Source organism: Halomonas citrativorans, assembly GCF_014898005.1.
Classification (GTDB): domain Bacteria; phylum Pseudomonadota; class Gammaproteobacteria; order Pseudomonadales; family Halomonadaceae; genus Vreelandella; species Vreelandella citrativorans.
Map to the genome: position 1 here is coordinate 57672 of NZ_JABUYX010000003.1, position 227377 is coordinate 285048.

General features: G+C 55.4%; 217 protein-coding genes, 5 tRNA genes, 1 rRNA gene, 1 pseudogene, 1 CRISPR repeat array and 1 riboswitch (1 of these 226 running past the window's edge). Of the genes and pseudogenes, 91 read left to right on the top strand and 133 right to left on the bottom strand.

All coding sequences use genetic code 11. The annotated features are described in order from the left end of the window. The 7 genes from INT20_RS05315 to INT20_RS05345 all read right to left on the bottom strand — a co-directional run. Positions 1 to 1098, bottom strand: partial view of an FUSC family protein gene (locus INT20_RS05315; RefSeq protein ID WP_193056533.1) — the 5' portion only. 807 nt of this gene lie to the left of the window's left edge; 1098 of the gene's 1905 nt are visible here — the first part of the coding sequence; its start codon is at positions 1096 to 1098; the stop codon falls past the left edge of the window. After that, the gene (mdtN, locus tag INT20_RS05320) at positions 1088 to 2137 is read right to left on the bottom strand and encodes a multidrug transporter subunit MdtN (RefSeq protein WP_193056534.1); all 1050 of its coding nucleotides are present in this window, start codon (positions 2135 to 2137) and stop codon (positions 1088 to 1090) included. Before mdtN ends, INT20_RS05315 begins: the two co-directional genes overlap by 11 nt. A 3-nt stretch (positions 2138 to 2140) precedes the next feature. Then, entirely contained in the window at positions 2141 to 2437 is a 297-nt protein-coding gene (locus tag INT20_RS18040; protein ID WP_319643844.1) for a YtcA family lipoprotein, read from the bottom strand. A 240-nt stretch (positions 2438 to 2677) separates the two neighbouring features. Then, positions 2678 to 4597: an alkaline phosphatase D family protein gene (locus INT20_RS05330; protein ID WP_193056535.1), complete on the bottom strand. Its 1920-nt coding sequence runs from the start codon at positions 4595 to 4597 to the stop codon at positions 2678 to 2680. Between the two features lie 15 nt (positions 4598 to 4612). Further along, complete coding sequence (locus tag INT20_RS05335) at positions 4613 to 5980, bottom strand: sensor histidine kinase (protein WP_193056536.1); 1368 nt, start codon at positions 5978 to 5980, stop codon at positions 4613 to 4615. Then, positions 5977 to 6651: a response regulator transcription factor gene (locus tag INT20_RS05340; protein ID WP_193056537.1), complete on the bottom strand. Its 675-nt coding sequence runs from the start codon at positions 6649 to 6651 to the stop codon at positions 5977 to 5979. Before INT20_RS05340 ends, INT20_RS05335 begins: the two co-directional genes overlap by 4 nt. Further along, complete coding sequence (locus tag INT20_RS05345) at positions 6648 to 6968, bottom strand: PepSY domain-containing protein (protein ID WP_407647885.1); 321 nt, start codon at positions 6966 to 6968, stop codon at positions 6648 to 6650. The genes INT20_RS05340 and INT20_RS05345 overlap by 4 nt, the downstream gene beginning before the upstream one ends. Positions 6969 to 7196: 228 nt before the next feature. Between INT20_RS05345 and INT20_RS05350 the strand changes: the two genes are divergently transcribed. Both INT20_RS05350 and INT20_RS05355 read left to right on the top strand, forming a co-directional pair. After that, positions 7197 to 7673: a PepSY domain-containing protein gene (locus tag INT20_RS05350; RefSeq protein ID WP_193056539.1), complete on the top strand. Its 477-nt coding sequence runs from the start codon at positions 7197 to 7199 to the stop codon at positions 7671 to 7673. 171 nt (positions 7674 to 7844) lie between these two features. Continuing rightward, positions 7845 to 8801: a DUF1853 family protein gene (locus INT20_RS05355; protein ID WP_172117796.1), complete on the top strand. Its 957-nt coding sequence runs from the start codon at positions 7845 to 7847 to the stop codon at positions 8799 to 8801. 89 nt (positions 8802 to 8890) lie between these two features. On the opposite strand, the gene proB is transcribed toward INT20_RS05355, so the two are convergent. From proB to rplU, 4 genes are all read right to left on the bottom strand, one after another. Next, positions 8891 to 10030: a glutamate 5-kinase gene (gene proB / locus INT20_RS05360; RefSeq protein ID WP_193056540.1), complete on the bottom strand. Its 1140-nt coding sequence runs from the start codon at positions 10028 to 10030 to the stop codon at positions 8891 to 8893. 125 nt (positions 10031 to 10155) lie between these two features. Next, positions 10156 to 11349: an Obg family GTPase CgtA gene (cgtA, locus tag INT20_RS05365; protein WP_193056541.1), complete on the bottom strand. Its 1194-nt coding sequence runs from the start codon at positions 11347 to 11349 to the stop codon at positions 10156 to 10158. A gap of 140 nt (positions 11350 to 11489) precedes the next feature. Further along, positions 11490 to 11747 (bottom strand): 50S ribosomal protein L27, encoded by a 258-nt coding sequence (rpmA, locus tag INT20_RS05370; protein ID WP_018917617.1) that lies wholly within the window; start codon positions 11745 to 11747, stop codon positions 11490 to 11492. Between the two features lie 31 nt (positions 11748 to 11778). Next, positions 11779 to 12090, bottom strand: coding sequence for a 50S ribosomal protein L21 (gene rplU / locus INT20_RS05375; RefSeq protein ID WP_087108812.1), 312 nt, complete (start codon positions 12088 to 12090; stop codon positions 11779 to 11781). Between the two features lie 307 nt (positions 12091 to 12397). On the opposite strand from rplU, the gene ispB reads away from it, so the two are divergent. Next, positions 12398 to 13402, top strand: a complete 1005-nt coding sequence (gene ispB / locus INT20_RS05380; RefSeq protein WP_193056542.1) for an octaprenyl diphosphate synthase — start codon at positions 12398 to 12400, stop codon at positions 13400 to 13402. An 86-nt stretch (positions 13403 to 13488) separates the two neighbouring features. Then, positions 13489 to 13565, top strand: a tRNA-Pro gene (locus INT20_RS05385). Between the two features lie 76 nt (positions 13566 to 13641). Here INT20_RS05385 and INT20_RS05390 read toward each other — a convergent pair. Next, complete coding sequence (locus INT20_RS05390) at positions 13642 to 14295, bottom strand: YajG family lipoprotein (RefSeq protein ID WP_193056543.1); 654 nt, start codon at positions 14293 to 14295, stop codon at positions 13642 to 13644. A gap of 258 nt (positions 14296 to 14553) precedes the next feature. Here INT20_RS05390 and INT20_RS05395 point away from each other — a divergent pair, with 258 nt between their 5' ends. The 21 genes from INT20_RS05395 (at position 14554) to INT20_RS05495 (ending at position 33159) form a co-directional block, all read left to right on the top strand. Continuing rightward, on the top strand, positions 14554 to 15222 hold the full coding sequence (locus INT20_RS05395; protein ID WP_319022682.1) for a beta-ketoacyl synthase chain length factor: 669 nt from the start codon (positions 14554 to 14556) through the stop codon (positions 15220 to 15222). Then, positions 15219 to 16013, top strand: a complete 795-nt coding sequence (locus INT20_RS05400; RefSeq protein ID WP_193056544.1) for a lysophospholipid acyltransferase family protein — start codon at positions 15219 to 15221, stop codon at positions 16011 to 16013. The genes INT20_RS05395 and INT20_RS05400 overlap by 4 nt, the downstream gene beginning before the upstream one ends. Continuing rightward, positions 15979 to 16254: a phosphopantetheine-binding protein gene (locus tag INT20_RS05405; protein WP_193056545.1), complete on the top strand. Its 276-nt coding sequence runs from the start codon at positions 15979 to 15981 to the stop codon at positions 16252 to 16254. Before INT20_RS05400 ends, INT20_RS05405 begins: the two co-directional genes overlap by 35 nt. Beyond that, the gene (locus INT20_RS05410; protein ID WP_193056546.1) at positions 16244 to 16510 is read left to right on the top strand and encodes an acyl carrier protein; all 267 of its coding nucleotides are present in this window, start codon (positions 16244 to 16246) and stop codon (positions 16508 to 16510) included. Before INT20_RS05405 ends, INT20_RS05410 begins: the two co-directional genes overlap by 11 nt. A gap of 2 nt (positions 16511 to 16512) precedes the next feature. Beyond that, on the top strand, positions 16513 to 17037 hold the full coding sequence (locus INT20_RS05415; RefSeq protein ID WP_226912058.1) for a COG4648 family protein: 525 nt from the start codon (positions 16513 to 16515) through the stop codon (positions 17035 to 17037). After that, the gene (locus INT20_RS05420) at positions 17034 to 18731 is read left to right on the top strand and encodes an AMP-binding protein (protein WP_193056547.1); all 1698 of its coding nucleotides are present in this window, start codon (positions 17034 to 17036) and stop codon (positions 18729 to 18731) included. Before INT20_RS05415 ends, INT20_RS05420 begins: the two co-directional genes overlap by 4 nt. Further along, entirely contained in the window at positions 18724 to 19479 is a 756-nt protein-coding gene (locus tag INT20_RS05425; RefSeq protein ID WP_193056548.1) for a glycosyltransferase family 2 protein, read from the top strand. Before INT20_RS05420 ends, INT20_RS05425 begins: the two co-directional genes overlap by 8 nt. Then, complete coding sequence (locus INT20_RS05430) at positions 19476 to 20417, top strand: LpxL/LpxP family acyltransferase (RefSeq protein WP_193056549.1); 942 nt, start codon at positions 19476 to 19478, stop codon at positions 20415 to 20417. The genes INT20_RS05425 and INT20_RS05430 overlap by 4 nt, the downstream gene beginning before the upstream one ends. After that, positions 20401 to 21972 carry an HAL/PAL/TAL family ammonia-lyase gene (locus tag INT20_RS05435; protein WP_226912059.1) on the top strand — a complete coding sequence of 524 codons (1572 nt, stop codon included), beginning with the start codon at positions 20401 to 20403 and terminating at the stop codon, positions 21970 to 21972. Before INT20_RS05430 ends, INT20_RS05435 begins: the two co-directional genes overlap by 17 nt. Then, positions 21962 to 22402, top strand: coding sequence for an acyl-CoA thioesterase (locus INT20_RS05440; protein WP_193056550.1), 441 nt, complete (start codon positions 21962 to 21964; stop codon positions 22400 to 22402). The genes INT20_RS05435 and INT20_RS05440 overlap by 11 nt, the downstream gene beginning before the upstream one ends. Further along, positions 22399 to 22968 carry a LolA family protein gene (locus INT20_RS05445; RefSeq protein ID WP_193056551.1) on the top strand — a complete coding sequence of 190 codons (570 nt, stop codon included), beginning with the start codon at positions 22399 to 22401 and terminating at the stop codon, positions 22966 to 22968. Before INT20_RS05440 ends, INT20_RS05445 begins: the two co-directional genes overlap by 4 nt. Beyond that, complete coding sequence (locus INT20_RS05450) at positions 22965 to 25262, top strand: MMPL family transporter (RefSeq protein ID WP_193056552.1); 2298 nt, start codon at positions 22965 to 22967, stop codon at positions 25260 to 25262. The genes INT20_RS05445 and INT20_RS05450 overlap by 4 nt, the downstream gene beginning before the upstream one ends. A 23-nt stretch (positions 25263 to 25285) precedes the next feature. After that, positions 25286 to 26548, top strand: coding sequence for an NAD(P)/FAD-dependent oxidoreductase (locus INT20_RS05455; RefSeq protein ID WP_193056553.1), 1263 nt, complete (start codon positions 25286 to 25288; stop codon positions 26546 to 26548). Continuing rightward, positions 26545 to 27114, top strand: coding sequence for a DUF3261 domain-containing protein (locus INT20_RS05460; protein WP_193056554.1), 570 nt, complete (start codon positions 26545 to 26547; stop codon positions 27112 to 27114). Before INT20_RS05455 ends, INT20_RS05460 begins: the two co-directional genes overlap by 4 nt. 11 nt (positions 27115 to 27125) lie before the next feature. Beyond that, positions 27126 to 28292 carry a beta-ketoacyl-ACP synthase gene (locus INT20_RS05465; RefSeq protein WP_193056555.1) on the top strand — a complete coding sequence of 389 codons (1167 nt, stop codon included), beginning with the start codon at positions 27126 to 27128 and terminating at the stop codon, positions 28290 to 28292. After that, positions 28285 to 28779: an ApeP family dehydratase gene (locus INT20_RS05470; RefSeq protein ID WP_193056556.1), complete on the top strand. Its 495-nt coding sequence runs from the start codon at positions 28285 to 28287 to the stop codon at positions 28777 to 28779. Before INT20_RS05465 ends, INT20_RS05470 begins: the two co-directional genes overlap by 8 nt. Continuing rightward, entirely contained in the window at positions 28776 to 29501 is a 726-nt protein-coding gene (gene fabG, locus INT20_RS05475) for a 3-oxoacyl-ACP reductase FabG (RefSeq protein WP_193056557.1), read from the top strand. Before INT20_RS05470 ends, fabG begins: the two co-directional genes overlap by 4 nt. Next, a complete protein-coding gene (locus INT20_RS05480; RefSeq protein ID WP_193056558.1) occupies positions 29501 to 30760 on the top strand; it encodes a beta-ketoacyl-ACP synthase in 1260 nt (419 codons plus the stop codon). Before fabG ends, INT20_RS05480 begins: the two co-directional genes overlap by 1 nt. Positions 30761 to 30832: 72 nt before the next feature. Next, on the top strand, positions 30833 to 31279 hold the full coding sequence (locus INT20_RS05485; RefSeq protein WP_226912060.1) for an excinuclease ATPase subunit: 447 nt from the start codon (positions 30833 to 30835) through the stop codon (positions 31277 to 31279). Further along, the gene (locus INT20_RS05490) at positions 31279 to 31869 is read left to right on the top strand and encodes a 4'-phosphopantetheinyl transferase superfamily protein (RefSeq protein WP_193056559.1); all 591 of its coding nucleotides are present in this window, start codon (positions 31279 to 31281) and stop codon (positions 31867 to 31869) included. The genes INT20_RS05485 and INT20_RS05490 overlap by 1 nt, the downstream gene beginning before the upstream one ends. A 150-nt stretch (positions 31870 to 32019) precedes the next feature. Continuing rightward, a complete protein-coding gene (locus INT20_RS05495; RefSeq protein WP_226912069.1) occupies positions 32020 to 33159 on the top strand; it encodes an MFS transporter in 1140 nt (379 codons plus the stop codon). A gap of 32 nt (positions 33160 to 33191) precedes the next feature. Here the strand turns inward: INT20_RS05495 and INT20_RS05500 are convergent, their stop codons facing one another. The 9 genes from INT20_RS05500 to INT20_RS05540 form a co-directional block, all read right to left on the bottom strand. Next, entirely contained in the window at positions 33192 to 33971 is a 780-nt protein-coding gene (locus tag INT20_RS05500) for a sulfite exporter TauE/SafE family protein (protein WP_193053597.1), read from the bottom strand. A 31-nt stretch (positions 33972 to 34002) separates the two neighbouring features. After that, complete coding sequence (locus INT20_RS05505) at positions 34003 to 36315, bottom strand: ATP-dependent DNA helicase (RefSeq protein ID WP_193053598.1); 2313 nt, start codon at positions 36313 to 36315, stop codon at positions 34003 to 34005. Continuing rightward, positions 36312 to 38006, bottom strand: a complete 1695-nt coding sequence (locus INT20_RS05510; protein ID WP_193053599.1) for a VRR-NUC domain-containing protein — start codon at positions 38004 to 38006, stop codon at positions 36312 to 36314. The genes INT20_RS05505 and INT20_RS05510 overlap by 4 nt, the downstream gene beginning before the upstream one ends. Positions 38007 to 38050: 44 nt before the next feature. Beyond that, a complete protein-coding gene (locus INT20_RS05515) occupies positions 38051 to 38416 on the bottom strand; it encodes a hypothetical protein (RefSeq protein ID WP_193053600.1) in 366 nt (121 codons plus the stop codon). A gap of 57 nt (positions 38417 to 38473) precedes the next feature. Continuing rightward, positions 38474 to 39517: a histone deacetylase family protein gene (locus INT20_RS05520; protein ID WP_193053601.1), complete on the bottom strand. Its 1044-nt coding sequence runs from the start codon at positions 39515 to 39517 to the stop codon at positions 38474 to 38476. A 69-nt stretch (positions 39518 to 39586) separates the two neighbouring features. Continuing rightward, the gene (locus tag INT20_RS05525; protein WP_087108829.1) at positions 39587 to 39865 is read right to left on the bottom strand and encodes a GIY-YIG nuclease family protein; all 279 of its coding nucleotides are present in this window, start codon (positions 39863 to 39865) and stop codon (positions 39587 to 39589) included. A 9-nt stretch (positions 39866 to 39874) separates the two neighbouring features. Continuing rightward, complete coding sequence (locus INT20_RS18045; RefSeq protein WP_226912061.1) at positions 39875 to 43846, bottom strand: EAL domain-containing protein; 3972 nt, start codon at positions 43844 to 43846, stop codon at positions 39875 to 39877. Positions 43847 to 43883: 37 nt separating this feature from the next. Beyond that, positions 43884 to 44876, bottom strand: coding sequence for a tripartite tricarboxylate transporter substrate binding protein (locus INT20_RS05535; RefSeq protein ID WP_193053602.1), 993 nt, complete (start codon positions 44874 to 44876; stop codon positions 43884 to 43886). 36 nt (positions 44877 to 44912) lie between these two features. Beyond that, entirely contained in the window at positions 44913 to 45386 is a 474-nt protein-coding gene (locus tag INT20_RS05540) for a YchJ family protein (protein ID WP_193053603.1), read from the bottom strand. A gap of 184 nt (positions 45387 to 45570) precedes the next feature. Here INT20_RS05540 and INT20_RS05545 point away from each other — a divergent pair, with 184 nt between their 5' ends. After that, positions 45571 to 45882 carry a hypothetical protein gene (locus INT20_RS05545; RefSeq protein WP_193053604.1) on the top strand — a complete coding sequence of 104 codons (312 nt, stop codon included), beginning with the start codon at positions 45571 to 45573 and terminating at the stop codon, positions 45880 to 45882. Positions 45883 to 45943: 61 nt separating this feature from the next. On the opposite strand, the gene INT20_RS05550 is transcribed toward INT20_RS05545, so the two are convergent. Further along, on the bottom strand, positions 45944 to 46846 hold the full coding sequence (locus INT20_RS05550; RefSeq protein ID WP_193053605.1) for a LysR family transcriptional regulator: 903 nt from the start codon (positions 46844 to 46846) through the stop codon (positions 45944 to 45946). Positions 46847 to 46949: 103 nt separating this feature from the next. Here INT20_RS05550 and INT20_RS05555 point away from each other — a divergent pair, with 103 nt between their 5' ends. The 4 genes from INT20_RS05555 (at position 46950) to INT20_RS05570 (ending at position 50716) form a co-directional block, all read left to right on the top strand. Then, entirely contained in the window at positions 46950 to 47588 is a 639-nt protein-coding gene (locus tag INT20_RS05555; protein WP_193053606.1) for a 4-carboxy-4-hydroxy-2-oxoadipate aldolase/oxaloacetate decarboxylase, read from the top strand. Between the two features lie 101 nt (positions 47589 to 47689). Further along, a complete protein-coding gene (locus tag INT20_RS05560) occupies positions 47690 to 48655 on the top strand; it encodes a tripartite tricarboxylate transporter substrate binding protein (RefSeq protein WP_193053607.1) in 966 nt (321 codons plus the stop codon). A gap of 84 nt (positions 48656 to 48739) precedes the next feature. Next, positions 48740 to 49189 (top strand): tripartite tricarboxylate transporter TctB family protein, encoded by a 450-nt coding sequence (locus tag INT20_RS05565; RefSeq protein ID WP_193053608.1) that lies wholly within the window; start codon positions 48740 to 48742, stop codon positions 49187 to 49189. Positions 49190 to 49201: 12 nt separating this feature from the next. After that, positions 49202 to 50716 (top strand): tripartite tricarboxylate transporter permease, encoded by a 1515-nt coding sequence (locus tag INT20_RS05570; protein WP_193053609.1) that lies wholly within the window; start codon positions 49202 to 49204, stop codon positions 50714 to 50716. A 30-nt stretch (positions 50717 to 50746) separates the two neighbouring features. Here the strand turns inward: INT20_RS05570 and argE are convergent, their stop codons facing one another. Further along, positions 50747 to 51913 (bottom strand): acetylornithine deacetylase, encoded by a 1167-nt coding sequence (gene argE, locus INT20_RS05575; RefSeq protein ID WP_193056560.1) that lies wholly within the window; start codon positions 51911 to 51913, stop codon positions 50747 to 50749. A 219-nt stretch (positions 51914 to 52132) separates the two neighbouring features. Between argE and ugpB the strand changes: the two genes are divergently transcribed. Continuing rightward, positions 52133 to 53461, top strand: a complete 1329-nt coding sequence (ugpB, locus tag INT20_RS05580) for a sn-glycerol-3-phosphate ABC transporter substrate-binding protein UgpB (protein WP_193056561.1) — start codon at positions 52133 to 52135, stop codon at positions 53459 to 53461. A gap of 34 nt (positions 53462 to 53495) precedes the next feature. Here ugpB and INT20_RS18215 read toward each other — a convergent pair whose 3' ends face one another. Next, on the bottom strand, positions 53496 to 53624 hold the full coding sequence (locus tag INT20_RS18215; RefSeq protein WP_254908609.1) for a hypothetical protein: 129 nt from the start codon (positions 53622 to 53624) through the stop codon (positions 53496 to 53498). Here INT20_RS18215 and ugpA point away from each other — a divergent pair. The 7 genes from ugpA to INT20_RS05615 all read left to right on the top strand — a co-directional run bounded on the left by ugpA (position 53623) and on the right by INT20_RS05615 (position 59468). Beyond that, positions 53623 to 54507 (top strand): sn-glycerol-3-phosphate ABC transporter permease UgpA, encoded by an 885-nt coding sequence (gene ugpA / locus INT20_RS05585; protein WP_193053612.1) that lies wholly within the window; start codon positions 53623 to 53625, stop codon positions 54505 to 54507. The genes INT20_RS18215 and ugpA overlap by 2 nt on opposite strands. A gap of 18 nt (positions 54508 to 54525) precedes the next feature. After that, positions 54526 to 55374, top strand: coding sequence for a sn-glycerol-3-phosphate ABC transporter permease UgpE (gene ugpE / locus INT20_RS05590; RefSeq protein ID WP_193053613.1), 849 nt, complete (start codon positions 54526 to 54528; stop codon positions 55372 to 55374). Position 55375: 1 nt separating this feature from the next. Further along, positions 55376 to 56431, top strand: coding sequence for a sn-glycerol-3-phosphate import ATP-binding protein UgpC (locus tag INT20_RS05595; RefSeq protein WP_193056562.1), 1056 nt, complete (start codon positions 55376 to 55378; stop codon positions 56429 to 56431). 132 nt (positions 56432 to 56563) lie between these two features. Next, positions 56564 to 57781, top strand: coding sequence for an RNA polymerase sigma factor (locus tag INT20_RS05600; RefSeq protein ID WP_193056563.1), 1218 nt, complete (start codon positions 56564 to 56566; stop codon positions 57779 to 57781). Positions 57782 to 57886: 105 nt separating this feature from the next. Then, the gene (locus INT20_RS05605; protein WP_193056564.1) at positions 57887 to 58729 is read left to right on the top strand and encodes a YciI family protein; all 843 of its coding nucleotides are present in this window, start codon (positions 57887 to 57889) and stop codon (positions 58727 to 58729) included. After that, positions 58726 to 59103 (top strand): YciI family protein, encoded by a 378-nt coding sequence (locus tag INT20_RS05610; protein WP_193056565.1) that lies wholly within the window; start codon positions 58726 to 58728, stop codon positions 59101 to 59103. The genes INT20_RS05605 and INT20_RS05610 overlap by 4 nt, the downstream gene beginning before the upstream one ends. Further along, a complete protein-coding gene (locus INT20_RS05615; RefSeq protein ID WP_193053616.1) occupies positions 59100 to 59468 on the top strand; it encodes a DUF1428 domain-containing protein in 369 nt (122 codons plus the stop codon). Before INT20_RS05610 ends, INT20_RS05615 begins: the two co-directional genes overlap by 4 nt. Before the next feature lie 77 nt (positions 59469 to 59545). Here INT20_RS05615 and INT20_RS05620 read toward each other — a convergent pair whose 3' ends face one another. Further along, complete coding sequence (locus INT20_RS05620; protein ID WP_193056566.1) at positions 59546 to 61192, bottom strand: bifunctional metallophosphatase/5'-nucleotidase; 1647 nt, start codon at positions 61190 to 61192, stop codon at positions 59546 to 59548. A gap of 337 nt (positions 61193 to 61529) precedes the next feature. Between INT20_RS05620 and phnD the strand changes: the two genes are divergently transcribed. The 5 genes from phnD to INT20_RS05645 all read left to right on the top strand — a co-directional run bounded on the left by phnD (position 61530) and on the right by INT20_RS05645 (position 67887). After that, positions 61530 to 62411, top strand: a complete 882-nt coding sequence (gene phnD, locus INT20_RS05625) for a phosphate/phosphite/phosphonate ABC transporter substrate-binding protein (protein WP_193056567.1) — start codon at positions 61530 to 61532, stop codon at positions 62409 to 62411. A 99-nt stretch (positions 62412 to 62510) separates the two neighbouring features. Beyond that, positions 62511 to 63314, top strand: a complete 804-nt coding sequence (gene phnC / locus INT20_RS05630) for a phosphonate ABC transporter ATP-binding protein (protein ID WP_193056568.1) — start codon at positions 62511 to 62513, stop codon at positions 63312 to 63314. A 16-nt stretch (positions 63315 to 63330) separates the two neighbouring features. Further along, positions 63331 to 64134, top strand: coding sequence for a phosphonate ABC transporter, permease protein PhnE (gene phnE / locus INT20_RS05635; protein ID WP_193056569.1), 804 nt, complete (start codon positions 63331 to 63333; stop codon positions 64132 to 64134). Positions 64135 to 64387: 253 nt separating this feature from the next. After that, positions 64388 to 67354, top strand: coding sequence for a formate dehydrogenase subunit alpha (fdhF, locus tag INT20_RS05640; protein ID WP_193056570.1), 2967 nt, complete (start codon positions 64388 to 64390; stop codon positions 67352 to 67354). After that, positions 67354 to 67887, top strand: coding sequence for a DUF1641 domain-containing protein (locus INT20_RS05645; protein ID WP_193053622.1), 534 nt, complete (start codon positions 67354 to 67356; stop codon positions 67885 to 67887). Before fdhF ends, INT20_RS05645 begins: the two co-directional genes overlap by 1 nt. Positions 67888 to 67932: 45 nt before the next feature. Here INT20_RS05645 and INT20_RS05650 read toward each other — a convergent pair whose 3' ends face one another. Then, positions 67933 to 68931 carry a mechanosensitive ion channel family protein gene (locus INT20_RS05650; RefSeq protein ID WP_193053623.1) on the bottom strand — a complete coding sequence of 333 codons (999 nt, stop codon included), beginning with the start codon at positions 68929 to 68931 and terminating at the stop codon, positions 67933 to 67935. A 291-nt stretch (positions 68932 to 69222) separates the two neighbouring features. Further along, positions 69223 to 70248 carry an IS481 family transposase gene (locus INT20_RS05655; RefSeq protein ID WP_193056571.1) on the bottom strand — a complete coding sequence of 342 codons (1026 nt, stop codon included), beginning with the start codon at positions 70246 to 70248 and terminating at the stop codon, positions 69223 to 69225. Positions 70249 to 70497: 249 nt separating this feature from the next. Here INT20_RS05655 and INT20_RS05660 point away from each other — a divergent pair, with 249 nt between their 5' ends. The 5 genes from INT20_RS05660 (at position 70498) to INT20_RS05680 (ending at position 75399) form a co-directional block, all read left to right on the top strand. Continuing rightward, the gene (locus INT20_RS05660; protein WP_193056572.1) at positions 70498 to 71661 is read left to right on the top strand and encodes a glycosyltransferase family 4 protein; all 1164 of its coding nucleotides are present in this window, start codon (positions 70498 to 70500) and stop codon (positions 71659 to 71661) included. Next, positions 71624 to 72163 carry a phosphatase PAP2 family protein gene (locus INT20_RS05665; protein ID WP_172117678.1) on the top strand — a complete coding sequence of 180 codons (540 nt, stop codon included), beginning with the start codon at positions 71624 to 71626 and terminating at the stop codon, positions 72161 to 72163. Before INT20_RS05660 ends, INT20_RS05665 begins: the two co-directional genes overlap by 38 nt. A gap of 114 nt (positions 72164 to 72277) precedes the next feature. Beyond that, entirely contained in the window at positions 72278 to 73723 is a 1446-nt protein-coding gene (locus tag INT20_RS05670) for a sodium/glutamate symporter (RefSeq protein WP_193053625.1), read from the top strand. A 1002-nt stretch (positions 73724 to 74725) separates the two neighbouring features. Continuing rightward, entirely contained in the window at positions 74726 to 74857 is a 132-nt protein-coding gene (locus tag INT20_RS05675) for an entericidin A/B family lipoprotein (RefSeq protein WP_087108872.1), read from the top strand. A 5-nt stretch (positions 74858 to 74862) separates the two neighbouring features. Then, entirely contained in the window at positions 74863 to 75399 is a 537-nt protein-coding gene (locus INT20_RS05680) for a YqiA/YcfP family alpha/beta fold hydrolase (RefSeq protein WP_172117680.1), read from the top strand. Between the two features lie 17 nt (positions 75400 to 75416). Here the strand turns inward: INT20_RS05680 and ntrC are convergent, their stop codons facing one another. The 4 genes from ntrC to INT20_RS05700 form a co-directional block, all read right to left on the bottom strand. Next, entirely contained in the window at positions 75417 to 76844 is a 1428-nt protein-coding gene (gene ntrC, locus INT20_RS05685; RefSeq protein WP_193053626.1) for a nitrogen regulation protein NR(I), read from the bottom strand. Further along, positions 76841 to 77899: a nitrogen regulation protein NR(II) gene (glnL, locus tag INT20_RS05690; RefSeq protein WP_193053704.1), complete on the bottom strand. Its 1059-nt coding sequence runs from the start codon at positions 77897 to 77899 to the stop codon at positions 76841 to 76843. Before glnL ends, ntrC begins: the two co-directional genes overlap by 4 nt. A 270-nt stretch (positions 77900 to 78169) precedes the next feature. After that, complete coding sequence (gene glnA, locus INT20_RS05695) at positions 78170 to 79576, bottom strand: glutamate--ammonia ligase (RefSeq protein ID WP_172117682.1); 1407 nt, start codon at positions 79574 to 79576, stop codon at positions 78170 to 78172. A gap of 488 nt (positions 79577 to 80064) precedes the next feature. Next, entirely contained in the window at positions 80065 to 81093 is a 1029-nt protein-coding gene (locus INT20_RS05700) for an acyltransferase family protein (RefSeq protein ID WP_193053627.1), read from the bottom strand. A gap of 165 nt (positions 81094 to 81258) precedes the next feature. Between INT20_RS05700 and INT20_RS05705 the strand changes: the two genes are divergently transcribed. Together INT20_RS05705 and INT20_RS05710 are read left to right on the top strand one after the other, a co-directional pair. Continuing rightward, on the top strand, positions 81259 to 82134 hold the full coding sequence (locus tag INT20_RS05705) for an alpha/beta hydrolase (protein ID WP_226912071.1): 876 nt from the start codon (positions 81259 to 81261) through the stop codon (positions 82132 to 82134). Between the two features lie 61 nt (positions 82135 to 82195). Then, the gene (locus tag INT20_RS05710) at positions 82196 to 82504 is read left to right on the top strand and encodes a hypothetical protein (protein WP_407647881.1); all 309 of its coding nucleotides are present in this window, start codon (positions 82196 to 82198) and stop codon (positions 82502 to 82504) included. Positions 82505 to 82612: 108 nt separating this feature from the next. Next, positions 82613 to 94113: a CRISPR direct-repeat array (repeat unit 28 nt; unit sequence TTTCTGAGCTGCCTGGGCGGCAGCGAAC). A 129-nt stretch (positions 94114 to 94242) separates the two neighbouring features. On the opposite strand, the gene cas6f is transcribed toward INT20_RS05710, so the two are convergent. Genes cas6f through cas1f form a run of 6 tightly spaced genes read right to left on the bottom strand, consistent with a single transcriptional unit; the run spans position 94243 to position 102521 of the window. Beyond that, positions 94243 to 94812 (bottom strand): type I-F CRISPR-associated endoribonuclease Cas6/Csy4, encoded by a 570-nt coding sequence (gene cas6f, locus INT20_RS05715; protein WP_193056573.1) that lies wholly within the window; start codon positions 94810 to 94812, stop codon positions 94243 to 94245. 3 nt (positions 94813 to 94815) lie between these two features. After that, positions 94816 to 95850, bottom strand: a complete 1035-nt coding sequence (gene csy3 / locus INT20_RS05720) for a type I-F CRISPR-associated protein Csy3 (RefSeq protein WP_193056574.1) — start codon at positions 95848 to 95850, stop codon at positions 94816 to 94818. A 27-nt stretch (positions 95851 to 95877) separates the two neighbouring features. Next, positions 95878 to 96849: a type I-F CRISPR-associated protein Csy2 gene (gene csy2, locus INT20_RS05725; RefSeq protein WP_193056575.1), complete on the bottom strand. Its 972-nt coding sequence runs from the start codon at positions 96847 to 96849 to the stop codon at positions 95878 to 95880. Further along, positions 96846 to 98192: a type I-F CRISPR-associated protein Csy1 gene (csy1, locus tag INT20_RS05730; RefSeq protein WP_193056576.1), complete on the bottom strand. Its 1347-nt coding sequence runs from the start codon at positions 98190 to 98192 to the stop codon at positions 96846 to 96848. Before csy1 ends, csy2 begins: the two co-directional genes overlap by 4 nt. 31 nt (positions 98193 to 98223) lie before the next feature. Further along, positions 98224 to 101550 carry a type I-F CRISPR-associated helicase Cas3f gene (cas3f, locus tag INT20_RS05735; RefSeq protein ID WP_193056577.1) on the bottom strand — a complete coding sequence of 1109 codons (3327 nt, stop codon included), beginning with the start codon at positions 101548 to 101550 and terminating at the stop codon, positions 98224 to 98226. After that, the gene (gene cas1f / locus INT20_RS05740; RefSeq protein ID WP_193056578.1) at positions 101547 to 102521 is read right to left on the bottom strand and encodes a type I-F CRISPR-associated endonuclease Cas1f; all 975 of its coding nucleotides are present in this window, start codon (positions 102519 to 102521) and stop codon (positions 101547 to 101549) included. The genes cas3f and cas1f overlap by 4 nt, the downstream gene beginning before the upstream one ends. Before the next feature lie 153 nt (positions 102522 to 102674). On the opposite strand from cas1f, the gene INT20_RS05745 reads away from it, so the two are divergent. The 4 genes from INT20_RS05745 to INT20_RS05760 all read left to right on the top strand — a co-directional run bounded on the left by INT20_RS05745 (position 102675) and on the right by INT20_RS05760 (position 106322). Next, positions 102675 to 103328 carry a type 1 glutamine amidotransferase family protein gene (locus tag INT20_RS05745; protein WP_172117691.1) on the top strand — a complete coding sequence of 218 codons (654 nt, stop codon included), beginning with the start codon at positions 102675 to 102677 and terminating at the stop codon, positions 103326 to 103328. 293 nt (positions 103329 to 103621) lie between these two features. After that, entirely contained in the window at positions 103622 to 104356 is a 735-nt protein-coding gene (locus INT20_RS05750) for a metal ABC transporter ATP-binding protein (protein ID WP_193056579.1), read from the top strand. After that, entirely contained in the window at positions 104340 to 105230 is an 891-nt protein-coding gene (locus INT20_RS05755; RefSeq protein WP_193056580.1) for a metal ABC transporter permease, read from the top strand. The genes INT20_RS05750 and INT20_RS05755 overlap by 17 nt, the downstream gene beginning before the upstream one ends. 21 nt (positions 105231 to 105251) lie before the next feature. Then, positions 105252 to 106322: a metal ABC transporter substrate-binding protein gene (locus INT20_RS05760; protein WP_193056581.1), complete on the top strand. Its 1071-nt coding sequence runs from the start codon at positions 105252 to 105254 to the stop codon at positions 106320 to 106322. On the opposite strand, the gene INT20_RS05765 is transcribed toward INT20_RS05760, so the two are convergent. Beyond that, on the bottom strand, positions 106319 to 107191 hold the full coding sequence (locus INT20_RS05765; protein WP_319643845.1) for a LysR family transcriptional regulator: 873 nt from the start codon (positions 107189 to 107191) through the stop codon (positions 106319 to 106321). The genes INT20_RS05760 and INT20_RS05765 overlap by 4 nt on opposite strands. Positions 107192 to 107338: 147 nt before the next feature. Here INT20_RS05765 and ampC point away from each other — a divergent pair, with 147 nt between their 5' ends. After that, a complete protein-coding gene (gene ampC, locus INT20_RS05770) occupies positions 107339 to 108502 on the top strand; it encodes a class C beta-lactamase (protein WP_407647886.1) in 1164 nt (387 codons plus the stop codon). A gap of 131 nt (positions 108503 to 108633) precedes the next feature. After that, positions 108634 to 109299 (top strand): cupin domain-containing protein, encoded by a 666-nt coding sequence (locus INT20_RS05775; protein WP_193056584.1) that lies wholly within the window; start codon positions 108634 to 108636, stop codon positions 109297 to 109299. Here the strand turns inward: INT20_RS05775 and INT20_RS05780 are convergent. Then, entirely contained in the window at positions 109296 to 109661 is a 366-nt protein-coding gene (locus INT20_RS05780) for a DUF6164 family protein (RefSeq protein WP_087108910.1), read from the bottom strand. The genes INT20_RS05775 and INT20_RS05780 overlap by 4 nt on opposite strands. A gap of 1 nt (position 109662) precedes the next feature. Further along, complete coding sequence (gene gloA / locus INT20_RS05785; protein ID WP_087108912.1) at positions 109663 to 110196, bottom strand: lactoylglutathione lyase; 534 nt, start codon at positions 110194 to 110196, stop codon at positions 109663 to 109665. Between the two features lie 229 nt (positions 110197 to 110425). After that, positions 110426 to 110521: riboswitch (TPP riboswitch) on the top strand. Between the two features lie 24 nt (positions 110522 to 110545). On the opposite strand from gloA, the gene thiM reads away from it, so the two are divergent. The 5 genes from thiM (at position 110546) to INT20_RS05810 (ending at position 114221) form a co-directional block, all read left to right on the top strand. Continuing rightward, positions 110546 to 111346, top strand: coding sequence for a hydroxyethylthiazole kinase (gene thiM / locus INT20_RS05790; protein ID WP_193056585.1), 801 nt, complete (start codon positions 110546 to 110548; stop codon positions 111344 to 111346). After that, positions 111346 to 111960: a thiamine phosphate synthase gene (thiE, locus tag INT20_RS05795; RefSeq protein WP_193056586.1), complete on the top strand. Its 615-nt coding sequence runs from the start codon at positions 111346 to 111348 to the stop codon at positions 111958 to 111960. The genes thiM and thiE overlap by 1 nt, the downstream gene beginning before the upstream one ends. After that, entirely contained in the window at positions 111957 to 112877 is a 921-nt protein-coding gene (locus INT20_RS05800; protein WP_193056587.1) for a LysR family transcriptional regulator, read from the top strand. The genes thiE and INT20_RS05800 overlap by 4 nt, the downstream gene beginning before the upstream one ends. Before the next feature lie 86 nt (positions 112878 to 112963). Next, on the top strand, positions 112964 to 113380 hold the full coding sequence (locus tag INT20_RS05805) for a DoxX family protein (protein WP_193053638.1): 417 nt from the start codon (positions 112964 to 112966) through the stop codon (positions 113378 to 113380). 103 nt (positions 113381 to 113483) lie between these two features. Further along, a complete protein-coding gene (locus tag INT20_RS05810) occupies positions 113484 to 114221 on the top strand; it encodes a DODA-type extradiol aromatic ring-opening family dioxygenase (protein ID WP_193053639.1) in 738 nt (245 codons plus the stop codon). 123 nt (positions 114222 to 114344) lie between these two features. Here the strand turns inward: INT20_RS05810 and INT20_RS05815 are convergent, their stop codons facing one another. From INT20_RS05815 to INT20_RS06045, 47 genes are all read right to left on the bottom strand, one after another. Beyond that, positions 114345 to 115703 (bottom strand): D-alanyl-D-alanine carboxypeptidase family protein, encoded by a 1359-nt coding sequence (locus INT20_RS05815; protein WP_407647882.1) that lies wholly within the window; start codon positions 115701 to 115703, stop codon positions 114345 to 114347. A gap of 274 nt (positions 115704 to 115977) precedes the next feature. After that, positions 115978 to 116364: a 50S ribosomal protein L17 gene (gene rplQ, locus INT20_RS05820; protein ID WP_018917717.1), complete on the bottom strand. Its 387-nt coding sequence runs from the start codon at positions 116362 to 116364 to the stop codon at positions 115978 to 115980. A gap of 39 nt (positions 116365 to 116403) precedes the next feature. Further along, positions 116404 to 117399, bottom strand: coding sequence for a DNA-directed RNA polymerase subunit alpha (locus INT20_RS05825; protein ID WP_172117703.1), 996 nt, complete (start codon positions 117397 to 117399; stop codon positions 116404 to 116406). A 120-nt stretch (positions 117400 to 117519) separates the two neighbouring features. Beyond that, positions 117520 to 118140 carry a 30S ribosomal protein S4 gene (gene rpsD, locus INT20_RS05830; RefSeq protein WP_087108925.1) on the bottom strand — a complete coding sequence of 207 codons (621 nt, stop codon included), beginning with the start codon at positions 118138 to 118140 and terminating at the stop codon, positions 117520 to 117522. A gap of 12 nt (positions 118141 to 118152) precedes the next feature. After that, positions 118153 to 118539 (bottom strand): 30S ribosomal protein S11, encoded by a 387-nt coding sequence (gene rpsK, locus INT20_RS05835; protein WP_009099028.1) that lies wholly within the window; start codon positions 118537 to 118539, stop codon positions 118153 to 118155. Positions 118540 to 118578: 39 nt separating this feature from the next. Continuing rightward, the gene (gene rpsM, locus INT20_RS05840; RefSeq protein ID WP_192536496.1) at positions 118579 to 118935 is read right to left on the bottom strand and encodes a 30S ribosomal protein S13; all 357 of its coding nucleotides are present in this window, start codon (positions 118933 to 118935) and stop codon (positions 118579 to 118581) included. A 123-nt stretch (positions 118936 to 119058) separates the two neighbouring features. Further along, positions 119059 to 119172: a 50S ribosomal protein L36 gene (rpmJ, locus tag INT20_RS05845; RefSeq protein WP_009099023.1), complete on the bottom strand. Its 114-nt coding sequence runs from the start codon at positions 119170 to 119172 to the stop codon at positions 119059 to 119061. Positions 119173 to 119222: 50 nt separating this feature from the next. Then, on the bottom strand, positions 119223 to 120554 hold the full coding sequence (gene secY / locus INT20_RS05850) for a preprotein translocase subunit SecY (RefSeq protein WP_087108929.1): 1332 nt from the start codon (positions 120552 to 120554) through the stop codon (positions 119223 to 119225). Beyond that, complete coding sequence (gene rplO / locus INT20_RS05855; RefSeq protein WP_193053640.1) at positions 120555 to 120989, bottom strand: 50S ribosomal protein L15; 435 nt, start codon at positions 120987 to 120989, stop codon at positions 120555 to 120557. It abuts the gene before it with no gap. Between the two features lie 3 nt (positions 120990 to 120992). Then, positions 120993 to 121175 (bottom strand): 50S ribosomal protein L30, encoded by a 183-nt coding sequence (gene rpmD, locus INT20_RS05860; RefSeq protein ID WP_087108933.1) that lies wholly within the window; start codon positions 121173 to 121175, stop codon positions 120993 to 120995. A 6-nt stretch (positions 121176 to 121181) separates the two neighbouring features. Continuing rightward, on the bottom strand, positions 121182 to 121682 hold the full coding sequence (gene rpsE, locus INT20_RS05865) for a 30S ribosomal protein S5 (RefSeq protein WP_172117708.1): 501 nt from the start codon (positions 121680 to 121682) through the stop codon (positions 121182 to 121184). Positions 121683 to 121693: 11 nt separating this feature from the next. Continuing rightward, positions 121694 to 122044 (bottom strand): 50S ribosomal protein L18, encoded by a 351-nt coding sequence (rplR, locus tag INT20_RS05870; protein WP_008959159.1) that lies wholly within the window; start codon positions 122042 to 122044, stop codon positions 121694 to 121696. Between the two features lie 9 nt (positions 122045 to 122053). Beyond that, positions 122054 to 122584: a 50S ribosomal protein L6 gene (gene rplF / locus INT20_RS05875; RefSeq protein WP_193053641.1), complete on the bottom strand. Its 531-nt coding sequence runs from the start codon at positions 122582 to 122584 to the stop codon at positions 122054 to 122056. 9 nt (positions 122585 to 122593) lie between these two features. Beyond that, positions 122594 to 122986, bottom strand: coding sequence for a 30S ribosomal protein S8 (gene rpsH, locus INT20_RS05880; protein WP_172117710.1), 393 nt, complete (start codon positions 122984 to 122986; stop codon positions 122594 to 122596). A gap of 32 nt (positions 122987 to 123018) precedes the next feature. Then, on the bottom strand, positions 123019 to 123324 hold the full coding sequence (gene rpsN / locus INT20_RS05885; protein WP_172117711.1) for a 30S ribosomal protein S14: 306 nt from the start codon (positions 123322 to 123324) through the stop codon (positions 123019 to 123021). A gap of 10 nt (positions 123325 to 123334) precedes the next feature. Continuing rightward, on the bottom strand, positions 123335 to 123874 hold the full coding sequence (gene rplE / locus INT20_RS05890) for a 50S ribosomal protein L5 (protein WP_193053642.1): 540 nt from the start codon (positions 123872 to 123874) through the stop codon (positions 123335 to 123337). Positions 123875 to 123892: 18 nt separating this feature from the next. Then, positions 123893 to 124207: a 50S ribosomal protein L24 gene (gene rplX / locus INT20_RS05895; protein ID WP_009723895.1), complete on the bottom strand. Its 315-nt coding sequence runs from the start codon at positions 124205 to 124207 to the stop codon at positions 123893 to 123895. A gap of 14 nt (positions 124208 to 124221) precedes the next feature. Then, positions 124222 to 124593, bottom strand: coding sequence for a 50S ribosomal protein L14 (rplN, locus tag INT20_RS05900; RefSeq protein ID WP_172117712.1), 372 nt, complete (start codon positions 124591 to 124593; stop codon positions 124222 to 124224). 51 nt (positions 124594 to 124644) lie between these two features. Then, positions 124645 to 124905, bottom strand: coding sequence for a 30S ribosomal protein S17 (gene rpsQ, locus INT20_RS05905; protein ID WP_009723897.1), 261 nt, complete (start codon positions 124903 to 124905; stop codon positions 124645 to 124647). 1 nt (position 124906) lies between these two features. Continuing rightward, the gene (gene rpmC, locus INT20_RS05910; RefSeq protein ID WP_027337514.1) at positions 124907 to 125098 is read right to left on the bottom strand and encodes a 50S ribosomal protein L29; all 192 of its coding nucleotides are present in this window, start codon (positions 125096 to 125098) and stop codon (positions 124907 to 124909) included. Then, entirely contained in the window at positions 125098 to 125511 is a 414-nt protein-coding gene (gene rplP, locus INT20_RS05915; RefSeq protein ID WP_007112000.1) for a 50S ribosomal protein L16, read from the bottom strand. Before rplP ends, rpmC begins: the two co-directional genes overlap by 1 nt. 15 nt (positions 125512 to 125526) lie before the next feature. Beyond that, positions 125527 to 126231 carry a 30S ribosomal protein S3 gene (rpsC, locus tag INT20_RS05920; protein WP_193053643.1) on the bottom strand — a complete coding sequence of 235 codons (705 nt, stop codon included), beginning with the start codon at positions 126229 to 126231 and terminating at the stop codon, positions 125527 to 125529. Between the two features lie 11 nt (positions 126232 to 126242). Then, complete coding sequence (gene rplV / locus INT20_RS05925; protein ID WP_009723900.1) at positions 126243 to 126575, bottom strand: 50S ribosomal protein L22; 333 nt, start codon at positions 126573 to 126575, stop codon at positions 126243 to 126245. Positions 126576 to 126593: 18 nt separating this feature from the next. Continuing rightward, a complete protein-coding gene (gene rpsS / locus INT20_RS05930) occupies positions 126594 to 126869 on the bottom strand; it encodes a 30S ribosomal protein S19 (RefSeq protein WP_027337511.1) in 276 nt (91 codons plus the stop codon). Between the two features lie 33 nt (positions 126870 to 126902). Next, a complete protein-coding gene (gene rplB / locus INT20_RS05935) occupies positions 126903 to 127733 on the bottom strand; it encodes a 50S ribosomal protein L2 (RefSeq protein WP_193053644.1) in 831 nt (276 codons plus the stop codon). 17 nt (positions 127734 to 127750) lie between these two features. Next, the gene (rplW, locus tag INT20_RS05940) at positions 127751 to 128047 is read right to left on the bottom strand and encodes a 50S ribosomal protein L23 (RefSeq protein ID WP_087108950.1); all 297 of its coding nucleotides are present in this window, start codon (positions 128045 to 128047) and stop codon (positions 127751 to 127753) included. Next, positions 128044 to 128649, bottom strand: coding sequence for a 50S ribosomal protein L4 (gene rplD / locus INT20_RS05945; protein ID WP_193053645.1), 606 nt, complete (start codon positions 128647 to 128649; stop codon positions 128044 to 128046). Before rplD ends, rplW begins: the two co-directional genes overlap by 4 nt. Positions 128650 to 128664: 15 nt before the next feature. Then, a complete protein-coding gene (rplC, locus tag INT20_RS05950) occupies positions 128665 to 129303 on the bottom strand; it encodes a 50S ribosomal protein L3 (RefSeq protein WP_193053646.1) in 639 nt (212 codons plus the stop codon). A 149-nt stretch (positions 129304 to 129452) separates the two neighbouring features. Then, positions 129453 to 129764, bottom strand: coding sequence for a 30S ribosomal protein S10 (gene rpsJ / locus INT20_RS05955; protein WP_087108956.1), 312 nt, complete (start codon positions 129762 to 129764; stop codon positions 129453 to 129455). Between the two features lie 159 nt (positions 129765 to 129923). Continuing rightward, positions 129924 to 131117 carry an elongation factor Tu gene (tuf, locus tag INT20_RS05960; RefSeq protein ID WP_172117716.1) on the bottom strand — a complete coding sequence of 398 codons (1194 nt, stop codon included), beginning with the start codon at positions 131115 to 131117 and terminating at the stop codon, positions 129924 to 129926. A 29-nt stretch (positions 131118 to 131146) separates the two neighbouring features. Beyond that, entirely contained in the window at positions 131147 to 133270 is a 2124-nt protein-coding gene (gene fusA / locus INT20_RS05965) for an elongation factor G (RefSeq protein WP_172117717.1), read from the bottom strand. 232 nt (positions 133271 to 133502) lie between these two features. Next, positions 133503 to 133973, bottom strand: a complete 471-nt coding sequence (rpsG, locus tag INT20_RS05970) for a 30S ribosomal protein S7 (RefSeq protein ID WP_018917738.1) — start codon at positions 133971 to 133973, stop codon at positions 133503 to 133505. A 155-nt stretch (positions 133974 to 134128) separates the two neighbouring features. Then, on the bottom strand, positions 134129 to 134503 hold the full coding sequence (rpsL, locus tag INT20_RS05975; RefSeq protein ID WP_009098973.1) for a 30S ribosomal protein S12: 375 nt from the start codon (positions 134501 to 134503) through the stop codon (positions 134129 to 134131). Between the two features lie 188 nt (positions 134504 to 134691). Then, a complete protein-coding gene (gene rpoC / locus INT20_RS05980; protein WP_193053649.1) occupies positions 134692 to 138906 on the bottom strand; it encodes a DNA-directed RNA polymerase subunit beta' in 4215 nt (1404 codons plus the stop codon). A 10-nt stretch (positions 138907 to 138916) separates the two neighbouring features. Beyond that, positions 138917 to 142993 carry a DNA-directed RNA polymerase subunit beta gene (rpoB, locus tag INT20_RS05985; RefSeq protein ID WP_172117719.1) on the bottom strand — a complete coding sequence of 1359 codons (4077 nt, stop codon included), beginning with the start codon at positions 142991 to 142993 and terminating at the stop codon, positions 138917 to 138919. A gap of 257 nt (positions 142994 to 143250) precedes the next feature. Continuing rightward, positions 143251 to 143622, bottom strand: coding sequence for a 50S ribosomal protein L7/L12 (gene rplL / locus INT20_RS05990; RefSeq protein WP_087108966.1), 372 nt, complete (start codon positions 143620 to 143622; stop codon positions 143251 to 143253). Between the two features lie 111 nt (positions 143623 to 143733). Beyond that, on the bottom strand, positions 143734 to 144237 hold the full coding sequence (gene rplJ / locus INT20_RS05995; RefSeq protein WP_018917742.1) for a 50S ribosomal protein L10: 504 nt from the start codon (positions 144235 to 144237) through the stop codon (positions 143734 to 143736). A 302-nt stretch (positions 144238 to 144539) separates the two neighbouring features. After that, on the bottom strand, positions 144540 to 145232 hold the full coding sequence (gene rplA, locus INT20_RS06000) for a 50S ribosomal protein L1 (protein WP_193053650.1): 693 nt from the start codon (positions 145230 to 145232) through the stop codon (positions 144540 to 144542). A gap of 2 nt (positions 145233 to 145234) precedes the next feature. Beyond that, a complete protein-coding gene (gene rplK / locus INT20_RS06005) occupies positions 145235 to 145666 on the bottom strand; it encodes a 50S ribosomal protein L11 (protein ID WP_172117721.1) in 432 nt (143 codons plus the stop codon). A 104-nt stretch (positions 145667 to 145770) separates the two neighbouring features. Then, positions 145771 to 146304, bottom strand: coding sequence for a transcription termination/antitermination protein NusG (nusG, locus tag INT20_RS06010; RefSeq protein ID WP_193053651.1), 534 nt, complete (start codon positions 146302 to 146304; stop codon positions 145771 to 145773). An 8-nt stretch (positions 146305 to 146312) separates the two neighbouring features. Continuing rightward, positions 146313 to 146696: a preprotein translocase subunit SecE gene (secE, locus tag INT20_RS06015; protein WP_193053652.1), complete on the bottom strand. Its 384-nt coding sequence runs from the start codon at positions 146694 to 146696 to the stop codon at positions 146313 to 146315. Between the two features lie 69 nt (positions 146697 to 146765). Then, positions 146766 to 146841 (bottom strand) — tRNA-Trp (locus INT20_RS06020). Positions 146842 to 147013: 172 nt separating this feature from the next. Beyond that, a tRNA-Thr gene (locus INT20_RS06025) sits at positions 147014 to 147088 on the bottom strand. A gap of 14 nt (positions 147089 to 147102) precedes the next feature. Further along, positions 147103 to 147176, bottom strand: a tRNA-Gly gene (locus INT20_RS06030). A 104-nt stretch (positions 147177 to 147280) separates the two neighbouring features. Further along, a tRNA-Tyr gene (locus tag INT20_RS06035) sits at positions 147281 to 147364 on the bottom strand. 119 nt (positions 147365 to 147483) lie between these two features. Then, positions 147484 to 148323 (bottom strand): type III pantothenate kinase, encoded by an 840-nt coding sequence (locus tag INT20_RS06040; RefSeq protein WP_193053653.1) that lies wholly within the window; start codon positions 148321 to 148323, stop codon positions 147484 to 147486. Further along, positions 148320 to 149303 (bottom strand): biotin--[acetyl-CoA-carboxylase] ligase, encoded by a 984-nt coding sequence (locus tag INT20_RS06045; protein WP_172117725.1) that lies wholly within the window; start codon positions 149301 to 149303, stop codon positions 148320 to 148322. Before INT20_RS06045 ends, INT20_RS06040 begins: the two co-directional genes overlap by 4 nt. Before the next feature lie 163 nt (positions 149304 to 149466). On the opposite strand from INT20_RS06045, the gene typA reads away from it, so the two are divergent. The 4 genes and pseudogenes from typA to INT20_RS06065 all read left to right on the top strand — a co-directional run. Next, positions 149467 to 151293: a translational GTPase TypA gene (typA, locus tag INT20_RS06050; protein WP_193053654.1), complete on the top strand. Its 1827-nt coding sequence runs from the start codon at positions 149467 to 149469 to the stop codon at positions 151291 to 151293. Between the two features lie 316 nt (positions 151294 to 151609). After that, positions 151610 to 153043 carry a sodium-dependent transporter gene (locus tag INT20_RS06055; protein ID WP_193053655.1) on the top strand — a complete coding sequence of 478 codons (1434 nt, stop codon included), beginning with the start codon at positions 151610 to 151612 and terminating at the stop codon, positions 153041 to 153043. Between the two features lie 113 nt (positions 153044 to 153156). Next, complete coding sequence (locus tag INT20_RS06060; RefSeq protein ID WP_287077452.1) at positions 153157 to 153873, top strand: ABC transporter ATP-binding protein; 717 nt, start codon at positions 153157 to 153159, stop codon at positions 153871 to 153873. A 62-nt stretch (positions 153874 to 153935) separates the two neighbouring features. Then, positions 153936 to 154355 (top strand): annotated as a pseudogene (locus INT20_RS06065) (ATP-binding cassette domain-containing protein); the annotation flags it as partial. A 264-nt stretch (positions 154356 to 154619) separates the two neighbouring features. Here INT20_RS06065 and INT20_RS06070 read toward each other — a convergent pair. Beyond that, positions 154620 to 154856, bottom strand: a complete 237-nt coding sequence (locus tag INT20_RS06070; protein WP_193053656.1) for a hypothetical protein — start codon at positions 154854 to 154856, stop codon at positions 154620 to 154622. Positions 154857 to 154923: 67 nt separating this feature from the next. On the opposite strand from INT20_RS06070, the gene INT20_RS06075 reads away from it, so the two are divergent. Continuing rightward, entirely contained in the window at positions 154924 to 155727 is an 804-nt protein-coding gene (locus INT20_RS06075; RefSeq protein ID WP_172117734.1) for a TlpA disulfide reductase family protein, read from the top strand. A gap of 115 nt (positions 155728 to 155842) precedes the next feature. Then, positions 155843 to 158788 carry an RNA polymerase-associated protein RapA gene (rapA, locus tag INT20_RS06080; protein ID WP_193053657.1) on the top strand — a complete coding sequence of 982 codons (2946 nt, stop codon included), beginning with the start codon at positions 155843 to 155845 and terminating at the stop codon, positions 158786 to 158788. Positions 158789 to 158792: 4 nt separating this feature from the next. On the opposite strand, the gene INT20_RS06085 is transcribed toward rapA, so the two are convergent. Continuing rightward, the gene (locus INT20_RS06085; RefSeq protein ID WP_193053658.1) at positions 158793 to 159704 is read right to left on the bottom strand and encodes a TIGR01777 family oxidoreductase; all 912 of its coding nucleotides are present in this window, start codon (positions 159702 to 159704) and stop codon (positions 158793 to 158795) included. A gap of 475 nt (positions 159705 to 160179) precedes the next feature. Between INT20_RS06085 and INT20_RS06090 the strand changes: the two genes are divergently transcribed. Both INT20_RS06090 and phrB read left to right on the top strand, forming a co-directional pair. Beyond that, entirely contained in the window at positions 160180 to 161100 is a 921-nt protein-coding gene (locus tag INT20_RS06090) for a MerR family transcriptional regulator (protein WP_193053659.1), read from the top strand. A gap of 102 nt (positions 161101 to 161202) precedes the next feature. Beyond that, on the top strand, positions 161203 to 162627 hold the full coding sequence (phrB, locus tag INT20_RS06095; RefSeq protein WP_193053660.1) for a deoxyribodipyrimidine photo-lyase: 1425 nt from the start codon (positions 161203 to 161205) through the stop codon (positions 162625 to 162627). Here the strand turns inward: phrB and INT20_RS06100 are convergent. Further along, a complete protein-coding gene (locus INT20_RS06100) occupies positions 162624 to 164462 on the bottom strand; it encodes a putative bifunctional diguanylate cyclase/phosphodiesterase (protein WP_193053661.1) in 1839 nt (612 codons plus the stop codon). The two genes, phrB and INT20_RS06100, sit on opposite strands and share 4 nt — an antisense overlap. Before the next feature lie 374 nt (positions 164463 to 164836). Here INT20_RS06100 and fabA point away from each other — a divergent pair, with 374 nt between their 5' ends. Then, the gene (gene fabA / locus INT20_RS06105; RefSeq protein WP_172117740.1) at positions 164837 to 165352 is read left to right on the top strand and encodes a 3-hydroxyacyl-[acyl-carrier-protein] dehydratase FabA; all 516 of its coding nucleotides are present in this window, start codon (positions 164837 to 164839) and stop codon (positions 165350 to 165352) included. A gap of 12 nt (positions 165353 to 165364) precedes the next feature. Continuing rightward, positions 165365 to 166582 carry a beta-ketoacyl-ACP synthase I gene (gene fabB, locus INT20_RS06110; RefSeq protein WP_193053662.1) on the top strand — a complete coding sequence of 406 codons (1218 nt, stop codon included), beginning with the start codon at positions 165365 to 165367 and terminating at the stop codon, positions 166580 to 166582. Positions 166583 to 166698: 116 nt separating this feature from the next. Here the strand turns inward: fabB and INT20_RS06115 are convergent, their stop codons facing one another. The 4 genes from INT20_RS06115 to INT20_RS06130 form a co-directional block, all read right to left on the bottom strand. Beyond that, positions 166699 to 167442 carry a lysophospholipid acyltransferase family protein gene (locus tag INT20_RS06115; RefSeq protein ID WP_172117742.1) on the bottom strand — a complete coding sequence of 248 codons (744 nt, stop codon included), beginning with the start codon at positions 167440 to 167442 and terminating at the stop codon, positions 166699 to 166701. Then, complete coding sequence (locus tag INT20_RS06120) at positions 167439 to 168329, bottom strand: sugar nucleotide-binding protein (RefSeq protein ID WP_193053663.1); 891 nt, start codon at positions 168327 to 168329, stop codon at positions 167439 to 167441. Before INT20_RS06120 ends, INT20_RS06115 begins: the two co-directional genes overlap by 4 nt. Positions 168330 to 168380: 51 nt before the next feature. Then, positions 168381 to 169061, bottom strand: a complete 681-nt coding sequence (locus INT20_RS06125) for a single-stranded DNA-binding protein (RefSeq protein ID WP_193056588.1) — start codon at positions 169059 to 169061, stop codon at positions 168381 to 168383. A gap of 102 nt (positions 169062 to 169163) precedes the next feature. After that, the gene (locus INT20_RS06130) at positions 169164 to 170540 is read right to left on the bottom strand and encodes an MFS transporter (protein ID WP_172117745.1); all 1377 of its coding nucleotides are present in this window, start codon (positions 170538 to 170540) and stop codon (positions 169164 to 169166) included. Between the two features lie 169 nt (positions 170541 to 170709). On the opposite strand from INT20_RS06130, the gene uvrA reads away from it, so the two are divergent. The 3 genes from uvrA to INT20_RS06145 all read left to right on the top strand — a co-directional run bounded on the left by uvrA (position 170710) and on the right by INT20_RS06145 (position 175145). After that, positions 170710 to 173553, top strand: a complete 2844-nt coding sequence (gene uvrA, locus INT20_RS06135) for an excinuclease ABC subunit UvrA (RefSeq protein ID WP_193053665.1) — start codon at positions 170710 to 170712, stop codon at positions 173551 to 173553. A 171-nt stretch (positions 173554 to 173724) separates the two neighbouring features. Next, on the top strand, positions 173725 to 174468 hold the full coding sequence (locus INT20_RS06140; RefSeq protein ID WP_193053666.1) for a Crp/Fnr family transcriptional regulator: 744 nt from the start codon (positions 173725 to 173727) through the stop codon (positions 174466 to 174468). 131 nt (positions 174469 to 174599) lie between these two features. Then, the gene (locus INT20_RS06145; RefSeq protein WP_193053667.1) at positions 174600 to 175145 is read left to right on the top strand and encodes a hypothetical protein; all 546 of its coding nucleotides are present in this window, start codon (positions 174600 to 174602) and stop codon (positions 175143 to 175145) included. On the opposite strand, the gene INT20_RS06150 is transcribed toward INT20_RS06145, so the two are convergent. The 26 genes from INT20_RS06150 to fliS form a co-directional block, all read right to left on the bottom strand. Continuing rightward, positions 175122 to 175313 (bottom strand): hypothetical protein, encoded by a 192-nt coding sequence (locus tag INT20_RS06150; RefSeq protein ID WP_193053668.1) that lies wholly within the window; start codon positions 175311 to 175313, stop codon positions 175122 to 175124. The two genes, INT20_RS06145 and INT20_RS06150, sit on opposite strands and share 24 nt — an antisense overlap. A gap of 23 nt (positions 175314 to 175336) precedes the next feature. Beyond that, complete coding sequence (locus INT20_RS06155; protein ID WP_193053669.1) at positions 175337 to 176008, bottom strand: OmpA/MotB family protein; 672 nt, start codon at positions 176006 to 176008, stop codon at positions 175337 to 175339. A 4-nt stretch (positions 176009 to 176012) separates the two neighbouring features. After that, positions 176013 to 176831 (bottom strand): motility protein A, encoded by an 819-nt coding sequence (locus INT20_RS06160; RefSeq protein WP_087109028.1) that lies wholly within the window; start codon positions 176829 to 176831, stop codon positions 176013 to 176015. 43 nt (positions 176832 to 176874) lie between these two features. Further along, positions 176875 to 177576 (bottom strand): RNA polymerase sigma factor FliA, encoded by a 702-nt coding sequence (locus INT20_RS06165; protein WP_087109031.1) that lies wholly within the window; start codon positions 177574 to 177576, stop codon positions 176875 to 176877. A 26-nt stretch (positions 177577 to 177602) separates the two neighbouring features. Beyond that, positions 177603 to 178004: a flagellar protein FlhE gene (locus INT20_RS06170; RefSeq protein WP_193053670.1), complete on the bottom strand. Its 402-nt coding sequence runs from the start codon at positions 178002 to 178004 to the stop codon at positions 177603 to 177605. A gap of 16 nt (positions 178005 to 178020) precedes the next feature. Next, on the bottom strand, positions 178021 to 178599 hold the full coding sequence (locus INT20_RS06175; RefSeq protein WP_193053671.1) for a hypothetical protein: 579 nt from the start codon (positions 178597 to 178599) through the stop codon (positions 178021 to 178023). Next, a complete protein-coding gene (gene flhF, locus INT20_RS06180) occupies positions 178596 to 180773 on the bottom strand; it encodes a flagellar biosynthesis protein FlhF (RefSeq protein ID WP_193053672.1) in 2178 nt (725 codons plus the stop codon). The genes INT20_RS06175 and flhF overlap by 4 nt, the downstream gene beginning before the upstream one ends. A gap of 54 nt (positions 180774 to 180827) precedes the next feature. Continuing rightward, positions 180828 to 182909, bottom strand: a complete 2082-nt coding sequence (flhA, locus tag INT20_RS06185; RefSeq protein ID WP_193053673.1) for a flagellar biosynthesis protein FlhA — start codon at positions 182907 to 182909, stop codon at positions 180828 to 180830. After that, entirely contained in the window at positions 182906 to 184072 is a 1167-nt protein-coding gene (gene flhB, locus INT20_RS06190; RefSeq protein ID WP_193053674.1) for a flagellar biosynthesis protein FlhB, read from the bottom strand. The genes flhA and flhB overlap by 4 nt, the downstream gene beginning before the upstream one ends. A gap of 116 nt (positions 184073 to 184188) precedes the next feature. After that, positions 184189 to 184884, bottom strand: a complete 696-nt coding sequence (cheZ, locus tag INT20_RS06195; protein ID WP_193053675.1) for a protein phosphatase CheZ — start codon at positions 184882 to 184884, stop codon at positions 184189 to 184191. 42 nt (positions 184885 to 184926) lie between these two features. Next, positions 184927 to 185316: a chemotaxis response regulator CheY gene (gene cheY, locus INT20_RS06200; RefSeq protein ID WP_172117759.1), complete on the bottom strand. Its 390-nt coding sequence runs from the start codon at positions 185314 to 185316 to the stop codon at positions 184927 to 184929. A 51-nt stretch (positions 185317 to 185367) separates the two neighbouring features. Continuing rightward, on the bottom strand, positions 185368 to 187065 hold the full coding sequence (locus tag INT20_RS06205) for a methyl-accepting chemotaxis protein (RefSeq protein ID WP_193056589.1): 1698 nt from the start codon (positions 187063 to 187065) through the stop codon (positions 185368 to 185370). Between the two features lie 41 nt (positions 187066 to 187106). Continuing rightward, positions 187107 to 188168, bottom strand: a complete 1062-nt coding sequence (locus tag INT20_RS06210) for a protein-glutamate methylesterase/protein-glutamine glutaminase (protein WP_193053677.1) — start codon at positions 188166 to 188168, stop codon at positions 187107 to 187109. Positions 188169 to 188261: 93 nt separating this feature from the next. Next, on the bottom strand, positions 188262 to 189128 hold the full coding sequence (locus INT20_RS06215; protein ID WP_193053678.1) for a CheR family methyltransferase: 867 nt from the start codon (positions 189126 to 189128) through the stop codon (positions 188262 to 188264). Next, positions 189125 to 191293: a methyl-accepting chemotaxis protein gene (locus INT20_RS06220; RefSeq protein ID WP_193056590.1), complete on the bottom strand. Its 2169-nt coding sequence runs from the start codon at positions 191291 to 191293 to the stop codon at positions 189125 to 189127. Before INT20_RS06220 ends, INT20_RS06215 begins: the two co-directional genes overlap by 4 nt. 53 nt (positions 191294 to 191346) lie before the next feature. Next, positions 191347 to 192636 carry a methyl-accepting chemotaxis protein gene (locus INT20_RS06225; RefSeq protein WP_226912073.1) on the bottom strand — a complete coding sequence of 430 codons (1290 nt, stop codon included), beginning with the start codon at positions 192634 to 192636 and terminating at the stop codon, positions 191347 to 191349. A 130-nt stretch (positions 192637 to 192766) separates the two neighbouring features. Continuing rightward, positions 192767 to 193267, bottom strand: a complete 501-nt coding sequence (cheW, locus tag INT20_RS06230) for a chemotaxis protein CheW (protein WP_193053680.1) — start codon at positions 193265 to 193267, stop codon at positions 192767 to 192769. After that, positions 193264 to 195345, bottom strand: coding sequence for a chemotaxis protein CheA (gene cheA, locus INT20_RS06235; RefSeq protein WP_193056591.1), 2082 nt, complete (start codon positions 195343 to 195345; stop codon positions 193264 to 193266). Before cheA ends, cheW begins: the two co-directional genes overlap by 4 nt. Positions 195346 to 195388: 43 nt before the next feature. Further along, complete coding sequence (gene motB, locus INT20_RS06240) at positions 195389 to 196312, bottom strand: flagellar motor protein MotB (protein WP_087109056.1); 924 nt, start codon at positions 196310 to 196312, stop codon at positions 195389 to 195391. Beyond that, a complete protein-coding gene (motA, locus tag INT20_RS06245; RefSeq protein WP_193056592.1) occupies positions 196309 to 197178 on the bottom strand; it encodes a flagellar motor stator protein MotA in 870 nt (289 codons plus the stop codon). Before motA ends, motB begins: the two co-directional genes overlap by 4 nt. 191 nt (positions 197179 to 197369) lie before the next feature. After that, positions 197370 to 197927 (bottom strand): flagellar transcriptional regulator FlhC, encoded by a 558-nt coding sequence (gene flhC / locus INT20_RS06250; RefSeq protein WP_193056593.1) that lies wholly within the window; start codon positions 197925 to 197927, stop codon positions 197370 to 197372. After that, a complete protein-coding gene (gene flhD / locus INT20_RS06255) occupies positions 197924 to 198253 on the bottom strand; it encodes a flagellar transcriptional regulator FlhD (protein ID WP_193056594.1) in 330 nt (109 codons plus the stop codon). The genes flhC and flhD overlap by 4 nt, the downstream gene beginning before the upstream one ends. Before the next feature lie 112 nt (positions 198254 to 198365). Continuing rightward, a complete protein-coding gene (locus tag INT20_RS06260) occupies positions 198366 to 198650 on the bottom strand; it encodes an EscU/YscU/HrcU family type III secretion system export apparatus switch protein (protein WP_193056595.1) in 285 nt (94 codons plus the stop codon). Then, positions 198634 to 199914, bottom strand: a complete 1281-nt coding sequence (locus INT20_RS06265; protein ID WP_193056596.1) for a flagellar hook-length control protein FliK — start codon at positions 199912 to 199914, stop codon at positions 198634 to 198636. Before INT20_RS06265 ends, INT20_RS06260 begins: the two co-directional genes overlap by 17 nt. Beyond that, complete coding sequence (gene fliT / locus INT20_RS06270; protein ID WP_193056597.1) at positions 199911 to 200315, bottom strand: flagellar protein FliT; 405 nt, start codon at positions 200313 to 200315, stop codon at positions 199911 to 199913. Before fliT ends, INT20_RS06265 begins: the two co-directional genes overlap by 4 nt. A 7-nt stretch (positions 200316 to 200322) precedes the next feature. Beyond that, a complete protein-coding gene (gene fliS / locus INT20_RS06275; protein WP_087109068.1) occupies positions 200323 to 200739 on the bottom strand; it encodes a flagellar export chaperone FliS in 417 nt (138 codons plus the stop codon). A 328-nt stretch (positions 200740 to 201067) separates the two neighbouring features. Between fliS and INT20_RS06280 the strand changes: the two genes are divergently transcribed. Further along, on the top strand, positions 201068 to 201448 hold the full coding sequence (locus INT20_RS06280) for a flagellar protein FlaG (RefSeq protein WP_193056598.1): 381 nt from the start codon (positions 201068 to 201070) through the stop codon (positions 201446 to 201448). 88 nt (positions 201449 to 201536) lie between these two features. Here INT20_RS06280 and fliE read toward each other — a convergent pair whose 3' ends face one another. After that, positions 201537 to 201866: a flagellar hook-basal body complex protein FliE gene (gene fliE / locus INT20_RS06285; protein WP_087109075.1), complete on the bottom strand. Its 330-nt coding sequence runs from the start codon at positions 201864 to 201866 to the stop codon at positions 201537 to 201539. 255 nt (positions 201867 to 202121) lie between these two features. Here fliE and fliF point away from each other — a divergent pair, with 255 nt between their 5' ends. The 13 genes from fliF to fliR all read left to right on the top strand — a co-directional run bounded on the left by fliF (position 202122) and on the right by fliR (position 213539). After that, entirely contained in the window at positions 202122 to 203894 is a 1773-nt protein-coding gene (gene fliF, locus INT20_RS06290; RefSeq protein WP_193056599.1) for a flagellar basal-body MS-ring/collar protein FliF, read from the top strand. Further along, positions 203887 to 204894, top strand: a complete 1008-nt coding sequence (gene fliG, locus INT20_RS06295; protein WP_087109079.1) for a flagellar motor switch protein FliG — start codon at positions 203887 to 203889, stop codon at positions 204892 to 204894. The genes fliF and fliG overlap by 8 nt, the downstream gene beginning before the upstream one ends. Beyond that, positions 204887 to 205645 carry a flagellar assembly protein FliH gene (gene fliH, locus INT20_RS06300; RefSeq protein WP_193053690.1) on the top strand — a complete coding sequence of 253 codons (759 nt, stop codon included), beginning with the start codon at positions 204887 to 204889 and terminating at the stop codon, positions 205643 to 205645. The genes fliG and fliH overlap by 8 nt, the downstream gene beginning before the upstream one ends. Before the next feature lie 11 nt (positions 205646 to 205656). Then, a complete protein-coding gene (gene fliI, locus INT20_RS06305) occupies positions 205657 to 207051 on the top strand; it encodes a flagellar protein export ATPase FliI (RefSeq protein ID WP_193056600.1) in 1395 nt (464 codons plus the stop codon). Then, positions 207048 to 207500, top strand: a complete 453-nt coding sequence (gene fliJ, locus INT20_RS06310; RefSeq protein WP_192527266.1) for a flagellar export protein FliJ — start codon at positions 207048 to 207050, stop codon at positions 207498 to 207500. The genes fliI and fliJ overlap by 4 nt, the downstream gene beginning before the upstream one ends. Positions 207501 to 207519: 19 nt before the next feature. Then, positions 207520 to 208947: a flagellar hook-length control protein FliK gene (locus INT20_RS06315; protein WP_193056601.1), complete on the top strand. Its 1428-nt coding sequence runs from the start codon at positions 207520 to 207522 to the stop codon at positions 208945 to 208947. Between the two features lie 152 nt (positions 208948 to 209099). After that, positions 209100 to 209576, top strand: a complete 477-nt coding sequence (fliL, locus tag INT20_RS06320; RefSeq protein WP_087109089.1) for a flagellar basal body-associated protein FliL — start codon at positions 209100 to 209102, stop codon at positions 209574 to 209576. Between the two features lie 20 nt (positions 209577 to 209596). Next, positions 209597 to 210652, top strand: a complete 1056-nt coding sequence (gene fliM, locus INT20_RS06325; RefSeq protein ID WP_087109091.1) for a flagellar motor switch protein FliM — start codon at positions 209597 to 209599, stop codon at positions 210650 to 210652. Beyond that, positions 210649 to 211236 (top strand): flagellar motor switch protein FliN, encoded by a 588-nt coding sequence (gene fliN / locus INT20_RS06330; protein WP_193056602.1) that lies wholly within the window; start codon positions 210649 to 210651, stop codon positions 211234 to 211236. The genes fliM and fliN overlap by 4 nt, the downstream gene beginning before the upstream one ends. Beyond that, complete coding sequence (gene fliO / locus INT20_RS06335) at positions 211233 to 211670, top strand: flagellar biosynthetic protein FliO (protein WP_193056603.1); 438 nt, start codon at positions 211233 to 211235, stop codon at positions 211668 to 211670. The genes fliN and fliO overlap by 4 nt, the downstream gene beginning before the upstream one ends. A gap of 8 nt (positions 211671 to 211678) precedes the next feature. Continuing rightward, positions 211679 to 212446 (top strand): flagellar type III secretion system pore protein FliP, encoded by a 768-nt coding sequence (gene fliP / locus INT20_RS06340; RefSeq protein WP_140398986.1) that lies wholly within the window; start codon positions 211679 to 211681, stop codon positions 212444 to 212446. Between the two features lie 27 nt (positions 212447 to 212473). Then, positions 212474 to 212743 (top strand): flagellar biosynthesis protein FliQ, encoded by a 270-nt coding sequence (gene fliQ, locus INT20_RS06345; protein WP_087109097.1) that lies wholly within the window; start codon positions 212474 to 212476, stop codon positions 212741 to 212743. Positions 212744 to 212747: 4 nt separating this feature from the next. Next, complete coding sequence (gene fliR, locus INT20_RS06350) at positions 212748 to 213539, top strand: flagellar biosynthetic protein FliR (protein WP_087109099.1); 792 nt, start codon at positions 212748 to 212750, stop codon at positions 213537 to 213539. Between the two features lie 57 nt (positions 213540 to 213596). Here fliR and flgL read toward each other — a convergent pair whose 3' ends face one another. The 11 genes from flgL to flgB form a co-directional block, all read right to left on the bottom strand. After that, a complete protein-coding gene (gene flgL / locus INT20_RS06355; protein ID WP_193056604.1) occupies positions 213597 to 214844 on the bottom strand; it encodes a flagellar hook-associated protein FlgL in 1248 nt (415 codons plus the stop codon). Between the two features lie 16 nt (positions 214845 to 214860). Further along, complete coding sequence (flgK, locus tag INT20_RS06360) at positions 214861 to 216780, bottom strand: flagellar hook-associated protein FlgK (RefSeq protein WP_193056605.1); 1920 nt, start codon at positions 216778 to 216780, stop codon at positions 214861 to 214863. Positions 216781 to 216842: 62 nt separating this feature from the next. Further along, on the bottom strand, positions 216843 to 217862 hold the full coding sequence (flgJ, locus tag INT20_RS06365) for a flagellar assembly peptidoglycan hydrolase FlgJ (protein WP_193056606.1): 1020 nt from the start codon (positions 217860 to 217862) through the stop codon (positions 216843 to 216845). Continuing rightward, positions 217862 to 218992 (bottom strand): flagellar basal body P-ring protein FlgI, encoded by a 1131-nt coding sequence (locus INT20_RS06370; RefSeq protein WP_193056607.1) that lies wholly within the window; start codon positions 218990 to 218992, stop codon positions 217862 to 217864. The genes flgJ and INT20_RS06370 overlap by 1 nt, the downstream gene beginning before the upstream one ends. A 46-nt stretch (positions 218993 to 219038) precedes the next feature. Beyond that, the gene (locus INT20_RS06375) at positions 219039 to 219728 is read right to left on the bottom strand and encodes a flagellar basal body L-ring protein FlgH (RefSeq protein WP_087109109.1); all 690 of its coding nucleotides are present in this window, start codon (positions 219726 to 219728) and stop codon (positions 219039 to 219041) included. A 25-nt stretch (positions 219729 to 219753) separates the two neighbouring features. Further along, complete coding sequence (gene flgG / locus INT20_RS06380; protein WP_087109111.1) at positions 219754 to 220536, bottom strand: flagellar basal-body rod protein FlgG; 783 nt, start codon at positions 220534 to 220536, stop codon at positions 219754 to 219756. A gap of 33 nt (positions 220537 to 220569) precedes the next feature. After that, the gene (gene flgF / locus INT20_RS06385) at positions 220570 to 221328 is read right to left on the bottom strand and encodes a flagellar basal-body rod protein FlgF (RefSeq protein WP_087109113.1); all 759 of its coding nucleotides are present in this window, start codon (positions 221326 to 221328) and stop codon (positions 220570 to 220572) included. Positions 221329 to 221359: 31 nt separating this feature from the next. After that, a complete protein-coding gene (locus INT20_RS06390) occupies positions 221360 to 223456 on the bottom strand; it encodes a flagellar hook-basal body complex protein (RefSeq protein WP_193056608.1) in 2097 nt (698 codons plus the stop codon). Positions 223457 to 223492: 36 nt separating this feature from the next. Next, the gene (locus tag INT20_RS06395) at positions 223493 to 224188 is read right to left on the bottom strand and encodes a flagellar hook assembly protein FlgD (RefSeq protein ID WP_193056609.1); all 696 of its coding nucleotides are present in this window, start codon (positions 224186 to 224188) and stop codon (positions 223493 to 223495) included. Between the two features lie 2 nt (positions 224189 to 224190). Beyond that, positions 224191 to 224601, bottom strand: a complete 411-nt coding sequence (gene flgC / locus INT20_RS06400) for a flagellar basal body rod protein FlgC (RefSeq protein ID WP_087109119.1) — start codon at positions 224599 to 224601, stop codon at positions 224191 to 224193. Between the two features lie 27 nt (positions 224602 to 224628). Beyond that, entirely contained in the window at positions 224629 to 225060 is a 432-nt protein-coding gene (gene flgB, locus INT20_RS06405) for a flagellar basal body rod protein FlgB (protein ID WP_087109121.1), read from the bottom strand. 252 nt (positions 225061 to 225312) lie between these two features. Here flgB and flgA point away from each other — a divergent pair, with 252 nt between their 5' ends. The 3 genes from flgA (at position 225313) to INT20_RS06420 (ending at position 226773) form a co-directional block, all read left to right on the top strand. After that, a complete protein-coding gene (flgA, locus tag INT20_RS06410) occupies positions 225313 to 225960 on the top strand; it encodes a flagellar basal body P-ring formation chaperone FlgA (protein WP_319643846.1) in 648 nt (215 codons plus the stop codon). An 85-nt stretch (positions 225961 to 226045) separates the two neighbouring features. Further along, complete coding sequence (gene flgM / locus INT20_RS06415; protein ID WP_192527248.1) at positions 226046 to 226312, top strand: flagellar biosynthesis anti-sigma factor FlgM; 267 nt, start codon at positions 226046 to 226048, stop codon at positions 226310 to 226312. A gap of 11 nt (positions 226313 to 226323) precedes the next feature. Then, the gene (locus tag INT20_RS06420) at positions 226324 to 226773 is read left to right on the top strand and encodes a flagella synthesis protein FlgN (protein WP_193056611.1); all 450 of its coding nucleotides are present in this window, start codon (positions 226324 to 226326) and stop codon (positions 226771 to 226773) included. A 352-nt stretch (positions 226774 to 227125) separates the two neighbouring features. On the opposite strand, the gene rrf is transcribed toward INT20_RS06420, so the two are convergent. Continuing rightward, positions 227126 to 227241: ribosomal RNA gene (gene rrf, locus INT20_RS06425) — 5S ribosomal RNA — on the bottom strand. Positions 227242 to 227377 lie beyond the last annotated feature (136 nt).

Here is a 227377-nt window from a genome sequence, read left to right on the forward strand (position 1 = left end):
GGTGATCATCGCCGTATGAATGCCATCCCACTGCATGCCGGTGTAAATCAAATAACAGAGCACCGCCGCAGCTGATGTCTTTAGCGCATAGCGCTGATGTATCGGATTGGAAAACGCATCGGCAGCCAGCAAAGGTATTTTTCTCGGACGCGGCGGTTGTGCAGCGCCTCCATCCTGCTGGGACAAACCCTGTAAGGCGACATAAAGCGGCTGTAAGCCGGCTTCTGCCGCCTCCGGCGCCGCCTGTAGCACTGGGCACGTATCATTGGCGATAGCATCCGCCGCTTGGCGTAACTCAACCGCCAAGTCACTCCTTGCTGCACGACTCAGGCTTTCAGGCAGGGCCTCAGCGATAATCAGGATGCGATAACTTGTCTCAGTGGCTCCGCTGAGCCAGCGAGAGCGTGCCGTCGATATCAGGTGCAGTAGCTTGACGAGCTGCATTTGCTGCAACGAGTCATCATTACCTTCGCTCACCAGGGTGTTAAAAGCCGTTGATGCTTGCTGTGTCTCGATGCGGTCTGCCGCACAGCGCAGTCTTTCGACAATCCGGTTACGCACCAGTGTTTGCGAAGGGGTGCCGAACAGCAGGTTAAAAAGGATCATCAAAAACATCGGCATGCAGGCCATTTTCCATGCCATCAGCAAGCCTTTGTCAGCGACCTCTCCAACCGGCACCATGGTCACCAGCGTCATGATAAAGGCGATCACCAAGCCAACAATGGCCGCCTGCTCGCCCAGCGGAGTCGCTGAGCTGAGGAACAGGAAAATATACGAGGCGAAAAACATGACCGCTAGGCGCATGGCAGGGCTGTCGATGCTAACGTTGATGATCGGAATCATCAGCACCACCACGGTAGACGCCATCAAAATGACGCCCAAAGCCATAATGCAGTTCTTGACGGCATCCTGCTTGGACAGAAAAATGATCAGATAGCAGCTAATCGCGGCCTCAGGTATTTTCAGCATCATGGCCGTTGCAGACACCAGAGCACACAGTAGCGCCACGCGCCAAGTCAGGCCCATCCTTCCGGGAAAGGGCTGGATATCCGCCCACGCCTGGCGGGCGATTTTCCCCCACGGAGATTCAGCAGCCATCGTGGTGGTGAACCGTTGCCACCGCCGATGCGCCGACACGCATCAATTCTGCTGGCGGGTCATCCAGCCGAATGCGGACGGGAAAGCGCTGCTGAACTCTCACCCAATCAAGAGATTTCGGCACAATCGGCAGCGATAACGGCAGGTCGATCAGGTCTTTCGAGGCCACGCCCCAGCCTACTCCCACCACCGTGCCTTTAATGGCACGGTCGCGGTTAGCCAGCGCATATACCGTGGCGCAGTCACCGACAGCGATATTACCCAGCATGGTTTCGGTGAAGTTGGCCGAAGCATACCAAGTCTCCGTCTTGACCAGATTGAACTGGGACTGGGCAGGCAGCGCGTAGTCACCCACAGAAACGGTCACTCCGACAACCCGACCGTCGGCAGGCGCATAGACCCGAGTGCCGTCCAGCTCATGCTGGGCAATGTCCTGAGCGGCCCGGCGCGCTTCAATCAACGCCAGGGTTGCTTCATCATTACCCACCAGCGCCTCAGCGGCTTGACGCTGCTGAATCGCTTCCTGCAAGCTGATTTCGGCATTGCGTTTAACAGTGCGCGCGTCGTGGATCTGCTGCTGAGAAACATACCCCTTGGACTCCATCGGCAGCAGGCGGTCAAGGGTCTGGTTCGCCAGCGTCAGGTTTGCCGTGGCTCGATTGATTTGGGCCTCGGCAATTTCTGCATTGGCCTGCTCCACGCGGATAGTGCGAGACTGATCACCACTGGCCGCCGTTGCCATGGCCAGGTCGGCCTGTGTCTGTTTCAGGGCCAGCCGATAGGCAGTGTCATCAATTTCCAGCAACAGATCGCCCTTGCGGACAAAGTCATTTTCCTCAACATGCAAGGCCACGATGCGGCCCGCGACCGATGGAGCAATGTGGACAATATCGGCCCTCAGAGTGGCATCATCTGACAGCGGATTGGCGCGCGCATTCTCGTAGCTGTGGTAGGCCAGAACAGCAGAGCCCGCAATGATGGCAATGGCGATCACGGCTCCGACAATGGATGCTACCCGCTTGGAAGCATGACCTTTCATGATTCAGCGTCCAAAAAAAAGATGAGAAGATAACAGCGTCATGGCCAGCGTCAGCGACAGATATACCAGGACACGCCACGGAATGATGTCATCAAGCTTCGTCACCACGAAAATGACACGGATAAAAATCGTTGCCACCACACCGATAAACAGCGAGATTAGCCAGTAAGGAAAGAAGCTACCAAACATGCCGACAGCCGGAGCGGCTGACAAGGCCGGAGTGGCTGCCATCAACAAAAGGATCGCCAGAAAGGTTCTTTTCAGCAGCCGTTCTTTCCTGGCGGCGCCTGCTCTCAGCACCAGAGCCTCCTATTCATTGCAGTCTGCCCCTATCAAATCTGCCCCTATCAAAATAGTGCCCAACAGGGCCTTTTACTTTTGTTCGATCTTGATGAGGCGATGCACCTGGTGCATGCCGTCCCCTAAGCATGCTTACTATGGCATGCGTGGTTCGCGGCTGTCTATGCCGCCGCCCGCGCTACACGCTATTCCAGCGAACAGCCCTGTTGTTTGCCATGCACTGACGTCAGATACATGTCATCAGATAAAGGGAAGGTCAGCGGGCGGGGGAAAGACAACGTCATTGCCGTTGGCGTCCAACTGGCGAATATCCACCGGGCGGCCCTCGATATCCAGCGTTACAAGGCCAATACCGCTGGCGTTCCAAAGCCGCTCGCCCGCGCTTGCCCCGCTGGGGTCACGCGGGTGGATACTCAGCTTGCGACGTTTGGTAAACCAGTTAAGCGGCGACCAGGGCGCGTAGAGCCACCGATTAAGCCGGTCAAAGGTATTTAGCAACTGCACGGGGAAAGTGTTCTTGATGCCGCTGGAGGTCACCTGCCATAAATGTGGCGCACGCTTTTGGCGACGCACAATAATGTCGTAAGCAAACGAGTAGTGCACATCGCCAGAGAGAATCACGTAATTGCCCGGCGTTTTGGAATGACGCCAGATTTGCAGCAATGTATTGGCGGCGCCACGGTGGGCCATCCAGTTCTCGGCATCCACCACCAGCGGCTTGCCCGCCCAAGTGAACATCTTCTGAACGCCTTCAATCAGCTTTACCCCAAACATGGGGGCTGGCGAGACGATGACAGCGCTTTTGCAACCCAATAGCGCCTGCTGCATTTCCATCAGCGCTTCCCAATCCATTAATCCGGATGGCTGTTGGGGGCTACGCTCGCTACGCCAGCGGCGGGTGCGGGTATCCAAAACAATCAGCGCAGGCGTACCGGGCACCTGAAACTCCCACCCTTGAAAACGCAGTAGCCGTTCGATCAATGCATCCTGCCTGGCGCACACAAGCGGCCCTGGCTCACGGAACAATTCGGCCGCCTGTTCGACCAGCGGGTTAAGCTTATCCGGTGCATTGCCCCACCCCTGGCAGAGCAAATAGGCCACCAGCGCATTGCCAATAATGCGCTTTGAGAACGGGTGGCCATACGCACAGCGCTCCCAATCGGCGGTCAGGTTCCAGTCGTCGGTAACATCGTGGTCGTCAAAGATCATCAAGCTGGGCAAATGCGCCATTAACCGAGCGCACTGCGGTAACCCGGCCACAAAATCATCTAAAGCCGCCTGCTCCTCGCGATAACGCTGGGCTGCTTTATCGTTAAGGGCAGGCATCTCTGGGGAAATCATTTGCCAAGCAACCGGCGACCACACTAAACAATACATGGCGAGCATTTCCGCCAGTGTCATTAGATGATTGGAGGCGTTCGCCGAGGTAAACACCGGCTTTTTAACGCCGCCGAAAAATCGCTCGCGCAGCGCCACGTTGCTGGTGACATCAGGCAGCAGCGACTCACGCTGGTAATAGCTCTCAGGCGAGGCATAAAGCGCTTGGCTATCCTCCACCGTGGCGCCCTCCAGCCGCTCATCGACTAGCCCCAGGCGTTCAATAAGTGCATGCACCGCACGCAGCATGGGGCCTGCGACATCATCCACATACACCTGGTCGCCGGTCATTAACAACCATGCTGGCCACTCTTTCGGCGCTTGCTGCTTGTCCGCCAGCCAGCTGTCGGCGCGCACTAACCCATCGGCACTCGCATGGTGAGGTTTACGGCACGAACCGTGCATCAACCGGTGATGGCGTGAGGCAATGACAAAGGCAGGATAAGCAGCGCCTTCATGGCACAGCCAGGGCGCCCACTCGGGCAGCGCCTGCCACTCCCCCGTCGCCGCTTGAAGTCGCAGGTCGTATTCGATGCGTTCATCAGTGGGTAGCGCGTGCGGCAAGCGCAGGTCAATCAAGTGAATAAACGCGTGCCGACCGATAGGCAGGCACTGGTGATGATCATTTAAGTGGAAGCGCTGCTCATTGCTGCCGCCCGGGAAAAGCACCAGCGACATATCAAGCGGGCACGTTGCCACTAACCACAACACCAAGCGTGTGGGGCTAATGCGGCGCAGTAGCGGGCCGACCAATACATCCGGCAACGCATCATCCATTGTCATTGCATTTGTTCTCCCTTAGCCATGCGCCACCACCGGCAGTTCAACAGTGACCTCAAGCCCCCCAGCCTCTGCGCGCTGAAGGCGCATTTGGCCATGATAGAGCGTGACCAGGTCCGCTACGATGGCAAGACCCAAGCCACTTTGGGAGCGCTGTTCATCTAAGCGCTTGCCGCGCTCAAGTGCCTCCTGGCTCTCTTGCTGCGTCATTCCAGGGCCATCATCACCGACGCTCAACCAAAGTGTCTGGTCGACGACCCACACCCTGAATGTCACCTCGTGGTTTGCCCAGCGCAGCGCATTATCCAGCACGTTGCCGATAAGCTCCTGAATATCCTGGGCATCCAAGTGCACACGCGGGTGATTTTCCCACATTTGATGCAGGGTAAGCGTGCGACGTTGAGCCAGCCGACCCAGCCCGCTTAGCAGCGGCGATAGCGTATCGTGCAGCGAAATCGGTGCAAAGCGGCCACCGTCACCTGCGGCAGATGCCCGTGCCAAGTGATGGCGAACGGCACTGTCCATTCGGGTTAACTCGGCTTCCCAGGCGGCGCGGTGCGCGTCAGGCAGTTGGTGGACCAGCAAGCGCATAACGCTTAAGGGGGTTTTCAGGGCATGGGCCAAATTACCTGCCGTGTGACGGCCACGCTCAATCAGGCGCTGGTCGCGGGCCAGTACGGCATTCATGGAAGCCGCAAGCGTAGCAAGCTCATTAGGCAGGTCTGTTGTCATCGCTGCTGCGCGCCCCTGCTCAACGTCTTTTAAGTTGGCCTGCATACGTCGCAGCGGCGCAAGCCCCCAGCGCACCTGTAGGCCCAGCACGCCTAACAGCAATACTCCAAGACTGATCAGGCCCAGCCAGAGCAAGCGCTGGAACTCGCGTATATCGGCCTTCAGCTCATCATCGCGGGCCGCTACGCTAATATGCAAAGGGGCTTCTAAAGGGGCCAGGTAAATATCTCGCTCGACGGTACGCAGTGATTGCCCACGTGGGCCGGGCAACGAGCGCGCGCTCACCTCTTCATTATTGGTGACCGGCAGGCGTTGATCCCACAGCGAGCGCGAGGTGATCGTGTGCGTTTGTTGATCGGTAATTTGCCAGTACCAGCCCGAGAAGACCTGGTCAAAAAGTGGGTCCCCAAGAGCGCGGTCATAGCGCAACTGCTCACTTAGCGGGTCAACGGAAACGCCCGCAATAATCACGTTCAGCGTTGCTTCAAGGCGTTCATCAAACGACTCGGTCGCCGCGTTTCGGTAATGATGCGAGAGCAGCATTCCAGCGAGCGGCAAGGCCACCCCGATCATGACTAAAACGGCCAGCAGCAAGCGAAGGCTAATCGAGCGGCCTGCCCAGCGCGTTCGCCAAGTGGGCGTTACCTTGCTCATTCGCCGCCGGGCACTTCTGCCAAGAGCCGGTAACCCTGCCCACGCAGGGTGGCAAACCGCCAGGCCCCCAGCTTGCGACGTAGTCGGCTGATTTGCACATCAATCACGTTTGAGTCGGGCTCATGGTCGCGGTCGTAAACGTGTTCAGAAAGCTCGCTTCGGCTGACGACCCGGGGAGCGGCATGCATTAGGTAGCTAAGCAAGCGTGTCTCCTGGGCAGTCAAGCTTACCGGGCGGCCCGCCAGGCTAACGTGCTGCGTATGAGTATCCAGGCTGAGTTCACCTACTTTGAGTACCGGATGAGCATGGCCGTGGGTACGCCGCACCAGTGCCCGCAGTCGAAACAACACCTCACCCGGCTCGAAAGGCTTGGTAACGTAGTCATCAGCACCTGCGGTAAAGCCCGCCGCTTTATCCGCCCAACGCTCTCGAGCGGTCAGAATCAGCACAGGCAGATCAATGCCGTCTTCACGCCAGGCAGCCAGCCAACGCGTGCCGTCACCGTCGGGCAAACCTACATCAAGTATTACCGTATCGTAGGTTTCGGTACGTACCAGAAAGTCGGCCTCCTGGCCATTTTCGGCATGCTCAACGACCCAGTCACCGTCACGCAGCGCTTGGCTCAGCTCGCGGGCAATCGCCTGATCATCCTCTACCAGCAAACACTTCATGGCGTCATACCTTGTGGGCGGCGCATCTCATTGATACGCACACCCTCTATTTTCATTAACTGACCATTGTGACCATCAAATTCAAACTCAACCACTTGACCTTGTGGGCCCAGCAGCTTGATTTCATACTCTACCAGACCCTGCTCGCGCTCTACCTCCACTTCCAGCACATCTCCCAGATAGTTCGCTTCCAGCCAGTCTAAAATGGTTTCCAAGGACACCACCTCCCCACGGCGCACTTCACTGTGCAGTGTTTCCCAGTGCTGGTCACCTACAGCGCTGCCTATCAATATGGCAGCCAGCAGCGCCCCGCCCATCCACTTGGCAGAGGAGAGGAAGCAGTAAAAGAGTCGGTGCTTGAATCGATGGCGGAGTGACTTCATTGAACTAGAATGCCAGAAGCAACATGAACGCTAGATGAATGGATTGTTCAGCTTGGGGAAATAAGCGAAGTGCTATAAATCCTCTGTCGCATTCGCTGAGTGATCTGTATCAGACCACATTCATCAGGCAATGCCATTCATTAAGCAAAGAAGGAATTTGATATGAACGTCATGCAAAAAATGCTGTTGATCCCCGCCTCTGCTCTGCTACTTACCGCCGCCGCAAGCAGCGCTCAAGCAGACGCGCTGTCCATGGACCGGGTTGACGAGGTGCTGGTACCTGCCGTCGACTATGGATTCACCCATTATGAAGAGATCAGCATTAAAAGCCGTGGACGCGCCGAGGTAGAAGGCTGGCTGGATGATGAGTGGTACGCCGACGTTGAATTTTCTCTGGATAACGGCGAAACCCTGAAAGAAGAGCGTAAACGCTTAATTACCGGTGCGTGGGGAATGAGCGAAGAGGACGTACGCCAGGCGCTGGAAGCGGCACGAAAAGAGGGCATGAGCGAGTTTGAGGATATCGACATTGATAAGGGCGGCATTATTGATATCGAAGGCCGGGATGAGAATGGCCGCGAGCTGGAAATAAGCCTGCGTCAAGGCTCTTACGAGATTACTGAAATTGACCGTGATTAATGGCTGCTAGCGGTAGCACCCTATCGCTGGCTAAGTGTTACCACACGGTGCGGGCCCTACGGGGCCCGCTTGTGTTTTTACCACTACCTAGCGACAGTTTTGTCAAGGGGAGAACATCGTGGAACTGATAACGTGGAAGTAAGAAGGCATCGTGCTGAGAAAAGCGAAGAGATGATAGCGCCGGGGGTGTCTCAAATAGCGCATGATTTGGCGTGGTTGATAACAGCGCCCGACCTGGTCACGCTCCCGCCGCCCATGCCAAACGGTGGCCGCCCGACGTGTCAGGAGTTGGGCCTGGCCGCAGGCACTGCTGACTGGCTACAGCAAATAACGCCGCTACTCGCAGGTGTTAACCGCCAACAGACAGGCCGCATGGGGCACTACCACGAGCGGCTGTGGCATCTCCTGCTGGATAACGCGCCTAACACGCGGCTACTCGCCAAAAATGTGCGCATCTTTAAAAAGCGTACAACGCTTGGCGAGCTGGATATGCTTTACCGCACCCGCGATAACCCGGCGCCCGTGCATCTGGAAGTGGCGATCAAGTTTTATTTGGGCCTGCCTGAAGGCCCCGGCCCGGCCGACAGCCCAAGCCGCTGGATCGGTCCTGGTGGGCTGGATAGCCTGGCGCTAAAATGCGCTCATTTATGCCAGCACCAGTTGCCGCGCTCCATAACGCCCGGGGCACTGGCCACGCTTGCTCACTGGCTAACCCCCCGCGACATCGCCACCTGCTCGTCCACGGTAGGAGAGCTTCTTACTCATCGCCTCGCCATGCCGGGCGTCTTGTTTTACCCGTGGCATACGGCGCTGCCTTCCCCCCAACATGCTACGCCGGACCATCACCGCGGCAGGTGGTGTTTTTTGCGTGACTGGCCTGCGCTGCGCGATAGCCTGGGTGCGTCGTTACGCATAGTCTGGTTACGAAAACCGCACTGGCTAGCGCCGCCCAGAGCGGAAGATTTTCAACCAGTGGCCGCCGTGATACCTGGCATTGAGCGACTCATCGAACAGTACGGGCCCCAGCAAATAATGCTCTACCTGCCCCACCAGCAGCGCATTGAGCGGGTATTTATTGTGCCCAACGACTGGCCCCGCCAAGTGCCCATCGCCCCCAAGGCAAAGTAGCGCACACATAAAAAAGCCGCTTACTGATCACAGCAAACGGCGTTTTGATGATGTTCTATTTCAACCAATACCCGGGCAAAAACCAAGCGCTAGATCACGACCAGGTTATCGCGGTGAATCAGTTCATGGGCTTCTACGTAGCCCAAAATAGCCTCAATTTGGTGACTCGGCTGCCCCGCCAACTGACGCGCTTCATCCACGCCGTAATTGACCAGCCCTTTGGCAACCGGCATGCCCTGCTCATCGACACACACCACCATATCGCCCCGCTTGAACGTGCCTTTTACACCCCGCACCCCTACCGGCAACAGGCTGGAGCCTTTTTCGCGCAGGACTTTTACCGCCCCGGCATCCAGCGTCAGCGTGCCACGCACTTGAAGTTGCCCCGCCAGCCAGCGCTTACGCGCCGCCATCGGTGCCTGCTCCGGATGCAGTAGCGTTCCCAACGCCTCACCACTCATAAGCCGGGTAATGACATCTGGCTGGCGACCACTGGCAATCACTGTAACGGCGCCTGAACGCGCGGCAAGCTTGGCAGCACGTACCTTGGTGCTCATGCCACCCCGCCCCAGCGCCCCGCCGCTGCCCGCCACCGCTGCCAAGCGCGGGTCATCTGCGCGCCCTTCGGCGATCATCTGGGCATTGGGGTTATGGCGTGGGTCGGCATCGAACAGGCCTTCCTGGTCGGTCAGCAGCAGTAACGCGTCCGCTTCCAGCAGGTTGGCTACCAACGCACCCAGCGTATCGTTATCGCCAAAGCGTATTTCGTCGGTCACCACCGTATCGTTTTCGTTGATGACCGGCACCACGCGCATCTCCACCAGCGTGCGCAGGGCCGATAACGCATTGAGGTAGCGTTTGCGGTTGGAAAGGTCGTCATGAGTAAGCAGAATCTGCGCAGTGAGCATTTCGTGGCGAGCAAAATGTTGCTCATAGCACTGGGTAAGGCCGTTCTGGCCCACGGCGGCGGCGGCCTGCAGCTCATGCACCGCACTCGGGCGTGCTTGCCAGCCTAACCGCACCATGCCTGCTGCCACGGCGCCGGAGGAGACCAGCACCACTTCAACACCCTGTTGATGAAGCTCGGCAATCTGGTCAACCCAGCCGCCAATAGCGGCTTCATCCAGGCCACGGCCGTCGTTGGTCAGCAGTGCGCTGCCGATTTTCACTACCACGCGGCGCGCACAGCTTAGCGCTTCGCGGCCCATCCCCTGCTCATGACTCTCCATCCGTCTCTACCTTATCAGGCACATTGTTAACGCTATTCAGCAACGATATTCAGCGATGGTATTCGACAACAATATTCAACGTCGGCCATTACTGGCAGGCTGAGCAAGCCTGCCGGTTTCGGCCGTTAGGGCGCGTACTCGACCTCAACGTCGTAATCATCATCATCGAAGTCATCGTCGTCGGCTTCTTCAGCAGGTCGCTTGCGGCGACGCCCCAGACGCTCTTCGATACGAGCGACCGACTCATCTTCCATGCGGCGGCGCATTTCCTGCTCGCGGGCCAGCGCCTCTTCGTCTTCGTTCTCAAGGCGACGCTGCTCGGTCAGCCAGCGGTACGCGGACTGAACCAGCTTGTCCGTGCCTTCATTGCTAATCGCCGAGATACGGAACACCGGGCCTTCCCAGCCAAGCGCGTCAATGATCGCTTGGGCGCGCTCTTCGCGCTCCTCTTCCGGCAGCAGATCAAACTTGTTCAACACCAGCCAGCGCGGGCGCTCGGAAAGCGCCGGAGAGAACTGACCAAGCTCATGCACAATCGCTTGAGCGGCTTCCACCGGGTCAGACTCATCAAAGGGCGCTATATCGACCACATGAAACAGCAGCCGCGTGCGGGTCAGGTGCTTAAGAAAGCGCTGCCCCAGGCCCGCACCATCAGAGGCACCTTCGATCAACCCCGGCACGTCCGCCATCACAAAGTGCTCGTGCATCCCTAGCTTCACCACCCCCAGGTTAGGCACCAGCGTGGTAAACGGGTAGTTGGCGACTTTAGGTTTGGCCGCCGATACCGAGCGAATCAGGGTGGATTTGCCAGCATTGGGCATGCCCAACAGGCCAACATCCGCCATCACCTTCATTTCCAGACGCAAATTGCGTCGGTCGCCTTCGGTACCTGGCGTGGTGCGCCGCGGTGCACGGTTAGTGGACGACTTGAAGTGGATGTTACCCAAACCACGCCGACCACCTTCCGCGACCAGTACCACCTGGCCAATTTCGGTAATATCCGCGATGACTTCCAGCGTATCAACGTCCACAACGGTGGTGCCTACCGGCACCTTAACGTGCAGGTCTTCACCGGCTTTACCGCTCATCTGGCGGCCCATGCCGCCCTGGCCGTTCTCAGCCTTGTAAAAACGCTGAAACTTGAAGTCGACCAGCGTATTGAGCGCATCGTCACCAATCAGGTAAACGCTGCCGCCGTGCCCACCGTCACCACCATCGGGGCCACCCTTGGGCACATATTTTTCGCGGCGAAAGCTCAGACAGCCATTGCCGCCATTTCCCGCCTCAACAATAATCGAGGCTTCATCGACGAACTGCATAGTTTCTCCCGGCCGCTTCCGCCGCCCTATATGCAACGCTCCTGCCTCCATTCATTGGGCAAGAGGGTTTAAACAGACAAAAAAGCCCCGCCATAGCGGGGCTTTTCTTCATTAACTACGTTCTACGCAACCAGAGTTGCTTATTCAGAAACGATGCTAACGAATTTGCGGTTTTTCGGGCCTTTGGTCTCAAACTTCACAAAGCCTTCGTTCAGTGCGAACAAAGTGTGATCACGACCTAGACCAACGCCAGTACCCGCGTGGAAACGCGTGCCGCGCTGACGAACGATGATGCTACCAGCGTTCGCTGCTTGGCCACCGAAAAGCTTAACACCGAGGCGTTTGGATTCGGAATCGCGACCGTTACGCGTGGAGCCGGCTGCCTTTTTATGTGCCATTGCAAAATTCTCCTTTCAGGGAATGAACCGCTTACGCGGAAATTCCGGTAATTTTGACTTCAGTGAACCACTGACGGTGGCCCTGACGCTTCATGCTGTGCTTACGGCGACGGAATTTAATGATCGTCACCTTGTCACCGCGGCCGTGGGAAACGATTTCAGCGGAAACCTTGGCGCCACTCAACAGCGGAGCACCAATGTTTACGTCGTCGCCGTCTGCAACCAGCAGCACTTCATCAAACTCAATCGTTTCGCCGGTAGCGACTTCGATTTTCTCGAGTTTAAGGGTCTGACCTTCTTGAACGCGGTACTGCTTGCCACCGCTTTTGATAATTGCGTACATGTCGCTCTCCGGACTTGTCGGTAATGCCGTTATGCGTTGCATAACCAGCGCTCATCGCCTGACGCTCTTATTGACCTGCTGCGAGTGGCGCCCCTTTTGGAGCCATCTGACAGGGAGCATGATGAGTGGGTCGCGGATTATAACGACAATCGCCTTCTACCACAAGACTGTAGGCCGTTGTCAATTGATGATTATTGTCGCACGTCGAATGGATACCCTGCACGCGCCTTGACGCTTTCCCGGTAGCCCCATAGCATGACCTCAATTCAGGGGCGTACCCCTCCACCTGCCGCGATGAACGGAACCCATGACCGCCAACGTCTCCCCAACCCCGACTGCCAGCCCTACGCCCTCACCGCTGCACGCCGTGGTGGCAGATGACTTTGAAGCCGTCAACCGGACGATTGTTGAGCAGCTCACCTCGAAAGTCCCGCTCGTCGAGACCATTAGCCAATACATTATTGAAAGCGGCGGCAAGCGTTTGCGGCCCATGCTGGTACTGCTGGCAGCCCGTTCACTGGACTACCAGGGCGACAAGCACATTACGCTGGCCACGCTGATCGAATTCATGCACACATCCACACTTCTGCACGACGATGTGGTGGATGAGTCTCACATGCGGCGGGGCAAAAAAACCGCCAACGATGCCTGGGGTAACGCGCCATCGGTGTTAGTCGGCGACTTCCTCTATTCGCGCTCATTTCAGCTCATGGTCGATGTTGGGTCGATGCAGATCATGGAGATTCTCTCCAGCGCCACCTGCACCATCGCCGAAGGCGAAGTGCTACAGCTGACCAATATTGGCAACCCCAGCGTCTCTGAAGCGGACTACTTTGAAACCATTCAAGGTAAAACCGCCATGCTGTTTGAAGCTGCCAGCCACAGCGGTGCCGTACTTGCTGATGCCACACCAGAGCAAGCCCAGGCGCTACAGTTATATGGCCGTTACCTGGGCCTTGCCTTCCAGTTGATTGATGACCTGTTGGATTACCAGGGCGATGCCGACGCCATGGGTAAAAATGTCGGCGATGACCTGGCCGAAGGCAAGCCCACCCTGCCGCTGATTCACGCCATGGAGCAGGGCACGCCTGAGCAGGCCAAGCTGATTCGCCAAGTGATCCGCAAAGGCGGCCTTGAGCAGTTGGATGACGTACTCGCCATTGTTCACGCCACGGGCGCACTTGAGTACACCCGTAAGCGCGCCGATGAAATGGCCGATAAAGCGCTGGCGCAATTAGAGGTACTCTCGCCCAGCCCGTATCGCGACAGCATGGCGCAACTCGCCCGCTTGGCCGTTGACAGGCAAGCATAAATTCGCACAACAGCGGCGCTGAGGCTTGATAAAAAGCGTCTACTTGTGTAAGATACGCCCCGTTGTCGAGCACCGCTCACAACCTTCGGAATATAGCTCAGCTTGGTAGAGCGCTGCCTTCGGGAGGCAGAGGTCGTAGGTTCGAATCCTGCTATTCCGACCAAGAACATATAAAAAACGGCCACTTAGCTAATATAGCAAGTGGCCGTTTTTTTAATCTACACTTCCCTTCCGCTAGCCTATTCTTCGAGCAGGTCAGGCGCGACGCTGATAACCTCGTTTCTATAGTCATTCAGCGCTTTTTCAATAATTTCGATCCAAGCGCCATCCGTTGCGAGATGCCGGTGCTCAAGGGCATGAACAGAAATGCGCTCCTGTTCCTCATTAGATCGTAGTTCCAGAACAGTTGCGATGCGGGTGTTCAGCGTGCCAGACCATCCCGGATTGAGCCATGCCCAAAACTCATCGATGTAAACATCTATAATAGGGGTATTTGCGGCGACGCCAGTTGAATGAGCGAGAACATTATAGCCAGTTTCACGCAGGGCGAGAGTCAAATTGCTGCGCACGACTTCATCAACGGTCTGTCCATTTTCTAAAAGAACATCCCCCATCGCCATACCGTAGGTGTTTCTTTTCCGACCAACCGCTCTTGCCTTGGTCTCATCGGACGCTTTACTTGCTCCTCCTTTCCCAAGCGAAGGAGTACTGGGCTCTCTTGGCGCCTCTTCGAAAACTCGACGATCGATAACCTCGCCTATTACTACTTCTTGTCCAGCACTTATGTGTTGATCCGAATTTCCTTCTGGCACTGTCAACGCTATTTCGCTGCGGCTGGTGGCGCACCCAGACAGCAATACTAGACTAAAGACTGCCACTACCCCTGAATACATGTTAAGTCTCAAGGCCTTATCCCCTTTGGTTAATTTGGCAACATGCTTTTCATCTAATAAAGTTATTTACTAGGAGTTCAAGCTTCCTCCCTGGAGAGGACTATGTCAACTTAGACAAAGTCAGCATTATTGCCTCAAGCCTTGAACGATCTGCCTATTGAGATCACCTCACCGTTTCGCATCATTTGAGCCACATTCCTTTTCCACACCCTATAATTAAGTTAAAGTAGCCGCCTTTTTTGAGCAGGCTGCTAAGTGGTGTCCTTTTCTCTATTTATCGAAGACTGGCGGGGCTGGCTTCCTGAAGAGGCAATGGCAACCGTTAAGCCAAATCGTCTTATTTCGGCCCAGCTGAGTAGCGAACTGCCTGCTATGCTGCGGCGACGGCTTGATGATACGGGCCGCGCCACTTGCGATATTCTGCGAGAACTCGACCCACAGGCTAACGCCCCCTTGGTGCATGCCTCACGACATGGCGATACGACGCATACGCTCGCGATGCTGGAAAGTCTGCAGCGGGGCGACCCGATCTCCCCTACCCGCTTCTCAATGTCAGTGCATAACGCTATTCTGGGCGTTCACTCTATTGCGCAATCGCATCACCGTCCCTTGCAGGCGTTAGGCGCTTGTGGTGATGAGTTTGATGCGCTTCTTCACGAGTCGTATGGGTATTTGCAAGCGGGCTACCCCGCCGTAGTTGCCGCATTTTCAGAAAGCTGTCTTCCTGCGGCCTATCAGGGCGAAACACAGCATCCAGGCACAGCCTGTGTTATTGGCATGCGCTTAACTCTGCAACGAGGTCGCGCCATCACGGCATCTACATCAGCCCACAGCGCTTCTCCGACACCGGTCAATGTGCTGCAGTGGCTTAGTGGGGAGACCGCTTTCCTAAACGGTCGACAGCGCTGGCATCTGGAGCAGGAATGAGTATCAACCAACTGTATCGCGGCTTGGGTACGGCTATTTCCTTCACAGTCTTCGGGATCGGTGGCCTTTTCATTGGCTTGGTGATTGCGCCACTGTTGAACCTCTGCGTGCGTAATACTGAGCGGCGCCGCTACCTGGCGCGCCGCCTTATCCGCGTCTGCTTTCTCGGATTCATCAATTTGATGAAAGGCCTTGGCGTGCTTGATTACCGCGTTGACAACCCTGAGCGCCTCAAACGCCCTGGATTGCTTGTGATTGCCAATCACCCCTCGCTCATCGACGTTATTTTTTTAATCGCTTACACGTCTCATGCCAACTGCATCGTAAAGGGGCGGCTGACCCGCAATTTTATTACCCGCGGCCCTATTCGTGCTGCGGGCTATATCACCAACGATGACCCCGAGTCAGTGCTGGAGGCTGCCCGTCAGAGCCTGCAACGGGGTGACTCACTGATTCTATTTCCTGAAGGCACCCGCACTAGCCCGAAACGCCCGATCAAATTTCGTCGCGGGGGAGCAAATATCGCCCTGCGCACCGGTACAGCGCTCACCCCTGTCCTGATACGCTGCACGCCGACCACACTGACAAAACACGAACCCTGGTACCACATCCCCGCTACCAGGGTTTTAATGGAGCTTAGCGTGCTTGACGACCTGCACGTTGATTCCGCTAGCCAACAACCAACCGGCCAGCTCGCTAGACAACTAACTCAATGGCTGAGCGACCACTTCAACAGAGAACTGGAACACTTCCATCATGATAGAAACCTGCAATCAGGCGCTGGAACTTGAACTCAAGCGTCTCATCATTGACGCGCTAGAGCTTGAAGATATTACGCCTGCCGATATTGACCCAAGCGCTCCCCTGTTTGTCGAAGGGCTAGGGCTTGACTCTATCGATGCGCTTGAACTCGGGCTGGCACTGCAAAAGCAGTACGGTATCAAGCTTGATTCCGAAGCCGATGAGACGCGTCGCCATTTCGAAAGCCTAGCGGCGCTGCAAGCACTCGTGGAGGCCCGCCGTGTCAATTGAAACCGCTGATCACCAGCGCGCAGAAATACTCGCCCATATTCGCAAGACACTGGTTGATCTGTTTGACCTCAATGCCAGCGAAATAGAGCCCGACGCCCGCCTCTATGAGGACCTGGATATCGATAGCATCGACGCGGTGGACCTTGTCGTCGAGCTAAAGCAATTCACTGGGCGACGCATCAAGCCTGAGGATTTCAAATCAGTGCGCACGATCAGCGATGTTGTCACTGCCGTCGAACACTTGATGCAGCAGTAATCATGTCCAAATACGCAAGCATGGCGTGCGCGTTGATGTGGCCACTACTGGTACTGCTTTTGCACGATGATATCGGCAGCTGGCCATTACTGGTCATCGGTGCGGCACTACTCGCCTGGAGAATGCCTCAAGCGCGCTATCTGGCAGCCGCTGCGGCGGTCCTGTTGGTCGCCTTGGGCGGGCTGGGGCACGCGGAACTCGGCATGCGCGCATACCCCGTGGCCGTAAACGCGGTCATGCTGGCTATTTTTCTCTCCAGCCTGTGGCGAGGAGTGCCGGTCATCGAACGTTTGGCGCGCCTGCGCGAGCCTGAGCTGCCCGCCGCCGGCATACGCTATACCCGAAATGTCACTTGGGCATGGTGTGGCTTTTTCATACTCAACGGTACCATCGCAAGCTGGACAGCACTGTACGCAAGCTTGGCAGCATGGACACTGTACAACGGTGCCATCAGCTATGGCCTAATCGCCGTCATGTTTACCGGTGAATGGTTAGTACGCCATCAGCTGCGGAGCCGCCTGACATGACCTTTATCTCGCTTACCCAGTTACCCTGGCGTAGATCCACTCCCCGTCATGAGTCACTGCCCAGCCACTGGGTGTGTGGCGCTTCGCTTACGGCACATATTGATGCATGGCACCACTGGCTGACGGACAAACCCGCCGGCCGCTGGCTGCTGTGCCAGCAGCAACCGCTAGCGTTCTGCGCCGCACTGATCGCCTTATGGGAAAGCGGCCGGGTCGCCGTGCTACCCGCCGATGATCGCCCCGAAACGCTCTCCCGGCTGGCAAGCGAAGTCGATGGCACCCTGCCCGATATGCCTGAGCCGCGGCTCCCGCAGGGCGCTGAAACACGCCCACGCGTTGCGCCTCTTGACCCGAGCGCTACCGCCGTTGTGCTATCCACCTCAGGCTCCACCGGCAACCCCGTTCAGCTAGCCAAGCGTTTTGATCAATTGGAAGCAGAGTTATCAGCTCACGCCAGGCTTTGGCCACTGGCAGACAGCGGGGTTATTTCCCAGGTCAGCCACCAGCATATTTATGGGCTGCTCACCGGCATACTGCACCCCTTATGTGCGGGCGCGCCGTTCTGCGGTGGTGAAAGCCGCTATCCCGAAACGCTAGTGACCCGCTTGCAGGAGGCCAGTGACGCTGGCCTGTACTCGGTGGTGGTCAGCTCCCCCGCGCAGCTGTCGCGCTTGCCTGAACACCTACCCTGGCACACCGCTACGCCGCCGGTCCGCGTGTTCTCATCGGGTGCGCCCTTGGCGCTGGCACACGCGCAGCTTGCTGAACGCCTGTTACAGGCGCCGGTCATCGAGATTTATGGCAGTACCGAAACGGGCGGCATTGCCCAGCGTCGCCAAACACGCCGTTCCAGCTGGCAGCCGCTGCCCGGCGTGGAGTTATCGTTTCAAAACGGTAGCCTGAGCCTGCGGTCGCCGTTTCTGGAGATGCCTCAGCAGTGGTGGCATCAGCCTGACCAGGCGGCGCCGGCAGATGACGGCTTCACGCTGCTGGGCCGAGCGGATCGTCTGGTCAAGATTGGCGGCAAGCGTGTCTCGCTCGACCATGTCGAGCGCATTCTTACGGCAGTGGAAGCGGTCAGAGAGGTACGCTGTGTCGACCTTGACCGCGCCGACAGCCGCCTGGGGGCGGTGGTCGTGCTGGATAAACCATCGATTCCGCACCAGCGTGATGCTCGGCAGAATTTGATCCAGCGTATGCGCGAAAACCTTTCCGACCACCTGGAGCCTATTGCCGTGCCCCGTTATTGGCGCTTTGTCGAAACGCTGCCGAGCAATGCCCAGGGAAAGCTGGACCGCACGCTAATCAACCGCCTGTTTGCCGACCTGGACGACCCGAAAGTGCCGCGCTGGCTGGGAGAGCACCCTCTTGATGCCAATAGTCGCCTGCTCACCCTGGAAGTTCCGGAGCGGCTGGTGTTTCTGGAAGGCCACTTTGATCAATACCCGCTGGTTCCGGGCGTGGTGATGGTGCAGTGGGCCATCCATTATGCCCACGATATCTTTGGCCACAGAGGCCTGTTTCTGGGTATCGAGCGCTTGAAGTTTACGCGCGCGCTGATGCCCGGCACTCGTTTCACCCTACAGCTGACCCGCCGCGAGGATGGTATCGCGTTTAGCATTGACTCCCAGGAAGGGCGCCACTGCACCGGGCAGGTTCGCCTGCAAACGCCCAAGGGAGGCCAGCATGGCTGAGCCAAGGCCCTGTATCCTTATCCCTGTGTATAACCACCCAGCGACAATCACCCCGCTATGCGAGGAACTGTCAGCGCTGGAGATACCGCTGCTACTGGTCGATGACGGTAGTGACCAACAGTGTGCCGCCGTTTTGGATCGCCTGGCTGAACAGGGCCATCACCTGCTGCGCCTTGAGACTAACCAGGGTAAGGGGGCGGCGGTGCGTGCCGGACTACGCTACGCCGAGCAGTTGGGGTTCAGCCATGCACTTCAGGTCGATGCCGACGGCCAGCACGGGGTCGATGATCTGCCCGCGTTTCTCGCCACGCTAACGGTAGCCCAGCACACGCTGGTAGTAGGTTATCCTCGATATGACGCTAGCGTGCCCCGAGTGCGCTTCTATGGCCGCTACGCCACCCATATCTGGGTGTGGATAAATACCTTATCGCTGGATATTCGCGACTCGATGTGTGGTGTCAGGCTCTACCCGGTGGCACCGCTCAACCGAATGCTGGCCCGCCACCCCTGCGGTAATCGCATGACCTTCGATACCGAAGTGCTGGTGCGCTGGCACTGGGAACAAGGCGCCATGCTGCACCGCCCGGTACGCGTGCACTATCCCCGCGACGGCATCAGCCATTTTGCCGTATGGCGTGATAACCGGCAGATATCGCTGATGCATACGCGCCTGTTTTTCGGCATGTTGTGGCGCCTGCCACGCTTGCTCGCCCGGCGCTTTCAGCCACACCGCGAGGCGAGCCCATGAACCACCACTGGGCGCGGATCGGCGAACGCGGCACGCTGCTGGGGATGACCCTGATGGTGGCTATACAGCGGCGCCTGGGCCGCTGGCCTTTTCGGCTGGCACTATGGCCAGTCATGCTCTGGTATTTTCTCGTCCACACCACGGCGCGACGTGCTTCCCAGGCTTTTCTGCAACGCCTTTACCCCATGCTCAAGCAGCAGCCTGTCGCCCGTTGGTGGCACAGCTATCGCCACTTTCTGGCCTTTGGCGAAACGCTGATGGACAAGGTCGAAGCGTGGAGCGGCCATATTGCCGACGAGCGCCTGGTGGGTAGCGGAGTTGAGCACTTCACTAACGCGATCGCTGGCGGTCAGGGCGGATTGATCCTTGTCGCCCACCACGGCAACCTTGACGTAGTGAATGCGCTGACCGAACGCCATACCAATCTCGACCTGACGGTGATGATGCACACCCGCAATGCACGCAAGTTCAATGCTCTGCTTGAACGCGTCACGGGCAAGCCGCGCCCACAAATTCTCGAAGTCAGCGAAGTCACCCCAGCCACTGCCCAGACGCTGGCCGAGCGTATTAACGCCGGTGGCTATGTGGTCATCGCCGCCGACCGCCTTCCCCTGTCAGGAGAGCGAACCCAGTCGTTTGATTTTCTCGGCGACCAGGCAAGCTTCCCGGAAGGCCCTTTCCGCTTGGCCACCTTGCTGCGTTGCCCCCTCTATACGCTGGCCTGCGTGCGCGATGATGACCACTTCAGAATCGACTTTGAGCTTCTTGGCGACACCCGGGACCTGCCTCGTCGTCAGCGTGAAACGTGGATTACCGATACCATGCAGGCGCATGCCGACCACTTGGCCGAACGCGTTCGGCGGCACCCGCTGCAATGGTTCAATTTTTATCCCTTCTGGATAAATGATACTGGATACCTTCATGACGATACTGCGTGACCCGACGGCGGGGCCTCTTACTAGCGCGCCGCTCATTCTGGATGGATCGATGGTCAGCCTTGAAGACGTGCTGGCCGTTGCCGAAGGTCGCCGTCGCGTCACTCTGTCGACGGCACCCGATTTTCGTAAACGTATTGCCAAAGGCAATGCCTTTCTTGAGCGCCTGCTTAAGGAAGAGGGCGTCGTCTACGGCGTTACCACCGGTTATGGCGACTCCTGCACCCGCGAAGTCTCCGCCTCCGACCTGGAGCAACTACCCCGCCAGCTGTACACCTTTCATGGCTGCGGGCTGGGCGAAGCGCTAACGGTTGAGGCCGCGCGGGCGGTGATCATGGTACGCCTTGTCTCGCTTTGTCGTGGCGTATCCGGCGTCAGCGTCGAGCTGCTTGAGCGCTTGGCATGGTTGCTTGAACATAACGTGATACCGGTGATTCCTGAAGAAGGCTCTGTCGGGGCCAGCGGGGATCTCACGCCGCTATCTTACCTGGCCGCCGTCTTGTGCGGTGAGCGGGACGTATTTCATAACGGCCAGCGGCGGCCTACGGCGGAGGTGTTTACCGAGCATGGGCTTACCCCTTATCGCCTGAAGCCCAAGGAAGGCCTGGCGCTGATGAACGGCACCGCGGTGATGACAGCGCTGAGCGTGTTCGCCTTCGCCCGCACCACTTATCTGGCGCGCCTGACCACCCGCATCACGGCGCTCTCCGTGCATGCGTTGAACGGCAACCCCTACCACTTTGATGCCGAGCTTTTCGCCGCCAAACCGCATCCGGGGCAGAACAAAGTCGCCGAACGCCTGCGCGAGGATCTCCACGCGCCCGACACGCCGCGCAACTCATCGCGCCTTCAGGATCGCTACTCGACGCGCTGCGCCCCGCACGTGATCGGCGTAGTGGAAGATGCCCTGCCCTGGTGGCGCCAGTTTCTCGAAAACGAACTCAACAGTGCCAACGACAATCCATTGATCGACGCCGAACAAGGCAAGGTCATGCACGGCGGCCACTTTTACGGCGGCCATGTCGCCTTCGCCATGGATAGCCTCAAGCAGGCCTGCGCCAACCTCGCGGATCTGCTCGACCGCCAACTGGCGCTGCTGGTGGATGCTCGTTTTAATCATGGTTTGCCCAGCAACTTAAGCGGTGCCGCCCCCGAGCGAGCCAGCCTTAACCATGGCTACAAGGCCGTGCAGATCGGTGCGTCCGCATGGACCGCCGAGGCGCTGAAGCTGACCATGCCCGCCAGCGTTTTCTCGCGCTCCACCGAATGCCACAATCAGGACAAGGTCAGCATGGGCACGATTGCCGCCCGCGATGCGCTGCGTGTGCTTACCCTGGTAGAACAGGTCGCGGCCGCCACGCTGCACGCGGCCTGTCAGGGTGTTGAGCTACGCAGCCAGATAGGCGATGCGCCACCGCTGCCCGGCCGCCTGGCTGAATTTCTGACCGACTGCCGCCAGATCTTTCCGGCACTTGGCGAAGACCGCGCCCTGGAACACGAACTCCGCACTCTGTGTGACGTGATTCGCCAACGCCACTGGAGCCTATATGACGCTTGATGATGGCAAACTGCCCCGTTACGAAACCGAACTGACGATACCGTTTCACGATATCGACATGATGCAGGTGGCCTGGCACGGCCACTATGTGCGCTACCTGGAAATTGCCCGCTGCACGCTGCTCGATGCGCTCGATTACAACTACCCCCAAATGCAGGCCTCAGGATTTGCCTGGCCGGTGATCGATTTACGCCTGCGCTACGCGGCACCGGTGCTATTCGCCCAGCGAATCGCAATCGAAGCGCGCCTGAGCGAGTGGGAGAACCGCCTCAAGATCGACTACACCATTCGCGATGCACACACCCGCAAACGCCTGACGCGCGCCTGGAGCGTACAGGTGGCCGTCGGAATTGAAGACCGCGAAATGCGCCTGGAATCGCCCCCCGTTTTGCGGGAACGTCTGCTCGCCTGGCAGGAGGCCAATCAATGATGCGCGCTATTCACCAAGCGGCTTTTTTTGTCTTTACCCTTCTAGCCATCAGCGCCAGCGCTGCCGCTTGGGCGGCTCCCGACGCTGACGAGCTTGCCGCACGCCTGGCCGACAATGCACCGCAGTGCGGGCGATTCGAGCAGACACGCTGGCTAGCCGATCTCGACAGTCAGCTGGAAAGCCGTGGAACCTTTGAACATCAAGACGCAGGGCTTGTCTGGCAAACGACCTCCCCCATTAATGACCGCGTGGTGATGAGCGCGGACAACGACGAGCTACCGATGGGTTTTCAGGCGGTCGCACCGGTGCTTGGTGGCCTGCTTTCAGGTGACTGGCAGGCGTTGGAGAGATACTTCACCATCGAACTCAGCGGCACCCAGGAAGAGTGGCAGGCCAAGCTGACGCCCAGTGAAGCGAACATCGCCCAACGGCTTGACCAGTTACTGGTTCACGGCAACCAGCAGGTAGAGCGTGTCGAGATCATGTTCACCAATGATGACCGCCTTGAGCTTACCTTGAGCGGTGCGGCTTGCGAGCGTCTTGAAGACGATCAGCATACATCGTGAGTGAAGCAACGCGTCCCGGCCGCCTGGAGCGTCTGGCAGCTATCGGCTGGGCGGGGCTGCTGCTGGGCTGCGCCTTGCTCTTGGCGAGCCTGCTGAGCAGGGGCGCAGCACTGGATACGCGCATTACCACGCTGTTGCCGGACACCCGGCAGGGAGCGCTGCTCGAACACGCCGAACAGCGCCTAACGCAGGCCTTCGAGGACCGCTTCGTGCTGCTGTTGCAGGGCGAATCGCCGACTCAGCTGGTTGCGGATCTCAAGACCCGTCTTAAACAATCGGCTAGCGTCACAGCCTTCGACGATGACCTTCTGCACACCCCCGACAGCGACTTATCAGCGTACCGTTATCGGCTGCTATCGCCCTCGTTGGCCGCTGCCGATAACGACGCTTGGGTGCAACGAGGCCTGCGCCAGCTGTTCACGCCGGGAAGTGGCGCTGACCCACGCCAGGACCCCTTTGGCCTGCTGGATGCCTGGCAGGACCAACGCCTGGCGGGCCCCATTCGCCTGATCGACGGCCTGCCTGCCGTCAGGGATGAGAGCGGTAACTGGTTCATCATCAGCGGTCAACTCACGGCCAGCCCCTATGATATGGCCATGCAGCAACGCCTTGTCACAGCGCTGGCGGAGTTTAGCGATGCTCATCCAGAAGCCGAGCTGTTGCGAAGCGGGCTGGTGTTTCACGCCGCCGCCGGTGCCGAGCAGGCCAAGCGCGAAACCTTGACCATCGGCATTGGCTCGCTGCTGGGTATCACCTTGCTACTCTGGATCACCTTTCGGCGCGGTTCGATACTGGCCAGCCTGTTGCTACCGGTGGCGTGTGGCATTCTGTTTGCACTGCCCTTGACCTGGCTACTTTTTGGTACGCTCAACCTGCTGACGCTGGCTTTTGGCGCTAGCTTGATCGGCATTGCGATAGATTACGCCCTGCATTTTCAATGCGCTCGCCAGCTGGCGCCCGAACAGCCGCTCGCCAGGCTTTGGCCGGGGCTATTACTCGGCCTGATATCCAGCCTGGTCGCCTATCTTGTCCAGCTTGCCACGCCGCTGCCGGGGCTGCGCCAGATGGCCACGTTCGTGGCACTGGGGCTAATTGGCGCCTGGCTAACGGTGCGGCTTTGGCTGCCGTGGTTCACCCCGCGCCCTCATGCCGCCACTACGCGTATTGCCACTCAGTTGAACCGTCTACGTTTACCGCCTCACGCGCCCAGGTATTGGGGGCTACTCGCCCTGCTTGGGGTTCTCGCAGTCGTCATGATCGCCACGCGGCTGTCCGCTGACGATGATCTTCGCCAGCTCAATCCGTCACCGGCCGAGCTGATTAGCGAGCAGCAACGCGTGCAGATACTGCTGGATAGCCCGACCGCCAGCCGCTACCTGCTTGTCACCTCCGAGCAGGAAGGCGAACTATTGGAGCGCCTTGAAGCTCTGGACGCAGCGCTTGCCGATTTAGAGACGCAAGGGCACTTGACCCACTACCGCCACTTGGCCCAAGCAGTGCCCTCTCCAGCGACGCAAGACGCCAACCTTGAGCGCGTACGTCAGGCCTACCGTAACGCCCTGCCCGAGCTGATCGCCCAGGCAGGCCTTCCTTCGACCTTGCTGGAAACCGCGCAGCGCTCGCTTGAAAGCGTGCCGCTGCTGACGATCACGGCGTGGCTCAACACCCCGGCGGGGCAAGCCGATGCCATGCTCTGGCTAGGCGCAACCGCCAATGCCGAGCGTACAGACATGGCGGCGCTAATAACGCTAGGCGATGCCGACAGTACTGCTCAGCAAGCATTTACTCACCTTGCTGCACCGGAATACGTGCTCTACCAGGACCGCGTGGCAACGTTATCCAGCCACCTGTCGCAGCTCCGCGACCAGATCGCCCTGTGCCTGGCCATCGCCGTGGCGGGGCTTGCGGTGATATTTGGCGTTCGCTATCGCAGGCGGGCCTGGCGCGTATTATTGCCCCCGCTGGGCGCACTGCTGTCAACCATCGCGCTGTTGAGCGCCTTTAATATCGGATTGACGCTTTTCCACCTCCTGGGATTGCTGCTGGTACTGGGTATCGGTCTCGACGCGGGTATCTTCAGCACCGAACACCCCAACAGCCCAGCTGCCTGGCTGGCCATTAGCCTGTCGTGTGCCTCAAGCCTATTGGCCTTTGGCCTACTGGCGTTCAGTGCCACCCCGGCGCTTCACTACCTGGGGCTCACTTGCCTTATTGGCCTTGCATCAGCTTGGGCACTTGTGCCGTTTGCCAGGGCGGGCACCAGGCCTTTATCTTCTCGACAGGACACTCCCTGATGGCTATAGAAACAACGCAACACATGAATATCCAAGATACCACCGATGTCGCCATCATCGGCGCCGGGCCTTCCGGAGCGGCTGCAGCGGCCTGGCTTGCCCAGCGGGGTCTGGATGTGCGGGTGATTGAGCGCAGCCGCTTTCCGCGCTTCTCCATCGGCGAAAGTTTACTGCCACAGTGCATGGTCCATCTTGAAGCCTGTGGCCTGCTGGATGCCGCCAAGGCAGGCGGATTTCAAACCAAGAACGGGGCGGCCTTCACTTGGCGGGATCGCTATGCGGCCATCGACTTTCGCGACAAGTTCACGCCAGGCCCAGGCACCACGTGGCAGATCGAACGCGCTGACTTCGACCAGCGCTTAATCGAAGGCGCGCGCCAGCTGGGCGCCCAGGTTGAGTTTGATACCCGCGTTGAAGCCTTTGTCGCCGACCCCGAACGCCCCAGCCTTACGTTGGTCGATGCCAACGGTGAGCAGCGCTCGTTACACGCACGCTTTGTGCTCGACGCCAGTGGTTATGGTCGCGTCCTGGCGCGCCTCACCGGCCTTGCCCGCCCCTCGACGCTTGAATCACGCTGCGCGCTGTTTACCCATATTGACGATCACATTGATTGTTCGCGTTACGACCGCGAGAAGATCCTGATCGGTTTGCACCCTGAGCATCCCGGCATCTGGTACTGGCTGATTCCCTTCACGAATGGGCGGGCATCGGTCGGCGTAGTAGGTGATCGGGCAACGCTGGAAGCTGCAGGTATCAATGATGAGGAGCGCCTCTGGCACTTCATACGTGCCGAACCGAGGCTCGCCGAACTACTGGCCAATGCGAACGCCATTCGCGCGGTTAGCCGCTTAGAGGGTTATTCAGCAGATGTCGAGCAACTGCACGGCCCCGGTTTTGCCCTGCTGGGTAACGCGGGTGAATTTCTTGATCCGGTTTTCTCTTCAGGGGTCACCATCGCCCTGGATTCGGCCCTGCGTGCCGCCCCCTTGGTCGAGCGCCAGCTCGCCGGTGAGCACGTCGATTGGAATAGCCTGTTTGAACAGCCCCTACGACGCGGCGTTGCCACCTTCCGTGAATTCGTGGAGGCCTGGTACGATGGCCGCCTACCGCGCATCATCTTCAATGACCAACAGATACCGCGCATACGCACCATGATCAGCTCAGTGCTCGCCGGCTACGCCTGGGATGAAGAAAACCCGTTCGTTGCCGCCAGCCGTCGGCGGTTAGACAGTCTGGCAGAGGCCTGTACCGATATGCGCTGCGATACCGCAGGGAAGGAAAAATGACCACCACGTTGTTTCGCTTCGCATGTCAGGCAGGACTGCTCAGCGCCCTGCTTCTGCTGTTCGGCTGTGCCGGGCGGCCGGTGGCGACCGTACCCAGCCTCGCGACACTACCGGCGATGGAAACGCAGCGGCAGCGCCTGACGTTTGAACATAATGACCAGCGCCATGAGATGATTGGCGTTCTGCGCCACGACGACAAGACGTTGCGCCTGGTCATACTAAGCCCACAAGGCCAGCGCCTGCTGACTCTGATACACGACGATAGCGGCAGCCGCTTTCTACAGGATGCCGCCTTTGAGCCGCCCTTTACCGCTGAGTGGCTGGCCAGCCGTTTGAGCTGGAACCTGTGGCCCGCACCGGCTATTGAACAAGCCTTTGGGTCCAGCGCCTGGTCAATCCAGGAGGATGAGACGGGCCGCACGATGCGCTACCGGCAGCGTATCGTGGCACGGATCAGCGGTAATTCGGCATGCACGTTCATTGACGACGTTGAGGCAGGCTACCGCCTGTATATCATGCCCCTTAGTGACACCGACCAGACAACCGCCCCATGCTTAACCCCTTGATAGCGTCTCAGATGCCTCCTTGTCGCCTCCTGCCACCGGCCCTGGTCTGTTCGATCGGTGACGATCTGGCCACCATAGCCGACGCCCTGTTTACTGGCCGTCGTGGGCTTGAGTATGACGACGTGTTTACCCCCGGGCGGCCTTTACCGTTAGGCCGAGTCACGACCTCCCTGCCCGATGCCCAGGCGCTACCGCCAGCGCACCGTTCGCGCAATAACCAGCTGCTGGCCGCCGCCCTGGAGCAGTTGGCACCGACGCTTGAGGCTTTTCGCAAGCGGCACCCCCAGCCGCGTATCGGCGTGGTGCTCGGCACCAGTACCTCCGGCATCGGCGAAACCGAAACAGCGCTGGCCGAGCGCCAGAGAGATGGCCACTGGCCCGACGACTTTCATTACCAGCGCCATGAAATTGGCGCGCCAGCCCGCTTTGTTGCCGAGTGGCTCGGCCTGGACGGCCCCGCCTACACGCTCTCTACCGCCTGTACGTCGAGTGCGCGCGCCCTGGCAAGCGCCAAACGCCTGCTGGCGAGCGGCGCGTGCGATGCGGTTATCGCCGGTGGGGCTGACAGTCTTTGCGGGTTGACCGTCAACGGGTTTGCCTCGCTTGAGGCGCTTAGCGACCGTCCTTCTCAGCCCTTCTCAGCCGAGCGCGACGGTATCAACCTTGGAGAAGCCGCCGCACTGTTTCTGGTAACGGCAGAAACCGGCGGCATTCAGCTCAGTGGTTACGGTGAAAGCAGCGACGCTTACCATATTTCCGCTCCACGGCCAGATGGCCAGGGGGCCATTCAAGCGATGCAAGCCGCGCTTGCCATGGCACAGCTGCCCGCCACGGCCATTGATTATCTCAATCTGCACGGTACCGCCACGCGCCAGAACGACAGCATGGAAGCCAAGGCAGTCGCAACGCTTTTCGGCAATACGCTACCGTGCAGTTCAACGAAGGCCCTGACCGGGCACACGCTAGGCGCCTGCGGCGCGCTCGAAGCGGCGTTCTGCTGGCTGACGCTCAATGAGGGGCGCCTGCCGCCCCAGGTTCACGATAGTGACGTCGACCCAGAACTTCCGTTACTGAATTACGCCAAGGCGACGACTCATCACGGCCGTCGCGCGATCAGCAATGCCTTCGCGTTCGGGGGTAATAACATCGCCTTGTTGCTGGAACGTTTCAATGAATGATTCACTTATGCCCGCACGGCTTGACCTGCCCTGCGATATCGCGCCGTACGTGCCACACCGCCTGGGCATGTGCCTTCTGGATACGCTACTGGCCGTGGGTGACGAACACCTGCATGCCCGCGTCGTACCTCAACCCGACGACCTGTTTGCCACACCAGACGGCATTCCCGGCTGGGTCGGGTTAGAGTGGCTTGCCCAGGCCGTTGCCGCGTGGGCGGGTGTGCAGTCCGTGACGTCAGGCGATACGCCGAAAATTGGCTTTCTACTCGGCACGCGCCGTTATCAGTGCCAGCAGCCGTTTTTTAACTTCGACCAGCCGATACGCATCGAAGTAGGGCTCGATTTTCGGGCAGATAATGGCCTGGGCGCGTTTCAGGGGCGCTTGCTAGACGCTCAGCAACAGCTGATCGCTAACGCCACACTCAACGTGTTTCAGCCCGATACGCAACAGGCGCTGGAAATGATGCAACAAGGAAAAACTCAATGACGAATACCATCCTGGTTACCGGTTCAAGCCGCGGTATCGGCCAAGCCATCGCCTTACGCTTGGCGCGGGATGGCTTCGATATCGTCGTACATTGCCGTCAGCGTCAGGCAGAGGCAAAAGCCGTCGCAAACCAGATTCGTGATATGGGCCGCAACGCCCGCGTGCTGTGCTTTGATGTTGCCGACAGGGCCGCGGCGCAGCAGGCGCTGGACGCCGATATCGAAGCGCATGGCGCCTACTACGGTGTTGTTTGCAATGCGGGCATTACCGCCGACGCCGCCTTCCCCGCGCTCTCTGATGAGGATTGGGACAGCGTGATCCACACCAATCTCGACGGTTTCTATAACGTTGTGAAGCCCCTCGTCATGCCGATGATTCGCCGCCGGGCGCCCGGCCGCATCGTCGTGATGTCCTCGGTTTCAGGCATGATGGGCAACCGTGGCCAGGTCAACTACAGCGCTGCCAAGGCCGGGCTGATCGGTGCCATGAAAGCCTTGGCCGTGGAACTGGCGAAACGCCGCATTACGGTCAACTGCGTTGCCCCAGGCTTGATCGACACCGACATGACCGACGACCTGGTTACCGAGGAAGCGCTCAAGTTAATTCCCATGCAACGCACCGGTACCAGCGAAGAAGTCGCAGCCACGGTGGGCTTTTTATGTTCAGCCGATGCTGGCTATATCACTCGGCAAGTATTCGCCGTCAACGGAGGGATGTGCTGATGGCAAGTAATGTACAACGCCAGGGCGGGCTGGGGCGCCGTGTGGTAGTGACCGGCATGGCCGGTTTCTCGCCGATCGGCAACGACTGGCCAAGCATCAAGGCTCGCCTTGAGCGTTTGCAAAACGGCGTTATCCACATGGATGACTGGGAAAGTTATGACGGCCTCAATACGCGCCTTGGGGCGCCCGTGCGCGACGTTACCTTGCCTGCGCATTATCATCGCCGGGCGCTGCGCAGCATGGGCCGCGGCGCGCAGATGGCCACGCGTGCCAGTGAGCTGGCGCTGGAAGATGCAGGCCTGCTGGATACGCCGCTCTTAGGCAGTGGCCAGATGGGGATCGCGTACGGCGCCTCCGCTGGGGAGCCCGACGCCATTGCCGACTTTGGCAACATGTTGATCAATAAGTCGACCGATGGCCTGAACGCCAACTCCTATATTCGCATGATGGCCCACACCGCACCGGTCAATATCGGCGTTTTTCTCGGGGTGCGCGGGCGGATCTATACCACCTCAAGTGCCTGCACGTCTGGCAGCCAAGGCATCGGCTATGCTTACGAAGCCATCCGTTTCGGACGCCAGACCGCCATGATTGCCGGTGGTTGCGAGGAGCTTTCGGCTTCCGAGGCGGCCGTCTTCGATACGCTGTTTGCGACCAGTACGCGCAATGACGCGCCGCACACCTCGCCGCGCCCCTTTGACGCCGAGCGCGACGGTCTGGTGATCGGAGAAGGGGCAGGCACGCTGATCCTTGAGGAACTGGAGCACGCCCAAGCACGGGGAGCCACCATTCACGCAGAGCTTGTGGGCTTTGGTACCAACAGCGATGGCCGCCACGTTACCCAGCCGGATGCCAGCATGATGGAGCAAGCGATTCGCCAGGCACTGGAGGATGCAAATTTGCAGCCCGAGCAGATTGGTTATGTCAGCGCCCACGGCACGGCCACCGAGCGGGGCGATATTGCCGAGAGTCATGCGACACACGCGGTGTTCGGCTCAAACCTGCCCATTAGCGCTTTTAAAAGCTTCACCGGCCACACGCTAGGCGCCTGCGGTGCGCTGGAAGCCTGGGTCGCCATCAAGATGATGCAGGAAGGCTGGTTCCACGGCACCGCCAATCTTGACCGCCTTGATGATGCCTGTGCAGAACTCGACTACTTGAACGGCCCAGGACGGAACATTGACTGTGACTATGTCATGAGCAATAACTTCGCTTTTGGAGGCATCAACACCTCGTTGATCTTCCGCCGCTGGCCCTGATATCGCTTACGACTCAGTGCCACTCACACTACCTGCTCTCAGGTACTTAAACCCAGCAAGAAGGAACGCTAAATGAGCCGAGGAATGATGTTAATGGGGGTGCTACTAGGCGCTCTACTAGTAAGCACGACGAGCCATGCGCGCGACACGACACACATGCTCTCTATTGAGGACGCAATGAACACGCCCGATGCGAGAGCACGGCTTGATTCCAATATTCAATTTATCTTTGGCGACACTCCGCACGGCGAGATTACCGCCGAGCATGGTCCTGCCGTCACAAATAAAAAGACCAATGCCTTCAACAAGTCTGATGTAGAAGCCTGCGAGTGGGTCATGCTCTCGGCGCTTCTTAGCTTGCAAGACCGCGTCAAAGCGGAAGGCGGTAATGCGGTGGTTAACATTGAGAGTTTTTATGACCGTCAGCCGATGTCCTCGACCAGTGAGTATGAGTGCCATGCAGGGGCGCTTATGGCCGGTGTCGCGCTGCGAGGTGACGTTGTCACGCTAGCCGACTAATGACCGCGTATTTAGACATTGTGTTGGCCCAAGCCCCCGCTCACAGCAGCGGGGCTTGTTTATCGGCGCTGGGCAGAGAGCTTCTCTCCAGGCTTGCCGATGCGCGCGGCTACCACTGCCCCGTTAGTGAGTGGTCTCCCAGAGGCAGCGGCGCGCCGTGGCATCCAGCGCTGCCGCTCCCCTGGAAAGCGTGCCTCGCCCACCGCGACAACCGCGTGATTGCCGGTATCGCCACGGTCCCTGTGGGCATTGATATAGAGCATGTTCGCCTGCGACATAAAAAACGCCTACCCGAGCTGGTGGCGTGCCTGCCTGAGGCCGACGTACGCCGCAAGATACATCAGTCCGCTGTACCTCTAGACGCCTTTTACCGCGCATGGACACTCCACGAAGCGCTGTTCAAGCTGGATAGCCTGTCCGGCACTCCTTCAAGCCATGTATTGAGCACCCGTCTTGAGCGGCTAGCCCCTAGGGGCAATGTTCATGCCTGGCAATGGCAGCAGCAAGGCTGGACCATCAGCCTCTGTGCACACGCAAGTTCGCTTGAAATTCGCAGTCTCCCCAACCTCTCTTTTATGCAACTCGACTAACACTCGCCAACGCGGGCCGCCCCCTCCCTTACTTCCTGACGTAAAATAGTAGCTTGCTAACGACAGTGCTATTATCAGTGCCTTTGCCATCTCGATGTTCATCTAGGGAAGCTCACCATCAACCATTTAACCCATACCAAAGCCGTACTGCTGTTTGCCAGCACCATGACGGTGATGTCGGGTGCGATTATTGCGCCTGCTTTGCCGGGTATCAGCCGCCATTTTTCGGATCATCCGCAGGTGTTGATTCAACTGATCCTGACGCTTCCTGCGCTGATGATTACGCTGTTCAGCCCGCTAATGGGCTATCTGGCCGACCGGTTTGGGCGCAAGCCTCTACTCCTGATGATGTTGTCCATTTATGGCCTGGCGGGTGGAGCGGGCTTCTTGATTGATAGCGTGAACCTGTTGTTAGCATCACGGGCGCTGATGGGCATCGCCGTGGCCGGTATTTTAAGTATTAGTACTACGCTAGTTGGCGACTATTTTGATGGCCCCGAGCGAGTGCGTTTTTTGGGTCTGCAAAGTAGCTGCATGGCGCTCGGTGGCGTGGTGTTTATTAATCTGGGTGGGCTACTCTCCGACTGGAGTTGGCGGGGGCCTTTCCTGCTTTACCTAACCGGGGTGTTTCTACTGCCTTATGCCTGGGCGATGCTCAAGGCGCCTAAGCTTCAAAGCAATGCGCAGGCAGGCAGCGTCAACGCGCCAGTCAAGGTCGACTATATGCGCACCGGGATTGCCTATCTGGCGGGCATGCTGAGCATGATGATGTTTTACATGTTTCCGGCGCAACTGCCTTTTTTACTTTCAGAGCAGGGTGAGGTCAGCGGTTTAGCCATCGGCATTGCGCTCTCGACCGCCGCCTTTACCGCCAGCATCGTGTCGTTCTGCTATGGCTACTACAAACCCTTTTTGTCGGTCATGACGATCTATATAGCGGGCTTTGTACTGGCCGCGCTGGGCTTTCTGGTGGTGGGCCTTACGCAGAGTTATGCCATGGCGATTGTCGGCGCGGCCATTTCGGGGCTTGGCCTGGGCGCCTTTATGCCCAACACCACGGCCTGGCTGATGCGTATTACGCCACAGCGAGTGCGTGGCCGCGTGTTTGGTGGCTTTACCGCTACCTTCTTTCTTGGTCAGTTTATCTCGCCCATTGCGGTCGCCCCTGCGGTTACCTGGCTTGAGTCACTGCGCAATGTCTATACCGGCATGGCCGTGCTCTGCTGCGTGTTGGCGGTGATACTGGTGATCCTGAGCAGGACGCTGCTACGCGCCGACAGCACGCTTTAAGCGGTAGCAACGTTTTCATACCAAGCCGATAATCAAGAAGGCGAAAATACCAACCCTATGATGCTGACAAAGATCAGCACCGCGCCCAGCACCCGGAAGAACACGCCTGTATCGGCTTTGATGATATAGCGGTGCGCCCGCTCACCCACCAGGTGCCCGGCATACGCACAGGGCAATAGCCATAGCTGATGGATCAGCTGTAGGTCCACACCGGCAAACACAAACGAGATCATCTTGATCACGACCAGAATGAACCACAGCACGAACATGGTATCGCGCAGCTGCTCCTTGGCGACATGTGAGGCAAACACCGCCACAATCAGCGGCGCACCAATCAGCGACGTACCGCTGACATAGCCGCCCAGGGCCAGCAGCACATAGTCGACGTACCTGTTGTTGCTTTGAAACGGCTTATTGAGCACATAGCCAACAGCGTAGACCAGCACGATGCCGAAAATGATGCTGGTCATGATAGAGGCAGGCAGCGTTAACAGGCCCACCACGCCAACCAGCTTGGGGATGATCATAATTTTCAGGGCCTTGCGTAAATAGGCCCAATCAATATTGCTCTGTGCCGACGCGTTGCCACTCTCTCGCTTTATTTGGCGGTTACCCTGCCAAGCGATCCAGCTGGAGAAGATCAGCAGATGAATGGCGATAATTGGCAGGAAAAGTAGTGGATCGTTAACCACCAAGAGTAGAAACGGCAACGCCAGCACCGCGCCGCCAAACCCCAGGCTGGTTCTGACAAAACCGCTCCAGGCAAAAATCAGCCCGATCAACGCATACTGATACCACAACAAATCCGCCATTCACTTGCGTCCCTGGTTATCACGTTGGTTATCAAAATGATGATCCGCCTACCGCCCACCAGCTGGGTAATAGCGCCTGCACGCGGGTGTGGGCAAAACGATCATCCATTAATACCACAACCCCTTCATCAGAGGGGCTGCGGATCACCCGTCCGGCGGCCTGTACCACCTTGATCATCCCCGGAATGCGGTAGGTGTAGTCATCGCCCTGGCCAAACCGTGCCGTGAGGCGCGCTTTAAGGGCTTCGTTGAAAGCATTAAACGGCGGCAGCCCAAGCGTTGCGATAAACGCACCAATCAGTCGGTCGCCGGGCAGGTCGATACCTTCAGCAAAGGCGCCGCCCAGCACCGCAAAGCCGATGCCCTGCCCACCCGGCGTAAAACGCTGCAAGAACGCTTCGCGCTCGGCTTCACGCATGCCCGGCGTTTGGGCAAATGCAGGGATGTCAGGGTGCTGTTCACAAAACAGCTTAAGCGCGGCATTGAGGTAGGTGAAACTGCTAAAAAATGCTAGATAGTGGCCCGGCGCCTGCTCATACTGCTGGGCCATTTCGGCCACCATCGGCGCAAGCGATGCCTCCCGGTCGCGAAAGCGGGTCGAGATATCCCGGCGAATGCACACTTCAAGCTGGCGGGCCACAAAGGGCGAGCACACTTCGCGCCACACCGTGTGCGCTGGCAGGCCCAGCAAATCACGGTAATAATGGGCAGGCGTTAGGGTGGCTGAGAACAGTACGGCACTATGCGCAGCGTTGAAGCGTGGCGCTAAAAAGTCTGCCGGTATCAGATTACGCAGACCGATTAGCGCCTTCCCTCGGCCTTTTAATGTGAGATCACACAGCGAGTGATCGCCGAAATTCTCCGCCAGGCGGCAAAATGCCAGCGCCTCAAACAGCAGCTCCTGCAGCTCATAAGAGATATCTTCGGGGTGCTCGCCCAGGTGGTTGGTGATCGAGGCGGCAACGTTCTGAAGGGCGCCCACCAGCTTATCGGGTAGCGACTCAAGCAGGTGATAGCCTTCCCGCTCAGCATCATCCGGCTTACTTTCGGCGACATCTTTCACCACGGCCTGCCACTGCCGACCCAGGCTTGCCAATGAGCGGCTCAGGGCTTTCGGGGCGCTACGCTTAACGCGATTAAAACGCTGCTGGTCAAGCTCGGCGCTATACATGCCACGTGCCCGCTCAACCAGGTTGTGCGCTTCATCCACCAATAATCCCACTCGCCAATCATTAGCTTGTGCCAGGCCATGCAGCAGCGCATGGCGATCAAACCAGTGGTTAACGTCGCCCACAATCACATCGGCCCAGCGCGCCAGTTCCTGGCCCAGGTAATAAGGACAAACACTGTGAGTAAGCGCTAACTTGCGCAGCGTTTCGCGGTCCCACCCGCTTTCAGCCACGGCGGCCTGGCGTGCAGCGGGCAGGCGGTCATAGAAGCCCGCCGCTAACGGGCAGGCATCACCATGGCAGGCGGTTCCGGGGTACTCGCAGGCTTTTTCACGGGCAATGAGTTCCAGCACACGCGGCGCGCTGTTATCAGAATGTTCGGCGGATTGTACAGAAGAGCGAAGCTGAGCCAGGGCGTCCAACGCCAAGCGGCGCCCGGGTGTTTTCATGGTCAGAAAAGCAATCCGATCAAGCTGCTGACGAGGCATGGCGGTGAGCATGGGAAACAGCGTGGCCAACGTTTTGCCGATCCCGGTAGGCGCCTGGGCCAGCAGGCAGCGCCCGGTGCTGGCGGCCTTATAAACATCTTCGGCAAGCTCACGCTGGCCGGGGCGAAACGTGGCATAGGGAAAGCTGAGTGTTGTTAACGCTAAATCACGCGCCTTGCGATGCACCGCTTCCTGTTCGGCCCAGGCAATAAAGCGCTCGCACTGGGTGATAAAAAACGCCTCAAGCTCAGATGCTCGCGCTTTCTGGCTAAGCAAAGTCTCTTTTTCAGTGGCGATATCCAGATACACCAACGTCAGCGTAACTTCATCCAGGCCGCGTTCTTTGCATAACAGGGCGCCGTAGATTTTTACCTGCGCCCAGTGCAGCGCGCGCTGGTTGTCGGCCATGCGCTCAAGGCTACCGCGGTAGGTCTTGACCTCCTCCAAACGGTTTTCGGCAGGATCGTACCCATCAGAGCGTCCGGTGACGGCCAGGCTTTTGTAGGTACCGGAAAGCGGCATTTCGGCAATATAGTCATCGCCTCGGCGGCTGGCCACCAGGCGATGCCCGGCCATGCCTTCCTGAGCACTGGGCGAAGGGGTAAAGCGGTGATCCAGGTCACCCTCGCGGGCGGTAAAATCACACAGTGCGCGAACGGCTATCCGATACTCCGCAGCGCTACTCATAACGTACCTAGCGAGTCAGCCAGCCACTGCACGTAACATACTGCAACCGGAATACGATGCTGATGAAAAAATGCCAGCCAGCGGCGCTGGTTATCCTGAAGCCGGTCACCAGGGCCTTTCACTTCAATAAGCCGATAGCGGGGTTCATTCTTCGGTGCGTTGGGTAAAAACTGGATCAAGTCGGGCAACCCTGCCCGGTTAGCTTTAAGGTCTTGTAAAAGCCGTTCAAAACAGGCTTTCAAGTGGGCGGCAGGCAGGCACTCAAGCGCCAGCGCTAAAAGCGTTTCATCCAGCAATGGCCAGTGCACAAAGGGGGACGCCAGGCCGTGTTTTTGCTGCCTGGTTGTGTGAATCGTCTGCCGGTAGCTGCCATCCTCTAGCTGTGCCAGGCACTTATCAAACAAACCACGCCGCCGAGCGACGAAATCTTCACGATAAAGATCCGCAGGCCCGCTATGAAACGGATGAAAAAACGCCCCTGGCAGAGGAGCAAAGATAGCGGGCCAGCAGAGCAGGCCAAACAAGCCGGTGATTAGCATGTTTTCCGCATAGTACACCGGCGCTTCAGGTGTGCCGACGTGCTGCCCAACGGCGCGCTCTACCGGCTGAGGGCCGGGAAGCATTAACTCCCAGCGCGTGTAGGCGGGCTCATGCACCGGCGGCTGCGCCTCCATTTTCAACTTTTTACGCAGCCGAGGCAGCAACCGAGCGAGTGCCTGAGCTTCGGTTTCATTGGGCGTAAGTCGCTGGGCATTCGTTGCCAGCTCAAATGCCTCCTGATACCTCCCCAGCCGCTCCAATACGCGCAGTTGGCGAACGCGGGCTTCGCTGCTACCCGCTTGTGCATAAAGTAAAATGGCCTGCTCGGTTTGGCCACTGCGCTCCGCTTCGCGGCCCATCTGCAACACCACGCGGGCATGCCGAGTCGCTAACCAGGCGTTAGCGGGTTTGGGCGGTAGCTCATGCTGTAGATGTTCAAGTGGCTCGCCCTCTTCAAGACGCTGCCTAAGCCTATGCAAGACGAAGTAAGCATTCACTTCTTCGCGTTTCTGAAAGGCACGCGAGGCGGCGGTGAACGGTACCTTTTCAAACCGCTGAAGCCCAAGCTCCGTCAGCACGAACTCGGCCCAGTCCTGGCGCAGGTTGCCAAAGAACATCAGCCGTAACCGGTCGCACACGTCCATTACGTTAAGGCGCACGATGCTGTCCGACGCTTTTGGCCACCACTCGGTTAACGGTTTTATCTCAGTGAGCTGGGGCGTTAGCGTGGCCTGGAGTACCGCTTTGCCAGCAGACGCGGGCAGCCCCGCATCGCGTATAGGCGTTGCCAAGGCTGAGCGCAGCTCGGCCAAGCGCAGTTGATGAAACAGCTCATTCACACTCAGCGCCGGGGCAGTATCCACCCAACCAAGCGAGGCCAAAGGTGCGAGGGCATCTGCCGTGTCGCCTATTTCCGGGTAGTTGAGTTTGTAAAGCCGGAACAGCTCGCCCTTGCGCATTACCATACGGGTAAGCAACGCCTGGGAAGAGCGCGGCAGCGTATCAAAGCGGCTTATAAAGGTGAGTTCGTCGGTATCTAGAAGGTCAGCGTGGCGCTCACCCACCCACCCCAGCACGAAGCGGAAGTTCGTCAGGTAGTAGAAGGGGTCGTCGAGCGAAGCAGTAACGGAAGTGGCAGAAGCACTGTTCATGCATCCATTGTATCAGCGCGATTTGCCCCGCGTCATGGGCTATTTCAGCCCACGCGGTGCTGCCTTAACACCTCAAGTGCATCATCCACTTCGTCATGGGAAACGCTGGAAGACACGGGGGATTGGCGGGTGGTGCGAGGCTTCGCACTATCACCTACCAGTACGTACCATTCGGCTTCGGTGAGGTAGTGCTGACACCAACGACCCAGGCCGTCGGCGACTACGTCACGGCTCTGCTCGCCACCGCGAAAGCCGTGGGCCAAGTAAAGCAGGTCCTGCCGGGCGGTGCGCGCACGGGCATTGCCGCCATGCACCTTGGAAAGCGGGCAGCGCCGGTCGTAGGCCGCGTTGGTTAACGCATTAAGCCAACGCTCCAATTCATGCCCCTGAATACCGCCGTAAACTGCCACGCCTGCGCTCCCTGCCCGTTAGTGGGGGCGTTAGCCTGCCCTAATAAAGGCCAGCTGTCATCTATCTCGCGAGTTTATCTGCTCAAACCCTTGTAGCACATTGACGACGTTGACACCTATTTCTTCAACCGCATAGCCTCCCTCCATTAAAAAGGTGGTGGGTAGACCGGCTTCTGCCAAACGCTTGCCCAAGGCAATAAAGTCATCGCGCTTGAAAGTGAACGCGCTAATAGGGTCGCCTTCGAAGATATCCACGCCGAGCGATACGATCAACAGCTCACACTCATGGGTTTTGATGGCAATAAGCGCCTGCTCCAGCGTTTGCATCCAGGTGGCTACGCTGGTGCCAGGCGCCATCGGGTAGTTGAGGTTGAAGCCCTGCCCTTCGCCCGTACCGGTTTCATCGGCGTAGCCTAGATAGTAGGGAAAGGTCACATCAGGGTCGCCATGTAGCGAAGCAAATAGAACGTCGTTACGCGCATAGAAAATCTGTTGGGTGCCGTTGCCATGGTGGAAGTCGACATCCAGCACCGCCACGCGGCGTCGGCCTGCATCCAGCGCGTGCTGGGCAGCAATCGCGGCATTGTTAAAAAAGCAGTAGCCACCAAACTGGTCAAATGCAGCGTGGTGCCCCGGCGGGCGGCACAACCCAAAGCTGGGCTCTCCCGTGGCCAAGGTATATTCCTCAGCACCCAACGCGGCGTCCTTACTCGCCATGGCCGCTTCAAAGGTGCCTTCACAGATAGAGGTTTCCGCCGCAAGCGCGTAGTAGCCAAGCTGGCCACTCACCGAGAGCGGAATTTTATCCTGACGCAGGGTGCGCGCTGGCCAGATATTGGGGATCGCCTCACCGCTATGCCCGGCTGCTTGCCATGCCTGCCAGCAGGTTTCAAGGAAGCTGACGTAACTGGCGTCGTGAATCGCACATACCGGCTCAAGGCCATAGGCGTCAGGAGCGCGCACTTCGAAACCGGCCTGGCGCAGTTGTTCGAGCACCAGGTCAACACGCTCGGGGCACTCAAAGGGGCTGACAAGTGCCCCGTCATGAAGCTCCGTTCGCGCCTGGCGCAAACGACTATCCTCAGAGAAAAACGTCAGCATGTTGGCTCCTGAATAACCGGGAAAGGCGGCAGGCTCGTATAAAAACGAGCGCTTTAGCTTTACGTTAGCTTAATCCACTTCTATCGAAAGCGGCCAGCGCGTTGCCCAATGACGTTTTTGAACAGAGGTTTGCTGTTTCAACTGATACTCCGCCCGGCTGGCGGCGGCCCTATCTTCAAACGGCTGGGCGCCCAGCAGAGCAACCGGTGGGTTAGCACGGGTATAACGCGCCCCTTTGCCCGCACAGTGGGCGCGATAGCGTTTAGCGATATTGTTGGTGATGCCCACATAAGTCCCGCGTCGGCACTCTAATAAGTAAACATACCAAGGGGTTGAGGGTAACGACATCCCAGCTCCTTAGGGAGATAAATGGGCAATAAAGGCTTGCAGGGCTTCCACTGGCATCGGCTTGGCCAGTAGATAGCCCTGGAAAATATCACACTGATAGCCCAGCAGGCGCTGATACTGCTCTTCGGTCTCCACTCCTTCAGCCACGACCTTGAGCCCCAAGTGGTGAGCCATGGAGATAATCCCTTGCACAATCGCCGCATCATCGTAGCTATTGGTGAGTTCATTAATAAAGCTGCGGTCAATTTTCACCGTGCTAATAGGCAGGTCCTTAAGATAACTAAGGCTTGAATAGCCCGTACCAAAATCATCAATCGACACGCCAATATGCATACTGCGCAGGGCATGCAGCGTATCGATCGCGCCTTCAGCGTTATCCGTCAAAATACCTTCGGTCAGTTCCAGACTCAGCTGTTCAGCCGGTAGGCCGGTGGTTAGCAGGGTTTGGCGCAGCGTGGCAAGAAAATTGGAGCGCTGGAACTGGAGCGGTGAAAGGTTAACCGCCACACGTATTTTACCCAGCCCTTGTTGCGCCAGTGACTGCATATCCTGGCAAGCACGTTGGAGTGCCCACTCACTGATCGGAATAATTTGCCCGGTGGTTTCTGCCAGCGGAATAAACCGCGCGGGAGAGATAAAGCCTTTTTCCGGATGCTCCCAGCGCAGTAGCGCTTCTACACCGGCAAGCTTTCCTTCCCGATTCATTAACGGCTGGTAATGCAGTGCGAACTCTTCGCGCTCAATGGCTTCCTGGAGATCATTACGCAGCACCATGCGCTCGCTAACCGTATCGGTAAACGCGTGGGTAAACCACTCGTAGGCATTACGCCCTTGCTGCTTGGCCTTGTACATCGCCATATCGGCTTGTTGAATCAGCGTTTTTGGCTGAAGTGTATCTGGCTGGCTCATCGCGATACCGATACTCGCGGTCAGGTAAAGCTCTTGGGATTCAATACGGTAAGGGCGCGCTAACATAGGCAGCAACCGCTCCACCAAATCAACAACGTCAGACTCGTCGTTAATCGCCGTTTGCAGAATAACGAACTCATCCCCGCCCATACGGGCAACCGTATCCTCAGGCCTGACCGCATTGATAAGCCTACGGGCGACTTCGACCAACACCTGATCACCCACTGCATGCCCCAAGTTGTCGTTAATGGGCTTGAAATCATCCAGATCCACAAACAGCACGGCCAGACGCTTTTTATCCTTACCCAGCGTAGAAAACTGCTTTAACAGCATTTCCTCAAAGAATGTACGGTTAGGCAGGCGGGTCAGGTCATCATGTGAAGCATTGTGAGCCAAACGCGCCTCGTACGCTTTATGCTCGGAAATATCTTGCTGCACGCCGACAAAGTGCGTTACCTGATCGTCCTGGTCGCGTACCGGCGCTATATACAGATCATTCCAGAATAGCGTGCCATCTTTGCGGTAATTGCAGATAGTGACGTTGACGTCTTTCTGCTCATTAATACAAGCACGAATGCGTTGGATAACCGCCGGATCGCTGCCAGGCCCCTGAAGCAGGCGACAGTTTTTACCAAGGATTTCCTCCTGGCGATATCCCGTTATTAACGTAAACGCTTTATTGGCATAAACAATGGGCAAATCAGGCTGTCCAGCATCGGCGATCACAATGCCGTTAACGCTGGCTTCCACACTGCGCTCCAGGATACGCAGGCGAGACTCCTGTTGACGGGCAGCTGTCACCTCCTGAGCAATGGCATGCACCCCTTGCACGGTGTTATGCACCACCATCGGCAGATGAATAATATCCAATTGATGCAAACGACCCGCGCGGTCTTTCAGATTGAGTTCATATCGGTCAATCCCCCCTTGCAGGGCCGTTTCAATATAGGCCTCTACGCGCGTCACATCCTGTTCAGCAATAAAGAAGGTGAACGGCTTGCCGAGCATTTCCTCAACGGAGTAACCGGTCAGTGACGCGCAGGTGGCATTGGCCGTTACAAAGCAGCCCGCCTCATCCAGGGTAAATACCGCATCAGGATGATGGGTAAACAATGAGCGATAGCGCTGCTCGCTCTCCTCCAACGAGCTCCGCACCTGAAAACGCTCAACAGCCAGCGCCATCAAGCCAGCCGCTTTTTCAATTCGCACCGTATCGGCACTGCCTGGGGTGCTGGGCTTTGGGTAGTAAACTGCAATAGTGCCTACCAGTTGGCCCTCGCCACCGTAGACAGGGCTCGACCAACAGGAGGCAAGCCCCGCCTGTTTGGAAACGCCATGATAGCCCCGCCAGCGCTCGTCCTCGGCAATATTAGCGCATATCACCGTTGCCCCCTGATAGGCGGCACTACCACAAGCGCCATTATTCGCGCTGATCAAAATGCGTTGTATCGCGCTGCGATAAGCGGCGGGCAGTCGGTCTCCCGCGATGAATTCCAGGTGAGTACCTGTCTCGTTAGCCAACATGACAGAACAGATTGCCGAAGGTAACTCGCGCTCCAACATAAGACACAGACTTTCCAGCGTTTCCTTTAGGGGCTGCTCTTGGGCAATCATGTGCTGAATCGCCTGCTGGTCTTCCAATGACTGACGCGTCTGAACAAGCTCGCGGGCACGAGAAACACTGACGCTCACAACGCCAAGACTAAAAGCCAACAAACCACTAAGCAGCAAGCTGCCTAACGCAACCGCAAACGACAGCAGGTTCAATTGATGCCAGTTGTGCTGGTTACCTGGGTAGACATAAAGCACCAGGTTAATGCCGCCGGGCAAGCCGATATAGCGTGACGCCAGCGCAAGCTCTGGCGTTTCCATGCGGTCGGCAGCAAAACCAGCGGGGTGTAGCTTCATCAGCGGCATGTCATCACGATTCACTCTCACCTGGAAAGGGCCCACCTCTAGGCGCAACTCGTTTTCCAACATGGTGGCCAGGTTAAAACTGGCGAACAGGTAACGATTGTTAGCGGGAACCGGGATAACAAATACCGCTTCGTGGGGTCGGCTGGTATCCGTCATCAACATCCTTGGACGACCGAGCGGAATTTGCATCCAGGCACGTGTTTGCTCTTCCTCCAACTGCTGACGTAGCCATCGTTCCATTTCAACCGTCCGCCCCACTCCCCACTCCCAGGACAACTGCTGCTGATCAACTATCGCAATGGCGCTAATACTGGGGATGTCCCGCAGATAGTGTTGTGCGTCATTATCCAACAGGTTCACATCCCAGTCTGTGCCCATGGCGTTCAGCCGCTCCGCCATTCGTTGCATTAATCGCAAGCGGTCTTGTGTTGCCCGCTCGATATTGAGTTGAACGTTATCCAATAGATAGGCGGCTTGCTGTTGCAGCGACGTTTGTTGATAAGCGTTTAACAATAACCAGATAAAACAACTGATCGTAACGCCCCATAGCGAGGCGACGACGGTCACCCGACCTGGATTTAGACGTTGCGGTTTACCCCGTAAGCCTGCTGCCAGCATGGCGGTACCTAAAAAGCAGGTAATGACCAATGCACTCATGGGCGACGATGAGAACAGAGGAGATGCACCGCTTAGCGTAAGCCATAGTTTTCCAACCACAAAAAGGGCAAGCCCCCACAGGCTTAGCCCACCGGCTATCCATAACCAGCGCCGCCATGCGGTAGAAAGCCCCAACCAAAAGCACACCCCAATCATTAAAAAAAAGCCTGCCGACAAGCTGGTGATACGCGGCCCATTGCTGAGCCATGAGTCGCCTCGACCGCCTTCCAGGCTATTATGTACCAAGGTGTAGGTGACAACCAAAAACAGAGATAAGATACTGATAGTTCTTGTTTTTCTCCACCCCTGAAGCGACGCCAGCAGCGCAATGCCGACCAGCAGAGTGACCAGTGCTCCATCCGGCACTAGCGTTGCAAAAAATGGCCGTGTCGGCACACTGAGACCGACCACCACCCCGACGACTCCCATGCAAACGAGGGTTGCCGATATCATAAGTAGCAGGGTTTCCAACGCCAATTGGCGCGTATTTATCCGCATGGTTCTACGCCCCATCAGGCCTTGGCATTGATATCTTTCACCGTCCCAAGTGTACCCGTTCTGTGAGTGATACCAGCTCATTAAATTGCTCATCCAAATAGTCGCGATAAGTGCTCAGCGACCGATAATCAATTAATGAGCCATACTCATGTGTAATCCGATGACGTAATGGCTCGCTGGCAAGCGCGTAAGCTAACGCATCGTTCAAAACGGCAAGCTCTCCCGGTGGTGTTCCTGCAGGCGCAAACACACCTCGGTCGCTCGTATGGACCAGATCAATTCCCTGCTCACGAAGCGTAAGAACGTCCGGCAACCCAGAGAGTCGCTCACTCCCCGCTACGGCCAGTGGCACCAAGGCACCCGAGACAAAAAGAGTGCCCGCCGAGGGCAGGTTAAGCATGGCGAAATCAATTTCTCTAGCCACCAAAGCTTCTACCTCGGAGGCCGTATCAGGAAAATGAACCAACTGTACATCCGAGAGCGAGATACCGCTTTGTTCAAAAAACTGCAGCCAGAACAAGTGGTCGGTGGAGTTAGCGATAACGCCAAACTTGAGCGGGGTTGAGGAAGTCTGCACTAACGCGCCAATATCGCTGGCTTGTTGAGCCGCATGCCCTGCATACGTGGCGGGAATATTAATCGTGCGAACCAGCAGTGACACCGGCGCAAAGTCTGCATGGGAAAACGAAGCGAGCCCCGCCAGGTACGAAAGATCAATCGTTTGATGACTACCGAGCAACGTATAACCATCGGGCGAGGCATTTTTGACATACTGAGCGCCCCGCATGGCTTCACGACCGGGCATATTAACCACAAGCACTGGCTGGTCTAGATAAATTTGTGCCGTGTCAAAAATATCCCGAAACAACACATCGGTCGCCCCTCCTAAACCAAAGGGAATGACAACGGTAATTTCTCTATCCGGGTACCGATTTTCAGCAAACGTGAACGTCGTTCCCCACAATAACAACCCACTGACAAACCCTAATGTGATGCAATAACGAGCGAGTCCCCTGCCACTATATGCCATGACATCAACCCCTCGTTTTTATTAGTTAACGCATAGCTACTCTTTGCAACATAGCTTTAATTTTCGGCCGCTACCACAAAAGCAGGGATCGTTACGCCGCGGCTTGAGACGCACGACCTCAGGCGTCCCATCCACGTACCACCACCGGCTCTGCTCAAACACGAAACGCGAGTTTTCTTCAAGCATGTGCCAGCGGCCACGCTCTTTGAAATAAGCGCGAAAATGAATATAACCTTTATCAGCATCGGGGGGCGTCTCTTCGGATGCTGCTTTAACAATGATGAGAGCTTTCCACTCGGTGTTAAGGTCCGGTGATAGCGCTTCAGGGCGAGTGCTCACGTGCCAAGTGGCAAGCACGTAGTCGCATAGATTCAGCGCAAAGGCACTGTAGCGAGAGCGCATTAGCGCTTCCGGGGTAGGGGCTGGCGCGCCATCGTGGTAACGGCCACAGCATACGTCAGTCGACAACCCTGTACCGCAAGGGCAACTTTTTTCAATTAGAGACATCATAGAAAGGCTCATATATCACGGTCACTTAAGCCTAACCGATAATCCTTAAAACCGTCCTACACATGGCCTATGTTTTATTCGATTTTGGTCCCATGTTAAGCGTATAGTGGCTGAGCAAGATTTTTTTGGCTTACGGAGTACGAAACACGACCCAATATTCTTTCCAAATGCAGCGGAGGTTCTCATGAAGGTTTATAAACCCGAATGGCAGTGCACGTTTAGCGTAAACGAAGGCGCAGAAGAATCAGCCAACTGGAAAGAGCGAGTCGCCTGGCGGCTGCGGGCGATAGCCGACCGTTTGGACGGTGTTGGTCGGACGCTGAAGGTTAATTGTCATGTTTCTCCTCAGGTCAGCCAGGAGGAAATGGATACCTGCCTGGGCAAAGGGTTTGAAGTCACCCAGCAGCTATTGACCCAACTGGCGCACCAGCAGGCGTGTGAAGATGTAATGCGCAATGCCAAAGCCGAGCTTTTCGAGCATAACCATCAGCACTGAAGTGGTTCGCAAGCAGTCTCGACTTTCCACTCCGCAACGGGGTGGGAAGTTTCTTGTAGGATCACTTTATTGCTTCGTCAGCCTTGCTGATCAACATCCGAATGAACCCCTCCAGCAGCGGATTCGCCTCCCCCTTTCGGCTCACCGCCACCAGCATGGTACTGATGTCAATGTCATTGACAGGTAGAAACACGACATCTCTTCGGTTATTGGTCGTAATCGAACCGCTCACTAACGTGACTCCCAACCCTGCTCCCACCAGAGCCAACGCCGTGTGTATTTCAATCGCGTCATGGATGACCGCTGGGCGCACGCCTCTTTCGTCGAGATACGTCAGCATCTTTTGACCGAAAGGGCTACGTTTATCTTTCGGATAGAGAATGAAGGGTAATTGCTCGAAATCGCGGATGGAAAAGCTGTCGCGCTTGGCCAGCGGATGATCGATGGGCAAGGCGACCCAGAAAGGGTCATTGATGATAACCTCGTACTGCATGTCCGCCTGCCGCTCGAAGGTGCCGATGAATCGCGAGACACCGACATCGATGCGGTGCTGCCTTAATCGCTCTTCCTGATATTCCGACAGTACTTCAACAAGATCCAGATGAACCTCTGGATGCTCCTCACGGTAACTCTTGATCACGCTGGGCAATAATGAAAAAAGCGTTGAGCGGATGAAACCCACTCCCAACCATCCACCGCTCCCATTAGCCACTTGCCTAGCCTCTTGCTCCAACCGTGAAGCCTGAGCCAATAGCTCTTTTGCACGGGGATAGACGAACTTTCCCAGCGAAGTGAGCTTCATCGGCCGCGTTGCGCGATCAAAGAGCTCCCCACCCAAGACTTGTTCCAGCAGCGCGACCTGCGCACTGATAGCAGTCGGCGCCACAAAAAGCCGCTTGGCAGCCGCACTTCCGCCACCGGCATCGACCACTTCGCAGAAATAACGTATCTGTCGTAAATTCATTTTTTTTGGACTTATGTGCGCTATTCGCTGATTGATTAAAGATAATCGATTATAGACAATCAATAGACAATAGTGAAATTGTTGTCAACCTAGGAACACAATAATGATAAATAAGCATCTCGCTTCACAACTCAGTCAGTTCAGTAGCGCCTCTATCTATGAAGCGCAAGGTGCTGTCGGCGCACTCGACAGCGGTATCAAGCCTCTCTGCTCCTCCATGCGCCTTTCTGGGCCCGCGTTCACGGTCGATATACGCCCAAGCGACAATCTCATGCTGCATTACGCCTTACTGCATATTCAGCCGGGTGATGTACTGGTGGTCGATGCCAAGCGCTTCATCGAAGCGGGTCCTTGGGGGGATATTCTCACCGAGCAGGCGATCAGCAAAGGCGTTTCGGGTCTCATCATCAACGGTTCGGTCAGGGATGCCCAAGTGATAAAAACGCTGGGCTTCCCTGTCTTCTGCCGCGGCTTGAGCATCAAAGGCACCGCCAAGAAGCAGCCGGGCAGAATCAATGTTCCTATTTGCATCGGGGACACGGTCATTCACTCAGGGGACTATGTGTTTGGAGACGAGGACGGTGTCGTGGCGGTTCCGCAGCAGAATCTCGCTGCGGTGCTAGAAGCCACTGTAGAGCGCGAAAGCACTGAAGCCTCATACCGAGAAGAGATCAAGAAAGGGCGCAACACAGTCGATCTGCTCGGCCTGAAGGATACCTTGCAGCGCCTCGACCTGGTCTGAAGCCGGCGAAAACTATGTCTTTTCAGACCATGGCCATTAGACGCCAGCCACGCATCCATAACTATAAATCTATACGACAGATATAAAGAAAGAGGTTAAACATGAAAACGATAACAACCATCAGCATACTCTCCTGCCTTTCACTGCCCATGATGTTCGCCGCCCCTGCGGCAGCGGATACCTATCCAGAAAGGCCCATTTCGGCGCTCATATCCTTCGGCGCCGGAGGTAATACGGACGTGGGCGCACGTATCCTGTTTCCGGGCGTCGAGCGCGAGCTTGGCGTACCACTCAATATCATCAACCGTCCAGGCGGCGGTGGCTGGGTAGGTTGGACGCAACTGCTCAATTCACCCAGTGACGGCTACACCCTGGGATACATCAACACACCCAACTTGATCACGGGCTACTTGGACCCCCAATATCGCCGTAATGTCGACCTGGATGACTTCGAGTTCATTGCCAACCATGTCACGGACTACGGTGTTATTTCGATCAATAAAAACGAGACACGCTTCAGCAATATCGACGAGCTGGTGGAGTATGCTCAGTCAAACATATTGACAGCATCCACCACGGGGGCAAATGGTGATGATCATATCGCCATGTTGAAGATGAACCGCCACTACGATACGCAATTCGTGCCTGTACATACCACCGGCACCGCAGAACAACGTGCCGCCATTCAGGGAGGTCACGTCGATGTCAACTTCTCCAATGTGGGCGATACCAACATGGCGCATCGCAACGGTGACCTGAACATCATTGCGATCATGGCGCCGGAACGTTCGGCGTTCATTCCCGACGTTCCCACTCTTGAGGAGCTTGGCTATTCAGGCGTGATCTCTTGGTCGGCACGAGGTATCGCAGCACCAAAAGGGATCGACCCTGCTCAGCGCGAGCTGCTGGAGGCAGCATTCGTTCGCGGCATGCAGGACCCTGAGCACATGGCCAAGATGGAAGAGATGGGCCTGATGGTCGATATCCGCACTGGAGAGGCCTACCGAGAGATGCTGGAGGAAGAGGAGGAGAGCGTTCGCGCACTCGAAGGCCTGCTCGGCTGGTAGTCCGAGTCCCTGGCCGCGGCAGTTTCCCACTTCACGGCCAGCCCCATCTCACGCCGTTCTCTACAAGAATAAATTGGTGGTTTTATGAAAACGCTCCATATGGACGTGGCTATTGGGTTAGCCATGCTGCTGTTCACGATCGTGTTTTATAGTCTCACAGTGATGATGCCCGCTGACCCAGCGGTGTTCCCCAAACTCATTCTTTCCGTTTTAGGCCTGTTTTCGCTACTGATCCTCGCCTCGGGCATCTCCAAGACACGGGGCCCCCTAAAGGCAAACGTCAACTCCGCGCCCATTTTCACCCATGTGCGCGGTCCTGCCGTGACGTTTACCGCCCTGTGTATCTATTTAGCGCTCATCAGCGTACTTGGCTTCTTTACGGCCAGCTCCCTCGCCGCCATTTTTTTCATGTTTTACTTTGGCCTCAAGTCGTATGTCCAAATGTTATTCGTCCTCGTGCTGATGAATACTTTTGTCTATTTACTGTTCGTCTGGCAGCTTCGTATCTCGCTGCCTACCGGACTACTTTTATAGAGGAGAGGGATCATGACTATTGATACGACCCTGCTATTGTCGGTGCTCTCCCAGCTTACCTCTCCAGATGTTCTCCTCATGCTGGTCATTGGGGTCCTGGGGGGCATTTTCCTGGGCGCGCTGCCAGGACTGAGTGCCACCATGGGCATTGCCCTGTTAATTCCAGTAACGTTTGGAATGCAACCCGTAGCGGCGATGGTATTGCTTGCAGCCATTTATGCGTCGGCCGTATACGGGGGATCCATTACGGCGATCCTGATTCATACGCCGGGCACTCCGGCATCAGCCGCGACGGCAGTCGATGGCTATCAAATGACGCTGCATGGCGAAGGGCTCAAGGCACTGGGAACATCCACGCTCTGCTCCGTCATCGGCGGCCTAGTGAGCGTGGTGGCCCTGCTATTACTCGCGCCTCCTTTGGCACAAATTTCGCTGCGTTTCAGCGCACCGGAATATTTTCTAATCGCTATATTCGGCTTGACCATTATTGGTAGCCTCTCGAGCGATGCTCTAGTGAAAGGCCTCTCTGCCGGGCTGCTGGGTCTATTGATCAGTTTAGTAGGGGTCGATGTCATGACCGCCTACCCGCGCTTCACCTTTGGCGTGGCTGAGCTGGAGAGTGGAATTTCGTTGATTCCCGCCATGATCGGCCTCTTCTCTATCTCGCAGGTTATGATTCAGTCGGAGAAGCTGCACAGTACCCACGCCCCTAGCTCCCAAGCCCCCACGTTGAGCGGGCAGCTCTTCCCCAGCCGAGTAGAGTGGAGAAAACTGAGGCGCACGATTTCACGCTCTTCGGTCATTGGCGTAGTGGTGGGCGCCTTACCGGGCGCAGGCGGCGACGTCGCCTCATGGGTGGCGTACAACGAAGCCAAGCGCAATGCCAAACAGCCGGATCGTTTTGGCAAGGGCGAAATCGAGGGGTTGGCAGCAGCGGAAACAGCCAATAACGCCGTGACCGGCGGCGCCATGATTCCCTTACTTACGTTGGGTATCCCAGGCAGCGCGGCGACTGCCGTCATGCTGGGCGGCCTGTACATTCATGGCTTGCAACCCGGGCACGAGCTGTTCAGCGTCAATGCGCATATCGTCTATGCCATTATCGTTGGACTGCTGCTGGCTAATATATTGATGGGTATCGTCGGCTTGGCGTTGGCAAAGCAGGTTGTCAAGGTAGCGACGGTACCTTTTGCTATCCTTGCGCCGATCATCGTGATTCTGTCGGTCGTGGGTTCCTACACCATCAACAACAGCATGTTCGATGTTTATGTCATGGCCGCGTTTGGACTGCTGGGCTACCTGATGAGAAAGACCGGCTTCCCGACCGCCGCCATTGTGCTGGCCATGATTCTAGGTGCGATGGCCGAGATCGGTTTCCGTCAATCGCTGGTCATGTCGAAAGGCAACATGCTGAGCTACTATTTTGATCGGCCATTTTCACTGCTCCTCATGGGGTTGATCCTGCTGGCCCTGATCTCTCCCCTCATCCTGCGCTGGAAGCGGTACAAGGCTCAGCAGGAGGTCTAGCGCGAACCGCTCAACAGCAGCCATGGCGGGTCATCGCCATGGCTGCTCCAGCGCCTTCCCCAAACAGCCCATAAACGCCAGGCACGCCTCAAGTTCGCTTTTCTCAATATATTCATCCGGCTGATGCGCTTGAGCGATACTGCCCGGACCCAGAATAATCGTTTGTAACCCTTGGCCTTGAAATTGCCCCGCCTCGGTGGCGTAGGCCACTGCGTGGTTGCAGCACTCACTTGGCAGGTGATCCTTGGCCAAGCGCAGTACGGCGTGATTATCTCGGTCGGCAAGGCCTGGTACCGTTACATTCAGCGGCTCGGTTACAACCTGTACGTCCTTGCCACGCGCCCTTAGCTCGGCACTTAACGTATCGGCATACGCTTCAAAACGCGCAAACACCTCATCAAACGTCTCGGTGGGCAGGTGGCGTATTTCCCACTCAAACTGGCACTCTCGCGCCATGATATTGATGGCCGTACCGCCCTTGATCTTGCCCACGTGGAGGCTGGTGTGGGGTACGTTGAACGCCTCATCCACTTTGCCCTCCTCCACCAACGCCGCCATGGTGTCTTCGATGAAGGTGACCAGTCGCGCTGCCACATGAATGGCCGAAGTGCCCTGGTTCACCTGACTGCTGTGCGCTTCGCGCCCTACGACGGTGGTGCGCAGATTAGTGGCGCCCTTCTGGGCCACGACGGGCTGCATGCTGGTCGGCTCACCAACAATGACGTGCGCGGTGGTTGAGTAGTGCTCGTAGAACCGTTTGATCAGCGCAGGCGCACCGACACAGCCAACCTCCTCGTCATAGGAAAAACCAAAATAGATCGGCTGCTGCAAAGGCGTTTTCACCCACGTGGGCACCATGGCAAGAGCGCAGGCAATGAAGCCTTTCATATCACAGGTGCCACGGCCGTAAAGCTTACCGTCTTGGCCATCATGCAGGGCGAAAGGATCTGTCGACCAGGGCTGGCCTTCCACCGGCACCACATCGGTATGGCCGGAGAGCATCACCCCACCTGGCGCATCAGGGCCTATACGGGCAATCAAGTTCGCCTTGGTGCCGCAGGGGCTCATCACCCGTTCGGAGGCGACGCCGTACTCTTCAAGATAAGCTTCGACAAATTCGATCAGCGCCAGGTTAGAGCCACGGGAGGTAGTATCGAAAGAGACCAGTTTGGTTAATAGCGCTATTGCGTCACTCATACGACTCTCATTAGTTATGCACATTGTCTCAACCCTATCATCGCCCTCGCAGAGCGCCTACTACCAATGCCCTTGGATAAAACCCAAAGCTTTTATAAAACCTTGGTCCAGTTAGCATTCATCAAAATGTCATCTACACTCATTATTGTTCAGTGCACCCACAAATCTTAAAAAACGCATTGTGCCACCTGGCTCGCGCCAGGCCCAAAAGGAGCTCACATGTCTCGTTTTATGTTACGCGCGTTATCTACTGGCATCACCGCGGCTACGCTGAGTGTTTCCGCCCACGCCGCTACCGAGATCACCTGGTGGCACTCCATGGGCGGCGAGCTGGGCGAGCGCTTGAGCGCGCTTGCCGAAGACTTCAATGCCACCCAGGATGGGTACCGTGTTACGCCCTCCTATCGGGGTGAATACGAACAAACCATGGTTAACACCATTGCCGCTTTCCGCGCAGGCGAGCAGCCCCACATCGTACAAATTTACGAAGTGGGCACCGGCACCATGATGGCCGCCCAGGGCGCTATCTATCCGGTGTTTGAGCTGATGGAAGAGCACGGCAACACCTTTGATCCGGCTGATTATCTGCCCGTGGTAACCGGTTACTACACCGACACCAACGGCAACATGCTCTCCATGCCGTTCAACTCGTCCACACCGATTCTTTACTACAACAAAGCCATTTTTGAAGCGGCTGGCCTCGACCCTGAATCACCGCCTACTACGTGGGCTGAGATGGGCGAGATGGGTCAACAGATTGTCGATGAAGGCGCGGCCTCTTGCGGCTTCACCATGGCCTATGCGGCCAACTGGGTCGGCCTTGAGAACTTCTCAGCGCTGCACAATCAGTCCATCGGCACCCAGGAAAACGGCTTCGGCGGTCTGGACACCGAGTTTGCCTTTAACGGCGACGTACAGGCGCGCTTTTGGGATCAGTTGAAAGAGTGGTCGGATAGCGGCGTCTACAGCTACGCAGGCCCAGCAAATGGCCCGGACGCGGCGCCCTCGTTCTATTCCAGCGACTGCGCGATGTACATGAACTCGTCAGCATCACGCGCCGATGTGTTGGCTAACTCCGACTTCGACGTAGGCTTTGGCATGCTGCCCTACTACGACGACGTAGACGGTGCACCGCAAAACTCAATCATCGGCGGCGCGACTCTGTGGGTGCTTTCCGGCCATGAAGACGACGAGTACACCGGCGTTGCTGAATTCCTTGAGTACCTCTCCTTGCCTGAAATTCAGGCCGAGTGGCACCAGGGCACCGGCTACCTGCCGATTACCACTGCCGCTTACGAGCTGAGCCAAGAGCAGGGTTACTACGACGAAAACCCAGGCGCGGATATCGCCATCGAGCAGATCAACTTAAACGAGCCGACAGAGAACTCCAAAGGCCTGCGCTTTGGCAACTACCCCCAAGTGCGCATGGTTCTGGACGAAGAGTTCCAGGCCGTACTAGCCGGCGACAAGAGCGGTCAGCAAGCGCTGGATGATGCGGCAAGCCGCGGCAATCAGATTCTTCGCGACTTTGAGGCAGCCAATAACTAAGCGCTTCTCGTTACTTGTCAACAAACCCCGGCTTTTATAGCCGGGGTTTGTTATAGGAGCCATCCCATACGCCCAAGTCACCGGGGCCTATGGGATGGCTTACTTCCTGGCAGCTGAGCACAGCGGCCAGCCGCACCAACGCCCGTACGACAGGATGTGTCATGCAGACCAAACGTTCCACCTATCAAAACCGGTGGCTCCCTTTCCTACTGTTAGCGCCGCAGTTGGCGATTACGCTGGTGTTTTTTATCTGGCCGGCAAGCCAGGCGGTTAAATCGAGTTTCGAGCGCACCGATGCGTTCGGCTTTAAAACAACGTTTGTCGGTCTGGAGAACTATGCACGCGTTCTGGCCGACCCCAGCTACCTGAACGCACTGGGGCGCACCGCGATTTTTTCCGTCTCAGTGACGGTACTTTCCATGAGCCTGGCGCTTTTACTGGCCGTTTGCGTCAACCGTGTGCTGAAGAGCGCCAAGTTCTATACCACGCTTCTGGTATGGCCTTACGCTGTTGCTCCGGTAGTAGCGGGTGTGTTGTGGTGGTTTCTGTTCAACCCCACCATCGGTCTTCTGCCGCATCTGCTCGACTGGTTCGGTATCAGCTGGAATCACCGCGTTTCGGGCTCTCAAGCCATGATTTTGATCACCATTGCCGCCGCTTGGAAGCAGATCTCCTATAACTTCCTGTTTTTCCTGGCAGGGCTGCAATCTGTTCCGCAGTCGCTCATGGAGGCAGCGGCCATTGATGGCGCGGGCCCCTTTAAGCGCTTTTGGACCATCGTGCTCCCGCTGCTATCGCCCACCACTTTCTTCCTGCTGATCATCAACATCAACTACGTGATGTTCGACACCTTCGGGGTGATCGATGCCACCACCGCTGGCGGGCCTGGCCAAGCCACCATGACATTGGTCTACAAGGTCTACACCGATGGCGTAGCGGGGCTGAATATAGGCTCCTCATCCGCCCAGTCGGTCATGCTGATGGGCATCGTGATTATCTTGACGTTTATCCAGTTCCGATACGTGGAACGCCGGGTCAACTACTAGTGCGTTAAGGAAGTAAACATGGTTGAAAACAGACCCTTTCTAAATATTCTGACCCACCTGGTGCTCATTGCAGGCGTATTGGTGGTGGCGTTCCCGGTGTATGTGGCCTTTATCGCCTCGACCCACGAATCCAGCGCCTTCGTGCGTGGGGTGTTGCCGCTGCTTCCCGGCGACAACATGTTTGCATCCTACCGGCAGATGCTCAGTTCCGGTTGGCAGGTAGGCGGCACGCCGCCGGTCTGGCTGATGCTGGGTAACTCGCTGATCATGGCACTGACGATTGCGATCGGTAAGATCGCTATTTCGATTCTTTCCGCTTTTGCGATTGTCTATTTCCGCTTTCCGTTTCGCATGCTGGCGTTCTGGATCATTTTTATCACGCTGATGCTGCCGGTCGAAGTGCGCATCATCCCCACCTACGCCGTTGTGGCAGATCTCGGCATGCTGAACTCCTATGCGGGCTTAACCCTGCCACTGATTGCCTCTGCTACCGCGACCTTCCTATTCCGCCAGTTCTTCATGACCGTGCCGGAAGAGCTGATGGAGGCCAGCCGAGTGGATGGCGCCGGGCCGATGAAGTTCTTCAAGGACATATTGCTGCCGGTATCGATCACCAATATCGCCGCTCTCTTTGTGATCATGTTTATTTACGGCTGGGTGCAGTACCTGTGGCCACTGCTGGTCACCACCGACGAAGACTTCTACACCATCGTGCTGGGCATCAAGCGCCTGATGGCCTCGTCCGACCGCGTACCCGCCTGGAACCTCATTATGGCGACCGTCACGCTTGCCATGCTGCCGCCGGTATTAGTGGTGCTGTTTATGCAGAAACTGTTCGTGAAAGGCCTGACCGAGACGGAGAAATAAGATGGCCAGTATTACCTTGGAAGGGCTTAGAAAAACCTACGCAGGCGACGTCCATGCCGTTAAAGGCATTGACCTGGCGATTGAAGACGGTGAGTTTGTGGTGCTGGTAGGCCCTTCAGGCTGCGGTAAATCCACGCTATTACGCATGGTGGCCGGGCTTGAAACGATTACCGACGGCACGCTCAAGATTGGTGATCGGGTGGTCAACAGTCTCGAACCCGCCGAGCGCGATATCGCCATGGTATTCCAAAACTACGCGCTCTATCCGCACATGACGGTGTACAACAACCTCGCTTACGGGTTGAAAAACCGCGGCTTTAAAAAACCCGAGATCGAAGAGCGGGTACGTAAAGCGGCCAAAATGCTTGAAATCGAAGAATTTCTTGCGCGCAAGCCGCGCAAGCTCTCCGGCGGTCAGCGCCAGCGCGTCGCCATGGGCCGGGCATTGGTGCGCGAGCCCGCGGCCTTCTTGTTCGACGAACCGCTCTCTAACCTGGATGCCAAGCTGCGTGTGCAGATGCGGGTGGAGATCAAGCAGCTTCAGCGGCGCTTGAAGACTACCAGCCTCTACGTAACCCACGACCAGTTAGAAGCGATGACGCTGGGCGATCGCTTAGTGGTGCTTAGCGCTGGCAAAATCGAGCAGGTAGGCACGCCCATGGAGATCTACGCGCGCCCTGCGTCGATGTTCGTGGCAGGGTTTATCGGCTCGCCTGCGATGAACATGGTGCCGCTTGAGTACCTGCAAACGCGCGGCACCCATGACCTGCTAGACGATCTTCCCGCCGAGACCGACACAGTCGGCATTCGCCCGGACGATATGCGCCTATCGCCACCCAATGCCCCCCACCTGGTGGTCGACTCCACGCTTGAGCTTTTTGAAGCCGCCGGCGCCGAAAGCCACCTTTACGTGCGGCTCGCCGACAGCGACCAGCCCACTGTGATTCGGGTGAGTGGCCAGCCGCCGGTCAACGAAGGCGAAACGCTACGCTTCTATGTCACCCGCGAAGCGCTGCACCCGTTTAACAGTGTAACCGGCCAGCGCGCGGGGGATTGACTCGCCTTTTACGAAAACAACAGCCAGTAGAAAAAGAGCAAGTAAAAAGGGGCGCTATAGGCTAGGTTTGAGAAAGCATTATTGACTATTATCCACTTTGGCGCCCCTATAGATGCGAATGGGTCTTCTACCATGCGTCCTAAACCCTCCTTACTCGATGCCCTTTACCGTACTCATGCCAGACGTGTTCAGGCCACCCTGATCCGTCTGCTGGGAGACTTCGAGCTTGCCGAGGAAGCCATGCAAGATGCCTTTGTCGCCGCAGCTCAACAGTGGCCTGCCAAAGGCGCCCCCGATAACCCTCAGGCGTGGCTGATCCGCACCGGCTATTACTGCGGAATCGATCAAATTCGTCGACGCAGTACAGCACGACGCCGGGCACATTTGCTATTACCGATGGAAGAAACCTGGGAATTCGACGATGTCGCTATCGCAGATGACTCACTGCGGCTGCTGTTTACCTGCTGCCACCCAAGCTTAAGCATAGAAGCACGCCTTGCGCTAACACTACGAGAGATGTGCGGGCTAACCACCGAACAAGTCGCCCGTGCCCTACTGATGAAACCTTCAACCGTGGCACAGCGCATCGTACGGGCAAAACGCAAGATTCGCGATGCGCATATTCCCTATGCGGTACCTGCGCCGGAGGCATTGCCCGAGCGTTTGCCGGACGTACTCCAGATTATTTACCTGGTTTTCAATGAAGGTTATTCAAGCAGTAGCGGCACGGCGGTGGTCGATATCAGCCTGACCCGCGAGGCGCTACGTCTTGGCGAGGAACTGGCAGCGTTGCTACCCCAGGGTGAAGTGTTTGGGCTACTGGCACTCATGCTGCTTACTAACGCCCGCCGGGATGCCCGCCAGGATCAACAAGGCGGCCTGGTCACACTGGAAGCGCAAAACAGGCGCTTATGGCACCAGAAGGAAATTCACACAGGTATTGAGTGGCTCGAACAGGCACTCGCCCTTACCCCTGTTGGTTTTTATACCCTCCAAGCCTCAATTGCCGCCGTACACGCCCAAGCCCATGACCCTGGGCAAACCGACTGGGCACGGGTTGTCCGGCTGTATGACGCTTTATGCCGCCATTACCCATCGCCTGTCCTGACCTTGAATCGCGCGGTGGCCGTTGCCATGCATGATTCCCCAGCAACCGGATTGAGCCTGCTTGATGAGCTATCTCATCATCCTCAACTCTCTCGCTACTATTTATTGTATGCGGCACAGGCGGATTTGCTACGTCGACAGGGCAACAATGACGCCGCGCGCGATGCCTACCAAAAGGCGCTGACACTAACCACTCAGTATCCAGAAAAACGCTTTTTGCTCGACAGATTGACCGAACTTTAAGCATCGCTATAAAAACATCGTTATAAAAAAATAATCTGCAGGCCTGTCGATTTGCGAACACGCCAGACGTCTAGAGAGTATCCACCACAATAAAAGAGACTCTCAATGAAATTCATGCTGATACGGCGTGCCGATGCGGCCACCGAAAATGGCGTTATGCCATCCCAGGAAATGCTTGCCGCCATGGCTGATTACAACGAGCGCATGATGCAAGCCGGTGTACTCGTAAGCGGCAACGGCTTACATCCAACAAGCGATGGCTGCCTGATCCAGTTCAATAACGGCACTCCCACTATCCTCCCCGGCCCTCTGGCTCCTGCCAGTGAGCGTATCGCTGGTTATAGCGTGCTGGAGACACCTTCACTTGACGTCGCTTTGGAGTGGGCACAACAGTGGCCAACGCTGGATGCCGACGGCAACGTACTCCTTGAGCTAAGGCGCTACTTTACACTTGAGGAGTTTGAGCCCGGCGCAGGCCTGGATAAGCATCACGACCATGCTCGCGTACCGGATGCCATGAATGTGTATGTCGCCTTTCCTGGCACCTGCCGGGAAGCCATGCAGTTCTATGCCGACGTGCTCGGCGGCCACATAGAGTGCTTGCTGACTTACGCAGAAACCCCAGCAGCGGAACATGTCCCCCCTTCACTGCATGACCGCATCATCCACGCCTCGCTGAACCTACGCGGTCGTCGCTTGATGGGCGCCGACATGGCGCCTGAACAGTACATGCCACCACAAGGCGTGCAGATTCAGCTGGAGTATCAGGAGATCGAGCAAGCCTCCCTAACCTTTACACGGCTTGCCGAAGGCGGAGAGGTGATCATGCCTTTTGAACCAACATTCTGGTCTGCAGGGTTTGGCATGGCCACTGACCGCTTTGGCGTGCAGTGGATGATCAATGTGTCGGCGGATAGTTGCCTTTCTACTGAAGGAGAAACGCCATGAAATATGCGGCCTTAGTGTACTACCAGGAACAACTTATTAGTGCCATGAGCGACCAGGCGTGGCATGACCTTAATCAGGAGTGCATCGCGGGGGTAGAGCGATTGAGTGCTCAAGGAAATTACCTAGCCGGTGAAGCGCTGCAGCCAATAGACACTGCTACCACGGTGCGTGTACGCAATGGCGAGACAGTGATTACCGACGGCCCGTTTGCGGAAACCAAAGAACAGCTGGCCGGTTTTTACCTGCTCGAAGCGCGTGATTTAAACGAGGCCCTACAGCTAGCCAGCCGCATTCCACCCGCGAGACTCGGCAGCATTGAAGTACGCCCCATTCGAGAACTCCCGCCCAAAGCCCAGACTGGAGAAGCATCATGAGCACCACCACTCAACGCTATATTGATGGTTTCGTCGCGGCCGTGCCCACGGCTAATAAAGAAATATTCATCGAGCACGCCCGTGTTGCTGCCGAAGTTTTCAAAGAGCATGGCGCGCTGCGGGTAGTCGAGTGCTGGGGCGAGGATGTCCCCGAAGGGGAAATCACCTCTTACTCCATGGCTGTTCAGCGCAAGGATAATGAAACCATTATCTTTTCGTGGATCGAATGGCCATCCCGCGCCGTGCATGATGAGGCGATGCCCAAGGTCATGAAGGACCCGCGCTTACAGCCGGATATCAATCCAATGCCGTTTGATGGCAAGCGGGCGATATTCGGTAGTTTTGCCACGCTTATCGATGAGTGACCAAGCTTCTGCCTGGCTTTCATGACTCTGAATAAGGGCCGCCTCTGCGTAACGTCCGGACGGCCCGTCATCCACGTTTAATGCTGGCGAGCCTGGTCAGTGATGCGCCCTTCGACCTGATAATCCACGCCACCTAACGAAACCATATAGTCACGCAACATTTCCCAGTCGGTATTGCCAACAATGGTGCTGCGCTCATCCTCATAGGCGGCTTCTAACGCGGTATGGCTGTCGCCACCAGCTGCGGTAAAATGGTTGGTGGCGATGGTGTAGGTACTTTCAGGGTCTACCGGCTGCAACATGCCATTCTGCGTCACCTTCAGGCTTACAACGCGCTCACCAACGGGTTGGCGACTGTCATATACCAACTCGGTACCGTTCGACACCTGCAGGAAACCGCCGTTTTCATCCGGGGCATTTGCCAGTCCAATCTCGAACGTTTCCAAAAGCTCCGCGCCCGTCACGCTCACCAGCGCCAGGCGATTGCCAAACGGCTGCACGGCAACCAGCTCACCCACACTCACATCACCCTGGGCGATGGGCTCACGAATACCGCCGCTATTTTGAATGGCCAGCACGGTTCCCGGGTTCACCCGGCGGGCAGCAACAAGCTGACCATCGGCAATCAGATTTCCCAGCGCCGTTTCATCGGCACGCACGCTCTGTTCATCACCCTTGCCGTGGCGGGGGTTAGGCAGGGCTGAAACCACCCGAGCGCCCACCAGCGTATCGCGTACCTCCTCAATTTTCGCGGTATACGGCGCCAAGAGGGCGGCAGCTTCGGCGTCTGGCTCGCGCTCTGCGGTGGCAAGCAGCTCCCCGTTAGCCTCCAGTACGTTGCCATTATCATCGAACGTTACCTGCATGACGCCCAGGTGCTGACCGTACTCGCCTGCCTGACCAATCACGGTGGGCGCTATCGGCTCGCCCCGGTCGTTTTCGGTTAGCATAACAGGGGCTTGCAAGTGAGTATGGCTGTGCCCGCCGATGATCACGTCCACTCCTTCCACATGCTGGGCGAGCAGCAGGTCATTGCCCATACTCGGGTCGCTGTCGTAACCTAGGTGAGTAAGCGCGACGATCTTGTTGACCCCTTGGGCTTCAAACGCTTCCACCATCGCTTCAGCGGCCGCCCTATAATCGCTAATGGTTACCTTACCGGGGCTGGAGACGGTCTCGCTGCCTTGCGTGCTTAGCCCGAAGATGCCGATTCGCTCGCCACCTTGCTCTACCACAATGCCATCGTAAAGGTGGCCAGGCTTAGGCTTATGTTCGAGCCCAGTGCTGATCGAATTGCCTAGTAGATCGGCAAACTCGGGCGAGGTAGAGAAGTCCAGATTCGCGCCCACAATGGGGAAGTCAGCGGCGGTAAAGAAAGCCGCAAGAGCCTGATGGCCCTCTTCCGGATCGCCCAGGTCGAACTCATGGTTACCGGGCACGAACGCGTCATAGCCCATCAGGTTCATGAACTCGACGGCGTCCTGCCCTTGGTATTCGGTGAAATAGAGCGTACCCGAAAAGATATCCCCAGCGTACAGCAGCAAGCCATCGCCGAACCGCTCGCGCGCCTCGTCCAGCGTGGTGATGAGCTGAGGGTAGTGGTCGGTACGTCCGTGCAGGTCATTGGTATGAAAAATGGTCAGCGTATAGGGCGCAGCATACGCCGAGGTAGTCAGCAGCCCCGCCGCTATCCCTAGCGTAATACTGTGAGGAATAAGACGCATCAGTATGGTTCCTTTTATATAAGCGTTATAGCAAAACGATAGCGTGCCCTAAAAGCCTGACAAATTGGTGACGGTCCTTATGCATGTCATTTCAGCGCACTCATTTACCTTAGCTTAAGTGATACAAAAATAGCCTTTTACCTCATTTTGCTCACGGCAACAGGCAGACTAAATAGTCCTCACTGTTCCAACCACCATGTCATGAGATAGAGATAAAACCGTCATCTTCGCTACACCCAAGTGTCATCAACAGCTGCCACTCTATGGAGCCATCACTCCATGCTAGGCAAGCTACAGCTGCGTTGCCTCTGATATCTCCTCTCTTGGGAAGCTCACAATGCACAAGTCACTCCTCGCGCTTGCACTCTCCACCGCCGCAACGCTGGCAACGACCGCCACCACCTACGCCAATGAAGATTTAAGCGACATCTGTCCTAATCCGCTGCGTATGGCCGACACGGGGATTGAAGGCATGGGGCCACTGGCAGAAGCGTTTGGCCCCTTCGCTGAGGCGTTTGAGGAAACGACCGGACTTGAGCTTAAGATGTTTAGCCTAAGCAACCGTACGGCGGCGGGAACAGCGCTTCAATATGACGATGTGGACCTGGTATTTGCCGGTCCTTCGGAATTCGTGCTGTTCGATCGCGAAAGCGATATTGAAATCCTGTTCGCCATCGAGCGCCCACACTATGGCAGCAGCTTCTATGTGCCCGCCGATAGCGATATCGAATCTCTTGAAGATTTAGCAGGCAATCGCGTAGCGCTGAAGGATGTTGGCTCTACCAGTGGACATATTTTCCCAAGCCAAATGCTGGTGGATGCCGGGCTGGATATTAACCGGGACCTGGAAATTATCATGGCTGGCGACGCGCGTATTGCTGCCCTGATCAATGGCGATGTCGATGCCATGGGCGGCGGCAATCGCGACATTGATGAGATTCAGGCAATGGATCCTAACGGCGAATACCGTGTTATCGCCACTAGCGATGTACTGCCTGGCGACCCCGTGGTTATGCGGGGCTCTTTAGATGATGCCTGTAAAACAGCACTGCGTGACACGCTAAATGCCAATGCCGATACGCTGTGGAGTGCATTGATTGCCACAGAGCGCAACGAAGGCAAATTCTTAAACCGAGACTCATCGCTGGGCTTTGACCGCACCAATGAAGATTACGACGTAGTCCGTCAAGCGTACGAAGCCGCGGGCATTCCCCTTTAACGGTTAGTTACTCAACATGCACAAGGACGTGCCGTTTAAAGGTTTCAACATGATGGCCTATAACCTCCCCCTCCTGGCAGTAACGCAGGAGGTTTTTGTATGAATGCGATCACGATTACTGACTTGCATAAATACTACGCAAAGCTTCATGTACTACGCGGCTTAAATCTCAGCGTTACTCAAGGCGAATGCGTTATTTTGCTGGGCGCCAATGGGTGCGGCAAATCGACGTTGATGCGCTGTCTCAACGGATTGGCCCCCCACGACCAAGGCAGTATCCACATCCTGGGTGAGCCGCTAACGCGCCTGTCGACAGCCCAAATGCGCAGGCTGCGCCAGAAAATAGGCGTTGTGTTCCAGCAGTTCAATCTGGTGCAAAACGTGAGTGTTTTTCAAAACGTTTTATACGGTGCACTTGGCCAGCAGCGTTTAGGACTTCTCACCAGCCTTGCCTGTTTCGCCAGTGATGAGCTGCGCGAGCGGGCGATGGCGGCGCTTGAGCGAGTAGGGTTGGCGCATAAAGCACAGGCTGAATGTCGGGCACTTTCAGGCGGCCAACAGCAGCGCGTGGCCATCGCCAGAACACTTATGCAGGATGCCGAAATTATTATTGCCGATGAGCCTGTTGCCAGCCTTGATCCTAAAGCCGGCCGTGAAATCATGGATTTATTGCTGGATGTCGTGACAGAGCGAGGCATGACGGTGCTCTGCACGCTGCATCAGCTAGAGCTCGCCCAGCAATACGGCGACCGTATTGTGGGGATGAAAGCAGGAAGAATTGTCCTGGACTCGCCACGCCAACAGGTCGAATTAGACGATATGCAGCAACTGTATCAAGGCGAGACCCGTGTCGATCAACCACTGCTTTCGACCCCTACTCGTTTAACGCCCGTTCCCCACTAACTGCCGAGAGCAGCCCATGCCTACTAATCGTCCGCTTGCGACGGCGTTGCCGCCCCGATTTAAACGACCGTCACTGTTTACCTGGGGTATTGCGCTGGCGTTTTTAGCCCTGTTTATTCAAGGCACCATGGCGACCAACGTCACGCTTGAGCGCTTGCTGCGCGGGGTCGTGAATCTGAGCCATTTTTTGGGCCGCGCTTTCCCTCCCGATCTCAGCAATCTAGATGTATTGGCATGGTCGATGTTTGAAACGCTAAACATTGCCATTGTGGGCGTGACGATTGGGGTAATACTTAGCCTACCGTTTGCCTTGCTGTCGGCGCGTAATACCACCCCCGCCTCCTGGGTTCGCACCCTAACGCGGTTTATTGTTTCGACGATGCGCACCATTCCAGATTTGATTTGGGCGCTTATTTTCGTGGTGGCCGTTGGCTTGGGCCCCATGGCTGGCGTGCTGGCGATCATCATGGACACCATTGGTTTTGCAGCGCGCTTTTTCTCGGAACGTATCGAAGAAGTCCACCCGGGCCCTTCTGAAGCGCTTAGCGCTACCGGTGCGGGTAAGCTTTCAGTGATCGGCGGCGCAATTTTGCCGGAGACGCTGGCTTCCATGACCGCGACTAGCCTATATAGCGTCGAAAAGGCCCTGCGCTCAGCGGTTACGTTAGGCCTGGTCGGCGCTGGCGGCATCGGTGTTGAGTTAGCTGCTGCCATGCGGCTTTTCAATTTTGATCGCGCACTGACTATTATTCTATTCATTCTGGTGGTCGTGATTGCCTTTGAGCAATTGTCCTCACAAATCCGGAAACGAGTGATTTAGCGCACAATCAAATATAAGCGCTTACTTATCTAAAATCGCCGTTGGCTGTCACTATAAATGCGCTAATACAGAAGGCCGCGGCGTCTCCGGAATACTCATTCAAATTCCCCTTTCACGCTTTAACTTAAGTTCAATCCCGGGCCGCCCGCTTTTACAACCCTCCCCCCTTGACTACCTTTTGACCAATACATCTGCGCATTAAAGAGGACTGATACCAGGATAAAAAACAAGGGATCCATGGAGGAATGCCCACATGAACCGACCGTGCACGATTACGTTTGATGATAAAACATTAACCGGCAACGCCGATGAACCGCTAATCGACTTTCTAAAAGCCCAAGGCATTAACTTACCCAGCGTCTGCTATCACCCCTCCCTGGGGCCTATCGAAACCTGCGATACGTGCTGGGTTAATGTTAACGGCGAGATAAAACGAGGCTGTACGCTGCGTACCGAAGAGGGTCTTAACGTTTCCAGCCAAGACAGAGAGGCCGAAGCCGCTCGCCATGAAGGAATGGATCGCTTGTTAGCCAAGCACGAGCTTTACTGCACCGTATGCGAGAACAACAATGGCGACTGCACGGTGCACAATGCACTGGTAGAAATGCAGATACCCATCCAGCGCTACGAATTCACGCCCAAGCCTCATGAAAAGGATACTTCTAGCCCTTTCTACACCTACGACCCGGACCAGTGCATTCTGTGCGGCCAATGCGTGGAAGCGTGCCAAAACGTCGAAGTTAATGAGACGCTGAGCATCGACTTTTCCAGCGAAAACCCGCGCGTACTCTGGGATGGTGGCGAAAAGATCAACGACTCAAGCTGCGTACATTGCGGCCACTGTGTAACGGTTTGTCCGTGTAATGCGCTGCAGGAAAACAGCATGTACGGCCAGACAGGCCCGCTGACCGCACTGCCCTGGTCGCTTAAACGGCCGATGATTGAAATAGTCAAGGAAGTCGAAAACACCACCAGCGCCATACCCATCACCGGTGTTTCAGAACTGGATGCCGCTTTGCGCGAGCCGGGCATCAAACGTACAAAAACGGTATGCACCTACTGCGGTGTAGGCTGCGCGTTTGAGATGTGGACCCGTGATCGCAACATTCTTAAGGTTCAGCCCACGCCAGATGCCCCGGCTAACGGTATCTCCACCTGCATCAAGGGCAAATTTGCCTGGGACTTTGTAAACAGTGAAAAACGCCTCACGACACCGCTGATTCGGGAAAAGGGTCAGTTCCGTGAAGCCAGTTGGGACGAAGCGCTGGATCTGGTGGCGAGCCAACTGATAAGCGTGCGCGACACCCACGGCCCACAGAGCGTGGGCTTTATTGGCTCCAGTAAAGCCAGCAACGAAGAGGCCTACCTAACGCAGAAAATTGCCCGGCTGATTATTGGTACCAACAGCGTGGATAACTCATCCCGCTACTGCCAAAACCCGGCGACTAAAGGGCTTTTCCGCACTGTGGGTTACGGTGGCGACGCCGGTACCATCAAGGACATAGAGCAGGCTGAAGTAATGGTGCTGGTAGGCAGTAATACCGCCGAAAACCACCCAGTGATTGCCTCGCGCATCAAGTCCTCACAGAAGCTGCATGGCCAAAAGCTGGTGGTGTTCGACCCGCGCAAACATGAAATGGCCGAGCGGGCGAATCTTTTCATGCGCCCCAATGTCAGCACCGATTTAATCTGGGCGTCGGCGCTATCACGCTATATGTTCGATAACGACCTGGCCGACCATGAATTCCTCGGGCGCTGGGTCAATAACGTCGATGAGTATCGTGAATCGCTGACGCCGTTTACGCTTGATTTTGCCGAGCAGAAAACCGGCATTCCCAAACAGCAATTGATTGAGGCCGCTGAATTAATCGGCCGGGCAAAACGTGTCTGCCTGCTATGGGCCATGGGAATTACGCAGCATAGCCACGGTTCGGATACCAGCACCGCGCTCTCCAACCTGCTGTTGGTCACGGGTAACTACGGCAAACCGGGCACCGGTGGCTACCCCATGCGCGGTCATAACAATGTGCAGGGGGCCAGCGACTTTGGCTGCCTGCGCAATATGTATCCAGGCTATGAAAAGGTTACCGACGAAGACGCCCGTAAGCGGTGGGCCAAAGGGTGGGGCGTTAAGCCTGAACAGCTCTCCAGTGAAATCGGTTATGGCAACTTCCTGATGGTGCAAGCCGCCGCCGAGGACAAGCTTAAAGCCATGTACATTATTGGCGAGGAAACGGCCTTCTCCGACTCCAATACCCATAACGTCCATTCCGCGTTTGAAAGTCTCGATTTTATGGTAGTGCAGGATGTCTTCTTGAGCCGTACCGCAGAGTTTGCCGATGTCGTGCTGCCCGCCTGCCCCAGCGTCGAGAAAGACGGCTCCTTTGTTAATACCGAGCGGCGTATTCAGCGCTTCTACCAAGTGCTTGATCCACTGGGCGACAGCCGCCCAGATTGGCGTATTTTAACGGACCTTGCCGCGCAAATGGGCCACGACTGGGGCTATAACCACCCCTCCGAGATCATGGCAGAGTGCGCATCTATATCCCCCATGTTCGCGGGGGTCAGCTACGAGCGCCTGGAAGGCTGGAAGTCGTTGCTCTGGCCGGTTGCCGAGGACGGCACCGATACGCCACTGCTGTATACCGATGGATTTCCGACGGAGGATGGCAAAGCTAGCCTGTTTCCGCTGGAGTGGAAAGAGCCTTCAGAGGCCTCGGATAAAGAGTACGGCCTAATGTTGAACAACGGTCGTCTGTTGGAACAGTTTCAGGGAACCAATCAGACTGGCCGCTCGCCGGGTATTTGTGACCAGGTAGCCCATGGGTTTGTTGAAGTTAGCCCCGAGCTTGCCGCCGAGCGCGGGATCGAAGACGGCACATGGGTCAAGATAGCTTCACGTCGGGATAGCATTGAGTTTCCAGCTATCGTCACCGAGCGTGCCGCAGGAAAAACTCTTTTTATGCCCATTCACTTCGGCAAACTGGGGGTTAACTCGCTGACCGGCGAACATAACGACCCCGATGTGCAAACACCTGCCTATAAGGAAGTTGCCGTAAAGCTTGAAGTGCTCGACAAACACACCGCCCTCCCGCTCCCCAGTAACAACTACCGCTACGGCCACCGTACGCCCAATAAGGGCGTTGCGGTCGAGGTCAAATGGGCAAAGGATGACTACCAGCTTCCGCCTGCCCAGCAAACCAATCCGAGGAAAATGTGATGGCCGAACGAATTTCCTACGACGTGCCGCCGCCTACTATCGGCCCGGATGCTCAGGAGGAACTTGATAGGCTGGTGCAAACGCTCCATGAGCACGGTCTGCTGCGGTTTGCCAATGACATGGTTGCCTCTAATCATGAGCTAATGCGTATTGCGGTAGACGGGTTAAATAAACCCGGCTCGCTTAACACTATTCAGAACTTATCGGTCATCGTGATGACGCTTTCAACGCTACCACCAGATCGGTTTTACCAAGTGATGTTTGCGCTTAAAGAGGGAATTGAGCAGGTTGGCAACCATCGCCATGAGGACAAGGCCAAGCACAAGGAGCAAGCACGAAGCCAGGACAAAGAGAAAGAAGAAAAAGACAGCGCCCCCGGCATCACCGGGGTGTATCACATGCTCAAAGATGACGAGCTGTGGTATGCCCTTAAACCGATTCTGGCAGGCCTGCGGGCTTTTTCCGAGCGGCTGGACCAGCCCATAGATAAACCGGTGACGGATTTCACCAGCAAGCCTACCGAAGGGCCTTAAACATATTGCTTAAGGCTGTGTATGGTTATTAACGGTGGCGTGAGTTTAATCCTTCTCAAGATAGACAGTCCGAGAGGGGAAGGCAAAATCGGCGTCATGACCATGCACGATAGTGATGATATTAAGGTAGATATCTTGCTGGATCGCCAGCCATTCAGCCCATTTCGTGGTCCTGGTAAAACCATAGACCATAATATTTAGTGAGGAATCCGCAAATTCGTTGAAGTAGACGAGGAGAGTCTGCGTGAAATCAATGCCGTCGTGCTTCTGAAGCATCGCGCGAATATCGTTGACGACGGCGGCAACCTTGTCGGCATCCTCGTACCTGAGGCCGACCGTAGTACTGATGCGCCTGTTACGCATCTGCCCCGGATTTTCGACGCTGATCGTTGAGAAAACGGAGTTAGGGACGAAGAGCGGGCGGTTATCGAAGGTGATGATCTTCGTCATTCTCCAACCGATTTCCTCGACGGTACCCTCAATATTACGGTCTGGAGAACGAATCCAGTCGCCAAACTTGAAGGGGCGGTCGAAATAGAGCATCACGCCGGAGAAAACATTGCTTAGAACATCCCGTCCGGCAATACCGATGGCGATACCGCCGAAGCCGCCAAAGGCCAAGAGGCCCGAAAAGCTCAGGCCCAGATGTTCACCGAACAAAAGCAGTAACACCAGCACCATTGCAAGTTTAAGGATGCGAGCGATGCTTGTGGCCGAGGTTTTATCGCTTCCCTTCGTTACCTGATCGGCCGTCAGGCGGTTAATCAGCAGGAAGGTTTGCTGCATGGCGGTCAGACCAATAGCCACCAAGGTCAGGTCGTCAATGATATCCGGCTTTATGGCGGAGACCTTTCTGTCGACCAGTATCTGATTGATGGTCTTGTTCAGAGTCAGCAGGAAACCCGCATTCGCGGCGAACAGAACAACGTGAACGGAGATGCTGTGGGACCAGCTCTTTCTTTTCCGCATGATAAAACCGGAGGCCAGCGCGACCGTCAGAAAAGCTATCAAGAGCCCCGCATTTATCCAGTCGTTGATCATCATGTTTCCGTTCCTTGTTCCAGGCGCCGCCAATTTCGCCCAGCTTCATCGCCATGTAAACCCGTGTTCATTCATAAATACCCATCCGGGCATGGCAAATCTTCTTTATTAAAACGTTATTAGAGCCTAATTAAACATATCACTTCTTAGCAACGCACTACCAATATGCTCAAGCCAAATCACACAACGTAGTGGCATGCGCCCACGACTCTTTTTAGTTGTCCGTGACAACCCTATTGTCCTAATAACACTGCAGCTCACCCAGCGGTAAAAAAATAACCAACGAATCTTTTATTATAAAATTCCTCTTTCAGTCGCTTTTATCAGGTTGTAATTGTCGGGTCCCGCGTGATTGACAACCCGTTTGGTAAATAACTCAGGTCGCTTGGCCTGCCACTCCTTCATCGCCGCGATCGGTGATTGATGATGCAGCGCCTTCTGCGGGATATGGTGATTGTACAGCCAACAGTACCGCTTTAGCGTCTGTTCCAGGTCCTCGCCTGAGGTATACCGTCGAGTGGCCAGCACGTCGCTGATGCGGCCGTTGAACCGTTCTACCATACCGTTCGTCTGCGGCCTTCCCGGCTTGATCAGGCGATGGTCGATACCATGGGCCTGGCACTCCTGGTCGAACGGGTGGCGGCCGCTAGGCTTACGTTCACCGGCCCTTGTGAAGCGATCCGTGAAGGACTTACCGTTGTCGGTCAGCACTGTCTGAATCTTGAAGGGGCTCTTCTCTTCCACTCGCTTCATGAACGCCCGTGCATCCTTCGCGGACTGGCTGTGTCTGACTTCCAGATACACCCAGCGCGTTGCCCGATCGATGGCCACGTACAGGTAGCGTTTCTGCTGCTCGTCAGGCATCTGGGGCAGGTGCTTGATGTCGATATGCACGTACCCGGGCTCGTAGTCCTTGAACGGCTTGTGCCGAGGTCTCGCGTCATCGCCGGCATCCTGCCGTGCCAGGTTCGCCAGCGTTGGCACCTCACGCCGCTTGAGCATGCGGTGCAAGCCGGAGCGTGACAACCGAGGATTCAGGAACTCACGTGCCACGACGAGGAGGTCATCCAGGCCGAGACGAAGGAATTCGCGGGCGGCGATCAGCACGTCTTCCTGCTCGGTAGTGAGCGTGGCCAGCAGGTTGTGGCGTGTATGCGGCCGGTCATGGACATCGTCGCGGTATCGCCAGCGGCGTATGGTCGAGTCGGATACGCCATACTGACGGGCCAACTCGCTATCCGTGATGCTGGCGGGTGCTGCCTGGATCTCGGCACGGATTTTCGGTGTCGTGGTCGCCTGCTTATGCAGCTTGATGTCCATGAACCTGCTCCCGGATGAATTGCTGTAGAAGCTCTCTGGCTGCCAGCAAAGGATAACTCCTATAGCTCATTTGATCATCCGGAACCCAACATGTAATCTCTTAATAATAACGTCGTTAAAAGCAGGCCTATCAATAATTAAATAAACGGCGATTGATATTTGTGTCACTAGTTTTTCACTGTCCTGACTTGGCAATGTCATCGTTACCGACCACACTAAGTTAAAATATGATTAAGGGGCGTATCGTTTATGCGGCTATGTATTGTGAGTGAAACGTGGTCACCCGATATCAATGGCGTTGCGCACACGCTAAGCCGCATTAACCACGAACTGCACCAGCAGGGCGTAACGGTCGATGTGATTCGCCCACGCCCCAAAGTACCCGGAAGCGCTACGCATATTGCCCAGGAAATGCAGGTTAAATCTGTCGCTTTACCTGGCTATGCGGAAGTACAGGTAGGCTTGGTAACGCCCGCTAAGCTGCGCCGTTTCTGGCGTAAGTACCGTCCTGATACGATCTATCTTGCTACCCAAGGCCCGCTTGGCTGGGCAGCACGACATGCGGCGAGGAAACTCAATATTCCTCTGGTGGCGGGCTGGCATACCAACTTTGACCACTACTGCCACGATTACGGCGTGTCGTGGTTATCCTCCGCCACGCGGCGCTATTTGCGCTACTTTCATAATGGCTGTACCACCACGCTGGTCCCCACCCATTTACAAGCCGAGACGCTACGCCGCCAAGGCATCCACGGCGTTCAAGTGCTGTCGCGCGGAATCGACGGAGAGCGCTTTTCACCCACTTTTCGAGATAGCGCGTTACGCCGTCAATGGGGAGTGAGTGACCATCAGCCCGTGGCCGTTTATGTCGGTCGTTTAGCCGCTGAGAAAAACCTCACGCTACTCCAGGAAACACTGCAAGCCATGCGTGAAGTGCGCCCGGATATGGCCCAGGTCATTGTGGGCGATGGCCCAGCGCGTACGCAGCTTGAAAAGGCGCTACCTGATGCACACTTCACCGGGTTCATCGATAAACATGAATTAGCCCGCCACTATGCTAGCGCCGATATCTTTGTCTTCCCTTCGCTGTCAGAAACCTGGGGCAATGTGATTACGGAAGCCATGGCCAGTGGTCTGGCTGTTGTGGCCTATCAATACGCAGCAAGCGCTGAACTGATCGAAAATGATCAAAACGGAATGACGATAGCGCTTGATGATGGCGACGCATTTCAGCAAGCGGCGGTCGAGCTTTGCCAACACCCCGCCGACTATGCACGGCTAGGGCGTGTTGCGCGCCATCGCGCACTTGAGCAAAGCTGGTCGGGCATTGCAGACCAGTTTATGCAGTACCTTCAGCAAGCCCAGGAGAATTATCATGCGTCCGCGCCCGCTTGTCGTATTCGATCGTCTTGATTTACTGGAGTGGCGTCTCTGCCAGCGGGTGACACGACTCAACCTGTTTCGCCCGTGGCGAATTCTCTTGCAAGCCGCCAGCCGAATAGGTGACTGGCCTATCTGGGTACTGCTGATAGCCGCTCAGCCTTGGCTACAGCCGGATGGAATCTGGCGTATGGTGCAATACACCAGCATCGCACTGCTGGCGATGGCGGCTTATCGCTTAATCAAAACGCGCCTGTGCCGCGAGCGGCCCTTTATTACCTACCTGGGTGGCGTGCATTGCGGTGAGCCTGCGCGTGACCGTTACAGTTTCCCCAGTGGCCACACCATGCACGCCGTAATGTTTAGCGTACTGGTGGCGGCTCATACGCCGTGGCTACTTCCTTTGGTGGTGCCACTGGCCCTGCTAATTGCCGTTTCCCGTGTTGGCCTCGGGCTCCACTACATTAGCGATGTTCTTGCAGGCGCCGCTATGGGTTATGGCTTTGCTCTACTTAGCCTCTATTGGGCAGGCTAAGCATTAACTATTCGCCAATTTAACCACGACGCACTACGTTAAAACCAACCCTGTCATTTACTTGGTCTTGTGAAGACGGCATACGTCCTCTCGCATTCATTAAGGAGTGATGTGATGACCATGACGGTTGGTGAACTTTTTATTGCACTGGTGATTATCTCTCTCGCGCTCGTCGCAAGTAATGCGCTGCGGCTTCGGATTGGTTGGCTACGTAGGCTGTTCTTACCCAGTTCCGTCATTGCTGGTCTTGTGCTTTTATTGATGGGCCCGGACGTTATCGGCCGCTTGCTGCCTACTTTTTTTGAAGAGAGCCCCGGCCTTTTCCCCGCGTATGTACAAGAGAGCTGGTCTGCGCTACCTGGCCTTTTGATCAACGTGGTATTTGCTGCCCTCTTTATCGGTAAAACGATTCCTGGCATTCGTACTATTTGGCTGCGCGCAGGCCCCCAGGTCGTTGTTGGCCAAACAATGGCGTGGGGTCAATACGTGGTGGGTTTGACGCTGGCGCTGTTGATACTTGCTCCCTTGTTTAACATGAACCCCATGGCGGGTGCCCTTATTGAAATTGGCTTTGAAGGCGGCCATGGTACGGCCGCTGGCATGGCCGATACGTTCGCTGACCTGGGGTTTGAAGAAGGCGCTGACCTTGCACTTGGTCTCGCCACCGTGGGCATTGTTTCCGGTGTACTCATTGGCACGCTCATGATTAATATTGCCGCGCGCCGCAACATCATTACGCCCAGCAACGAGAACGATGAACCTGATGACATGATCCGTGAGGACAGTCGTCCTTCTACTGAAGAGTTTAGCGAATTTAAAAAAGACCTCATGCATGAAGCAGGAACCACTGACCCGCTTAGCCTGCATATTGGGTTGGTGGGCATTGCCATTTTAATAGGTTGGCTGCTGCTCTCTGGCCTGCAGTGGATTGAGCAAGCCACCTGGGCAAGCAATGGAGGTCTTGAGATATTAGCGCATGTGCCGCTATTTCCTATCGCGATGATTGGCGGCGTCATCGTCCAGTTAGTGATCACGCGCTTTGGCCTGGAGCACCATGTTTCCACACGCACCATGGCGCGAATTGCTGGCACCGCGCTTGATTTCACCATTGTCGCAGCACTGGCCACGCTGTCACTCACCACCCTAGGGGAGTACTTCCTGCCCTTTTTACTGCTTGCCGTCGCTGGCATTGCCTGGGGGTTATTCGTTCTTATCGTGATTGCCCCCCGAGTAATTCCAGAAGGCTGGTTTGAGCGGGGCATTGGAGACTTTGGACAATCCATGGGGGTCACGGTGACGGGCTTATTGCTGATGAGAATGGCTGACCCCAGCAATAAATCCGGCGCGCTTGAGAGCTTTGGCTATAAGCAGCTTATGTTTGAACCGGTGGTAGGTGGTGGGTTATTTACCGCCGCTGCTCTGCCCTTGATAGGCGAGTTTGGTGCGCTCGCTATACTGGGCTTTTCGGCTATTTTAACCGTTGGCTGGTTAGTCTTTGGCCTGCTGTACTTCGGACGCATGGTGCCCGACAGAGGCCGTGGCCGCTGGCAGAAACAGTAGCCCGCCGCGTTATGCTCACCCCAAACGATCATGCCCACTTGCGTGGGCATGATCGTTTAGTGTACGTATTCTTTTTAGAACGCGCCGTTGGGCGGTAACCATCAAATGTCGGGCGGTATGTCTTCGTGGTTGTCTGTTGTGACCATAAAAGAACTTTTAAACATCATGTATAACCCGATGGCGGAAAACACCAAGAACAGCACAAACATGCATAACATCAATCCCATCGCCATAACGCTTGTTCCTGAAATGCGCGGCTACTGCATTGGCATGTTCTAACCGCTTAGATTTAGTGTGCTGCAAGGATAGACTAAATCGGCGGCGTCATCTGTACAAATCTTTTGCAAATTATAGCCAGGAATCAACAATTTTATAATTTTCAACAACTTAAAAAACACACACAACGCAAAAAAACCACAACGCTTACGCGAAATGGTCATTTTGCATCTCAGCCAATCCCTGGCCTCGACGATTAGCATATCCTTATGCTAATACAAATGAGCGGGTGAATGTCCTTTAACGTCCTGTTCTTCTACTTGGCTCCTGCCTTCCCTTGCTTCCTATCAATCCGCTCATGTTGTTCCTACTCATAATACTGCAGGCTTTAGGCCAACTGCCAACATAAAAACAAAAAACAAACAAAATCAAAAGTTTGAAATAAAAAACACTTTCCTAAAAACAACGAAAACCCTCTTTAGCCGTGTGTAAAAAAGGCACATGCGACAAAAATACCTGCTCATCGAATGGTCACCGTGACACCAATCACCACTTGGGAAGCTGAACGTTTGGCTATTGCTCACTTTATTTCGGCAAAAACGTACTACTTCTTACCCTAACGTGTTATTGCTGGCTAATATAAAGAGAAGGCAAGATACTTCGAAGGCGCGCTTGGTATGGGCTACTGCGTTGCTGATGGCAGCCTTACTGTTTTATGCAAGAATGGTTTTACGCAGGACTGTTTCTACTCACGACTATTTCTGATCAACAAGAAGGGATCATTCAATGAAACGCACATGGGCGATGGGTGTAGTGCTATTAACCACACTGCTGGCGATCAGCGGTTGTAATACGATTCATGGCGCGGGAGAGGATATCTCGGAAGGCGGCCAGGCGATTGAAAGAGCAGCGGAATAACCATAATGATGACCGTCTATCTTTCACACGGCCTGGAAAGCGGGCCCGGTGCCTTGAAAATTCAGGCACTCAAAGGGATCGCCGAAACGCTCGATGATTGTGAGCCGGTCGTTATGGATTACCGTGGCATGGCAGAGCCCCCCAGGCGGCTGGATCACCTGTTGGATACTCTGTCAAAACGCAATGATAACCCCGCAGCGTGTGTGCTAGCGGGTTCAAGCCTGGGAGGATGGCTGAGCGCTGCGGTTAGCGCTCAGCATCCCCTTTTAGGTTGTTTTTTACTTGCCCCTGCGCTTGGCTTACCGGCATACCCTGAAACCTCGCCGATGATTCAGGCTCAGCTTACCCATATCATCCACGGCTGGCAGGATGATGTCGTGCTGCCCGGCCCCGTTATTGAACGCGCCCAGTTACAACAACTCTCGTTACGGATGGTCAATGACGACCATCGTCTTCACGCTAGCCTGGACACCATACTGAGCGACTTTGAGCGTTTTCTAATGCAGTGCCAAGCGCTTACCAAGCAATCAATGCTCGTTTAGCGCGCACAGTGGCAGCGTTATTCGTCTGCCAGGGCGGGTAGCAACGTCTTTAATTTACGCGTTAGTGTATTGCGCCCCCAGCCTAACAATTCCGCTGCTTCTCCTTTACGCCCACCGGTATGTTTTAACGCCGTCTCAATCAGAATTTTCTCAACGTCGGGTACGGCCTCTTCCAACAGATGTGTGTGCCCTTCGGCCAGAGCACGGTCGGCCCACTCCCGAAAGGCACTGCGCCAGTCGCCGTGACCGGCGCTTTCAGTTGCTTGGGGGGAGCGTAGCTCTGGCGGTAAATCCTCCACCAGAATTTCACGCCCAGACGCCATTACCGTTAACCAGCGACAGATATTTTCCAGTTGGCGCACGTTACCCGGCCACGCTAGGCGCGTCAGGTGCTCCTCGGTTTCGGCCGTGAGTACCTTGATGTCGGTGGCAAGTTCTTTGGCGGCTTCAGCAAGAAAATGCCGTGTGAGGCGTGGGATATCCTCACGGCGTTCGGCAAGGCGCGGCAAGTGAATGCGGATAACGTTCAGGCGATGGAAAAGGTCCTCACGAAAGCGCCCGTCATCCACCAGCGACTCAAGGTTCTGGTGCGTCGCAGCGATAATCCGCACGTCGACCTTGACCGGAGTATGCCCGCCCACTCGGTAGAACTCCCCGTCGGCCAATACGCGCAGCAAGCGGGTCTGAGTTTCAGCCGGCATATCGCCGATCTCATCCAGAAACAGCGTGCCGCCGTTGGCCTGCTCAAAGCGCCCCTGGCGCTGGGCAGCGGCCCCGGTAAACGCGCCTTTCTCGTGGCCAAACAGTTCAGACTCAATCAGATCACGCGGGATGGCTGCCATGTTCAGGGCAATAAACGGCTTGCCCGCCCGGGGGCTGTGCTGGTGGAGCGCCTGGGCTACACGCTCTTTACCGGTGCCCGACTCGCCATTGATGAGCACAGTAATATGCGAATGAGAGAGCCGCCCAATAGCCCGAAACACCTCCTGCATGGCCGGCGCTTCACCAATGATTTCTGCGTTCAAACCTTCGGGAACGCTGATCGGCCGTTGGCGCTCGCGCGCATGAGCCACCGCCCGGCGCACAAGCGCCAGCGCTTCATCCACATCAAACGGCTTGGGCAGGTACTCAAACGCACCGCCTTGATAAGAGGCCACTGCGCTGTCGAGGTCCGAATGAGCGGTCATGATGATGACGGGCAAATCCGGATGCGCCTCGCGAATGTGCGACATCAGATCCAGCCCATCAATGCCCGGCATACGAATGTCAGTCACCAGCACATCCGGTGGGGTTTTCAGCAGTCGTTCCAGTACGGTATCGGCGCGTTCTATGCACTCTACATCAAGATCCGGCTGCGCCAATGCACGTTCAAGCACCCAGCGGATAGCGCGATCGTCATCCACAACGACCACCCGTGCAACCTCGTTACGTGTCGCCTCTATCATGATGCTTCTCCGGTGCAATTAATAACCAATGGAATCAGTAAGCGGAACTCGGTGTGCCCGGGCCGTGAGTCACATTCAATCAAGCCTTGATGCTGATGCAGGATCGACTGAGCGATGGACAACCCCAATCCGCTGCCTTCAGCACGCCCTGACACCATCGGGTAGAAGAGCGTTTCTTTAAGCCCTTCCGGGATGCCAGGGCCGTTGTCGACCACACCCACCTCGCTCACTAACCGGTGGCGCTCAGCCCCCAGGGTAAACTGACGCCGTGCGCGGGTGCGCAGCATCAATTCGGGCACAGGGGTCTCGGCATCGCTCATGGCCTGCACGGCGTTTCTGGCCACGTTAAGCACGGCCTGGATCATCTGCGCCTCATCCCCGGAAAGGTCCGGCAGGCTAGGGTCGTAATCGCGGTGGATGGTGATATTCGGATGTTCAGCCACCAGCAGCGTTCTTACCCGCTCCAGCACTTTGTGGATGTTCACCGGCGCGTGCTTAACAATGCGATTCGGGCCAAGCATCGAATCCACCAGATCACGCAAGCGGTCAACCTCCTCCACGATGATATGGGTAAACTCACGCAATTCAGGCTTATCCAGGTCACGCTCTAATAGCTGAGCCGCCCCGCGGATGCCGCCCAGCGGATTTTTCACTTCATGGGCCAAGCCTCGGGCTAGCACTTTGATGGTTTCCTGGCGCGTGGTTAGCGCTTCCTCGCGGGAAATTTGCATCAAGCGGTCACGAGGTTCTACTTCCAGCAGAAGCTCGTCTGCCGACAGGGGCGTCACGGTGTAATCCACCGTCAGCGCTTCACCGTTAACCGGGGTAATGCGCGCCTCGCGCTGGGTGTAGGGATGAAAGGCATCCCGCGCCTTGGCCAACACCTGGTCAATACTTTCATCACCGCCCAGCAGGGTATCCTGGCTGCTCCCCTGCACACGGCTAAAGCTTACTGCCAACAGCGCTTCGGCGGCAGGGTTCATCCAGCGTACGCGGAGCTCACCGTCCAGCAGCAGCACTGCCATGGAGAGATGTTCTAGTAAACGCTGATACATGAAGTGTCCTGAATGTCGCTGATAAAAACGTTCAATACGCAAGAGAAACTGCAAAAAGCACGCCAGGTTGGCCCCTTTCATCAGCATGCACGCCTTATGGGCGCCAAGCCTTGATTCAACGAGCGTTAAGCGCGCAACCTGCCATGGTGCGATCCACCACATGCACTATTTTAGTGCATGGAGTACCGTTAAGGCGCACCCTCTCACTGGTTAAGTGCAATAAAAAACCCCGCCGAAGCGGGGTTTTAGGGCTATCGCGTCAAAACGCGATTAGCAGCTGTAGTACATATCAAATTCGATAGGGTGCGTGGTCATGCGAATACGCTCTACTTCTTCCATCTTGAGTTCGATATAGGCATCAATCATATCGTCGGTGAACACGCCACCTTCGGTCAGGAACGCACGGTCAGCGTCGAGCGCTTCCAGAGCCTGGTCCAGGCTGTTGGCAACGGTCGGTACCAACTTGCCTTCTTCTGGCGGCAGGTCGTACAGGTTCTTGTCCATGGCATCGCCAGGATGAATCTTGTTCTTGATGCCGTCGATACCTGCCATTAGCAGGGCAGCAAACGACAGGTACGGGTTAGCGGTCGGGTCAGGGAAGCGGGTTTCAACGCGCTTGCCTTTGGGGCTGACCGTATAGGGAATCCGGATAGAGGCGGAACGGTTACGGGCGCTGTAAGCCAGCATAACCGGCGCTTCAAACCCCGGCACCAAACGCTTGTACGAGTTGGTAGAGGCGTTGGTGAAGGCGTTCAGAGCGCGTGCGTGCTTGATCACACCGCCGATGTAATACAGCGCCATTTCCGACAGGCCTGCGTATTCATCACCGGCAAACTGGTTCTGACCATCTTTCCAGAACGACTGGTGAATATGCATACCAGAACCGTTGTCGCCAACCAGCGGCTTGGGCATGAAGGTCGCGGTTTTGCCGTACGCGTGGGCCACGTTGTGGATCACGTACTTCATTTCCTGAACTTCGTCCGCCTTCTTCACCAGCGTATTGAATTTAACGCCGATCTCGTTCTGCCCCGCATTCGCCACTTCGTGGTGGTGAACTTCAACGGTCTGACCAATCGCTTCCAGGGTGTTACACATAGCGCCACGGATATCGTGGAAGCTGTCGACCGGAGGAACCGGGAAGTAACCGCCTTTAACGCGCGGACGGTGCCCCAGGTTGCCGCCCTCTACCTGATTACTGGTCGCCCAGGCGCCCTCGTCGGAAGAAATCTTGTACATGGAACCCTGAATATCAGACTTCCAATGTACTTCGTCAAAAATAAAGAACTCAGGCTCCGGACCGAAGAAAGCAGTATCGCCCAGGCCGGTGGACTCCAGGTACGCCTCAGCGCGCTTAGCAATAGAACGCGGGTCACGATCATAGCCCTGCATCGTGGCTGGCTCAATGATATCGCAACGCAAAATCAGAGTAGCGTCTTCGGTGAAGGGGTCGAGGAAAGCAGTGCCATCTTCCGGGCGCAGGATCATGTCGGATTCGTTAATGCCTTTCCAGCCCTCGATTGAGGAGCCATCGAACATTTGACCATTTTCGAAGAACTCTTCGTCTACATCGCGGGCAGGCACGGTAACGTGCTGCTCTTTACCACGAGTATCGGTGAAACGCAGGTCCACCCACTTAACATCATGTTCTTCAATTAGCGCGAGAGTCTTGGCTGACATTGTGCCTCCGATATGGGCGTGGCTTAAAGCATGTAACAGTAAGCTATCGATAAAAGTGTTATTAGACAAACCCCGTCATTCAATAAAGTACGTGCCTGACAGGCCTATCCTTTTTGTTCGCTTAACATTTGCCTGAAATTGAATCACACATCGCCTAGTGATCGTTTCAAACCGGCTATTGTTGTAGCACGCCGAGAGGCATCTGCCTACGGTGGCTAGCCGCTGACAAGTATAATGCAGAGAACATGCCAACCCTGCACCAAAATGACCGGAACAATTACTAACTTGTTGTTTTAATGAATAAAAAATCTGCGCCTACTTGCCTCTCTATGACGCATAAATATTTCCCGAGGCTTTTAAACACACACGGAGCTGTTTTTTTGACCCAAAATAGATCAAACATAAGCATAAACGCACCTAATTGGTGCATGGAAAGATAGTAGAGCGCCCCTCTCGGCTTCCAACCCACCGCACGGCGCGTCAACGCCCTATACTTTTAGCCGCTTGCCAAACATCATGGCCCCGGCTTTTGTGGTGTTCGCCATTTTACTGAGCAGGATAGAGCCCGTGGCACCCATTACTATCAGCAGCAGCACGTAAACCGTTATAGGCAACGCCAACGGCATCACCAACACATCGGTAATGGCAAAAAACATGGGGTGCGCCAGGTAAATACCAAACGAATACTGGTTGATATAGCGCACCCAGCGAGGCGCTGTGATGTCTTTTAAATAACGCATCGCTACAAGCGTTGAGAGCATGAACAGCGGTATCACCCACACTTCCTTGGATGAGAACTGCAGCCACCCCGCCACGCTGGCCGCGACCAGCAGACAAACCAACACGACCAACCACAAAGGCCACGACAGGTACTGCATCCATAAAGGCCGCAGCGGTGCCTGGACTCCACTATCAAAGGGGTAGTAACGCACCAGCACCAGGGCCAGAAAGAACAGATATATCCAGCCCAGAGGAGCCACCCAGAGCAGATACCCCGGCAGCGCCACACCCAACCAATACGCCACTCCCCAGTACGCCATACTCACCCAACAGCTCACCCACAGCCACGGCACCGGGTTAAAGCGCCACAGCTGCCAGCGGGTAAACAGCCAATAAGCGATATAAAACTGCATGGCGATAATCAAAAAATAACCGTGCCACCCGGCGAAAACAAAGTACGCCAGCGCATTAGCGACAAAGCCTACCGGCTCCCCTGCCACGTATAGCCGAACCCACTCGGCCGTCGAGTAGATAAAGCCATATACCAGATAAGGCAGCATGACGTACTTTACCCGTTGGGCCAAAAAGCCAGGCGGCACCGCCTTGTCATAGCGCATGGCAAACACAAACACTGAAATGAACAAAAAGATCGGCGTGCCCAATACCAGCGGCAGGCGCATTAGGTCGGTGGCCAGGTTATCCACACGCTGATTAACGTGGTCCAGCAAATGAAATAAAAACACGGCCACGCAGCCGTATGCACGCAACCAGTAAATTTCCTCTATCCTTTTATGCATACCTGCTCCGTGTATGCCTGACATTCGCCTGCGCTGAACAGTGTCGGCGGGTACGGTGTACGACGCTATAACCCTGCGATAATTCCCGGAGGCTGTTTGTCATTCCTCTCATTTTCACGTGTATTTCACGGGTTGTTACGTTCCTTGTTGACCAGCCTGACAGCCCTGGCGGGCCTATGGAGCCTGTTTAACACCGCCGTTGCTGGCGAGGTGCACTACGCCACCTTTGACTCGCCCACGCTGGGCCACGCCTACCCTTACACCGTGTATCTACCCGACCATTATGACGCCAATGCCGCCGAGCCTTACCCAGTGGTTTATCTGCTCCATGGCTCTTTTGGCAACGAACGAGACTGGCTAGCCAAGGGCAATCTTGCCCAAACCGCTGATCGTTTGATTCGCGCTGGGCACATTCCACCTGCCGTTTTTATCATGCCCGGTAGCCGCAGTTGGTGGGTAGACGGCCATAACGAAGCCGCCCGCAGCGCCTTTTTTAACGACCTAATGCCGCATATTGAAAACCAGTACCGAGTGGGTGCCACGCGAGCGCTTCGCGGCGTAGGCGGGTTATCCGCCGGAGGGTTTGGCGCGCTTAATTTTGCCCTGGAAAAGCCCGAGATGTTTGCCGCTGCCGCAGCGCTAAGCCCGGCAAGCTATCTTCCGTATCCGCCGAGCAATTCCTCAGCACATCGTCATCCCGCGTTTTTGGATGAACAAGGCCATTTTGATACGGCTTTATGGGACCAACTCAACTACCCCGCTTACCTTGAAGCGTATCGCATTAACGTAACGCCCCGGCCCAGCGCAGAAGAGAGCGACATCCCGATCGTGCCACTTTACATTAGCGCAGGCCGCAGCGATGTGTACGACGCCGAGTTTCACGCCCGTAAGCTACGCCAAGCCATGGAACGCATTCAACCTAATGATGTACGCTTGGACCTCTACCCCGGCGGGCACACCTGGCGCGTTTGGCGTGCCAGCCTACCTGCGGCCTTAACCTTTATGTTTCAGCATATTGGCAAAGGTCCCATTAACCAATAACTAGCAAAACTAATAAAAATCAAACTACACTTGTGTTTTTCGGCCCACTTACAAGGAAACCATGATGCATCGACATATCGAATGGGAAGACCCCGGCAAAGACAGCGTATCCAAGCTGTTTGCTAACGACCACCATGAACACGCCCGCATTGGCACCGGCGATATTTTATCCGCCCGCTACCAAGGCAAAATTGTCCACGTAAAAGTGGAAGCCTACCGAGAAGAAGACGCCGTGAGTATTGGCAGCGTTGCCGCCATCATGGACACCAAAGGCCACCATATTAAAGGCCTTCCTGATCTCAACATCGGTGATATTGTCCGGCTCCCCGATGACAAGCGCGCCTTTGAACACTGGGACAAGGATAAATAAGCAGTTTCAACACCGTTATTTCAAAGAGCCTCCATTGAGGCTCTTTTGCTTAAAGCTGAACGCTAGCGTTAATTTCAAGACAGCGCTAAAAGATAGTAACGCTTGTCTTTTCTCAGCTGCCTAGGCGGCAGCGAACCTGCTTAAAGCTGTCATGGCCATGACCATCTGTTTCTGGGCTGCCTGGGCGGCAGCGAACGTGGCAATGCGCTCCAGCAGCTCCAGCGTTGATTTCTAAGCTGCCTGGGCGGCAGCGAACCGGCTTCTTTCTGCTCCTCGGTAATTCCGGCGTTTCTAAGCTGCCTGGGCGGCAGCGAACAGACTCTCAGAACGGGCTACGTCGCTGGGAGTTTTCTAAGCTGCCTGGGCGGCAGCGAACGATCTCGCCGTTCTCAGCGGCGGCCAGCTGCTTTTCTAAGCTGCCTGGGCGGCAGCGAACTGGCAGCATAACCCACTGGTTAGTTAATGCCTTTTCTAAGCTGCCTGGGCGGCAGCGAACCTCCCCCGGCAAGCCGGTGATTGATGCCGATTTTTCTAAGCTGCCTGGGCGGCAGCGAACACGCCAGCTCTGACCCCGCCGTTAGCGGTATTTTTCTAAGCTGCCTGGGCGGCAGCGAACGCGGCGGATCTCGCCAAACGGGTAACCGCTCATTTCTAAGCTGCCTGGGCGGCAGCGAACTTCCACATCGTAAATGTAATCGGTTTTCGCATTTTCTAAGCTGCCTGGGCGGCAGCGGACGCTTGGCCACACCAAACTCCCGAGCAATCTCCTTTCTAAGCTGCCTGGGCGGCAGCGGACAAGCGCTGCACCCAACGGTTTGTTATGCGCTTTTTCTAAGCTGCCTGGGCGGCAGCGGACCTATTCGCAGGCTGGCATGCGATTGAGCGACATTTCTAAGCTGCCTGGGCGGCAGCGGACCATGCGCGATCTGATAGAGCGCGGTTTTCTGATTTCTAAGCTGCCTGGGCGGCAGCGAACTCGACGTCAAGGATGGTAAGCCGTGGCCCCAGTTTCTAAGCTGCCTGGGCGGCAGCGAACCTAGCGATGACCACCCCGGCAGAACTTGAATTTTTCTAAGCTGCCTGGGCGGCAGCGAACTGAGGGCGTAAGAAGGCCAATAGCATCAGTGATTTCTGAGCTGCCTGGGCGGCAGCGAACCAGCATACGCTAGGCCGCGCGGCGGATATCAATTTCTGAGCTGCCTGGGCGGCAGCGAACGCTTTCTTGGCCAGCTCTTCGGCGATGGTGGTTTTCTGAGCTGCCTGGGCGGCAGCGAACGAGTTCTGGGTGCATGAAGTGGGCTTCTTTCTTTTCTGAGCTGCCTGGGCGGCAGCGAACAAGCCACCAGAGGGAGTGCTAGACGACCTTTTTTTCTGAGCTGCCTGGGCGGCAGCGAACGTAAGCCGCTTGACCTCTTCCCCAGTGCGCTTTTTCTGAGCTGCCTGGACGGCAGCGAACCCAGCCGCCCAGCTGACCTGCAGCTGCTGGATTTTCTGAGCTGCCTGGGCGGCAGCGAACGCGAGGCGTTGGGCGTTTTGGGCTGCCCTTTTTTTCTGAGCTGCCTGGGCGGCAGCGAACGTGCCCACCAGGTTGGAAACGTATTTCTCTTTTTTCTGAGCTGCCTGGGCGGCAGCGAACTACCAAGAACGTGGCGTTGCGTGCCGGTGAGCTTTCTGAGCTGCCTGGGCGGCAGCGAACTTGGCAGAAGCAAAACGGAATGAGATTGTTGCTTTCTGAGCTGCCTGGGCGGCAGCGAACAAGCCCCAGCGCCAACTGGGGCTTTTCTTTTGTTTCTGAGCTGCCTGGGCGGCAGCGAACTGCCTTCGGATATAAGCACATCGTTGGTTATCTTTCTGAGCTGCCTGGGCGGCAGCGAACGAGCTGGAGGAACCGCTCGATGACGAGGCGCTTTTCTGAGCTGCCTGGGCGGCAGCGAACACGTTAGGCCCAAGCGCGTGGGTGCACTCTCATTTCTGAGCTGCCTGGGCGGCAGCGAACACTTGCCCGAGACACGCAGCAGCGGGAGTACATTTCTGAGCTGCCTGGGCGGCAGCGAACGCTCCCAGTCCAAGTGCATGGCGGTTTTGCGATTTCTGAGCTGCCTGGGCGGCAGCGAACTGTGGCATGAGCATAACTGCCGCCATGCTCCCTTTCTGAGCTGCCTGGGCGGCAGCGAACCCATCATCCAGCAGCACTTCCATAGAGTGGTTTTTCTGAGCTGCCTGGGCGGCAGCGAACCGATTCGTGGCGCTAACGGGCGACCGCGCGATTTTCTGAGCTGCCTGGGCGGCAGCGAACGATGGCGGTACGAACACCGTTGGCGTTTTCCGTTTCTGAGCTGCCTGGGCGGCAGCGAACTGTGAGGCCGAACTGGCCTAGTTCGCTGTCGCTTTCTGAGCTGCCTGGGCGGCAGCGAACGCCGCAACACGTCAGGACTAGGCGCATCATCATTTCTGAGCTGCCTGGGCGGCAGCGAACATAATTCAGATATGCCAGCGATGCCATTGAGCTTTCTGAGCTGCCTGGGCGGCAGCGAACGTAGGGTGTGCTATGTGATAGCTTATTCAGTCTTTCTGAGCTGCCTGGGCGGCAGCGAACCACTCTCTATATCGTTACCCGTTGCCGTCGATTTTCTGAGCTGCCTGGGCGGCAGCGAACACCGCCCGCAAAGCTATTGCGGCGCGACAAGCTTTCTGAGCTGCCTGGGCGGCAGCGAACGTAGCGCTATCATCGAAGGGTAATCCGATTGTTTTCTGAGCTGCCTGGGCGGCAGCGAACGCGTGTACAGCCTGCGCAACGTGCGTGGTCGCTTTCTGAGCTGCCTGGGCGGCAGCGAACATAGCGCCCTGCACTGTTACGCCCGGCAAGCGTTTCTGAGCTGCCTGGGCGGCAGCGAACGCCACATGACAGCCATGACCATTGTTGCTATTTTTCTGAGCTGCCTGGGCGGCAGCGAACTTGACTGGAGTGAATTTAATCATGCGTTTGACTTTCTGAGCTGCCTGGGCGGCAGCGAACGCGGATGCCGCCATTTCGCCCCTGAGCCAGCATTTCTGAGCTGCCTGGGCGGCAGCGAACCCACCCATGCCGAACATGCCTTGCATCTGTCCTTTCTGAGCTGCCTGGGCGGCAGCGAACCGTTTGCATACGCTTTCTGAATCGGTTATTGATTTCTGAGCTGCCTGGGCGGCAGCGAACTTCTACCCGCTCGGTAGGTGTGGCGTCGTCCCATTTCTGAGCTGCCTGGGCGGCAGCGAACGGAGCTGGGGCTGGGTGATCTGTTTTTCTCCGTTTCTGAGCTGCCTGGGCGGCAGCGAACTGCTGGCCTCTGCGACCTGGGCGAGAGTCTCATTTCTGAGCTGCCTGGGCGGCAGCGAACGCCACTTCCAGTTACAACCGGGGGTGGTCAATTTTCTGAGCTGCCTGGGCGGCAGCGAACCGCTCGAAAACCTCATGCTGCAGCAGCGTATCATTTCTGAGCTGCCTGGGCGGCAGCGAACCTGGCGAGACGTGAAAATCTTTTGAAAGATCATTTCTGAGCTGCCTGGGCGGCAGCGAACAGCGCAGCCCTTGTTCTGAATTCATACGGTCCTTTCTGAGCTGCCTGGGCGGCAGCGAACCTTCTTCAGCTGGTTCATAGATTGGACCCGGGTTTCTGAGCTGCCTGGGCGGCAGCGAACGTACCGCTTACTTACGTGGAGGTTTAACTTATTTTCTGAGCTGCCTGGGCGGCAGCGAACCTGATGAGGCTAGCTATGAAAAACGTGATGAATTTCTGAGCTGCCTGGGCGGCAGCGAACACCGCTTGCTGCTTGCCGAGCTGCATCATGCGTTTCTGAGCTGCCTGGGCGGCAGCGAACCCTGCGTTTAGTGCGTGGGACGTGCTTGAACTTTTCTGAGCTGCCTGGGCGGCAGCGAACGCAGGATGTTATCGAGTACCGGCGTGGGCGGCTTTCTGAGCTGCCTGGGCGGCAGCGAACTAGGGTGTCAATCTGACACCCCTTCTATATCTTTTCTGAGCTGCCTGGGCGGCAGCGAACCGAGGTGGTCAGCATTCGCGGCGCCGTCCAACTTTCTGAGCTGCCTGGGCGGCAGCGAACACCAACCTGCCCAGCGGTTTTCTGATTCCAGATTTTCTGAGCTGCCTGGGCGGCAGCGAACGGGAAAACCGCTAACTCCAACTACGGTGAGACTTTCTGAGCTGCCTGGGCGGCAGCGAACGCCGCATTTTGCAGCGCCCATGCTGAGTGGATTTTCTGAGCTGCCTGGGCGGCAGCGAACTTCTGTGACAATGCAGGGCTTGGCTACTCATGTTTCTGAGCTGCCTGGGCGGCAGCGAACATAAACATGGATCGAACATTGGAAAGTATCGAGTTTCTGAGCTGCCTGGGCGGCAGCGAACTGGTGCCAGTATATTCCGCACGCTTGACCAATTTTCTGAGCTGCCTGGGCGGCAGCGAACTTTGTGATGCCGGGGTCGTAGATCGGGTCGTCTTTCTGAGCTGCCTGGGCGGCAGCGAACCGGCAGCTTTTGAAACTGGCGGCTTGATTTCATTTCTGAGCTGCCTGGGCGGCAGCGAACTTAGGATTTGGGCAGACTGTGGATTGGTACATTTTCTGAGCTGCCTGGGCGGCAGCGAACAGCTCATGAACGCGGTTTCGCACTAGCTGCGCTTTCTGAGCTGCCTGGGCGGCAGCGAACTGGTACGTGTTGAAAGCCGCCAAGCGAAGAATTTTCTGAGCTGCCTGGGCGGCAGCGAACGTTAACTCCGAGAGCCTTAGCAGTGGATTGCTTTTCTGAGCTGCTTGGGCGGCAGCGAACTGCGTGCAGGCGCTCCATCCCCCGGCCGTCTGTTTCTGAGCTGCCTGGGCGGCAGCGAACAAACAGGCCCGGTTGGGGCGTGAAATGCGCGCTTTCTGAGCTGCCTGGGCGGCAGCGAACGGCGTAGTTCTATTTGGCGCCTTTGGGATTATTTTCTGAGCTGCCTGGGCGGCAGCGAACACAGGTGCAAACATAGACGTTGATAACCTTGTTTTCTGAGCTGCCTGGGCGGCAGCGAACAAGCTGAGCTTGATGGCGACCTGCCGGATGGTTTTCTGAGCTGCCTGGGCGGCAGCGAACGCCTGTTCTTCGGCTCCGGCGCGTTCGGTTACTTTCTGAGCTGCCTGGGCGGCAGCGAACTTTCAGTGGGTCTAGCTGGAGAGGGATGCCGTTTTCTGAGCTGCCTGGGCGGCAGCGAACCCATGACCGCTGCAGGCGGCGAGAACGTGCTATTTCTGAGCTGCCTGGGCGGCAGCGAACGGTGTCGAAAACGTCACGCTGCATAACTGGCATTTCTGAGCTGCCTGGGCGGCAGCGAACATCTTGCTCTGCGTCTTCGTGTTCATATGTCATTTTCTGAGCTGCCTGGGCGGCAGCGAACATGGATTGCGCCCTCGGCGGTTGTCTCAAACTTTTCTGAGCTGCCTGGGCGGCAGCGAACGATCACGATGGCCGCTACTACACAAAAGGCCATTTCTGAGCTGCCTGGGCGGCAGCGAACACTCCCCACAGCACCCAAACCCCGCCCGCCATTTTCTGAGCTGCCTGGGCGGCAGCGAACTTATTTCAAATATTCCCACGGCGCGCTGGGCATTTCTGAGCTGCCTGGGCGGCAGCGAACCAGATTGATTTGACCGTCACTGATAGGCCGCTTTTCTGAGCTGCCTGGGCGGCAGCGAACGCCTGCATTGAGAGCTACCGGCGCCCTGTCTGTTTCTGAGCTGCCTGGGCGGCAGCGAACTCGGGGTTGGCTAAACCTAACTCTGCCAACTCTTTCTGAGCTGCCTGGGCGGCAGCGAACAACCTGGATCGTCTAAACGACGCTGCCAAGCATTTCTGAGCTGCCTGGGCGGCAGCGAACGCGACAAGGCCCATCAGGAGATCGATGCGCTATTTCTGAGCTGCCTGGGCGGCAGCGAACTTTAACGGTCTATCAAAGCAGATCGTGAAGATTTTCTGAGCTGCCTGGGCGGCAGCGAACACGGATCTGGGCGAAGCGCATGGCGGCGCAAGTTTCTGAGCTGCCTGGGCGGCAGCGAACACTCACGCTCAAGAACCGCTGCACGTTGCTCATTTCTGAGCTGCCTGGGCGGCAGCGAACTCGCGGGTTAGCAAATCCCAATCCTCTGGATGTTTCTGAGCTGCCTGGGCGGCAGCGAACAGCCTTCCCGACGATGGCGGCCATGTTCCGTTTTTCTGAGCTGCCTGGGCGGCAGCGAACACGCGCCCCCAATGCAAACGATCCATCTTGCATTTCTGAGCTGCCTGGGCGGCAGCGAACCTCTCTGTGGTGCGACTCCATTCTCTCAAACATTTCTGAGCTGCCTGGGCGGCAGCGAACAGGAGAGGCTAGCGGCCAGCATTCTCGGTTAGTTTCTGAGCTGCCTGGGCGGCAGCGAACTGGAAACCCCAGTAGGGCTATTAACATCACAGTTTCTGAGCTGCCTGGGCGGCAGCGAACGCTTATTTTGTCGGCGCTGAGGCATAGAATTATTTCTGAGCTGCCTGGGCGGCAGCGAACAACTAGGCTCGCAGGGGGCCACCCCTTCTATTTTTCTGAGCTGCCTGGGCGGCAGCGAACGCGAAGCCTATCAGCGCCGCACGGTGCCCCATTTTCTGAGCTGCCTGGGCGGCAGCGAACGCCGCCCTTTAGCAGGTACACGCGGCCATGCATTTCTGAGCTGCCTGGGCGGCAGCGAACTGGCCTGCCGAACCTCGGCAAGCTGTTCGGGGTTTCTGAGCTGCCTGGGCGGCAGCGAACAGCTTATTTTGTCGGCGCTGAGGCATAGAATTTTTCTGAGCTGCCTGGGCGGCAGCGAACACTCGCGCTCAAGAACCGCCGCCCGCTGCTCATTTCTGAGCTGCCTGGGCGGCAGCGAACTCTACATGAAGGCGCTGGCCGTCGTGGGTTTGTTTCTGAGCTGCCTGGGCGGCAGCGAACGACGAGTTCGCCGAGGTGAGGCAAGATGTGACTTTCTGAGCTGCCTGGGCGGCAGCGAACGTGTTCCCATGCCCTGCTCAGTGGCGTCATGATTTTCTGAGCTGCCTGGGCGGCAGCGAACTTCGCGGTACTTGCGGCGGGCCTGTTTGAGCTTTTCTGAGCTGCCTGGGCGGCAGCGAACCCGTGCGCGGGGCACCTACGGGTGCGCCGGGTTTTCTGAGCTGCCTGGGCGGCAGCGAACCGAAGAGGAAATTGATGCGCTAATCCAGCAATTTTCTGAGCTGCCTGGGCGGCAGCGAACTAATCGTGTGCGCACACCATCATTTTCATCCATTTTCTGAGCTGCCTGGGCGGCAGCGAACGCTGAGCTGCACGTTCGAAGATCGTCGGCTCATTTCTGAGCTGCCTGGGCGGCAGCGAACACTCCGTTACCCAGAGGGTAATGCTTTTCCTTTTTCTGAGCTGCCTGGGCGGCAGCGAACTGGTAGCGGCTACCGACGAGGGGTAGTCCAGTTTTCTGAGCTGCCTGGGCGGCAGCGAACACACGTACTTAAAAGCGAATGGCAAAGCCCAGTTTCTGAGCTGCCTGGGCGGCAGCGAACGCGGTTGCAGTTAAGAATAAAGTTAGCCGTCATTTCTGAGCTGCCTGGGCGGCAGCGAACTCACCCTCCCCATCACAGCCAGATATAGAGGGTTTCTGAGCTGCCTGGGCGGCAGCGAACCAGCAGGACCGCATTCGCGCTATTGATCAAGATTTCTGAGCTGCCTGGGCGGCAGCGAACCGATGTTCTTCAAAGGCCCACACGGCGGCGTCTTTCTGAGCTGCCTGGGCGGCAGCGAACTGGGTGAAAGCATGATGCCCGACTACCCGCCTTTTCTGAGCTGCCTGGGCGGCAGCGAACGTCACCGAACACGCCATGGTGGCCGCCTTGTTTTTCTGAGCTGCCTGGGCGGCAGCGAACCCTGTTATTGCTGACCGATCGTCACCCGAACATTTCTGAGCTGCCTGGGCGGCAGCGAACTAAACGCAAGTCTAACTGTTCAAAATCTTCTTTTTCTGAGCTGCCTGGGCGGCAGCGAACCTACGAGCGCACGCAACTCATCGACTGTTTTGGTTTCTGAGCTGCCTGGGCGGCAGCGAACCAGATGATCGATCACATCGCGCTGGATTTGCTTTTCTGAGCTGCCTGGGCGGCAGCGAACCTGGCAGAAGCCAATGACTTGACCGATGAACATTTCTGAGCTGCCTGGGCGGCAGCGAACGCTTCATACCTCGCCCTCCCGCATCTTCAACTTTTCTGAGCTGCCTGGGCGGCAGCGAACCTATCCAGTGCGCCACTTCCCCGCTCGCTGCTTTTCTGAGCTGCCTGGGCGGCAGCGAACTCCCGATGATTGCACCCGGTGCATCGCTAAACTTTCTGAGCTGCCTGGGCGGCAGCGAACGGTTTCCGGGTCGTACACAGCTGATACGTCTTTTTCTGAGCTGCCTGGGCGGCAGCGAACCTGCGCTTTGTCGTCGAGAACGTCGGCGAAGTTTTCTGAGCTGCCTGGGCGGCAGCGAACTCCATGCGATTGAAAACGACATCGATCTGCTTTTTCTGAGCTGCCTGGGCGGCAGCGAACCTTTTGAAAAGGCGGGTTGTACTCAGGCGGTATTTCTGAGCTGCCTGGGCGGCAGCGAACTTTCCTCGCTCCCCGTAAATGTAGCGCCTTCAGTTTCTGAGCTGCCTGGGCGGCAGCGAACCACCGGGCAGGAAAGCCCTGTTCGGAATTACATTTCTGAGCTGCCTGGGCGGCAGCGAACGCTGGACGCAGCATGGATGCCGTCACGCAGCATTTCTGAGCTGCCTGGGCGGCAGCGAACAGAAAAGCAGCAAGACCAAGGCCGCCCACTGATTTCTGAGCTGCCTGGGCGGCAGCGAACCATGATCATGATGATGGATATGTGCGCCGTGATTTCTGAGCTGCCTGGGCGGCAGCGAACACGGCAATTCCGTCGAGCGTCAGCGACCACATTTTCTGAGCTGCCTGGGCGGCAGCGAACTGGCAGGAAATCAACGGCCTGATTCACTCCGTTTTCTGAGCTGCCTGGGCGGCAGCGAACTTCCACATTGTAAATGTAATCGGTTTTCGCACTTTCTGAGCTGCCTGGGCGGCAGCGAACGAAGGGCATCTGTCTGGCAAGGCTGGGAAATATTTCTGAGCTGCCTGGGCGGCAGCGAACAACAAGCAATGCAAGAGGCTCTTTGCCTAGCATTTCTGAGCTGCCTGGGCGGCAGCGAACATCAAGGCCAGTCAGCTACGCCCTGATGTTTTTTTTCTGAGCTGCCTGGGCGGCAGCGAACCTTCTCTCAATCCCGCTGTGTATGCATCCATGTTTCTGAGCTGCCTGGGCGGCAGCGAACGCTAGCAGAAGGAAAAGCCGCCTTTCCGTCTTTTTCTGAGCTGCCTGGGCGGCAGCGAACTCGATAGCCGTCTTGCTTCGGGCGATTTTGAAGTTTCTGAGCTGCCTGGGCGGCAGCGAACATCCATCCATGTGTCGCTAGTGGCGACATTCATTTCTGAGCTGCCTGGGCGGCAGCGAACTTAAAGGCGACGCTATAGTCATTGGGTCGACATTTCTGAGCTGCCTGGGCGGCAGCGAACGCAAGCTCATGGTCATCCGGCGCAATGGGGCTTTTCTGAGCTGCCTGGGCGGCAGCGAACGTTATAGCGGGATGTGCGGTCAGCTAATCCATTTTCTGAGCTGCCTGGGCGGCAGCGAACATTCAGTTCGTCGTCAAGCCCGGAGAAAAGAGTTTCTGAGCTGCCTGGGCGGCAGCGAACCAGCGCGCCCCATACCACGCGATGCTCGTAGTTTTCTGAGCTGCCTGGGCGGCAGCGAACGGATCAATGCTACTGATATTGCCAAGCGGTTTTTTCTGAGCTGCCTGGGCGGCAGCGAACGGCTACGCATGCCGTCCCGGCCGTGTCGTTCATTTCTGAGCTGCCTGGGCGGCAGCGAACTCTTTGTGCCATCCCTGGGCGCCTCATCCATTTTTCTGAGCTGCCTGGGCGGCAGCGAACCTGATCACGCCACCGCTTGCGCTCTGCGTCGATTTTCTGAGCTGCCTGGGCGGCAGCGAACTGAAGATGCCAGCGAACCAGACTTTTGCCAGTTTTCTGAGCTGCCTGGGCGGCAGCGAACTCTGTGACATCGACCCGGCAGCAGAGTATCGCTTTCTGAGCTGCCTGGGCGGCAGCGAACTGCCGCTGTTTTGACGGCCTGCTTTTCCTTCTTTTCTGAGCTGCCTGGGCGGCAGCGAACGCCTTTTTCGCGGCGCCAACGGCCGCCTTGCTTTTCTGAGCTGCCTGGGCGGCAGCGAACGCCCTGATCATGCTGTTAGCCGTGGCCACCCTTTTCTGAGCTGCCTGGGCGGCAGCGAACAAGCCATACCCCCGTAATGATGCGATCCTCAATTTCTGAGCTGCCTGGGCGGCAGCGAACGACATAGGGGTATGGAAACCGTCACGGGTTTGTTTCTGAGCTGCCTGGGCGGCAGCGAACGCTGCCGGGCGTGTGGTGGGCGGCAGGTAAATTTCTGAGCTGCCTGGGCGGCAGCGAACGCCCGCCTGCTGCAAAAACTCGACTTGATCAATTTCTGAGCTGCCTGGGCGGCAGCGAACCTCTTCAATAGTTATTTCTCGATCCATAGATATTTCTGAGCTGCCTGGGCGGCAGCGAACTTGCGGTGCGCTGGGATGGCGGCCTCATTTGTTTTCTGAGCTGCCTGGGCGGCAGCGAACTTTCCGACCATTGTGCTGGCGGCTTTTTTTATTTTCTGAGCTGCCTGGGCGGCAGCGAACCTGGACGATATGGCAAAGCTAGAGGGCCATAATTTCTGAGCTGCCTGGGCGGCAGCGAACTGAATCAGATAATAATCAGGAGGCGTTCTGATTTTCTGAGCTGCCTGGGCGGCAGCGAACGTCGCCATGGGCGCATCAATCGTGGACTCCATCTTTCTGAGCTGCCTGGGCGGCAGCGAACGCGCTGAATAGTGTTGGCATTGTGTTTTCTCCTTTCTGAGCTGCCTGGGCGGCAGCGAACGACCTTTACAGCAGTTTCTACGTTCCCGAGTGTTTCTGAGCTGCCTGGGCGGCAGCGAACGTAGGCGCTAATAACAGCACAGTTGCCGTGATTTTCTGAGCTGCCTGGGCGGCAGCGAACGTGTCGTGTTATTCAATGGAGTGTTATCTGCTTTTCTGAGCTGCCTGGGCGGCAGCGAACGTGGGTGTGTTTCATGCAGTCACCTTTTTTTATTTCTGAGCTGCCTGGGCGGCAGCGAACACGCTGATGAAGGCGAAAGGCGGTAACCAGCATTTCTGAGCTGCCTGGGCGGCAGCGAACCGAATATCAATCCGCCGATTTTCTTTCTCAGCTTTCTGAGCTGCCTGGGCGGCAGCGAACGCGTTTCAGTTATTGCGCTTTGTTCTTCAGCCGTTTCTGAGCTGCCTGGGCGGCAGCGAATTCGGCATGCGTTGACGCGGCCTTGGGTGCTCATTTCTGAGCTGCCTGGGCGGCAGCGAACGACGAGGCCGCGTTCATTGGCCTGGCCACGCTTTTCTGAGCTGCCTGGGCGGCAGCGAACTAGAGCTTACCAAAAATAATCTACTGATTGTTAAAGAGCTTTGCCCAAAAAAAGCGGTATCACCCTTTTCTGGGAGATACCGCTAAGTGGTTGATTAATCGCGGCCCTTATTCATACAAAGAAAAAGGGTCAAAACCAGGGCACGGTGGCGCTACTGCTTAATCCATAATGGTTAAATGTGCCTGCCACCGCTTTTTCCTGCGGCTTTCCATGTTCAATGAATAAGCAAAAGCGCTGCTGTGTAGAGCGGCTATTGATCTGCACAAACGGCAGCTCAATACGCTTTTCCGCTACTTTTGCGTAGATATCACGCGCTGCTTCTTCTGAAATGTCATGCCGCTTGGCATAGCGCTTCGCACGGCTGGGGCTTCCTGTATTGAACTGCTTGCGCGCGACGTTGATATGCTTCGCATTGGTCGGGGTCGCCAACGCGTCACTAACACTAACGTGATCACGCATGCCGGTTAGCCACTGAACAGCCATCAGTTGTTCAAGGCTCGCTTGGGTGCCGTGCAAGCGTAGGTGCCCGCCCAAGCTGCGGGCGCGAACGCCGTGTTTACACAGCGGAAAGCTGACGCCGATAGCATTTGATTCCAGATCGAAAAGCGCCCGATGCAGCTTGTTATAAAGCGCGCCCATCAGCATTGGCTCGGGAAAATCCGGGTCTGGCCTTAGGCGGATATCGATATAGTGATCCATGGCTTACCCCGCATCGCCGAACACGCCGCCGCGAATCAGGGTGGCCATTACAAAATGCTGCTGCTCGGCGGGCGGAACCTGGTCTTTCAGCAGCCAGTTATCCAGCAGGTTGTAGAAATCCACTTTCTGTTTAGGCTGACGATAAGCCGTACCCTGTGTGGTCACCGAGCCGTAGGGCTCGACAGCGATGGGGCCTAGATCGCCGCCATCTTCCGGCGCCGGGTACCAGGTATCGATAGTGCGCAAGGCGTTCCCAAGTTTCTGGGAGTGAATAGCCGCCCGCTTGTCGGCGCCGATGCTGTAGAGCGTCTTGCTCTTGTCGCCACGGGAGCGGTCCAGAATCAGTTCCTGCGAAGGGAATACTTCTTGACCGGCGCCAATACGGGCGAACGCGACAACATCAAGCAACAGGTACTGCTTGCCTGCCAACGCTTGGGCGATAGCGGCCCCCAGCTCTTGGGTCTGTTTATCGCCGCTAAAGTCGCGAGTGGATTGTCCAAGTGCATCGAAAGTCCAGCTCTTTTCCGGCTGGCCCTCCTTCATCTGGCTGACGACAACCTCAACCTCCTCAGCGCCCATGCGATTGCGCCACAGGAAGCGGCCATTGGCAAGATTGCAGGCGTAGCGATGAGCCAGCTCGTCGAAGCCGTGTTCGCTCACGTAGCCCGATACTGTCTGCGCCAGTTTCTTCTGATATTCAGCGTTATTGCAGGCAGAAGGTGTACCGGCGCCAGCCAGTACCCGTAGCGTAAAGCGAACCGCCAGCGTATCGGCGTCGTGAGGCAAGGTCGCGACATCTACTGTTTGGAGGTTGGGGTTCTCAATAGCGGCATCGAGTTTGAGCGGGTCTTGGTCCTTGGCTTTCAGACGATTGGAAATCGTACCGCGCACCGATTTTTCACGTACCGGTACGAAGTTCCATTGTGCCACCTGCGCGCGGTCTTCCCAGTTTCCGGCACGGAACAGCGCGTCGGAAGGATCGAGCTTGCGCTCGAAAGCGAGCACAGAAGCGGTTTTGAGTGTGTCATTCTTGGCCATGTCGTTTCCCCTTTGATTAGTCTTGTGTCAGCGCTTGGAGTAGTCGTTTTGCAGACGATAAATACCGCGATCCAGGTCGTTCTCCACGAACCACATCAGATCCTCGGGTGTTTGAAAGCGATGCGGGCTTACCCACTCGCCAATGGAGTAGAGGCTTTCCACGAATTGGAATGGCACCTTAGGGTCGCGGGCGTTGGTAACATCGCCGGGCGCGTATAGCTCCGAGATAGCACCGTAGCCAACCGGAATCGGCACTAGCCAGCCGGGGTAAGGGCGGCGCACGTTCCATCGCACCACCTCTTTCTCTTTGTCGTCGTTGTTGCCCTTCACCTGCTCGACGTGACATTCGTGGTTAAGCCGGGAGAGGTCGAGCCAGGCGTCCAGCGCCGTGGCGCTTGCATCGTGAGCTTTTAGCGTGGCGGTGTGTTCAGCAAGTAGATCGTCACGCAGCACCAGTGCAAAACCGGGTAGAAGATGACGCTTGAGGCGCTGCCACTGTTTTTTTCTGTCTACTTCAATGGCGCTAAAGCTGATCAGCTCCGGGCGGTGGCGCTTTTGAGTATCGAGCGAAGGCATGACGCTGCCACCCGCGATACGCATGCCCTGAACCTGCTCGTATAACGTCTGCGCAATAGCACGACGGCGCTCGGCACTGCCAAGGTCGTCGCCTTCCGACTCCACGCCAATCAATAGGCTGACTTCCAAGTGCGCACGCCCTTCTTCAACAATGGCGGCTGTAGCGCCACTCTTGTCGACCGGGTTACGCGTCAAGTGAAACGCCTTGATGAAACCGCCTTCGGTCACTTGTGGCTCGATGTGGTGGCACACCACACCAATCTCGTTAAAGACCAGTTTGATGTCGTCGGGCAGGTTGCGCTCCAGCACTTGCTGAACGCCGACGAACGCGCTCATGGCGGGAAAGCCCCAGGTCATCGGGCTGGAAATAGCATTGGCGTTCTGGATACGCAGCCGAGGAAGCAAAAGGAGATGATCAATCATGAGGGCTCTCCCAAGAGGCTTTCGTCATCGTCGCGCAAAGCGTCTTGCAGATCGCCCAACTGCCGGTGGAAATCTTCAATGACTGCGCCAACCTGCTTTTGCCAGTAGGCATGTTCGGGATCACCCATGCTCAGCTTACTTTTATAACCAAGTTCATGGTTGAGCCATCCTGCCGCACGATCACTGATAACCTCGTGCCAATTGGATTGCCGTCGAGCCTGATCGAAGTCGGCATCTATATCCGCACGCCCCGGATCAAGCCAAAACTTTTCCTCGGCGACCAGCTCACACTTTTTATCAGTGGTCCAACCGGGCGCTAGTGAGTGCATGTCAAAGGTAAATAGCGTCAGCTCGTCGACCAGCATGGCGGTATAGTCATCACGAAGATCTCGCGTGTGCATGTTTTTGGCGGGATCAGTTTCTAAAAAGCGTTTTAGCTCGTAGAGAATTTTCCAAGCGTTAGGGCGGCGCTTAAAGGCTCGAAATGCCTCGCGCATGGGTGGATAGATGTCACGTGATTGCCAATGAGGCGGGAGCGAAGCAAGCAGGTAATTCTGCCCACCACGCTCGCTGTTAAGCTGAGAAATATTTTGTGGCTTGGTGCCGCCCAACTTCTGTACGGCCAGATTGAGATAGTCACTGTAACCACCCTCGAAGGCAGCACCATCGCGGCGGGCCTTGCGCCCGCCCTTGGCGTGTTCGCCGAAGCGCGCCTCGCTGAGCTGGGCATGGAACGGGTGCGTCAAGGCGGTGGCATACAGCGGAGCCAGTAGATGATAACCGGCGTCATCGGCAGGCTCATCACCCACCTGCCAGTACACCTGTTTGCCCCGCGCATGTGAACTAGGCGTTCCTTTTGGCTCAACGATATTGGCAAAGGCACGCGCCCACTCCTGCGCTTCTTCACGGTCCTTACTGAGCGCATTGATTAGTTCACTATCCTGGTCAAGCGCCCGTTCCAGCAGCGAACGTCCTTGCCATTCGAGCTTCAGAAACTTGTAGACATCAAGGGCGGCTGCGTTTCCCGTGACATCCCCTTGGAAGTTTTCAGGAAGGCAGTGGCTACCTACGAGATCACCTTGGTCAAGCGAGCGGGGCTCCACGTAAAGATTGGTGCCCTTGGCATCCGGATGGACCGCCTTGAGCGAATGCGTGACGACCTGAAGCTGACTGACACGCCGCGCGGCATCGGCCAGCCAAGTTTGCGGCGCGAACTGCTCTTGTAGCTTGAGATAGACGGGATCATCCGGCGTAAGCTTTTCTGTTTTGGTCGCAAAGCGGTTCTGAATGAAGTCATGAATAAGCGCTTTAAGCGATAACGTTTCGTTTGGTGGTTCAGTCATAACGCTCCTTTCCCCTGTTTTTAGTTTGAGTTTACTTTTTTCTCACAAACCCCAACGCAGGATGAAAATGCCATCCGTAAGGGGCGTAGTCGGTTTTCAGTCGAATGCGGCCAAAGCGCTTGGCGCAGCGTTCAAGGCTCATGTCCACGGCGTCCGCTTGTTCTGTAAGAGCCGTCATATAGTCCGGTTCGTTCCAAGGCGTGATGCGCGGATTTTCCAATAGCGTATCCGGCAACCGATCCAGTTCTCGCTCTGCAGGGGTCAGCTTCTCTTCAAGGCCGCTCTGTTCGATGCTGTAAAACAGGTAATCCTCTTCCGCCTCATCCGGCAGCAGCACAAATTCGCTCTCTTGGGCGTTATCCTCGCGAAATGGGGCGTGTTGTAGAGCAGCGGCGCTGAGTGTCATCGAGGCAGGCCGATAGAAAAGATAAGCACCGAGATCGACCTTGGGCGCCTCGCCCCGGCGCTTGCGTCGCCTTGGCGCGTCTGACGGCTCTGCGCCTTCAACCATCAGCGAGGCCAGCCGCGCGTGCTCCAAGTCAACCAGCTTGCCGGTGGGGGCAAGCGACTCAGCGAGTGTCAGGCGTGGACGTGAATCAATCGGATCGATTTCATTTTCACGTAGCAGATCGGTGAGCCTGTGCGTACTTAATGGCCAGAATTGCTCGGTCTCAAAGCCTGGGTGGCTGAAAGCGGGTCGCCTTCCTTCAAGATGTTTCACGTTGGTATCAAGCAGCGCGATATTGGGTTTACTGACAGCCGTTGGACGATGGCGGCGAACGCGCCCTGCCAGTTGGATAATCGAGCGCATGGAAGACGGCTCAACGATAGCCCAATCGTAATCGTGATCGCGCCCTACCTCAGTAACGGGCGAGCCCAATACGATAAATAAGTGATCGGCTGCCTCGCCCTTTAACTGCGTTTGAATATCCGGCTGCGTAAAAACGCCCCATTCATCTCGGCGGTCCAGCACACGATCAAGCCTCGCCTCCAGCCGCGAGCGCAGCAGTAGTGGAAACTGCGAGTGGTAAACGCATAGATGAACCTGTATACCGTCGGGAATTTCGGATCGATAAAGCGCCTGCGCCACGGCGACCAGTGGCGCAATATTGGCCATGCGTACCAAACCGAAACTAACCCGTTTTTCGCTTTGCGGATCTTGCGTGTGATGCACCTTGTGCAACGCGATGGCTTGGTCAATTACCGTTTGTGCCAAAGCGCCAGCGATGGCTTCCAGTGATGAAGGCGCCGAAAAAGGCACGAGGTAACCACGGCGTAGTGGCGGCTGAGACGCTAGTTTGGCAGCACGCTTGCGGGCAAACGTATCGTGTGCGGCATCAAAGCGTGCGCCATCGGCACAGCTTTCCTGTGTGCAGCTGTGCTCATCAAACCAGGCACAAACCGGCTCGACGGGCGCACCCGGCTCACCCCGGTGCCGCTGGTATTCAGCACGGCCCTCTCGGTAGGCGTCAAAAAGGCCGCGAACTAGCGCAGGAGGCAGCGTGGCGGAAGAAAGCAGTACCTTTGAACCCAACATGCCCGCCCAATAGACCAACCTTGTAAGCGCAGGCAAATCAGCAATATCGAAGTCGTCCGGCTCATCCAGCACCAGGTCGCTGCTCATCAGGCGCAGCATCGGGGCGATCTGATGGCCGCCACGCAGGCTTTCGGTGGCGGGTACCAGATGATCAATCGTAGAAACGAGAATGGGGGCACAGATGAGGGAACGTGCACGAGGATCGGCCACCGCCTTGCTCAAGAGAGGGTGCGTATCCACGTTGCCTTCGAAGTGAACATGGCTTTGCTCGTCTAACAAATCAGCCCGCGAATCCGAACCACCTTGCGCCTGCAGGTGCTCGAACAGCGCACGGCTGGCAGACCCGCCCACGCGTACTGCAAGATCATCGCTGCCCAGCCCCAAGCGCTCACGGTAGGCTTGCCCCGTTTGCAGCGTTAGCGTGCGAAGCCCCAGCGCAATCGAAAAGCGCGCGCCAAGGTCAGGCTCGCTCAGACCATAAATGATTCGCCCGTTGGCAATCGTCTTGCCACACCCAGTCGAGGCCATGTTGATACCGAAAAAGCCTTGGCGGTGGCTTTTCTCACGCAAGCCTACGGCTAAATCATAGGCTTTATCCTGCCAGCGAAAACGCGGGTTTTTACTACGGGCCTTAAACCCTTTATGCCCGGTAATACCACTCATCGCCTTGGTCATATCAGGTAAGCGGTGAACAATTTCCCCCACTGCACGTGTCACACCCAGCAAATGCTCCGTTAATGGCTGGCTCATCTGGCGCTTGCCGTTAACCGTTGCCGTATTGGCATACAGCGTTTTCTTCCAAGGCCCGGTTAGCCGCCCCATCCCCGTCAGGCTGGAGTAGTAATGATCCGCCAGCATCAATGCCATACGGGCCAAGTGCATCACGTAAGGAGATTCAAGCGGGGGCTGTGCAGTCTGTAACTTTCCTAGCTGGCGGGCCAAACGCTGTGCCCGCTCGCGCCACGTTTTTTCCGTTACCGGCAAGCCGTGAAGAAAGCGCCAGTAAGGGGCTACGTCTTTCTCGGCAGCGGGTTCCACGCGCTCGTTCCAAGCGGCGGTAATAGCCTTTGGCAACGTTGGCAAATTACCTGTATTGAGTGGCGCTTTGGCGCCTAGCCATTTCTGGTTGCCATCATCATCGTAAGCGGGTAAAGCGGGAAGACGGTGGTGACTGACGATCAGCCAACCAATCGCCGCTGCCAACGGAGGTAAATGACCGAATGGCTGCACTTGCCCCGAATCATCCGGCGCGTCACACCGGAGGGTTTCAAGCCAGTGGGCATCGTCTTCTTCATCGAAGCTTTCAAGACGAGAAAGCCACGCAGCATCGTCATCTTCGCCAACGAAAGCCTCCAGCAAGCGCAGCGATACCCACTCATGGCGGTAACGATTGCGGCCTTCAAGTTTGCCCTGCAAGCGAAGCTGAAAGGCCTCGCTGGCCTTACCCAAATCGTGAAAGAGCGCGGCCACCGAGGCCAGCAGATGAATCAGCTGGCCGCTGTGCCAATCGTTTTCGTCTTCTGCACGCAGGATATTACGCCGCGTGGTATTGGTCGGCGTAGCACCGCGCCGGTTGAACTTCGCGGCATCCCCCACTACCCAAACCAGCTCGCTGTGGTCGTGGCCACGAATCCAGTGGCAGGCCACGGCGGTGTTCTTGCGGGCGGATTTGCGCAGCAGTTTACGCAGCGTATCCAGCCCCGCTTGGGTGATGGGCGTTTGCCAAGTGCGGTCCCCACGGCGCTCGGCGAACTGGTCGAGAATGCGGCGGGTTTCTTTCAGCGCATTTTTATTGCACTGGGAAATCAGCAGCACGTTCATGGTTCACCGCTCCCTAGCGCTTGTGCCACGTCCTTGAGCGTGTCGATCATAAAGTCGAGGGATTCAGTGCGCGTTAAGCGCTCAATACATGCTTGGCGAAATTCTTGTTCTTCATCACCGCGCATGGCGGAGATAAACGCCTGAGGCAAAATAACGGCGTCCTTGACTAGGTCTGCCACGTCAAACACCAAGCCGCCCCGGCGGGTTTTACCATGCAGTACGGCAAGGCCATGCGGAATGCCCAGCACCCACGTGGCGGTCGCGGCCAAGCCGTAAGCCAGATAGTTGCCGTGGTCGAGAAAGCGGTTGGCGGGGTCGGCGCCTGTGCCACGTTTGGCACGGGTGAAGTCGCCGTAATCGGTGGCATTAACCGCCAATTTAAAGAGCGTTTTGGTTAAGCGTGCTTCCAGCGTCAGTAAATCCACGGTACTGGGCGCTTGTGTGATCGCTTGGCGGTGGTGATGAAGTGCGCTGTGTAGATGCTCCTTATCAATATTGAATCCAGCATCTTTCATTACGCGGTTTGTCCAAAGCGCTTCAATACGCGTTAAACGGGCTTGCTGGAATGCCCGAGCGGCGTTTAGGCGCTTTACATCGTCAAACCAGAAGCGCACCCAGTATTGAAGATACTCGGTGGGCCGGTACTCGCTTTGCGGGGTCAACCAAGCGACGTCTACATCGACTTCATTGGCAGCGAACAGCGGCGTGCCACCACCCCCACAGAACCCAACCAACACGCCTGCTTTGGCCAGTTCGCGCATAGCAGCTTGGGTAATGGAGGTGCCGGTGCCCAAAAGTAGCGAGGTGGTATTGGCGATGGGGATATTCCAGTAGCGCGATTTGCTCCCCTCATCGGTGACATACTCAACACGACCACCATTGACCAGCACCCGACAGTGCTGCAAGTAATAGAGATTTGCACGCTTGGAGTGCAGGATAGTTTTTAGATCTGATGGTGAGAAATCATCCATTACGTGCGCCTCTTGCTCTTTTCAACATCTAACCATCCTTCGCCTTTAAGCGCCATTGACCTTAGTCATACTTAACGTCAGGCTTCCGTGAAAATCCCCTTCCAGTACATGCTACGCTTAATGCCATCCCCCTTTGATGACAGGACTTTCCCGATGCGTTTACACCCTCTTTTAGGCGTACTGCTGTGCGTTGTGGCACTGCCAGCTTTGGCGCAAACAACCGATGAGTGGGCGGGTTATGACGATGTATTTGAGCGCGGTGCGCGGCAGGCCAATGTGTGGGAGTGGGGTTGGACAGGTATTTATGGCGCAAGCCTTGTGGTGGATGCTTACCAGGCCAGCGAAGCAAGCGACCGCGATGACCGTTTTGATGCGCGGATCGGTGTGGTGAAATCAGCCTTGGCGCTTGGCGGGGTGTTGTTGGATAGCCAGCCACACCAGGCGGCGTTGGCGCAGTACGAGCGTTTAAAAGCCCGTGGCGAGCTAAGCGGTGTGCAAGCGCTGGGATTGGAACTTGCCCAGGCCGAACGGGCACGCCGTGGCTGGGGTGAGCGGGTGAACTCACTGGTGATCAACAGCATTGCGGGCGGTATTATTGCGGCCGATGGCCGCGAGCGCGACGGGGCGATGAACTTTGCCATGGGCATGCTGGTCAATGAACTTCAGATTTGGACCCAGCCCAACCAGGCGTCTTCCGCTATTAACCGCTTTCAGCCCGCCCGCGTTTCGCTTGGCCCAGTGACGATGGACGGCGAGTATGCGCTGCTGGTCTCTCCCCAGCAGATTAGCGCTACATGGCGTTACTAAAACGCCCTGTGGATAAGTTACTTTGGGATGAGTGTGTACGCGCGTTTGTCATTGTCACGACGCGGTAAGCACGTAAAATATTCAGCAATTTTTTTGGCTTCGCCAATTGTTATGTTATAACTTATTCTATTATTAAGAGGGTACTCTGTGAGTCATCGCACGCACCGCCATAACCGGGAGGGGCCTTGCCACTTCTCTTTAATGTCATTGTCGGCCACGAAACGGCTGCTACTGGTGACGATACCGCTTGTAGCGCTGTGGGCGCTGGTGGTGTGGGCTGGTGGGTGGCCTAAATGAGTCAGCGCACAACATCACGCTTACAGCTTAAGAATTTGCACTTGGCCCAGGGGCATCGCACCGTGCTTGAGCATGTGGATGGCGATATCAGGCCGGGGGCTATTACGGCGTTAGTGGGTGCCAATGGGGCCGGTAAAAGCACTCTGATCCAAGCCATTATGGGCGAACTTCGCCCGGCAGGCGGCAACGTCATATGCAGCGTTCCTTCTGAACGCCGTGCCTGGCTGCCCCAGCAGTTGGCGCTGGACTTAACCTTTCCCATGAGTGTGGAGGAGTTGGTCATGACCGGCAGCTGGCCAAGCCATGGGGCACTAAAAGGCTACTGTGCGACGCACTACCGTAAAGGTCGCGACATCATGGCGCGTTTGGGTATTTCGCACTTGGCTCACCGCCCGTTAGGCGAGCTTTCCGGTGGCCAGCGCCAGCGGGCCTTGATTGGGCGTACGTTGATGCAGGAAGCCGAGCTGTTACTGCTGGATGAGCCTTTTGCCAACGTGGACAGCGACACGGTCGATATTTTAATCCGTATCCTGCGCCAGATGGCCGATGACGGTACGACGATTATTATTGTTCTGCACGATATGGACCATTTACGCCGCCTGGCCGATGAAATATTGATGTTAAACGGCGGCCATGCCCGCTGGGTGGCACCCAGTGAACTACATCATCAGCCACTGCCCGCCCAGGCAGTACCTTTTACGCTGGGGGAGCACCATGCTGGAACTGCTTAACACGTGGCTAATTGCGCCGTTTGATTACGGCTTTATGCGCCGCGCGGTGGTCGGTGGGTTAGCGCTGTCCATTGCGGCCCCGCCCTTGGGCGTTTTTCTGGTGCTACGCGGCATGAGCCTGATTGGCGATGCCTTGGCGCACGCCATTATGCCGGGCGTGGCAATCGGCTTTTTACTGGCCGGGTTCTCGCTGCCCATTATGAGCATTGGCGGCGTATTGTGCGGGTTAATGGTAGCGCTACTTGCCGGAGCTGTATCGAAGATAGGCGGCCAGCGTGAAGATGCGGCCATGGCGAGCTTTTTTATTATCTCGCTGGCGGCGGGGGTCATGCTGATCTCGATGGGAGGCAGCAGCGTTGACTTAACCCACGTTCTGTTTGGGTCGATTTTGGCCGTTAACTCCACCGCATTACTACTGATTGCAGGCATCAGCACGCTGATTCTGGTGACCCTGGCGATCATCTTCCGCGCGCTGGTGGTGGAGTGTTTGGACCCGCTTTTTTTACGCGGCCAAAACCGCCGCAACGGCTGGGTGCATAGCGTGTTTTTAGCCTTGCTGGTGCTCAACATGACGGCGGGCTTTCAAACGCTGGGCACGATGATGGCGGTGGGTTTAATGATGCTGCCCGCCACCGCCGCGCGTTTTTGGAGCAGGCGCCTTGAGGGGCTAATGGCGATTGCGGTCGTGATCGCCATGGTCGCCAGTACCGGTGGCTTGCTGCTCTCTTTTCATCTGGATATTCCTTCGGGGCCGAGCATTATTCTGCTGGCCGGCGTGGGCTATCTTTTCTCGGCGATGTTTGGGCGCTACCACAGCCTGGCTGCCCGGCTAAGGCGTAAAACAGCCCCGCTCAATGCTGAGGCATCTACGTAACATCATTCAACAGGAGTCGGTATGTCTTTACGGTTATCTTCGCGCTTATTGGTTGGCGTATCCGCCATGTTGGCACTGCCCGCGGCCATCGCAGCAGACCGCGTTCAGGTGGTGACAAGCTTCTCCATCCTGGCCGATATGGTCGAGAACGTGGGCGGTGAGCACGTTGAAGTAACATCGCTGGTGGGGCCTGACGGTGATTCGCACGTCTACTCCCCTCGCCCAAGCGATGCACGCGCACTGACAGAAGCAGACCTTGTGGTGTTCAACGGCCTACTGTTCGAAGGCTGGATGGAGCGGCTCATTGAATCCAGCGGCTACAACGGCGCATTGATAACGGCCACCGATGGCATTAACAAGCTCGACTACCATGGTCATGGACACGACCACGGGCATGACCACGATCATGACCATAATCACGACCACGGGCACGACCACGGACACGACCATGCGCATGGTGAATTTGATCCTCATGCCTGGCAGGATATGGCCCAAACGCGGATTTACGTTGCCAACATCCGTGATGGGTTGATTGAGGCCGATGAAACTAACGCCGATGAGTACCGGGCTAACGCCGATAACTACCTGGCCAGCATGGCAGAAGTCGATGCTGAAATTCGTGAGCTCATCAGCGAAATCCCGGCCTCAACCAGCGTGATTACTGGCCACGACTCCTTTGGCTACTTCTCGAATGCTTACGGCGTCAACTTTTTGGCACCTACCGGCTTATCGACCGAAGTAGAACCCAGCGGCGCCAGCATGGCCGAGCTGGTGGACGTGATCAACGACCAGAACGTACAAGCCCTGTTCCATGAAAACATGACCAATCCTGCGGTCATTCAGCAGCTTTCTGAAGAGACGAGCCTGCCGATTGCCGGAACGCTATATGCCGATGCGCTCTCTTCCGAGGGCGAAGCGAGCACCTACCTTGGCATGATGCGCCACAATGCGGTAGTGCTGCACGAAGCACTGGCCCAGCCGGGCCATGATGACCATGCGCATGACGGCCACGACCATGCACATGACGATCATGACCACGACCACGACCACGACCACGGTCATGATCACAGCGAGCATAGCCATAGCCACTAGGCATTGGTTGCTAAGGTCAGCCACTCTCTGAAACAGGCCATGGCCTGGGTTTCTGGCCGCGACTGTAAGCGCGTCAGCCAGTACCCGCCTAAACTCACCGCGGTGCTGAACGGTTGCACCAAAGCACCGCTGGTGAGCGGGCGTGAGAACATTGAAGGCGGTGCCAGGGCGATGCCTACGCCCTGCTGTGCGGCTTCTATCATGGCAATAGAAGAGTCAAACACGATACTTCTTGGCACAGAAACACTGCTTGATAACCCCGCCGCCAGTAGCCACTGCGTCCACTCATCGGTGCGATAAGAGCGTAGCCATGTTTCACCCACGACATCAGCCGGCGTCTTTAGCCGGGTGGCGATGTCAGGCGTGCACATGACCGACAGCGAGGCTGGCAACAAGGGCTGGGCCGCAATACCGTGCCAGGCGCCTGTTCCAAAGCGGATAGCAAAGTCGAACCCTTCCGCGGCCATATCCGTACGGTTGTTATGGGTCGAAAGGCGCAGATCAATAAACGGATAGCGCTCCTGAAAGTCAGCAAGCCTGGGCAGCAACCAGCCGACGGCGAACGTGCCCACCGCGCCCACATTCAATACCTCCCGGTAGTTCTGCTCGCCTAATTGATCCAGCGTGTGCGTAATCTGATCAAACGACGCCTTGAGGACCGGCAGTAGCATTTCGCCCTCTTGCGTTAACATCAGTCCGCGCGGCAGGCGGGTGAACAGTGCTACCTTCAACTGGCTCTCCAGCAGTTTTACGTGATGACTTACGGCCGCTTGCGTCACGCATAGCTCGGCAGCCGCTCGGGTAAAACTCAGGTGCCTGGCCGACGCTTCAAAGGCACGCAGGGCTTTTAGTGGTAAGTAGGGACGCACGACACAGACCCCCAAATTTTTCTAATGGCTTATGCAAAATATCGCTGTTTGTCACCTTGTACGGTTCGCCGTAACGTAAGCAACGAATCAGCGGGGCCAACACCCGATGTTAACCAACAACACGTAACGGGTTTTCTGATGAACAAGATGTTAACAGCAAAGAATGCGCTTATTGTGGCAGGTTCGTTTCTTATCAGCGCTTTTGGCTATGCGAATGATGATCCGCGCAGTCTGCCGGTGGCGTCGGTGGTCAACGACACTATCGTAGCCTTGATGGACGCGCACAGTATCCCGGGCATGGCCGTAGCGGTGAGCGTTAGGGGCACACCCTATTACTTTAATTATGGGGTCGCCGATCAAGAGGCTGGCGTGCCGGTAACTACCGATACGCTGTTTGAGCTGGGTTCCGTCAGCAAGACGTTTACGGCGACGCTGGCGGCTTACGCTCAGGCCAGCGGTGCTCTGTCACTTTCTGACTCCGCCAGCCAGTACCTGCCAGCCCTTGAAGGAAGCGCCTTTGATAACATCAGCCTATTGGAACTGGGCACCTACACGGCGGGTGGGCTGCCGTTGCAGTTTCCAGATAGCGTCAACAACGAAGACGACATGGTCGCCTACTACCGCCAGTGGGCACCGACGTATGCGCCCGGCACCCATCGACTCTATTCAAATCCGAGCATTGGATTACTCGGTTACCTGACCGCCCAGCGGCTTGGAAAACCTTACGCCCAGTTGATGGAAGCGCATGTGTTTTCAGCACTCGGCCTTGAGCACAGCTACTTGCAGGTACCTGAAGACGCCCAGGCGAACTACGCCTTCGGGTACTCAAAAGAGGATGAGCCGATTCGGGTGAACCCCGGCGTACTGGATGCAGAGGCCTACGGGGTAAAGTCGAATAGCGCCGATATGCTGGCGTTCATTAACGCCAACATGGACAACTCCGCGGTGGATGAACCGCTGCGCGAAGCACTGGAAGCAACCCGGATGGGTTACGTCAACATGGGCGATATGACCCAAGGCCTCGGTTGGGAGCGCTATGCCTACCCTGTGTCGCTTGACCAGCTACAAGCAGGCAATTCGATGGAGATGGTGCTGGAGGCTAACAAGGCCGGGCAGCTTCAGCCACCGTTACCGGCAGATGACGATGTGTGGTTTAACAAGACGGGCTCAACCAATGGCTTTGGCGCCTATGTCGCCTTTGTACCCAGCCAGCAAATAGGCATCGTGATGCTCGCCAACCGCAATTATCCCAACCAGGCACGTATTGAGGCCGCCCACCATATTCTGACGACGCTTGCGGCGACGCCCTGAAAAAAACCGCCTTTATACCACGAGCCTTCCTAAAGGCTCGTCATTAAAGCGCTCTTTTATGCATTGCATTTTGGGTGGTGGATAAGGAGACTTGCACTACCGCGATCCCCCCACTGCAAAGAGCCAACACCATGCGCCTTAACGCCGACTTTAGCCACTTTGCCTGCGTAACGCCGGACCAATATCAATGGGTCGATTCGCCCAGTGCAGGCGTCACACGCATGATGCTTGATCGCATCGGCGAGGAAGTCGCCAGAGCGACCAGCCTGGTACGCTACGCGCCCAACAGCCAGTTCACCGCACATACCCACGACGGCGGGGAAGAGATCCTTGTACTAGAGGGCGTGTTCGGTGATGAGCACGGCCGCTACCCCGCGGGCACCTATCTGCGCAATCCTATCGGTACGGGCCACACCCCGCACATAGGCGATGAGGGCGCGCTCATCCTGGTGAAGCTTCACCAGTTTGCAGCCAATGACATTCTTCAACTGGCCGTTCCTGCTCACCGTTTACCTTGGCAGCCGGACCGTCGCCCAGGCATTACCTATAAAATGCTGCATACCTTTCACCAGGAGCGCGCCAGCCTGGAGCGGTGGGAGGCGGGCGTGACGATTGTCTACCCAACGCTGGGCGGTGGCCTGGAAGCGTTTGTTCTGGAAGGCACCTTGTGCGACGGCGATACCGAATACCCGACGGGCAGCTGGTGTCGCTACCCTCCCGGCGCCGCTCCCCAACTTAGCGCGGGCAGCGAAGGGGTCAAGCTCTACTTAAAACGCGGGCACCTGCGGCTTGATTAACGTGTCAGGCCAAGAAATGGCAACAGCGTAAGCAGTGCCACCATGACGACCGCCACCATTACCAGGGTGACCTGAAAGGGATGCGCCGCCAGGCGGCGCCATAAGGTAGGTGCATCGCCTTGGCTCACGGCCTCGGCGTGCGCTTGCCGAGCCTTGGTGAAGCGCTCGGCTTGATACACCGCCAGTGCTGCTTCGGCCGCCTCACGCTGGGTTTCATCACGCAGCCAGATCGCGTCCACCCCTAAGCGGAAAAAACCGGCCTGCGTTTCATAGGTATCAAAACCATGTTCTGCCAGTAGTGAGCGGACTTCCATGGCTTCTTCATCGGTAACGTAGCGCAGCCGAAACAGCAAGTGTGCCATATCAGTCGCCCATCGCCGCCATTAGGTCGGCCTGGATAACTTCGATCCAGTAGCCGTCCGGGTCTTTCACAAAAATGACGCCCTGCATTTTGCCTTGGTCCGCCCGCTTTATGAACGTTACATCGTGCTCATCAAACCATGCCTGGGCCGCTTCCAAGTCCGGTACGCTAAAGCAGATATGTCCAAAGCCCTGCGGTTCGGCATTGCCATCGTGGTAGGCAAAATCGTCCTGGTCTTCGGTGCCCCAGTTATGGGTAAGTTCTAACAGCCCCTTTTGGCTGAAGGTCCAGGCCGTACGCGCCTGGGTATCTTCCGGCACCTGGTCGCTGGCTTCCAGGTTCGCCAGAAAGTAGAGCGAAAACTGCATCTCTTCGAAATCCAGCCGACGCAGTACCTGCATGCCAAATACCTGGGAGTAAAAGGCCAATGAACGCTCGGGGTCTTTCGCCCGCAGCATCGTATGGTTTAAGCGAAACCCTTGGGTTTGCGCAGGGGCCGGACGAACGCCTTTATGCTGTTCACCTTGCAAAGTCATCTTGGGCTCCTTGTGGGGAATTATGCTGTTAAATGAATTGATTGAGCGGTTATCTTTGACAAAAACCATACCGTGTACAAGCCTATCTCTAACCGTTTCACACCGCATGATACCGTTGTGATGACATACCATGAGGGCAGAACAGCCATTATTCCAGCCCCGCTTACCCTACCGGCCTCCCCTTACACATCGCCTGCGCTTTACAGCACCGCCCAAGGCAAGGATAGTAGCCTGACGACAGGGGCGCTTGAGACGCTCAAGCTGAGATGCACCCTTAGAACCTGAACCGGATAATACCGGCGTAGGAAGTCGCGGTGTCATCACACCCGATCTACGCTGTGAGGTGGCCATGACATCACTCCCGCTGAGCGACGCGCTTTCCGCTGTACAACGCACCACGCCGTTAGTGCACTGTATTACCAATTTTGTAGCGATGAACAGCACAGCTAACTGCCTGCTGGCTGTCGGCGCTTCCCCTGCCATGCTGCATTCAACTGAGGAAGTCGCTGAGTTTACTCGCTTGGCCGGGGCACTTTCGATCAATATCGGCACGCCTTCACCACACTGGGCAGAAGGTATGCAACTTGCCGCCAGAACGGCCAACGAGAGCAATACGCCTTGGGTATTGGACCCGGTTGCGGTGGGCGCCACTTACTACCGTCAAACGCTTTCACAAACGCTATTGGCTTTTAAGCCCAGCGTGATCCGTGGCAATACCTCAGAAATCATGACGCTTTCCGGCTTGACCCACGCGGGCCGAGGAGTGGATGCCACAGCCTCTACGGATGAAGCGCGTGAGGCTGCCATAAACCTCGCCAAGCAGCAACGCTGTGTTGTCGCGATGACCGGCGTTCAGGATTTTATTACCGATGGCACTCAGCACTGGCGTCTGAGCGGCGGGCACGCGCTTATGCCGCGTGTCACTACGCTTGGCTGTGCGTTAAGTGCCACCGTTGCCGCCTTTGTAGCGGCCAGCCCCGAAGCTCCCTTGAACGCCACGTTAGCCGCACTTACAAGCTTTGCTATCGCGGGTAGCCGCGCTGGACAACAGGCGGCAGGCCCGGGTAGTTTTCAGGTAGCCCTGTTGGACGCCTTGTATCAGCTAACACCTACAGACGTCCGTCAGTTTACCGGGCTGGAGGAAGGCTAATGCGTTTTGATCTTTCGCTTTATCTGGTCACTGACGCTCAACTCTGTAAAGCCGCAGGGCTAGAGCGCACCGTGATTGAGGCCGTCAAAGGGGGCGTCAGCTTTGTTCAACTGCGCGATAAACACGCAAGCGATACCGACATGATTGAACAGGCCAAGCGTTTGAAAGCCGCCCTGGCGGGTAGCGGGGTACCGCTGGTGATTAATGACCGCTTGAACGTTGCCTTGCAAAGCGGCGCCGATGGGCTGCATGTCGGCCAAAGCGATACAGCGGTTCAAGAGGCACGGGCAGCCATGGGGCCAGAGGCAATTATCGGGCTTTCGATTAATACGCTTGAGCAGCTTCACGCAGCCCCCGTGGCCCTGCTCGACTACGTGGGCCTGGGCCCGGTGTTTACCACCCAAAGCAAGCAGGACCATGCTAAACCGTTGGGGTTTGAAGGCCTGGCTCAATTAGCCGCGGCCTGCACCTTGCCAAGCGTGGCCATTGGCGGGCTCAAGGCTGAACACGCCCAGCAGGTCGTTGCAGCCGGTGCCAATGGCTTGGCGGTTATCTCCGCCATTTGTGGCCAGCCTGACCCTTACCAGGCCGCACGGGCGTTGGCTCGGCCATGAACCAGCTCGACCATATTGCCGCTTTTGTCAAAGTTGCCGAGCTTGGCAGCTACACGCGGGCCGCTGAGGCGTTGGATCTTTCCCGCACGCGGGTATCACGCGTTGTCATGGCCCTTGAAGAGACGCTCGGGGTGCGGCTTATTCAGCGCACCACGCGGCGCCTGCATTTAACCGCCGAGGGCGAGCGCTACCTTGCGCATGCCCAAGCGATTTTACAGGCCCTTGATGAGGCTGCCGCCGACGTAGGCAGCGGCATTTCTGAAATAAGCGGCCGTTTACGCATCAACGGCCCCATGAGTTTTGGCATGCGCCACCTCTCCCCGCTGGTGGCGCGCTTTATGGTGGCATATCCTGGCCTGGATGTACGCCTGGATTTAGGTGACCGCCGCGTGGATCTTCTCGAAGAGGGCTACGATGTGGCCATTCGTATTGGCAACCTGCCCGACTCAAGCCTGATCGCCAGGCGCCTGACGCGCTGTCAAATGCTGTTTTGCGCATCTCCGGCGTACCTTGAAACCCATGGCGTGCCGGCAAATGCAGAGGCGCTTGCGCACCACCGCTGCCTGCGTTACCGCAGCGATTTAGCCAATAGCAACTGGCGTTTTGAACATATGACACTGACACCCCAAGGCCCGCTTGAAAGCAACAATGGCGATGTTTTAACCCATGCCGCCGAGGCAGGCATCGGTATCGCTCATCAACCCAGCTTTTTGGTAACGGAGAGCATTATCGCTGGGCGGCTGGTTCAGGTACTGCCGCACATCCCCCCCAAGATGCTGGATATTCATGCCATTTACCCTGCGCGACGCTTTTTACCTGCCAAGGTAGAGCGGTTTATTGAGTTGTTAACGGACGCCTGGGGTAGCCCGCCTTACTGGGAGCAGGAGATGGGATTGTCGCCTATTTCGCAACAGTGATGTTTGGTACGCGTGGATTATCTCTGCCGTCAATGAACGTAAAGTGTCCCCATTGAACTTTCAGCACTGCCCAATGGAGATACCCCATGAATGCATCTTCTTCCACCATGAGCACGAACCTTCAACCCCACGCCATCGCTCTGCTGCGACTATCACTTGGCGTGATGGCACTCGCCCATGGCCTGACCAAGGTGTTTGTGTTTACCCTGCCGGGCACGGTCGCCTACTTTGAGTCACTGGGCCTACCAAGCGTTATAGCCTACTTAACGATTCTGGGAGAAGTTGGCGGCGGCCTGGCCTTGATTCTGGGTATTTATACGCGCTGGATTAGCCTTGCAATGATTCCTCTGCTGCTGGGTGCTACGTCCGTGCATCTTGGCAACGGCTGGGCGTTTACCAACGCTGGCGGTGGTTGGGAGTTCCCGGCATTCTGGACCGTTGCCCTGCTCGTGCAGGCAGGTTTAGGCGGCGGCAGCTTTACACTGAACCGCCGCGTTAGCTAATCGCGTTAGGCGCACCCAAACGAGTTTATCTATCACCTTTTCTCCGCCATGCCTTTGCTCGCGCCCTGGTCACTGCCAGGGCCTTCTGCCAGGAGACGTTGTTATGCTACCCAGTCTTTTTATATCCCACGGCTCTCCCATGCTGATCCTCACCCCTACGCCTGCCCATCACTTTTTACGTTCGCTGGGCAAGCGACTGACGCCCAAGGCGATCATTGTGGTTTCGGCGCACTGGGAAAGTCAGACGCTGAAAGTCAGTAACAGCCCTTCGCCAGAAACCCTTCATGACTTCGGCGGCTTTCCCCGCGAACTGTTCGAGCAGCAGTACCCGGCACCTGGCGAGCCTGCACTGGCCAACCGCTTGGCCAAATTACTGGGGGCCTCAGAAGTGGAACGAGGGTTTGACCACGGCACCTGGGCACCTCTTTCGCTGATGTTTCCCAAGGCGGATATTCCTGTCGTTACGCTATCGCTGCCTGTGCGTTGGTCTAACGACAAGCTCGTTGAGCTGGGTAAGCGCCTGGCGCCACTGCGTGAAGAAGGTATTCTAGTGATCGGGTCGGGCAGCCTGACCCATAACCTTTACGAAACCATGCCGCTTGATAACCCGATGCCCAACTGGGTCGGCGCTTTTGCAGAGTGGGTCGATACTCAGCTTGTGAACAATGACCGTGAGGCGTTGCTTGCCTGGCAAACGGCCCCCGAAGCGAGCAGGAACCATCCAACGCCCGAGCATTTTCAGCCGTTACTGGTAGCCATGGGCGCAGGCGATGATGTCACACCGCTCCACCGCAGCGTTGAGCATGGCGTGCTGGCAATGAACGCGTACGCCTTTGCCTAGCCTAAGCGATTGCGCGCGTACGTGTGCACTGGTGAAAAGCCGTTGTGGGTCGTGACATCAACCATAAAAAAACCCCACCAGCTCATAAAAGCTGGTGGGGTTTTTTGACATTTAAAACAAGGCTTAAAGGCTTGCGTTGACCACCATGCACTCCATGCCTTGCAGTTGTAGTTCACGGCAGGCTTCACGGGCGCGATGCTCATCCAAAGCCACCAGGCGAGCACGGTATACCGGCGTCTGGCCTTCAAGTGTATCCACCTCCACGCGCCCGGCCAAGTTTTGCGTTAAGCGTTGGGCCGCTTGTTGGGCCAGCTGTTGAGCCTGCCCTTGCTGGCTAAATGCACCCACCTGGATACCCCAGGCGCCGGCCGGGGGAGCTTCCACCAAGCGCTCACTTTGAATAAAGTCCTGCAAAGGGTCAGCGTTAGACGCGCGGGACGCCTCGGCCGGGCCTTCAACGGTGATCGTGGCCAGTTGCTCGTCTACGCTGGTATTAGGGGCAGGTGACAGCGTGGTCGTTTCAATACTGGCAAGCATTTGGCTTGGCGCAGGTGTTGGCGCCTTGGGGGGTGCCACGGGAGGTGTAGAACCACCAAACCCCATAAACTCCTGAGAAAAACTGGTATTGGCGACCCATGTACGCTGATCGCGCAGCTCAGCGCGCATAAAGCCTCGGTCGAGTAAATCGGCCATATGAGTATCACGCGATGAAGAGCTAAACCCTCCCATCACAATGGCAACCAGCCGCCGGCCATCATGCACGGCAGTCGTCGCGACGTTAAAACCAGAGGCACGAATAAAGCCGGTTTTTAAGCCATCAGCGCCAGGGTAGTCGCGCACCAGCCGATTATGACTGGTGTGGCGCTTGTCGCGATAAGTAAATTCCTGAAGACCGAAGTAATGGTAATACTGTGGAAAATCCTGCATGACACGCACCGAGAGCGTGAGCATGTCCCGCGCGGAGGTAATTTGCTGGTCATCAGGAAGTCCCGAGGCGTTGCGGAAGGTCGTGGCTGTCATACCTAACTCTCGCGCCTTTTCGGTCATAAGCCGCGCAAAGCGCTGCTCGCTACCGCCCAACGCTTCAGCCACCACAACGGCGACATCATTCGCCGAACGCACAGCCAGGGCGCGGATAGCGGTATCGACAGGAATCGTACTGCCCGCAGAAAGCCATAATTTGGTAGCGGGCATGGCCGCGGCCTGGGCAGAAACAGCGAGGGGCTCATTGAGCGTTAAAGTGCCACTTTCCAGCGCTTCAAAGGTCATGTACAGCGTCATCATTTTGGTCAGCGAAGCAGGATAACGCGGTGCATCCACATTTTCTGCGTATAAAACTTCACCGTTATCAAGGTCGACCACAATACCTGCGTAACGTGGATTCGCCTGCACGGTCGAGGTGGTGATGATCAATAGCAGTAACATCGTTACCGCTAGCCATGCCCTCGACGCCTTGTTATCGTTTACTCCCCTCGTCACCATGTCTGCCCCTTGATGATTCATTTACGCTGGAAACGAGACGCACACTTCTTCCTCGGCCTGCACGCGTACACCCCCGCATTGAATAATGCGCCATGAATCAGTTCCCAAGGGTAAACAACTGCAGCGCCAATGGCCCCGTCAATTCACTCTAGACTAGCACGCTCGTCGGACAATTTAACGTTTATAGCGGCATTACTCGATACGCCAGGCATAAAAAAAACCGACCCAGCTGGGTCGGTTTTCATTCTGCTTTAAAGAGGCAGCAACTAAAGATTTACTCTTCAGCAGCGGCTTCTTCAGCAACCGGACGGTCTACTAGCTCAACGTACGCCATAGGCGCGTTGTCGCCGGTGCGGAAACCGCACTTGAGAATACGGATGTAGCCACCCGGACGCTCGGCGTAACGCGGACCCAGCTCATTGAACAGCTTGCCAACGGCTTCTTTGGAACGTGTGCGAGAGAACGCCAAACGACGGTTCGCAACGCTATCCTGCTTGGCTAAGGTGATCAGCGGCTCGATAACGCGACGCAGTTCCTTGGCCTTGGGCAGGGTTGTCTTGATGACTTCATGTTCGACCAGCGAGACAGACATGTTCTTGAACATGGCCTGACGATGCGAGCTGGTGCGATTCAGATGACGACCACTCTTACGATGACGCATGGTTGTAATTCCTTACCAAACTGGGACTCAAGTCGACACTCACGCGGTGGCCTTGTCGTCCTTCAGGCTAGCGGGCGGCCAATTTTCCAACCGCATGCCGAGGGACAAGCCGCGCGCCGCCAAAACGTCCTTGATTTCATTCAAGGATTTTTTACCGAGGTTCGGTGTCTTCAACAGCTCAACTTCTGTGCGCTGGATAAGATCACCGATATAGTAAATATTCTCGGCTTTTAGGCAGTTCGCGCTGCGAACGGTCAACTCAAGATCGTCTACGGGGCGCAATAGGATTGGATCAACGTGATCTTCTTCCTCTTCGACTTCCTGCTCTTTATCAGCTTCAAGGTCGACGAAGGCGGCCAGCTGCTCTTGCAGAATGGTCGCACTGCGACGGATAGCCTCTTCCGGATCCAAAGTACCGTCGGTTTCCAGATCGATAATCAGCTTATCGAGGTCGGTGCGCTGCTCAACACGAGCGGCTTCAACCGAGTAGGAAACGCGGCGGACAGGGCTGAAGGTGGCATCCAGCTGCAGGCGGCCAATAGCACGGGTCTCTTCATCAGAGCCACGGGCGTCAGCCGGTTCGTAGCCACGACCCAGCGCTACCTTAAGCTGAATTTTCAGCTCGGCACCTTCATTGACGTGTGCAATGACGTGGTCCGGGTTGACGATTTCGACGCTATGATCAAGCGCAATGTCGCCAGCAGTGACGACGGCTGGGCCCTGCTTGTTCAGCGAGAGCACCGCCTCATCGCGGCTGTGCATCTTGATCGCAACATCTTTCAAGTTCAGGAGGATTTCGATGACATCTTCCTGCACCCCTTCGAGCGCACTGTACTCGTGCTCTACACCCGCAATTTCAGCCTCTACCACGGCAGCGCCGGGCATAGACGAAAGCAGAATGCGACGCAGTGCATTCCCCAGGGTGTGACCAAAACCACGCTCGAACGGTTCGAGAACGATTTTGGCATGATGTGCGCTGATTTCTTCGACCTTGATGTCGCGAGGACGAAGAAACTCTGTCACTGAACGCTGCATATGAACACCTTTCAGGCTGCCAAACGGATACTGAGTTCTTAAGAACCGTACTCAAGAGCATCTGGGCGGTTAGCTTTGCTATCCCGCCCAGGCTTCAAGAAGCAGATTAATTAACGCCGCTTACTTGGAGTACAGCTCGACGATCAGGTTTTCGTTGATGTCGGCAGTCAGGTCACCGCGTTCAGGCAGAGCCTTGAAAGTGCCTTCCATCTTCTTGGCGTCGATTTCAATCCAGAGGATATCGCCACGGTTGGCCGCAATGGTCAACGCGTTTTGAATACGTGCCTGATTCTTCGCCTTTTCGCGAATAGCAACAACGTCACCCGGCTTCACTTGGTAGGAAGCAACGTTAACGGTGCGGCCGTTCACGGAAATCGCCTTGTGGCTAACGAGCTGACGCGCTTCAGAGCGAGTCGAGCCGAAACCCATACGGTAGACGACGTTATCCAGTCGGGATTCAAGCAACTGCAACAATACTTCACCGGTCGCACCTTTCAGGCGAGCAGCTTCTTTGTAGTAGTTACGGAACTGTTTTTCGAGTACGCCATACATGCGACGTACTTTTTGCTTCTCACGAAGCTGCAAGCCGTAGTCTGAAAGACGCTGACGACGCTGGCCGTGTACACCCGGGATTTGCTCGGATTTACACTTTTTCTCGAAGGGAGTCACGCCACTCTTCAAAAAGAGATCGGTGCCTTCACGACGAGACAGTTTGCACTTCGGTCCAATATAACGAGCCATGAATCTGTCTCCTTAAACGCGGCGTTTCTTAGGCGGACGGCAGCCATTATGGGGAATGGGCGTCGCGTCTACGATGCTTTGCACGCGGAAGCCTGCGGCATTGAGTGCGCGCACGGCGGATTCACGACCGGGACCTGGGCCTTTAACCAGTACGTCTACGTTTTTCACACCATACTCGGCTGCAGCAGTCGCTGCACGCTCGCTTGCTACTTGAGCAGCGAACGGGGTGCTCTTGCGAGAACCACGAAAACCCGAACCACCGGCAGTTGCCCAAGAAAGAGCATTGCCCTGGCGGTCTGTGATCGTCACGATCGTGTTGTTAAAAGAGGCATGGATATGCGCAACGGCGTCCACTACCTGCTTTTTAACCTTTTTACGGTTACTACGCGGGTTAGCCATGTTGATGTCTATTCCTGTCTTTACGCCAGAACGTGCGTGTTATTTGCGGATCGGCTTACGCGGGCCCTTACGGGTGCGCGCGTTAGTCTTGGTCCGCTGACCACGCAGCGGAAGACTACGACGATGACGCAGACCACGGTAGCAGCCTAAGTCCATGAGACGCTTAATGTTCAGCGTAACATCACGACGAAGGTCGCCTTCTACGGTGTACTTACCAACTTCAGAACGCAGGGTATCCAGCTCTTCGCCAGATAGGTCCTGGATCTTGGTAGTCAGCGCGATACCGGCAGCAGCACAGATATGCTGCGCGCGAGTACGGCCAATCCCGAAGATATAGGTCAGCGAGATCGCCGCATGCTTGTTGTCCGGGATATTGACGCCTGCAATACGGGCCATCAGCTTACTCCGAAATTTGAGCGGCTTGCTCGTTTATTCATCTACAAAAGGCGCAACAGCATACCCCTTTAAATGCCCTAAGGCAAGGGGTATGCCGAACACCCACTTAAAACAACGTAGGAATTAACCCTGACGCTGCTTGTGCCGTGGTTCGATGCAGATGACGCGAACAGCGCCATTGCGACGAATGATCTTACAGTTACGGCACATTTTCTTTACGGAAGCTCGAACTTTCATCGTTCTTTCTCCAAAAACGGCTCGCGGCGCGCCAATCGTAAGGCGGCGCCTCAGCGCATGATGCCGCCGCTACCGTAGCCTTTCAGGTTGGACTTCTTCATCACCGAGTCATACTGATGCGACATGAGGTGTGACTGCACCTGAGCCATGAAGTCCATGATGACCACCACCACGATCAGGAGCGAGGTGCCGCCAAAAAAGAATGGCACATTCCACGCAACGATCAGGAACTGGGGCATCAAGGAAACCGCAGTGATATACAGGGCACCGAACAAAGTCAGACGCGTCATGACTTTGTCGATATAGCGAGCGGTCTGCTCGCCGGGGCGAATGCCCGGCAGGAACGCACCTGACTTTTTCAAATTGTCAGCTACATCCTTCGGATTGAAGACCAGCGCTGTGTAAAAGAAGCAGAAGAATACCACTGCCGCCGCGAAAAGCAAGATGTAAAGCGGTTGCCCAGGGGCTAATGCTTGTGATGCACGCTGTAACCACTCCATACCTTCACCTGCACCTACCCACTGACCAATAGAAGCCGGGAAGAGTAGGATACTGGACGCGAAGATCGCAGGAATAACACCCGCCATATTCACTTTCAAAGGCAGGTAGCTGCTTTGGCCTGCATACATCTTGTTGCCAACCTGGCGACGTGGGTAGTTCACTTTCAAGCGGCGTTGACCGCGCTCAATGAACACCACAAACGCGACGGTGGCAATACCTAGCACTGACAGCGCTAACAGCGGAAGGACATTCCAGGCCCCTTCGTTACGAGCAAGTTCAAACGCTTGCCCCACGGCACTGGGCAGCCCAGCGACGATACCAGCGAAGATCAGCAACGAAATACCGTTGCCGATGCCCTTCTCGGTAATCTGCTCACCTAGCCACATCATAAACACCGCGCCTGACACAAACGTAATCACGGCGGTGAAATAGAAGCTGAAGTCAGCGCTGTAAGCGATGCCTTGGCTAGCCAGACCGACCGACATACCGGTAGCCTGGACAAGAGCCAGTATCACCGTGCCGTAGCGGGTGTACTGGCTAATCTTGCGGCGGCCGGACTCACCTTCCTTCTTGAGCTGTTCAAGATGGGGTGAGACCGCAGTCATCAGCTGCATGATAATCGACGCAGAAATATAAGGCATTATGCCCAAAGCGAGGACGCTCATGCGCTCCAGGGCGCCACCCGAGAACATGTTAAACATGCCCAGGATGGTGCCCTGTTGCTCCCTAAACAAGGCAGCAAGCTGGTCAGGATTGATACCGGGAACGGGAATGTGGGCACCGATACGGTACACCACGATGGCGAGGAGCACGAAGCGCAAACGCGCCCACAGTTCACTCAGACCGCTGCCCATCGCCGGCATATTTCCTGACTTGGCCATTTAGTCCTCTACCTTGCCGCCAGCAGCTTCGATCGCTTCACGGGCACCTTTGGTGACCTTGATTCCACGAACGGTAACTGCCTTGTTCAGTTCGCCTGAAAGGATGATTTTCGCGTGTAGCGTTGCATCCTTCAGCACGTTGGCTTGCTTCAGTGTTTCCATAGTGACTTCGTCACCGGAAACCTTGGCAAGTTCAGCCAGGCGTATTTCTTCAGAGACCAATGATTTAGCAGACGTAAAACCGAATTTCGGCAAACGACGCTGCATGGGCATCTGACCGCCTTCGAAACCAGGCTTGACGCTACCGCCACTGCGTGATTTCTGACCTTTGTGACCACGGCCGCCGGTCTTACCAAGACCGGAACCGATACCACGACCAACGCGCTTTTCAGCGGGTTTGGAGCCCGGGGCCGGGCTTAAGGTATTAAGTTTCATGGATTACTCTCCCTCAACACGCACAAGGTAATTTACCTTGTGGATCATGCCGCGAACGGCAGGGGTGTCTTCCAGTTCAACCGAGTGACCGATGCGACGCAGGCCCAGGCCTTTCATAGTAGCCTTGTGCTTGGGCAAAACGCCGATGGTGCTGCGGATCTGGGTAACCTTGATCGTTGCTGCCATGGTGCCTTACCCCGTGATCGCGTCGACAGACAGACCGCGCTTGGCGGCGATGTCTTCCGGTGCATGCATAGCAGAGAGACCTTTAACAGTCGCTCGTACCACGTTAACCGGGTTGGTGGAACCGTAGCACTTGGCCAGTACATCGTGGACGCCAGCAAGCTCTAATACAGAGCGCATAGCACCACCGGCGATGATACCGGTACCTTCGGAGGCTGGCTGCATGTAGACCTTGGAAGCACCGTGACGGGCTTTCACAGGGTACTGCAGCGTGTTGCCTGCAAGGTTAACCTTGACCATGTTGCGACGAGCCTGGTCCATTGCTTTCTGAATTGCGACCGGCACTTCACGCGCCTTGCCACGACCGAAACCAACACGACCTTTACCATCACCTACGACGGTCAGCGCGGTGAAGCCGAAAATACGACCACCCTTGACCACCTTGGCGACGCGGTTAACCTGCACTAACTTCTCTTGCAGATCACCGTTTTGCTGTTCGTTCTTCGCCATCGTAAAACCCTTTAGAATTCCAGGCCGCCTTCACGAGCGGCGTCGGCCAGAGCCTTGACGCGACCGTGATACTTAAAGCCAGCACGGTCGAAGGCCACCTGGGTGATGCCTGCTTCTTTAGCGCGTTCAGCAATCAGAGCACCGACCTTGGAGGCCGCATCTGAGTTACCGGTCGCACCCTCGCGCAGTGCTTTGTCCAGCGTTGAAGCGCTGGCCAACACTTTGCCACCATCCGGCGAGATAATCTGCGCGTAGATGTGACGCGGGGTACGGTTGACGCACAGGCGATACACGCCCAGCTCGCGGATCTTGGCGCGAGCACGGCGGGCACGACGGAGACGAGATTCTTTCTTCGCGTTCATAACCCTGCCTTACTTCTTCTTGGCTTCTTTGCGACGCACCTGCTCGTCGGCGTACCGAACACCCTTGCCTTTATACGGCTCAGGCGGACGGAAAGCGCGGATTTCCGCGGCGCACTGACCGAGCATCTGCTTATCCGCGCTTTTCAGCACGATCACGGTGTTTTTCGGCGTTTCCGCTGTGACACCTTTCGGCAGTTCGTAGTCGACCGGGTGCGAGAAGCCCAGTGAAAGATTGAGCGTCTGGCCCTTAGCTTGGGCACGATAACCGACGCCAACAATTTCGAGAGTTTTTGTGAAACCCTCGGATACGCCCGTTACCAGGTTCTGAACCAAGGCGCGGGTAGTACCGGCCATTGCCCAGCTCTTGGCAGATTCGCTCGGGGCGAAGGTCAGCTGGCCATCTTCTTGACCAATCACCACGTCCTGGTGAATGGGCAGTGACAGCGTGCCTTGGCCGCCTTTGGCGGTCAGCTGGCTAGCATCGATTTTGATCTCGACACCAGCAGGCACTTTAACCGGATATTTCGCTATGCGGGACATTCCAGCCTCCTAGAATACGGTGCAGATGACTTCGCCACCTACACCCGCCTGGCGTGCGGCACGAGCGGTCATGACACCATTAGAGGTGGTGACAATCGCGATGCCCAGACCATCGGCAACCTTGGGCAGGTTGTCCTTGCCCTTGTACTGACGCAAAGACGGCTTGGAAACCCGCTGAATGTGCTCAATGACCGGCTTACCCTCAAAGTACTTGAGAGTCACGGTTAGTGCAGGCTTAACGCCTTCATCAACCGCAAAGTCGGTAATGTAGCCTTCTTCCTTTAGCACGCGGGCCACTTCCACTTTCAACTTGGAAGACGGCATGACTGCCGTCTCCTTGGTGGCCATCTGCGCATTGCGGATACGGGTAAACATATCCGCCAGAGTGTCTTGCATGCTCATTTAATGTGCGCTCCTGATGATTCTACGTGGCGTTACCAGCTGGACTTTTTCAGACCAGGGACGTCGCCACGCATGGCGGCTTCACGCAGCTTGTTGCGGCCAAGGCCGAACTTGTTGTAAAAACCGTGCGGACGACCCGTGATGCGGCAGCGGTTACGCTGACGTACCGGGCTTGAGTCGCGCGGCAGTTGCTGCAGCTTCAGCGTCGCCTCGAAGCGCTCTTCCTCAGACGTATTCACGCTTGAGATGATTGCCTTGAGCTCAGTACGCTTGGCCGCATACTTCTCGACCAGCTGCGTACGCTTGAGCTCACGCTCTACCATACTTTTCTTAGCCATGATCCAACCCTTATTTCTTAAACGGGAAGTTCAGTGACGCTAGCAGCGCACGACCTTCCTCGTCGGTGTTGGCAGTAGTAGTGATAGTGACGTCCAGCCCCCGAATGCGATCGATTTTATCATACTCGATCTCCGGGAAGATGATCTGCTCACGCACACCCATGGAGTAGTTGCCGCGACCGTCAAAAGACTTCGGGTTAAGACCACGGAAGTCACGCACGCGAGGAATCGCAATGTTAACCAGACGGTTCAAAAAGTCCCACATACGCTCACCGCGCAGCGTTACCTTGACACCAATCGGCCAACCTTCGCGCACCTTGAAGCCCGCGATGGACTTACGTGCTTTGGTCACCAGCGGCTTTTGACCGGACAATTTCTCCAGGTCACCGACGGCATTGTCGATCAGCTTTTTATCACTAACCGCTTCACCGATACCCATGTTCAGAGTCACTTTCGTGATCCGTGGTATCTGCATAACGTTGTTGTAGCTGAACTGCTCTTTGAGTTGAGCTACGACCTCGTTTTGATAACGTTCTTTCAAGTTCGCCATTTTGCTACCCGACTCGCGTTAGGCGTCGATCTGCGTCTGCGTCGACTTGTAGATACGTACCTTGGTACCGTCTTCCTTAACTTGGAAGCCGACGCGATCCGCCTTACCGGTCTCCGAATTGAAGATGGCTACGTTGGACGCGTGAATCGGAGCCTCACGCTCGACGATACCGCCCTGATTTCCCGCCATGGGATTCGGCTTGGTGTGACGTTTAATCATGTTCACACCCGATACCACGAAGCGGTTTTCTAATACCCGCTTAACGGTACCACGTTTGCCTTTATCCTTCCCGGCGATGACGATGACTTCATCGTCACGTTTGATCTTTTGCATATCCGCCTCGCTCCTTACAGCACTTCAGGCGCTAGGGAAATGATCTTCATGAACTTCTCATTACGAAGCTCACGAGTAACCGGCCCGAAGATGCGCGTGCCGATCGGCTGTTCGTTGGTGTTATTCAACAAAACCGCCGCATTTCCATCGAAACGGATCAGCGAACCGTCACTACGACGGACGCCACTACGGGTGCGAACCACTACCGCTTTCATGACTTGGCCTTTTTTGACCTTGCCACGCGGAATAGCTTCTTTCACCGTTACCTTAATGACGTCACCAACGCGGGCGTAGCGACGGTGTGAACCGCCTAGCACCTTGATGCACTGCACCCGGCGCGCTCCGCTGTTGTCGGCGACATCCAGCATTGTCTGAGTCTGAATCATCGGTTTTCTCCAAACCTAATCTGACTGCACTGATCGGCAGACTTTAGGTAATTAACCCTTAGCCTGCTCAACCACCTCGACCAGCGTCCAGGCTTTCTTTTTGGAAAGCGGACGGCACTCCTGAATGGAAACCGTATCGCCTGCCTTAGCCTGGTTCGCCTCATCATGGGCGTGCAGCTTGGTGGAGCGCTTAACGTATTTTCCGTAGATCGGGTGACGTTCACGACGCTCGATCATAACGACGATGGATTTATCCATCTTGTCGCTCACCACCTTACCGGTGAGCGTACGGGTTTTTTTCTCTTCGGCCATCTCAATCACCTGCCTTCTCGTTGAGCACAGTCTTAACGCGGGCGATATCCCGACGGACCTGCTTGAGCAGATGAGTCTGGCTCAGTTGGCCAGTGGCCTTCTGCATGCGCAGGTTAAACTGCTCGCGGAGTAGCTCGAGGAGCTGCTCTTTGAGCTCTCCTGCTGACTTTTCACGAATTTCCTGGGCTTTCATCACATCACCGTCCGTTTCGCAAAGGTGGTGGATAAGGGCATCTTCTGTGCGGCCAGTTCAAACGCTTCACGGGCCAGCTCTTCGGATACGCCTTCAATTTCGTACAGGACCCGACCCGGTTGGATCTGGGCTACCCAGTACTCAACAGAACCTTTACCTTTACCCATACGAACTTCGAGCGGCTTCTTGGAAATCGGCTTATCAGGGAAAACGCGGATCCAGATTTTACCGCCACGCTTAACGTGACGTGTGATCGCACGACGGCCGGCTTCGATCTGACGCGCAGTGATGCGGCCGCGACCAGTAGCTTTCAGACCGTACTCCCCGAAGCTGATCTTGCTTCCGCGATGCGCTAGGCCACGGTTGCGGCCTTTCATCATCTTGCGGAATTTCATACGCTTGGGCTGTAACATCGACTCGCTCTCCCCTTACCTGGAACCTTTCTTCTTGGGCGCGTTGCCGGCAGGCTGCTGTTGCTTAGCCTTGGCACGTACTTCCTCGATACCGCCGAGGATTTCGCCCTTGAAGATCCACACTTTAACGCCGATGACGCCATAGGTGGTGTGAGCTTCGTAAGTGGCGTAGTCGATGTCCGCACGCAGAGTGTGCAGCGGAACGCGACCTTCGCGGTACCATTCGGTACGTGCGATTTCGGCACCACCAAGACGACCTGACAGCTGAATCTTGATGCCGCCAGCGCCAAGACGCATTGCGTTCTGTACCGCGCGCTTCATGGCACGACGGAACATGACGCGACGCTCAAGCTGACCCGCTACGTTAGCAGCGACTAGCTTGGCATCCAGCTCTGGCTTGCGAACTTCTTCGATGTTCACATGAACCGCAACGCCCATCATTTCGGTAAGATCGCGACGCAGACGGTCGACATCTTCACCTTTTTTACCAATCACGATACCCGGACGGGCAGTGTGAATGGTGATGCGGGCATTGTTAGCCGGACGCTCGATGTGAATGCGGCTTACGGAAGCGCTTTTAAGACGCTCTTCCAGGAAGCTGCGCACTTCGAGATCGTTATTGAGCTTATCGGCATAGGCGCCGCGCTCGGCATACCAGACAGAAGCATGGTCTTTGACGATGCCCAGTCGAATGCCTGTTGGATTGACTTTCTGACCCATCTGGTCGACTCCTACTTCTCGGCTACCTTGACGGTGATGTGGCAGGTGCGCTTCAAGATACGATCCGCACGGCCTTTGGCGCGCGGCTTGATACGCTTGAGCGTCATGCCCTCATCGACGCAGATGGTCGAGACACGCAGCTCGTCGATGTCCATGCCGTTATTTTCTTCCGCATTCGCGATGGCGGACTGAAGCACTTTCTTGACCAGTTTGGCAGCCTTCTTCGGTGAGAAGGTCAGCAGGTCAATAGCTTCGGCGACCGGTTTACCGCGCACCTGGTCAGCCACCAAACGGGCCTTCTGTGCGGATAAAGCAGCGCCACTCAGCTTAGCTGTGACTTCCATCTCTAAATCCTCTCTGGCTTACCGTTTGGCTTTCTTGTCCGCCACATGCCCGCGATATGTGCGAGTAGCAGCGAATTCGCCAAGTTTATGACCCACCATTTCCTCGGAGACGTGCACCGGGACATGCTGGCGTCCGTTATGGACCGCAATAGTCAGACCTACCATATTGGGCAGGATCATCGAACGACGCGACCAGGTCTTGATCGGTTTACGGTCGTTCTTCTCCACTGCAGCCTCTACCTTCTTCAAAAGATGAAGGTCAATGAAGGGACCTTTCTTTAGTGAACGTGGCACAGCCGTTACCTCTTAAGTTCTTGGCAATTTCGATTAACGCGTCTTGTTACGACGACGGATAATCAGCTTGTCGGTGCGCTTGTTCTTACGCGTCTTGTGACCCTTAGTCGGCATGCCCCACGGGGATACCGGGTGACGACCACCGCTAGAGCGGCCTTCACCACCACCGTGCGGGTGGTCTACCGGGTTCATCGCGACACCGCGAACAGTCGGACGCACGCCTCTCCAGCGCTTCGCACCGGCCTTGCCAAGTTGACGCAGGCTGTGCTCGGAGTTGCTCACTTCACCCAGCGTTGCGCGGCACTCAGCCAGGATCTTACGCATTTCGCCAGAGCGAAGACGCAAGGTGGCGTAGTTACCTTCACGAGCAACCAGCTGAGCGCTAGTACCGGCACTGCGAGCAATCTGCGCGCCTTTACCCGGCTTCAGTTCGATACCGTGAACGGTAGAACCAAGCGGAATGTTGCGCAGCGGCAAGGCATTGCCTTTTTTGATGGGCGCGTTGACACCAGATTCCAGCACGTCACCCGCGCTGACACCTTTCGGTGCAATGATGTAACGACGCTCGCCATCTGCATATTTCAATAGTGCAATATGCGCGCTACGGTTCGGATCGTGCTCAAGACGCTCAACAGTGGCTGGAATGCCATCTTTGGTGCGTTTGAAGTCGATCAAACGGTAGTGCTGACGGTGACCACCGCCCACGTGGCGGGTGGTGATGCGACCGTTATTATTACGGCCACCGGACTTGGACTGTTTTTCCAAAAGCGGTGCATACGCACGGCCCTTGTACAGCCCCTCGCCAACGATCTTGACGACGTGGCGACGACCGGCGGATGTGGGTTTGGTCTTGACGATTGCCATTATCCGTACTCCTGCCCTTATTCGGCGCCAGAGAAGTCTTCGAGCGTTTCACCCGCAGCCAGGGTCACATACGCTTTGCGGTAACCCTTACGCAGGCCAACGCCGTGTGCAGTACGTTTGGTTTTACCCTTAACGTTCAACACTTGAACGCTGCCGACCTGTTTGCCGAACAGTATTTCAACGGCTTTCTTGATCTCGGGCTTGGTAGCATCAGATGCCACCTTGAAAACGTACTGGTTGCGCTCTGCAGCCATCGCGGCCTTTTCGGTCACGTGCGGTCCAAGCAGAACCTTGAATACGCGTTCCTGGTTCATGCCAGCTTCTCCTCGAATTTACGCAGGGCGGAGACGGTGACCAGGACCTTATCAAAGGCAACCAGGCTCACCGGGTCAGCTGCCGCGACATCCACCACGTCAACGTGGGGAAGGTTGCGTGCGGCTAGATAGAGCGTTTCGTCCATTTCTTCAGTGACGATCAACACTTTCTCAAGGTTGAGCTCTTTCAGCTTGGCAGCTACCTGCTTGGTCTTGGGCGCTTCGACGCTGAACTCTTCAATTGCGACTAAACGCTCTTGACGGACAAGTTCAGACAGGATGGAGCGCATCGCCGCGCGGTACATTTTGCGGTTAACCTTCTGGGTATAGTCTTGCGGACGTGCCGCGAAGGTTACGCCGCCACTGCGCCACAGCGGAGAACGGATGGTACCAGCACGTGCACGACCGGTACCTTTCTGACGCCACGGTTTTTTACCACCACCGCGAACATCGGAACGGCTCTTTTGAGCGCTAGTACCTTGACGGCCACCAGCCAAATAGGCGGTAACAACCTGGTGAACTAGCGCTTCGTTGAATTCTTTGCCAAAAGTGGCGTCGGCTACTTCAACGGTACCCGTGCCTGCAGCAAGATTCAGATTCATTGGTAATTATCCCCTTCAGCCAGCTTTCACGGCGCTGCGAACGATAACGTCGCTGCCGGGTGCTCCCGGTACGGCGCCCTTGATCAGCAGCAGGTTACGCTCGGCGTCAACACGGACGATCTCAAGGCTCTGTACGGTGCAACGGGCGTTACCCATTTGACCGGCCATTTTCTTGCCTTTAAATACGCGACCAGGTGTTTGACACATGCCGATAGAACCCGGCGCGCGGTGCGACAGGGAGTTACCATGGCTGTTGTCTTGGGTACGGAAGTTCCAGCGCTTAACAGCACCCTGGAAGCCTTTACCCTTAGAGGTGCCGGTCACGTCGATCATTTGACCAGCTTCGAAGAGGGATACGGTGAGCTCGCCACCCACTTCTGGAGCTTCTTCGCCTTCTGCAAGGCGGAATTCCATCAGTGAACGACCAGCCTCAACACCCGCTTTGGCAAACTGACCAGCCTGCGCTTTGGTGAGGTGTTTGGCTTTACGAGAACCTGTAGTGATCTGAACCGCTGCGTAGCCGTCAGACTCAATGGTCTTAACGCGCGTCACACGATTAGGATCAACTTCAATAACGGTCACGGGCACGGATGCGCCATCTTCGGTAAAGACACGGGTCATCCCGGCCTTTGTACCGACTAAACCGATAGTCATACTCAGTCTCCTATAGTGTACGGGGCTATCACCCGCTATGGCTGCCCTTTCCAGAGCATTCCACTAGCACATTGTGTGGCGCCTCACGGCGCGGCGGCTGCTGTTCATGCGATAAATGATGAACGCTGGGCCGCAAGTGTCTAGTGTAATTAGTTGAGTTTGATTTGCACGTCTACGCCAGCGGCGAGATCAAGCTTCATCAACGCATCAACTGTTTTTTCAGTTGGCTCAACGATGTCGAGCACACGCTTGTGCGTACGAATCTCATACTGATCACGCGCATCCTTATTGACGTGCGGTGAAACCAGGATGGTGTAACGCTCGCGGTTGGTCGGCAGCGGGATCGGCCCACGAACCTGAGCACCAGTACGCTTAGCGGTTTCAACAATCTCCGCTGTGGACTGGTCGATCAGGCGATGGTCGAACGCTTTCAACCGAATGCGAATCTTTTGGTTCTGCATTTGCCCTAAACTCCAATGGATGTCGACGGCGCGAGCCGTCTACCCACGCATTCAAAGGATGCGCATTATAGGCACGCCAAAAGCCCATGTCAAACATTTGCTATTGGTGCGCAGAAAAGGGGGCTCGCGAGAGCCCCCTTCATCGATCAAGTAAATCGATTACTTAACGATTTTTGCCACAACGCCAGCACCAACGGTACGACCACCTTCGCGAATAGCGAAGCGCAGACCGTCGTCCATAGCGATCGGAGCAATCAAGGTAACAACCATCTGAACGTTGTCACCCGGCATTACCATTTCAACACCTTCCGGCAGTTCACAGGTACCGGTGATGTCAGTGGTACGGAAGTAGAACTGCGGACGGTAGCCCTTGAAGAAAGGCGTGTGACGACCACCTTCTTCTTTGGACAGTACGTAAACTTCGGCTTCAAACTCGGTGTGCGGATTGATAGTACCCGGCTTGGCCAGAACCTGACCACGCTCAACGTCATCACGCTTGGTACCACGAAGCAACGCACCAACGTTCTCACCTGCACGACCTTCGTCGAGCAGCTTACGGAACATTTCAACACCGGTAACGATAGTTTTGGTGGTCTCGCGGATACCCACGATCTCAACTTCGCTACCCGGATTGATAATACCGCGCTCTACACGACCGGTAACAACAGTACCACGGCCAGAGATAGAGAATACGTCTTCAATCGGCATCAGGAACGGCTGGTCGACAGCACGCTCCGGCTCAGGAATGTAAGCATCCAGAGCTTTGATCAGATTAGCAACGGCGGTAGTACCCATGCCGTTCTCATCTTCACCGTTCAGAGCCATCAGCGCTGAACCAGTGATGATCGGCGTGTCATCGCCCGGGAAGTCGTACTCGTCGAGGAGCTCACGAACTTCCATCTCAACCAGCTCAAGCAGCTCTTCGTCATCGACCATGTCCGCTTTATTCAGGAACACAACGATGTACGGAACGCCAACCTGGCGAGACAGCAGGATGTGCTCGCGCGTCTGCGGCATCGGGCCGTCAGCAGCAGAACATACCAGGATCGCGCCGTCCATCTGCGCAGCACCGGTGATCATGTTCTTGACGTAGTCAGCGTGCCCCGGGCAGTCAACGTGCGCGTAGTGACGCTCTTCAGACTGATATTCCACGTGGGAAGTCGCGATAGTGATACCACGCTCGCGCTCTTCAGGAGCGTTATCGATAGTATCAAATTCACGCCAATCGCCGCCGAAAACCTCAGCAGATACGCGGGTTAGGGCCGCAGTCAGAGTCGTTTTACCGTGGTCGACGTGACCGATGGTGCCGACGTTGACGTGCGGTTTGGAACGTTCGAATTTTTCCTTAGCCACTGCTATAACCTCTTTACGTTAGCTAACGGTTAACCGTTTTGATTGATGACGGCTTCAACGACGCTGGAGGGCGCCTCGTCGTACTTCGAGAACTCCATAGAGTAGCTCGCACGGCCCTGGGTTTGTGAGCGCAGGTCGGTTGCGTAACCGAACATCTCACCCAGCGGCACCGTCGCACGAATGACTTTACCAGAAGAAGAGTCATCCATACCCTGCACCAGACCGCGACGACGGCTCAGGTCGCCCATGACGTCGCCCATAAATTCCTCGGGAGTCACGACTTCGACCTTCATCACCGGCTCCAGCAGCACGGCCTTGGCCTTCCTGGCACCTTCCTTCACTGCCATAGAAGAAGCAATCTTGAACGCAGTCTCGTTAGAGTCTACGTCGTGGAAGGAGCCGTCGAACAGCGTCACTTTAACGTCGATCATCGGGTAACCCGCGATGACACCGTTTTTAAGCTGCTCGTAAGCGCCTTTCTCAACCGCAGGGACGTATTCCTTGGGAACCGTACCACCTACGATCTCAGAGTTGAATTTGAAGAAAATCTCTTCTTCGCCTTCACCCTTCTCTTCAGCAGTCAGCGGCTCAATACGCAGCAAAACGTGACCGTACTGACCACGACCACCGGACTGACGTACAAACTTGCCTTCCTGCTCAATGCTGCCACGAATAGTTTCGCGGTATGCTACCTGCGGCTTACCGATATTGGCTTCCACCTTAAACTCGCGACGCATACGGTCAACGAGAATATCCAGGTGAAGCTCACCCATACCAGAAATAATCGTCTGGCCGGTCTCTTCGTCGGTTTTAACCTGGAAAGAAGGATCTTCCTGGGCCAATTTACCCAGTGCAATACCCATTTTTTCCTGGTCAGCCTTGGACTTCGGCTCAACGGCAACCGAGATAACCGGATCCGGGAACTCCATGCGCTCAAGAACGATCTTGTTATCAATATCACACAGGGTATCACCCGTGGTGACATCTTTCAGACCGATACATGCTGCAATATCGCCAGCGAGTACTTCTTTGATCTCTTCGCGCGAGTTGGCGTGCATCTGTACGATACGACCAACGCGCTCTTTCTTCTGCTTAACGGAGTTATATACACCGTCACCAGACTTCAGAACGCCCGAGTAAACGCGGATAAAGGTCAGCGTACCAACGAAGGGGTCGGTAGCGATCTTGAATGCCAACGCTGCAAACGGCGCACTGTCATCGGCTTCACGCTTAGCGATGGTGCCATCTTTATCGTCCAGCTCACCTTCGATCGCCTTAACTTCAGTTGGCGAAGGCATGTACTCGATAACACCGTCCAGCACTGCCTGAACACCTTTATTCTTAAAGGCAGAACCGCAGGTAACCAGAACAATCTCATTGGCCAGAGTACGCGTACGAAGACCTGCCTTGATCTCTTCGATCGACAGCTCGACGCCTTCCAGGTACTTGTCCATTAGCTCGTCAGAGCCTTCGGCAGCCGCTTCAACCATCTGCTCGCGATATTTCTCGGCAGTCTCTTGCAGCTCAGCCGGAATATCCACGAGTTCGAAATTCATACCCAGGCTAGCCTCATCCCACAGGATAGCCTTCATCTGAATCAGGTCGATAACGCCCTTAAAGTCTTCTTCCGTACCCCAGTTAATCTGGATCGGCACGGCATTCGCACCCAAGCGCTCTTTCAACTGGTCAACAACCATGAAGAAATCAGCGCCAGTACGGTCCATCTTGTTAACAAAGACCATACGCGGTACTTCGTACTTATCGGCCTGACGCCATACTGTTTCGGTCTGCGGCTGAACGCCGGAAGACCCACACAGTACGACAACCGCACCATCTAGCACGCGCAATGAACGCTCAACTTCGATAGTGAAGTCAACGTGCCCAGGCGTATCGATGATGTTGATACGGTGCTCATCAAACTGCTTGGCCATACCTTGCCAGAAGGTGGTGACAGCGGCAGAGGTGATCGTAATACCACGCTCCTGCTCCTGCTCCATCCAGTCAGTCGTTGAGGCACCCTCGTGTGTTTCACCCAACTTGTGATTCAAGCCGGTATAGAACAGTACCCGCTCGGTCGTTGTGGTTTTACCCGCATCAACGTGCGCTACGATACCAATATTGCGATAACGATTAAGTGGTGTCTTGCGTGCCACGGTGAAACTCCCGTTAGTTGGCGATGCTCGTTAACTTAGCAGTGGCAAAAGTGAGCCTTACGCTACCGCCGCTATCACAGAATGATAACGGCGGGGTGTTGCAACAAAGCGACTCGACCTACCACTTCCAACGACGCCCTGCTGAAACAACGTGCATATATAAACGCGAACTTTATAAACACTGCGCTTACAAACGCCGTACTTAAAAACGTCACTCTTGAAAGGGACGCTCTTAGAAACGATAGTGCGAGAAAGCCTTGTTGGCTTCGGCCATACGATGCACGTCTTCGCGCTTCTTAACAGCAGAACCTTTACCTTCTGCGGCATCCAGCATTTCACCTGCCAGACGCTGAACCATCGTTTTTTCACCGCGGCGACGCGCCGCGTCTACCAACCAGCGCATAGCGAGCGCTTGGCGGCGAGACGGACGAACTTCAACCGGAACCTGATAGGTCGCACCACCCACGCGGCGCGACTTCACTTCGACCATCGGCTGGATGGTTTCCAGCGCTTTGTCGAAGATTTCCAGCGGCTCTTCACTACTACGCTCGGCAACCTTGTCCAACGCACCGTAAACAATGCGCTCAGCTATGGACTTCTTGCCGCTGACCATCAGGTGGTTCATGAACTTCGCCAGACGCTCACTTCCGAACTTAGGATCCGGCAGGATTTCGCGTTTAGCTACAACTCTTCTTCTAGGCATGATAAGCCCTCAATTAAGGATCCTTCAGGTAAACCCGGAACTCGCGCTTAGTATCGACTACCCTGCACTGCCCGACCTTACTCTTATCAGACCATCATATTCGTGTTGGACATTACGTTACATACGCTGCAAACACAGCGTGACGGCAAGCTGTCTTAAGACTTCGGACGCTTAGTACCGTACTTGGAACGGCCCTGCTTACGATTCTGTACGCCAGAGGTGTCAAGGGCGCCACGAACGGTGTGATAACGCACACCTGGCAAATCCTTTACACGACCGCCGCGAATCAGAACAACAGAGTGCTCCTGCAGGTTGTGACCTTCACCACCAATGTAAGAAGAAACTTCGAAACCGTTGGTCAGGCGCACACGGCAAACCTTACGCAGGGCCGAGTTCGGCTTCTTGGGAGTAGTGGTGTATACGCGCGTACATACGCCGCGCTTTTGCGGACAAGCCTGAAGCGCGGGCACGTCACTTTTAGTAACGGGGCGCTTGCGCGGCTTACGCACTAGCTGATTAATCGTTGCCATGGTGTTTAGCTGACTCCAATGGTTGCCTAGCCTTTAACAAATACGGGCAGCGGATGCGGGCGCACCCACCCCACTGTTAAAGGCTGCGCATTCTAAAGGCTGACCCTAGTCGACGTCAAGTCTTGCCGGCGGTTTTACCGGCAAGATAGCGCTTCCAGGGTCAGATGCTCATTTTTTACTACTCATTTTTAGAGCTCGTCGTCAGAATCAAGTGCTGTCAACTGTGCTCCAAGCTCCTGCTCTACCTCAGTCGCTGAGGGATTGAACAGGCGCTCAACGTCTTCGCGTTTGCGGCGACGTTCAGCGTGGTGAGTCAGACCGGTACCTGCCGGAATCAGACGCCCAACTACCACGTTTTCTTTCAGGCCGCGCAGATAATCGCGCTTGCCGGTAACAGCCGCTTCGGTCAGTACGCGGGTTGTCTCCTGGAAGGAGGCCGCAGAGATGAACGATTCGGTCGCCAGGCTGGCCTTGGTGATACCCAGCAACAAGCGCTGATACTTCGCCGGGAATTTACCTTCTTTTTCGAGACGAGCGTTCTGCTCCAGCACGCGCACAAGCTCAGCCTGGTCGCCGGTGATGAAGTCAGAATCGCCTGAATCGGCAATTTCGACCTTACGTAGCATCTGACGCACAATAACTTCGATGTGCTTGTCGTTGATGCCTACGCCCTGCAGACGGTAAACATCTTGCACTTCGGCCGTAATGTACTTGGCAAGCTCCGCTACGCCGAGCAAACGCAGAATATCGTGCGGATTGCTCGGGCCATCGGAGATGACCTCACCCTTCTCAACACTTTCGCCTTCAAAAACGGCGATTTGACGCCATTTCGGGATCAGCGCTTCAAACGGATCGCCAGACCCTGGCGTAATCGTCAAACGACGCTTGCCTTTGGTCTCTTTACCGAAGCTCACCACACCGCTGATTTCGGCAAGGATCGCCGGTTCTTTCGGCTTACGTGCTTCGAATAGGTCAGCAACGCGTGGCAGACCACCGGTGATATCCTTGTTACCTGATGCTTCAACCGGAATACGGGCAACCACCTCACCCACACCGATGGTGGAACCATCATCAACGGAGATAATGGAATTGCCTGGCAGCAGATATTGCACTGGCGTGTTCGAGCCGGAAACCGACACGTACTCACCGGCCGCATCTTGCAGCATGACCATCGGACGCTTGTCGCGACCAGCCATCGGGCGAGCGGCGGACTCAATGACTTCGATAGAGGAGAGACCGGTCATCTCGTCGACTGAGCGGTGCATGGTGACACCTTCGTCGAGATCGATGAACTGCGCCTTACCCTCTACTTCAGCAATGATCGGATGGGTGTGCGGATCCCACTTGGCAACCATCGCACCGGCATCAACCACGTCGCCGTCGCGTACGGAAAGTTCAGCACCGTAGGGCAGCTTGTAGTACTCACGCTCACGACCGTGATCGTCAGCCACCGCCAGGGCGCTAGAACGCGATACCACGACCAATTTGCCGTCGGCACGCTCTACGTGCTTAATGTTGTGCAGACGAACCTTACCGCCGTGCTTGACCTGTACGCTATCGACGGCCGATGAACGCGATGCCGCGCCACCGATGTGGAACGTACGCATGGTCAGCTGGGTACCCGGCTCACCGATTGACTGAGCGGCGATAACACCGACAGATTCACCGATGTTGACCTGGTGACCGCGGGCAAGATCACGTCCGTAACAGGACGAACATACGCCGTGCGGTGTGTCACAGGTAATGGTTGAGCGTACGATAATCTCATCCACACCCATGGTGTCGAGCTCAGCACACCACTTCTCGTCTAGCAGCGTGTTACGTGGGATCAGAACTTCTTCAGTACCTGGATCAACCACATCCAACGCAACCACACGACCCAATACGCGCTGTGATAGCGGTACGATGATGTCGCCACCCTCGATAATCGGGTGCAGGGTCAGACCGTTTTCAGTACCACAGTCAACCTCGGTGATCACTAGATCCTGGGCCACGTCCACCAGACGACGCGTCAAGTAACCGGAGTTAGCCGTTTTCAGAGCCGTATCCGCCAGACCTTTACGTGCACCGTGGGTCGAGATGAAGTACTGAAGTACGTTCAGGCCTTCACGGAAGTTGGCCACGATCGGCGTCTCGATGATCGAGCCATCCGGCTTGGCCATCAGGCCACGCATACCCGCCAACTGGCGGATCTGAGCGGCACTACCCCGTGCACCGGAGTCGGCCATGATGAAGACGCTGTTGAACGATTCCTGCTCAACTTCGTTGCCATCGCGGTCAATAACGGTCTCTTTGGAAATACCGGTCATCATCGCCTTGGCGACTTTATCGTTGGCCTTGGACCAGATATCGATAACCTTGTTGTACTTCTCGCCCGCAGTTACCAGGCCAGAAGAGAACTGGTCTTCGATCTCTTTGACTTCAGCTTCGGCCGCGTCGACGATCTCGGTTTTGGCATCCGGGATGACGAAGTCGTTAACGCCGATAGAGGCGCCGGACCAGGTCGCCAGACGGAAACCGGTGTACATCAGTTGGTCAGCGAAGATGACCGTCGGCTTGAGGCCGGAGCGGCGATATACTTCGTTGATCAGGCCAGAAATCGCCTTCTTCTTCATCGGCTGGTCGATCAGCGCAAACGGCACGCCTTCAGGCAGAATGCGGAACAACAGCGCACGGCCAACCGTGGTTTCGTATAGACGACGATGGAATGACTTCTCGCCGGTCTCTTCTTCGATGTCGACCTCGTCCAGACGCACCTTGACACGGGCGTGCAGCGATACCGACTGAGTACCGAAGGCGCGCTCAACCTCGTTGAGGTCAGAGAACACCATGCCTTCGCCCTTGGCGTTGATCTTCTCACGGGTCATGTAGTAAAGACCCAGAACAACGTCCTGCGACGGCACGATGATCGGCTCGCCGTTGGCGGGCGACAGCACGTTGTTGGTCGCCATCATCAGCGCACGGGCTTCGAGCTGGGCTTCCAGGGTCAGCGGCACGTGTACCGCCATCTGGTCACCGTCGAAGTCGGCGTTGTAGGCCGCACACACCAGCGGGTGCAACTGGATCGCTTTACCTTCAATCAGCAGCGGTTCAAACGCCTGGATACCCAGACGGTGAAGCGTCGGTGCACGGTTAAGCAGTACCGGGTGTTCGCGGATAACATCGGCAAGGATGTCCCACACTTCCGGCAGCTCGCGTTCAACCATTTTCTTCGCGGCTTTAATCGTTGAGGCGAAGCCTAGCGACTGAAGCTTGGAGTAGATAAACGGCTTGAACAGCTCCAGTGCCATTTTCTTCGGCAGACCACACTGATGCAGGCGCAGAGTAGGACCCACGGTAATCACCGAACGGCCCGAGTAATCGACGCGCTTACCCAACAAGTTCTGACGGAAACGACCCTGCTTACCTTTGATCATGTCGGCGAGCGACTTCAGCGGGCGCTTGTTGGAGCCCGTGATCGCGCGGCCACGACGACCGTTGTCAAGCAAAGCATCGACCGCTTCCTGAAGCATACGCTTCTCGTTGCGCACGATGATATCCGGCGCATTAAGGTCGAGCAGACGCTTCAAGCGGTTGTTACGGTTGATCACACGACGGTAAAGGTCGTTGAGATCGGAGGTCGCGAAGCGGCCGCCGTCCAGCGGTACCAGCGGACGTAAATCCGGTGGCAGGACAGGCAGCACTTCCATGACCATCCACGCCGGCGCATTGCCGGAGTGGTAAAACGCTTCCAGCAGCTTCAAACGCTTGGAAAGCTTCTTGATCTTGGTTTCAGAGTTAGTCTGCGGAATCTCTTCACGCAGGGTGTTTATCTCTTCTTCAAGATCAATATCTTTGAGGAGTTCTTGCACCGCTTCGGCACCCATGCGGGCATCGAAGTCATCGCCGAACTCTTCAAGGGCTTCAAAGTACTGCTCATCGTTCATCAGCTGACCACGCTCAAGCGTGGTCATGCCTGGATCGATAACAACGAAGGACTCAAAGTACAGCACGCGCTCGATATCACGCAGGGTCATATCGAGGAACATGCCGATACGCGACGGCAATGATTTCAAAAACCAGATGTGAGCAACCGGCGAGGCCAGCTCAATGTGCCCCATACGCTCACGGCGCACGGCTGCCTTGGTGACTTCAACGCCACACTTTTCACAAATGATGCCGCGGTGCTTCATGCGCTTGTACTTACCGCACAAGCACTCGTAATCCTTTACCGGGCCAAAAATCTTGGCGCAGAACAGACCGTCCCGCTCCGGCTTAAAGGTACGGTAGTTAATGGTCTCAGGCTTCTTCACCTCGCCAAACGACCAGGAGCGAATCATGTCCGGCGACGCCAGAGTAATCTTGATCGCGTCAAACTCTTCGGACTGAGACTGCGATTTGAGTACTTTCACCAAATCTTTCATAGCACGGCTCCTAGCTCTCTAACTCAATATCGATGCCCAGCGAGCGGATTTCCTTCACGAGTACATTGAAGGATTCCGGCATGCCTGCCTGCATGGTGTGGTCGCCATCCACGATGTTTTTGTACATCTTGGTGCGGCCTTCGACGTCGTCCGATTTGACGGTGAGCATCTCTTGCAGGGTGTAGGCCGCGCCATAGGCTTCCAGCGCCCACACTTCCATCTCACCAAAGCGCTGACCACCGAACTGTGCTTTACCACCCAAGGGCTGCTGGGTAACCAGCGAGTAAGAGCCGGTAGAACGAGCGTGCATCTTGTCGTCTACCAAGTGGTTCAGCTTCAGCATGTACATGTAGCCGACGGTGACCGGGCGATCAAACGCATCACCGGTACGGCCATCGTGCAGCACCATCTGGCCAGACTCAGGAATGTCAGCAAGCTTCAGCAAGTGTTTGATTTCGTGCTCTTCGGCACCATCAAATACCGGCGTGGCCATGGGGACACCGCCTTTCAGGTTTTTCGCCAGCGCGATAACTTCGTCATCACTGAGCGAATCCAGATCTTCAAGGCGCGCACCCGGCGTGTTGTATACCTGGCCAAGGAAGTCACGGATCTCGGCAACCTGCTGGCCGCGCGCATCACGTAGCATAGCGTCGATTTTGACACCCAAACCACGCGCTGCCATTCCCAGGTGAGTTTCAAGAATCTGACCCACGTTCATACGCGACGGTACACCCAAGGGGTTAAGTACCACATCGACCGGCTCGCCCTTCTCATCGAACGGCATGTCTTCGATCGGCATAATCGCGGAGATAACACCCTTGTTACCGTGACGACCTGCCATCTTGTCGCCTGGCTGGATACGGCGCTTGACCGCCATGTAAACCTTGACGATTTTGAGCACGCCAGGCGCCAGGTCATCGCCCTGAGTCAGCTTGCGTTTCTTGTCTTCAAAACGCTCGTCCATCTCTTTACGACGGTTTTCCAACTGCTCGTCGGCCTGTGCCAGAAGCTCGTTGTAAGCCTCATCCTGCATGCGCAGCTTGAACCACTGCTGACGCGGCAGCTCGTCGAGGTAAGCCTCGTCCAGCACGTCGCCTTTCTTGAGGTTCGGACCGCCGTTAACGGCTTGGCCATCCAGCGTACGCTGCAGACGCTCAAACGTTGCGTCTTCAGCAATACGGTAGGTTTCCTGCAGGTCCTTACGCACTTCATCCAGCTGCATTTGCTCGATGGAGAGCGCACGTGAATCTTTTTCAACGCCGTCGCGAGTGAACACCTGAACGTCGATAACCGTACCTTTCATGCCCGTAGGAGCACGCAGGGAGGTATCTTTTACGTCAGACGCTTTCTCACCGAAGATCGCACGCAGCAGCTTCTCTTCTGGCGTCAGCTGGGTTTCACCCTTCGGCGTTACCTTACCGACCAGAATGTCGCCCGGGCCAACTTCAGCACCGATGTACACGACGCCCGCCTCGTCCAATTTACCCAGCGCGGACTCACCGACGTTGGGAATATCAGAGGTGATCTCTTCCGGCCCCAGCTTGGTGTCGCGAGACACACAGGTCAGTTCCTGAATGTGGATCGTGGTGAAACGGTCTTCTTGAACGACCCGCTCAGAGAGCAGAATGGAGTCCTCGAAGTTGTAGCCGTTCCAGGGCATGAACGCGATGCGCATATTCTGACCCAGTGCCAGGTCACCCATGTCAACAGACGGGCCGTCGGCGAGAATATCGCCACGTGCAACGCTGTCGCCAGGACGCACAATGGGGCGCTGGTTCATACAGGTGTTCTGGTTCGAGCGGGTGTACTTGGTCAGATTGTAGATATCAACGCCGGCTTCACCACCGATGATCTCATCTTCGCTAACCCGTACTACCACACGACGCGCATCTACCGAGTCGATAACGCCGCCACGACGCGCCACGGCACATACGCCGGAGTCACGCGCAACGAAACGCTCCATGCCGGTACCTACCAGCGGCTTGTCAGCACGCAGAGTAGGAACGGCCTGACGCTGCATGTTCGCACCCATCAAGGCGCGGTTAGCATCATCGTGCTCCAGGAACGGAATCAGGGCAGCCGCCACCGACACGACCTGGCGAGGAGAAACGTCCATCAGCGTCACTTGCTCAGGACGCATAAAGGTGGTTTCACCACGGTGACGCACCTGAACCAGGTCGTCAGAAAGCTTATTGGACTCATCTACCGCTGCAGAAGCCTGAGCGATGATGTAGTCGCCCTCTTCAATAGCAGAGAGGTGCACAATATCGTCAGTTACCTGACCCGCATTCACCTTACGGTACGGCGTTTCGAGGAAGCCGTAGCTGTTGGTGTGGCTGTAGGTGGCCAGCGAGTTGATCAGACCGATGTTCGGTCCTTCAGGTGTTTCGATCGGGCATAAACGGCCGTAGTGCGTGGCGTGTACGTCACGTACTTCAAAGCCAGCGCGCTCACGGGTCAAACCACCCGGGCCGAGTGCAGACACACGACGCTTGTGGGTAACTTCCGAAAGTGGGTTGTTCTGGTCCATGAACTGGGACAGCTGGCTTGAACCGAAGAACTCTTTCACCGCCGCTGCAACTGGCTTGGCGTTGATCAAGTCCTGGGGCATCAGGCCTTCGCTTTCCGCCATGGAAAGACGCTCTTTTACCGCACGCTCAACGCGTACCAGGCCGACACGGAACTGGTTCTCGGCCATTTCGCCCACACAGCGAATACGACGGTTACCCAGGTGATCGATATCATCAACGTCACCAAAGCCGTTACGGATATTGATCAGCTCGCGCAGCACATCGAGGATGTCCTTGCGATCCAGTACGCCGGAACCCGTGTCGGATTCACGACGCAGGCGACGGTTGAACTTCATGCGGCCAACGCCCGACAGGTCGTAGCGGTCCTCAGAGAAGAACAGGTTGTTAAACAACGTCTCGGCAGACTCTTTTGTGGGCGGCTCGCCGGGACGCATCATGCGATAAATTTCAACGAGCGCTTCAAGTGCTGAGCCAGTCGTATCCAACTTTAAGGTGTCGGAAATGAACGAGCCGCAGTCGAGGTCATTGGTGTAAAGCGTTTCAATGCGCTTGATGCTGCCTTGCGCCATGCGCTCAAGCACTTCAGGCGTAATTTCGGTGTTGCACGGGCAGATCAGCTCACCGGTTTTGGTGTCAATCTGATCCTTGGCCAGCGTTTTACCGAACAGGTATTCCATCGGCACTTCCAGACGCTCAAGGCCGGCTTTTTCAAGCTGACGAATGTGCTTCTGAGTAATCCGACGACCTTCTTCAACAATAATGTCGCCGTTGCCATCCTTGATATCAAAGGTGGCGGTCTCGCCGCGCAGACGCGAGGGCACCAGCTCCACGGAGAAGCCAGACTTCTCGATGTGGAAAACGCTGGTTTCGAAGAACTCACCGAGGATTTCTTCAGTACTCATGCCTAGCGCACGCATCAGCACCGAGGCCGGCAGTTTGCGGCGACGGTCAATACGTACAAACACGTTGTCTTTGGGGTCGAACTCGAAGTCCAACCAGGAACCACGGTAAGGAATTACGCGAGCAGAGTAGAGCAACTTACCAGAAGAGTGGCTCTTGCCCTTGTCGTGATCGAAGAACACACCGGGCGAGCGGTGGAGCTGGGAAACGATAACCCGCTCAGTACCATTGATAACAAAGGTACCGTTCTCAGTCATCAGGGGGATTTCCCCCATGTAGACTTCTTGCTCTTTAATATCCTTGATTGCCTTGTTCGAGGAATCGCGATCATAAATGATCAAGCGAACCTTGACGCGCAGCGGGGCGGAATAGGTCACGCCACGCAGCTGACACTCCTTAACATCGAACGCCGGCGTACCAAAGCGATAGCTAACGTACTCAAGTGCCGCGTTGCCCGAGAAACTCTCGATCGGGAAAACGGACTTGAACGCCGCATGCAGGCCAACTTCGTGACGCTCGTCAGGCGAACGATCTTGCTGGAGAAAGTCGTAATAGGAATCAAGCTGGATGGCCAGCAAGTAAGGCACATCCATCACTTGGGGCAGTTTGCCGAAATCCTTGCGGATGCGTTTTTTCTCAGTATATGAGTAAGCCATCTGTATTCCCCAGCTTGTTCACCATGGGTGACCGATGCGTGGTCATCGCTGCCCTGCGCGGGCGTGTCAGACGCAGACAGCAAGCTCCTAAACCGGTAGCTCGCCGTCGAAAATCTTGATCGATAACAGTATTACAACAACGGTATTACTGTGTTTCTGCTGCAACCTAAACGTTGCAACAGAAAAAGGCCGGCAGCGGGAAAACCCGCCGCCAGCCGTGGAAGCTTACGCAGCGCGTAAAGCCGTCAGCACAAGAATTACTTGAGCTCGACGCTTGCGCCCGCTTCTTCCAGCTTCGCTTTTGCTGCTTCTGCGTCGTCTTTGGACATGGCTTCTTTGATCGTTGCCGGAGCGCCGTCAACAGCGCCTTTAGCTTCTTTCAGGCCAAGACCAGTGATTTCGCGAACGGCTTTGATGACGTTAACTTTCTTGTCACCAGCAGCGGTCAGAACCAGGTCAAACTCGGTTTGCTCTTCTGCAGCAGCTTCGCCGCCAGCAGCCGGGCCAGCCATAACAGCTGCAGCAGCTGATACGCCGAATTTCTCTTCCATTGCTTCGATCAGCTCAACAACTTCCATTACGGACATGTCGGCTACAGCATTGATGATATCGTCTTTAGACAGTGCCATTTTTCATTCCTAACTTTGCGGGAGCCTCGGTCGGCCGAGGACTCAGGATTCATTGCTCGGTTCAGGCAACGTAATCGGCATAGCGTTCACGCCGCCTGCAAAAAGGTCTGCTTACGCAGCTTCTTCTTGCTTCTGATCGCGCAGAGCGGCCAGGGTACGAACCAGCTTGCCAGCGGAGGCTTCTTTCATTACCGACATCAACTTGGCAATTGCTTCGTTGTAAGTCGGTAGGGTTGCCAGACGGTCGATGTCAGCAGCCGGGATCAGTTCGCCTTCGTAGGCCAACGCCTTCACTTCGAAGTTCTGCTCAGTTTTAGCGAACTCTTTGAACAAACGAGCGGCAGCGCCCGGATGATCGGTAGAGAAAGCCAACAGAGTCGGACCAACAAAGCTCTCGTTCAGACACTCCCACTGAGTGCCCTCGAGGGCGCGGCGAGCCAGCGTGTTACGAACAACACGAAGCTCTACACCATTCTCACGTGCCTGCTTGCGCAGATCGGTCATTTTACCGACCGTTACACCGCGAGAATCGGCAACTACGACGGAGAGTGCGCCCTTGGCCGCTTCACTGACCTCGGCAACAATCGCTTTCTTGCCTTCAAGTGCTAGTGGCACAGTGATCACTCCTTCGTGCCGGAGCCTTTTTAAGGCGCCGGAGGTTACCATCTCTTCCAGGCCTACTCTAACCAGCACTGGAAGCCTTAGGGGATGGTGCTCACCAGAAAGCAATGTCGCTAAAAAGCTTCAACCAACTGGCGGCCACACCATCTGCGCAGGCGCTTTAGGCAATTAAGCCGCGTGAGATAAAAACATCCAGCGCGGCACCTGCGGTCTTTGACGGTGCTCCAGTAGGCTTACCTAACTAGAGGACCGCAAAGTTCTTGCTCGGTTCTTACTTAAACCTGTCGACGGTCTGCTTATACAAACGCAGAGTGGTCGATAGTCAGACCTGGGCCCATGGTAGTGGACAGGGTGACTTTCTTAAAGTAAATACCTTTAGAGGAACTCGGCTTGAGCCTCTTAAGGTCAGCAACCAGCGCTTCCAGGTTGCCTTGAACAGACGCAGCATCAAACGTCACTTTACCCAGCGTCGTGTGGATAATACCGTTTTTGTCAGTACGGAAACGTACCTGACCGGCTTTGGCGTTCTTAACTGCGGTTGCAACGTCAGGCGTTACGGTGCCGACTTTCGGGTTCGGCATCAGGCCGCGCGGACCAAGAATCTGGCCCAGCTGACCAACAACGCGCATAGCGTCCGGAGAAGCGATAACGACGTCAAAATCCATCACGCCTTTCTTCACTTGCTCAGCCAGCTCATCCATACCCACAATGTCAGCGCCTGCTTCTTTAGCAGCATCAGCGTTAGCACCTTGAGTGAAGACCGCTACGCGTACATCTTTACCAGTACCGTTAGGCATGACGGTTGCGCCACGAACGACCTGGTCAGATTTACGCGGATCAACACCCAGGTTGATCGCGACATCAACAGACTCATTGAACTTAACAGTAGACAGCTCAGAAAGCAGTGCAACCGCGTCTTCCAGAGAGTACGTCTTGTTGGCATCTACTTTCTCGCGAATGACCTTCGCGCGCTTAGACAGTTTAGCCATGATCAGAGACCCTCCACGTTAAGGCCCATGCTACGAGCGCTGCCTGCGATAGTACGTACGGCGGCATCGAGATCAGAAGCCGTCAGATCAGGCTCCTTGGTTTTGGCGATCTCTTCAATCTGCTCGCGCGTCACGGTACCGACCTTCTTCTTGTTCGGCTCACCAGAACCCGACTTGATACCAGCGGCTTTTTTCAGCAGCACGGCAGCAGGCGGTGTTTTGGTAACGAACGTGAAGCTACGGTCAGAGTAGACAGTGATCACGACAGGCGTCGGCAGACCCGGCTCAATCTCTTGAGTCGCTGCGTTAAACGCCTTACAAAATTCCATGATGTTCACACCGTGCTGACCCAGTGCTGGGCCTACGGGCGGACTTGGATTGGCTTTACCTGCAGCTACCTGCAGTTTGATATAAGCCTGGACTTTCTTGGCCATGGTAAACACTCCAATTGGGTAATAGCGCCTTGCGGCTCCCCGGGACTAGCGAGACAGCCAACGGCTGCCTCTTACGAATTTACGACGTTTTCTTAACCTGCATCCTACTCTTTCTCGACCTGAGAAAATTCAAGCTCGACAGGTGTTGCACGCCCAAAGATCAATACACTGACCTGCAAACGGCTCTTGTCGTAGTTGACTTCTTCAACCAAACCGTTGAAGTCGGCAAAAGGACCATCGATAACACGTACCGACTGGCCCGGCTCAAACATTGTCTTGGGCCGCGGCTTATCAGTTCCGTCTTTAACGCGACGCAAAATAGCGTCCGCTTCACGGGTCGTGATCGCAGCCGGTTTCTCTTTCGTTCCGCCGATGAAGCCCATAACGCGCGGAGTCTCATTAACGAGATGCCATGTCTCATCGACCATCTCCATCTCGACTAATACATAGCCGGGATAGAATTTACGCTCACTCTTGCGGCGTTTGCCGTCGCGCATTTCCACGACTTCTTCCGTCGGCACCAGAATTTCGCCAAAACGATCTTCCATACCGTACATTTTTACGCGCTCAATCAGTGAGCGCATAACATGCTTCTCAAAACCGGAATAGGCGTGGACGACGTACCAACGTTTGGACATGAAAACTCCTAACCAATGACGCCGGACATTGCCCAGCCAAGAAGAGTGTCAATCAACCACAGCATCAACCCCACCACGAGAACCGCCACCAGAACAATCGCAGTGGTTTGAATAGTCTCGGGACGGGTCGGCCATACAACGCGCTGAATCTCTTTCTTGGCGCTTACGGCAAGCTCTGTTAAGTCGCGACCTTTAGTAGTGGTAAGTGCGATAAAACCTGCAAGCGCACACAACACCACCACACCTAATACGCGGTAGAGCAAGCCAATATCGGCGAAATAGGTATTACCAACGACAGCAACGACAAGCAGCGCTGCAACCACAGCCCACTTAAGCCCGTCATGGCGCGCCTGCTGCACCTCGGTACCGTGCTTTACAGAACCAGGCTTCATAAAACGAGACTCCTTGGGATGCGGCTACAATAAAGGAATTCTGAAAAAACATGCCAACCTGGGGAAGGTTGGCAGGCCAGGAGGGACTCGAACCCCCAACCTGCGGTTTTGGAGACCGCTGCTCTGCCAATTGAGCCACTGGCCTATCATCGCTGCATAGGATAAGAAAAGCCTACACAACAGCGGGCGCCATGATAGCGGAGAAATAACCACCTGACAACCCCACTCTGCATCGAACACTCAAAATATACAGCGCCCTACGACAGAGACGAACTCAGAAACAAAAAAAGCGAGCTTCGCTCGCTTTTCTCGAAATATGGAGCTCATGGACGGAATTGAACCGTCGACCTCACCCTTACCAAGGGTGTGCTCTACCCCTGAGCTACATGAGCCAAATCACATCAACTGGAGCGGGCGGCGGGAATCGAACCCGCACCATCAGCTTGGAAGGCTGAGGTTCTACCGTTGAACTACGCCCGCGTAACTGCTGCATGGATTACAAGCCGCTGCACGCCGAACGATAGACAATGCCCTCTACCGGCTTTCATCCCACAACACCGACAAACGTCGCTGCTGCTTAAATCTGGTGGAGAGAGAAGGATTCGAACCTTCGAAGCTTTCGCGGCAGATTTACAGTCTGCTCCCTTTGGCCACTCGGGAATCTCTCCAGCGTTGGCGGCACATTATGCCAGCCTCCAAAACACTGTCAAGCTAGATATTTACTTAATTTATCGTAGCTTGCGATGCTAGCGCATCTGTTAGCTGCCTTGGAACGCGCTGCATTCTGTCAAAGCAGCATAGAGAATGCAAGCCCTGCGCGAATTTTTTCTAACGATACAGGCTCAGGCACCCGCGGCGCACCGGCCATTTTTCCTGCTCGTTCAGTGAAGGTAAGCGGAAAACTGGCCTCAAGCCCCCCATACACCATATCAGGCCATACCGCGTGAGGCACTTGTACGCCTCGAGAAACCACGCGTGCATCGCCGCCTGTCAACAGCACGGGTAGCGCAATGCCCTGCTGATCGCACACTTCGCTATAAATACGGTTAATCGCGCTAACAGCCGCCATATAAATCCCGTGATTAACCGCATCGACGGTGCGACGCCCAGGCTCCAGCAAAGCGTCCGCCTCGCTTTCAGGATCAATCGCGACATTGCGGGTACCCAGCTTTAAGCTCTCTTTCATTAGCCGTAACCCTGGGATAATAAAGCCCCCCAGGTGCATACCGCCAGGCAGCACAAAATCAATAGTGATGGCACTACCACAGTCGACCGCACAGCAGCCTCCGGCCAGTTGGTAGCCGGCAAGCGCTCCCATCCATCGGTCGACCCCCAACCGAGCGGGCTCCTCATAGCCGTTAACAACGCCCAACGCCTCAGGTGTTGAGTGCGCCACATAGACATGGCGCACCTTGTGGCGCAGCAGCGTCACCGTCTCCTCCAACACAGCGGCCCGAGCAACGCTTGAAATACGTACGGCCTCAACCACATCAAGGTCTGGAATATCCGCCCCTGGGCGCCACTCTTCGCGCGTCCAGACAGCACCGCGCGAGCGTATTTCACTACTTTCGGCATCCTTGAGCCGCCATTTCGACAAGGTATTACCGATATCTAAATCCAGAATCATAAGCGCCTGCGTACGCTGATCTCACCGCCTGCCAAGCGCCGCGAGTGACCGTTTTCAGTAACCCATAAGTTACCGCTGTTATCGACGTCGCCTGCGATCGCATCGCTGACGCGCTCCCCTTGAATGATACGTACCGGCGCGCCTACATACGCATGGCGCGCATTCCACTCATCGCGCCATGCGGCAAAACCGACGTGTTCAAAATCTGCCAGCATGCTCAGAAGCCCCGCCACAACATCTGACGCCAACTGATTTCGCGTATGCCCGGCATGCACATCAAACAGCGCGGCTACCGGCTGGTCAATGGCGGCGCGCTGAGACTCGGTTAACGACAGGTTCATACCCATGCCAATCACAACCTCGCAAGGCCCCGCCGCATCGCCCGTCACCTCAATCAATATGCCAGCCAGCTTGCCCAGCTCGTCGCCTGCATCCACCATCAGAATATCATTGGGCCATTTTAGCTTAGGCGCAGCGCCTAGTTGCTCAAGCACCTGAGACACAACCACGCCTACCGCAAGACTTAACCCTTCAAGCGAGGCTACCCCCGCGTCAAAGCGCCAGCCCAACGAGAGCATCAAACTTTGCCCCCACGGGGTTGTCCATACTCGCCCACGGCGACCACGACCGGCGGTTTGGAGTTCAACCAGGCACACTTCGCCATGCCCCGCACCCTGATTAAATCGCTGACGCAGATACTCATTGCTTGAAGGCAACTGGTCTTCGACAAATAATCGTGTCAACAAATGGCGTGCCTGAGCAGGCAGGTGCTCAACAATTCGAGCACCTTCCAATGGCTCAAGGCGGTGAGCTAATCGATAGCCCCTCCCTTTGACCGCCACCAATTCCACGCCCAAGGCTTCCAATTTTTTTAGCTGTTTCCATACAGCAGCCCGCGAAACGCCCAGCGTTTCGCCTAATTGTTCACCAGAGTGAACATTGCCATCGCTCAACAAACGCACCAGGTTACCGATGGTCATGTGCTTGCCCCAACTGGGAAAACGCCTATCTTAACGGATGCACGTAGGAGGCGAAAACTGCCGCGTTTGGGTTATTGACTTAACGCTTTATTTGAGACAAGGCTGGTAGTCGACCATACCGAGACCCTATAATGCCGCCCTATTTTCCCAGCAGGATCGCGTCGTGATCGAGAATCTTCGTAACATTGCCATCATCGCCCACGTTGACCACGGCAAAACTACCTTGGTAGACAAGCTGTTAAGTCAATCGGGCACACTAGACCGCAAGGCCGAAGCCCAAGAGCGGGTTATGGACTCCAATGACCAGGAGAAAGAGCGCGGCATTACGATCCTGGCCAAAAACACAGCCATTCAGTGGCAAGATGGCAATGGTACGGGCTACCACATCAACATCGTTGACACCCCTGGGCACGCTGACTTCGGTGGTGAAGTAGAGCGCGTTATGTCCATGGTGGATTCAGTGCTACTGCTGGTTGACGCAGTTGATGGCCCGATGCCGCAAACCCGCTTTGTGACTCAAAAAGCGTTCTCTCAAGGCCTCCAGCCGATCGTCGTGGTGAACAAGATTGACCGCCCTGGCGCACGCCCTGACTGGGTTATCGACCAGATTTTCGATCTGTTTGACAACTTGGGTGCCACCGACGAGCAGCTCGACTTCCCAATCATCTACTGCTCAGCACTCAACGGCATTGCCGGCATGGAGCCTGACGCACTTGCCGAGAACATGGACCCCATGTTCCAGGCGATTGTAGATATCGTTAAGCCGCCGCAAGTTGAAGTCGACGGTCCCTTCCAGATGCAGATTTCCGCACTGGATTACAACAGCTACGTGGGTGTTATCGGTCTTGGCCGCATCAAGCGCGGCAGTGTCAAGCCGGGCCAACAGATCACCGTCATCACCAAGGAAGGCGCTACCCGTAAAGGTAAAGTCGGCCAGGTCATGACGCACATGGGTCTGGAGCGTGTACAAACGACCGAAGCGACCGCAGGTGACATCGTTTGTATCACCGGTATCGAAGATCTGGCGATTTCCGATACGCTGTGCGACAACAGTGCCGTTGAAGCCCTGCCGCCGCTTTCCGTTGATGAGCCAACCGTGTCCATGACCTTCCAGGTCAATGACTCGCCGTTCGCCGGTAAAGAAGGCAAGTACGTCACCAGCCGTAATATCAAGGATCGTCTTGATCAAGAGCTGATTCACAACGTGGCACTGCGTGTTGAACAGGGCGACACCCCTGAAAAATTCAAGGTTTCCGGGCGCGGCGAGCTTCACTTGTCGGTACTGATCGAAACCATGCGTCGTGAAGGCTTTGAGCTGGCCGTTGGCCGTCCCGAAGTTATCATCAAAGAGATCGACGGCGAGAAGCAGGAGCCCTACGAAGAAGTCATCATTGACTGTGAAGAGCAGCATCAGGGCTCGATCATGGAAGAGCTTGGCTATCGTAAGGGTGAACTGACTAACATGAATCCGGATGGTAAAGGCCGTGTTCGCTTGGACTTCATCATTCCTGCACGTGGTTTGATCGGTTTCCGTGGTCAGTTCTTGACCCTGACATCCGGCACCGGCATCTTGACCAGCCGCTTTGACCACTACGGTCCGCTGAAGCCCGATGCGTCTATTGAGCGTCGTAACGGCGTTCTGGTCTCCATGGTAGGCGGTAAAGCGCTGGCCTATGCCCTTTACGCGCTGCAAGAGCGTGGCAAGCTGATCATCGATCACGCTACCGAAGTCTACGAAGGCATGCTGATCGGTATTAACAACCGTGCCAACGACATGGTAGTTAACCCGACCAAGGGTAAAAAGCTCGATAACATGCGCTCCACCGGTAACGATGAAAACATCGTACTGACGCCGCCGATCAAGTTCACGCTGGAACAGGCCATTGAATTCCTGGATTCCGATGAGCTGGTGGAAGTCACGCCGACGCACATCCGCCTGCGTAAGAAGCACCTGACAGAGAACGAGCGTAAGCGCGCTGGCAAGAAATAAGTCAGCTGAGCAAACGCTCAACAAGCTCTAAAGCAAGACCGAAAGCCCGCCACCGTGCGGGCTTCCTTGTATCTGGGGCGCTCTTTGCAAACGTTTGCGCCATTCATTGCCCCGCGGCTACCTCCGCTACTCTTTTTTAAAGCCCCGCCAAGTGCACCAATAAACGCAGCCTAAACGCCAAGGCGCTGGAAAGCGCACGCATTCTACCGCACAGTAGCTTACAACTGGCGACGCCAAAGCTTTCTGCCAAACTGCAATACATACAGGCATTTGGATACCGATCTTTGCCTATCACTTGCACAGGAACACTCTGTACATGAGTGGACACAACGTCTGGACGCACAAGGGTACTTTTTTACTGGCGGCGGTAGGCTCCGCCGTGGGCTTGGGCAATCTTTGGCGTTTCCCGTATTTAACCGGTGAAAACGGTGGCGGGGCGTTTATCCTGGTGTATGCCGCCACCATTTTGGCCGTCGGCACTCCTATCCTGATCGCCGAGACCATGCTGGGCCGCACCAGCCGTCAGAGCCCTATTATGGGCATGCGGCACTTAACCAAAACGCACAAAGCCTCGCGCGCCTGGGAGTTAATCGGCTGGCTGGGCGCGGCTTCGGCTTTTTTGATTTTAAGCTTTTACTCGGTCATCGCTGGCTGGGCACTGCACTACACCGGGCTGATGCTGACCGGCTCGCTTGTGGGTGCCGACGCGCAAACGATGGCGGCGAGTTTTGACGCACTGCTGGCGTCCCCTTCCCTTATGACGCTGTATCACACGCTGTTCATTGCGGCGTCTGCACTCATCGTCAGCATGGGCGTTCACCGAGGAATTGAGACGGGCCTGCGCATTATGATGCCTGCGCTGTTCATTATTCTGACGGTAGTGCTTGCTTACAGCGTGATGAATGGCGATATACATGCGGCGGCGCGCTTTCTGTTGACCTTTAACATCGCGGACCTGAGCCTTGAGGGCTGGCTACAGGCCGTGGGGCAGTCCTTCTTTACGCTAAGCCTGGGGATGGGCGCTATTATGGCCTACGGCGCCTATATGCCCGGCGATGCCTCTCTTACGCGCACCGCCATTGGCGTGGCCGTAGTGGATACGGCGATTGCCATGGTGGCAGGGCTGGCGATTTTCGCGCTGGTATTTGGGGCAGGGCTTGAAACCGGCCAGGGCCCAGGACTGATGTTTGTGACATTGCCACTTGCCTTCGCTGAAATGCCGCTGGGGGCGCTAATCGGCGGCGTCTTCTTTATTTTAGTGCTGGGGGCTGCGATTAGTTCCTCCATCTCGCTTATCGAGCCCGTGGCCGCTTTTCTGGTCGAGCGCTTCAACCTTACCCGACCCCAGGCAGTCATCATCGTGGTGGTGGCGGCTTGGGCAATGGGACTGCTCACCGTCGCAAGCTTTAACATCGGCGCAGAAGACAGCCTTTTCCACCATCTATTTGGCCGCAGCGCCTTTGATGTTATCGAACTATTGACCAATATCTTTATGCCGCTGGGTGGCCTGATGATTGCGCTATTCGCAGGCTGGGTGCTCACTCAAAGCGAAGTGATGAAAGAGCTGGATACTACCCATGCCTGGTTTATTAGCTGGCGGTTTCTAGTGCGTTTTGTTGCCCCTACCGCGGTCGCGTTTGTCTTTTTACGCACTATTCCCCAGGTTGAGGGCTATATGATTCCTGCGCTTGGCGCACTGCTACTGGTCGGCCTCTTTGCGCTTAGCCAACGACGCCAAAAACCGCGCTGACCAGCACCCTACAATAACAATACAGACGATCCAATGGTCGCCTACATCACGAGGGCACTATGCATCCTCTTATTGAAGTACAGCAGGTGAACAAGGCGTTTGGTGGATGACAGGTGATTAACAACTGCTCCATTCGCGTCGAGAAAGGCTCAATTACCGGCATGATCGGCCCTAATGGGGCAGGTAAATCGACCCTGTTTAATCTGATCGCTGGTTCCCTGACGCCGGATAGCGGCCATGTATTTCTCGACGGTGACGATATTACCGCGCTCAGCGCCAACCAACGCTTCCACAAGGGGCTTTTACGCACCTTCCAGATTGCCCATGAATTTAGCCAAATGAGTGCGCTGGAAAATCTGATGATGGTGCCGCCTCATCAGGCGGGAGAACGCTTATTCAACACGTGGTTTAAACCGGCACGGGTGCGTGAAGAAGAAGCGGCGGTCCGAAAACGTGCGCTTGAGGTCATCGAGTTTGTCGGCCTGCACCATGTCCGCAATGAGCTGGCAGGCAACCTGTCTGGCGGGCAAAAAAAGCTGTTAGAGCTTGGCCGCACCATGATGACGGATGCCAAGGTCGTGCTGCTTGATGAAATTGCCGCAGGCGTTAACCGCACCCTGCTGGGCGACTTGATCAGCAATATTGAGCGTTTGAATCGCGAGTTGGGTTACACCTTTTTAGTGATCGAACACGACATGGACATGATTGCCCGGCTATGCGACCCGGTGATTGTCCTGGCTCAAGGGAGCATGATGGTCGAGGGGCATATTCAGGATATTCAAAATAACCCAGAGGTGATTGAAGCTTACTTTGGCACCGACGCTGTCTGATCAAACGCTCCCTATAAACGACAACAAGCCGCTTAAAAGCGATGCAGCGAGATACTTTTGCCATGTCATTAACAACATCAACGACGCCACTGCTTGAGGCACGCAACGTGCACGGTGGTTATGGCGCCATGAACATCCTTAACGGGGTGAACATGTCACTTTATGCCCATGAAGTGGGCGTTATTGTAGGGCCCAACGGCGCTGGCAAGTCGACCATGCTCAAAGCCGTATTTGGACTGTTAAACGTTAGTCAGGGCGACATTCTGCTCAACGGCGAGCCCATTCATAACCTGGCCTCCAATAAACTTGTTGAGCGCGGAATGGGCTTTGTCCCCCAGGAGAAAAACATTTTCCCAAGCCTTACCGTTAAGGAAAACCTGGAGATGGGCGCCTATCTCAAGCCCCACAACGTCAAGCGCATGCTGGAGCAGGTATACGCGTTTTTCCCGCCATTGGTAGAGAAGCGCCATCAGCCCGCCGGTGGGCCGCAACGGTAGTGGCTAATGCGCGCCTTATTGATCATATTATTTGTCGCTCCCAGTGAGATAGCCCGTCCTGCGCAAGCGCAGAAACTTCCTCTAATTTGGAACCACAACGTTAAAAATACAAGCAACACTTTCTAACGCTACTTTGATGGTTTATCGACTACGCGCTGCATCTATAACCAGCGTAACAGGCGTTAAAGCACCGCCATCTGTAAGAGCAGTACGCACAGCATTAGCCAACCCAGCCACCGCCTGCATCCTTTACTCATGGCGGCTATTACCCACCCGCTGGTCTTGTTGTTTACGCTGTCGATTACGGCGGTACACGCGCACCAGCGCAATACTTAGCGCCGCGGCTAACATGAAGCCCAAGGTGAGTCCTTGCCAGGGCCGTGCCGCACTTTCCAATAGCGTCTCCAGCGTGATGATAACGATCAGGCCCAACGCCTGAGAACCAATAGCCAGCGCGCGCAGCACGTCAAAGGCGGGTTGTGACATAGTCAGACTCCGTAATTTTCAACTCACGTGGTATGGTCTCGTAGTGTACCTGCTTATCGGAAAGACCATGAATGCCATTGCCCTTGGGCCGCTATTGATTTCATTACCCAGGTTATACGCCATCGGCTGTGCGCTGCTGGTGCTACTGTCGGCGCGTTACTTACTGCGCTTACCACCGCCACTGTTAAATCGCTGGTTCACCGGGCTAATCCTTGCCTGGTTAATCGGGGCGCGTATCGCGCACATTACGCTTCACCTGGAGAGCTATAGTGCCAATCCGCTTGATGCACTTAAAGTCTGGCAACCGGGATACCACGGCATCGGCGGATTATTGACCGGCTTGCTATGGTCCGCTTGGACGCTTCGCAAGCGGCTTTCAGCGTTACTTGGGAGCACCGTCATTCTGCTCTGCGCCTCGGGTCTATGGCTTATGCTGGTATCCCTGTCGCCCTTGGGTAGCGCATCTGCCGTCAGCCAATTACCCGAAATCCACCTGGAAAACGTAGACGGCGCCGACGTGTACCTGCCCGACCTGGCAGACGGCAGCGACCGGGTGATTGTTAACCTCTGGGCCACCTGGTGCCCACCCTGCCGACGCGAAATGCCATTACTCGAAGAGGCTGCCCAGCGCGAAGGCGTAAGCGTCGCGGTCGTTAACCAAGGGGAAGATTTGTTGCCTATCGTGCGTTATTTGGACGCAGAAGGGTTGGATTTTACCCATGCACTGCGCGACCCAGGCCAAACGCTGATGGCCCTGTTTGAAGCGCCCGGGCTACCCACTACAGTGCTTTTTGATGGCCAGGGCACTACCTTGGATATCCACGTTGGCGAGCTTACCCGTGCCCATCTTGAACACTGGTTGGAAGATTGACGCCGATACACCTTAATCCCCCGGCGCCTTTGCGTTAGAATCCCCCGCCCTACCGCTGCTGATGGCGTGCCCTCGGCAGCGTATGACCCGTTTTTGTAGACTTCCCCGAGGCATCATGAGCGATTTTTCACCCGGCCAGCGCTGGATTAGCGACGGCGAAGCCGAGCTTGGGCTTGGCACCGTGCTTAACTGCGACTTCCGTAGCGTTACCATCTTGTTCAGTGCCAGCCAGGAAACCCGAACCTATAACACGCGCCAGGCGCCGTTGACCCGCGTGATGTTCGGCAGCGGCGATCGGGTACTGTCGGCCGATGGCTGGCAGATGATCGTTGATGACAGCAAAGAGTCTCACGGCCTGATTACCTATATCGGTGAGGACAGCGAAGGCACGCCGCGCGAACTTCCCGAAGCCAAGCTGGCTGACACCATGCAGTTTGATCAGGCACGTGATCGCCTGCTGACAGGCCAGGTAGACCGCAACGACTGGTTTGATCTGCGCTTTCGGACGCTGCACCATCACCAGCGCATCGAGCAGCACAACGCCCTGGGCTTTGCCGGGCCGCGCATCGATTTGATTCCGCACCAGCTGTATATCGCCGACGAAGTTGCTCGCCGTCATGCACCGCGCGTGCTTCTGGCGGATGAAGTAGGCCTGGGGAAAACCATTGAAGCCGGACTGATTCTGCACCGCCTGCTGCTGACCGGCCGTATTGAGCGGGCGCTTATATTGGTGCCCGACAGCCTGACCCACCAGTGGCTGGTGGAGCTTCTGCGCCGCTTCTCGCTGAATGTCAGCCTGCTTGATGAGCATCAAAGCCAGGCCCATGGCAGCGCCAACCCGTTTGAGAGCGCCCAGCTAGTGCTGGCAAGCCAGGGCTGGCTGTTTGCCAACATTCATCGCCAGGACCAGGCGCTAGCCAGCCGTTTTGACCTGCTGATTGTCGATGAAGCTCACCACCTGGACTGGAGCGCCGAGGGTAGCGGCCCAGGTTATCAATGTGTTGAGCAGCTCGCTGCTGAAATTCCTGGCCTGCTGCTGTTAACGGCCACACCTGAGCAAATGGGTATTGAAAGCCACTTTGCCCGCCTACGCCTGCTGGACGCCGAACGCTATCACGACCTGGAGCGCTTCAAAGACGAAGAGCGCCACTACACCGCTGTCGCCAGCGCCATTGACGCTTTAGATGAATTGCCTGCCACGCCGGATGCCCGTGCCCGAATAGATGCCGTCGCCGACGACCGCGACAGCCAGGCGCTGCTGGCAACGCTGTGTAACGCTGAAGCCAGCACAGAGCAGCACGATGCGGCCCGTCATCAACTGCGTGACGCCTTGCTTGACCGCCATGGCACGGGGCGGGTGATGTTCCGCAATAGCCGCCGTCATGTTGGCGGCTTTCCCGAGCGTCGCCTGCACCTCTCCTCGCTTGAGCTACCCTCCGCGTATCGCCGCGTGCTGCGCCGCCTGGAGCGTGATGACGACTACCTGGACGAGCTGCTGATCGAAACCGGCATGGATCATCCGGATGTCTTGATCTATCCGGATGCCATGTACCGTGAGCTCAGCAACGATCCGCTCAACGGTGAAGCCTGGTGGCATATCGACCCACGGGTTAACTGGCTGCTGGATAAGCTCAGCGACGATAGCGAAACAGGCTTTGCCAACGACAAAGTACTGGTCATTGCCCACCATCGTGAAACCGCCGAGGGGCTGGCTGAAGGGCTGCGCGTGCTGGGCGGCTATCAGGCGCCGGTCTTCCATGAAGGGCTTTCACTGGTTGAGCGTGACCGCGCCGCCGCCGCTTTTGCCGATGAAGAAGAGGGCGTGCAGGTACTCGTCTGCTCGGAGATTGGCTCAGAGGGGCGCAACTTCCAGTTCTGCCGCCACTTGGTCATGTTCGATATGCCCCAGCACCCTGACCAACTGGAGCAGCGCATTGGCCGTCTGGACCGTATCGGCCAGAAGCACGCCATTGAGCTTCACGTGCCCAGCTTTATTGGCAGCCCCGGCGAGCGGCTGCTGCGCTGGTATAACGAAGGCATGGATGCGTTCAGTGCCCCCCATGGCATCGGCAGCGACCTCTACGAGGCCTTTGGCGATGCACTTGCCGATGCGCTTCTCGACGATGAAACGCTGGACGAAATCATCGTTGAAACACGGGAAATGTTTACCGCCAAGCTGGCCGAACGCGATGCCGGGCGCAACCGCCTGCTGGAACTTAACGCCTGTCGGCCAGCACGCGCCCAAGAGGTGATTAGCGCTGTACGCGAGTTGGATGAAGATACCGCGCTCCCACGTTATGTAGAGCGCGCGCTGGACGTATTTGGCGTGGACAGCCAGGAGATCGGCAAAGGGCTTCTTCACTTGCAGCCCAGCCAGCATATGCTGGACGGACTGCCTGGCCTGGTGAAAGGCGAAGAGGGCTTTACTGCGACCTATAGCCGTGCCCAAGCGCTTGCGCGGGATGATATTCAACGCCTTTCGTGGGAGCATCCGCTGCTGCGCGAAATGATGGAGCGTATTCTGGACGGCACCATGGGCAACACGGCCCTGGCACTGCTGCGTCACACGGCCATCCCCAGTGGGCGGCTAATGGCAGAGCTTGTCTTCCGCACCCACTGCCCGGCGCCGAAGTCACTGCACCTTAACCGCTTCTTGCCGCCCACCGCCGTACGCGTTCTGCTGGATGAATCAGGTGCCAACCTGACCAGCAAAATCTCGTTCACGGGGCTTGGCAAAAACCTGCAAAAGGTCAATAAATCGCTAGCGCGGGATTTAATTAAAAGCCGCCACGATCAGTTGCGTGAGCTGCTTATTCAGGGTGAAGGCGAGGCAGAACGTGAGCTGCCCAGTATTGTAGAGGCCGCTGAAACGCGCATGCGCGCCCAGTTGGATGCCGAGCTTGCCCGCCTAACAGCGCTAGCCGAGCATAACCCCTCGGTACGCGCTGAAGAGCTGGATGCCCTGAAGCAGGAGCGCCAGGCGCTGAGCGAGGCGATAGAAAATACTCGCCTGCGGCTGGACTCCGTTCGGGTCGTGATTACCGTTGACCCCAACGCCTAAGCGCTCAATCTCGCCTTAATATCTCGGCCAGCGCCTTATCGAGTGTCGGGTACTGAAATTCAAACCCCGCCTCGATAAGGCGCGCCGGGCGCATGTCAGCCCCGGTTAGCAGCAGCCGAGACATTTCCCCCAGGCCTGCTTTTAACACAAAGGCAGGCACGGGGAGTATGGCCGGGCGGTTAAGCCGTTTGGCTAGCGTTTTGGAAAACTCGGCATTAGTGGCTGGGTGCGGCGCACTGCCGTTAAAGGCGCCATTAAGGTCCTCTTTTTCCAGCAGGAACACAATCGCGTCCACCAGATCCTCGCGATGAATCCAAGGCATATACTGCTCACCACTGCCAAAACGTCCGCCTAGCCCCAGCTTAAACGGCGGCAGCATTTTCTGGAGTGCTCCACCTCCTGCATCCAGCACCAGCCCCGTTCGCAGAAGCGCCAAACGTACGCCGAGCGCTTCAACAGGCTTTGCGGCGGCTTCCCACTTAACGCATAGCCGGTGGGCAAATTCATCGTGCGCGGTAGTGTCTTCGGTAACGACACGCCTACCTTGATCACCGTAGTAGCCCATGGCCGAGCCACTTACCATCACCTTAGGCAAGGGCTGCCCATTGGCCTGAAGCTCTTCACATAGCGTAACGAGCTGGTGAGTCATGTGGGTGCGTGACTGAATAAGCGTCTCTTTCTGCGCATCACTCCACCGTTTAGCAGCAATCGGCTCACCGGCGAGGTTAACGATTGCCTCGGGCGGCGCCGCTAAAAAATCAAGCACGCTGGCGCGAATATCGCACTCGCGAGGCAACCGCTTACGCGCTTTCTGCGGGTCTCTTGATACCACTTGTACGGCATGTCCTTGGCCTTGCAGCTTTTCGCAAAGGCGTTTTCCGACAAAACCGCTGCCTCCGGTGACTAATATACGCATGGTGTTGCTCCTGTTGTGACGCCGCGCAAATACGCGCTAGCCACGCGCTTGCTTCTTCACCAGGCATAGCAGGCCATTCCCAGCACGGCAAACACTCAGGTTGGCTTACTACTCACTAATGTAGCGTTAAGTACACTACCTATACACTAACCGCACCTAAACATTCCCAAGGATAGCTTTGGTAGTATCTATGTAGAAGTTGATAGCAATATAACCCTTGGCTATAGAAGCATAACAAGTAAGCTACCCCAGTAACATCACACACTTAGGCCCGACGTGACGTTTCACCAAGACCTCCTGTACAGACAAAGGTTGTACCTGATAGCGACAAGTTGTACAAAGAGAGCTACGATAGCGCGTTATTTTTATGTGTATTCAAGCGACACAACATGGATTGTGAATCATTTTTGCCCCAGAGAATGCAAATAGCCTTTTGTATCCTGCGGCTTCAGACGACCAAGAGGCACAGGCGCCCATGAGTATCAAGGCGACCCACCCACCCGATACCCCGCTCTATCCGATCCGGGAAGTCTCCCGTTTAACGGGTGTGAATTCGGTCACCCTGCGCGCCTGGGAGCGTCGCTACGGTTTGATTCGCCCTAAACGTACACCTAAAGGGCATCGCTTATACGCCCAGGATGATATCACCCGCATTGAACGTATTTTGCAGTGGCTCAACCGAGGCGTTCCCGTTAGCCAAGTCGTTGACCTGCTTGACCAGCCAGAAACGGTAGAAACCCCCGCGCCCAATGCCGGCGATTGGATTAGCCAGCGTCAGCAGCTGCAGGTGGCGATAGAAGCGCTCGACTTACCCAGGCTTGAGACGCTTTATTATCAGAGCCTGGCCCTGTACCCGCTAAGCACAGCAGTAAGCGAGCTCTGGCAGCCGGTCATCCTGGCACTGGAAGCCAAGTGGACGATTCAGCCAGACATTTTGGCACGACGGACACTTGAAGCCTTTTTACGTAGTCAAGTGGGCACACGCCTTCATTACGCGAACCAGGCCACGCGTGGGCCTTTACTGCTGCTGGCTGCCATGCCCGACGACCAAGGCCCTCTATGGGTATTGATCGTCGCCTTGATGGCCAGCGAGCAGGGTTACCGTATACAGATGTTTGATCACACGCTGCCTCTTGAAGCATTGCCCCAAGCGGTGACTCGGCTACATGCCTCAATGGTGCTGCTAACGAGCGGCCAGCGAGAAAGCGATAGCTATATTCATACGGTACTACCCAATGCAGCCGAGGCGCTTAGCGTTCCACTGGGTATCTGCGGTGAAGTCGCCCGGCTGCGTGATAGCGAGCTGCGTGATAGCCCCGTGCATACGCTAGGTGATGAGCTCCCCCAAGCCATTGCACGCCTGCGCCCACTGCTACGTGAGTCTGGCGTTTTATAGACCATTTAACCCCTTGTGCCAGCGATGGGCTTTAAATGTCGTTAGATGAGTGGCCGCACGGAGATGGTTTTTGAAATGGTTTTTCACCGCGCCGGAGGCAACATGGACGTTCAATTAGTTTGGTTACGTAGCGATCTGCGCATTCATGACAACACAGCCTTGGCTGCTGCGGCGACTAAAGGCCCGGTGATTGCCGTCTTTCTTCGCAGCGTGGCCCAGTGGCAATCCCACGACCATGGTGCTAACAAGATCGACTTTTGGGCGCGCGGTGTAGCGGCCGTTAAAGATGCCCTTCACGGGCTTAACATTCCTCTCTTGCACCGCGACATCGGCCACTATCGAGAGGCGCCCAAGGCGCTCCTCGACATTGCCCGCGAGTACTCGGTTAAACAGCTACACTTTAACTACCAATACCCGTTAAACGAACAGCAGCGCGATAACGCGGTGTTGGGCGCCTTTAAAGAAGCTGGTATTACCGCTCATGGGTATCATGACAGCGTGGCGTTCGCGCCCGGCACGCTGCTAACCGGCAAAGGCGACTATTACGGTGTTTTTACGCCTTTTTCCAAGGCCTGGCATAAGCAGATCAGTGCTGAACAGCTGGCTTTACGCGATACGCCAGAACCTCAACAGCGTTTACCGATTAAAAGCGATACATTACCAGGTCTCCCCAGGCTCGATGACACACCGGTCGATCATCAACAATGGCCTGCTGGAGCGGAAATAGCAGGCGATTACCTGGCACGGTTTTTACGTTTTCGTGGCCGCCACTACCGCCAGCAACGCGACATTCCAAATGTATGCGGCACCAGCGAGCTTTCACCCTACCTCGCACTGGGGATGATATCGCACCGCCAGTGCATGCAAGCGGTGATGAGCGAGAACAGCGGACACTTGGCCGATGGCGATGCCGGGCTTACCACATGGGTCAACGAGCTTATCTGGCGCGAGTTTTATCAGCACGTTGCGGTAGGCTTTCCTGAGGTATGCCGCCATCAACCGTTCCAGAAGCATACCCAACAGCTTGCCTGGCGCGATGATGACGCAGGTTTTAACGCCTGGTGCGAAGGGCGCACAGGCTACCCACTGGTGGATGCCGCGATGCGCCAGTTGGTCGCCACGGGATGGATGCATAACCGACTACGCATGGTGACAGCGATGTTTTTGAGCAAGCATTTGCTGATCGATTGGCGACGCGGCGAGGCGTTTTTTATGCGCCACCTGGTAGACGGTGAGTTTTGCGCTAATAACGGTGGCTGGCAATGGGCGGCGTCAACAGGCACCGACTCAGCACCTTATTTTCGAATCTTTAACCCTACCACCCAATCCAAACGCTTTGACCCAGACGGGGAGTTTATTGCTCGCTGGCTCCCTGAGCTTGGCACATTGCCAGCCAAGGCACGTCATGCGCCGCCGCACGATATGCTTACCCAATTGGATTACCCTGAGCCCATCGTTGAGCATAAGGCAGCTCGTCAGCGGGCGTTAGATGCCTTTAAAGCCCTTTCCAAATCGCCAGGCGGCTAGACCGCGGCCGCTTCAAGGAGTGGCGATGCCCAGCGCTGTTCCAGCTCAGCGGCAGGCATCGGCCTGGCGAAATAGAAGCCTTGCACGATAGTGCAGCCCGCATCCACCAGAAACAGGCACTGCTCCAGGGTTTCGACCCCTTCGGCGACGACGTCAAGCCCCATACCTTCGGCCATCGCGAGCACCGCCTTGACGATAGCGGCGTCCGCTTTGCTATTGGGTAGCTCTCGGATAAACGCACGATCCAGCTTGATTTTATCGACCGGCAGCCGCTTAAGATAACCAAGCGACGAGTAGCCGGTTCCGAAGTCATCAATGGCAATGGCATATCCCTGCTCACTTAGCGTTTTTAATCGAGGCCCCATATCGCCTGCGCGTTCATCCAGCAGTACCGACTCGGTTAGCTCCAGGCCAATCTGCGAAGGTTCCAGCTGGTAGCGCTTTAAGCAGGTGTTTAGCTGCGTCTCTAAATCGCCCTGGAAAAGCTGCAACGCGGAAATATTGACCCAGATGGTCAACCCTGACATGCCGCTGTGTTGCCAATGGGCCTGCTGGGCGCAAGCCTTTTCAATCACCCAGCTTCCCAGTTCTGCCATTAACCCATGGCGTTCGGCCAAGGGGATAAAATCGCCCGGTGAAATCATGCCATCCAAGGGATGGCGCCAGCGTAATAGCGCCTCCATCCCCAACAACTCACCGGTGCCGGGGTGGTGCTGGGTTTGGTAATGTAGCTCAAGTTGATCACCAGATATCAGCGCGGCACGCAGGTCACTGACCAGAGCAAGCTGTGGGTTATCCTGCTTATCCAGCGCCGGGCGAAAACGCAGGCTATGGTTACGGCCTAATCGTTTGGCACTATAAAGTGCCGACTCCAAACGCTGAAAAAGCACCCCCGAATCACGCCCATCTTCTGGAGCACGGCAGCTGCCAATGGTAACGCCCAAACGCAGCAGGTGATCACTCACTTCAAAAGGCCGACACATATGCTCACGCAGTGATACAATCCATGGGTCGTGATCATCAAACGTGGTGGTACGGATAACCATGAATTCATCACCGCCCAAACGCCCGACCACGCTACCCGCGACATAGCCTGCAAGCCGCTGGGCAAAACACGCCAGCAGGCGGTCGCCTTGCTCGATGCCCAGGCTGTCGTTAACCGACTTCAAACCATCGATATCGATCAGAGCAATATCTAAACTCTCGCCTGCGCGTAAATGGCGCAAGCGAGATGTCATTAAGTCGTGCAGGCGGCGACGGTTGGGCAAGCCGGTTAGTGGGTCTTCGTATCCAATCCGCCGCAAATCATGTTCGCGGGCTTTTTGCACTGAGATATCGGTGAACAGGCTAATAAAGTGGCTAATATTGCCCTGTTTATCGGTAACCGCGCGTACTTTTAACCATTCAGGATACTCATCGCCGTGTTTGCGGCGATTCCACATTTCCCCTTCCCAGCGTCCCGTCGCTTTTAGCGTGCTCCAAAAGTTTTGATAAAACACTTTATCGTGACGAGGAGCGGCCAGTGTTTCCAGCTTGCGGCCCACTATTTCCTGGCTGTTATAGCCGGTAATTTCTGTAAAGGCTGGATTAACGGCCATGATCCGATTATCGGCATCACAGACCACTATCGCATCGCTTGCCAGGTTAATTGCGCTTTGGGACAGTTGATAACGCTGGCGCTGCTGACGCACTTGGCACCACATATCCCACAACCCAAAAATAACCAGGCTCGCAGCTACCATGCGTAACATCGCATCGGTTAACCAGATACAAGCTGGCAGCGCCGCTAATGCTACCCAAACCAACGGTCGATTAAGAGAAATTGGTAGCCACATGGCGGTTCGCTATATCCTGTCACTAAAAACTAACACTAATTAAATAAACATAATTTTCTAGCAGCATACCCATCCTGTCCTGGACCAAAGGCTTGAATAACGCATATAACGTTAATAAGCCGTTTATCCAGGCCAACTTACTGATGCCGATGGGGCGTAAAAGCTTACCTTAAAACCTCTATTACTTAATAAAAAAACGTTCGATGTACGCGATAGGTAGTGACTTACGTGCATTCGTCTGTTTCGGGAAGTAGACTAGCTAGACCTTGCGGGCCGTGTCTCGACACTGCATTTCCGTGCTATGCTCCGGTGCTACACCTCAGCTATAGGTGCCGCACGCGGCCAACAATCATTTTGAAACTCGGAACGATTCAGTGACCAAGCAACATTCCTTTGATCGCGAAGAACTGCTGGCCTGCTCACGCGGCGAGCTATTTGGACCCGGTAACGCGCAGCTTCCGGCTCCCAACATGCTAATGCTCGACCGTATCGCACACATTCATGAAGAAGGCGGTGAGTACGGCAAAGGCGAGCTGATCGCCGAGCTGGATATCTCTCCTGACCTGTGGTTTTTTGACTGCCACTTTCCAGGTGATCCGGTGATGCCCGGCTGCCTGGGCCTGGATGCCATGTGGCAGTTAGTGGGTTTCTACCTGGGTTGGCTGGGTCACCCAGGGCGCGGACGCGCACTTGGCTGTGGCGAGGTAAAATTCAGTGGCCAGATCATGCCAGATGCGAAAAAAGTAACTTACCGCATTAATATAAAGCGTATTATTACCCGTCGACTTATTTTGGGCATTGCTGACGGCACCGTTTCCGTCGACGGACGCGATATATACCAGGCTAATGATTTACGCGTTGGCCTATTCACCTCTACTGCGAATTTCTAACAGGAGGCTCCCATGCGACGAGTGGTAGTCACCGGCCTTGGCATTGTGTCGTGCTTAGGCAACGACCAGCAACAGGTCCTGGACGCTCTCCAAAACGGGCGCAGCGGTATTCGTTTTAAGGAAGAGTACGCTGAACGTGGCTTTCGTAGCCATGTTGCGGGCAGTGTCGATATCGATCTGGACCCCCTTATCGACCGTAAACTGCGCCGCTTTATGGGCGATGCTGCAGCGTATGCCTATGTATCCATGGCTCAGGCCATTGAAGACTCAGGGCTTTCCGAAGAACAGGTTTCCAACGAACGTACCGGCCTTATTGCAGGCTCCGGCGGCGCTTCTAGTGCTAATCAGGTCGAAGCGGCTGACGCCATGCGTGAGAAAGGCTTGCGCCGCGTTGGCCCTTACCGCGTTACCCGCACAATGGGCAGCACGGTCTCAGCCTGTTTAGCAACTCCGTTTAAAATCAAAGGCGTAAACTACTCAATCTCATCTGCCTGTGCCACCTCGGCACACTGTATCGGCAGCGCGATGGAGCAGATTCAGCTCGGCAAGCAGGACGTGGTTTTTGCCGGCGGCGGTGAAGAGGAGCACTGGACCCTCTCGTGCCTGTTTGATGCCATGGGAGCGCTCTCTACCCATTACAACGATACGCCTGAAAAAGCCTCGCGCCCCTACGACCAAGCGCGCGATGGCTTTGTTATCGCTGGCGGCGGTGGCATGCTGGTATTAGAAGAGCTGGAGCATGCCAAGGCCCGCGGCGCTAAAATATATGGCGAGCTGGTAGGCTATGGCGCCACCTCTGACGGCCATGACATGGTCGCGCCTTCCGGCGAAGGCGCGGTGCGCTGCATGCATCAGGCAATGGCGACCGTGGAAGGCGATATTGACTACATCAATACTCACGGCACCTCAACGTCTGTTGGCGATGTAGCTGAGCTAAAAGCGGTACGTGCCGTGTTTGGCAACTCCACGCCTGCGATGAGCTCAACCAAGTCGCTGACGGGCCACTCTCTGGGCGCTACCGGTGTTCAGGAAGCCATCTACTCACTGCTGATGATGCAACACAACTTTGTTGCCGCCTCTGCCAATGTTGAACACCTCGACGAGCAGGCAGACGGCTTTGATATTGTGACAACACGGCGTGACGATGTGGCGCTTGAACGCATCCTGTCGAATAGTTTTGGTTTTGGCGGCACTAATGCCTGCCTGGTCTTCCAGCGCTATAACGGCTGAGCAATGCCTTAATGGCTGACGAGTTGTTGCAGTAATAAAACGGCGCCTTATCAAGGCGCCGTTTTTGCTGTTAGCGTTTGTCGCTATTCATGGCGAGCTACCCGCCCTTTATCGGCTCAAGGTCTTTGGCTAGTCGACGGGCGCGGCACCTCTGAAATCTCCTGCAACTGCGCCTCTATCCAGGCTTCAACGTCGGCCAGTACCTCATCAGGTGTGCGCCCTTCGGTCTCAATTGGCGGACCAATGCGTACCCGCAGCACCCCAGGCTGCTTCACCCAGTGGCGCCCAGGCCAGCGTTCGCCTGCGTTATGTGCGATTGGTAGCACCGGCACACCCGCGCGGCAAGCCACCACGCTGCCGCTCTTGTTATAGCGCTTACGCACACCGGGGTCGACTCGCGTTCCTTCCGGGAAAATCAGCACTGAAAGACCCGTTCCTAGCCGCTCCACACCTTGCGTCAGCACCTGTTTCAAGGCACGCGCGGGCTTGGAACGGTCCAGGCTAATCGGTTTTAGCAGGCGCAATCCCCAGCCAAAAATCGGGATATGCAGAAGCTCCTGCTTAAGCACCGTGCATACCGGCGGCTTCATGACTTGAAGAAAAACCGTTTCCCACTCGCACTGATGGTTCGCCTGAATCACACAAGGCCCATCCGGAATACGCTCGCGCCCCTGAATATCGTAGCGAACCCCACAGGCTAGTTGAAACCAGGCCACTAAAAAGTGGTTATACAGGTTCAACAGCCGGTAGCGGCCTGCCAACGGTAAAAAAGGGGCGATGGGTAGAAACAGCACGCCAATAATCAGCATGGCAAGAAAGTACCCGGCATAAAACACCAGGCTACGAACCACATTGGTCAAACGGACTCTCCTGTACTAGCGTCTTGCTGGCCATCACGCGTTAAACACCAGGCATCCAGCATACGCCCCACCTCTAGCCGCCACGGCTTTTGATGCACACCAAAGACATCCAGCACCCGGCGACAATTTAAAACACGCCGCAGTTTTGCATCGTGATGATGATTAAGGGCCGTGACTTCGCCAAGCTCAATTTGCTCACCACGGCCTTCCAGATGCGTTGCCAACTGAGTACGCACCATGGAGCTAAACGTAAACACACTGACAGGTTCAGTGCCTGCCAAATGGTAGGCCCCCCACGCGTTGGCGCCACACGCCTGCTGCTGAAGCATGCCTACCAGTGCCATAGCGACCGCATCGGCTGACGTTGGGCAACACACGACATCTTCTGCGGCCCGCACACTTTGCCCTGTCACCAGGCTATCCAGCATTTCATTCAACCAGGCGTGGCTACCTTCAAGCGCAAACAAGGGACCCAGACGAATGATCAGATGGTGATGGTGCTCGGCCCGAATACGGTCACCCGTGGCAACCAGACGCCGCAAACACTCATCACGCGGAGTCGGTACTACGTGCTCGTCGATAGGCTCATCAAAGCCATCCTCATAGAGCTGGTCTGAAACACACCACACCAGCGGCACCGACTGCGCAAGACATGCCTCCAGGCAGCTGTCAACCGCGTCGGCATGTGCGCCTACCTCGGCGGGTGTCATGTTCAGCGGCTGCGCCAGCGCTGGAATAACCACCGCATCCGGGGCAATCTCGTGTAACTGCGCCGCCGTTATGGTGGTGTCCTGCTCAATCACCAGCTCCATATCCGCACGACGGCTTACTTCCCGGGCCAGTGCCAAACTTAAGCAGTGCCCGGAATTCAGTATTAGCAGTTTCAAGACAGACCCCTTCTATCAACGAACATAGCGTAATGGGCTTGATCAGCCGCTTTAGAACGGGATTTCGTCGTCGAAATCGTCAAAGCTACCCGGATCAGGCGCGCCATAGTTGCTGTTCTGTTGGCCTTGCTGGGGGGCAGCATTTCCCTGGTGAGCGGGCTGGGCCTGCTGGGGCGCAGGTTGGGGGCGAGGAGCCTGCTGACCACCCTGCTGAGGATTGCCCTGGCCCTGGTTGCCCGGGTTGTTATTGCCATACCCTTGGCCGCCAAAGTTATTGCCCTGTGGAGCACCACCTTGCTGGGGATATCCCCCTTGAGGCGCCGCGCCTTGAGCCATGCCGCCCTGGTTACCAGGGTAATTATTCTGCGATGCACCGCCACCCTGGAAGTCGCCGGAACGGCCATCCAGCATCTGCATATCGTTGGCAACGATTTCAGTGCTGTAACGATCCTGGCCGTTTTGATCCTGCCATTTACGGGTTTGCAAGCGCCCTTCGATATAGACCTTGGAGCCTTTATTCAAATACTGCTGGGCAATTTCAGCCGTCTTATTAAACAGCACGATCCGGTGCCACTCAGTACGCTCCTGGCGCTGGCCGCTTTGGCGGTCCATCCACGTATCAGAGGTGGCCAGATTCAAGTTGGCCACTGCCGTACCGCTGGGCGTAAAGCGCACCTCAGGATCTTGCCCGAGGTTACCGATCAGAATCACTTTGTTGATACCGCGAGCCATAAGGCGCTCCTTCCATTGTGTTACGTATAGATAAACATCGACGCGATCATGCCTACACTGCCGATACCACTGATTATTGCCTGCGGCTGGCAGCCAGCCGCATTAAGATTTGGGGGGAATCAGCCTGGCCAGTGCCGCCCTATCAAGCTGCTGACGATTCACTTTTAAATAGACCAGATGTTCTTCGGGCACCAGCATGACATCTTCGACGCCCACAACCTCTGCCAGCCGCTCCATCAATACATCCAGCGTATCTGGCAGCGCGTCATTTAAGTCCACCACCTCGCTGGAGAGCGGCGGTGGTGAGGGCATTTTCCACATCGCAAGCCACCATAGCAGAGCCAGTGCCGCACAGCCGATAAAAACGGCATCAAGGCCCCACACATTCGCCAATAGCCCTCCCAGCGTACCGCCCAGAAAAGCCCCTAAAAACTGGCTTGTAGAGTACACGCCCATGGCGGTGCCTTTAGCGCCAGCGGGAGCAAGCTTACTGAGCATTGATGGCAGCGTCGCTTCCAGCAGATTAAAACCGGTAAAGAAAATAAACAGCCCAACAAACAGCCAGTGCCCATGAGAGAACGACGACCCAAGCCCGCCCAGGCTTACCGTAATGGCGCCAATAGCCAACAGGCATACGACTTTAATCTGCTGCTTTTTCTCGGCCACTATCATGAGCGGCACCATGGCAACAAATGAAAGCCCCATAATGCCCAGGTACGCCAAACCGTGATGCGCCAGCGGTATGCCGGCTTCCTGCAACCGAAAGGGCACCGCGACAAAAATAGCCATCAGCACCAGATGTAGTGTAAAAATCGACAGGTCCAGACGCCACAGATCAGGGCGCATAATCACACTTTTAACCTGCTGACGATCCATCCCCACATCACGGTGGCGCAGCCGCCGAGGAGCGGGCGGCACCCAGCGCCACAGAACGACTAGCCCTAAAAGGGTTAGCAGCGCGGTAAACCAGAACACGCCGGAAAGCCCCGCCCATGAGGCAAGCCAAGGGCCCACGACCATGGCAATACCAAACGAGATGCCAATCGACAGCCCGATGGTCGCCATTGCCGCCGTACGCACCTGTTCGCGCGTTTGGTCGGCAAGCAGTGCCATGATGGCCGCCGCCACCGCACCACCGCCCTGCAAGGCTCGCCCAATAATAACCCCTCCGATGGAGTCGGCCATCGCGGCCACCACACTGCCTATGGCGAAAACAAGCAGCCCAAAGGCGATAACCCGTTTACGCCCAATGCGGTCGGACAGCCAACCAAAGGGGATTTGCAGTATGGCCTGGGTAAGCCCATAAACACCTAATGCAAAGCCCACCAGCAAGGGTGTCGCCCCTTCAAGCGCGTCGGCATACAGCGCCAGCACCGGCAACACCATGAAAAGCCCCAACATACGAGACGCATAAAGCCCAGCCAAGCCGCTGATTGCACGACGCTCAGAGGCCATTAGCAGTGCGGAAACCTTGCGCATAATGCCCTTGTGTATGGTGGATAAGGTAATTTTCTCGGATAACCCCCCATTCTAGCGGTTTGCAACCACGCTGGAAACGCCGTCCTGCGTTAACGGATAACAAAGCGTTTTTGCCGAGAGGGGGTGGCAAACGTATAATTACTTTTTTGCCGCGCGAGTCGAGGTGTTGATGGACAGCATTCTGGTCAGGGGTGCACGCACCCACAACCTCAAGCAGATCGATGTGGAACTGCCCCGCGACAAGCTGATTGTGATTACCGGCCTATCCGGTTCGGGAAAATCGTCGCTGGCGTTCGATACGCTGTATGCCGAAGGGCAGCGACGCTATGTAGAGTCGCTCTCTACCTATGCGCGCCAGTTCCTGTCGATGATGGAGAAACCCGATGTGGATCACATCGCGGGACTTTCGCCTGCAATCTCCATTGAGCAGAAATCCACCTCTCACAACCCGCGCTCAACCGTGGGTACCATCACCGAAATATACGACTACCTGCGCTTGCTGTTTGCCCGTGCGGGCACCCCACGCTGCCCAGAACACGGCGAAGAGCTTGAAGCCCAAACCATTTCACAGATGGTCGACCAGGTAATGAATCTGGCCGAGGGCACCAAGCTAATGCTGTTGGCACCTGTGGTTAAAGGCCGCAAGGGAGAACACTTACAGCTGCTTGCCGAGCTTCGCGCTCAAGGGTTTGTGCGTGCGTTAATCGACGGCCAAGTGCTGGAACTTGACGATATCGCACCGCTGGATAAACGTAAAAAGCACGACATCAGCGTTGTGGTTGATCGTTTCAAAGTGCGCGACGATATCGCCCAGCGCCTGGCAGAATCTTTTGAGACGGCCATCAATCTCGCCGATGGCACCGCCATGATTCATTTTATGGACGGCGAGCAGGAAGACATGGCGTTTTCATCACGCTTTGCCTGCCCGGTCTGCGGCTATTCTCTGTCAGAACTTGAACCCCGAATGTTCTCGTTCAACAACCCTGCGGGTGCCTGCCCGACCTGTGATGGTTTAGGCATACAGCAGTATTTTGACCCTGAAAAGCTGATTAGCCATCCTGAGCTCTCGTTAGCAGAAGGCGTGATTAAAGGCTGGGATCGGCGCAATATTTATTATTTCACTCAGTTACAAGCGCTCGCCAAGCACTATCAGTTTGAGCTGGAAACGCCCTGGAAAGATTTGGCGCGTCACGAACGTGACATCATTCTTAGCGGCAGCGGTGATGAACAGATTCCCTTTGCCTATGTAGGCGACCGGGGGCGCAAGGTCACTCGCGAGCATGCCTTTGAGGGTGTGCTGCCCAATATGCAGCGCCGTTATCGGGAAACCGAGTCCAACATGGTGCGCGAAGACCTGGCCAAGTACATCGCCCTGCAGCCCTGCGCCACGTGTCACGGTACGCGATTGCGCAAAGAGTCGCGTCATGTGTTTGTGGATGACCGTAATATCGCCGACGTAGTGCGCACACCGATTGGCGAGGCGCAGCGTTACTTTGCAACGCTTAGCCTGCCTGGCCGCAAAGGTGAAATTGCCGACAAAATTGTTCACGAGATCCAGGCCCGCCTGGAGTTTCTGGTTAACGTGGGGCTTGATTACCTGAACCTTGAGCGTAGCGCCGACACCCTTTCCGGCGGCGAAGCCCAGCGGATTCGCCTGGCAAGCCAGATTGGCGCGGGGTTGGTGGGTGTCATGTACATTCTTGATGAACCCTCCATTGGCTTGCACCAGCGCGACAACGACCGGCTATTAAAGACCCTGGAGCGCCTGCGCGACTTGGGCAACACCGTGATTGTGGTAGAGCATGACGAAGATGCCATTCGCGCCGCTGACCACGTATTGGACATTGGCCCAGGCGCCGGTGTGCACGGTGGCGAGATTGTCGCCCAGGGCACGCCTCAGGACGTTATGGACAACCCCAACTCGCTGACCGGCCAGTACTTAACCGGCACCCGCGAGATCAGCGTGCCGCCCTACCGTATTCCCGGCAACCCCGAAAAACAGCTGGTGCTACGCGGTGCCACTGGCAATAACCTGCAGGATGTAACGCTCAGCCTGCCACTGGGGCTGTTCATTGCAATTACCGGCGTATCCGGGTCGGGTAAATCCACACTGATCAACGGCACGCTAATGCCGATTGCCGCGCGGGAGCTGAATCGCGCAACAACCTTGACGGCTGCGCCTTACGAGAAAATCGAAGGGCTCGATCAGCTTGATAAAGTGATCGATATTGATCAAAGCCCAATTGGCCGCACACCACGCTCCAACCCCGCCACCTATACCGGCATTTTCACACCTATCCGTGAGCTGTTTGCCGGTACCCAGGAAGCTCGCTCGCGTGGCTACAAGCCAGGCCGCTTTAGCTTCAACGTTAAGGGCGGGCGCTGCGAGGCGTGCCAGGGCGAAGGCATGATTAAGGTCGAGATGCACTTTTTGCCGGATATCTATGTGCCGTGTGACGTTTGTAAAGGCAAGCGCTATAACCGCGAGACGTTGGATATCCACTACAAGGGTAAAACGATCCACGAAGTGTTGGAGATGACGGTTGAGGATGCGCTTGAGTTCTTTAGCCCGGTACCGGCGATCGCGCGCCGCCTGCAAACGTTACTGGATGTAGGGCTTTCCTACATCCGCTTGGGCCAGAGCGCCACCACACTGTCAGGTGGCGAGGCGCAGCGGGTCAAACTTGCTCGTGAGCTTGCCAAACGTGACACCGGCAAGACGCTGTATATCCTGGATGAACCTACAACCGGGCTTCATTTTGAAGATATTCGTCAGCTACTGACCGTATTGCATCGTTTGCGCGACCACGGCAATACCATCGTGGTCATCGAGCACAACCTGGATGTGATCAAGACGGCTGACTGGATTGTCGACCTGGGCCCGGAAGGCGGTTCCGGCGGCGGGCAAATCATCGCCGAAGGCACGCCGGAACAGATCGTCAAGCAGCACGTTTCACATACCGGACGCTTTCTCTCTCCGCTACTTGAACGCGGCAACCGCGCCGCTTCGTAATCGGGCGTTTCAGGGTGGGCATGCGCCCACCCTGAACGTGATTTTATGCCATAATTTAGCCGATTCGCCCCTGTATCAAGGTCATCGGGCAGTGCAGTGCGCGATTAATTGCTTATCGTCATTCGCCAAATAACTTGATATTTGTTAGGCAACACTCATGGAGATCAAGCTGTGAGCGAAGATCAAAGCTGCATTCTTCACCACTTCAGCCACTACTGCTCATTAAGCACGGCAGATAAAGCCCTGTTAGCGTCCCTGGAAGAGAGCCCTACGGATATCACAGCGGGCTCACTGCTATGGGAACTCGGTGATCCGGCTGGCGAATTTTGCACCTTGAAAAGTGGTTGGGCCTACTCCTATCGCCACCTTGAAAACGGTGATCGACAGATTCTGGAAATTTATTTGCCTGGCGATATTATTGGCCTGCGTGAGTTCGCGTTTTCGCAACGTCTGGAAAGTGTTCGCATGATTACCGATGGCGTAATCTGTCATTTTCCGCACAAACGCCTGCTTGACGTATTTCGTCAGTCGGTGCCACTAACCTCGGTGGTATTTGCGATCACCAGCCGTCACCAGGCACTGCTCACCGAACGACTAGTAACGCTTGCCCGACGCAGTGCTCGGCAAAAAACAGCGCACTTCCTGTACGAAATGTATTTGAGACTGCGCCAGACCAATAGCCATACCGACGGGCAGCTTCGACTCCCGCTCTCTCAAGAGCAGCTAGCTGACATTCTGGGCTTAAGCCCTGTACATGTTAGCCGCACCTTTAGCTTGCTGAGCGAAGAAGGTCTGGTATTTCGTGATCGTCACAACGTTACGATTCCTGATCTTCAAGCACTGGCGGCAGTCGGCGAGTTTGATGACTGTTATCTTAATGACGACGTTAGGCCATTATTCGAACTTTCTGCCTAGTGGCCATTACCACTACCATTACCACGTGCTGCCACGGGCGGTAGTGGTTTATAGAAAGCACCCGGCGCCTTTGCTGCGGGCAAACCCGTCATAAACGCTGGGCTTTTCTTACCCAACCTTGATGTGCTGACATGACACCCTATTCAACAGCCTTGGCAAGCGCCACCCTTCTACTTATTGCACCGTTAACACAGGCGGCGAACTTTAATATGGAGGACATACAGTCGCATGGCCAGTGGCAATCAATGGCGTTAACGCTGGGTAATGAGCACCACTTTCGCGCCGTTGAAACCCATAGTTATTCCGACGCGACACTCAGCCTGAATGCCACCCAAAACGTGTGTGATTTACCGTGGCTTGAAGTGCGTGTCACGCTGGAGGAGCAGCAAGGCGAAAGTAAAACCGTCAACCTGGTGCCGACCCGGCTGCGTATCGATGAGCAGCCCGCGGTCGATACCATGGCAGAATTCATCACCGAGCGAGGCGATAACGGCTTTTACGTACACTTTTATCTTGCTGATATGCAGACGCTAATGCACCAGATGGAACAAGGCGAGCAACTTTTCCTGGGGTTTGATCGAGGCGAACAGCCCCCCTGGTACATGACGTTTCAGCTTGAAGGCGCCGATCAAGCGATTGAGCGCATGCAAACGCTATGTGAAACCGCGTCGCCCTGAAAGTCGCTGGATTAAACGCGTCCCCAGCAATTGGGTTAACGTTACCGATTGGCGTGAGAGTCCCATCAGCGCGGCCAGATTTGTACTGGTCGCCTGGATGCGCCGACGATCGACATCAAGCACCAACAGGGCAGCATACGACTGCAGCAGAAGGGGATGCTTAGGCACAACCCCAGCCTTGAGCAGTCCACTCACCCTTCTGGCTGTTGTCGTAACAACAGTTCAACGCGCCGGTTAGCAGCTCGCCCTTCAGGTGTTGCGTTGCTCTCCATAGGTTGAGTATCCGCATAACCAACGGCCCGCATTCGAGAAATCGCTATGCCCTGACCTTCCAGGTGGCGCATAACGGCAATCGCACGTCCGGCGGAGAGTTCCCAGTTGGAAGGGAACCGAGTGGTCGCAATAGGAAGATTGTCAGTATGTCCTTCAACGGAAACCTGACCATCAAAGGCCGCGAACACATCGACAAGACTTTCTATCACCTCTTGGCCTAGAGAGGTGAGCACTGCCTCGCCACTGGGAAATAAAAGGCTATCATCAATGCGTAGCGTTACGCCCTCCTGGCCCTGCGATACGCTGACGCCGGGAATATCCAATGCCGCCATCTGGGGCTGCAACCCGCTATGGCGCGGGTGAATACCGGTGGCAAGCGTTGCCAAGGGCAGTGAGCTAATCACGCTGGCCATGGACGCTTCCTCACCCTCAAGTGCTTCATTACCACCGGGGGGAGCCAAAGCCAGCAACAAAACAAACAGCGTAATCAGCAGGGTGAGCACGTCCAGATAACTGGTCAGCCAGCTCTCATCGCTTTCACCCTGCCCGGCGGGAAGCTCCAGCGCATGGCGCGTATTGTTATCCAGCATCGCCTTAGCCCTTTGCCGTCGCGCTTGGTGTATCAGGCCGGGGCTTTATAGTGGCATCGCGAATCTCATCGTTATAGTTGGCGATAAATGAATTGAGCGTTTCCTCAATAAAAGAGGGCAGGCGGCGCTTGGTGATCAGTGAAATACCTTCCAGCACCATGTTCATGGTAATCAGGCGCTCTTCTGTACGTCGTTCTAGCTTCACCGCGATGGGTTTAAACACCAGATTCGCCAGCAAAATACCGTAGAAGGTGGTGAGCAGCGCCACCGCCATACGGGGGCCAATGACATCCAGGTCACCGGCATCCATGACTTCCAGCATATTAACCAATCCCACCAGCGTGCCAATCATGCCAAACGCTGGCGCATAGGTCGCCATGGTGCGAAAAATCTGGGCTTCTGCGTGCTCGCGAGCCTTGAGCCGGGCAATCCGCCAACGCAGCATGTCGAAGATCTCATCTTCTTTGGTATTGGCAATGACTAACTGAATACCGGTACGTAAAAACGGATTGCGCGTATGCTCCAACTCTTGTTCGACTGCACGCACATCGCCTTTAAACCATAGCCGGGACATGGCGACCAGCTCGTTGATATCGTCGCGTATATAGGTATTTTCACGCCGAAAGACAAGCCCTACCAAGCGTACAACGCGTAACACCTCTTTTAGCGGATAGCTTATAAAAGTAGCGGCCAGAGTACCGGTTATAACAATCGCCAGGCCCGGCAGATTGATAAAACTTTCAGGGGACTCCGCAGTAAAGAACAGCACGCTTACTAGCAGCAGCATACTGGCGAATATACCTATCAACGTGGACGGGTTCATCAACGGCTCCTCGCCGGTTATTGTGAGTTAACGTATCGGTTGTTTAGGCTGAATCATGCAACCGGGCACGCAGACGGCTAATGGCTTGGCTATGCAACTGAGACACACGCGACTCGGTCACGCCCAGCACGGCGCCCACTTCTTTTAAATTCAGCTCTTCCTGGTAATAAAGTGCCATGAGCAGTTTCTCGCGCTCTGGCAACGCCTCAATGGCAGCAACCAATGTTTGGCGCTGCTGCTCATCCAGCAGCTTTTCAAACGGCAAGTTGCTCACATCAAAACTTACCGGCTCACCACCATCGGCAACCAACTCTTCAAACGGCAATAGCTGACCGCTATTGGTGTCGTTGAGCAGCTGTTGGTAATCACCCAGCGGCATCTCAAGCGCCAAGGCAATTTCACTCTCTTCCGGCGAGCGCCCGAGCTGCTGCTCTAGCCGCCGGATCGCGTCGTCCACAGCGCGCGCAGCGCGGCGCACGCTGCGTGGCAACCAATCCCGCGTACGCAGTTCATCGACCATCGCCCCACGGATACGCTGGCTGGCAAACGTCGCAAAGCTGGCACCATGAGCGGCATCAAAACGGCCCAGTGCTTCTAAAAGCCCTACCGTGCCCGCCTGAATAAGATCATCAAGTTCAATACTGGCTGGCAACCTGACCTGCAGTGTTAAGGCATGACGTCTTACCAGTGGCATGTATTGTGTGAATAGCTCGCCTTGCTTGATTCTGCCTTGTGCTGTGTACATCTTTTTGCCTCGCGGCTATACAACTTTTACTGATAGTTCACAATGACTTGCAGACCCTGAACACGAACAGGCCGCTGTCCAGGCAGTAACTTAAAACGAAACTGCAAAGGAGCACTTACCTGCCTTCCCGCCAGCTCGGTGACCGTTCCGCGCCCTCCCGAGAGAGCCACACACTGCTCCGGATGGCATAGCCATGCGTTGATAGCGCTGCCCGGCGGCGCCTCAAGCTGCCAGTGTATCCGATCAATCACACGATTGTGCACCTGTACAGAATCGGGTGGCGTCATTGACTGGCTACGGGTTTCCCGGTCACTCATGGCCACCATCACGCCCGGCACCGAGGTGCTCCAGCTGCCCGCCGCCTGAGCGCTACCGATGAGACCTATCAACCCGCAAACACCCATCATCTTGAATAGCTTGCTTAACATGTCGAATATTTCCTTATCAGCGCGCCAGCACCAGAAGATCGATGGCCAAATAGTGGCTAGCGGCTTCACGCAAGTTTTCCAACAAGCCTTGGCGCGACAAAGAGGGCTCGTGCAGTGCCAATAATCGGCGAGGCCCGCCATTGTCACGCGCCTGGCGAAGTAGCCGGTACATCTCGGCAAATGCGTCCGCATCGCTGTTAACCCAGAGCGCCCAACGCGCATGCCGAGCACTTAGCTGAGCCAGATCAGGCGCATTAACGCTAACCGCCTGTATATCCCAATCGTCAGGTGATCCTGCCCAGTGACGGCCCAGCGCAGACCATTGAGCCAGGCGATGTTGAGCCTGTTTGACAGCCTGCGCGCCCTGCCCTGGCAAACCAATAATATACAAGGGCTTTTTAGGTCGCGAAGGGGCTTTCGCAACCGGCTGCTCGTCAATCGTGGGGGTGGGCGAAACAGCACCTGGCGCGGGCGCAGGCGCTTCGCTCATCACCTCCATATCACTTGCCAACGGCGCATCAGGCTGGCTGGGTGCCTGCTTCTGACGCTGGCTGTCGGCCCATTGGCGCAAGCCCGCCGCCTGATCCTGACTCATACATTCACCTCTCGGCTAACGCTGCCCAATTGGCGAATGGCGTCGCGCGCCATAAAGGCGTACATCAACGCATCCAGCATGGCCGTATCGCGGCGTTTTCGGCGCGTGCCCAACAGGCTGAGTAGATCGCTACGCAGACTGGACGCCTCATCATCATCCGCGTTATCCAAATGCCCGACCACTGACGCGACGCCGCTGGCTAACAGTAGACGTACTTCTGGATCCACGTCCCCGCTATCGGCCTCTTTAAACTGCTGCAACGCGCGTTTGGTGAGCGCTGCCAGGCCCTCACTTTGCAGCTGAATGACCAGTTGGAAAAGTACATCGGCGCCTAAACGAGCCGGCGTCAACCAGTAGCGCCGGGCAACGACCTTGGCACTTTCGGGGTCACGAACCTCCCCATACCACGCAAGCAGTACACTGCCCGCCTCATTTTGCACTTCGGCATAAGCGGTCCATAACTGCATGGACTGGCCACGAAACCGCACGCTGACATGATGGCTGAGCGTGCTTTGTTCAAATAGTCCGCGTAGCGCAGAACGCTCGCCATGAAAGTATACACGCTGTGCGGATGTCACAAGGCTGACCCAAGTCAGCTGTTGCTCATTCAGCCACTGCACGGTTTCTGCCGGAGGCAGCACGGGCAATAGATGCACCGTGGCGCCCGCCTCCATTCGTGTCTCAAGCCTGGCCTGCCAACCCGCAGGTTGGCGATGTTGAAGCATGGGGACGGCATGCCAAGCGCCCCGTTCGTCCATGCTGATATCCGGCATCGACCAATCACAGCCACGCTCGTTACGGCGTGCCGCCCACACCACACCAGGGGCGGGTAACGCGTGCGGCAACAGACGAGTAAGCTGCGCGCTCTGTAGCTCGCTCGGCAAAGCGCTAACATCCCACATGGCTTCCAGCGTGGCGAAGCCTGCCAAACGCTGGCGCAGCCGCGTCAGTAGTAGCGACAGCCTCCGCCCTTGGCCAAGCACATCTCGCGACCAGCGAGGCATGCTAGCCGGTGCCGTGAAGCCAGGCTGCGGCGCTGCTTTCGCCTGGCTTTCCAACGCCTGGTTGATCAGCGCATCCGGCAGCGCCACGCTCATATCTTCGGGCACTTGCTGCCCATGAGAGCTAAACAGCACGCGCATACCATGACGGATAACAATATCCAGCACGGGGGCTAGTCGGCCGGCTTCATCCTGCTTGGTAATAATACAGTCATCAAGCTCAGCGCCTGCCGCCCGCGCGGCCTGACGATAACGCAGCACGACTTCTTCCAGGGTTTCTGGCTGGCTAGCCGCGTTCAACAGCAGTACCAGCCTTACCGTGGAACTTCCGCCCTGCAAATGAGCAATTTGATCAATAACACGCTGGTCACGCTGGCTCATCCCAACCGTATCAATCATGACCCACTGCTTGCCGTGAAGGCGGCCCAGCAGATCATCGACCGGCTGCTCAGCATCAAGGGCGTACATGGGGGTATCCAACAGGCGTGCGTAAATCCTGAGCTGCTCATGGGCGCCGATACGAAAGCTATCCGTGGTGACCAGCGCGACAGGGCGTGTGCCATGTCGCATCACAAAGCGCGCCGCAAGCTTTGCGGTGGTCGTGGTTTTGCCTATTCCGGTAGGACCGACCAAGGCGACGATGCCCGTTTGGTCAAAAAAACTGGCCTCGTCATTTAACACATGAAGCCTGCTTGTCAGCTGCTGGCGCAGCCAATCAAGCGGTTGCTCACTTTCAGGGCCAAGCGCTTTCAATGATGCTGGCAGACCCGCGAGTACTTCATCGCCAAGCTCGGCGCTAAAGCCAACTCGCGTCAACAACTGAGAAAGCCGCGCGCGCGTATCGGAGGCTTGTTGCACCGACTCGGCGGGCCGAGGCGCCTGCTGGCTCGTTACCTGTTGGTTAGTTAAAAGCGCGCGCATATCTTGCATTTCACGCAGTAGGCGCTCACTCATGGCCTGAAGAGGGTCCGTCGCTGTAGCGGGTTCTACCGTACTTGCGGTTACCTCTAACGCGGCGTCGACAGGCTCGACAGCCTCATCGGCCATCGCCATGATTTCAACGCCGTCATCAGTACGGCGGTTCGCCAAAATTAGCGCATCATCTCCCAGCGTTTCACGCACCTGGCGCATGACATCACGACTGTTTGCTCCCGTAAAACGCCTAACGCTCATGTCTTACCTTTTGTTTGTACACATAGCTGACACGTTCGCTGCTTGCGGTCATGGTTAGCGGCCACCCACTGTGGTGGTCACACGCAGCGTGCGGTCATCCGGAATTTCTGCTTGTGACATGACCACAAGATGCCGCAAACGACGGCGCAAAAAGCGTGATAGCACGCCACGCAGCGAGTGCTGAACCACCAATACCGGTGCCTCCCCGCTACTTTCATGCTGCTCCAGAGCCTGCTGCGCCTGATCCATCAAGGTTTCAGCCAAGCCTGGCTCCATCGCGCCATTCCCGTTCATCGCCTGTATCAGTACCTGCTCCAGTTGGGCATCCAGCCCCATCACATTGAGGGTTTCCTGTCCGGCAAACCACTGCTGCGTAATGGCCCGGCCTAATGCAATACGCACCAGCGCGGTAAGCTCATTAGGATCTTTTTGCTGACCGGCATGCTCTGCCAGGGTGTCCAGAATCGTGCGCATGTCACGAATAGACACATCCTCTTCCAGCAGATTCTGCAAAATACGTTGCAGAATGGTCAGAGAAATTGCCTTGGGCACTACTTCTTCTACCAGTGATTTCTGCTCTTCGCCCAGCTTGTCGAGCAGCTTCTGGACCTCCTGGCGGCCCAGCATTTCGGGTGAATGTCGATGTAGCAAATGATTAAGGTGAGTCGCAATAACGGTACTGGCATCGACCACAGTATAGCCATACACCTGGGCGTGCTCACGCTGATTGGTGTCGATCCAAACCGCGGGTAAACCAAAGGCAGGGTCGTGAGTGGCAGTCCCTTGCAGTTCCCCAGAGACCTGCCCCGGGTCAATGGCGAGCCACTTGCCTGTCTGCGCTTCGGCGCGACCTATTTCAGCGCCTTTCATGGAGAGCACGTAGGTATTAGGCGGCAGTTCCAGGTTGTCGCGGATATGCACCACCGGTGGCAGGAAACCGACCTCCTGAGCAAACTTTTTACGCACGCTTTTAATACGCCCCAGAAGCTCGCCTTTTTGGCGGGCATCGACCAGTGGGATTAAACGATGGCCCACTTCAAGTCCAAGGGTATCGACCAGATGGACATCTTCCCAGCTGGCCTCAGGAGTTTCCTGGGTAACAGGTGCTTCTGTAGCGATCTCCTCTTTCACTTGGACTTTCTGATTGTGACGCATCAAGAGCCAAGCCAAACCGCCCAGCAGTGCGGTAAAAAACAGAAAGACAAAGTTCGGCATGCCCGGCACCAGGCCCAGCAGCCCCATAACCGCGGCCGCCAGAATCATCACCTGAGGGTTCACGAACAGTTGGCTGATCATTTGCTGGCCAACATCCTGCTCGGTATTAACGCGCGATACCGTTACACCAGCCGCGGTGGAAATGACCAGTGCCGGAATCTGAGCGACCAGGCCGTCGCCAATCGTTAGCAGCGTATAAGTACGGCCCGCATCGGCGAAGCTCATATCGTGCTGCATCATACCAATCAACAGGCCACCGATAATATTAACCACCATGATGACCAGACCCGCCATGGCATCACCGCGTACAAACTTACTGGCACCGTCCATCGAGCCATAAAAGTCGGCTTCCTGGGCGACTTCTGAACGACGCTTTTTGGCTTCTTCTTCACCAATCAAGCCAGCATTTAAATCGGCATCAATGGCCATCTGCTTGCCAGGCATTGCATCCAGCGTAAAACGTGCGCCGACCTCAGCAATTCGCCCAGCGCCCTTGGTGATCACCATGAAATTGATAATGACCAGTATCAAGAAGACCACTAGGCCAACGGCAAAATTACCCCCTACCAGAAAGGTACCAAACGCTTCGATGACCTTACCGGCCGATGCGCCGCCCGCGTAGCCATCCATCAATACTACCCGCGTTGAGGCGACGTTAAGCGAAAGACGCAGTAGCGTGGTAAATAGCAAAACAGCAGGAAACGCAGCAAAATCCAAAGGCTTTTCGGCAAACATGCTGACCAACAACACCATGATGGCCAAGGCGATGTTAAAGGTGAACAGCATATCCAGCGCAAAGGGCGGCAAGGGCAGGATCATCATGCCCAAAATCATTAAAATCAGCACCGGCCCGGCAAGCAGCTTCATGCGTACCTCGCCCATCCAGCCACGCTGAGAGACCAGTTGGTTTAAACCTTTCATGGCGGTGCCTCATTGCCACTGGCCTGACGGCCAGGGGTTTGCATTTCCGGGGGTACCGGCAGATTATCGGGAGTTGGGGGCACCTCGCCTCCTTGTTGTCCAACATGCTTTAAGCGGTAAGCCCACGCCATCACTTCTGCCACCGCTGTATAAAGCTCGGCAGGCACTTCGGCCTCTAGATCCACATGATGATAAAGGGCGCGCGCCAGCGGTGCAGCCTCCAAGCGAGGAACGCCTGCCTCTATGCCCAGCTCGCGTATTTTTACCGCAACGGCATCCGCCCCTTTGGCCACCAGTCGCGGTGCTCCCATGCTGCCCTCTTGATACATCAAGGCCACGGCATAATGCGTTGGGTTGGTAATAATAACGTCGGCCTCTGGCACCTTGCTCATCATTCTACCCCGAGCCATCGTCTGCTGCTGTTGACGAATGCGTCCTTTAACATGGGGGTCACCTTCTGACTCTTTATGCTCGCGCTTCACCTCTTCTTTACTCATGCGCAGCTTCTTGGCGTTACTCCACAGCTGAAAAGGTACATCGATAAGAATGACGATCATTAGCGACAGTACGACCAAACCAGCCGCCTGGGCCGCCATATTAAGCGCACTGACCAGTGCTTGATGCACGGGCTGATCCATTAGCGCTAAAAACTTACCCAGGTTGAGATACAAAAACGTCCCGGCCACGCTACCCACCAGCACCGACTTGGCAATCGCTTTCGCCAGCTCAATCAACGCTTGGGTCGAAAATATCCGCTTAACCCCTGCGATAGGGTTTAGCTTGGAGAGCTTGGGCTGCATGGACTTTGCGGATATCAGCCACCCCCCCAGTAAGGCAGGAGCCGTTAACGCAATGACCGCCAGCAGTAGAAATAGCGGCATCATGGTAAACAGCGTCCGCTGCCCCAGGTTTAGCGCATTGACCAGCATGGGCATCTCTTCCATGGCTTGGCGCCGGTCAAACATGAAAGCCTGCTCCATGACCATTCCCAACTGGTCATAAAAAATCTGCCCCATGCCCCATAACCCACCGACACCGCCCAGCAGCAGCAAAAACGTGGTTAGCTCACGCGACCGAGGTACCTGCCCCTCTTCACGCGCTTTGCTTTTGCGCCTGGGCGTGGCCTCTTCGGTCTTTTCCTGATCGCTATCGTTATCTGCCATGCTACATCCGGCTTAGCGTGCGTGGCGCACCATAAAGTCAGCCGCCCCAAGGGACGGCTGAACAAAACGCTTATATTGCCAGATACGGCTTTTTACAATGCTCTAATAACGCCGCATTAAAAGCCCAATTCGTCCAATAAGTCGTCCACCTGATCCTGACCAGTGACGATATCGGGCGCACTCTCCTTGATTTGCGGGCCGTTCAACAAATCCTCTTTACGTCGTGCACTGTCGTTTTTCCACTGATCTTCGGCCTTGCGCTGCATCGATTCGCGTACCTGAGCACCCGGTACGTTGTCGATCAGCACCTGAACAAGCTGATATTCGATCTCACGGATCACGTCCATCATTTTCTTGATCACCTGGCCGGTCAGATCCTGGAAGTCCTGAGCCATCATGATTTCAAGAAGCTCTTTACTCGTCGCCGCCGTCATCGTAGGCACATCGCTTAAGTAGCTGCGCGTATCCTTAACGAGCGCCTTGGCATCTTCCAGATCCTTGGGCGCTTCAAACCACTCAGCCCACTGCTTATCAAGCCCTTCAGCACGCTCAGAGAGTTCATCCTGAAGTGGCTGAGCACGATCAATCGCATTCAATGCGCGGTCGGCTGCCTGCTCGGTCATCGTGGCAACATAGTGCAGCCGATCTCGCGCATCAGGAATGGCTTCAGCCGCTTTTTCGATCTCTTTATCCAATCCCAGCTCGCGCATATTATCGCGTAGCATGCGAGTAAGCTTGCCGATGCGATGAATTAGCTCTTCAGCGCCTTCCTCGGATAGCGGGCTAGAGTCGATCTGCTCATTCTGACTCATGGTATTATCTCCTCGCTCACCAGGCCCTTCGGCCCAGCCGCTTTATTTACCCATTTTTTCGAAGATTTTATTAAGCTTCTCTTCAAGGGTAGCCGCGGTAAATGGCTTAACGACGTAGCCGTTAGCACCCGCTTGAGCGGCCGCGATAATATTTTCTTTCTTGGCTTCTGCCGTTACCATCAATACCGGCAAATGCTTCAAGCCGTCATCCTGACGAATTTCCTTGAGCATTTCCAAACCGTCCAGGTTAGGCATATTCCAGTCAGAAACAACAAATTCAAAATCACCTGCACGCAGCTTATTAAGCGCGTCCTGACCATCTTCTGCTTCATCGACATTGGTAAAACCCAGCTCTTTAAGCAGGCTACGTACAATCCGGCGCATGGTAGGAAAGTCGTCGACTACCAAAAAGCTCATGTTCTTGTCGGCCATTGCTCATCCTCTTATCAATTCACGTCTTGATGACGAGTTATATAGTCAGGGTTAAAAAGCTTCCCACTCTGCGTGGTCGCTGTGGGTTGGCGTTGATCGTGGCGCGGAGGCCGCCGGTAAACTTTTTTCCGCAGCGCGAGGCGGCGTAGAATTCGTTTGCTTAGGCAATGAAGTGCGCTGAGGCGTCTGAGATCCTAGCAACTTAAAGACGGCAACCGCCTGCTCTAACTGATTGGCCTGCTCTTCCAATGAGGCAGCAGCCGAGGAAGCTTCCTGGACAAGGGCAGCGTTTTGCTGGGTGACCTGATCCATCTGCCCAACCGCATGGCTCACCTGCTCAATGCCATCGCTTTGCTCCTGTGAAGCGGCCGATATCTCATCCATGATGTCAGTCACACGGCGCACGGCAGTGACAACGTCTGACATGGTAGAACCTGCTTGCTCCACGAGCGTTGAGCCTTGCTTAATCTGGCTCACCGAGGCATCAATTAGCGTTCTGATTTCCTTGGCAGCATCGGCACTACGACTAGCAAGATTGCGCACTTCACCCGCCACCACCGCAAAGCCACGACCCTGCTCACCGGCACGTGCAGCCTCCACTGAGGCATTCAGTGCGAGGATATTGGTTTGAAACGCAATGGAGTCAATAACACTGGTGATATCGGCCACTTTTTGCGAACTTGTCGATATACCATGCATCGTTTGAACCACTTGGCTGACCACTTGGCCACCGTGCTCAGCAGTTGTCGAGGCATCTGCCGCCAGCGTGCTGGCTTGACGCGAATTATCTGCGTTCTGCTTCACGGTGGCCGTCATCTCTTCCATGCTGGCTGCGGTTTCCTCAATGGCCGCCGCTTGCTGCTCCGTACGTGAGGAAAGGTCGGCATTGCCGCTAGCGATTTCCCGCGTACCATAGTGGATTTCAGAACTGCCCTCTCGGACCCGAGCAACAATCCCCGTCAGGTTTTGCTGCATGGTGGCCATCGCCGAAAACAGGCGACCAATCTCGTTATTGCCCGCCTCAGGTAGTGGTTGGGTAAGATCCGCTTCGGCAATTTTATTTAACCGTTTAACCGCATCGTTTAAGGGCGTCGTCACGGTGCGGCGTAAGCCAATATAAATGGCAAGCGTAACCAGCAACGCTATACCCAATGCAATGGTGCTAACCAGTTTAAAAAAGTTGCCTTGGGCGTGCGCCTCTTGGCCAATACCATCAACCAGCTGGAAGCCATACTCAACGAACGCCGTCGTGCTGGCTGCAAGGCTCATCAGCGGTTCACTTAACGCATCGCGCAGGTCGTTATAGGTATTCATATCCATCTGCTCAAAGCTTTCGTGCTGCTGCTTTACCAATGTCATAACGGCGCGAAAACTTTCGATTAACTCACTTCCTAACACTTCACCCTGCGGCGTACGAGGAGTCGCCACAAAGTTCTCAAAACGCATCTCGGCACGCTCAATACGCTCGGCGGCAATCGCCAACTGCTCGTTGGTTTGGCTCATCTGGCCAACCATTAAGTAGTTTGAAGCCACCTCCATAGCCAGCATGGCCTGGTTGAGTAGCGAATCGGCCCGATTAATCTCATTCAACTGAGCGCTACTGATAAGCCCGTAAGTCGCCAGATTTTCCTGTGATCGTTCCTCTGATAGAAAACTGATGCTCGCCAGTATGATAATCAGCATGGTAAAACACAGTAATGCTGCCACAACAGCCGCATGGATACTCAGGTTACGCAGTAAACGTGTCATTCGATCATCCCCTTCGCCAAGCATTTTTATAGTAAAAAGGTTTATACCCGCTGGGAGCGACCCGAGGCAGCTACCATTGCCATCAACCGGGCGGGAATATCATCGAGTGCCGCAACTTCCACGGCGCCCCCCACGGCTATCGCTTCACGCGGCATACCAAAGACCACACACGTCGCCTCGTTTTGGGCAACGGTAGGCGCGCCAGCCTGGCGCATTTCCAAAAGCCCCGCAGCCCCATCTTTGCCCATGCCGGTTAGAATCACCCCGATGGCGTTACGCCCAGCCTGTTCAGCGGCGGAATGAAACAGTACATCGACGGATGGCCGGTGCCGGTTGACCGGCGGCCCGTTGTCCAGGCGTGCCACATAGTTTGCTCCGCTGCGTACGAGCTTTAAGTGCTGGTCGCCAGGGGCAATGTAGGCGTGGCCCGGCAGCATACGTTCACCATCAGTCGCCTCTTTGACGGTTATTCGACACAACCGATCCAGGCGCTCGGCAAACGAGCGCGTAAACCCTCCCGGCATATGCTGGGTGATCAAAATGGCAGGGGAGTTGGCAGGCAACGGCTCTAATACCGCACGGATGGCTTCCGTGCCGCCCGTGGATGCGCCGATGATAATCAGCTTTTCGCTTGAGACTAACGGCGCTTTTAACTGTGCAGGCGGTGGAGCATTTTTATGGCGCGCCTGACGCGGCCGTGAACGTGCGGCCGCACGCAGCTTTTCGGCGATTTCATTGGCGTACTCCATCATGCCATGCCGAATACCCAGGCTTGGTTTGGCCACAAAGTCCAGCGCGCCAAGCTCAAGTGCACGCAGCGTGATTTCCGAACCGCTTTGCGTGAGCGATGACACCATCAAGACCGGCATGGGCCGCAGGCGCATCAGGCGTTCCAGAAAATCGAGCCCATCCATGCGCGGCATTTCAACGTCAAGCGTGAGCACATCAGGGTTGTGTTGCTTAATTAAATCCCTGGCAACCAGTGGATCAGGCGCCACGGCAACCACTTCCATGTCCGGCTGAGAGTTGATAATTTCGGTTAACAAATCACGAATCAGCGCCGAGTCATCGACACACAATACTTTGATCTTGGCAGCGCTCAATGCACGCCTCCTTTGCAGTTAATGCCGGGTATACTGCCTTGTTTGCACGGATAACCACGCATTAGGCGTATGAAAAGCACGAAAATGGTTCCATTAAGCCCGCGTGTATACCGTCTGGCCCCGCAGCTTGAACGCATCACTAATATACGAAAAGTTTTCAGAGTGGCCGGCAAACAGCAGGCCATCCGGCTTCATAAGGGGCGCAAACCGCTTAAGAATCTTTGCCTGCGTCTCTTTATCGAAATAGATCATGATATTTCGACAAAAAATGGCATCAAACGGGCCTTTAATCGGCCACTGTGTCGACAGCAGATTAAGTGGCATAAACTCAACCAGCTCGGAAACTTCCGGGCGCACACGAGCGAGACCCTGTTGCTGCCCGGTGCCCTTCTGAAAAAAGCGCTTTACACGGGCTTCGTCTAATTTGCGCACCTGCTCTTGCGGATAAATACCGAGGCGCGCACGGCTTAGGGCATCGGTATCTATATCGGTGGCAATAACTTTCGCCTGCGCGGCTTTCGGCCCTAACGTTTCTAACAGCGTCATGGCCAATGAATAAGGCTCTTCCCCTGTTGAGGCAGCCGAGCACCAAATAGTGAACGGACCTTGCTTATGGCGAAGATGCTCTGCCAGAAGAGGGAAATGGTGCGCCTCGCGAAAAAACGCGGTCAGATTAGTCGTCAGCGCATTGGTAAACGCCTCCCACTCTTTTGCGTCAGGCTGACGCTCCAGACGCAACAGGTAATCGGTAAAACGCGTCAAGCCATGATGCCGAAGGCGCTTGGCTAACCGGCTATAAACCATCTCGCGTTTATGCTCGGCCAACACGATGCCAGCACGCTGGTAAATAAGCTCTCGTATTCGTAAGAAATCCGCATCCGTGAGCATCAGATCTCGTTCAATCTGATGACTAGACGCCCACTGATTGGCGTCGACACCTGGTTCGCGTTGTTCGCTCAAAATTCTTCCCATTCCTCTACAGGTGTCGCTTGTCGCTGCACAGCAGGCGCGGCTACTTTGTTGCGCGCTGCGGGGCTGGCAAGCGTTGTTGCTTGTTTAGCAGGTAACGTGTTCGCCAAGGCAACAGGGCGTTCTGGGCTCTTCTGGTTAAGCCGAACGGCTTCAACCGATAACGCCAGCAGGCTTGCCTGTTGCTCTAACGCGGCAGCCGCGCGGGCGGTTTCCTGGACTCGAACAGCATTTTGCTGCGTTGCTTGATCCATTTCGGCGACTGCCTGGTTTACCTCCGCAATACCACTGCTTTGCTCTTCAGACGCTGCCGAAATTTCGTGCATGATATTGGTAATACTGCGTGCCGCCTCAGCGACCTCACTGATCGCGGCTTCTGCTTTTTCAACCAGCCCAGCGCCCGCATTGACTTCCTTGTTAGAACCGTCAATCAACCCTCGAATTTCCTGGGCAGCGCCGGCGCTTTGTCCGGCTAAATTATGCACTTCTTCGGCCACCACGGCAAAGCCACGCCCATGTTCGCCGGCGCGCGCCGCCTCCACCGAGGCATTCAGCGCCAGGATGTTGGTTTGGAAAGCTATCGAGTCGATGGTATTGATGATATCGGCCATCTTTTGAGAGCTTTGGGTAATGCGTTGCATATTGTCTACCAACTGCGCCATTAGCTCGCCCGTTTGAGAAACCCGAGTAGAGTTATTATCGGCGAGTCGGCGGGCTTCTTGAGCGTTGTCGCTATTCTGACGTACGGTAGCCGTCATCTCTTCCATACTGGAGGCCGTTTGCTGTAGCGAAGCAGCCTGTTGCTCGGTACGTGAAGAGAGCGCTTCATTACCTGTCGCAATATCTTGTGCGGCAGGCGTTACGATATCTATCCCGCCTTTTACGTCGCCAATAATGCTGCTTAAGCTTTTACGCATGGCATTAAGCCCATCAAGTAGCTGGCCCACTTCATCGTGCTGACGCTTGGGCGCGGAAGCCGCCAGGTTACCGCCCGCGATTTGCAGCGTAAAACGTGATGCGCCCTTTAGGGGACGTATAATTGCGCGGAAGGTTAACCAACCAATCGCTATCAGCAGCGCCAACCCAACCCCCAGCACCACCGCTTGCGTTGCGATAATGGTGTTTTGCGCGTGCTGGGCATCAACCGCCATTTGTTCAGCCGCTTGCTGTTTTTGCTCAATGAGCTGATTCACGCTTTCAGAAAGTGCCCGCCCCTCATCAGACATGACGCTGATGACGGCGTCCAGCCCAGTAAACGCTTGGTAGGTCTCTTCGGCTTGCAGCACACGGGCCGCCTGACCCATTCCCTCCTCAAGAAAGGCCTGAAGTTGATCGTTAAACGCACTGGCAAGCGGCGTGTTATTGACCGCACGGGTGTAATAGCCCTGCCATACGGTGGCTACTTCTTCAGCACGCTGCTCAATGGTTTCACCTATTTCAAAACGCTGATTGATCAACTCCATACGCTCTGGTTCAATCATTCCCTGGCGCGTATTGGCGATCATTTGGTCAATTTGTTGCAGCCTGACGACATCGCGCAAGCCATCGCTATTAAGCCTCTCAAGCCGGTCACTCGACGCGTTAAGGCCGTAAAGCCCCAAGCCACCGCTAACCAACAGCAACGCCGCGGCGACCACGATCATGCCCACCAGTTTGGCACGAATGGTATTAAACTGAATCCTTTTCAGCCGCTGGCCGATACCGCGCTGACGCAGACGCCCCTTGTCCAGGTAGAGATGCTTGTTACGCCCTTCCCGTATTTCAGCATAAGCCTGTTCAGCATGCTTTATGGCCTCACGTGAGGCTTGAACACGCACCGAGGCGTAACCCACCACCTGCTCGTTTTCAATAATTGGCGTTACGCTGGCGTCCACCCAGTAGTGATCACCATTTTTACAGCGATTTTTAACCAACCCACGCCAGGTATCTCCGCCCTGTACGGTTTGCCAAAAATTCTCAAACGCGGCAGGCGGCATATCCGGATGGCGAACCAGGTTATGCGGAGCACCTATCAACTCGTCATGCGTGTAGCCACTTATCTCAATAAATGCCGGGTTCGTGTACGTAATACGACCTTTTAAATCCGTACGAGAGACCAGAAAATCGTCTTCTTTTAGCTCGATTTCACACTGCGAAATGGGTTGGTTATTGCGCATTTAGGGGCCTTATTGTTCAGTTCTTAAACTATCGTTGTTTATAGCGTTTGCTATTAAAATGCTTCCCAGGCTTCTGTTTCCACCTTTCTTGAAGCAGTGCCGATAGAAAGAGGCTTGGAAGTGACGGACGCGACAGGCCCCGCCGTGGATGAGGCGGATACAGGCGTTGGGTTATGAGCAACCTGAAAACGCTCAACGGTATTTCTTAACCGCGCCGCTTCGTCTTCAAGCTCATTGGCATTATGTGCCGCATGTTGAACAAGCTGAGCGTTCTGCTGAACCACTTGATCCATTTGTGCAACCGCTTGGTTAACCTGAGCAATACCGTTGCTCTGTTCTTCAGAGGCTGCAGCAATTTCATCCATGATATCGTTGACCCGCTGCACTGCATCCACCAGCGCCTGCATGGTCTCACCTGCCTGATTGACCCGCTGCGTGCCGGTCTCTACTTTACCCAACGAGGTATCAATGAGCGTACGAATCTCCTTCGCCGCGTTAGCGCTGCGACTGGCCAGGCTACGCACTTCCTGAGCGACCACAGCAAACCCCTTGCCATGCTCACCCGCACGGGCAGCCTCTACCGATGCGTTAAGCGCCAGGATATTGGTTTGAAACGCAATATTATCAATCAACGTGATGATATCGGCCACTTGATGAGAGCTGGCATTGATATCCTGCATGGTTTCAACAATGCCGCTCACTTCTTCACCGCTTCGCCTCGCTGTTAACGTAGCATTTTGCGCAAGCTGGCTAGCCTGACGTGCGTTATCGGCATTGTGGCCCACCGTTGAGGCAAGCTGTTCCATACTGGAGGCGGTCTCTTCAAGCGAAGAGGCCTGCTGTTCAGTACGCGAGGAGAGGTCGTTATTACCGCTGGCAATCTGTTGAGAGCGCGCATAAATGGACGACCCACTGCCACGCACAACGCTCACTGTTTCTGATAAAGAAGCCTGCATATGCGCCATCGCAACGTATAGCCGACCTATTTCATTATTGCCCGGTGCCGAGATCTGCTGGCTTAAATCGCCCTGCGCCATGCGTTCGAAATAGCCAACCAAACGATCCAGTGGCTTAAGTACATTGACCGTCACGCCCCAAATCACCACCACGACGGTCGTCACTGTGATCACCACAATGGCGATAAGCGCCCAGCGAATGCGGCCGGTAAAGTCCGAGAATTCAGCCTGTTGAACGCTGCCATCACTGGCGGCCTGCATGATGGCTGCCCCATGCTGAAGAGCATAAAAACCGATGCCACAGGCCACAATCACCAGTAACGAAAAGGAAGCAAGCACCAGCCCCCAACTGAGCCGCACGGTCATGTTTCCCAACATCTGCCGCATTAGCTGTGTCACAATGTTTTCTCCAAACACAACGTCACTCGCAGGCGCATTCCTTGGCGCTAGAGGGGCCGTTCAACTTGGGAAGACACGTTCCGTGTGGCCTTTTTAGTACAAAGTAGCGGCAGTCGCCTTAACGATTGCTGGTGCTATCCACCAATGCCATCTCTTCACTGGTAAGCAGCTTATCGATATCGACAAGTACCAGCATGCGGTCATCCAGGCTGCCAAGACCGCTCAGGAAATCAGACGACAGGGTGACGCCAAATTCAGGCGCCGGTTTAATTTGCTCAGGGTTTAATGTCATGACGTCAGAAACGCCATCGACCACGATACCCACGACGCGATCGGCGACGTTAACCACAATCACCACGGTCTGGCCGCCGTACTCCACGTTGTCAAGATGGAATTTGATACGCAGATCGACAATCGGCACAATCACGCCGCGCAGATTGGTAACCCCTTTAATAAAGTCAGGCGCATTGGCAATACGCGTTACATTTTCGTAACCGCGAATCTCCTGTACCTTCAAAATATCAATGGCGTACTCTTCTTCGCCTAATGAAAATACTAAAAACTCACGGTTTTCAGCTTCATCCGCGGCGAGAACCGCCTCATTATTTGCTTGACTCATGACGGCTCAGCCTCCTTATAAAAAGAGATAGGTTGATTATTAATCACTTTGCTCGCTTCTTTCTTGACCCTGCTCAAGCGATGCAGTCCTGTGATATCCAAAATTAGCGCTACGCTGCCATCCCCCAGGATGGTTGCCGCCGAAATCCCCGGCACCTTGCGGTAATTGTCTTCAAGGTTTTTCACCACTACCTGCTGCTGCCCAACCAGCTCATCAACCAGCATGGCGTAACGACGCCCTTCGCCCTGCACAATGACCGCGATACTCTGGGTAGGATCCGTAATGGCGTTTTCCACATCCAGAACTTCATGAACCGCAATAACAGGCAGATACTCGTCGCGTACCTTTAAGACAACGTCGTCTCCGGCCATCGCGTACATCTCGCCCTTGGTTGGCTGTAACGATTCAAGCACGGTAGAAAGCGGCAGAATAAACGTCTCCCCACCGACCTTAATCGACATGCCATCCAGTATCGCAAGCGTTAACGGCAGCACGATCCGCGTGTTGGTGCCTTCGCCTTTTTTGGACTGGATCTCAACACGACCGCCCATTCCCTGAATATTACGTTTAACCACATCCATACCCACACCACGCCCCGAGACGTCGGTCACGGCCTCAGCGGTTGAAAAGCCTGGCGCAAAAATAAGTTGGTAAACGTCTTCGTCGCTCATGGTGTCAGAGACGCTAAGGCCATTTTCACGTGCCTTGGCTAGCAGTCGCTCACGATCCATTCCGGCGCCATCATCGCGCACCTCAATCAGGATGTTACCGCCCTGATGGCGAGCAGAAAGTACGAGCTTGCCAATACGGGGCTTGCCAAGCGCTTCGCGCTTATCCGGCATTTCAATGCCGTGATCAAGGCTATTACGCACCAGGTGAGTTAAGGGATCGGTAATCCGCTCAACCAGACTCTTGTCAAGCTCCGTGGACTTACCCTCGGTCACAAGCTCTATCTCTTTACCCAGCTTGCCCGCGGTATCGCGAACAACACGCGGAAAACGGCTAAACACGAATTCCATGGGAATCATGCGGATCGACATGACCGCTTCTTGCAAGTCTCGGGCATTACGCTGCAAAAGGCTCATGCCATTTTGAAGCGAGCTGTTGCCCACCGACTGATCGTCCAAATCGCTAACCGTTTGATCAAGCATCGACTGGGTAATGATTAGCTCGCCCACCAGATTGATAATCTGGTCGACTTTATCCACCGAAACGCGAATGGAAGAGGACTCGGCGGCCGCCTTTTTCGACTTAGCACTGCTATCGGGCGTCTTTTTGGCCTCTGCAGGTGGGCGCGCAGCTTCTGGTGCAGGCGTTGTAGGCTCCGGTGTTACTGGAGCAGGAGCAGGCGGCGGCGTGCTTTTAGCCTCCTCTTGTGCAGTTGCAGGGGCACCACTCGCTACACGAATCTCAATCTGCTCTGGTTCAATGATGAAACACATGACGGCTTCAATATCGTCAGCGCTGACATCGCCACTCAGTATGACTTCGTAACATTTCTCATCGCCAGACTGCGACTGAACATCGCCCAGCTGCTCAAGCTCTTCAACCAGCAACGTACGCTCTTTTTCAACCACATTAAGCAGGGCGACAATCAGCTGGTTTTGACCGGCTGAGGCTTTCGCTGGTTCTTCAGCCTGGACGACCGGTGCAGGTGCCGCTGCCTCCACCGGCGCATCCAATGTTTGACCAATTTCTTCCAGAGCTATCTGCTGTAATACTTGGCAAATTCTTTCGTACGCCTCTTGATTGGGCGCTTCCTCGTTGCGATAGGCATCGAGTTGCTCATGCATGATGTCTTTAGCCTCTAAAAAGGTATCCACGAGCTCGGCACGCAGTACAAGCTCCCCTTTACGTGCATGATCCAGCAGATTTTCGAGTATATGCGTTGTCTTTTGTAGCACGCTAAAGCCGAAGGTACCTGCTCCACCTTTGATCGAGTGCGCCGCGCGGAAAATAGCGTTTAGCTGCTCAATGTCGGGATTATCGACATTGAGCTCCAGCAAGTGCTGCTCCATATCAGCAAGCAACTCTTCAGCCTCTTCAAAAAAGGTGTCAAAAAAATCCGCTATATCCATGCACCACTCCACTCTAACGTCATATTTTTGTCACAAGCCAACGCTAATCCGACGCATTTGTCGGCAGGGGCTCTTGCGTTAAGTCTTCGACCAGGTCATCCGCAGAAGCAGGCAGCGTGGCATCAGAACTCATCGTTCCCGGGTTGCGAATCGCCTCTGCGATTTCGGGTAGCAAGACGACAAGTTCAATACGGCGATTAACCGGATCTCGAGGATCCGTATCGGGTAACACGACACGGTTAGCAAAGCCTGATACGCGCAGCAGTTGATCAGGATCAAGCCCTCCGGTCACCAGCTCGCGGCGCGAGGCATTGGCACGATCATTAGAGAGTTCCCAGTTGCTATAGCCCCGATATCCTCCGGCATAGGGCACGTTATCGGTATGTCCACTAATACTAAGATCGTTAGGCAATTCGTTAAGTAACGGCGCAATCGTACGCAGTAAATTGCGCATATACGGGGCCACCTGATCACTGCCCAACTCAAACATTGGGCGTTGCTCGGTATCCAGCAGTTGGATACGAAGCCCTTCACGGGTTAAATCAAAGCGCATTTGCCTGCGTAGCTGACGCAGTTCGGGGTCTGCCTCAATGGCGCGTTCGATGCGCTCCTGTAGATCGGTGAAGAAACGTCGCTCCTGCATGCTTGGCCGGGTCTGCTGCATGGTATCGATGCGCGCCCTTTCACCATCACTGTGTGTCGGGTCCGGGCCACCACCAGGGATAACCCTGGTACTGCCTGATTGATCACCACCGGTGATTGCCGTCACCAGTGGCGTACTGAAATATTCCGCCACGCCGCGCCGCGTTTCTTCACTGGAGACACTTAAAATCCACATTACCAGGAACAGCGCCATCAGCGCGGTCATGAAATCCGCTAGAGCAATTTTCCAGGCGCCGCCGTGATGCGCATGCACCACCTTTTTACGCCGGATAATAATCGGGCGCTTTTCACCGCCCTTACTCATGCAGTACCGCCCTTCCTGGCATTTTTCACATACTCTTCAAGCTCGAAAAAAGTTGGACGCTCGGCGGTATACAGCGCTTTACGGCCAAACTCAACGGCCAGCTGAGGTGCGTAGCCGTGCAAACTTGCCAATAATGTTATCCGAATGCATTGCATCATCTTTTCTGCTTCCTGGGCTTGCCGACCGGCGAAGCTGGCAATGGGGTTAATAAAGCCGTAACCCAACAAAATACCCAGGAAGGTTCCCACCAGCGCGTGGGCAATCATTTCACCCATCTGTTGCGCAGTGGCATCCGCATAGGTCAATGCCTTGATGACCCCCATTACTGCCGCCACGATGCCGAAGGCGGGCATGGCATCGCCCACTTTTGCAATCGCATCGACGGGGACATGAGCCTCTTGTTCAAATACTTCGATTTCGTGCAGCATCAGCTCATCAATTTCCATAGGCTCCATGCCGCCACTCACCATCAAGCGCAGATAGTCCGTCAAGAACGTCATGACATGCGGATCAGCTAATACAGTAGGATGCTCTTGAAACAGGGGACTTTCTTGAGGGTTGTCAATATCTCGCTCTATGCCCAGCATTCCTTCACGGCGGATTTTTGACAATAGCTTGTACTGCATTGCCATCACTTCCATGTAAAATGCTTTGTTATATTTTTTTGCTCCCCTGAGTCTGGGCAGTAGTTTGAAGGTGGCTTTAATCGCTTTGATGTTGTTGGCAGCGATAAATGAGCCAACACCAGCACCACCGATAATGACTAGCTCAAGTGGTTGGTACAGAGGGCCTAGACTGCCACCTGCCAACACATAGCCACCAAATACACATAACAAAACGACTACATAGCCTAAAAGTATCAGCACAAGCAGGGTCCTTGCGGTGTTTCAGTATTAAGTAGGGAACCAAAACTTAGCCATCTGTTCGGATGGTTGAGTGGCGTTCCGGCTCAAGTACAAATTAGCTTTATCATACCAGGGCTAATGTACAGTCTAATTAAAAAGTAACGCCGCCTTTTAACGCTATCTATTCGTTAAAGGCGCATTTGATAATTCTTTTACCCTTCACTGATGCCGTGGCTATCTTCCTTGGCTTGCTGCGCCTTACGGGTTTTACCTGCCCGCGATGGCGGCTGACAAATACCACAGATATAGTCGTGGGCCGGGCTATGGGCATGAGCCACAAACTGCCCACCACAGCGGGTACAACGGCTAAACTCAAGCAGGTCGCTTTCAAAAAAGCGCACTAACGTCCAGGCACGCGTCAAACCCAATACGGGCTCGGCGCCCTCCAACATCATCTGCTCGTTGTAAAGTCGATAGGCTTTTACAAACGCTTCGATTCTCTCGCAGCAGGTGTCTCGCAGCAGACTGGCGTAGATATTGTAAAAAAGCGATGAATGAACATTGGGCAGCCAGGTAATAAACCAGTCGGTCGAAAACGGCAGCATGCCCTTGGGCGGCGACATCCCACAGACTTCTTTATAAAGCTTGATTAGGCGCGTACGGCTTAATTCGGTTTCCGTTTCCAACACCTGCAAGCGTGCGCCCAGCTCAATCAGCTCAATTGCCAGCTGCACTTGGTGCATTTCATCCACCAGGCTTTTCTGGGTCACCCCTTATCTCCTGATAATGACTCAAATGTATCGCCAGCTAACAGCAGCGAAGCGTGTAGACCGGCGAGTCCCTGATCGCGCGGATTCTCAGTGATCTGGCGTAACCGCTGAGCACTCGTCTGGCTGAATCGACATATCAGCTGGTTAGTACGCGCCAACTTCGTCAACTGGCGAGCACTCAGCGAAGACAGCAGTTCAGCGACGTCATTATCTATTTTCAAACGAAATAGTGCTGTCTCGCGGTCTTCACTTAACAGGCGCTGCGCGAGAAGCAAATAGGCTAAATTTATTTCTTCAATTTCATCGAGATAATTGGTGTGACTCATAATGTTCCATCAAATGACACAGGCGCAATCTTGTAACCGTTATGCGGACGCCTTGATGACTTTTCTGCCCCTTCGCCATGGTTGCACACTATCTATATATTGGCTACTTGGCTCAATCATGGCGTTTTAGGCCTTCGTCTGACAGTTCAAATACCCACACCAGCAGCTCTGCCACTACTTGATAGAGGCGCGGAGGTATCTCTGCGTCTAAATCCAGCTGCATTAAAAGTGCTACGATCTCAGGTGCATCATGCACATAAATCCCTTGCCGGTGAGCTTCCGCCATAATGCGCTCGGCAAGCTCGCCGTACCCCTTTGCGACAACACGCGGCGCACGTTCATTTTCCTGGTAAGCAAGCGCAACCGCCTGGCGACTACGTTCATTCGGCAAGGACATCACTACTCTCCAGCGGTATATACCGCGCACGCACCTGCGCTTTGTCCAAATCCAGTGCATTCAAACGCTGCTCTAAAGCAGGGACACCTTGCTCCAGATACTGATGCGTGGCTTTATCGGCCGTTGTTAAATCAATACTTAACACCGCTCGATAAAACCACAATGAGACGCTAAATGCCCCTAAACTAGGCACGTCCAACTGCATCTCAGAGCGCCACCCATCCTCCTCCTTATTATCCCCCTCACCGCCCCCATTTTTTTCTTGAGCAGGCAGATGGATCACAAGTGCCATAAAAATGCCTGCCCAAACGTCACCCTCCCAACGAACCACAGGCATGACCAGCATGTCCAACTGCTGACGTACGATACTTTGCAAACTTTCATGGACCACTTCACGGTGCCCACGATTACTGAGAGCTTCCATGCCTCGCTCATAGGCCATGGCATCGCGCGTCAACCTGGCATTATCCTCCATACTGGGCGGCGCACTTTGCGTAAAAGCTGCTGTATTCGGCATTGGGGCTGCACGCGTGGCGGCAGTCTGATCGTTGGATACATACTGCAAAGCGCTGCCGGGCACTATTGCTTTGGTTAAAGGCGACTCGGAAAAAGACGCCTTTAATAAAAACGGCACATTAGGCGATAACGCCTCGGCTGGCTGTAACGGTGCATGGAGCTGCAGCGGCGCACTTGGCAGTGATGCACCAGGCTGTAGCGCAACGCCTGAGGGCAGTGCGAGTGGGCGAGGGCCGGGCTGCATTTGCGGCTCTCGTAGCAGTTGCTGACGTGCCATATCGCCTTGAAACCAACGCTTTAAATGGGACTCATAAAACAGCCCGCTATCGCGTATGCTGGACTCCAAACGTTCCGCAACAACCGTCGCCGCTGGCGCCTCTTGCGCAGCCAACAAGGGCGCGGGTGGCCGAATGACAGCAGGTGGCGCAGGGAAGCGCAGTAACACATCCGCAATACTGCGCGCTGCTGGACTAAAATGGGTCTGTGTTGACCCCGGCGGCGTACCCTGCGTATCACCTCGCGCCAACAGCCTGTCACCGTTAAGTGACTCCGGCGCGCGCTTTAAATCATTCAGCAATGCCGGTTCAGTACGCCCATCAAGGCGTGAATCGCCCTGTAGAGCGCGCGGACCCTCACCAGGAGGAATCGGCTTAACAGGTTCGCTCAACGCATGCTTTAACGACACTTCCCCCTGCCGACCCAACACTTGATGCATAAGCGTATCAATCAACGGCGTGATACCACTCACTTGATCACTTCTCCATCGTCAGAACCCAAGGCACTAAAAGAAGCGCCCTGCTGGGGTGCGTAGGCACGATGAAGATCTCGCTGACGCTGAGAAACACCAATTAGCTTGCCTAACTCATCTCGCCTTGCCATCAAGCGACGCCGAATTTCCACATCATATTCTAAAATGCGCTCAAGTAACTCTGCCTTACGCTGCTTGGCGGGATCATCCAGCACCACCACGCTATCGAGCTTGCGCACCTCCTCGACCAGCAAGACATAATGGGTGCGCTGCTCAATCAGTTCTACCCACTGCTCGGCGCTGGCCAGCTCATGCATTTGAGTAACATGAACCAGCAGCCCCTCATACGCATCTAACAGTACGTGCGGTGCGTGATCGTGGGCATTTATGGAAGCTGCCATGAGGGCCTCATACGCTTTGCTGTTGTCCAATTTCACGCCATGCAGAGGCAATATTTTCAAGCAGTTGCTCCGCTTGGTTTAAGCTTTCCTCGTCATTTCGCAAATTGGCGGTGAGTAATAAGCGAGCGATGTAGTCATAAAGTGACGCCAATCGCTCAGCAATATCGCCACCTTTTTCTTGGTCAAGGGCGGCGCCAAGGCCGTTATTGATAATATCCAACGCTTTGGATATTGCTTTGCCTTTCTCACTCGTGTTGCCGCTTTGCATGTGGATACGCGCAGCACGAATAGATGTTTGCGCTCCCTCAAACAACAAGACAATAAGCCTATGCGGATCAGCTGACATCACGCCACTTTCGACACCAACGCGCGCATAAGCGTTAGCACCTCTTCCGTAGGCAGCACTGCCGCGAGAGTATGTCACTAGCTTGAACTCCTAATTGATACCGGTTACTGGTCAGACAACACGGTAACCGCCGCCCGCCTTTTCTCATTTAATACGAGCACACCATGCTCATCTATAAAATGATATCGGCGCAATGGCGCCAGACTTTAATGGCGCAGCCAACTTTCTTTGCAACAAAAAGAATACCTGACCAACCCATTATAAAGTTTGTGGCGTATCAGCCGATAATAGTAAGGAGGCTCAGCTATAGAGGCAGGGCTGACGCTTTATCCAAACCGACTTATCCATGGGTTGTTACTACTGAGTCACTACTATTTAGCCCTTATCTTTACAAGGAACGGCTGTCATGACATCACCGCTAACGGATACCATAACAACACTATCAGCCACACCATCACCCCACCTAACGCCGCAACAACGCCTGGACAGCACGCTCGCCCAACTGTCAACGACAGACAATAGCGGCGCTCAAACTGGCTCAGGAGCTGTCTCAGGAACTACCGCCGTAACAAAAGGCGAGCTGATTGAACCCATCCAGCGTATTAACGCGGCGATGCAAGCGCATGGAATAGAGTTCGATGTTAGCGATGAGTCATCACGTATTGTGACACGCGTTATTGACCGGGAGTCTGGGGATGTCATTCGCCAAATCCCTTCAGAAGAAGTACTGGCGATTGCTGAGCGCCTGGAAGAAATGCAAGGGCGCCTTATTTCACTAGAGGTATAAAGACTCGGCAAAGCTTTCTTCAAACAAGCGCCAGCTAACGCAACACTTACTTATGTCTGGCGCCTTGTTTGAAGGAAGCTTCAAGCCACTACACTTGCATATTCATTACATCGCGATACGCAGTCACCACACGGTTACGCACCTGAAGCCCCATCTGGAAGGCAACGCTCGCTTTTTGCATATCCACCATAACGTCGTTCAGCTCAACGTTCGGCTCTCCTGCCTGAAACGCCATGGCTTTTGCATCAGCCGCTTTTTGAAGACGATTAATACGCTGAATTGATGCCTGTAGCTCGCTACCAAAACCGCCCTGCCCTACTGCCGTCGAGACATGCTCACCTTTTAACGGTTGCGCTGCCGCTTGCGTCGCGAGCCCTTGCATTTGTTGAAGCGCTGCTTGTATTGCCGGCGTACTCATACATAAGCCTCATCAGCTTTAAATAAAGTAATGGGCAAAGCCTAACACTGCTGTCGCTGCGCTCATACGTACAATTGCGCACTAAAAGCCAAGCTTTTCGTTCATTTATGCTCGACACACCTCGGGATAATGGCGCCCATCACAATTCCGCCTTTTCCTCCAGGCGGATAACCGCGATTGACGGATATAGCCTATGCCTTCTTTGGTGATGCGCCTGGGCCGGCATCTGTTTTGCTTACCCCTTTGGAGGGATGCATGAGTGAAACCGGTGCAACGGCAGGCCGTCAAAACAGCACGACACAAAGCACTCTCCGCAATGGTCCAACAGACAGCGATGTAAAAAGCAGTCCTATGGTTGAGCGCCTGTTAAAACAGTTACGTGGTAGCCCGCTGGTAGTGCTGCTAATTGCAGGAGCAGCCTCTATTGCTCTTGTCGCCGCACTGTTCATGTGGGCAAGCAGCCCCGAGTACCGCGTTTTATACAGCAATCTTACCGAGGCGGATGGTGGTCAAATTATTGCAGAGCTTGATAGCCGCTCCGTGCCCTATCAGTTTAGCCAAGGCGGCCAAGCTCTGCTGGTACCAAGTGATCAGATATATACACTGAGGTTGCAGCTTGCCGAGCAAGGGCTGCCTCGGGGCGGCAATCTCGGCCTTGAGTTAATGGATACCCAGGCGTTTGGTATTAGTCAGTTTGCTGAACAGGTTAATTACCAGCGCGGCCTGGAGGGTGAGCTGGCCCGCTCAATTGAGTCGCTAGGGCCTGTTGAGCGGGCTCGCGTTCACCTTTCGCTGGCCAAGCCATCCGTGTTTATTCGTGACCGCGAACCGGCCAAGGCCTCCGTTATATTGACGCTGCTACCCGGCCGCGTGCTGGGCGAGGGGCAGGTAAGCGCCATTATCCATATGGTATCCAGCAGTGTTCCCGAGCTTGCCGCAGAGGATGTCACGGTTGTTGATCAAAATGGCCGCCTTCTGTCAGCTAATTCCTCGAAAGGTAATGATCTTGACGGCTCCCAGCTTGAGTATATCGCGGAAGTAGAGCGCTCTTATCAGCAGCGCATCGAGCATATTCTTACGCCTATCCTGGGCCAGGCCAATGTGCGCGCTCAGGTCGCCGCACAAATCGACTTCTCAAGCCGAGAACAAACCTCCGAGCGCTATGGCCCGAACCAGCCGCCCAATGAAGCGGCCGTACGCAGCCGCCAGTTGAGCTTCTCCTTTGACGGTGACGACCCCTTGGCAAGCGGCATTCCTGGGGCACTCAGCAATACGCCGCCCGGCACAGCCCCTTCTCCCATTAACCAGCCAGAAGGTGCAGAGGGTGACGAGGAAGAAGCTGATGACGTTCCGCCTGAAGCACTGCGTAGTCTGCGTCAGGAAGATGTGGTCAATTATGAAGTCGACCGCAGCGTTGAGCATGTACAGCATCGGCTGGGGCAAATTCAGCGGCTTTCTGCGGCCGTCGTAGTTAATTACCGCGACACCGTTAATGCCGAAGGTGAACTTGAGCGCGTCGCGCTAACGGACATTGAGGTTGCCCAAATCGAGCGCCTGGTACGCCAGGCAATGGGCTTCTCTGAAGTGCGCGGGGATCAAATTGAAGTGGTGAATTCACCCTTTGCCGATACCCGCGAGGATGCGGCTGAAACCGATTGGTGGAAAGACCCCGGCACACTCGCGATTGCCAGCACCCTGGGGCGCTATCTGCTTGTCGCGCTTGCTGCCTTATTGCTTTATCTACTTATTTTACGTCCCTTGATCAAGCGTTATACGCAGACACCCGCTGTGGCGCCGGTCCTTCCAGGACAAACGCTTGCGACCAGCGTGGGTGGCGATGTGGAAGACGAGGCTGGGGCTGAGGGTGAAGCGCTTGATGAGGAAGGCAACACCTATAGCAATAAGCCCAAGCGAAACCGCAAAACGTCGCTATACGAACACAATCTTAATGACCTGCGTGACATGGCACAGGATGACCCACGCATGATCGCCATGATTATTCGCAGCTGGATGAATGCCAATGAGTAGCGAACTAGCCGACATGAGCGGCGCTCGCAAAAGCGCCATTCTTCTGCTCGCTCTTGATGAAGACAGCGCGGCAGAGGTGTTCAAGTACCTAAGCGCCAGCGAAGTACAAGATATCAGTATGGAAATGGCGCGCCTAAATCAAGTATCCCACGAGGATATGAAGGCCGTACTTGAAGCGTTCCACAAAGAGACAGAAGAGTTTGTCGCGCTCAATCTTAACTCCAGCGAACATATCCGTTCTGTGCTCACCAAGGCATTGGGTAGCGAACGCGCGACCAGCCTGATTGAAGATATCATGGAGACAACCGGCGGCAACTCAGGTATTGATGCGCTCAACCTGATGGAAGCCACCATGGTTGCAGAGCTGATCCGCGATGAGCATCCGCAGATTATCGCGACGGTTCTGGTTCACCTTGACCGCCATCAAGCGGCAGATATTCTTGAGCACTTTGAAGAAAAACTGCGTAACGATGTCGTCTTGCGGATCGCCACGTTTAGCGGTGTTCAGCCCGCCGCACTGCAGGAACTCACCGAAGTGCTCACCAGCATGCTGGATGGTCAGAACCTTAAGCGCAGCAAGATGGGCGGCGTGAGAACCGCAGCCGAAATCCTCAACCTGATGAACTCTTCTCAGGAAGAGACAGCCATCGAAACCGTTCGCGCGCACAACGAAGACCTGGCTCAAAAGATTATCGACGAAATGTTTCTGTTCGAAAATCTGCTCGACCTGGACAACCGCGCTATCCAAATGGTGCTTCAGGAAGTCGAAACCAATTCGCTGGTGGTGGCGCTCAAAGGTGCACAGGATGCATTGGTCGACAAGTTCTTGCGCAACATGTCCCAGCGCGCCTCAGAGCTCGTTCGCGAAGACATGGAAGCACGCGGACCCATTCGTGTTTCACAAGTTGAAACGGAGCAAAAAGCCATTCTACAAGTGGTGCGCCGCTTAGCCGATTCAGGTGAGATCGTGCTGGCCGGAGGAGATGACGAATATGTCTAATTCGTCGTCTCCTGAGTTTGACCGTCATCGTAGCTGGCAACGCTGGCAAATGGATGAGCTTGTCCCGCAACACAAAGAGGCCAACCAGGCGCCTGCGGTGCCGTCTGCGCACCAGCGCAAAGTGCTGGCTGCACAAAAAGCAGCCGAACAGGCACATCAGCGCGAACAGCAGGAGCGCGAGGAGCTTTATGAACGTCTTCGCCAGGAGGCTGAAGAGGCGGGCTATCAGGCTGGGTTACAACAGGGTCATGAAGAAGGGTTAGCAAAAGGTCTGGAAGAGGGTCGCGCCCAGGCAAAAGAAGAGCTCCAGGAACAGATTCATCAAGCGGTTACGCCTTTGCATACGTTGGCTAAACAGTTTGCAGATGCCCTGGAGCGTATTGATGAAATCGTTGCTCACGATCTTGTGGCGCTGTCATTGGCGACAGGCAAGCAGTTAGCTGGGGAAGCCCTGCAAGAAACACCCGAACAAATTCTGAATATTGTCCGTGAGCTTCTACATACGGAGCCACCGCTGGTTGGGCAGCAGCGTCTGTGGCTAAACCCTGAAGACCATACTCTGGTAGAAACTCACCTAGGTAATGAGCTTAGCGCCGCTAACTGGAAATTACAGCCTGACGACCAGCTGGCGCGAGGTGGCTGTCGCGTCACCAGCGCTCAAGGTGAATTAGATGCCACCTTTGAAAGCCGCTGGCAGGCGATCCAGTCCCAGGCCCGTAAGCGTCATTCACCCAATACTACGTCTTCATAGGCGGACCGCGCATGTCTGACTCAACATGTCCTCATCAACACCGCTGGCATAAAGCAATACGCCGCACCACGCAGCGGATAAGCCGCTTACCGCACCAGCGCAGTAGCGGCCGCGTAACACGCGCGACCGGCATGGTGATTGAGGTCGTTGGGCTGCGCGTAGCCGTTGGCAGCGCCTGCCGTATAGAGCTTTCTGGCCCTGATGGGCGCCTTACCGACAGCGACAAACATGCAGAAGCCGAAGTGGTCGGCTTTGCGGGCGACAAACTCTTCCTTATGCCGCTGGAAGAAATTTCCGGGCTGATGCCTGGCGCCAGAGTCTCTCCACTTGGCGATGGAAGCGGGCACAGCGCACGCCGTTTTCCCATCGGAGATGAATTATTGGGCCGCGTTTTAGACGGCAACGGCAACCCTTTGGATGATCGTGAAAGCGTTGAGGAAGTAACCCATGCAACGCTTAGCTCGGCGCCACTGAATCCGCTATCCCGCGCGCCGATTGAAGACCAGATTGATGTTGGCATTCGTGCCATCAATGCGCTTTTAAGTGTCGGTAGAGGCCAGCGAATGGGCCTGTTTGCAGGCTCCGGTGTCGGTAAATCGGTGCTACTGGGCATGATGGCTCGCTATACCCAAGCCGATGTTATCGTGGTGGGCTTAATTGGTGAACGTGGTCGAGAAGTACAAGATTTTATTGATCACATTCTAGGGCCGGAGGGCCGACGTCGTTCTGTAGTCGTCGCTGCGCCAGCCGACACCTCGCCGCTGCAGCGCCTCCAGGGGGCCGCTTATGCGACACGGCTGGCCGAAGGGTTTCGCGATGCTGGGCGCAATGTGTTGCTGATTATGGATTCGTTAACTCGTTATGCTATGGCCCAGCGTGAAATCGCCCTCGCCATTGGTGAGCCACCAGCAACCAAAGGGTATCCACCCTCCGTATTTGCCAAGCTACCAGGCCTTGTTGAACGGGCAGGCAATGCTGAGCGTGGCGGCGGATCCATTACCGCATTTTATACCGTGCTTACCGAAGGTGATGATCAGCAGGACCCGATTGCCGACTCTGCTCGAGCAATTCTGGATGGCCATATTGTGCTATCTCGCAGCCTTGCTGAAGCGGGCCACTACCCGGCTATTGATATTGAAGCCTCCATTAGCCGTGCGATGACGGCAATTGCCACACCGGAACAACTGCAGGAAGCCCGCGCTTTTAAGCAAATGTTTTCTCGCTATCAGCGTAATCGGGATTTGATTAGCGTCGGTGCTTATAGCCCAGGCCACGACGCAAGGCTTGACGAAGCGGTGAACCTTTTTCCCGCGCTTGAGCGCTTTCTTCAACAAAACATTAGCGAGTGTGCCACGCTTGAGGATTCACGCCAGGCACTGCATACCGTAGTGGGAGGTCGAACATGAGCCATTCACAGCTAGAAATGTTAACGGGTTTAGCCAAGGATGCTCGCGACCAGGCAGGTCAATTGCTTGCACATGAGCGACAAACCGAGCAGCAGACGGCCGCTCAGTTGCAGTCGCTTAGCCAGTATCGCACGGAGTATGCCGAGCGTTTGCAAAAGGCCATGCGTGAAGGTATTGACCCCGCTACCATGTACAACTATCAGCAGTTTCTGGCCTCACTTGACGCTGCGTTAAGTCGTGCTCGCCAAGCGTTAATCGCTCAACAGCAGCGCGTTCAACAGAGTCAACAGCACTGGCAACAAGAGCAGCGCAAGCTCTCTTCCTACGATACACTGACTACCCGTCGGCTATCAGAAGAGCACCGTCGTCTTGAACGCCATGAGCAAAAAACCAATGATGACTTGGTGACCAGCCGCCTGGCTCGCCAGCACAATGAAAAACCGCATTAGTGGCACTGAGGAACGATAAATGAACATACAGCTATTGCTGTCAGGTGCACAGAATCAGGGTTCTGCCTCAATGGCCAGCTCGCCTCTCTCTGCGTCTGTAAATACGCCGGATCTTTTTCGCCAAGCGTTATCTCAAGCAGCTACTTTGCCATCAACTAATGCGCCATTACGTGCTACGGAAGTAGACAGCCAAACGCCAGCACAGGTTCAAAAACAGCTTGCCTCATTACAGGCCAGGTTATCACTCGCAGCAAGCGACACGTTAGCGTCACAGCAGCCGGTTGATCCATTAAACAGCGAGTCATTAACGCCTCTTGATGAGGTCGCAACGAGCGATATGTTAACGCCAGAGCTAGCGATTGATCCGCCCAACAGCGAGCCATTAACGTTTCTTGATGAAATTGCTGCTCGCATGAACCTGCTTGCTTCCTTTGCAGAACCAGCCGAGCCGGCTGAAGCGCTTCAAGGGGTAGCGCCCGAGCTTGAGGCACTGCTCCAACAGCTCGACCTGAGCCAAGAGCAGACCGCTGAATTGCTCAGTGCACTCGGCATAGACCCCCAGCCGGGTATGGCGTTAGAGCACTCAGACAACGCCATTGAATTACTCTCGCATCTTAGCGAAGAGGAAGCGGGTCAGCTTGTTAGCGCGTTAAGTGTCATGCTTACCGCTACGACACAAAGCAGTACTGGGGCATTAGCTACTCACAAAGGGCCGCAGAGCCAACCGTTGAGCAGTGGCGCCTATCGTCACGATGCCTCAAGCACTCTTTCTACAACCAACGCTATTGCGACAAAGCTGGGCACCGCTAACGGCCAACCAACCGTTGCCAACAGCCAGGATGTTTTGACAAAAATTGGCCCATTGACGCCCTCAGCGCCGCTGGCAACGCCAGACGAGCTTGAACCGCTTTTACGTGGTGGCCAACCAACCGCTGCTGGGTTCCCGAACTCAGCCTCCGCCGGTAATGCCCCTGTAGCAGCGTCCTCGTCGATGCCATCTTCACACGCTTCGCTGGGAACACCAGTCAGCAGTCCTGCCTGGTCTTCACAGCTTGGCCAGCAGTTGGTTCAGTTCGCTCAGCGCGGAGGCGAGCAACAGATTAAGATGCAACTACATCCTGCTGAGCTTGGGCCACTGTCAATTACCTTGAAAGTCAGTGAGCAAGGGACACAAGCACACTTCTTATCGTCGCACATGCAGGTTCGCCAAGTGGTTGAACAAGCGATTCCTCAGCTTCGTGAAGCACTAGCAGAGCAGGGTATTTCGTTAGGCGAAACCTCCGTTGGCGAGCAGCATAATTCCAATGAACAGGCCTTTGCTGAAAAAGGCAATAACGCTGGTGCGCAGGTGGGCAGTAGCGTAACGGACAGTGATCAGGACACGCTAGCGCCCGTTGCGGAGAATATTTCACACCCCCTTGATGGGCGGGTTGATCTTTACGCTTAAATATTCGTTGTACGAGTAGCGACTCACGCGCCCAGGTGCGCAAAACCAAAAGATAGGCTCGCCAAGCGAGCCTGTTCATTTCATCACCGCCCGCCATATTAGGCATAATGCGTAATCAGTGGTGTGTGGCGATTATGGGAACGGAACGACTAATGGCTGAAAAAAGTGGCGGATCCAAAAAACTGCTCTGGATAATGATTGTTCTGGTGCTCCTTTCCTCAGCAGGGGCAGCAGCAGCCATTTATATGGTGCTTGACCAGCGTAATGAACAGAGTGCTGATGGCGAATCACAGCTACCAGCAGAGCGTGAAACGCCTGTATTTACGCGAATTGATCCTTTTACGGTCAACCTTGCAGATGATCGCTATGGTTCTCGCCTCTTGTATACAGGAATTACGCTGCGTGTTGGCAATGAAGAGAGCAAAGCGATTATCGAAGAGCACATGCCTCAAGTGCGTAGCCGTCTGCTGATTTTACTCTCAGGCAAGCAAGCCAGTGAACTTACCTCCACAGAAGGTAAGGAGCAGCTAGCACAAGCGATTATCAGTCGCCTTGGCGTACCCCTGACGGAAAATCAGCCGCCGCTTGATCTACGCGAAGTGCTGTTTACTGAATTTATTGTGCAATAACCCGGGCACTGGAGCCGTTCATGTCGCAGGACGATCTACTGTCCCAGGAAGAAATTGATGCCTTACTAAAAGGCGTCAGTGGTGATGAAGAACCATCGCCCTCCTCTTCGCAGCCAGCTAGCGAGACGCGCATTCGCCCTTATGACCCTTCAACACAACATAGGGTCATCCGTGAGCGCTTACATGCATTCGACTTTATTAATGAGCGATTTGCCCGCTATTTCCGAAATGGCTTGTTTAACTTGATTCGGCGTAGCGCTGACATCACGGTGGAGTCCGTCCGTTACCAAAGCTTTAGCGAGTTTTCGCGTAACGTGCCGGTACCTACCAACTTAAACCTGGTAGCAATGAAGCCATTGCGTGGCTCGGCATTGGTGGTTTTCCCACCTAACCTTGTTTTTATGGTGGTAGACAATCTGTTTGGTGGCGATGGCCGTTTTGTTACCAAATCAGACGGCCGTGAATTTACCAATACAGAACAGCGTATTATTTACCGTCTTCTGAACTTGGCAATTGATGCCTACCAGGAAGCATGGAAGGTCGTGTATCCGGTCGACGTTAATTTTGTGCGCTCTGAAGTCCAGGCCAAGTTTGCTAATATCACCAATTCACCGAACGAAATTGTCGTCAACACCAAGTTCAATATTGAAGTGGGCAATCTCTCAAGTAATTTCCAGATTTGCATGCCCTACGCCATGATTGAGCCTCTGCGGGATCTGCTCGCCAATCCTATTAACGACAGTAATCAGGACCATGACGGCACCTGGTCCCGACGCATGGCCAGCGAGATACGCCAATCAGAAGTAGAGCTGGTGGCAGAGTTTGCTCAAATACCTAGCCGTATTGCACAGGTAATGGGGCTAAAGAAAGGCGATGTATTGCCGCTGGATATTCCCGATACGATTACCGCTCGTGTTGATGGAGTCCCGGTCATGGAGTGCGAGTATGGTAGCCAGCGCCAGCAGCATGCGCTGCGCGTTCTCCATATGATCGACCATGCCGCTATGAATAACGTATCGTCACTGGACTTTATTAAAGGTTCGAAGCGACAGCAAGCCAAGGAATCCAAAGCATGACTGATCCTAATAAACCCGATCAAAATGTCTCCGATGACGATTGGGCGGACGCCATGTCTGAGCAAGAAGAGACGCCAAACGCTGCCGATACGGCTAGCGAGGAAGATCCTTGGGCAGCCGCAATGGCTGAACAAGAGGAGACGACAAACACTGCCGATACGGCCAGCGAGGAAGATCCTTGGGCAGCCGCAATGGCTGAACAAGAAGCCGCCGAGGAGGAGGCCCCAACCCCTGAGGATGCAGCGCCAGACACTTCAGCCGCGAAACCCGCCAGCGATGAAATATTTAGGCCGCTAAGTCCCGCTGACGAAAGCAAGCAGACACGCGATCTTGAAATGGTCATGGATATCCCGGTAAAACTGACCGTGGAACTTGGCCGGACGAAGCTTACGATCAAGCAACTGCTTGAGCTTGCCCAAGGGTCAGTGATTGAGCTCGAAGGCTTGGCAGGCGAGCCGATGGATATTCTCATTAACGGCTACTTGATCGCGCAGGGTGAAGTCGTTGTTATCGAAGACAAATACGGTATTCGTATTACCGAAATCATCACACCCTCTGAGCGCATTCACAAGCTTAACCGATGAGTGCTGACACCTCTCCATTGCAAGATAGAACTATCGATGCGCTAGGCAGCAGCGGTGATGCGTTTATCGGCATGGCCATGTTCGGTAAAACCGCCGCTGCCTTGGCATTGGTTATAGTCATGATTCTACTCTGCACAGCGCTCTTAAAGCGCTGGCAGAATGCTCGCCCGCAACTGGGAGCCCACCTACGCGTCATTACGAGCACGGCGGTCGGCAATCGCGAGCGCGTCGTCGTCGTCGAAATTGAAGACACGTGGCTGGTTCTTGGAGTAGGCAATGGCCGAGTCACCAAGCTGCATGAGCGCCCGGCACCTGACGACAGACCTGCTCCTTCCCCTCGTTCTGATTCGCCGCCTTTTGCACAACGGCTTTCTCAGGCGCTGGCAAAGCGTCGGCGTAAAGGCTCCGATACCGACCCACATCAAACACCATGAGGCATAGGATGCACTCCGTTAGGTCCTACTGGCAGCTTTGGCTGCTGTTTGGCGTTGCTGTCGCACTTTGTATGTTGACTAACCCCGTGCATGCACAACAATTGCCAGGCATTATCTCTCAACCGCTTGAGGATGGCGGTCAGCAGTGGTCGCTATCGCTTCAAACACTGCTGCTTTTAAGCTCGCTGGCGTTCCTGCCAGCGATGCTACTGATGATGACCAGCTTTACACGGATCATTATTGTGCTGAGCCTGCTGCGAACCGCGATGGGCACGCAGGCAACACCACCCAACCAGGTGCTGCTGGGTATCGCGCTGTTCCTAACCTTTTTTATCATGTCACCCGTTCTTTCTCAGGTGTATGACACAGCCTGGCAGCCTCTATCGAACGAGACGATTAATTTTGAAGAGTTTTTGCTGCGTGCCCAGCTACCGTTTCGTGAGTTTATGCTTGCCCAAACGCGGGAGCCTGATTTAGCCCTATTCGTCCGCTTGGCAGACGTAGGACCTTTGCAAGGTCCTGAAGAGCTCCCCATGCGCGTGTTATTGCCTGCCTTTGTCACCAGCGAGCTTAAAACTGCCTTTCAAATCGGTTTTACTATTTTCATTCCCTTTTTGATTATCGACCTGGTGGTCGCCAGCACGTTAATGGCGTTGGGAATGATGATGGTGCCGCCCGTGACAATTTCATTACCGTTCAAATTAATGCTTTTTATACTGGTTGACGGTTGGCAGTTAATCGTTGGCTCACTCGCCCAAAGCTTTTACGTTACCTAGGTGCCGCGCCAGCGGCAAGGAGCAAGCATGACCCCTGAGGTGGTAATGAGCATGGCGTATCAAGGCATGCGCGTCACACTATTTCTAGCAGGCCCCATACTGCTGGCGGCGCTTTTTACCGGTTTACTTGTTAGCCTTTTTCAAGCGGCCACGCAAATTAACGAAATGACGCTCACCTTTATCCCTAAAATCCTGGCGGTGTTTGCCGTTCTGGTTTTGGCGGGCCCGTGGTTGATTAGCTTGATTACGGATTTTACGACACGACTGTTTACTAACATTCCCAACATGGTGATGTAGTGCCATGGTGGAAATCACCTTTGCTCAGTTGCAAGGCTGGTTGATAGCCTTTTTATGGCCCTTTGCGCGCATTACAGCATTTATGGCCGTTTCCCCGCTGTGGGGACATTCCAGCATCCCTAACCAGGCAAAAGTGGGAATCGCCGCGTTAGTGACCATTGTGATTGCACCGATTCTCCCAGCCATGCCGAACGTCGCCATTATGTCCTGGGCAGGCATAGGGATCATGGTAGAGCAAATAGTGATCGGACTAGCCATAGGGCTGGTCATGCATATTATATTTGCGGTTGTTCAGGCGGCAGGTGAGTATATTGGCTTACAAATGGGGCTCGCGTTTGCCACGTTCTTTGATGCTTCTAGTGGCACCAACATTATGGTGCTATCACGCATTTTATATATGATCACATTGCTCATGTTTTTAGCATTTAACGGCCACCTAATGGTACTTGAAACGCTGATCATGAGTTTTGAGACACTGCCCATCGGGATAGCCGGTTTGAACCCGGGGGCCTTCGATCTTCTGGCCCGCTACGCAGGCACTATTTTCGCCGCAGGTATGCTGCTAGCACTACCCGTTGTGGGCGCGTTACTGATTATCAACCTATGTCTCGGTATTCTTAATCGCTCTGCCCCACAGCTCACCGTGTTCAATATTGGCTTTCCCACCTCACTCACCGTCGGGCTAACGCTCTTGATGGTCTTAATGACGCGTATTGACCGTTTTCTACAGGCCCTCTTTAGCCAAGGGCTGGGAATGATGCAAAATCTGATAGAGGCGATGGCTCCTTTAAACTAAAAAGCCCTGTTACGGTAAATAACCGTGACAGGGCTAATATCATGCTCTTATCTGTTTTTACATATAGTTAAACAGTGATAACCCCTTCACATCGACAAACGTCTTCTGCGCGGCCTGCATGCCCACTTGGCGCAGGCTATACTCGGAAATAGCCTCCACATAATCCAGATCTACTAGATCCGACAGCGTTTGCGTATAGTTCATCATGCGGTTACTGCCCACCGCATCAATAACGTCCAACTCATTAAGACGTGCGCCTGCAGAGGCACGCACGGTCAGCACGTTATCCAATGCGTTATCCAGTTCGCGCATCGAGCTATTTAAGGTGTTACGCATAGCCGCTTTTTCGGTATCCGTTTGTGCGGGATTTTCAAGCACGCCAATCGCCGCTTCCAGGGTCTTAAAGAGATCTGCAGGCTGCTCTGGAGTTCCTGGGCGGGCCATGGAAATTTCGTCGCCGTCTGCCGGTTCCCCGGTAAGGGTAATGCTGATGCCGCCAAACGATAGCTGCTGCCCATCGCCCGTATAAGCAAACGGACCAGGTGCGGTTTGACCATCGGGAGTAATGTCACCATCAGGCCCGGTTACCCTATACGTAATATCACCGCTACCACCATCGACACTGAATTCGACGGTGAATGCTTCCCCATAATTATCATCAGTGACATCTTTAACATTAGGGCCCGAAAAGGTCACATTGCCGTCATTTTCTGGCGCTGCTTTTGCCACATAGCTAGCACTGCTTGGCACACTTTGGAAAATGGTTTTACCATTTTCAGTCACCGGCATTAACCGAGATGAATCAACCTGCTGCTCGCGGCTATTCGCATCACCATTATATTCAACGCTGCCTTCTGCATTTTTAGCAAACGGAGGCGCATTATCCTTGTAACCGCCAAATAGATAACGTCCACTACCATCGGTCGCATTTGCCTGACCGATGAGCGTTTCGTAAACGCCTTTTAATTCACTGGTAACCGACTCACGGTCCACATCGCTAAGCGTATCGCTAGAGGCTTGGATGAGCAGCTCTTTTGCGCGGATTACCGCATCGCTCACGCTATTGAGGATACTCTCTGTTTGTGCTACTGAGTTGCGAGCCGAGACACGCGAATCAGCGTATTGCTCAGTAATAGAGATTGACTGATCAACGCCCACCGCACGTGAGGCCGCCTGCGGGTCATCCGAGGGGTTGACTACCCGACGACCACTGGCGAGTTGCTGACTCACCTTTAAGAAATCACTTTGCTGGCGATTCATGGAGGCCGTGCTTTGCTCAAACATCGTTACGCTGCTAATACGCATAGCCTAGACTCCTGGATTAACCGCGCAGGTTCAAGATAGTGTCCATAATCGAGCCAGCCGTATCAATAACACGTGCGTTGGCCATATAGTACTGCTGGTAGCGAATCAGATTGGCAGCCTCTTCGTCCAGGTTTACACCAGACTCAGACTGCTGCACCGCACGCAGCTGATCGGTGAGTCCTTGACGCGCGTCCAGGTTAACCTGGGTAATATTAGCGCGGTTACCGACATCGCTCACAATGGAGGCGTAGCCGGAACTCACGGAAGCTGAACCTCCTACCACTGCCTCACTCTGCAACTTTTGCAAAGCTAATGCGTTACGGTTATCAGCCGAGGCCGCGATAATGTTTTGAGCAACCGTTAACGTCGCCGTTTCACCATCAGCAGGACGTGAGGAAAGTGTAAAGCTCATCCCATCAATTTCAACCGCTTGGCCTTCCTCTAATTCACCGCTATCCACATCAAACGGCTGACCATCAACGCGGACCGTTGCCCCCGCTGGCTCTACCTTTAGCGCACCCTCTGAATCCAGCGTTAACGTATACTCTTTATGGTTAGAGAACGCCCCTGGCGACATCTTCAGGTCATCAACGGCTAAATCACCCGAGTGTTTAAATGAAGTAAGAGAACTGCCTTCTTCACCGTCTAAGCCTGCATCACCTGCGGCTATTTTATCCCCGTCCGTAATCGCCACCTTCATATCCTGGCCGGCGCGACGAACAGGCTGAATTTCGAACTTATCGCCATTCTGTGGCGTACTCTCAAAGGCAACATTAACGCCACCAAAGGACAGTACTCCGCCATCCAATGTGAAGTCCACCTCGTCACCACTGTCATTACGTGTCACGCTAAACGCGTCATTGCGATAACTGATGGTGTAGTCTGTAGCGCGTAGCTCATCAATATTATCCGTATCGAATTCAACGGATGCTATTTCAGAGGCATTGCCTTTATAGCTGTATCCTAGCGGCTTACTTAGTTCAAAGAAGTCCCCACCCAATTCGCCATCCAGGTCCACACCCTTTTTATGCTGATCGTTAAAAGCAACCGAGAGCGAAACAGCCAGCTGACCAATCTGGTTCTGCGTTTTATCCAACGTCTCGGAACGAAACGCCATTAGTCCGCCCAGCGTACCGCCTTTTATCGTTGACTCATTTAACTTTACAACGTTACCACTACCATCGCGATAGCCAACGATGGTGCGTTGTGGGTCGTTGTCAGCCTGTACAGCCTCGAGTTTAAAGGAGTCTGTACCCGTCACGAGCGGCTGGCCGTTGGGAAGGCTAATGTTATAGGTTTTACCGTCCTGAATATTCAGGCGCAGATCCATTCGCTCGTTAAGCTCAGAAACCAGATGATCGCGCTGGTTAAGCAGGCTATTAGGCGCATCCCCCGTACGCGCACGCGCCAGAGAAATTTCTTTATTCAGCCCCGCAATCTGCTCAAGCGAGTTATTAATTTGGGTAACTTCATCCTTGATTTGGCTATTAATATTGCTCTGCATATCCTGCAGATAGCCATCAAAGGATCGAAACTGAGCACTTAATGTGCTTGCTGTTCCAAGCACCCCTTGACGAGCGGCCGGGTCAGACGGCGAGCTTGCCAGGTCTTCAAGCGAAGAAAAGAAGCCCTGCATCAGCGGCGCCAAACCAGCGGCTCGGTCGGCCAGCAGGTTATCGATTTGCGAGACCTGATTGTTATAGGTCTCAAGCGCACTCGATTGTGTCTTCGCGCTATTAAGCTGATTAGCGACGTAGGTATTAAACTGTCGCTCAATGGCATCCACTTTCACACCACCGCCTACATTGCCCTCACCCAGCTGAGTGAGTTCACGGTTGTAGCCCGGCGTGTAAACATTGCTGATGTTATTACTGGTGGTGTTTAAGGCATTCTGGGCAGCATTAAGGCCGCTTAAGCCAACAGAAAACATGCTCATGGTTGATATCCTTAGGCCGATACCTAATATATCGGCAGCACCCTAAAAAACTTGAGCCCTACCTAGCGCGAATCCGCCAGGTAGGTGCTCTCTGTTGTTAGCGACCCCATGGTATTCATAACGGCTATCAGCTTTTGGGCGTAGCGTGGGTCTGTGGCATAGCCGCCTCGCTGCAACGCATGCGCGGCTTGCTCGGCATTGGGCGCCTGCACCACCGCTGCGTAACGCGAATTTTTGCCGATCAGGTTGGCATAATCAGTAAGCGAATGCTCAAATGAATCATAGACACGGAACGTATCAACCACCTGTGTGCGGCGCCCGTTAATATATTCATGCGTCACAATATCGGTGGTTTTACCCTGCCAATGGCTACCCGCTTTAATCCCGAACAGGTTATGGCTGTTGCCTCCCTGACGGGTGGCTATTTCATGCTGCCCCCAGCCGGTTTCCAAGGCTGCCTGGGCTAATATCAACTCGGCGGGAACACCGCTTGCTTTACTGGCAGCTTGCGCGGGAACCGCCAATTTATCGAGAAAGCGCTGCACATGCTCTGGCGCGTTGTTATTAGCGCCAGACATGCCAAGTGATGTCTGCTCACCAACGTCAGCACGCTTGCGTATCGCATCCAATTCTGACAGAAAGCGACCGCTTCCCGGAGAGTTAGAAGGGTGCTCTCCTTGCGGCTGTATGGCGCCATCCAGCACACGTGGAGTGCCGCGTGGAATACCGGCAATGAGCGCTTGTAATTCTTGATCAGCTACATGTTCTTCGCCCACCACACCCTGGCGCTGAAGCTGCTCGACCAGTACATCTGCCAGGCCTATTCCTTTGGATGCAATGACCTGCGACCACTGCTGGTCCAGCATCTGCTGATAGGTATCCGTCGTCGTGCTACTCATCAGATCTGAAGAGGGAATAGCGTCACGCATGCTCTTCATCATCATATGTACAAAGAGCGCTTCAAACTGTTGGGCGGCTGAGTCTACCCCCGCTTCCGGGTCGATGCGTGCCGTATGCTGCAATCGCTGAAACCCCTGAACGTCTAACGCAAACTGGCCGGCCATATCATTAGAGACGCTCATTAAATCACCTCCAGCTCGGCACGCAGCGACCCAGACGCTTTTAGCGCCTCAAGAATCGTCATCAAATCCTGAGGTGTCGCCCCCAAGGCATTCAGCGCATTAACCACGTCTGTAAGCTGAGCACCCTCTACGATTTGTAGATACGCTTCCTGCTGCTCAATATCGATATCCGTATCCGGCACCACAACGGTTTGGCCCTGGCTAAACGGGCCTGGCTGGCTCACACCCAGGTTTCTATCGATAGTGATTGATAAGCTGCCATGGGCGACCGCTGCCTGGCGTAACGTCACGGCACTGTTCATTACCACGGAACCAGTACGCGAATTCAATACCACTCTGGCCGGCGCTTCAGTGGGCGTTATCTGAACGTTCTCTACGCGTGCCATAAAGTTGACCCGCGCGTTAGCGTCGACAGGGCCATCCAGCGCAATGACACGTCCATTACGGGCATAGGCCACCGATTGGCCAAATTCGTTATTAATCGCGGTCACCATACGCTGCACGGTACCGAAGTCTGATTCATTTAACTGCAGCTCCAGCATCCCGCCATTGCCGCCCAGGTTAAGTGCTACTTCACGTTCAACCAGTGCGCCGCCGGGGATGCGGCCCGCTGCTTGCTGGTTAACCTGTACGCTGCTACCGCCTGCCTGGGCACCCGCACCGCCTACCAGCATATTGCCTTGAGCAATCGCATAGGTATCGCCATCCGCACCTTTTAACGGTGTCATCAATAGCGTCCCCCCGCGTAAGCTACGCGCGTTGGCAATAGATGAAACCACAATATCCACACGCTGACCTGGACGCGAAAAAGGCGGTAGATCTGCGGTCACCATTACCGCCGCTACGTTACGTAGCTGCATATTAGTGCCCGGCGGAATAGTCACGCCAAGCTGAGACAGCATGTTGGAGAGGCTTTGGCTGGTAAAGGGGGCCTGGGTTGTTTGGTCACCCGTGCTATCCAGCCCGACCACCAAACCATAACCCACCAATTGGTTATCGCGCACGCCTGCAAAGCTGGCTAACTCAATCACGCGCTCGGCATAAACGGGTAAAGCAAGTAGGCACATAAGTAGCAGAGCACCCAGTTGCGCCAGCCGCATTTTAATTAATCGAAAACCGTTTAGCTGCATGACGATCACTCTAGGCCACTAAGTTGTTTAGCCATTCCAGGTACCATTAGAAGGGCGAAATATTCAAGAAAAAGCGTTGCAGCCATCCCATGTGCTGAGCTTCATTAATATAGCCATCCCCCACATACTCTATGCGCGCATCCGCTACTTGCGTGGAGGGCACCGTATTCTGGGTGGTAATCGTGCGTGGATTCACGACGCCTGAAAAACGTATGAACTCGGTCCCTTGGTTAATACCGATCTGCTTTTCGCCCCTAACGCGCAAGTTACCGTTATTCATGACTTCTAAAACCGAGACGGTAATAGTGCCGGTAAACGAGTTGTTCGCTTGCGCACCGCCGCCGCCGTTAAAATCGCTGGCCCCGGCAATATCGAAACCATATTCAGCCAGGGTGTCGAGTACATCAGGCAACTGGGCAAGATCCAGCGATGCGCTGCCGTTACGCGACGCATTGGTACGCGCATTTTTGCTGGCGCTTACCTGCTCATCCAACACGATGGTGAGGATATCCCCCATTGCTCTTGGTCGACGGTCTTCAAACAGCGGCTGATAGCCTTGCCGGGCTTGGTAAATTGAGCCATTGGGAATAGGCGGTGGGCGATCCACAATTTCAATCTGCTCTTGTTCACCCACTACTGAGGCGCGGGGTATCTGGGCACAGCCGGCCGCCAGTAAGGTAAAAAACAGCAAAGCAATAACGCTTAGCCGACGGCTAACATGGTAAAAATCCCGCATGGTTCAATAAACCTCAACGCGCTCTTTATAGCTGGCTCAAACGTGCCAACATTTCATCGCTGGTAGATACGGCTTTGCTGTTAATCTCATACGCGCGCTGGGTTTGGATCATGCTAACCATCTCTTCCACAACGTTCACGTTCGAGGTCTCGACGTAGCCTTGGAACAAGCGCCCGGCACCGTTAATACCCGGTATATTTTCATTGGGAGCACCGGAGGCACCGGTTTCCAAGTAAAGGTTTCCACCTATGCTTTCTAAACCAGCGGGATTAATAAACGATGTCAGCGTAACTTGGCCAATGTCGTTGTCTACCGCAACGCCTGGCTGACGAACACTTACCGTACCATCTTCAGCGATAGTCACAGCCAAGGCATTTTCCGGCACAAAAATAGCTGGCTCCAGCGGGTAGCCGTTCGCCGTTACCATCTGACCATTTTCGTTGAGCTGGAAGCTTCCGTCCCGGGTATAGCCACTTGTACCATCAGGCAACAGCACTTGGAAAAAACCTTCGCCGTTGATAGCAAGGTCACGCGAGTTTTCGGTTTGCTCCAGGCCACCTTGAGTATGTAAACGCTCGGTGGCCACGGCGCGAACGCCGGTACCGACCTGCATACCTGAAGGCAGTCGGTCCTGGATATTGTTCTGTGCACCTGGCTGACGCATATTTTGGTACAGCAAGTCTTCAAACACGGGGCGCGAACGCTTAAAGCCATTGGTACTCACGTTGGCCAGGTTATTGGATATAACATCCAATTTCGTTTGCTGAGACTCAAGCCCGGTTTTAGCAGTCCACAAAGAAGTAATCATGAGTGTTCGTGTTCCCTTGTTAGGCGGCTGCTATCAGCCCTGAATAGAGAGCATGCTGTTGGCCCGCTGAGCATTCTCATCAACGGTGCTGAGCACTTTCATTTGCATATCGTAACGTCGCGCGACATCAATCATCGCGACCATGGCATCCACCGCGCTGACATTACTGCCTTCAAGCGCACCGCTGACCAAACGAGCATCCTCGTTTGCTGGCAGCACACCAGGTGCTCCCTCGTCATTGAGCGGAGCACGAAATAAGCCATCGTCACCGCGTGTCAGAGCCTGCTCGTCAGGCGTTACCAATTTGATCCGGCCAACATCAACGAGCGCTTCTGGGCCCTCGCCTTCAGGAATAGCGCTGATCGTGCCGTCAGCGCCGATGGATACCTGCGCTCCTTGAGGCACCGCAATAGGACCACCATCGCCCATCACTGGACGCCCTACGTTTAGCAGGACGCCATCACTATCCAGTTGCAGGTCGCCACGGCGTGTGTAGGTTTCCGTACCGTCATCGGCTAACACCGCCATCCAGGCATCACCCTGCATCGCGATATCCAGTGCACGCCCGGTAAACTCAACCGGGCCTTGTGAAAAATCACTTCCTGGCGTAGTGGTCATGACAGACGTACGCGTTGCCAAGAACGCTTCGCCTTGCACAGGCACCGAGCGCGCCGCCTGAAGCTGCCCACGAAAGCCGGTGGTGGTCACGTTCGCTAGGTTATTGCTGACCACCGACTGCTGATCCATGGCGTTTTTAGCACCGCTCATGGCGGTATATAGCATCCGATCCAAGTGATTTACTCCTTACACGAAAAGCCCATTATTAAAGGTTAATAATGGTTTGCAGGAGCTCATCCTGGGTGCTGATGGTTTGTGAGTTGGCTTGATAGGCGCGCTGAGCGACAATCATACTCACCAGTTCCTGGGCCATATCAACGTTGGAGGCTTCAGTGGCGCCAGCTTGTATTAAGCCTCGCATTCCTGTCCCTGGAGCGCCCACCAGTTCCTGACCAGAGGAGGCTGTGGCCGTCCAAAGGTTATCGCCGCCTGGCTTCAACCCTTCTGGATTACGAAAACTCGCCATAGCTACTTGGCCCGCAGCAAGCGATTGCTCATTAGAGTAATTGCGCATAATGGTGCCATCATCCTGGATAGTAACGCCAACTAAAGAGCCGGATGCATACCCATCTTGAGATACATCATTGGCTACCGAGGCATTACCAGACTGAGTGCTACCCGCCAGGTTTATATCAAAGCTAAGCGCTTCAGTTGCTCCCCCAAGTGGAGTAGAAGGGTCGCTGGCATAATTAATATTTGGGCGGTTATTGGCTACATCTACGTACTCTACACCACCACCGTCAGCCAGCTGCGGCTGCCCTACTCGCTTTAAGGTACCGTTTTGATTAAATTCAATAACAAAATCGTTAACACCATAGGCCTCAAAAGCTTCTCCCGGATCTGCAGCTTGTGCAGCTTGCACGACTGCCGAAATTGATCCTGTTGCGGATGCTGTAGCGGCTATTACGTTATTCACAGCGTCAGCAACGTCCGGATCATTAACACCAACTAAAGCTTGTTGTGCGAGATTGTTTGCAACTGCTTGGATCTCCGCAATAGTATTTGCGTCTGCCTCCAAATCTGTCGCTTGAGCTGCGTTATTTTGAGCAGCGATATCACCGCCTGTAGCTGCATTAACAATAAGGTCGGTTGCACTCTGAACTGCAGAAGCCAACTGCACAGGCGCTTCACCTACAATCGCTGTTTGACGAGTTGCAATGAAGTTATTAAATGCTCCAACTGTTGAAGGGTCATTTAATGGATCAATAGATGTTGCTGCAGTAACAACGCCATCTGCGTCGGTAGCGCCATCCATCTGCGCTTGAACTTCAGCAATGTAAGCTGCGTAGACAGCATTAGCCCCAGGTGTTACTTGCTGACCATTTAGGTATTTATCCAAAACCTCACTCAGAGAAAAACCTGCGCTTGAGGCAAAACTCTGTGCGGCACTGTTTACAGCTGCAATAACCTGCTCTTGAGTAGCCCCATTAGTATTTGCTGTGGTAGCGGCATTTTCAATGGCTGTTTGCAAACTTTGCAAACCAGTTTGAACATCGGACATGCTACTTAGCAGGTTATCGTACGAGTCTTTAACAACTTCTTGAGCATCAACAACTCCCTCAACCACACTGCCTGCGGCCAAGCCAACAGGATCCGAGTTCGTACTGTAGTACCCATCCATTACTACTTTTCCCAACCAGCTATTTTCAGCTTCTGGGCGCTTTTCGTAATAAACTGTCATATTTCTTGGATTACCCAATGAGTCATAGACGGTAAAGTTAGAGCTAAAGTTATAGCTCAGGTCTTCTTGGCTCGTTGGATTATCAGGGTTCATCAAATCAGTAGTTACTTGTACTTGCTGTAGTCCAGTACCGGCCTGCACTCGTGAATCCAAATTAAGAGAGGTAGATGCAGAAGTAGTCGCATTAGCAGCCAAGTTCCCCGCATCTACTGCCAATGCTTGCACAGCGCCACCTGCCTGTACATTGCCTTCAGCGTCTGCTGCGTACCCCATGATTTGCGCGCCTTGGGCATTTACTAAACGTCCGTCCGCCGTCATGGTTAGTTGGCCGTTACGTGAGTAACCCACTTCACCATTGGGCTGCTGAAAGCGGAAGAATCCTTCCCCTGAAATGGCCAAGTCCATATTACGTGATGAAGACTCAACATTGCCTTGGGTAAAATCTTGCAATACGGCAGATGTGCGTACACCAAGCCCTATGCGTGATTCAGCAAATACGTCGGCAAATTGTACATTTGAACTTTTAAAACCGACTGTCTGCGAGTTAGCAATGTTGTTACCGATAGCGCCTAATTTCTCACGCTGAGCGTTCAGACCACTAAGTGCTTGTGAAAAGCTCATGATGTTCCCCTGAAAAAGATATTGTTTAGCGAATAGTCAAAGAATTTGTTTAACGTCATTCAGGCTGATTTGGCCATAAATAGCGCCTAAATCCAGCCGCACGCTTCCACTACCGTCGTTAGGCGTCACGCGGTTGACCACCGCATACTGCAAGGCTGTGGATTCAACTCTTTCACCTTCAGCGTCGGCCGCCTCTAGTTGAATCGAATACCGACCACTGGCAGCGGCTGCCCCTTGGTCACTCAATCCAGGCCAATCAAATGAGTGAACGCCGGCATCTAGAGGGCCTAGATCGTCGTAAGTTTTGATGACTTGACCACCTTCACCAACAATCGTCGCCTTAACGCTCTTCGCTGGTTCTGCCAACTCTATCCCAAAGGGTGTTGTATACAATTTCCCTTCGTTATCTTGCTCCAGCAACACATCCTTACCGGGCACCATGATGCCTTTACCAATTAGACCGCTCGCCTGTAACGCCTGATTGGCATCCATTTGGCTGGTAATGCCTTCAAGTGTGCTATTCAGCTCTTCAATGCCACTTACCGTGTTGATTTGCGCCAGCTGGGACGTCATTTCCGCGTTTTCCATCGGATTTAGCGGGTCCTGGTTCTGCAGCTGGGTGATCAGCAGAGTCATAAAGCTATTGCGAAGCTCGTCTGACTGGCGAGCCGATAGACCGTTAGAGCCACCGCTGTTAATACTATTAACAACACTCGTATCGATACTACTCATGATTACCCCTCACCCAGTGACAGCGTCTGCATCATCATCTGTTTTGTGGTATTGAATACCTCTACGTTCGCCTGATAAGAGCGGGACGCGGAAATCATATTCACCATTTCATGCACAGGCTCTACATTGGGCTTGGCCACATAGCCCTCTTCATCAGCTGCGGGATGATTGGGCATGTATTCCAGACGCAGCGGTGAGTCGTCTTCCACAATGTCGGAGACTCTCACGCCACCAATACCAAAACGGGTGTTTTGTGCCTGCGCTTCAAACATCACGTGTTTCGCGCGGTATGTTTCACCATCAGGCCCGGCAATACTATCGGCGTTGGCCATATTGCTGGCGGTGACGTTCATTCGCTGGGATTGAGCACTCATGGCAGAGCCAGCAACATCAAACGCTGAAAACATCGACATCATTTATCTCCTACGCAGTTTGCTGGCCTACTCAGGCTGCATTGCGTTTTTTAGACCCTGGATACGGCGATTCATGATCGTAAGCGCCGCTTGGTAACGCACGGCATTATCAGCAAACTGAGTACGCTCGCGATCCATCTCAACCGTATTGCCGTCCAGACTCGGCTGGGAAGGAATTCGGTACAGTAACGCCGCATTACCGGCGCCTTGCCAAGCAGGCCCGGCACCGGCTAAATGCTGCCCAGACGTCCGAGCGAGCGTTAACCCCCCTTGGCTGCCCTGTTGTGAAACGCCACCGTCAACGGCTTTTTTAAGCTCGTTGGCAAAATCAATGTCCCGCGCCTTATAATTTGGCGTGTCGGCATTCGCAATATTAGCGGCCAGCACTTCATGACGCGATTGACGCAAGCCTAATGCCTGCTGGTGGTAGTTAAAGGCAGATTCTAGTTGATCAAGCATGCCGCGCCCTCGCTCGCCGGGAGGCAAAAAAATTAAATTTATCGATGGTGAAGAATACGCTTACGGCTGTCAGCCCAAAGCATGGAACAGCTAGCGTTTACACCAGCATTTCGTCTGTTTCATCTACTTCTTTTTCGCTACACTTACTGACTAAATCTCGTTATCCCCCGCCTGCTGAGCTGCCCCGCCATGTCACATCCGCTGCACATAAAACGTTGCTTCTCAGCAGTGTTCACGCGCTATTTTTCACTGGTGGTCTGTTTGGCGTGTTTCTCAAGCGCACAGGCAGACGATGCGCTCATGCAGGAAGTGCATCAGTTCTTGTATCAACAAACGCAGCCTCTAGGAGAGGAGGTGGTCATCGACGTGCGCCCCCCTTCTCCTCACTTACCGCCCTGCGTTCAGCCGGAACCTTTTTTGCCCAATGCGGGTCAATCACCTTTAGGGCGTGTTTCGGTAGGCGTTCGCTGCGGTGAAACACATCAGCAAGTGCGCTATTTACAGGCCCAAATTGATGTTATTGGCAACTACTGGGTGGCGCAGCACGATATTAATCGTGGCACACTGATTACCCCTGATATGCTCGTTGAGCAAAGTGGCAATTTGGGGAAGCTGTCGTCGCAAGCCCTAACCAATGAAGAAGAAATTGTTGGCAAGGTTGCTCAGCGGCAGATTCGAAGTGGCAGTACCTTTTTAACGCACTTCTTACAAACGCCTTCAGTTGTTGAGCGCGGTCAGCGGGTTATGGTCATCGCTCAAGGCAATGCTTTTCGCGTTTCACGCGAGGGAGAAGTGCTGGAAAGCGGAGGGGTAGGAGACCAGGTTCGCGTGCGCTTTGATACCCGTGAAATAGTAACGGCACGAATTAATGAACAAGGCATTTTAGTGGTGGATTTTTAGATCTGGTCTAAAGTTTTAACCACCAGGGCCGATAGTTGTTATCACTGACGCCGAATACACAGACGTTGACCATAAGGCATACAACGTGAACATTGATAACCTCAATTCATTGTTACGCTCGAACCAAGCGCAGCAACGTGATGAAACACAAAAGATGGGCGGGCCCAAGGCGGCTGAAGTCGCCGGTCAAACGCGTGAATCTACTCAGCTTAGCCATTCTCATTTCGATGATACGCAGGATATCGATATGGTAAAAGTTCAAGAGATTCGCGATGCCATTCGTGAGGGCCGCCTCGAAATGCGGGCTGACCGTATTGCAGATGGCTTGATTGCCAATCTTTCAGAGTTATAAGGTAGCGTATTATGAGCCTTGCCCGTTTGCTTTCCGACCAGCAGCAGCGTATTGATGAGCTAGTGGCGCTATTATCGAGTGAGCAAACACTCTTAACGCAGGGTGACATTGACGGAAAAGCGCTTGCCGATACAGCAGAAGGTAAACAAGCGCTGCTGGCCGATATAGAGCGCATTGAAACGCTACGCCGCAATGTTCAAAAGCGACTTGGCTATGAAGACAACGCCAACGGGGCACGTTTGGCTGCTCGTGATGCTGGCTGTCAAACGGCCTGGGAAACGCTACTCGAAAAGAGCGAGCGTGTTGCGCGCATGAACGAACTAACCGGCCAGATGCTGTCGGTACGCATGAAGCACAATCAGGAAATGCTGGACTATATACGCCGAATTGCGGAAAAAACACTCTATAAACCTGATGGGCGTAATAGCGCGCAGTCAGGAAGGATCAACGCATCCGCTTAGTTATTCCCTTTAGACAAGTATCCCTTCTACAACTTCAATAAAAGCCTACCTTTTTATTACTGGCTCAGTTACCCGAACGTTATACCGCTCCAATTGCCAGGGCCAACGGCAGCACCGGTCATGCCGTAATGAATGGGCTTTTAGCCTCAACCGCACCACGCTTGTTAACGGTTAACTGCGTAACCTCCCCCCATCTAGGCGCTCATGCACGTAAATGCTTTCACGCCTGCCGATACTGGTAGCTTTTTAGGATTAGGAAAGAAAATCTATTGAATAGTGATGGGTTCTACTTTTCTTACACGCAAAAAAAATCCCCCGCGGCCTGAGCCCCGGGGGATTTTTCACAATAAGTGCCTGACGATGACCTACTCTCGCATGGGGAGACCCCACACTACCATCGGCGCTAAGCGGTTTCACTACTGAGTTCGGCAAGGGATCAGGTGGTTCACGCTCGCTATGGTCGTCAGGCGTAACTGTCAATGTACATCATGCTGTGTCGTGTGATCGTCTCTCGTGCCAGGCGTTTGCTCGCCCAGCGCGCGTATCCGGTAGTCATCGTTGTCACTGCGACCAGACCCCTTGGGTGTTATAGGGTCAAGCCTCA

Excerpts from the sequence above, each read along its gene's own strand:
- INT20_RS05345 (WP_407647885.1), bottom strand. The coding sequence starts at position 6,968 with ATGGGCGGGGCGCTGCTGGCTGCCATATTGATAGGCAGCGCTGTAGGT.
- glnA (WP_172117682.1), bottom strand. The coding sequence starts at position 79,576 with ATGTCAGCCAAGACTCTCGCGCTAATTGAAGAACATGATGTTAAGTGG.
- INT20_RS05805 (WP_193053638.1), top strand. The coding sequence starts at position 112,964 with ATGAATGCATCTTCTTCCACCATGAGCACGAACCTTCAACCCCACGCC.
- INT20_RS05655 (WP_193056571.1), bottom strand. The coding sequence starts at position 70,248 with ATGGACATCAAGCTGCATAAGCAGGCGACCACGACACCGAAAATCCGT.
- argE (WP_193056560.1), bottom strand. The coding sequence starts at position 51,913 with ATGAGTGACGCAATAGCGCTATTAACCAAACTGGTCTCTTTCGATACT.
- rpoB (WP_172117719.1), bottom strand. The coding sequence starts at position 142,993 with ATGGCTTACTCATATACTGAGAAAAAACGCATCCGCAAGGATTTCGGC.
- rplF (WP_193053641.1), bottom strand. The coding sequence starts at position 122,584 with ATGTCCCGCATAGCGAAATATCCGGTTAAAGTGCCTGCTGGTGTCGAG.
- INT20_RS05615 (WP_193053616.1), top strand. The coding sequence starts at position 59,100 with ATGAGCACCACCACTCAACGCTATATTGATGGTTTCGTCGCGGCCGTG.
- INT20_RS05545 (WP_193053604.1), top strand. The coding sequence starts at position 45,571 with ATGAAGGTTTATAAACCCGAATGGCAGTGCACGTTTAGCGTAAACGAA.
- INT20_RS05650 (WP_193053623.1), bottom strand. The coding sequence starts at position 68,931 with ATGATGATCAACGACTGGATAAATGCGGGGCTCTTGATAGCTTTTCTG.
- INT20_RS06395 (WP_193056609.1), bottom strand. The coding sequence starts at position 224,188 with ATGAGTAGTATCGATACGAGTGTTGTTAATAGTATTAACAGCGGTGGC.
- rpsJ (WP_087108956.1), bottom strand. The coding sequence starts at position 129,764 with ATGCAGAACCAAAAGATTCGCATTCGGTTGAAAGCGTTCGACCATCGC.
- rpsN (WP_172117711.1), bottom strand. The coding sequence starts at position 123,324 with ATGGCTAAGAAAAGTATGGTAGAGCGTGAGCTCAAGCGTACGCAGCTG.
- INT20_RS05355 (WP_172117796.1), top strand. The coding sequence starts at position 7,845 with ATGATAGCGCCGGGGGTGTCTCAAATAGCGCATGATTTGGCGTGGTTG.
- fdhF (WP_193056570.1), top strand. The coding sequence starts at position 64,388 with ATGAACCGACCGTGCACGATTACGTTTGATGATAAAACATTAACCGGC.
- fliL (WP_087109089.1), top strand. The coding sequence starts at position 209,100 with ATGGCTGAAAAAAGTGGCGGATCCAAAAAACTGCTCTGGATAATGATT.
- INT20_RS05675 (WP_087108872.1), top strand. The coding sequence starts at position 74,726 with ATGAAACGCACATGGGCGATGGGTGTAGTGCTATTAACCACACTGCTG.
- INT20_RS05400 (WP_193056544.1), top strand. The coding sequence starts at position 15,219 with ATGAGTATCAACCAACTGTATCGCGGCTTGGGTACGGCTATTTCCTTC.
- glnL (WP_193053704.1), bottom strand. The coding sequence starts at position 77,899 with ATGTATCAGCGTTTACTAGAACATCTCTCCATGGCAGTGCTGCTGCTG.
- INT20_RS06260 (WP_193056595.1), bottom strand. The coding sequence starts at position 198,650 with ATGTCCTTGCCGAATGAACGTAGTCGCCAGGCGGTTGCGCTTGCTTAC.
- gloA (WP_087108912.1), bottom strand. The coding sequence starts at position 110,196 with ATGACTTTGCAAGGTGAACAGCATAAAGGCGTTCGTCCGGCCCCTGCG.
- fliT (WP_193056597.1), bottom strand. The coding sequence starts at position 200,315 with ATGGCAGCTTCCATAAATGCCCACGATCACGCACCGCACGTACTGTTA.
- INT20_RS05670 (WP_193053625.1), top strand. The coding sequence starts at position 72,278 with ATGACCATGACGGTTGGTGAACTTTTTATTGCACTGGTGATTATCTCT.
- fliI (WP_193056600.1), top strand. The coding sequence starts at position 205,657 with ATGTCTGACTCAACATGTCCTCATCAACACCGCTGGCATAAAGCAATA.
- phnE (WP_193056569.1), top strand. The coding sequence starts at position 63,331 with ATGCCTACTAATCGTCCGCTTGCGACGGCGTTGCCGCCCCGATTTAAA.
- INT20_RS05760 (WP_193056581.1), top strand. The coding sequence starts at position 105,252 with ATGTCTTTACGGTTATCTTCGCGCTTATTGGTTGGCGTATCCGCCATG.
- INT20_RS06390 (WP_193056608.1), bottom strand. The coding sequence starts at position 223,456 with ATGAGCTTTTCACAAGCACTTAGTGGTCTGAACGCTCAGCGTGAGAAA.
- rplV (WP_009723900.1), bottom strand. The coding sequence starts at position 126,575 with ATGGAAGTCACAGCTAAGCTGAGTGGCGCTGCTTTATCCGCACAGAAG.
- phnD (WP_193056567.1), top strand. The coding sequence starts at position 61,530 with ATGCACAAGTCACTCCTCGCGCTTGCACTCTCCACCGCCGCAACGCTG.
- rplD (WP_193053645.1), bottom strand. The coding sequence starts at position 128,649 with ATGAATCTGAATCTTGCTGCAGGCACGGGTACCGTTGAAGTAGCCGAC.
- rplP (WP_007112000.1), bottom strand. The coding sequence starts at position 125,511 with ATGTTACAGCCCAAGCGTATGAAATTCCGCAAGATGATGAAAGGCCGC.
- INT20_RS05540 (WP_193053603.1), bottom strand. The coding sequence starts at position 45,386 with ATGATGTCTCTAATTGAAAAAAGTTGCCCTTGCGGTACAGGGTTGTCG.
- INT20_RS05435 (WP_226912059.1), top strand. The coding sequence starts at position 20,401 with ATGACGATACTGCGTGACCCGACGGCGGGGCCTCTTACTAGCGCGCCG.
- fliE (WP_087109075.1), bottom strand. The coding sequence starts at position 201,866 with ATGAGTACGCCGGCAATACAAGCAGCGCTTCAACAAATGCAAGGGCTC.
- rplO (WP_193053640.1), bottom strand. The coding sequence starts at position 120,989 with ATGAAACTTAATACCTTAAGCCCGGCCCCGGGCTCCAAACCCGCTGAA.
- INT20_RS05505 (WP_193053598.1), bottom strand. The coding sequence starts at position 36,315 with ATGAGTAGCGCTGCGGAGTATCGGATAGCCGTTCGCGCACTGTGTGAT.
- INT20_RS05500 (WP_193053597.1), bottom strand. The coding sequence starts at position 33,971 with ATGGCGGATTTGTTGTGGTATCAGTATGCGTTGATCGGGCTGATTTTT.
- INT20_RS05480 (WP_193056558.1), top strand. The coding sequence starts at position 29,501 with ATGGCAAGTAATGTACAACGCCAGGGCGGGCTGGGGCGCCGTGTGGTA.
- thiM (WP_193056585.1), top strand. The coding sequence starts at position 110,546 with ATGACATCACTCCCGCTGAGCGACGCGCTTTCCGCTGTACAACGCACC.
- rplA (WP_193053650.1), bottom strand. The coding sequence starts at position 145,232 with ATGGCTAAACTGTCTAAGCGCGCGAAGGTCATTCGCGAGAAAGTAGAT.
- INT20_RS05775 (WP_193056584.1), top strand. The coding sequence starts at position 108,634 with ATGCGCCTTAACGCCGACTTTAGCCACTTTGCCTGCGTAACGCCGGAC.
- INT20_RS05555 (WP_193053606.1), top strand. The coding sequence starts at position 46,950 with ATGATAAATAAGCATCTCGCTTCACAACTCAGTCAGTTCAGTAGCGCC.
- INT20_RS06315 (WP_193056601.1), top strand. The coding sequence starts at position 207,520 with ATGAACATACAGCTATTGCTGTCAGGTGCACAGAATCAGGGTTCTGCC.
- cheW (WP_193053680.1), bottom strand. The coding sequence starts at position 193,267 with ATGAGTCAAGCAAATAATGAGGCGGTTCTCGCCGCGGATGAAGCTGAA.
- csy3 (WP_193056574.1), bottom strand. The coding sequence starts at position 95,850 with ATGGCCAAGAATGACACACTCAAAACCGCTTCTGTGCTCGCTTTCGAG.
- INT20_RS06040 (WP_193053653.1), bottom strand. The coding sequence starts at position 148,323 with ATGATTCTGGATTTAGATATCGGTAATACCTTGTCGAAATGGCGGCTC.
- ispB (WP_193056542.1), top strand. The coding sequence starts at position 12,398 with ATGACCGCCAACGTCTCCCCAACCCCGACTGCCAGCCCTACGCCCTCA.
- INT20_RS06100 (WP_193053661.1), bottom strand. The coding sequence starts at position 164,462 with ATGTGGCTACCAATTTCTCTTAATCGACCGTTGGTTTGGGTAGCATTA.
- rpsL (WP_009098973.1), bottom strand. The coding sequence starts at position 134,503 with ATGGCAACGATTAATCAGCTAGTGCGTAAGCCGCGCAAGCGCCCCGTT.
- INT20_RS05665 (WP_172117678.1), top strand. The coding sequence starts at position 71,624 with ATGCGTCCGCGCCCGCTTGTCGTATTCGATCGTCTTGATTTACTGGAG.
- secE (WP_193053652.1), bottom strand. The coding sequence starts at position 146,696 with ATGAAGCCTGGTTCTGTAAAGCACGGTACCGAGGTGCAGCAGGCGCGC.
- uvrA (WP_193053665.1), top strand. The coding sequence starts at position 170,710 with ATGGACAGCATTCTGGTCAGGGGTGCACGCACCCACAACCTCAAGCAG.
- INT20_RS05605 (WP_193056564.1), top strand. The coding sequence starts at position 57,887 with ATGAAATTCATGCTGATACGGCGTGCCGATGCGGCCACCGAAAATGGC.
- fliG (WP_087109079.1), top strand. The coding sequence starts at position 203,887 with ATGAGTAGCGAACTAGCCGACATGAGCGGCGCTCGCAAAAGCGCCATT.
- flgC (WP_087109119.1), bottom strand. The coding sequence starts at position 224,601 with ATGTCGATGTTTTCAGCGTTTGATGTTGCTGGCTCTGCCATGAGTGCT.
- rplQ (WP_018917717.1), bottom strand. The coding sequence starts at position 116,364 with ATGCGTCATCGTAAGAGTGGTCGTCATCTGAATCGCACCAGCTCGCAT.
- INT20_RS05470 (WP_193056556.1), top strand. The coding sequence starts at position 28,285 with ATGAATGATTCACTTATGCCCGCACGGCTTGACCTGCCCTGCGATATC.
- INT20_RS05680 (WP_172117680.1), top strand. The coding sequence starts at position 74,863 with ATGATGACCGTCTATCTTTCACACGGCCTGGAAAGCGGGCCCGGTGCC.
- rpmD (WP_087108933.1), bottom strand. The coding sequence starts at position 121,175 with ATGGCAGCAACGATCAAGGTTACCCAGATCCGCAGCACCATCGGCGTT.
- cgtA (WP_193056541.1), bottom strand. The coding sequence starts at position 11,349 with ATGCAGTTCGTCGATGAAGCCTCGATTATTGTTGAGGCGGGAAATGGC.
- rpsQ (WP_009723897.1), bottom strand. The coding sequence starts at position 124,905 with ATGGCCGAAGAGAAAAAAACCCGTACGCTCACCGGTAAGGTGGTGAGC.
- rplC (WP_193053646.1), bottom strand. The coding sequence starts at position 129,303 with ATGACTATCGGTTTAGTCGGTACAAAGGCCGGGATGACCCGTGTCTTT.
- proB (WP_193056540.1), bottom strand. The coding sequence starts at position 10,030 with ATGGAGAGTCATGAGCAGGGGATGGGCCGCGAAGCGCTAAGCTGTGCG.
- fliP (WP_140398986.1), top strand. The coding sequence starts at position 211,679 with ATGCACTCCGTTAGGTCCTACTGGCAGCTTTGGCTGCTGTTTGGCGTT.
- INT20_RS05330 (WP_193056535.1), bottom strand. The coding sequence starts at position 4,597 with ATGACAATGGATGATGCGTTGCCGGATGTATTGGTCGGCCCGCTACTG.
- INT20_RS06420 (WP_193056611.1), top strand. The coding sequence starts at position 226,324 with ATGAGCCTTGCCCGTTTGCTTTCCGACCAGCAGCAGCGTATTGATGAG.
- flhF (WP_193053672.1), bottom strand. The coding sequence starts at position 180,773 with ATGAGCGTTAGGCGTTTTACGGGAGCAAACAGTCGTGATGTCATGCGC.
- ntrC (WP_193053626.1), bottom strand. The coding sequence starts at position 76,844 with ATGATAGAGGCGACACGTAACGAGGTTGCACGGGTGGTCGTTGTGGAT.
- INT20_RS18045 (WP_226912061.1), bottom strand. The coding sequence starts at position 43,846 with ATGCGGATAAATACGCGCCAATTGGCGTTGGAAACCCTGCTACTTATG.
- rpoC (WP_193053649.1), bottom strand. The coding sequence starts at position 138,906 with ATGAAAGATTTGGTGAAAGTACTCAAATCGCAGTCTCAGTCCGAAGAG.
- INT20_RS05645 (WP_193053622.1), top strand. The coding sequence starts at position 67,354 with ATGGCCGAACGAATTTCCTACGACGTGCCGCCGCCTACTATCGGCCCG.
- rplB (WP_193053644.1), bottom strand. The coding sequence starts at position 127,733 with ATGGCAATCGTCAAGACCAAACCCACATCCGCCGGTCGTCGCCACGTC.
- INT20_RS05420 (WP_193056547.1), top strand. The coding sequence starts at position 17,034 with ATGACCTTTATCTCGCTTACCCAGTTACCCTGGCGTAGATCCACTCCC.
- secY (WP_087108929.1), bottom strand. The coding sequence starts at position 120,554 with ATGGCCAAGTCAGGAAATATGCCGGCGATGGGCAGCGGTCTGAGTGAA.
- fliF (WP_193056599.1), top strand. The coding sequence starts at position 202,122 with ATGAGTGAAACCGGTGCAACGGCAGGCCGTCAAAACAGCACGACACAA.
- rplR (WP_008959159.1), bottom strand. The coding sequence starts at position 122,044 with ATGAACGCGAAGAAAGAATCTCGTCTCCGTCGTGCCCGCCGTGCTCGC.
- INT20_RS06090 (WP_193053659.1), top strand. The coding sequence starts at position 160,180 with ATGAGTATCAAGGCGACCCACCCACCCGATACCCCGCTCTATCCGATC.
- INT20_RS05610 (WP_193056565.1), top strand. The coding sequence starts at position 58,726 with ATGAAATATGCGGCCTTAGTGTACTACCAGGAACAACTTATTAGTGCC.
- flhB (WP_193053674.1), bottom strand. The coding sequence starts at position 184,072 with ATGGCAGATAACGATAGCGATCAGGAAAAGACCGAAGAGGCCACGCCC.
- INT20_RS05490 (WP_193056559.1), top strand. The coding sequence starts at position 31,279 with ATGACCGCGTATTTAGACATTGTGTTGGCCCAAGCCCCCGCTCACAGC.
- thiE (WP_193056586.1), top strand. The coding sequence starts at position 111,346 with ATGCGTTTTGATCTTTCGCTTTATCTGGTCACTGACGCTCAACTCTGT.
- INT20_RS06175 (WP_193053671.1), bottom strand. The coding sequence starts at position 178,599 with ATGAGTCAGGATCAGGCGGCGGGCTTGCGCCAATGGGCCGACAGCCAG.
- rapA (WP_193053657.1), top strand. The coding sequence starts at position 155,843 with ATGAGCGATTTTTCACCCGGCCAGCGCTGGATTAGCGACGGCGAAGCC.
- flgB (WP_087109121.1), bottom strand. The coding sequence starts at position 225,060 with ATGCTTGATCAACTAGAATCTGCCTTTAACTACCACCAGCAGGCATTA.
- INT20_RS06160 (WP_087109028.1), bottom strand. The coding sequence starts at position 176,831 with ATGAACCCGTCCACGTTGATAGGTATATTCGCCAGTATGCTGCTGCTA.
- INT20_RS05700 (WP_193053627.1), bottom strand. The coding sequence starts at position 81,093 with ATGCATAAAAGGATAGAGGAAATTTACTGGTTGCGTGCATACGGCTGC.
- rpsC (WP_193053643.1), bottom strand. The coding sequence starts at position 126,231 with ATGGGTCAGAAAGTCAATCCAACAGGCATTCGACTGGGCATCGTCAAA.
- INT20_RS06075 (WP_172117734.1), top strand. The coding sequence starts at position 154,924 with ATGAATGCCATTGCCCTTGGGCCGCTATTGATTTCATTACCCAGGTTA.
- INT20_RS05800 (WP_193056587.1), top strand. The coding sequence starts at position 111,957 with ATGAACCAGCTCGACCATATTGCCGCTTTTGTCAAAGTTGCCGAGCTT.
- INT20_RS06370 (WP_193056607.1), bottom strand. The coding sequence starts at position 218,992 with ATGCAGCTAAACGGTTTTCGATTAATTAAAATGCGGCTGGCGCAACTG.
- fliM (WP_087109091.1), top strand. The coding sequence starts at position 209,597 with ATGTCGCAGGACGATCTACTGTCCCAGGAAGAAATTGATGCCTTACTA.
- INT20_RS05570 (WP_193053609.1), top strand. The coding sequence starts at position 49,202 with ATGACTATTGATACGACCCTGCTATTGTCGGTGCTCTCCCAGCTTACC.
- INT20_RS05510 (WP_193053599.1), bottom strand. The coding sequence starts at position 38,006 with ATGAACAGTGCTTCTGCCACTTCCGTTACTGCTTCGCTCGACGACCCC.
- cas1f (WP_193056578.1), bottom strand. The coding sequence starts at position 102,521 with ATGGATGATTTCTCACCATCAGATCTAAAAACTATCCTGCACTCCAAG.
- INT20_RS05425 (WP_193056548.1), top strand. The coding sequence starts at position 18,724 with ATGGCTGAGCCAAGGCCCTGTATCCTTATCCCTGTGTATAACCACCCA.
- csy2 (WP_193056575.1), bottom strand. The coding sequence starts at position 96,849 with ATGATTGATCATCTCCTTTTGCTTCCTCGGCTGCGTATCCAGAACGCC.
- flhD (WP_193056594.1), bottom strand. The coding sequence starts at position 198,253 with ATGAGTCACACCAATTATCTCGATGAAATTGAAGAAATAAATTTAGCC.
- INT20_RS06045 (WP_172117725.1), bottom strand. The coding sequence starts at position 149,303 with ATGACCATCGGTAACCTGGTGCGTTTGTTGAGCGATGGCAATGTTCAC.
- rpmJ (WP_009099023.1), bottom strand. The coding sequence starts at position 119,172 with ATGAAAGTTCGAGCTTCCGTAAAGAAAATGTGCCGTAACTGTAAGATC.
- INT20_RS05755 (WP_193056580.1), top strand. The coding sequence starts at position 104,340 with ATGCTGGAACTGCTTAACACGTGGCTAATTGCGCCGTTTGATTACGGC.
- rpsE (WP_172117708.1), bottom strand. The coding sequence starts at position 121,682 with ATGGCGAAGAACGAACAGCAAAACGGTGATCTGCAAGAGAAGTTAGTG.
- nusG (WP_193053651.1), bottom strand. The coding sequence starts at position 146,304 with ATGTCCAAACGTTGGTACGTCGTCCACGCCTATTCCGGTTTTGAGAAG.
- cheY (WP_172117759.1), bottom strand. The coding sequence starts at position 185,316 with ATGGCCGACAAGAACATGAGCTTTTTGGTAGTCGACGACTTTCCTACC.
- INT20_RS05430 (WP_193056549.1), top strand. The coding sequence starts at position 19,476 with ATGAACCACCACTGGGCGCGGATCGGCGAACGCGGCACGCTGCTGGGG.
- INT20_RS05440 (WP_193056550.1), top strand. The coding sequence starts at position 21,962 with ATGACGCTTGATGATGGCAAACTGCCCCGTTACGAAACCGAACTGACG.
- fabB (WP_193053662.1), top strand. The coding sequence starts at position 165,365 with ATGCGACGAGTGGTAGTCACCGGCCTTGGCATTGTGTCGTGCTTAGGC.
- INT20_RS05485 (WP_226912060.1), top strand. The coding sequence starts at position 30,833 with ATGAGCCGAGGAATGATGTTAATGGGGGTGCTACTAGGCGCTCTACTA.
- cas3f (WP_193056577.1), bottom strand. The coding sequence starts at position 101,550 with ATGAACGTGCTGCTGATTTCCCAGTGCAATAAAAATGCGCTGAAAGAA.
- ugpE (WP_193053613.1), top strand. The coding sequence starts at position 54,526 with ATGGTTGAAAACAGACCCTTTCTAAATATTCTGACCCACCTGGTGCTC.
- rpsD (WP_087108925.1), bottom strand. The coding sequence starts at position 118,140 with ATGGCTCGTTATATTGGACCGAAGTGCAAACTGTCTCGTCGTGAAGGC.
- INT20_RS05560 (WP_193053607.1), top strand. The coding sequence starts at position 47,690 with ATGAAAACGATAACAACCATCAGCATACTCTCCTGCCTTTCACTGCCC.
- INT20_RS06145 (WP_193053667.1), top strand. The coding sequence starts at position 174,600 with ATGACACCCTATTCAACAGCCTTGGCAAGCGCCACCCTTCTACTTATT.
- INT20_RS05335 (WP_193056536.1), bottom strand. The coding sequence starts at position 5,980 with ATGAGCAAGGTAACGCCCACTTGGCGAACGCGCTGGGCAGGCCGCTCG.
- INT20_RS05525 (WP_087108829.1), bottom strand. The coding sequence starts at position 39,865 with ATGTCGTTACCCTCAACCCCTTGGTATGTTTACTTATTAGAGTGCCGA.
- INT20_RS05390 (WP_193056543.1), bottom strand. The coding sequence starts at position 14,295 with ATGTATTCAGGGGTAGTGGCAGTCTTTAGTCTAGTATTGCTGTCTGGG.
- cheZ (WP_193053675.1), bottom strand. The coding sequence starts at position 184,884 with ATGAGTCAGAATGAGCAGATCGACTCTAGCCCGCTATCCGAGGAAGGC.
- INT20_RS05520 (WP_193053601.1), bottom strand. The coding sequence starts at position 39,517 with ATGCTGACGTTTTTCTCTGAGGATAGTCGTTTGCGCCAGGCGCGAACG.
- INT20_RS06165 (WP_087109031.1), bottom strand. The coding sequence starts at position 177,576 with ATGTACACAGCACAAGGCAGAATCAAGCAAGGCGAGCTATTCACACAA.
- INT20_RS06375 (WP_087109109.1), bottom strand. The coding sequence starts at position 219,728 with ATGCGGGATTTTTACCATGTTAGCCGTCGGCTAAGCGTTATTGCTTTG.
- flgK (WP_193056605.1), bottom strand. The coding sequence starts at position 216,780 with ATGAGCATGTTTTCTGTTGGCTTAAGCGGCCTTAATGCTGCCCAGAAT.
- ugpB (WP_193056561.1), top strand. The coding sequence starts at position 52,133 with ATGTCTCGTTTTATGTTACGCGCGTTATCTACTGGCATCACCGCGGCT.
- rpsG (WP_018917738.1), bottom strand. The coding sequence starts at position 133,973 with ATGCCTAGAAGAAGAGTTGTAGCTAAACGCGAAATCCTGCCGGATCCT.
- INT20_RS06130 (WP_172117745.1), bottom strand. The coding sequence starts at position 170,540 with ATGCGCAAGGTTTCCGCACTGCTAATGGCCTCTGAGCGTCGTGCAATC.
- fliJ (WP_192527266.1), top strand. The coding sequence starts at position 207,048 with ATGAGCCATTCACAGCTAGAAATGTTAACGGGTTTAGCCAAGGATGCT.
- INT20_RS05455 (WP_193056553.1), top strand. The coding sequence starts at position 25,286 with ATGAATATCCAAGATACCACCGATGTCGCCATCATCGGCGCCGGGCCT.
- INT20_RS06070 (WP_193053656.1), bottom strand. The coding sequence starts at position 154,856 with ATGTCACAACCCGCCTTTGACGTGCTGCGCGCGCTGGCTATTGGTTCT.
- INT20_RS05550 (WP_193053605.1), bottom strand. The coding sequence starts at position 46,846 with ATGAATTTACGACAGATACGTTATTTCTGCGAAGTGGTCGATGCCGGT.
- INT20_RS05815 (WP_407647882.1), bottom strand. The coding sequence starts at position 115,703 with ATGGTGACGAGGGGAGTAAACGATAACAAGGCGTCGAGGGCATGGCTA.
- INT20_RS05595 (WP_193056562.1), top strand. The coding sequence starts at position 55,376 with ATGGCCAGTATTACCTTGGAAGGGCTTAGAAAAACCTACGCAGGCGAC.
- INT20_RS05810 (WP_193053639.1), top strand. The coding sequence starts at position 113,484 with ATGCTACCCAGTCTTTTTATATCCCACGGCTCTCCCATGCTGATCCTC.
- rpsK (WP_009099028.1), bottom strand. The coding sequence starts at position 118,539 with ATGGCTAACCCGCGTAGTAACCGTAAAAAGGTTAAAAAGCAGGTAGTG.
- INT20_RS06155 (WP_193053669.1), bottom strand. The coding sequence starts at position 176,008 with ATGCTGGATAACAATACGCGCCATGCGCTGGAGCTTCCCGCCGGGCAG.
- INT20_RS05445 (WP_193056551.1), top strand. The coding sequence starts at position 22,399 with ATGATGCGCGCTATTCACCAAGCGGCTTTTTTTGTCTTTACCCTTCTA.
- phnC (WP_193056568.1), top strand. The coding sequence starts at position 62,511 with ATGAATGCGATCACGATTACTGACTTGCATAAATACTACGCAAAGCTT.
- ampC (WP_407647886.1), top strand. The coding sequence starts at position 107,339 with ATGTTAACAGCAAAGAATGCGCTTATTGTGGCAGGTTCGTTTCTTATC.
- INT20_RS05535 (WP_193053602.1), bottom strand. The coding sequence starts at position 44,876 with ATGGCATATAGTGGCAGGGGACTCGCTCGTTATTGCATCACATTAGGG.
- INT20_RS05710 (WP_407647881.1), top strand. The coding sequence starts at position 82,196 with ATGATGCATCGACATATCGAATGGGAAGACCCCGGCAAAGACAGCGTA.
- phrB (WP_193053660.1), top strand. The coding sequence starts at position 161,203 with ATGGACGTTCAATTAGTTTGGTTACGTAGCGATCTGCGCATTCATGAC.
- INT20_RS05780 (WP_087108910.1), bottom strand. The coding sequence starts at position 109,661 with ATGGCACACTTGCTGTTTCGGCTGCGCTACGTTACCGATGAAGAAGCC.
- rplU (WP_087108812.1), bottom strand. The coding sequence starts at position 12,090 with ATGTACGCAATTATCAAAAGCGGTGGCAAGCAGTACCGCGTTCAAGAA.
- fliH (WP_193053690.1), top strand. The coding sequence starts at position 204,887 with ATGTCTAATTCGTCGTCTCCTGAGTTTGACCGTCATCGTAGCTGGCAA.
- INT20_RS05825 (WP_172117703.1), bottom strand. The coding sequence starts at position 117,399 with ATGCAGCGTTCAGTGACAGAGTTTCTTCGTCCTCGCGACATCAAGGTC.
- rplN (WP_172117712.1), bottom strand. The coding sequence starts at position 124,593 with ATGATTCAGACTCAGACAATGCTGGATGTCGCCGACAACAGCGGAGCG.
- rpmC (WP_027337514.1), bottom strand. The coding sequence starts at position 125,098 with ATGAAAGCCCAGGAAATTCGTGAAAAGTCAGCAGGAGAGCTCAAAGAG.
- rpsH (WP_172117710.1), bottom strand. The coding sequence starts at position 122,986 with ATGAGCATGCAAGACACTCTGGCGGATATGTTTACCCGTATCCGCAAT.
- INT20_RS06220 (WP_193056590.1), bottom strand. The coding sequence starts at position 191,293 with ATGCGCAATAACCAACCCATTTCGCAGTGTGAAATCGAGCTAAAAGAA.
- csy1 (WP_193056576.1), bottom strand. The coding sequence starts at position 98,192 with ATGACTGAACCACCAAACGAAACGTTATCGCTTAAAGCGCTTATTCAT.
- INT20_RS05660 (WP_193056572.1), top strand. The coding sequence starts at position 70,498 with ATGCGGCTATGTATTGTGAGTGAAACGTGGTCACCCGATATCAATGGC.
- rplW (WP_087108950.1), bottom strand. The coding sequence starts at position 128,047 with ATGAACCAGGAACGCGTATTCAAGGTTCTGCTTGGACCGCACGTGACC.
- flgG (WP_087109111.1), bottom strand. The coding sequence starts at position 220,536 with ATGATTACTTCTTTGTGGACTGCTAAAACCGGGCTTGAGTCTCAGCAA.
- INT20_RS05415 (WP_226912058.1), top strand. The coding sequence starts at position 16,513 with ATGTCCAAATACGCAAGCATGGCGTGCGCGTTGATGTGGCCACTACTG.
- INT20_RS18215 (WP_254908609.1), bottom strand. The coding sequence starts at position 53,624 with ATGACACATCCTGTCGTACGGGCGTTGGTGCGGCTGGCCGCTGTGCTC.
- rpmA (WP_018917617.1), bottom strand. The coding sequence starts at position 11,747 with ATGGCACATAAAAAGGCAGCCGGCTCCACGCGTAACGGTCGCGATTCC.
- fliO (WP_193056603.1), top strand. The coding sequence starts at position 211,233 with ATGAGTGCTGACACCTCTCCATTGCAAGATAGAACTATCGATGCGCTA.
- rpsM (WP_192536496.1), bottom strand. The coding sequence starts at position 118,935 with ATGGCCCGTATTGCAGGCGTCAATATCCCGGACAACAAGCATGCGGCG.
- rplX (WP_009723895.1), bottom strand. The coding sequence starts at position 124,207 with ATGCAAAAGATCAAACGTGACGATGAAGTCATCGTCATCGCCGGGAAG.
- INT20_RS05350 (WP_193056539.1), top strand. The coding sequence starts at position 7,197 with ATGAACGTCATGCAAAAAATGCTGTTGATCCCCGCCTCTGCTCTGCTA.
- INT20_RS05620 (WP_193056566.1), bottom strand. The coding sequence starts at position 61,192 with ATGCGTCTTATTCCTCACAGTATTACGCTAGGGATAGCGGCGGGGCTG.
- fliR (WP_087109099.1), top strand. The coding sequence starts at position 212,748 with ATGGTGGAAATCACCTTTGCTCAGTTGCAAGGCTGGTTGATAGCCTTT.
- INT20_RS06125 (WP_193056588.1), bottom strand. The coding sequence starts at position 169,061 with ATGGCTCGCGGTATCAACAAAGTGATTCTGATCGGTAACCTCGGGCAA.
- fliN (WP_193056602.1), top strand. The coding sequence starts at position 210,649 with ATGACTGATCCTAATAAACCCGATCAAAATGTCTCCGATGACGATTGG.
- INT20_RS05750 (WP_193056579.1), top strand. The coding sequence starts at position 103,622 with ATGAGTCAGCGCACAACATCACGCTTACAGCTTAAGAATTTGCACTTG.
- INT20_RS06085 (WP_193053658.1), bottom strand. The coding sequence starts at position 159,704 with ATGCGTATATTAGTCACCGGAGGCAGCGGTTTTGTCGGAAAACGCCTT.
- rplK (WP_172117721.1), bottom strand. The coding sequence starts at position 145,666 with ATGGCCAAGAAAGTCCAGGCTTATATCAAACTGCAGGTAGCTGCAGGT.
- flgL (WP_193056604.1), bottom strand. The coding sequence starts at position 214,844 with ATGCGTATTAGCAGCGTAACGATGTTTGAGCAAAGCACGGCCTCCATG.
- INT20_RS06055 (WP_193053655.1), top strand. The coding sequence starts at position 151,610 with ATGAGTGGACACAACGTCTGGACGCACAAGGGTACTTTTTTACTGGCG.
- flgJ (WP_193056606.1), bottom strand. The coding sequence starts at position 217,862 with ATGAGCGTCTCTAATGATATGGCCGGCCAGTTTGCGTTAGACGTTCAG.
- INT20_RS05465 (WP_193056555.1), top strand. The coding sequence starts at position 27,126 with ATGCCTCCTTGTCGCCTCCTGCCACCGGCCCTGGTCTGTTCGATCGGT.
- ugpA (WP_193053612.1), top strand. The coding sequence starts at position 53,623 with ATGCAGACCAAACGTTCCACCTATCAAAACCGGTGGCTCCCTTTCCTA.
- INT20_RS05460 (WP_193056554.1), top strand. The coding sequence starts at position 26,545 with ATGACCACCACGTTGTTTCGCTTCGCATGTCAGGCAGGACTGCTCAGC.
- fabG (WP_193056557.1), top strand. The coding sequence starts at position 28,776 with ATGACGAATACCATCCTGGTTACCGGTTCAAGCCGCGGTATCGGCCAA.
- cas6f (WP_193056573.1), bottom strand. The coding sequence starts at position 94,812 with ATGGATCACTATATCGATATCCGCCTAAGGCCAGACCCGGATTTTCCC.
- rplL (WP_087108966.1), bottom strand. The coding sequence starts at position 143,622 with ATGGCACTGTCTAAAGACGATATCATCAATGCTGTAGCCGACATGTCC.
- INT20_RS05600 (WP_193056563.1), top strand. The coding sequence starts at position 56,564 with ATGCGTCCTAAACCCTCCTTACTCGATGCCCTTTACCGTACTCATGCC.
- INT20_RS05565 (WP_193053608.1), top strand. The coding sequence starts at position 48,740 with ATGAAAACGCTCCATATGGACGTGGCTATTGGGTTAGCCATGCTGCTG.
- INT20_RS05745 (WP_172117691.1), top strand. The coding sequence starts at position 102,675 with ATGCGTTTACACCCTCTTTTAGGCGTACTGCTGTGCGTTGTGGCACTG.
- rplE (WP_193053642.1), bottom strand. The coding sequence starts at position 123,874 with ATGGCGAACTTGAAAGAACGTTATCAAAACGAGGTCGTAGCTCAACTC.
- INT20_RS06170 (WP_193053670.1), bottom strand. The coding sequence starts at position 178,004 with ATGTTAAGCAAGCTATTCAAGATGATGGGTGTTTGCGGGTTGATAGGT.
- fliQ (WP_087109097.1), top strand. The coding sequence starts at position 212,474 with ATGACCCCTGAGGTGGTAATGAGCATGGCGTATCAAGGCATGCGCGTC.
- mdtN (WP_193056534.1), bottom strand. The coding sequence starts at position 2,137 with ATGAAAGGTCATGCTTCCAAGCGGGTAGCATCCATTGTCGGAGCCGTG.
- flhA (WP_193053673.1), bottom strand. The coding sequence starts at position 182,909 with ATGAAAGGTTTAAACCAACTGGTCTCTCAGCGTGGCTGGATGGGCGAG.
- INT20_RS06280 (WP_193056598.1), top strand. The coding sequence starts at position 201,068 with ATGACATCACCGCTAACGGATACCATAACAACACTATCAGCCACACCA.
- cheA (WP_193056591.1), bottom strand. The coding sequence starts at position 195,345 with ATGGATATAGCGGATTTTTTTGACACCTTTTTTGAAGAGGCTGAAGAG.
- INT20_RS06205 (WP_193056589.1), bottom strand. The coding sequence starts at position 187,065 with ATGACACGTTTACTGCGTAACCTGAGTATCCATGCGGCTGTTGTGGCA.
- INT20_RS06225 (WP_226912073.1), bottom strand. The coding sequence starts at position 192,636 with ATGCGGCAGATGTTGGGAAACATGACCGTGCGGCTCAGTTGGGGGCTG.
- INT20_RS05340 (WP_193056537.1), bottom strand. The coding sequence starts at position 6,651 with ATGAAGTGTTTGCTGGTAGAGGATGATCAGGCGATTGCCCGCGAGCTG.
- INT20_RS05405 (WP_193056545.1), top strand. The coding sequence starts at position 15,979 with ATGATAGAAACCTGCAATCAGGCGCTGGAACTTGAACTCAAGCGTCTC.
- motB (WP_087109056.1), bottom strand. The coding sequence starts at position 196,312 with ATGAGTAAGGGCGGTGAAAAGCGCCCGATTATTATCCGGCGTAAAAAG.